This window comes from Oceanisphaera submarina (assembly GCF_046521305.1).
Classification (GTDB): domain Bacteria; phylum Pseudomonadota; class Gammaproteobacteria; order Enterobacterales; family Aeromonadaceae; genus Oceanimonas; species Oceanimonas submarina.
In genome coordinates, this window is sequence record NZ_JBKGFN010000003.1 from 56,232 (window position 1) to 262,980 (window position 206,749).

Annotated in this window: 181 protein-coding genes, 1 tRNA gene and 1 pseudogene (1 of these 183 running past the window's edge); 109 read left to right on the top strand and 74 right to left on the bottom strand. The window is 57.5% G+C overall.

Annotated features, from left to right (window positions below; all coding sequences use genetic code 11):
- From pdxR to ACLEIV_RS04400, 6 genes are all read left to right on the top strand, one after another.
- Positions 1–1,324, top strand: partial view of a MocR-like pyridoxine biosynthesis transcription factor PdxR gene (gene pdxR / locus ACLEIV_RS04375; protein ID WP_410455442.1) — the 3' portion only. 143 nt of this gene lie to the left of the window's left edge; 1,324 of the gene's 1,467 nt are visible here — the last part of the coding sequence; the start codon falls outside the window, past its left edge; it ends in the stop codon at positions 1,322–1,324.
- 400 nt (positions 1,325–1,724) lie between these two features.
- The gene (gene xsc, locus ACLEIV_RS04380; protein WP_410455443.1) at positions 1,725–3,485 is read left to right on the top strand and encodes a sulfoacetaldehyde acetyltransferase; all 1,761 of its coding nucleotides are present in this window, start codon (positions 1,725–1,727) and stop codon (positions 3,483–3,485) included.
- A 220-nt stretch (positions 3,486–3,705) separates the two neighbouring features.
- Entirely contained in the window at positions 3,706–4,653 is a 948-nt protein-coding gene (locus tag ACLEIV_RS04385) for a bifunctional enoyl-CoA hydratase/phosphate acetyltransferase (RefSeq protein ID WP_410455444.1), read from the top strand.
- Positions 4,654–4,680: 27 nt separating this feature from the next.
- Positions 4,681–4,974: a DUF6506 family protein gene (locus tag ACLEIV_RS04390; protein ID WP_410455445.1), complete on the top strand. Its 294-nt coding sequence runs from the start codon at positions 4,681–4,683 to the stop codon at positions 4,972–4,974.
- 163 nt (positions 4,975–5,137) lie between these two features.
- On the top strand, positions 5,138–6,574 hold the full coding sequence (locus ACLEIV_RS04395; protein WP_410455446.1) for an NCS1 family nucleobase:cation symporter-1: 1,437 nt from the start codon (positions 5,138–5,140) through the stop codon (positions 6,572–6,574).
- Between the two features lie 249 nt (positions 6,575–6,823).
- A complete protein-coding gene (locus tag ACLEIV_RS04400; protein ID WP_410455447.1) occupies positions 6,824–8,179 on the top strand; it encodes a cytosine permease in 1,356 nt (451 codons plus the stop codon).
- Between the two features lie 174 nt (positions 8,180–8,353).
- On the opposite strand, the gene ACLEIV_RS04405 is transcribed toward ACLEIV_RS04400, so the two are convergent.
- From ACLEIV_RS04405 to ACLEIV_RS04435, 7 genes are all read right to left on the bottom strand, one after another.
- On the bottom strand, positions 8,354–8,878 hold the full coding sequence (locus ACLEIV_RS04405; protein WP_410455448.1) for a universal stress protein: 525 nt from the start codon (positions 8,876–8,878) through the stop codon (positions 8,354–8,356).
- 74 nt (positions 8,879–8,952) lie between these two features.
- Positions 8,953–10,296 (bottom strand): TRAP transporter large permease, encoded by a 1,344-nt coding sequence (locus ACLEIV_RS04410; protein ID WP_410455449.1) that lies wholly within the window; start codon positions 10,294–10,296, stop codon positions 8,953–8,955.
- Entirely contained in the window at positions 10,289–10,867 is a 579-nt protein-coding gene (locus tag ACLEIV_RS04415) for a TRAP transporter small permease (protein ID WP_410455450.1), read from the bottom strand. Before ACLEIV_RS04415 ends, ACLEIV_RS04410 begins: the two co-directional genes overlap by 8 nt.
- A 60-nt stretch (positions 10,868–10,927) precedes the next feature.
- Positions 10,928–11,944 (bottom strand): TRAP transporter substrate-binding protein, encoded by a 1,017-nt coding sequence (locus ACLEIV_RS04420; protein WP_410455451.1) that lies wholly within the window; start codon positions 11,942–11,944, stop codon positions 10,928–10,930.
- Between the two features lie 293 nt (positions 11,945–12,237).
- Positions 12,238–13,998 (bottom strand): cobaltochelatase CobT-related protein, encoded by a 1,761-nt coding sequence (locus ACLEIV_RS04425; protein WP_410455452.1) that lies wholly within the window; start codon positions 13,996–13,998, stop codon positions 12,238–12,240.
- Between the two features lie 129 nt (positions 13,999–14,127).
- Complete coding sequence (locus ACLEIV_RS04430) at positions 14,128–15,108, bottom strand: AAA family ATPase (RefSeq protein WP_410455453.1); 981 nt, start codon at positions 15,106–15,108, stop codon at positions 14,128–14,130.
- Between the two features lie 139 nt (positions 15,109–15,247).
- A complete protein-coding gene (locus tag ACLEIV_RS04435; RefSeq protein WP_410455454.1) occupies positions 15,248–17,044 on the bottom strand; it encodes a SulP family inorganic anion transporter in 1,797 nt (598 codons plus the stop codon).
- A gap of 275 nt (positions 17,045–17,319) precedes the next feature.
- Here ACLEIV_RS04435 and ACLEIV_RS04440 point away from each other — a divergent pair, with 275 nt between their 5' ends.
- Positions 17,320–18,654: an aldehyde dehydrogenase family protein gene (locus tag ACLEIV_RS04440; protein WP_410455455.1), complete on the top strand. Its 1,335-nt coding sequence runs from the start codon at positions 17,320–17,322 to the stop codon at positions 18,652–18,654.
- Positions 18,655–18,856: 202 nt separating this feature from the next.
- Positions 18,857–19,270 carry a DUF3461 family protein gene (locus ACLEIV_RS04445; RefSeq protein WP_410455456.1) on the top strand — a complete coding sequence of 138 codons (414 nt, stop codon included), beginning with the start codon at positions 18,857–18,859 and terminating at the stop codon, positions 19,268–19,270.
- 48 nt (positions 19,271–19,318) lie between these two features.
- Here the strand turns inward: ACLEIV_RS04445 and ACLEIV_RS04450 are convergent, their stop codons facing one another.
- A complete protein-coding gene (locus ACLEIV_RS04450) occupies positions 19,319–19,570 on the bottom strand; it encodes a hypothetical protein (protein WP_410455457.1) in 252 nt (83 codons plus the stop codon).
- 227 nt (positions 19,571–19,797) lie between these two features.
- On the opposite strand from ACLEIV_RS04450, the gene ACLEIV_RS04455 reads away from it, so the two are divergent.
- Complete coding sequence (locus tag ACLEIV_RS04455) at positions 19,798–20,136, top strand: DUF3461 family protein (RefSeq protein WP_410455458.1); 339 nt, start codon at positions 19,798–19,800, stop codon at positions 20,134–20,136.
- Between the two features lie 192 nt (positions 20,137–20,328).
- Here ACLEIV_RS04455 and ACLEIV_RS04460 read toward each other — a convergent pair whose 3' ends face one another.
- From ACLEIV_RS04460 to ACLEIV_RS04485, 6 genes are read right to left on the bottom strand one after another with little or no spacing between them, the layout of a single operon-like run.
- Positions 20,329–21,321, bottom strand: coding sequence for an amidohydrolase family protein (locus ACLEIV_RS04460; RefSeq protein ID WP_410455459.1), 993 nt, complete (start codon positions 21,319–21,321; stop codon positions 20,329–20,331).
- A gap of 2 nt (positions 21,322–21,323) precedes the next feature.
- Positions 21,324–21,839, bottom strand: a complete 516-nt coding sequence (locus ACLEIV_RS04465) for a 3-hydroxyanthranilate 3,4-dioxygenase (RefSeq protein WP_410455460.1) — start codon at positions 21,837–21,839, stop codon at positions 21,324–21,326.
- Positions 21,840–21,849: 10 nt separating this feature from the next.
- Complete coding sequence (locus tag ACLEIV_RS04470) at positions 21,850–22,272, bottom strand: RidA family protein (RefSeq protein ID WP_410455461.1); 423 nt, start codon at positions 22,270–22,272, stop codon at positions 21,850–21,852.
- 9 nt (positions 22,273–22,281) lie between these two features.
- Complete coding sequence (locus ACLEIV_RS04475; protein WP_410455462.1) at positions 22,282–23,052, bottom strand: 2-keto-4-pentenoate hydratase; 771 nt, start codon at positions 23,050–23,052, stop codon at positions 22,282–22,284.
- 10 nt (positions 23,053–23,062) lie between these two features.
- A complete protein-coding gene (gene mhpD, locus ACLEIV_RS04480; protein WP_410455463.1) occupies positions 23,063–23,848 on the bottom strand; it encodes a 2-keto-4-pentenoate hydratase in 786 nt (261 codons plus the stop codon).
- Positions 23,849–23,856: 8 nt separating this feature from the next.
- Positions 23,857–25,323, bottom strand: coding sequence for a 2-hydroxymuconic semialdehyde dehydrogenase (locus ACLEIV_RS04485; RefSeq protein ID WP_410455464.1), 1,467 nt, complete (start codon positions 25,321–25,323; stop codon positions 23,857–23,859).
- Positions 25,324–25,544: 221 nt separating this feature from the next.
- Here ACLEIV_RS04485 and ACLEIV_RS04490 point away from each other — a divergent pair, with 221 nt between their 5' ends.
- Entirely contained in the window at positions 25,545–26,498 is a 954-nt protein-coding gene (locus ACLEIV_RS04490) for a LysR substrate-binding domain-containing protein (protein WP_410455465.1), read from the top strand.
- 58 nt (positions 26,499–26,556) lie between these two features.
- Here ACLEIV_RS04490 and ACLEIV_RS04495 read toward each other — a convergent pair whose 3' ends face one another.
- The 8 genes from ACLEIV_RS04495 to uraH all read right to left on the bottom strand — a co-directional run bounded on the left by ACLEIV_RS04495 (position 26,557) and on the right by uraH (position 37,225).
- The gene (locus ACLEIV_RS04495; RefSeq protein WP_410455466.1) at positions 26,557–27,582 is read right to left on the bottom strand and encodes a porin; all 1,026 of its coding nucleotides are present in this window, start codon (positions 27,580–27,582) and stop codon (positions 26,557–26,559) included.
- A 70-nt stretch (positions 27,583–27,652) separates the two neighbouring features.
- A complete protein-coding gene (locus ACLEIV_RS04500) occupies positions 27,653–29,431 on the bottom strand; it encodes an LVIVD repeat-containing protein (protein WP_410455467.1) in 1,779 nt (592 codons plus the stop codon).
- A 234-nt stretch (positions 29,432–29,665) separates the two neighbouring features.
- Positions 29,666–31,081, bottom strand: a complete 1,416-nt coding sequence (locus ACLEIV_RS04505) for a sodium-dependent transporter (RefSeq protein WP_410455468.1) — start codon at positions 31,079–31,081, stop codon at positions 29,666–29,668.
- A 53-nt stretch (positions 31,082–31,134) separates the two neighbouring features.
- Positions 31,135–32,376, bottom strand: coding sequence for a kynureninase (gene kynU, locus ACLEIV_RS04510; protein WP_410455469.1), 1,242 nt, complete (start codon positions 32,374–32,376; stop codon positions 31,135–31,137).
- A 394-nt stretch (positions 32,377–32,770) separates the two neighbouring features.
- Positions 32,771–33,793 carry a 4-hydroxy-2-oxovalerate aldolase gene (gene dmpG / locus ACLEIV_RS04515; RefSeq protein ID WP_410455470.1) on the bottom strand — a complete coding sequence of 341 codons (1,023 nt, stop codon included), beginning with the start codon at positions 33,791–33,793 and terminating at the stop codon, positions 32,771–32,773.
- Between the two features lie 12 nt (positions 33,794–33,805).
- The gene (locus ACLEIV_RS04520; protein ID WP_410455471.1) at positions 33,806–34,717 is read right to left on the bottom strand and encodes an acetaldehyde dehydrogenase (acetylating); all 912 of its coding nucleotides are present in this window, start codon (positions 34,715–34,717) and stop codon (positions 33,806–33,808) included.
- A gap of 719 nt (positions 34,718–35,436) precedes the next feature.
- Positions 35,437–36,780: an NCS2 family permease gene (locus tag ACLEIV_RS04525; protein ID WP_410455472.1), complete on the bottom strand. Its 1,344-nt coding sequence runs from the start codon at positions 36,778–36,780 to the stop codon at positions 35,437–35,439.
- Between the two features lie 91 nt (positions 36,781–36,871).
- Complete coding sequence (gene uraH, locus ACLEIV_RS04530; protein ID WP_410455473.1) at positions 36,872–37,225, bottom strand: hydroxyisourate hydrolase; 354 nt, start codon at positions 37,223–37,225, stop codon at positions 36,872–36,874.
- 388 nt (positions 37,226–37,613) lie between these two features.
- On the opposite strand from uraH, the gene puuE reads away from it, so the two are divergent.
- From puuE to ACLEIV_RS04545, 3 genes are read left to right on the top strand one after another with little or no spacing between them, the layout of a single operon-like run.
- Positions 37,614–38,534, top strand: a complete 921-nt coding sequence (gene puuE / locus ACLEIV_RS04535; protein WP_410455474.1) for an allantoinase PuuE — start codon at positions 37,614–37,616, stop codon at positions 38,532–38,534.
- Positions 38,534–39,049: a 2-oxo-4-hydroxy-4-carboxy-5-ureidoimidazoline decarboxylase gene (gene uraD / locus ACLEIV_RS04540; protein WP_410455475.1), complete on the top strand. Its 516-nt coding sequence runs from the start codon at positions 38,534–38,536 to the stop codon at positions 39,047–39,049. Before puuE ends, uraD begins: the two co-directional genes overlap by 1 nt.
- Positions 39,050–39,102: 53 nt before the next feature.
- On the top strand, positions 39,103–39,612 hold the full coding sequence (locus tag ACLEIV_RS04545; protein ID WP_477529382.1) for an ureidoglycolate lyase: 510 nt from the start codon (positions 39,103–39,105) through the stop codon (positions 39,610–39,612).
- Positions 39,613–39,696: 84 nt separating this feature from the next.
- Here ACLEIV_RS04545 and ACLEIV_RS04550 read toward each other — a convergent pair whose 3' ends face one another.
- Entirely contained in the window at positions 39,697–40,755 is a 1,059-nt protein-coding gene (locus tag ACLEIV_RS04550; RefSeq protein ID WP_410455476.1) for an AI-2E family transporter, read from the bottom strand.
- Positions 40,756–40,930: 175 nt separating this feature from the next.
- Complete coding sequence (locus ACLEIV_RS04555) at positions 40,931–42,601, bottom strand: methyl-accepting chemotaxis protein (RefSeq protein WP_410455477.1); 1,671 nt, start codon at positions 42,599–42,601, stop codon at positions 40,931–40,933.
- Positions 42,602–42,796: 195 nt separating this feature from the next.
- On the opposite strand from ACLEIV_RS04555, the gene ACLEIV_RS04560 reads away from it, so the two are divergent.
- The gene (locus ACLEIV_RS04560) at positions 42,797–44,737 is read left to right on the top strand and encodes an alkaline phosphatase D family protein (protein WP_410455478.1); all 1,941 of its coding nucleotides are present in this window, start codon (positions 42,797–42,799) and stop codon (positions 44,735–44,737) included.
- 185 nt (positions 44,738–44,922) lie between these two features.
- Here the strand turns inward: ACLEIV_RS04560 and ACLEIV_RS04565 are convergent, their stop codons facing one another.
- The gene (locus tag ACLEIV_RS04565; RefSeq protein ID WP_410455479.1) at positions 44,923–45,339 is read right to left on the bottom strand and encodes a VOC family protein; all 417 of its coding nucleotides are present in this window, start codon (positions 45,337–45,339) and stop codon (positions 44,923–44,925) included.
- Between the two features lie 271 nt (positions 45,340–45,610).
- On the opposite strand from ACLEIV_RS04565, the gene ACLEIV_RS04570 reads away from it, so the two are divergent.
- Positions 45,611–46,429, top strand: coding sequence for a DUF2797 domain-containing protein (locus tag ACLEIV_RS04570; RefSeq protein ID WP_410455480.1), 819 nt, complete (start codon positions 45,611–45,613; stop codon positions 46,427–46,429).
- Positions 46,430–47,653: 1,224 nt separating this feature from the next.
- Entirely contained in the window at positions 47,654–49,348 is a 1,695-nt protein-coding gene (locus tag ACLEIV_RS04575; protein WP_410455481.1) for a cytochrome c peroxidase, read from the top strand.
- 77 nt (positions 49,349–49,425) lie between these two features.
- Here ACLEIV_RS04575 and ACLEIV_RS04580 read toward each other — a convergent pair whose 3' ends face one another.
- On the bottom strand, positions 49,426–50,334 hold the full coding sequence (locus ACLEIV_RS04580; protein WP_410455482.1) for a LysR family transcriptional regulator: 909 nt from the start codon (positions 50,332–50,334) through the stop codon (positions 49,426–49,428).
- A 159-nt stretch (positions 50,335–50,493) separates the two neighbouring features.
- On the opposite strand from ACLEIV_RS04580, the gene cuyA reads away from it, so the two are divergent.
- The 8 genes from cuyA (at position 50,494) to ACLEIV_RS04620 (ending at position 59,384) form a co-directional block, all read left to right on the top strand.
- On the top strand, positions 50,494–51,504 hold the full coding sequence (cuyA, locus tag ACLEIV_RS04585; protein ID WP_410455483.1) for a D-cysteate sulfo-lyase: 1,011 nt from the start codon (positions 50,494–50,496) through the stop codon (positions 51,502–51,504).
- Positions 51,505–51,602: 98 nt separating this feature from the next.
- Positions 51,603–52,916, top strand: a complete 1,314-nt coding sequence (hisD, locus tag ACLEIV_RS04590) for a histidinol dehydrogenase (protein WP_410455484.1) — start codon at positions 51,603–51,605, stop codon at positions 52,914–52,916.
- A 41-nt stretch (positions 52,917–52,957) separates the two neighbouring features.
- Positions 52,958–54,166 (top strand): DegT/DnrJ/EryC1/StrS family aminotransferase, encoded by a 1,209-nt coding sequence (locus tag ACLEIV_RS04595; RefSeq protein ID WP_410455485.1) that lies wholly within the window; start codon positions 52,958–52,960, stop codon positions 54,164–54,166.
- 79 nt (positions 54,167–54,245) lie between these two features.
- On the top strand, positions 54,246–55,235 hold the full coding sequence (locus tag ACLEIV_RS04600; RefSeq protein ID WP_410455486.1) for a TRAP transporter substrate-binding protein: 990 nt from the start codon (positions 54,246–54,248) through the stop codon (positions 55,233–55,235).
- Positions 55,236–55,334: 99 nt separating this feature from the next.
- Entirely contained in the window at positions 55,335–55,904 is a 570-nt protein-coding gene (locus tag ACLEIV_RS04605) for a TRAP transporter small permease (protein WP_410455487.1), read from the top strand.
- A 33-nt stretch (positions 55,905–55,937) separates the two neighbouring features.
- A complete protein-coding gene (locus ACLEIV_RS04610; RefSeq protein WP_410455488.1) occupies positions 55,938–57,218 on the top strand; it encodes a TRAP transporter large permease in 1,281 nt (426 codons plus the stop codon).
- Positions 57,219–57,273: 55 nt separating this feature from the next.
- Positions 57,274–57,990, top strand: coding sequence for a cysteate racemase (gene cuyB / locus ACLEIV_RS04615; RefSeq protein WP_410455489.1), 717 nt, complete (start codon positions 57,274–57,276; stop codon positions 57,988–57,990).
- A 131-nt stretch (positions 57,991–58,121) separates the two neighbouring features.
- The gene (locus tag ACLEIV_RS04620) at positions 58,122–59,384 is read left to right on the top strand and encodes a dicarboxylate/amino acid:cation symporter (protein ID WP_410455490.1); all 1,263 of its coding nucleotides are present in this window, start codon (positions 58,122–58,124) and stop codon (positions 59,382–59,384) included.
- Between the two features lie 203 nt (positions 59,385–59,587).
- Here ACLEIV_RS04620 and ACLEIV_RS04625 read toward each other — a convergent pair whose 3' ends face one another.
- Positions 59,588–61,258: a 2-isopropylmalate synthase gene (locus ACLEIV_RS04625; protein WP_410455491.1), complete on the bottom strand. Its 1,671-nt coding sequence runs from the start codon at positions 61,256–61,258 to the stop codon at positions 59,588–59,590.
- Positions 61,259–61,577: 319 nt separating this feature from the next.
- On the opposite strand from ACLEIV_RS04625, the gene ACLEIV_RS04630 reads away from it, so the two are divergent.
- A complete protein-coding gene (locus ACLEIV_RS04630; RefSeq protein ID WP_410455492.1) occupies positions 61,578–62,360 on the top strand; it encodes an AraC family transcriptional regulator in 783 nt (260 codons plus the stop codon).
- A 408-nt stretch (positions 62,361–62,768) separates the two neighbouring features.
- Positions 62,769–62,894 carry an IS3 family transposase gene (locus ACLEIV_RS04635; protein WP_410455611.1) on the top strand — a complete coding sequence of 42 codons (126 nt, stop codon included), beginning with the start codon at positions 62,769–62,771 and terminating at the stop codon, positions 62,892–62,894.
- 298 nt (positions 62,895–63,192) lie between these two features.
- Here the strand turns inward: ACLEIV_RS04635 and ACLEIV_RS04640 are convergent.
- From ACLEIV_RS04640 to rpsU, 5 genes and pseudogenes are all read right to left on the bottom strand, one after another.
- Positions 63,193–63,269, bottom strand: a tRNA-Ile gene (locus ACLEIV_RS04640).
- 152 nt (positions 63,270–63,421) lie between these two features.
- Positions 63,422–65,272, bottom strand: a pseudogene (gene rpoD, locus ACLEIV_RS04645) (RNA polymerase sigma factor RpoD); the annotation flags it as partial.
- 228 nt (positions 65,273–65,500) lie between these two features.
- Entirely contained in the window at positions 65,501–67,279 is a 1,779-nt protein-coding gene (dnaG, locus tag ACLEIV_RS04650; RefSeq protein WP_410455493.1) for a DNA primase, read from the bottom strand.
- Positions 67,280–67,357: 78 nt separating this feature from the next.
- On the bottom strand, positions 67,358–67,801 hold the full coding sequence (locus ACLEIV_RS04655; RefSeq protein WP_410455494.1) for a GatB/YqeY domain-containing protein: 444 nt from the start codon (positions 67,799–67,801) through the stop codon (positions 67,358–67,360).
- 15 nt (positions 67,802–67,816) lie between these two features.
- Positions 67,817–68,032, bottom strand: a complete 216-nt coding sequence (gene rpsU / locus ACLEIV_RS04660; protein ID WP_014293599.1) for a 30S ribosomal protein S21 — start codon at positions 68,030–68,032, stop codon at positions 67,817–67,819.
- Between the two features lie 179 nt (positions 68,033–68,211).
- On the opposite strand from rpsU, the gene tsaD reads away from it, so the two are divergent.
- On the top strand, positions 68,212–69,228 hold the full coding sequence (tsaD, locus tag ACLEIV_RS04665) for a tRNA (adenosine(37)-N6)-threonylcarbamoyltransferase complex transferase subunit TsaD (protein WP_410455495.1): 1,017 nt from the start codon (positions 68,212–68,214) through the stop codon (positions 69,226–69,228).
- A gap of 30 nt (positions 69,229–69,258) precedes the next feature.
- Here tsaD and plsY read toward each other — a convergent pair whose 3' ends face one another.
- Entirely contained in the window at positions 69,259–69,867 is a 609-nt protein-coding gene (gene plsY / locus ACLEIV_RS04670; protein WP_410455496.1) for a glycerol-3-phosphate 1-O-acyltransferase PlsY, read from the bottom strand.
- A gap of 129 nt (positions 69,868–69,996) precedes the next feature.
- On the opposite strand from plsY, the gene folB reads away from it, so the two are divergent.
- Both folB and ACLEIV_RS04680 read left to right on the top strand, forming a co-directional pair.
- Positions 69,997–70,365, top strand: a complete 369-nt coding sequence (folB, locus tag ACLEIV_RS04675; protein WP_410455612.1) for a dihydroneopterin aldolase — start codon at positions 69,997–69,999, stop codon at positions 70,363–70,365.
- A gap of 65 nt (positions 70,366–70,430) precedes the next feature.
- A complete protein-coding gene (locus ACLEIV_RS04680; protein ID WP_410455497.1) occupies positions 70,431–71,234 on the top strand; it encodes an undecaprenyl-diphosphate phosphatase in 804 nt (267 codons plus the stop codon).
- Here ACLEIV_RS04680 and ACLEIV_RS04685 read toward each other — a convergent pair.
- Positions 71,231–72,457 carry a multifunctional CCA addition/repair protein gene (locus ACLEIV_RS04685; RefSeq protein ID WP_410455498.1) on the bottom strand — a complete coding sequence of 409 codons (1,227 nt, stop codon included), beginning with the start codon at positions 72,455–72,457 and terminating at the stop codon, positions 71,231–71,233. The genes ACLEIV_RS04680 and ACLEIV_RS04685 overlap by 4 nt on opposite strands.
- A 109-nt stretch (positions 72,458–72,566) precedes the next feature.
- Complete coding sequence (gene putA / locus ACLEIV_RS04690; RefSeq protein ID WP_410455499.1) at positions 72,567–75,734, bottom strand: bifunctional proline dehydrogenase/L-glutamate gamma-semialdehyde dehydrogenase PutA; 3,168 nt, start codon at positions 75,732–75,734, stop codon at positions 72,567–72,569.
- 392 nt (positions 75,735–76,126) lie between these two features.
- On the opposite strand from putA, the gene ACLEIV_RS04695 reads away from it, so the two are divergent.
- Complete coding sequence (locus tag ACLEIV_RS04695; protein WP_410455500.1) at positions 76,127–77,092, top strand: hypothetical protein; 966 nt, start codon at positions 76,127–76,129, stop codon at positions 77,090–77,092.
- Positions 77,093–77,561: 469 nt separating this feature from the next.
- Here ACLEIV_RS04695 and ACLEIV_RS04700 read toward each other — a convergent pair whose 3' ends face one another.
- The 3 genes from ACLEIV_RS04700 to ACLEIV_RS04710 all read right to left on the bottom strand — a co-directional run bounded on the left by ACLEIV_RS04700 (position 77,562) and on the right by ACLEIV_RS04710 (position 80,242).
- Positions 77,562–78,179, bottom strand: a complete 618-nt coding sequence (locus ACLEIV_RS04700) for a TIGR04211 family SH3 domain-containing protein (protein ID WP_410455501.1) — start codon at positions 78,177–78,179, stop codon at positions 77,562–77,564.
- A 95-nt stretch (positions 78,180–78,274) separates the two neighbouring features.
- Positions 78,275–79,540: an inorganic phosphate transporter gene (locus ACLEIV_RS04705; RefSeq protein WP_410455502.1), complete on the bottom strand. Its 1,266-nt coding sequence runs from the start codon at positions 79,538–79,540 to the stop codon at positions 78,275–78,277.
- A 21-nt stretch (positions 79,541–79,561) separates the two neighbouring features.
- Positions 79,562–80,242: a TIGR00153 family protein gene (locus tag ACLEIV_RS04710; RefSeq protein WP_410455503.1), complete on the bottom strand. Its 681-nt coding sequence runs from the start codon at positions 80,240–80,242 to the stop codon at positions 79,562–79,564.
- Between the two features lie 168 nt (positions 80,243–80,410).
- Here ACLEIV_RS04710 and ACLEIV_RS04715 point away from each other — a divergent pair, with 168 nt between their 5' ends.
- Positions 80,411–81,922, top strand: a complete 1,512-nt coding sequence (locus ACLEIV_RS04715; RefSeq protein WP_410455504.1) for a CYTH and CHAD domain-containing protein — start codon at positions 80,411–80,413, stop codon at positions 81,920–81,922.
- A gap of 90 nt (positions 81,923–82,012) precedes the next feature.
- Here ACLEIV_RS04715 and ACLEIV_RS04720 read toward each other — a convergent pair whose 3' ends face one another.
- The 3 genes from ACLEIV_RS04720 to ACLEIV_RS04730 are packed head-to-tail and all read right to left on the bottom strand — an operon-like array spanning position 82,013 to position 83,416.
- Positions 82,013–82,366 (bottom strand): hypothetical protein, encoded by a 354-nt coding sequence (locus ACLEIV_RS04720; RefSeq protein ID WP_410455505.1) that lies wholly within the window; start codon positions 82,364–82,366, stop codon positions 82,013–82,015.
- Entirely contained in the window at positions 82,363–82,992 is a 630-nt protein-coding gene (locus ACLEIV_RS04725; protein WP_410455506.1) for a hypothetical protein, read from the bottom strand. Before ACLEIV_RS04725 ends, ACLEIV_RS04720 begins: the two co-directional genes overlap by 4 nt.
- A gap of 10 nt (positions 82,993–83,002) precedes the next feature.
- On the bottom strand, positions 83,003–83,416 hold the full coding sequence (locus tag ACLEIV_RS04730; RefSeq protein ID WP_410455507.1) for a YjfI family protein: 414 nt from the start codon (positions 83,414–83,416) through the stop codon (positions 83,003–83,005).
- A gap of 125 nt (positions 83,417–83,541) precedes the next feature.
- Between ACLEIV_RS04730 and glnE the strand changes: the two genes are divergently transcribed.
- Positions 83,542–86,472, top strand: a complete 2,931-nt coding sequence (gene glnE / locus ACLEIV_RS04735) for a bifunctional [glutamate--ammonia ligase]-adenylyl-L-tyrosine phosphorylase/[glutamate--ammonia-ligase] adenylyltransferase (protein WP_410455508.1) — start codon at positions 83,542–83,544, stop codon at positions 86,470–86,472.
- 175 nt (positions 86,473–86,647) lie between these two features.
- Here glnE and lpxL read toward each other — a convergent pair whose 3' ends face one another.
- Complete coding sequence (gene lpxL / locus ACLEIV_RS04740; RefSeq protein WP_410455509.1) at positions 86,648–87,571, bottom strand: LpxL/LpxP family Kdo(2)-lipid IV(A) lauroyl/palmitoleoyl acyltransferase; 924 nt, start codon at positions 87,569–87,571, stop codon at positions 86,648–86,650.
- A 137-nt stretch (positions 87,572–87,708) separates the two neighbouring features.
- On the opposite strand from lpxL, the gene hldE reads away from it, so the two are divergent.
- Entirely contained in the window at positions 87,709–89,133 is a 1,425-nt protein-coding gene (gene hldE / locus ACLEIV_RS04745) for a bifunctional D-glycero-beta-D-manno-heptose-7-phosphate kinase/D-glycero-beta-D-manno-heptose 1-phosphate adenylyltransferase HldE (protein WP_410455510.1), read from the top strand.
- A 167-nt stretch (positions 89,134–89,300) separates the two neighbouring features.
- On the opposite strand, the gene tolC is transcribed toward hldE, so the two are convergent.
- Positions 89,301–90,614, bottom strand: a complete 1,314-nt coding sequence (gene tolC / locus ACLEIV_RS04750) for an outer membrane channel protein TolC (RefSeq protein ID WP_410455511.1) — start codon at positions 90,612–90,614, stop codon at positions 89,301–89,303.
- Between the two features lie 211 nt (positions 90,615–90,825).
- On the opposite strand from tolC, the gene nudF reads away from it, so the two are divergent.
- From nudF to parC, 6 genes are all read left to right on the top strand, one after another.
- Positions 90,826–91,455, top strand: a complete 630-nt coding sequence (gene nudF, locus ACLEIV_RS04755) for an ADP-ribose diphosphatase (RefSeq protein WP_410455512.1) — start codon at positions 90,826–90,828, stop codon at positions 91,453–91,455.
- Positions 91,456–91,616: 161 nt separating this feature from the next.
- Positions 91,617–92,021, top strand: coding sequence for a DUF1249 domain-containing protein (locus ACLEIV_RS04760; RefSeq protein ID WP_410455513.1), 405 nt, complete (start codon positions 91,617–91,619; stop codon positions 92,019–92,021).
- Positions 92,018–92,875: a 3',5'-cyclic-AMP phosphodiesterase gene (cpdA, locus tag ACLEIV_RS04765; protein WP_410455514.1), complete on the top strand. Its 858-nt coding sequence runs from the start codon at positions 92,018–92,020 to the stop codon at positions 92,873–92,875. The genes ACLEIV_RS04760 and cpdA overlap by 4 nt, the downstream gene beginning before the upstream one ends.
- Complete coding sequence (locus ACLEIV_RS04770) at positions 92,875–93,447, top strand: YqiA/YcfP family alpha/beta fold hydrolase (RefSeq protein WP_410455613.1); 573 nt, start codon at positions 92,875–92,877, stop codon at positions 93,445–93,447. The genes cpdA and ACLEIV_RS04770 overlap by 1 nt, the downstream gene beginning before the upstream one ends.
- 195 nt (positions 93,448–93,642) lie before the next feature.
- Positions 93,643–95,538, top strand: a complete 1,896-nt coding sequence (parE, locus tag ACLEIV_RS04775; protein WP_410455515.1) for a DNA topoisomerase IV subunit B — start codon at positions 93,643–93,645, stop codon at positions 95,536–95,538.
- A 13-nt stretch (positions 95,539–95,551) separates the two neighbouring features.
- The gene (parC, locus tag ACLEIV_RS04780) at positions 95,552–97,798 is read left to right on the top strand and encodes a DNA topoisomerase IV subunit A (protein WP_410455516.1); all 2,247 of its coding nucleotides are present in this window, start codon (positions 95,552–95,554) and stop codon (positions 97,796–97,798) included.
- 209 nt (positions 97,799–98,007) lie between these two features.
- On the opposite strand, the gene ACLEIV_RS04785 is transcribed toward parC, so the two are convergent.
- The 11 genes from ACLEIV_RS04785 to ACLEIV_RS04835 all read right to left on the bottom strand — a co-directional run bounded on the left by ACLEIV_RS04785 (position 98,008) and on the right by ACLEIV_RS04835 (position 106,202).
- Complete coding sequence (locus ACLEIV_RS04785) at positions 98,008–99,966, bottom strand: methyl-accepting chemotaxis protein (RefSeq protein WP_410455517.1); 1,959 nt, start codon at positions 99,964–99,966, stop codon at positions 98,008–98,010.
- Positions 99,967–100,132: 166 nt separating this feature from the next.
- A complete protein-coding gene (gene mutT, locus ACLEIV_RS04790) occupies positions 100,133–100,549 on the bottom strand; it encodes an 8-oxo-dGTP diphosphatase MutT (protein WP_410455518.1) in 417 nt (138 codons plus the stop codon).
- The gene (gene yacG, locus ACLEIV_RS04795; RefSeq protein ID WP_410455519.1) at positions 100,539–100,730 is read right to left on the bottom strand and encodes a DNA gyrase inhibitor YacG; all 192 of its coding nucleotides are present in this window, start codon (positions 100,728–100,730) and stop codon (positions 100,539–100,541) included. The genes mutT and yacG overlap by 11 nt, the downstream gene beginning before the upstream one ends.
- The gene (gene zapD / locus ACLEIV_RS04800) at positions 100,727–101,461 is read right to left on the bottom strand and encodes a cell division protein ZapD (RefSeq protein WP_410455520.1); all 735 of its coding nucleotides are present in this window, start codon (positions 101,459–101,461) and stop codon (positions 100,727–100,729) included. Before zapD ends, yacG begins: the two co-directional genes overlap by 4 nt.
- Positions 101,462–101,512: 51 nt before the next feature.
- Positions 101,513–102,658: a radical SAM family heme chaperone HemW gene (gene hemW / locus ACLEIV_RS04805; protein WP_410455521.1), complete on the bottom strand. Its 1,146-nt coding sequence runs from the start codon at positions 102,656–102,658 to the stop codon at positions 101,513–101,515.
- Positions 102,658–103,260, bottom strand: coding sequence for an RdgB/HAM1 family non-canonical purine NTP pyrophosphatase (rdgB, locus tag ACLEIV_RS04810; RefSeq protein ID WP_410455522.1), 603 nt, complete (start codon positions 103,258–103,260; stop codon positions 102,658–102,660). The genes hemW and rdgB overlap by 1 nt, the downstream gene beginning before the upstream one ends.
- A gap of 107 nt (positions 103,261–103,367) precedes the next feature.
- Positions 103,368–103,781 (bottom strand): DUF4426 domain-containing protein, encoded by a 414-nt coding sequence (locus tag ACLEIV_RS04815; protein WP_410455523.1) that lies wholly within the window; start codon positions 103,779–103,781, stop codon positions 103,368–103,370.
- A 36-nt stretch (positions 103,782–103,817) separates the two neighbouring features.
- Entirely contained in the window at positions 103,818–104,129 is a 312-nt protein-coding gene (locus ACLEIV_RS04820) for a DUF167 family protein (protein ID WP_410455524.1), read from the bottom strand.
- A complete protein-coding gene (locus ACLEIV_RS04825; RefSeq protein WP_410455525.1) occupies positions 104,117–104,668 on the bottom strand; it encodes a YggT family protein in 552 nt (183 codons plus the stop codon). The genes ACLEIV_RS04820 and ACLEIV_RS04825 overlap by 13 nt, the downstream gene beginning before the upstream one ends.
- Positions 104,669–104,677: 9 nt before the next feature.
- Entirely contained in the window at positions 104,678–105,499 is an 822-nt protein-coding gene (proC, locus tag ACLEIV_RS04830) for a pyrroline-5-carboxylate reductase (protein ID WP_410455526.1), read from the bottom strand.
- A 10-nt stretch (positions 105,500–105,509) separates the two neighbouring features.
- Positions 105,510–106,202, bottom strand: coding sequence for a YggS family pyridoxal phosphate-dependent enzyme (locus ACLEIV_RS04835; RefSeq protein WP_410455527.1), 693 nt, complete (start codon positions 106,200–106,202; stop codon positions 105,510–105,512).
- Between the two features lie 34 nt (positions 106,203–106,236).
- Between ACLEIV_RS04835 and ACLEIV_RS04840 the strand changes: the two genes are divergently transcribed.
- The 3 genes from ACLEIV_RS04840 (at position 106,237) to yaaA (ending at position 109,246) form a co-directional block, all read left to right on the top strand.
- Positions 106,237–107,271, top strand: a complete 1,035-nt coding sequence (locus tag ACLEIV_RS04840) for a type IV pilus twitching motility protein PilT (RefSeq protein WP_410455528.1) — start codon at positions 106,237–106,239, stop codon at positions 107,269–107,271.
- Between the two features lie 14 nt (positions 107,272–107,285).
- Positions 107,286–108,398 carry a PilT/PilU family type 4a pilus ATPase gene (locus ACLEIV_RS04845; RefSeq protein WP_410455529.1) on the top strand — a complete coding sequence of 371 codons (1,113 nt, stop codon included), beginning with the start codon at positions 107,286–107,288 and terminating at the stop codon, positions 108,396–108,398.
- Between the two features lie 74 nt (positions 108,399–108,472).
- The gene (gene yaaA, locus ACLEIV_RS04850; RefSeq protein WP_410455530.1) at positions 108,473–109,246 is read left to right on the top strand and encodes a peroxide stress protein YaaA; all 774 of its coding nucleotides are present in this window, start codon (positions 108,473–108,475) and stop codon (positions 109,244–109,246) included.
- A 528-nt stretch (positions 109,247–109,774) separates the two neighbouring features.
- Here the strand turns inward: yaaA and ACLEIV_RS04855 are convergent.
- Both ACLEIV_RS04855 and srmB read right to left on the bottom strand, forming a co-directional pair.
- Positions 109,775–109,933 carry a hypothetical protein gene (locus ACLEIV_RS04855; RefSeq protein WP_410455531.1) on the bottom strand — a complete coding sequence of 53 codons (159 nt, stop codon included), beginning with the start codon at positions 109,931–109,933 and terminating at the stop codon, positions 109,775–109,777.
- Positions 109,934–110,002: 69 nt separating this feature from the next.
- Positions 110,003–111,373: an ATP-dependent RNA helicase SrmB gene (gene srmB / locus ACLEIV_RS04860; protein WP_410455532.1), complete on the bottom strand. Its 1,371-nt coding sequence runs from the start codon at positions 111,371–111,373 to the stop codon at positions 110,003–110,005.
- A gap of 72 nt (positions 111,374–111,445) precedes the next feature.
- Here srmB and ACLEIV_RS04865 point away from each other — a divergent pair, with 72 nt between their 5' ends.
- From ACLEIV_RS04865 to ACLEIV_RS04875, 3 genes are all read left to right on the top strand, one after another.
- Positions 111,446–112,153 carry a tRNA1(Val) (adenine(37)-N6)-methyltransferase gene (locus ACLEIV_RS04865; protein ID WP_410455533.1) on the top strand — a complete coding sequence of 236 codons (708 nt, stop codon included), beginning with the start codon at positions 111,446–111,448 and terminating at the stop codon, positions 112,151–112,153.
- A 153-nt stretch (positions 112,154–112,306) separates the two neighbouring features.
- Positions 112,307–113,623, top strand: coding sequence for a branched-chain amino acid transport system II carrier protein (gene brnQ / locus ACLEIV_RS04870; protein WP_410455534.1), 1,317 nt, complete (start codon positions 112,307–112,309; stop codon positions 113,621–113,623).
- Positions 113,624–113,886: 263 nt separating this feature from the next.
- Positions 113,887–115,209: a sensor domain-containing protein gene (locus ACLEIV_RS04875; RefSeq protein WP_410455535.1), complete on the top strand. Its 1,323-nt coding sequence runs from the start codon at positions 113,887–113,889 to the stop codon at positions 115,207–115,209.
- A 45-nt stretch (positions 115,210–115,254) separates the two neighbouring features.
- Here ACLEIV_RS04875 and fldB read toward each other — a convergent pair whose 3' ends face one another.
- Complete coding sequence (gene fldB / locus ACLEIV_RS04880; protein ID WP_410455536.1) at positions 115,255–115,770, bottom strand: flavodoxin FldB; 516 nt, start codon at positions 115,768–115,770, stop codon at positions 115,255–115,257.
- Positions 115,771–115,845: 75 nt separating this feature from the next.
- Here fldB and xerD point away from each other — a divergent pair, with 75 nt between their 5' ends.
- Together xerD and recJ are read left to right on the top strand one after the other, a co-directional pair.
- Positions 115,846–116,733: a site-specific tyrosine recombinase XerD gene (gene xerD / locus ACLEIV_RS04885; RefSeq protein WP_410455537.1), complete on the top strand. Its 888-nt coding sequence runs from the start codon at positions 115,846–115,848 to the stop codon at positions 116,731–116,733.
- A 191-nt stretch (positions 116,734–116,924) separates the two neighbouring features.
- Positions 116,925–118,682 (top strand): single-stranded-DNA-specific exonuclease RecJ, encoded by a 1,758-nt coding sequence (gene recJ, locus ACLEIV_RS04890; RefSeq protein WP_410455538.1) that lies wholly within the window; start codon positions 116,925–116,927, stop codon positions 118,680–118,682.
- 61 nt (positions 118,683–118,743) lie between these two features.
- On the opposite strand, the gene ACLEIV_RS04895 is transcribed toward recJ, so the two are convergent.
- Positions 118,744–120,624, bottom strand: coding sequence for a methyl-accepting chemotaxis protein (locus ACLEIV_RS04895; RefSeq protein ID WP_410455539.1), 1,881 nt, complete (start codon positions 120,622–120,624; stop codon positions 118,744–118,746).
- A 198-nt stretch (positions 120,625–120,822) separates the two neighbouring features.
- Here ACLEIV_RS04895 and prfB point away from each other — a divergent pair.
- The 3 genes from prfB to ACLEIV_RS04910 all read left to right on the top strand — a co-directional run bounded on the left by prfB (position 120,823) and on the right by ACLEIV_RS04910 (position 125,657).
- A protein-coding gene (gene prfB, locus ACLEIV_RS04900; protein ID WP_410455540.1) for a peptide chain release factor 2 occupies positions 120,823–121,921 on the top strand; the annotation gives its coding sequence in 2 pieces (ribosomal slippage) (positions 120,823–120,897 and positions 120,899–121,921; 1,098 coding nt in all).
- Positions 121,922–122,085: 164 nt separating this feature from the next.
- Positions 122,086–123,570 (top strand): lysine--tRNA ligase, encoded by a 1,485-nt coding sequence (lysS, locus tag ACLEIV_RS04905; RefSeq protein WP_410455541.1) that lies wholly within the window; start codon positions 122,086–122,088, stop codon positions 123,568–123,570.
- A gap of 542 nt (positions 123,571–124,112) precedes the next feature.
- Complete coding sequence (locus tag ACLEIV_RS04910; protein ID WP_410455542.1) at positions 124,113–125,657, top strand: P-loop ATPase, Sll1717 family; 1,545 nt, start codon at positions 124,113–124,115, stop codon at positions 125,655–125,657.
- Positions 125,658–126,085: 428 nt separating this feature from the next.
- Here ACLEIV_RS04910 and ACLEIV_RS04915 read toward each other — a convergent pair whose 3' ends face one another.
- The 4 genes from ACLEIV_RS04915 to ACLEIV_RS04930 all read right to left on the bottom strand — a co-directional run bounded on the left by ACLEIV_RS04915 (position 126,086) and on the right by ACLEIV_RS04930 (position 131,336).
- Positions 126,086–127,489: an aspartate aminotransferase family protein gene (locus tag ACLEIV_RS04915; protein WP_410455543.1), complete on the bottom strand. Its 1,404-nt coding sequence runs from the start codon at positions 127,487–127,489 to the stop codon at positions 126,086–126,088.
- Positions 127,490–127,669: 180 nt separating this feature from the next.
- Entirely contained in the window at positions 127,670–129,136 is a 1,467-nt protein-coding gene (locus tag ACLEIV_RS04920; protein ID WP_410455544.1) for an NAD-dependent succinate-semialdehyde dehydrogenase, read from the bottom strand.
- Between the two features lie 496 nt (positions 129,137–129,632).
- A complete protein-coding gene (locus tag ACLEIV_RS04925; protein ID WP_410455545.1) occupies positions 129,633–130,112 on the bottom strand; it encodes an Lrp/AsnC family transcriptional regulator in 480 nt (159 codons plus the stop codon).
- 36 nt (positions 130,113–130,148) lie between these two features.
- Positions 130,149–131,336, bottom strand: a complete 1,188-nt coding sequence (locus ACLEIV_RS04930; RefSeq protein WP_410455546.1) for a M24 family metallopeptidase — start codon at positions 131,334–131,336, stop codon at positions 130,149–130,151.
- Between the two features lie 490 nt (positions 131,337–131,826).
- On the opposite strand from ACLEIV_RS04930, the gene ACLEIV_RS04935 reads away from it, so the two are divergent.
- Positions 131,827–133,104 carry a dicarboxylate/amino acid:cation symporter gene (locus ACLEIV_RS04935; protein WP_410455547.1) on the top strand — a complete coding sequence of 426 codons (1,278 nt, stop codon included), beginning with the start codon at positions 131,827–131,829 and terminating at the stop codon, positions 133,102–133,104.
- Positions 133,105–133,147: 43 nt separating this feature from the next.
- Here ACLEIV_RS04935 and ACLEIV_RS04940 read toward each other — a convergent pair whose 3' ends face one another.
- Positions 133,148–133,582 carry a PACE efflux transporter gene (locus ACLEIV_RS04940; protein WP_410455548.1) on the bottom strand — a complete coding sequence of 145 codons (435 nt, stop codon included), beginning with the start codon at positions 133,580–133,582 and terminating at the stop codon, positions 133,148–133,150.
- A 91-nt stretch (positions 133,583–133,673) separates the two neighbouring features.
- Here ACLEIV_RS04940 and ACLEIV_RS04945 point away from each other — a divergent pair, with 91 nt between their 5' ends.
- The gene (locus tag ACLEIV_RS04945) at positions 133,674–134,564 is read left to right on the top strand and encodes a LysR family transcriptional regulator (RefSeq protein ID WP_410455549.1); all 891 of its coding nucleotides are present in this window, start codon (positions 133,674–133,676) and stop codon (positions 134,562–134,564) included.
- Here the strand turns inward: ACLEIV_RS04945 and ygfZ are convergent.
- Positions 134,546–135,505 (bottom strand): CAF17-like 4Fe-4S cluster assembly/insertion protein YgfZ, encoded by a 960-nt coding sequence (gene ygfZ / locus ACLEIV_RS04950; protein ID WP_410455614.1) that lies wholly within the window; start codon positions 135,503–135,505, stop codon positions 134,546–134,548. The genes ACLEIV_RS04945 and ygfZ overlap by 19 nt on opposite strands.
- A gap of 78 nt (positions 135,506–135,583) precedes the next feature.
- Between ygfZ and ACLEIV_RS04955 the strand changes: the two genes are divergently transcribed.
- Both ACLEIV_RS04955 and ACLEIV_RS04960 read left to right on the top strand, forming a co-directional pair.
- Positions 135,584–135,847, top strand: a complete 264-nt coding sequence (locus ACLEIV_RS04955; RefSeq protein ID WP_410455550.1) for an FAD assembly factor SdhE — start codon at positions 135,584–135,586, stop codon at positions 135,845–135,847.
- Positions 135,816–136,199: a hypothetical protein gene (locus ACLEIV_RS04960; RefSeq protein WP_410455551.1), complete on the top strand. Its 384-nt coding sequence runs from the start codon at positions 135,816–135,818 to the stop codon at positions 136,197–136,199. Before ACLEIV_RS04955 ends, ACLEIV_RS04960 begins: the two co-directional genes overlap by 32 nt.
- A 4-nt stretch (positions 136,200–136,203) precedes the next feature.
- Here the strand turns inward: ACLEIV_RS04960 and nadB are convergent, their stop codons facing one another.
- The gene (gene nadB, locus ACLEIV_RS04965; protein WP_410455552.1) at positions 136,204–137,838 is read right to left on the bottom strand and encodes an L-aspartate oxidase; all 1,635 of its coding nucleotides are present in this window, start codon (positions 137,836–137,838) and stop codon (positions 136,204–136,206) included.
- A 183-nt stretch (positions 137,839–138,021) separates the two neighbouring features.
- Here nadB and rpoE point away from each other — a divergent pair, with 183 nt between their 5' ends.
- The 10 genes from rpoE (at position 138,022) to pdxJ (ending at position 146,416) form a co-directional block, all read left to right on the top strand.
- Positions 138,022–138,600 carry an RNA polymerase sigma factor RpoE gene (gene rpoE / locus ACLEIV_RS04970; protein ID WP_410455553.1) on the top strand — a complete coding sequence of 193 codons (579 nt, stop codon included), beginning with the start codon at positions 138,022–138,024 and terminating at the stop codon, positions 138,598–138,600.
- A gap of 28 nt (positions 138,601–138,628) precedes the next feature.
- Positions 138,629–139,180, top strand: a complete 552-nt coding sequence (locus ACLEIV_RS04975; RefSeq protein WP_410455615.1) for a sigma-E factor negative regulatory protein — start codon at positions 138,629–138,631, stop codon at positions 139,178–139,180.
- A gap of 75 nt (positions 139,181–139,255) precedes the next feature.
- Complete coding sequence (locus tag ACLEIV_RS04980) at positions 139,256–140,167, top strand: MucB/RseB C-terminal domain-containing protein (RefSeq protein ID WP_410455554.1); 912 nt, start codon at positions 139,256–139,258, stop codon at positions 140,165–140,167.
- Positions 140,164–140,613, top strand: a complete 450-nt coding sequence (locus tag ACLEIV_RS04985; RefSeq protein WP_410455555.1) for a SoxR reducing system RseC family protein — start codon at positions 140,164–140,166, stop codon at positions 140,611–140,613. Before ACLEIV_RS04980 ends, ACLEIV_RS04985 begins: the two co-directional genes overlap by 4 nt.
- Positions 140,614–140,692: 79 nt before the next feature.
- Positions 140,693–142,489, top strand: coding sequence for a translation elongation factor 4 (gene lepA / locus ACLEIV_RS04990; RefSeq protein WP_410455556.1), 1,797 nt, complete (start codon positions 140,693–140,695; stop codon positions 142,487–142,489).
- Positions 142,490–142,491: 2 nt separating this feature from the next.
- On the top strand, positions 142,492–143,406 hold the full coding sequence (gene lepB, locus ACLEIV_RS04995) for a signal peptidase I (RefSeq protein WP_410455557.1): 915 nt from the start codon (positions 142,492–142,494) through the stop codon (positions 143,404–143,406).
- Positions 143,406–144,074: a ribonuclease III gene (gene rnc, locus ACLEIV_RS05000; protein ID WP_410455558.1), complete on the top strand. Its 669-nt coding sequence runs from the start codon at positions 143,406–143,408 to the stop codon at positions 144,072–144,074. Before lepB ends, rnc begins: the two co-directional genes overlap by 1 nt.
- Positions 144,071–144,976: a GTPase Era gene (gene era, locus ACLEIV_RS05005; protein WP_410455559.1), complete on the top strand. Its 906-nt coding sequence runs from the start codon at positions 144,071–144,073 to the stop codon at positions 144,974–144,976. Before rnc ends, era begins: the two co-directional genes overlap by 4 nt.
- A 2-nt stretch (positions 144,977–144,978) precedes the next feature.
- Positions 144,979–145,686, top strand: a complete 708-nt coding sequence (gene recO, locus ACLEIV_RS05010; RefSeq protein ID WP_410455560.1) for a DNA repair protein RecO — start codon at positions 144,979–144,981, stop codon at positions 145,684–145,686.
- On the top strand, positions 145,679–146,416 hold the full coding sequence (pdxJ, locus tag ACLEIV_RS05015) for a pyridoxine 5'-phosphate synthase (protein ID WP_410455561.1): 738 nt from the start codon (positions 145,679–145,681) through the stop codon (positions 146,414–146,416). Before recO ends, pdxJ begins: the two co-directional genes overlap by 8 nt.
- Positions 146,417–146,662: 246 nt before the next feature.
- On the opposite strand, the gene barA is transcribed toward pdxJ, so the two are convergent.
- Positions 146,663–149,359, bottom strand: coding sequence for a two-component sensor histidine kinase BarA (gene barA, locus ACLEIV_RS05020; RefSeq protein WP_410455562.1), 2,697 nt, complete (start codon positions 149,357–149,359; stop codon positions 146,663–146,665).
- A gap of 81 nt (positions 149,360–149,440) precedes the next feature.
- On the opposite strand from barA, the gene rlmD reads away from it, so the two are divergent.
- From rlmD to ACLEIV_RS05045, 5 genes are all read left to right on the top strand, one after another.
- The gene (gene rlmD, locus ACLEIV_RS05025; protein WP_410455563.1) at positions 149,441–150,757 is read left to right on the top strand and encodes a 23S rRNA (uracil(1939)-C(5))-methyltransferase RlmD; all 1,317 of its coding nucleotides are present in this window, start codon (positions 149,441–149,443) and stop codon (positions 150,755–150,757) included.
- Positions 150,758–150,766: 9 nt separating this feature from the next.
- Positions 150,767–152,980: a GTP diphosphokinase gene (gene relA / locus ACLEIV_RS05030; RefSeq protein WP_410455564.1), complete on the top strand. Its 2,214-nt coding sequence runs from the start codon at positions 150,767–150,769 to the stop codon at positions 152,978–152,980.
- Positions 152,981–152,991: 11 nt separating this feature from the next.
- On the top strand, positions 152,992–153,792 hold the full coding sequence (mazG, locus tag ACLEIV_RS05035) for a nucleoside triphosphate pyrophosphohydrolase (protein ID WP_410455565.1): 801 nt from the start codon (positions 152,992–152,994) through the stop codon (positions 153,790–153,792).
- Positions 153,793–153,846: 54 nt separating this feature from the next.
- Entirely contained in the window at positions 153,847–154,518 is a 672-nt protein-coding gene (locus tag ACLEIV_RS05040; protein WP_410455566.1) for a tetratricopeptide repeat protein, read from the top strand.
- A gap of 140 nt (positions 154,519–154,658) precedes the next feature.
- Complete coding sequence (locus ACLEIV_RS05045) at positions 154,659–155,114, top strand: Rrf2 family transcriptional regulator (protein ID WP_410455567.1); 456 nt, start codon at positions 154,659–154,661, stop codon at positions 155,112–155,114.
- A gap of 29 nt (positions 155,115–155,143) precedes the next feature.
- On the opposite strand, the gene ACLEIV_RS05050 is transcribed toward ACLEIV_RS05045, so the two are convergent.
- Both ACLEIV_RS05050 and ACLEIV_RS05055 read right to left on the bottom strand, forming a co-directional pair.
- Entirely contained in the window at positions 155,144–156,412 is a 1,269-nt protein-coding gene (locus ACLEIV_RS05050) for an HlyC/CorC family transporter (RefSeq protein ID WP_410455568.1), read from the bottom strand.
- Positions 156,413–156,477: 65 nt separating this feature from the next.
- On the bottom strand, positions 156,478–157,242 hold the full coding sequence (locus ACLEIV_RS05055) for a cytochrome C assembly family protein (protein WP_410455569.1): 765 nt from the start codon (positions 157,240–157,242) through the stop codon (positions 156,478–156,480).
- A gap of 168 nt (positions 157,243–157,410) precedes the next feature.
- Here ACLEIV_RS05055 and ffh point away from each other — a divergent pair, with 168 nt between their 5' ends.
- From ffh to rplS, 5 genes are all read left to right on the top strand, one after another.
- On the top strand, positions 157,411–158,796 hold the full coding sequence (ffh, locus tag ACLEIV_RS05060; protein WP_410455570.1) for a signal recognition particle protein: 1,386 nt from the start codon (positions 157,411–157,413) through the stop codon (positions 158,794–158,796).
- A gap of 218 nt (positions 158,797–159,014) precedes the next feature.
- Complete coding sequence (gene rpsP, locus ACLEIV_RS05065) at positions 159,015–159,266, top strand: 30S ribosomal protein S16 (protein ID WP_410455571.1); 252 nt, start codon at positions 159,015–159,017, stop codon at positions 159,264–159,266.
- A gap of 23 nt (positions 159,267–159,289) precedes the next feature.
- Positions 159,290–159,811, top strand: coding sequence for a ribosome maturation factor RimM (gene rimM, locus ACLEIV_RS05070; protein ID WP_410455572.1), 522 nt, complete (start codon positions 159,290–159,292; stop codon positions 159,809–159,811).
- A 27-nt stretch (positions 159,812–159,838) separates the two neighbouring features.
- Positions 159,839–160,588: a tRNA (guanosine(37)-N1)-methyltransferase TrmD gene (trmD, locus tag ACLEIV_RS05075; protein ID WP_410455573.1), complete on the top strand. Its 750-nt coding sequence runs from the start codon at positions 159,839–159,841 to the stop codon at positions 160,586–160,588.
- A 32-nt stretch (positions 160,589–160,620) separates the two neighbouring features.
- Positions 160,621–160,983 carry a 50S ribosomal protein L19 gene (gene rplS / locus ACLEIV_RS05080; RefSeq protein ID WP_104485680.1) on the top strand — a complete coding sequence of 121 codons (363 nt, stop codon included), beginning with the start codon at positions 160,621–160,623 and terminating at the stop codon, positions 160,981–160,983.
- A gap of 434 nt (positions 160,984–161,417) precedes the next feature.
- Here rplS and mutH read toward each other — a convergent pair whose 3' ends face one another.
- A complete protein-coding gene (gene mutH, locus ACLEIV_RS05085; protein WP_410455616.1) occupies positions 161,418–162,083 on the bottom strand; it encodes a DNA mismatch repair endonuclease MutH in 666 nt (221 codons plus the stop codon).
- Between the two features lie 687 nt (positions 162,084–162,770).
- On the opposite strand from mutH, the gene rppH reads away from it, so the two are divergent.
- From rppH to ACLEIV_RS05120, 7 genes are all read left to right on the top strand, one after another.
- On the top strand, positions 162,771–163,283 hold the full coding sequence (gene rppH / locus ACLEIV_RS05090) for an RNA pyrophosphohydrolase (RefSeq protein WP_298720107.1): 513 nt from the start codon (positions 162,771–162,773) through the stop codon (positions 163,281–163,283).
- 25 nt (positions 163,284–163,308) lie between these two features.
- On the top strand, positions 163,309–165,567 hold the full coding sequence (ptsP, locus tag ACLEIV_RS05095; protein ID WP_410455574.1) for a phosphoenolpyruvate--protein phosphotransferase: 2,259 nt from the start codon (positions 163,309–163,311) through the stop codon (positions 165,565–165,567).
- Positions 165,568–165,816: 249 nt separating this feature from the next.
- Positions 165,817–166,635 (top strand): prolipoprotein diacylglyceryl transferase, encoded by an 819-nt coding sequence (lgt, locus tag ACLEIV_RS05100; RefSeq protein ID WP_410455575.1) that lies wholly within the window; start codon positions 165,817–165,819, stop codon positions 166,633–166,635.
- The gene (gene thyA / locus ACLEIV_RS05105) at positions 166,632–167,426 is read left to right on the top strand and encodes a thymidylate synthase (RefSeq protein WP_410455576.1); all 795 of its coding nucleotides are present in this window, start codon (positions 166,632–166,634) and stop codon (positions 167,424–167,426) included. Before lgt ends, thyA begins: the two co-directional genes overlap by 4 nt.
- A 193-nt stretch (positions 167,427–167,619) precedes the next feature.
- The gene (gene nhaA, locus ACLEIV_RS05110; protein ID WP_410455577.1) at positions 167,620–168,801 is read left to right on the top strand and encodes a Na+/H+ antiporter NhaA; all 1,182 of its coding nucleotides are present in this window, start codon (positions 167,620–167,622) and stop codon (positions 168,799–168,801) included.
- Between the two features lie 131 nt (positions 168,802–168,932).
- On the top strand, positions 168,933–169,877 hold the full coding sequence (gene nhaR, locus ACLEIV_RS05115; protein ID WP_410455578.1) for a transcriptional activator NhaR: 945 nt from the start codon (positions 168,933–168,935) through the stop codon (positions 169,875–169,877).
- Between the two features lie 29 nt (positions 169,878–169,906).
- Complete coding sequence (locus ACLEIV_RS05120) at positions 169,907–170,206, top strand: ArsR/SmtB family transcription factor (protein WP_410455617.1); 300 nt, start codon at positions 169,907–169,909, stop codon at positions 170,204–170,206.
- A 131-nt stretch (positions 170,207–170,337) separates the two neighbouring features.
- Here the strand turns inward: ACLEIV_RS05120 and rpsT are convergent, their stop codons facing one another.
- Positions 170,338–170,598, bottom strand: coding sequence for a 30S ribosomal protein S20 (rpsT, locus tag ACLEIV_RS05125; RefSeq protein WP_104485672.1), 261 nt, complete (start codon positions 170,596–170,598; stop codon positions 170,338–170,340).
- A gap of 197 nt (positions 170,599–170,795) precedes the next feature.
- Here rpsT and murJ point away from each other — a divergent pair, with 197 nt between their 5' ends.
- From murJ to ispH, 6 genes are all read left to right on the top strand, one after another.
- Positions 170,796–172,352, top strand: a complete 1,557-nt coding sequence (gene murJ / locus ACLEIV_RS05130) for a murein biosynthesis integral membrane protein MurJ (RefSeq protein WP_410455579.1) — start codon at positions 170,796–170,798, stop codon at positions 172,350–172,352.
- A gap of 67 nt (positions 172,353–172,419) precedes the next feature.
- On the top strand, positions 172,420–173,367 hold the full coding sequence (gene ribF / locus ACLEIV_RS05135; protein ID WP_410455580.1) for a bifunctional riboflavin kinase/FAD synthetase: 948 nt from the start codon (positions 172,420–172,422) through the stop codon (positions 173,365–173,367).
- A 5-nt stretch (positions 173,368–173,372) separates the two neighbouring features.
- Positions 173,373–176,198, top strand: coding sequence for an isoleucine--tRNA ligase (gene ileS, locus ACLEIV_RS05140; protein ID WP_410455581.1), 2,826 nt, complete (start codon positions 173,373–173,375; stop codon positions 176,196–176,198).
- Positions 176,195–176,686 carry a signal peptidase II gene (lspA, locus tag ACLEIV_RS05145; protein WP_410455618.1) on the top strand — a complete coding sequence of 164 codons (492 nt, stop codon included), beginning with the start codon at positions 176,195–176,197 and terminating at the stop codon, positions 176,684–176,686. Before ileS ends, lspA begins: the two co-directional genes overlap by 4 nt.
- A complete protein-coding gene (fkpB, locus tag ACLEIV_RS05150) occupies positions 176,683–177,135 on the top strand; it encodes an FKBP-type peptidyl-prolyl cis-trans isomerase (RefSeq protein WP_410455582.1) in 453 nt (150 codons plus the stop codon). Before lspA ends, fkpB begins: the two co-directional genes overlap by 4 nt.
- 10 nt (positions 177,136–177,145) lie before the next feature.
- Complete coding sequence (gene ispH / locus ACLEIV_RS05155) at positions 177,146–178,090, top strand: 4-hydroxy-3-methylbut-2-enyl diphosphate reductase (protein WP_410455583.1); 945 nt, start codon at positions 177,146–177,148, stop codon at positions 178,088–178,090.
- A 242-nt stretch (positions 178,091–178,332) separates the two neighbouring features.
- Here the strand turns inward: ispH and ACLEIV_RS05160 are convergent, their stop codons facing one another.
- Entirely contained in the window at positions 178,333–178,719 is a 387-nt protein-coding gene (locus ACLEIV_RS05160) for a type IV pilin protein (RefSeq protein WP_410455584.1), read from the bottom strand.
- Positions 178,720–178,811: 92 nt separating this feature from the next.
- Between ACLEIV_RS05160 and ACLEIV_RS05165 the strand changes: the two genes are divergently transcribed.
- The 15 genes from ACLEIV_RS05165 to ACLEIV_RS05235 all read left to right on the top strand — a co-directional run bounded on the left by ACLEIV_RS05165 (position 178,812) and on the right by ACLEIV_RS05235 (position 192,835).
- Complete coding sequence (locus ACLEIV_RS05165; protein WP_410455585.1) at positions 178,812–179,309, top strand: GspH/FimT family pseudopilin; 498 nt, start codon at positions 178,812–178,814, stop codon at positions 179,307–179,309.
- The gene (locus ACLEIV_RS05170; RefSeq protein ID WP_410455586.1) at positions 179,303–179,965 is read left to right on the top strand and encodes a PilW family protein; all 663 of its coding nucleotides are present in this window, start codon (positions 179,303–179,305) and stop codon (positions 179,963–179,965) included. Before ACLEIV_RS05165 ends, ACLEIV_RS05170 begins: the two co-directional genes overlap by 7 nt.
- Before the next feature lie 3 nt (positions 179,966–179,968).
- On the top strand, positions 179,969–181,099 hold the full coding sequence (locus ACLEIV_RS05175; RefSeq protein WP_410455587.1) for a pilus assembly PilX N-terminal domain-containing protein: 1,131 nt from the start codon (positions 179,969–179,971) through the stop codon (positions 181,097–181,099).
- An 11-nt stretch (positions 181,100–181,110) separates the two neighbouring features.
- On the top strand, positions 181,111–183,093 hold the full coding sequence (locus ACLEIV_RS05180; RefSeq protein WP_410455588.1) for a prepilin-type N-terminal cleavage/methylation domain-containing protein: 1,983 nt from the start codon (positions 181,111–181,113) through the stop codon (positions 183,091–183,093).
- 85 nt (positions 183,094–183,178) lie between these two features.
- Positions 183,179–184,798, top strand: a complete 1,620-nt coding sequence (locus tag ACLEIV_RS05185; RefSeq protein WP_410455589.1) for an NAD+ synthase — start codon at positions 183,179–183,181, stop codon at positions 184,796–184,798.
- A gap of 10 nt (positions 184,799–184,808) precedes the next feature.
- Entirely contained in the window at positions 184,809–185,147 is a 339-nt protein-coding gene (gene glnB / locus ACLEIV_RS05190; protein ID WP_104485659.1) for a nitrogen regulatory protein P-II, read from the top strand.
- Between the two features lie 133 nt (positions 185,148–185,280).
- Positions 185,281–185,790 carry an S-ribosylhomocysteine lyase gene (luxS, locus tag ACLEIV_RS05195; protein WP_410455590.1) on the top strand — a complete coding sequence of 170 codons (510 nt, stop codon included), beginning with the start codon at positions 185,281–185,283 and terminating at the stop codon, positions 185,788–185,790.
- A 131-nt stretch (positions 185,791–185,921) separates the two neighbouring features.
- Entirely contained in the window at positions 185,922–188,252 is a 2,331-nt protein-coding gene (gene rnr / locus ACLEIV_RS05200; protein ID WP_410455591.1) for a ribonuclease R, read from the top strand.
- 84 nt (positions 188,253–188,336) lie between these two features.
- Complete coding sequence (rlmB, locus tag ACLEIV_RS05205; protein WP_410455592.1) at positions 188,337–189,071, top strand: 23S rRNA (guanosine(2251)-2'-O)-methyltransferase RlmB; 735 nt, start codon at positions 188,337–188,339, stop codon at positions 189,069–189,071.
- 29 nt (positions 189,072–189,100) lie between these two features.
- Positions 189,101–189,559: a GNAT family N-acetyltransferase gene (locus ACLEIV_RS05210; RefSeq protein WP_410455593.1), complete on the top strand. Its 459-nt coding sequence runs from the start codon at positions 189,101–189,103 to the stop codon at positions 189,557–189,559.
- Complete coding sequence (locus ACLEIV_RS05215) at positions 189,547–190,410, top strand: DMT family transporter (RefSeq protein WP_410455594.1); 864 nt, start codon at positions 189,547–189,549, stop codon at positions 190,408–190,410. Before ACLEIV_RS05210 ends, ACLEIV_RS05215 begins: the two co-directional genes overlap by 13 nt.
- 284 nt (positions 190,411–190,694) lie before the next feature.
- Positions 190,695–191,063: a 30S ribosomal protein S6 gene (gene rpsF / locus ACLEIV_RS05220; RefSeq protein WP_410455595.1), complete on the top strand. Its 369-nt coding sequence runs from the start codon at positions 190,695–190,697 to the stop codon at positions 191,061–191,063.
- 27 nt (positions 191,064–191,090) lie between these two features.
- Positions 191,091–191,318, top strand: a complete 228-nt coding sequence (gene rpsR / locus ACLEIV_RS05225; protein WP_204796721.1) for a 30S ribosomal protein S18 — start codon at positions 191,091–191,093, stop codon at positions 191,316–191,318.
- A 39-nt stretch (positions 191,319–191,357) separates the two neighbouring features.
- Positions 191,358–191,807 (top strand): 50S ribosomal protein L9, encoded by a 450-nt coding sequence (rplI, locus tag ACLEIV_RS05230; protein WP_410455596.1) that lies wholly within the window; start codon positions 191,358–191,360, stop codon positions 191,805–191,807.
- 290 nt (positions 191,808–192,097) lie between these two features.
- Positions 192,098–192,835, top strand: coding sequence for a ferredoxin--NADP reductase (locus tag ACLEIV_RS05235; protein ID WP_410455597.1), 738 nt, complete (start codon positions 192,098–192,100; stop codon positions 192,833–192,835).
- 42 nt (positions 192,836–192,877) lie between these two features.
- Here ACLEIV_RS05235 and ACLEIV_RS05240 read toward each other — a convergent pair whose 3' ends face one another.
- Positions 192,878–193,045, bottom strand: a complete 168-nt coding sequence (locus ACLEIV_RS05240) for a hypothetical protein (protein WP_410455598.1) — start codon at positions 193,043–193,045, stop codon at positions 192,878–192,880.
- A gap of 164 nt (positions 193,046–193,209) precedes the next feature.
- Between ACLEIV_RS05240 and ACLEIV_RS05245 the strand changes: the two genes are divergently transcribed.
- The 4 genes from ACLEIV_RS05245 (at position 193,210) to ACLEIV_RS05260 (ending at position 199,830) form a co-directional block, all read left to right on the top strand.
- Entirely contained in the window at positions 193,210–194,142 is a 933-nt protein-coding gene (locus ACLEIV_RS05245) for an NADP-dependent oxidoreductase (RefSeq protein ID WP_410455599.1), read from the top strand.
- A gap of 31 nt (positions 194,143–194,173) precedes the next feature.
- Positions 194,174–196,981: a M16 family metallopeptidase gene (locus ACLEIV_RS05250; protein WP_410455600.1), complete on the top strand. Its 2,808-nt coding sequence runs from the start codon at positions 194,174–194,176 to the stop codon at positions 196,979–196,981.
- A 74-nt stretch (positions 196,982–197,055) separates the two neighbouring features.
- Entirely contained in the window at positions 197,056–198,639 is a 1,584-nt protein-coding gene (gene gshA, locus ACLEIV_RS05255) for a glutamate--cysteine ligase (protein WP_410455601.1), read from the top strand.
- 447 nt (positions 198,640–199,086) lie between these two features.
- The gene (locus ACLEIV_RS05260) at positions 199,087–199,830 is read left to right on the top strand and encodes a helical backbone metal receptor (protein ID WP_410455602.1); all 744 of its coding nucleotides are present in this window, start codon (positions 199,087–199,089) and stop codon (positions 199,828–199,830) included.
- 52 nt (positions 199,831–199,882) lie between these two features.
- Here the strand turns inward: ACLEIV_RS05260 and ACLEIV_RS05265 are convergent, their stop codons facing one another.
- Complete coding sequence (locus ACLEIV_RS05265) at positions 199,883–200,629, bottom strand: outer membrane protein assembly factor BamD (protein WP_410455603.1); 747 nt, start codon at positions 200,627–200,629, stop codon at positions 199,883–199,885.
- Between the two features lie 113 nt (positions 200,630–200,742).
- Between ACLEIV_RS05265 and rluD the strand changes: the two genes are divergently transcribed.
- From rluD to clpB, 3 genes are all read left to right on the top strand, one after another.
- Complete coding sequence (gene rluD, locus ACLEIV_RS05270) at positions 200,743–201,723, top strand: 23S rRNA pseudouridine(1911/1915/1917) synthase RluD (protein ID WP_410455604.1); 981 nt, start codon at positions 200,743–200,745, stop codon at positions 201,721–201,723.
- Entirely contained in the window at positions 201,714–202,463 is a 750-nt protein-coding gene (gene pgeF, locus ACLEIV_RS05275; protein ID WP_410455605.1) for a peptidoglycan editing factor PgeF, read from the top strand. Before rluD ends, pgeF begins: the two co-directional genes overlap by 10 nt.
- 111 nt (positions 202,464–202,574) lie before the next feature.
- A complete protein-coding gene (gene clpB / locus ACLEIV_RS05280) occupies positions 202,575–205,148 on the top strand; it encodes an ATP-dependent chaperone ClpB (protein WP_410455606.1) in 2,574 nt (857 codons plus the stop codon).
- Positions 205,149–205,184: 36 nt separating this feature from the next.
- Here the strand turns inward: clpB and ACLEIV_RS05285 are convergent, their stop codons facing one another.
- Positions 205,185–206,384: an NnrS family protein gene (locus ACLEIV_RS05285; RefSeq protein ID WP_410455607.1), complete on the bottom strand. Its 1,200-nt coding sequence runs from the start codon at positions 206,382–206,384 to the stop codon at positions 205,185–205,187.
- Positions 206,385–206,749 lie beyond the last annotated feature (365 nt).

Consider the following 206,749-nt stretch of genomic DNA (forward strand, 5'->3'; position numbering starts at 1 on the left):
GAGTATTGCCCGCAATACGGTGGTGCTGGCCTATGAACATCTGCTGGACGACGGCTATCTGCTGGCCAAGGAGCGCAGTGGTTATTTCGTTAATCCGGATATTCTTTCTCGCCAGTTGGAACTGCCGCAGCCGAGCAGCGGAAAAGAGGAGGGGTCTCCGCCGGACTGGGCACACAAACTCAAAATCATCCCCAGCCACCAGCACAACATCACCAAGCCCAAAGACTGGCAGAAATACCCCTATCCCTTTATCTACGGCCAGTTCGATACCAGCCTGTTTCCCAACAATAACTGGCGTGAGTGTTGTCGGGACGCAGTCAGCGTGCCGGCGATCCGCGACTGGGCCTCCGATCGTTTCGATGCGGATGATCCGCTGTTGATCGAGCAGATCCGCACGCGTTTGCTACCAAGGCGTGGAGTTTGGGCTTCGGCGGACCAGATACTGGTGACGGTCGGCGCCCAGCAGGCCCTGTACATGCTGGCCCGGTTGCTGCTGGATAAAGACAGCACCATCGGCATCGAAGAGCCGGGTTATGTGGATATTCGCAATATCGCTACCATGAATCCGGCCCGGGTACGCGGCCTGCCGGTGGATGAACAGGGGCTGATCGTCGACGACGGGCTGCACGGCTGCGATGCGGTGTTTACCACCCCCAGCCACCAGTGTCCGACCACGGTGACCATGCCACTGGATCGACGCTACGCCCTGCTGGAAAAGGCCTCCGAGCAGGACTTTCTGATCATCGAAGATGACTACGAGTGCGAGAGTAACTTCAAGTCCAATCCGATACCGGCGCTGAAAAGCCTGGATACCAATGATCGGGTACTGTACGTCGGCAGCCTGTCGAAGACGCTGGCGCCGGGGTTGAGGCTGGGTTATCTGGTGGGACCCGCCGAGCTTATCCGTGAAGCCCGGGCCTTGCGCCGGCTGATATTGCGCCATCCGGCGGCCAACAATCAGCGTTCTGTGGCGCTGTTTCTGGAACGGGGCTATCACGATGCGCTGATCATGAATATTGCCAAGGCCTACGAGGAGCGCTGGCAGGAGATGGGGGAGGCGTTGAACGAATACCTGCCTTCGTCCAGCCGTCAGCCCAGCTTCGGCGGTTCCTGTTACTGGGTGCAGGGCCCGGAAGGGCTGGACAGCCGTCTGTTGCGCAAGGAGGCGGCCGACAGAGGCATACTGATCGAGCCCGGCGACATTCATTTTCTGGAACAGCCGGCGCCGCTGAATTATTTTCGTCTCGGTTATTCTTCGATCCCGGCCCACAAGATACGACCGGGTATCAAGGCGCTGGTGGAGTTGATTGAAGACATGGTCTGATTGTCCTTTGCCGGGGGGCGATCGATTCGTTCCCGATGAAATGTTTTATAAATGTTAAAAGAAAGGCGTCGACAGGCGCCTTTTTTGCATTCAAGCATTTGATTTAAAGGTGTTTATTTTCTGGCGTAACGCTTGTTACGTAACTGGTCCTACTCAGTGATACCCCCAGTTCCTACTCTAGTCCTCAGTGAATCGCACCCAGGCCACCAGGCGTTATTTGCTTGAGTCGGTTCGACCGGGAGGGGAAGCCCGGGGGACGACCAAGATGGCACCACTCGTTGCGATTCGCCCCGAATTAACAATAACGAACGTAAACCTGCTTAAACCGAACATTGGATTGAACACTCCGGGGTGGCGGTACCTACCGTCACCGACAGGACACAGCAAAAGGAAGACAGCTATGCCACGTATGACTCCTAGTGAAGCCCTGGTTGAAACACTGGCGGCTAATGGTGTAACCGATGCTTTTGGCATCATGGGCTCTGCCTTTATGGATGCCATGGATATTTTCGCGCCGGCCGGTATCCGACTGATCCCAACGGTTCACGAGCAGGGTGCGGGCCACATGGCCGACGGCTATTCTCGTGTCAGTGGTCGTCACGGGGTCTGTATCGCCCAGAACGGCCCCGGTATCACCAACTTCGTGACCGCCATCGCCGCCGCCTACTGGGCGCACAGCCCCGTGGTGTGTATCACCCCGGAAACCGGCTCCATGAGCCAGGGCCTGGGTGGTTTTCAGGAAGCCCAGCAGCTGCCTTTCTTCGAAACCATTACCAAGTATCAGGGCCATGTGGCCAACCCGGCCCGTATGGCCGAAATCACGGCTCGCTGCTTCGACCGCGCCATGCTGGAAAACGGTCCGACCCAGCTGAACATTCCGCGTGATTTCTTTTACGGCGACATCAACGTCGAGATCCCTCAGCCCATTCGTATCGAGCGCGGCGCCGGTGGTGAGCAGAGCCTGCAGGAAGCGGCCGAGCTACTGGCCAACGCCAAGAATCCGGTGATCATCTCCGGTGGCGGTGTGGTCATGGCCGACGCGGTTGAACAATGCAAGGCGCTGGCCGAGTTTCTGGGTGCGCCGGTCGTGAACAGCTACCTGCACAACGACTCCTTCCCGGCCAGCCACCCGCTGTGGTGTGGCCCCCTGGGTTACCAGGGCTCCAAGGCCGGCATGAAACTGATTTCCCGTGCCGACGTGGTGCTGGCGCTGGGTACCCGCCTCGGTCCCTTCGGCACCTTGCCGCAGCACGGCATGGATTACTGGCCGAAAGACGCCAAGATCATCCAGGTTGACTGCGATGCCAAGATGCTGGGTCTGGTGAAGAAGATTTCCGTCGGTGTCTGTGGCGATGCCAAGGCCGCCGCCGTGTCCATGCTCAAGCGTCTGGAAGAGATGAACGTGTACTGCCTGGAAACCAAAGGCGCCCGTGCCAGCGAAATTGCCGCCGAAAAAGCGGCCTGGGAGCAGGAACTGGACGAGTGGATCCACGAAAAGGACGACTACTCGCTGGACATGATCGCCGAGCAGGCCGAAGAAGAAGGCAGCTTTCTGCACCCGCGTCAGGTACTGCGCGAGCTGGAAAAAGCCATGCCGGAAGACGCCATGGTGTCCACCGACATCGGCAACATCAACTCGGTGGCCAACAGCTACCTGCGCTTCGAGAAGCCGCGTTCTTTCTTCGCCGCCATGAGTTTCGGCAACTGTGGCTACGCCCTGCCTACCATTATCGGTGCCAAGGTGGCCGCGCCCGAACGTACCGCCATCTCCTACGCCGGTGACGGCGCCTGGGGCATGTCGATGATGGAAATCATGACCTGTGTGCGTGAGAACATTCCGGTCACTTCCATCGTGTTCCACAACCGTCAGTGGGGCGCCGAGAAGAAGAACCAGGTCGACTTCTACAACCGTCGCTTCGTGGCCGGGGATCTGGAAAACCCGAGCTTTGCCTCAATCGCGCGCTCCATGGGTGCCGAAGGTGTCACCGTTGACCGTCTGGAAGACGTAGGCCCGGCACTGAAGGCCGCCTGTGCCGCCCAGAAGGAAGGCAAGACCACCGTTATCGAAATCCTGTGTACCCGCGAACTGGGCGACCCCTTCCGCCGTGACGCCCTGTCCAAGCCGGTACGTCATCTGGAGAAGTACAAGGACTACTGCTGATAGCGACTGTTGATAGTGCCGGCTGAAATTCATTCATCGGCACCGTCATTGACCCGTACCGCAACGTGATCAGCAATACAAAGGGTTGGCCGAGCCAGCCCTTTTTCTCTCACCCTCTTACCGCATCGTCGCCACTAAGAGGTGAATCACGGGAGTTAACCCGATGCCATTGCCCCAGTGGCCTCCGGTTGTTTTCTGTCTGTCAGGAAGGAATGGAATCATGCTCAGTACCACGCCCAAGGAATGTCCGGCCCGGTTGCTGGATCAGGCCCGTCAGCACCCCAGGGTCACCACAGTGGTGATTAACCCGGTCAACGAGGTCTCGCTGGCCAGCGCCCGCATGGCCAGCGAGCAGGGGTTGATCGAGCCGATACTGGTGGGTGATATCGAGACCATGCGCCGTCAGGCCGAGGCCATGGGGTGGGCGCTTGATCAGGTTCGTCTGGTGCAGGCCGACGACGAAACCGACGCGGCCAGGCTGGGGGTGGCGCTGGTCAGCCAGGGCGATGCGCATTCCATCATGAAGGGGCACGTGCATACCGATATTCTGCTGCGGGCGGTACTCAACAAGTCGGCGGGTCTGCGCACCGACAGCCGCCTGAGTCATGTGTTCTACATGACGGTGCCCGGCAGCGACAAGGCGCTGTGCATCACGGATGCGGTGATCAACGTGCAGCCCTCGGTGCTCGACAAGCTGCATATCGCCCGCAATGCCATCGAATTCATGCATGCCCTGGGTAACGGGGAACCCAAGGTGGCCTTGCTGTCGGGTACCGAGGAAGTGAGCAAGAGCATGCCGTCCAGCCAGGATGCGGCCGAGTTGGTCAAACTGGCGGCCATGGGCGCGCTGCCCGGCGCCGTGGTGGAAGGTCCGCTGGCGTTCGATAATGCGGTATCACCCGAGGCCGCAGCCATCAAGGGCATCACGGGCAAGGTACCCGGGCAGGTGGATATTCTGCTGGTGCCCAACCTGGAGTCGGGCAACTTCCTGTTCAAGCAGATGGTGTATTTTATGGGCGCCACCGCCGCCGGTTTGGTGCTGGGTGCCCGGGTGCCGATCATACTGACGTCTCGTGCCGATCCGCCGGAGGCCCGCCTGGCGTCCTGCGCCCTGGCATCGCTGTATTGCGCTCATCGGTCGTTGTCGGCTCCGGCTCTGGTATCCTGAATTCCGCTTTCGTTAAAGGAGTTGCTCATGTCGCTCAGTCGTTATGGTTTTATTGTGAAAGGCGCGGATCTGGAGCTGTTCAAGCACCATAGCCGTATCAAGAGTGAGTTGTTCGATATCGCCGTGTCCGGTGTGCAGACCCTGGAAGAGGCGGTCATGGCCGCCCAGGAAATGCTGACCCGGCGCATCGAGGTGATCGAGTTGTGTGGTGGCTTCAGCGCCGAGGAAGAGGCGCAGATCCGCGAGGCGATCAACGATCATGTGCCTCTGGGCCGGGTGCAATACAGGTCCGAAGACCAGGATAGGGTCGACTGGTCCTGAGTATGACTGCCGGCGGATCCCACTGCGGATCCGCCATGTTGTCACTATCCGCCTTCCGGCCTTGCCCCGCTAACCGTCTCCCTTAACTATGCGATAACTTCCATGCCGTGCTTATACTGAATGATAGCCAATCGGCCATGTACCCATTCAGGGAGCCTACGTTATGGATGATTCCAAACTTGAGATAAAACACATAGATCCCTCGCTGTATAACGAGGATCTTGCCCCGATCAAGCATAAAGACAGATCCTGGGGCTGGTTCGAAATCTTCAATGTCTGGTCAAACGATATTCAGAGCCTGTTCGGCTATACCCTGGCAGCCTCGTTGTTCCTGTCTTACGGCCTGAATGGCTGGGCGGTCATGGCGGCCATCATCCTGGCCGGCTGTATCGTCATGGTGCTGGTCAACCTGACCGGCAGGCCCAGCGTAAAATACGGTATTCCTTTCCCGGTGATGATCCGCGCCAGCATGGGAGTACGCGGCGCCAACTTCCCGGCCCTGTTGCGGGCCATTATCGGTATCTTCTGGTACGGGGTGCAGACCTACTTCGCCTCGACCGCCGTTACTCTGATGCTGACTGCCCTGTGGGGGCCCGGCAGCGGTGAAACCTATCTTGGCATGTCCGGTACCGCCTGGCTGGCTTTCGTGGTTGTATGGGTGTTCCAGATTGCCCTGTTCTGGCAGGGCATCGACAAGATCAAGGTATTCCTCAACCTGGCCGGCCCGCTGGTGTATGTGGTGATGCTGGTGTTGATGGCCATCGTCTGGTTCGAGGCCGGTGATGAACTGCTCCCGGCGGTCGGCACCATCTTCAGCGGTGGTGCCAGCTACGAGGGAGGCGATATTGCCGCCTTTACCGCCATCGTAGGTACCATGGTGGCCTATTTTGCCGCCGTGGTGATCAACTTCGGCGACTTCACCCGCTTCGTACGCAGTGAACGGGAAATGAAAATCGGCAACCTGGTGGGCTTGCCCCTGAACGTGGCCTTCTTTTCCTTTATTGCGCTGATCATTACCGCCGGTACCCTGGTGTTGTTCGGTGATGCGCTGACCAATCCGGCCGATATCGTTGAGCGGGTCGACTCGCTGCCGCTGACCATTATTGCGGCGTTGACCTTCTTTGCGGCCACCGTGGGCATCAACCTGGTGGCGAACTTCATTCCGCCCGCCTACGATCTGGCCAACCTGTTCCCCAAGGTGATCAGCTTCCGTATCGGCGGTCTGCTGACCGCTATCGTGGCCTTTTTTGTCGGCGCCTTGTGGGTATCGGTGATCAGCCAGATCGGGATTCCCGGCTTTGTTAACGCCTTGGGCTCGGTGGTGGCGCCTTTTTACGGCATCATCGTGGTCGATTACTATCTGATCAAGCGCCAGGAGCTCAATATGGAGCAGCTGTTCTCGGCGGATCCCGGGGGCGCTTATTACTACGACAAGGGCTGGAATAGCCGGGCGCTGTTGGCTTTTGCCATGGCGGCGGTATTTTCCATCTCGACGGTACTGGTGCCGGCACTGAGTAACCTCAACGGTTATGGCTGGTTGCTTGGTGCCGGGCTGGGTGGGTGCTTCTATTATCTGTTGATGCCTCGGACCAGGCACTAGCAGTCACCGGAACAAGCATTCCTGCCATGAAAAAAGACGAGACTCCGGTCTCGTCTTTTTTTGTCTTCAGTTAGCACCCATTTATGCAAAAAATCATGATCAAGATCACACAACAGTGTGTAAACAAATTTACCAATGCATTGTTAACAATAATAATGTTAACTTGTTAATCTAAACTCGGCTTTATCATTTACATTAAGGTCGATTTTAGCAACATTCTTATCACAGCAGTAAACAGAGAGCGTTCTTATGGCTGTACATGAAATGAATAACCCCGAGCTTATGCCGTCCACGGACAAAGACAGGGACATCAATATCTGGGATTTCACCATGCTCTGGGCGGGCATGACCATTAACATGGGGGCCTTTACCATGGGTGCCCAGCTGTATCCGGGCTTGTCGCCCTGGACCATCATCGGTGCCATTCTGGCCGCCTACACCATTGTGACTACCATCCTGATCCTGGCCGGTGATATCGGTATCCGCTACGGTATTCCCTTCACCGTTTATATCCGTGGTTGCTTCGGCTACCAGGGGGCCAAGATACCGGCGGCCTTCCGCGCCATTCCTGCCTGTTTCTGGTTTGGTTTTCAGACCTGGGTGGCGGCCGTGGCCATCGGCAAGGTACTGGAAATGTGGATTGGTTATAGCAACACCACCATCCTCATCCTTATTTTCGGGGTGCTGCAGGTGATTAATGCGATCTACGGCATGAAAGCCATGGCCAAGTTTGACTGGGTCGCCATTCCGGCGCTGACGATACTGATCGGCCTGGTCACCTTCTGGCTGCTGCAGACCAACAACGCCACCATAGGTGACGTACTGGCAGCCCCTTCGCTGGATAACGGTTCTTTCTGGTTCGCGGTGATGGCCATCGCCGGTATCTGGATCACCATGGGCCTGAACAGCCCGGACATGACCCGCAAGCTCGAACGCTCTCGCGATCACAGCAGCAAGAATTTCTTTATCCGTAACCGCAAGCCCTTTTTCGCCCAGATCTCCGGCCTTATCGTGATTGGTTCCGGTATCTTGATGGTGGGTATGATCGGCGGCATCCTCACCGGCACCTGGGATCCTATCGAGATCGTCTTGAACTCCATGAGTTCGCCCATAGTGCTGATCCTGAGCATGATCACCATCGCCTTTGCCCAGTGGTCCACCAACACTGCAGCCAACCTGATGCCGTCCGCTCTTATCCTGATGAACGTCTTCCCCCGACTGAACTTTGGACAGGGTGTGGCCATCTCCGGTGCCATCGGCCTGCTGATGATGCCTTGGGTGTTTGCCGATAACCTGTTGTGGTTCAGCGTCATTACTTCCGGGTTGCTGGGGCCGGTCGCGGGTATCATGCTGGCCGACTTCTACCTGCTGCGCCGTGGTCAGCTGAATGTGGACGACTTTTATAATCCCAGGGGACCCTTCGTTTACCAGAATAACTACAATCTGCGCGCCTTCCTGGTCTATGGTCTGTCTTTCGCCTGTAGCCTTGTTTTCATCGATCTGGCGTTCTTCGTTGGCCTGGTGGTGAGTGTGGTGGGTTATTATCTGCTGATGAAACCGATTGCCCGACCCGCCGGTGAAAATGCCGTTTCCGCACAATCCTGAGTCTTAAGCGTTAGTTGTGCCCTGGCCCCCTTGTGGGGCCTTTTTTGTCGGGAGAAGCTGGCAAGTCCGATGGTGCACTTCATTCCGGTCGTCGGAATCACATCACTGAAATGAAAAAAGACGAGACTCCGGTCTCGTCTTTTTCGGTTGATTACCGGCGATAAAGGCCGGGGATCAGTGCTTTTGTGTCGCCTGTTTGGTCGCGGTCGTTTTTTCAGGACGGGGCACTATCAGGGTGGGAATACGAGACTCGCGCAGCACGTTCTTGGCCACGCTGCCGAGCAGGGTATGGAACCAGCCCTTCTCGTGGGCGCCCATGACGATCAGATCGCAGTCCAGCTCCTTCGAGCGTTTGAGGATGGTCTGGGTGGGATAGCCTTCCACCACTTCGCAGCCGATGATTTTGCTGCGCATGGCCTGTTCTTCCGGCGCTATCACCTCCCAAAAATGGTCCAGGCGCTGTTGCAGCTGGTCCCGGGCATGATTGAGGCGCTGATATAAAAACTCTTCACGGCTGCTCTGGTTGAGGATATAGGACTGCAGCGTCAGCCGTTCATCGCTGGACAGCTCCTCGACCACCTTCAGAATATGGATCTCGGCACCGGTTTGTCTGGCCAGATAAACGGCGTATTTGAAAGCGTAAGAGGCGTTCTTTGACAGGTCGGTACAGTAGAGGATCTTGTTTACTTCCGGCAACATGAGCATATTCCTCATCGTTAATACAAGGACGGGGCCGACGGTGGCCGACCCTGTCTATCATAGTGAACCCGTCGCTAATATCCCAGCAGTCCGGGCAAGAACAAGGTGATTTGCGGTATGTAGGCGATGATGAACACGGCCAGCACCGAGGTGATGGCGAAGGGCAGGGCGCGCACCGATATTTCCTCGATGGACGTTCCGGACACCCCGGAGGCGATAAACAGGTTTTCGCCCAGCGGCGGGGTCTGGAAGCCGATGGACAGGCAGCACACCACCACTATGCCGAAGTGAACCGGATCTATGCCCAGGTTATAGGCCACCGGCAACAATACCGGGGTCAGTATCATGATGGCGGCCAGGGTTTCCATGAACATGCCGACAAACAGCAGGAAGAAGATGATCAGCGCCCAGATCAGATACAGGTTGGTGGTCATCTCCAGCATGGAGGCGGCGACGATGGCCGGGATCTGGTTCTCGACCAGCAGGCGACCGAACACGGTGGCGGTAAACAGGATCAGCAGTACCCGCCCGGTCAGCCAGGTAGTGGTTTCCAGCGATCGCATCACGTCCTTGATTTTCAGCTCCCTGTGTACGAAGAAACCGATAACCAGGGTATAGAAAATGGCGACGATGGCCGACTCGGTGGGGGTGAACAGGCCGCTGTAGATGCCACCCAGAATCACCACCGGCGCCAGTACCGACCAGAAGCCCTTACGCAGCGCGGTGCGGGTCACTCCGGCCGACCAACCTTCGGTCGTGCCCTTGTAACCATGCTTGCGGCACAGAAAATAGTTCATGATCAGCAGGCCGCCGGCCAGCACCATGCCCGGCAGCACACCGGCAATAAACAGCTTGGGGATGGAAACCGACTGAAACTGGCCGTATTGGGCAATGGCCTCGGGAGGCGCCATCATGCCCATGGCGGAAATGCCGAAAATCACCATGGGAATGGAAGGGGGTATCACCACGCCGAGACCACCGGACGAGGCGGTCACGGCCGAGGCATATCCCTTGCCGTAACCGCGGTCTATCATGGCCGGTATCATCAGCATACCCACGGCGGCGGTGGTGGCCGGGCCGGAACCGGAAATGGCGCCGAAGAACATGCAGGCCATGACGGTGGCGGCCGACATGCCGCCGGTAAAGGGGCCGGCAAAACTTTCGGCCAAATCCACCAGCCGCTTCGATATGCCCGCCGCTTCCATCAGGGCACCGGCCAGAATAAAGGCGGGCAGGGCCATCAGGGGAAAAGAGCCGACCGAGGTAAAGGCGATCTGCACGAACTTGATGGGGTTCTCGTCCAGGTAAAGGAAAGACGCGAGCGCGGCTACCCCCAAAGACACACTGATAGGGGCGCCGAGCAACAGTAACAGCAGAAAGCTCCCGAACAGGATCATGACGACGGATGATTCAACCATGGGTATGCTCCTGCCTTAACGCGGTTGTTTTTGTGGAAGAGGAGGATTCGATCAGCTTCTCGACTTCCAGTGATTCGGGATCCCGGATATCGATACCCTTGATCAGCTTGTAATAGTTGACCTGCAGTATGCGAATGGTCATCAGTGCGAAGGCGATGGGCAGTATCATGTACACATATTTCATCGGAACACCCAGGGTCTGGGACTTCCAGAACAGATTCATCTTGTTGAACACGAAGTCATGGCTTAAAAAGACAAAATAGCCGTTGAAACAAACCCAGATCAGATCCGCGATGGCCTCGGAAACCACGGCGACGATGGGCGGAAAGAACTTGAACTGAAAGGTGACCCTGTTGTGGGCGGCAAGCTTGGTGGCGTAGCTGGCGCCGAAATAAACGAACCACACAAACATGTAGGTCGAAAGCTCTTCGCTCCAGGACAGGGAATGATCGAATACCTGGCGCGATATGATCTGGATGAAGAGCAGAATGACGAAGGAAGCGAGCAGCGTCCTGCAAATCACGTTTTCGATGTTGTCGATAATCTTGAATATCAGTTTGCCGATGGTCATGGCGGTTTCTCCCTGAAAAAGTGCACCCTTGCAGGGGTGCACTCCGGTTGCAGCAACGGTTTAGATGGTGTCGCGTCCCAGGGAAGTCAGGATTTCATTCAGCTTCTCTTTGCCGCCCAGCTGGTCATAGTACTTGGGCCAGACCTGGTTGATTGCTTTTTCCATCCACTCTTTTTCGCCATTGGCCGGTTCGGTGATTTCCATACCACCGGCGGCCAGCTCGGCCTTGATCTTGTCTTCCTGCTCCACCAGCCATTTGGCGCTGTGGACGGTGGCGGCATGGCCGGCTTCCTGAATGGCCTGTTGTACGTCGGCCGGCTGAGACTGAAACACGGCTTCGGAGACGACTAACGGCTCGATGGAGAACAGGTAGCGAATATCGGTGATGTACTTCTGTACCTCATCAAACTTCATGGAAGAAACGGTGAGATAAGGGTTGTCCTGACCATCGACCACGCCCAGCTGCAGGCCGGTAAAGGTTTCTGACCAGGCCATCGGCGTTGGGTTGATACCCCAGGCGCGATAGGTATCGATCATGATTTCGTTCTGAGGCACGCGAATCTTCAGATCCTGAAGATCCTCCAGCTTCTGCACCGGATGTTTGGAATTGGTCAGTACTCGGAAGCCGGTATAGGTCCAGCCGACAATGCGCACGCCCGCGTCACGAATGGTATTTTCGATCAGTTGTTTACCGACCTCACCCTGGGTCAGGGCCACGGCGTCATCCAGGCTCTGCATCATGTAAGGCAGTGTCAGTACGCCGACGGTAGGAGAAAAGGGAGTGACGTTGTTGATGGCCAGAATAGAGAAATCGAGCAGGCCCATGGAAGCGTCGTTGATCGTCGCCTGCTCATCGCCGAGCTGGCCGTTGAGAAACAGCTTGGTATCGTGCTTGCCGCCGGTCTTTTCGTGGAATGCTTCTGCGAACTTCAATCCCAGCGCATGTTGCGCACTGCCCGCGCCGTCACCGACGGCCACCCTGAAGGTGTCGGCATGAGCCAGTGAACTCGCGACTGCCGCTGCTGTGAGACACAATGCGACCGAGAGGGGTTTTACAAAGCGTTGCTTGAATATCATGGCTTCTTGCTCCAGTTGCTGATGCTCTGCCACCGATGGCTGAGCGTTGACCTTCCGTGATGCCAGGAGAGTGAAGCCTTTTGCTTCATTCGCCTACGACTGGCTCTGTTCTCTCCCGGCCGACAGGGTTGCTGATTTTCTGCCGTGCCAGGATGTTATACCCATCTTCAATACTCGAATTTGACCCCTTAAATAGTTAGGGCCACTTGTGTTTACAGACTGGGGCCAGTACTAAACTTGTTTATATTCAGCATGTTACGATATTGCATTGTAAAATAAATGTTACTTTTAGGTTATTTATTTTCCAGGGCCTTGGTCATTAATGCCAGCACTTCATCGAATACCTTGTTGTCCAGCGACCGGTTCAGATCCAGCAATTGGTTATGCCGGTAGTAATCGCTCAGATCCAGCCCCACGCCCAGGGCACAGAGGGCCAGCCGGCCCTCCCGTTCCAGCCGGCCACTGACCTGGCGCAGATGCAGATCGAGAATGTCCTGTTCGTTGCACTGGCGGGTGGCGGAGTCCATCGGGCAACCGTCGGAGATCACCAGTAGCAGCCGATCCCGAGCCGGCTGTGCCAGCAGCCGTTGCTCCGCCCACAGCAAGGCCTCGCCATCCAGCCCTTCGCGGAACAAGTCGGCCTTGAGCAGGGCCGCGATATTGCGGCGGGCCCGTCGCCAGGGCGTATCGGCGTCCTTGTAGATCAGATGGCAGCGTTCGTTCAGTCGGCCCGGATTGGCGGGACGGCCGTTTTGTTGCCAGCGTCGCAGCGGTTGACCACCGTTCCAGTGACCCGTAGTAAAGCCCAGAATTTCTACCCTGGCGCCGACTCGTTCCAGTGCCCGGGTTAGGGTGTCTACCAGCATGCTGATGCTTTCGATATGGGGATGCATGGAGCCGGAGTTGTCGATGAGAAAGGTCACCACCGCATCGCCTTTCGGTTCTTGCTGCTCTTGTTTGAACACCCGGCGGTCGGCCACCGAGGTGACCAGGGTTGGCAGCCGGCGGCCGTCGAGTTGCCCTTCCTCTTCGCCGAAGCGCCAGCCCTGGCGTTGTGGACGGGCCAGCAGGCGGCGCAGTTTCTTGGTCAGTACATTCAGGTTCAGCCCCTGCTCACGGATGCGGTTATCCAGTCCATCGCGCAGGCGGGCCAGCAGTTCGGGACGCACCCGTTGGTGGACGGACCATTCCCGGTCGAAACCGCCGTCGTACACCTGATAGTTCAACGCCTCGGCGGCCTGACGCAGGCGGTGATGATGGCTTTGTTCGGCCAGAGCCAGACCGGCTTCATCGCCGCCTTCCAGATCCAGCAGTAGGCCGAATGCCCGCTTGGTATCTTCGCTGAGCGCTTCTTCCTGCTTGCCATCGGCGCCTTGCTGCCGATCGAGGTCGCCGATCAGCTCGTGCATACACAGGGCGATGGACAGTGCCTGCTCGGCGAAGGCGGCCTGATCGTGGCGGTGGCGTCGGATCAGGCCGAAGGCGGTGCCTATTTCCCGCAGCAGAAACATGCGGGTCGACTCAATCATCATCTCGGTGGTTTCTTCCAGTGGCCCGCCGCCCAGCTGAACCCAGCTCATCTGGGCCAGGGTGAACAGCAAGAGCCCTATATGGGTTTCGGTCTGGCCCGAGGCCTGAAACTGGTTGCACCAGGCTTCAAATCGGTGATGCAGATTGTGTTTGCTGCCCGGGTGCCAGGATTCGACCAGAGACTCGACCCTGAGCTGCTCCAGCAATTCGAACACCAGGCGGGCGATGGGCGGCACCGGTAGCCATTGTTGGTGCAGCTCGGCATCGTTGTGACGCAGGCGCAGGGCGATGGCATCGGCGACGCCACGAAAGGAGCCCAGATCGTCCAGTCCCTGTTGCGGATGCAGATGGGGCGCGCGCAGCGGATAGGGGCGGCCCTGACATTCGAGCCGATGGCCGCGATAACGCAGATCCTGCCGGGCCGACAGGGCGCGGATCAGGGCGGCACTCAGCTCTTCGAGTCGTTGCTGCCGGCGTTCTTGCTGGGCCTGGTCCTGGCCCGGAGTGGTGGGGGGCGTGGTCATATTGGGGCTTCCTTTTATACCCGGCAGCTGGCGTATAAAGCCGGAAAGGGGCCCGAATGCAGCGGCTCTGCCTGTCGAAACCCCGTTTCTGGCCCATCAGCGTGATAGCAGCTTATCTGAAGGGAGGCGTTACATCAGTGCCAGCTTGAGTGACCGGGATTCTTCCAACTCTTGATCGAAACAGCGCTGGTAATACTCGGCCACCAGGGGGCGTTCAGCCTCGTCACACTTGTTGAGAAACGACAGCCTGAATGCCAGCGCCGGGTCGCCGAAGATCTCGGTATTTTCGGCCCAGGAAATCAGGGTGCGCGGCGACATTAGGGTAGAGAGGTCGCCGGCGGCAAAGCCGGAACGGGTCAGCTCGGCTACCGCCACCATGGTGCTGATCAGCTGGTAACCGCGCTCGTCCGCATAACGGGGCACCTTGCCCTGCACTATGCTGATTTCGTCTTCCCGCGGCAGATAGTCCAGGCTGGCCACTATGTTCCAGCGGTCCATCTGTGCCTGGTTGACCTGCTGGGTACCGTGATACAGGCCACTGACGTTGCCCAGACCCACGGTATTGGCGGTGGCAAACAGCCGGAAGTGGGAGTGCGGGGTGATCACCTGGTTCTGATCGAGCAGGGTAAACTTGCCGTCCTGCTCCAGGATCCGCTGGATCACGAACATCACGTCCGGACGGCCGGCATCGAACTCGTCGAAGATCAGCGCCACCGGCCGGCGCAGGGCCCAGGGCACTATGCCTTCCTGAAACTCGGTGATCTGCTTGCCATCCTTCAGCACTATGGTGTCCTTGCCCACCAGATCCAGCCGGCTGATATGGCCGTCCAGATTGACCCGCACACAGGGCCAGTTCAGCCGGGCGGCCACCTGTTCGATATGGGTGGACTTGCCGGTGCCATGCAGACCCTGAATAAGCACCCGCCGGTTGCGGGTAAAGCCGGCCAGAATGGCCATGGTGACATCGGGATTGAAACAATAGGCGGGATCGATATCGGGCACGTGTTCGTCTTTATGCTCGAACACCGGCACCTTGAAATCGGAGTCGATATTGAACAGCTCGCGTACCGAAACAAGCCGGCTCGGATGGTCGTGAATAAGACTGGTCATGGTTCTGCCCTCGGTTGCTACGGCGACACGGGTAAACAAAGTGTTAACAGTGTATCTGCAGGCTCGGGCCCGGGCAGGGGCCAGTTGACTCGGGAGGATGTGGCCAGTGAGTCGCCGGCAGCAGAGCCGACGACGGTATTCAGGCTTTCTGCTGCATGATGATGGTGTCGTCGAGCGGCTTTTCGCCGGGCGGGGCTATATGACATTCCTGGAAGATCCTGGCGGTACAGGTCTTGCAGACCGCCGGATCCAGTTGTGCGTAGATGCGGTGAATGGCCCGTCCCTTGTTGACGAAGATATGATCCTCACCCAGCCGTTCGATCAGATTATTGCGTTTGAGAATACGCAGCACCCCTTCCTTGAGATTACTCAGATAGAGATCACCGCCGGCGGCCCGCCGTCGCGCCGATTCCTGCAGCAGCATTTCGGCCCCGACGATATCCACGAAATTCATGCCGTTGCCGACGATCAGCAACCGGGGCTCGCGGATGTTCTGCAGGTACTCCTGCACATGGTTCACGGCGCCGAAGAACAGGGATCCCTCTATGCGGATGATGCGCAGTTGAGGGCAATAGGGCAGACGTTTGTTTTCGGCACTGATGAAGAAGGGATGTCGGGCATCCGGATCCGGCAAGATGGAGACGATGCGAGGGGTCGAAGTGCGTTTCAGGTAAAACACCAGCGACAATATCACCCCCGCGTAAATGGCAAATTCCAGCGCCACCAGCAAGGTGGCGGCAAAGGTGACAATCAGCACCGTGGTTTCGGACTTGGCCGCGCGGACGATCAGTTTGATGTGATGGAAGTCGATCAGGTTCCAGGCCACCACCAGCAGCAGGCCGGCCATGGCGGGAATGGGCAGCCAGGCGGTAATGTCGGAAAACAGCAGTAGTATCACCAGCAGAAAGCAGGAGGCAAACACCGCCGCCATCGGGGTGCGGGCCCCGGAGGTGTAGTTGACGCCGGTGCGGGTAAAGGAGCCGGAAGAGGCATAGCAGGAGAAGAAGGCGCCGACCATATTGGACAGGCCCTGACCGATAAACTCCTGATTGTCATCCAGTCGCTGGTGGGAGCGGCTGGCGATGGCGCGGGAGATGGAGGAGGCTTCTACCAGCCCGAGCAGGCTGATGGCCAGGGCGCCGGAAGACAGGGCGCTGATATTGCCGAAACTCAGATCGGGCATGCTCAGGGGGGGCAGGCTGGCGGGAATGGCACCCACCATGGCGATATGCTGCTGCCCGGGGTCGAGAATAAAGGCCAGGCCGCTGGCCAGTGCCAGCGCCATCAGCATATTGGGCCAGCGCGGCAGGAGTTTTTTGATCAGAATGCAGCTGACCAGGGTCAGCAAGCCCACCGACAGGCTGTAGGGATCGGCCGCAGACAAATGGCTGAGCACCTGCCAGCCATTGTCGGTAAAAGTGCCCTTGGTGTGCAACGACAGCCCCAGCAGGTTTTGTAGCTGACTGACGACGATGACCACGGCGGCACCGGCGGTAAAGCCGATCACCACCGAATGGGACACGAAGTTGACCAGTACCCCCAGCCGGGCCGCGGCCATCACCAGCTGAAAGACCCCCTTCATCAGCGTCAGGGTCAGTGCCAGGGCGATGAATTCGGCCGACCCCGGCTCCGCCAGCGGGCTGACCGAGGTGAACACCACTATGGACATGGCGGCGGTGGGGCCGGAGATCAGATGCCAGGAAGAGCCGAACAGGGCGGCGATAATGGCCGGTATGATGGCGGCATAGAGTCCGTATTCCGGCGGCAGGCCGGCAATCAGGGCATAGGCGACGCCCTGAGGAAGAACGATAACGGCGTTGGTCAGTCCGGCCTGTGCGTCGGCGCGCAAACTGACGCCATTTACCAGCGGCGCCCATTGCAGGAACGGCAGCAGCCGGGCCCAGATACCCGGTTTGCCCAGGGCTTGGTTTGCCATGCGAGATCTCCCTTCTGTTGTGGCGTGGCCCGGCCCCGTCGGTCAGACGACGAGGGTCCATGCTGGGACCCATGCGCAGATCCATGGTTGTTTGGCTCTATCGGTAGAGGATAACTGGCCATTGTAGCGCCGTTTGCACCCGGATAACGTCACGGCAATAGTGATTTTTACCATGGGCTCGCGGTGGTGGCGCCAGGGGCATCTTCCTAGTATATCACCGCTGGCGTCATCCCTCGCCGAGGCCGGGGTTCAGACGGCAGGAGGCCGAAACCCGTATGACGACATTTATTTCCTATCATCCCGCTTCCGGGGCCGAGGTGGAGCGCGTGGATACGCTGTCTGCCGCCGAGCTCGAACGGCGGGTGCAGCAGAACGCCCTGGCTGCCCGGGAGTGGCGGCACTGTGCCTTCGCCGAGCGCAGCGGCTTGCTGAACCGGCTGGCATCCTTGCTGTCGGCCAACCGGGAGCGGCTGGCGCTGACCATGACGCGAGAGATGGGCAAGCTGGTGACCGAAGCCCTGGCCGAGGTAGACCGTTGTGCCCGGGAATGCACCTATTTTGCCGCCCATGGTCAGGCCATGCTGCCGCTGGCACGCAGCATGACCACTTTTGAGCCCATGGGCACAGTGTTGTTGCTGACGTCCTGGCGTTTTCCCCTGTGGCAGGTCTTTCGCATGCTGGCGCCGACCCTGATGGCCGGTAACGCCGTGTTGCTGAAACTGGCCGAGAACCTGCCGTTGTGCGCCCGTGAAATAGCATCGCTGCTGGCCGAGGCCGGCGCGCCCGACGGCCTGGTGTTCAACCTGCCGATCGACAAGCCGCAGGTAGCTACCCTGATTGCCGACGTCCGGGTGAAGGCCCTGGCGTTCAGCGGCAATCGGGAAGATGCCCGCCGGGTGGCGGCGCTGGCCGGACGGCAGTTGAAGCCGATAGTGCTGGAGCTGGATGAAACCGAACTGCATGTCATCCTGGACGATGCGGATCTGGAACTGGCGGTGGAGGCGGCCCTGCGTTCCCGCTTTCGCAATGCCGGTCAGCTGGGTCATGCAGCGCGGGGATTCATGGTGACGCCGGGCATTGCCGATGACTTTGTAGCCCGGCTGTCGGCCCGGCTGAGTGAACTGCAACCCGGTGATCCGGAGCAAGGGGCGTCGACCCTGGGCCCGCTGGCCACCCGCTTGCAGCGGGATGAATTGCATCTGCAGGTGCAGGCGGCGCTGGCCGACGGCGCTCTGGCCGTCGCAGGCTGCGAGCTGCCCGCAGGCGAGGGATGGTATTATCCCGCCTCCCTGCTGGATCGGGTACAGCCGGAAATGGAAGTATTCCGCCGGCAGCTGAGCGGCCCTTTGGCTTGTGTTATCCGGGTACCGAGTCTGGAGGCGATCTCCGGTCTCTGTCAGGAACTGGGGCCCGACGGCACCGTCAGCATCTGGACCCGGGAGCTGGCGCAGGGAGAGCAGCTGGCGCGGCGGCTGCCGTTCGGTCACTGTCTGGTGAATATGGATCCTTATCAGGGCAAGGGCTATCCGTCCGGATGCCATCCGGCCTCGGAAGGACGATTCAACATCAAGGCCTTCTGTCATCTGAAGACGCTGCTCGTCTCGATCTGACGGCCTGGCTCCAGCTACACCCGGTATCTGGCCCTGCCGCTTCCGGCCGGGCTCGTTTATACTTGCGCCATTATCGCCTAGTGCGCTCGCCAGGAATGGCCCTGTCTTCATAGATTGTCACGGCTTGGATGCCCTCGATACGCTGTTACCGCTTTCCTGGTGACGGCATGTTTTAGTTGCATCACCTTTTGGGACAAACCGAATGACAGCACAATACCCGACCTTGGAACAGATGGGGATCACCTCCTTCGATAACATCAGCCGTTACAGCCTGCGCCGCGAGGCCCGGGCCGATGTGCTCAAGGTCTATTATCACAGGCCGAGCGGCTCTTTTTTATCGCGCAGCAAGAAGTTCACCTTCGCCCGACCCAAGACCAAGGTACCGGTCGAGTTTCAGAAAACCGCAGAGTGGCATCAGCTGGAAGACACCAGCCCGATATTGCGCCAGGCGCTGGTGGAATTGACAGCCTTGCTGCAACCCGCCGACGTACCGGCTGGCGACAAGGCATCGGTGCAGGATACCAAACAGCAGTTGCTGGCCGATCTGGAGCATATGGAACGGGTGATGAAAGACAAGCTGGACGAGCTGCGCCGGCAGATTAACGCACTGAAATAAAGCAGAAAGGGCGGCCATGAGCCGCCCTTTTCATTCCCTTTATCCGGTTCAGGATGCCAGCGTCTGTTGCTGTTTAAGCATGGATTCCGCCATCTTCTTGCCGAACAACTCCATCACTGCCTCTTCATCTCCATTGGCATCATGCAAGGCACCCACCATAGCTTCCAGGGTCGGCATTGTCTTTTCGATCAGCTGCTGCACATATACTTCCGGCGAGACGCGAGTAAAGGCTTCGTATTCGGCAAACAGACGGGCGGTATCGCTGCTCAATGAGATATTCAGCTCTGTCTTCTCTGACATGAGAACTCCTGTAGGGCTTCGGCTAAGCGTTGACCGGCAATGTAGAATGCCCGGTCAGCCGGGGTTAGGGCCAGCGACTCGGCCTTGTTGGAGCCAGTCGGCTGGTCTTATCGATGGCGGCCGGTTGGTCCTAGGCGTCCACAAATGTGAAGGTTAGCTTGCTCTCTTGTTACTGCGTTGTTAATTCAGTCGCGGTGTTCAGAATCAGCAGCAGACGGGGTAGTCATATGTCCGAGTTTCCAATCTTAACCGCCATGGGCATTCGGCACGGCCATGAGATTGAGCGTTTCACCGTGCGTAATGGGGCTGCCCATGACGAGCTCAAGGTTTACTTCAACCAGGATGCCGATTCCTGTCGGCCGGCCAGCCTGAAGTTTCGTTTCTCGCACCATGACGGCGGATTGGCGATTAACAAGGCGGTGAGCGAACTGAGCCGTCTGCTGGGTGAAAGCCCGTCTGCAGAGGGTCCCAAGGTGGCGATTATCCGCAATCTGGAGCAGTTCGAGTTGGTGATGAATGCCAAGATGGCAGAGATCCGTCAGCGGCTGGAACGGATTTCTGCCTGACAGCTTTCTCAACCCCTTCCTAATCAAGGGCGGTTGTTAGAACCTGTTTCCGATCTTTGCAAGGCTGTCTGTTACCACCCAGCAAGCACTCCTCCCGAAGGCCCCGTTTTCTGCATACAACCGGCGGCCATGCCTTGCACGGCATGGCCGCCGGATGGCAAACCTGTTTCTTGCTTGAAGAGTGAGTACCGGTCAGGCGATATTGAAAAAGTTCCGGGCGTTAGTCCCCAGTATCTTCTGCCGGGTTTCCCCGGTAAGGCTTTTCTGTTCCTTGACCAGTTTGCCGATTTGCTGCTCTCCCAGGGGGAAAGGGTAATCAGATCCCAGCATGATGCGATCTTCGCCCATCACATTGACCAGCAGGTCCAGTGCTCCGGGGTTGAACACCGCCGAGTCCACATAGAAACGGTTGACATACTCCGAAGGCAAGCGCGGGCAGTCTTCCCGTACTATGTCCCTGTGCAGCCAGGCATTGTCCACTCGTCCCAGCAGGTAGGGCAGGCTGCCGCCACCGTGAGCAAAACAGATTTTCAGGCTTTCGGGCAAGCGTTCAAAGGCGCCGGACAGGATCAACGAAAGAATGGAAAGCTGTGTTTCCGCCGGCATGGAGACCAGCCAGGGCAGCATGTACTTGGGCATGCGTTCCTGTGCCATCATGTCCCAGGGGTGTACCAGTACGGAAGCTCCGATGTCGGCGCAGTGGTGTAAAAAGGTGATGATGCCCTCGTCATCCAGGTTTTTATTGCCCACATGGTTACCTATCTGGACCCCGACATGTCCATTTTCCATGCAGCGGGAAACTTCGGCACAGGCCAGGTCAATGTCCTGCAGAGGCACCTGACACAGGGCCTTGAGGCGGTCGGGACGAGCGGCACAGATGTCCAGTGCGGCGTCATTAAAGATCCGGGCGACGGCCAGGGCCTGCTCTGCCGGTCTCTGATAGGCGAATAATACCGGTGTGGCGCACATGATCTGGATATCAACCCCGTCTCTGTCCATGTCTTCAAGGCGTACGGATGGTTCCCAGCAGGCCTCGGTGACGGGACGGAAAGGCTTGTCCCCCATCATGACCATCGCCTTGCCCTGGCCGGTGTGCTTCATCCAGGGCCAGTCACCGCCAAAACGGCTGGCCAGATCCGGCCAGTCTTTGGGGAAAAAATGGGAGTGAATATCAACGATTTGCATAGTTAGTTTCCTGGGTGAAGGTGGCTGCAGTCGCTGCAGGTACGCAGGTGTTCGCTCTCCCGGAAGGCCTGGAACAGGGGAGGGAGATCCTTGACAATGGATTTCAGGGTGACTTCTACCTTGTGCACCAGGGCATTGCATTCGGGACAATACCAGTGGAAGGCGTCTTTCTGCCCCGCTGCCCGTTTGGGTTCAATCACCAGACAAATGCTGCCGGCTTCCGGACGCTGGGGGGAGTGGGGAACCATGGGGGGCAGCAGGAAAATATCCCCTTCTTTCAGCTCCACCCGATAGGGGCCGTTGTCTCCCATGATGTTGAGGTAGGCGTTGCCTTTCATCTGGTAAAAGAATTCTTCCACCGGATCCACATGGTAATCGAGCCGGTGATTGGGGCCGCCCACCAGGGTGCACATCATATCGGCGTCTTCCCAGATTAGGCTGTTGTTCACCGGGGGCTGTAGCTTTTCCTTGTTTTGCTCAATCCATCGCTGGAAGTTGAAGGCTTTTAACTGTGCCATGACCATATCCTTATTGGTGTTGTGGCTTGTAGGCGATCGCTTTGATTTCAATCAGCAGGTGCGGATGGGGAAGCTGATGCACCGCGACCGTTGTGCGGGTCGGCCCATCGGTATTGAAATATTCCCCATAAACCTGGTTGTAGCCGCCGAAGTCATTCATGTTGACCAGGTAGGCGCAGATTTCGACCAGGTCCTCCAGGCCGGCTCCTTCTTCCGCCAGGATATCCGCGATGTTGTCGATCACCGCCCGGGTCTGGACGGCGATATCCAGGGAGGTGGTTCCCAGTTCGTCGACCTCGACGCCTGCAAAGCTGTTATCCGGCCGGCGTGAGCTGGTGCCGGATACAAACAGGAAGTCGCCGGCCCGTTTCAGGTGGGGAAAACTTCCCCTGGGAGCAGCCTTGCCGGCTACCAGGTGAGCCTTGGTATTCATCTTGCCTCCTTATGGGGATACGCTCAGTTCAACGGTGCCCAGCTGCTGGGTCTTGAGCCGGACGTGTACACCCGCCTGCAGCGGTTCGGCCGCGGTGGCGGCGCCGGCCAGGATAAGGGTGCCGGCTTCCAGTTGCAGTCCCGCTTCATCCGCCAGCCTGGCGGCCTCGACCAGGGAACGATAGGGATTGCCCAGAATGGCGGCGCTGGAACCGATCTGGACCGCCCTGCCGTTGAATTCCATCACCATGCCCAGGTTGTCGATGGCAAGGTCGGGCCTGTGCCAGCTGCCGAGTACGAAACCGGAGGAAGAGGCATTGTCGGCCACCACGTCTTCCAGGGAGAAACGGAAATCCGCATAGCGGGAGTCGATGATTTCCAGGGCCGGGCAAATGGCTTCCACCGCGGACATGGCCTCCACCAGGGTGACCTTGCCCTGCAGGGGCTTGCCGAGCAGAAACGCGATTTCGGGTTCGATCCTGGGATGAATGAAGGGGGCCAGGCTGATGGTATCGCCGTCCCCCACCATCATTTCACGGGTCAACTGCCCCCAGATCAGGTCGTCCACACCCATCTGGAGCATCTTGGCCCGGCTGGTGAAGCCCAGCTTGATGCCTGCCCAGGTTTCGCCCCGCTGCAGGCGGCGAGCGATGGACAATTGCTGAACCCGGTAGGCGTCGGTCAGGGACAGGGCATGGCCCTGGCCGGACAGCTGTGTCATGGCGGTGGCATTGCGGGCCGCGTCGTCAACCCGTGTAGCCAGAGTAGATAAATCGGTCATGTCCTGCTCCTTATTCTTCGGCACCAAAGACGGCGGTAACGGCGCCCAGGCCATTGATCCGGGCTTCGAACACGTCACCCGGGGTCACGGGCACCATGGGACCCAGGGCGCCGGACAACAGGGTGTCGCCGGCCCGTAGCGGCATTCCCACGGCGACCATCTTGCGGGCCAGCCACAGGGCGGCGGTCAGCGGATGCCCCAGGCAGGCCTGGCCCGCGCCGGTGGCAACCGGCTCGCCCCTGCGCTCGATTACCATGCCGCACAGTTGCAGGTCCAGCCCTGCCAGCTTCCTGGGCGTGCCGCCCAGCACGTAAAGTCCGCTGGAGGCATTGTCGGCGATGGTGTCGACGATACTGATGTCCCAGTTTTGAATTCGGCTGCCGACGATTTCGAAGGCCGGCAGCGCGTAGCCGATGCAGCCGAGCAGGTCGGTCATGGTCGGCTGTTCGCAGTCGAGGTCATGGTCGAGCACCAGGGCCACTTCCGCTTCTATCCTGGGCTGCAGCAACCGGGACGGGGCGATTTCCTCGCCATCGGCCACGGCCATGTCGGCGAAGAGCATGCCGAAGTCCGGCTGATCCACACCCAGCTGACGCTGTACCGCCAGGGACGTCAGGCCTATCTTGCGCCCGGTCAGACGGCGGCCCTGCTCCAGCCAGTGCCGGGTGTTGATATCCTGTACCTGATAGGCCGCCGTCAGATCCCCCGCCGGGAGCAGACTGCGAACCGGGGGGCAGGCCCGGCCCTGTTCGTGGGCCTGGCGCAGTTGTTGTGCGGCTGTTTCCAGATGGTTCATCGTGACTCCTACAGCTTGATGCAGATGTTGGTCGGCTCGGAATAGAAGGCCAGGGAGTGCCGGCCCCCTTCGCGGCCGATGCCCGACAGCTTGGTGCCCCCGAAGGGAGTGCGCAGGTCGCGCAGATACCAGCTGTTGACCCAGACGATGCCGGCGTCCATACGGTGGGCGAGGCGATGGGCCCGGCTCAGGTCCCGGGTCCAGAGTACGGCGGCCAGGCCATAACGGCTGTCATTGGCCATGGCCACGGCTTCCTCTTCCGTGTCGAAGGGGGCGATATGACAGATGGGGCCGAATACCTCTTCCCGTACGCAGCGGGCCGATTCCGGCAGGCCGGTGAGAATGGTCGGCTCTACCCAGGCACCCTTGTCCCGGGCGTCGCCAAAATGCGGTACGCCGCCGCCGGTGATGACATTGGCGCCTTCTTCCCGGGCCAGCCGGTAGTAGGACAACACCTTGTCCCTGTGCTCGAAGGAGATAAGCGGGCCCATGTCGGTATCCGGCTCGCTCGGCCAGCCGACCTTCAGGGACAGGGCCTGTTCCTTCAAGGCGGCGACGAAACGGTCGAACAGGGAGGCATGAACATAGACGCGCTCGGTACAGAGGCAGACCTGACCGCCGTTGGTGAAGACGGAGCGGGCGACGCCGGCCACGGCCGCCTCGAAATCGGCATCGTCGAACACGATGGCGGCATTTTTGCCGCCCAGTTCGAAGGACAGGGGTTTGACCCCCTCGGCGGCGGCACGCATGATGGCGGAGCCGGTACGGGATTCCCCGGTAAAGGTGATGGCGTCGATATCAGGGTGGGTGGTGAGGAATTCGCCGGCGGAGCCCGGCCCGAAGCCGTGAACCAGGTTGAATACCCCGGCGGGCACACCGGCATCGTGCATGACTTCGGCCAGCAGGGTGGCGGTGGAGGGGGTTTCTTCGGAGGGCTTGGCAATGACCGTATTGCCCGCCGCAAGCGCGGGAGCCAGCTTCCAGGTCAGCAACAGCAGCGGCAGGTTCCAGGGGGAGATCACCGCCACCACCCCCAGCGGTTTGTTGATACTGTAATTCAGGGCGCCGGAGCCGTCGGGTGTCGGGCTCTGGAAGCATTCACCGCCCTGGGACATGGCCATGTCCGCAAAGATCCGGAAGTTGGCCGCGCCGCGGGGAATGTCGATGGTGCTGGCCTGTATCAGCGACTTGCCGGTATCGGCCATTTCGGCGGCGACAAACTCGTCGAAGCGGGCCTCGATACCCTCGGCGACATTGTGTAGCAGGGCACAGCGCCCGGCCTGGCTCATCTTACCCCATTCCCCCTCCAGAGCCTGCCGGGCAGCGGCCACAGCCCTGTCTACCGTAGCCTGGTCGGCTTCCCATACCCGCCCAATTTCGGTACCGTCTACCGGATTGGTATTGGGGAAATGCGTCGACGAACTTGTGAACTCGCCGTTTACATAGTGCTTCAATTCCTGGGTATCCATATCCATGTCACCTTACTGTTATCGAAACGATTTACAGCCCTGTGGGCCTTCACGACATAGTTGGACTTTAGAGTAGACAGGCATATAGTAAAAATAATATTTTAGAGCTCTGGTATATGATTAATATTATGGCTTGGCCGTGTCATTTTTGTCGCCATTCCTCCTGTCTTGCCGGCGAGGCGGCATCAATGTCCGAAGCAGGCTTGTCCATGAGGCAGAGGTGAGTGATGACCCCGGAAGAATTTGAGCGGAACATGGTTTCCCGCCTGAAGATTAAATACCTGAAGTTGCTGGTGACGGTCAGTGAGCAGGGCAATATCGTGCGTGCGGCGCAGATCATGAACATGGCTCAGCCGGCGGTGACCAAGATCATCCGGGACATTGAAACGGCTTTAGATCTGGTGCTGTTTGAGCGTTCTTCCCGGGGGGTCAGCCTGACCCTGTACGGCGAGGTGCTCATCAAGCATGCCAAGTTGATGTTGTCTCAGGTGAAGCATGCCAGCGAGGAATTGTCCACGCTGCAGGGAGGCCTGGCCGGCCATGTCACCATTGGCACCCTGATCACGGCCAGCCTGACCCTGTTGCCCAAGACCCTGGTCAGGCTCAGGGAGCAAAGGCCCAGCCTGTCGGTGACCGTGGTGGAGGGAACCAACGACAGGCTATTGCCTGCCTTGATCCGGGGAGAACTGGATCTGGTCGTGGGTCGCATGCCCGAACGGCAGGAATACGACGGGCTGAGCTCGGAGGTGCTTTACCATGAGCCCGTGGTAATAGTGGCCAGGGGCGGGCACCCGCTGGGAAAACAGGCGGAAATGGAACTTAAGGACCTGGCGGGAGAAGCCTGGATTCTGCCTTCGCCCCAGACTTACCTGCGGAAGGAAGTCGAACAGGCTTTTCGGGATCAGGGCCTTGCCCGCCCGGCACAAGTACTGGAGTCGGTGTCCGTGTTGACCAATCTTACCCTGCTGGCAGAAACCGACATGATTGCAGCCATGCCCTACCAGGTGTTTCGTAACTACGAGAAAAATGGCGGCTTGTGCCGTCTGGCCGTAGGGGAGTTCACGCGTCCCGGGCCTGTGGGCATTACCACCCGGAACGGCAGCCATACCCCGGCGGCGGCTTATGTGATGAGCCTGTTGCGGGAAGTTGCGGAAGAACTCCATACCGGAACGGAGGAATAAATCTGATTGTTGTCGGCTCCGGCCCCTGGCGTCTGGGGCCGGTTGTCGTGGTGCCGGCTCAGAACCGGTAGCGCATGCCCAGCTGGATACCGCCGGGGTTTTCGTCGGAGAGGGGGTTTCCGGCGTTCCAGCTGATCGGGTAACGTACCTCCGAGTCTTGCCGGTGATGGACGTAGCCGATGATACCGTAGAGGTCGGCCTTGTCGGACAGGTTGTAGATATACCCCAGATTGATGCCGATGGCGTCGGAGAGAGCGTCTTGCTTGAAGTCATCCTTGTAAATCAGGCTGAGCCCCAGGTTATGTTTTTCCTTGAAGTTATGTCTCACGCCCAATTGCAGGTCATGGCCCCGGGAATTGAAATCCACGTAAGGTGGATAGGCGTAATACCCTTGATAGTGATGATATATCATCATTAGGTCGGTTTTTTCAAAGGAGTAGACTGTCGATAAATAGATATCGTTGGAATGTTCCATCTGTTCATCATCATGGATATTAACCTGATATTTCCGGTCGACAGCCGCACCGAAATACCAGGGGCTGTTATTCCAGTAGTCTATGCCTATGCTGTAGACCCGGCCATCCTGATTGTCATCTTCGTTACCGGATGTTGCCATGGCTCTTAGCTGAAAGCCGGATTTACGAGGGCTGATGTACAGCAACGACTTGTCTTCCCGCCAGGGCGCATAAAAAACACCAACGTTGTTAACCACGCTGTAATCATTGCCAAACAGGGGGTCTGCGTATCCATATATAGCGGCAGAAGGAGTGTCCTGGCGACCAAGACTCAGCGTGCCCCACTCCTGAGATATTAATTGAAGGTATCCCTCCCTGGTTCCGACCGGGTCATTGGTATGAGGACTGTACATTGCCTCATAAACGGCATTGATTTTTATGTTTTCATTAATGGTTTCTTTCCAGTTGAACTGGATCCTGTTCGTACTTAAACCACCACCTGATATACGTTGGATTGTCTTTCCTTCGGATGATATTGATTCAATGTTTAGATCTATGATTCCGGAAATACTTAATTCTGCATGGCTGTAAAAGCTGATCAGCCCAAGAGCGATGATTGATTTTCGCATATTGTTCTCTTCCTGAGTAAACAGAGGTGATGGCTCTCAATAGAACATGGAGCCATCGTATCCTTGATTTTTAATGTTTCGCTGTTTCTAATCGTCTTTTTGAGGGCCAGGAAATCTCAGGTGCATCAAAGCTGGGCTCGCCCAACAGGGGAGTAGATAACGCATAGAAACCATGATTGGTAAACAGCCATACCAGGTTCCTGTCATATTCCACATAGACGCCATGGGTCAGGTTGCCCATGGCATAGCTGGCGACCTCATCCGGTTTGAAAGGCGGAACGAAGTAGGTGCCTATTCGGGGCGAATCCGGATTGCTGATATCAAAAATCTGTACGCCGGCATTATAAAATGCGTAGGGGAGTATGCCTTCCCGGCTGGTGCCCGGCTGGGTATAGTAACCGGTGCGCTTGGGCCCAAAGCTGCCCTTGCGCTGGCAGTAATCGGTAAAGCCCGCTTCTGCCGGTGGTGTCGGTCTGGGCAGGACCCCCTTTATTTCAGGCCGCAGAGGATTATTCACATCGATGATGTGAACGTCTTTATAAGCCTCGTAGCAGTCTTCCGCCAGCGGGTAGCCGCTGTAATAGATCAGACCCGTCTTTTCTACCTGTGACACATCGATATTATCCCCCTCGGTGCCTGCCAGGCTGGGAGGGAATGCCAGATGACTGACCACGTTCATCTGGCTCGGATCACTGATGTCAACGACATAGAAACCGAGCCCGCCCATGGCGGCGTATCCGTACTTGCCTCCTTGTTCTCCCGGCGTAGGCACAAACAACGACATGCGGGCGCCCATCCAGGAAGTACGGTTGCCTGCTCTCGGATTGTTCTTGTAGGCCGCTTCATGCTCGGGGTCTCCTGCCATCTGCCCCGGCACCGTCAACTCATCCAGTAGACGGGGGTTATATGGGTCAGACATGTCCCAGGCCTGGTAGCCGGCGCTGTAAAGATCATTGGGGTATTCAGTCAGTGCCTGTTTGTCGCTGGATGCGGCAGCCACAAACATCACATCGCCGCCGAAATAGGTAGGAATATCCCTGACCCCTGACCCCTGTTGCTCGCTGACGGGGGCATCCGGGTTGTCAATATCAGTGGTGCGGGTTGCGATCAGTGTCCAGTCCTCGGGAAGAGGGCCGTCCATTTCATACACTTTGAAGCCTTTCAGGTGAGGAGAGTTGCGAATAGCCTCTACCTTTTCCGGCTCGTTGTATTTGTCCCTTAATACACCAAAGCGTCTGATTTCAAACGCCTGGACCATAATATACTTGCCCAGATTTTCGTTCCATTGAATAGAAGCCGCCCCGAACATGTCGTCGCTGTCATAGGGGTTTACTTCCTTCCCGCCACCATCAGGACCCCAGGTCTTGCCTTTGGTTAATAACAACTTAACATCTTTAGGGTTTGTGATATCAAATATTTTCAGGTCGCGACGAACATATTGGTACAGATATCGACGTCCATCAAAATCAACAATATTCTGCCAGGTGTGAAATGGTTCAACGGTAATAGGGTAGTAAGCTTCCACCGTCATGTTGTTGATGTAGCTTTGGGTGTCCCATTCTGTAAGCTGACCATCAAACGCCACATTTTCATGGCTATGTGGTGTGGCTGCCGGATGTGTAAATGTACCGGCTTCCTTATTCATGCCGTAACTGCCCGGGCTCGGGTGATGAGGGGTGTTATTACCAGATAATGAAACGAGCCTTTTGACGAATGGATCGCTGATATTATCTTTCGCTGTTTCTGCATGAACAGTAAATGAAGCGCTGAAAGTGAGAATGATAGCCGAGGCAAGGTGTTTTTTTGAAAATGCCTTTTTGTTTCTTTGTGGTTTGTTGATGGTGTTCATATTCACTCCTTGATATAAACTGTTGTGCTTATGGTGTTGATTTCTTAATGCCGTAATAATGGAATCGGTATATATGTTTTCATTTTTTGAATTCAAGGCGTCAACATACATGACTCATGTTATTGAGCCGGTTGTTTTGTTAAGTAAAGAGTTAACACTGTTGTTGGTGTTTTTTTATTCACCCCCCCGTTTGGTATTTCCGGGGAAGGGGTCCTGGCCAGACCCCTGCGAGTATTAAATATTGCTGATAAACACCATGGTCAGTGCCAGCGGAGCCAGGATACGCACCGAGAATAACCAGCCACGGTACAGCAGGCTTTGAGGAGCCAGGCTGAGTTCATCGGCGGTGAATTGTTTCTTGATGCCCCAGCCGGCAAACAAGGCCACGAAGATACCGCCGAGCGGCATGGCAATGTTGGCCGTGATGTAATCGAACAGATCGAAGAAGGTCTTGTTCTCGAACAGGGTGAACATGCCCAGGGGGTGAACATCCGACCAGATATTGAAGGAAAACACCGACAGCAGGCCCAGTCCCCAGGCCAGGGCGCCGGCGCTGATGGCGGCCCGGCGGCGACTCCAGCTAAAGCGTTCTGCCAGCCAGGAAGTGGGTACTTCCAGCATGCAGATGGCCGACGTCAGTGCGGCGAAAAACAACAGCAGGAAGAAGAAACCGCCGAGCAGGGCGCCACCGGTGATCTGGCTGAATGCGACCGGCAGGCTCACAAACACCAGGCCGGGACCACCGCTGGGATCCAGGCCATAGGCAAAGATGATGGGAAAAATGGCCAGGCCGGCCAGCAGGGCGATCAGGGTATCGGCGCCGACGATGAGCAGGGAGGAGCGGGGCAATGAGGTCTGCCGACTCATATAGGCGCCGTATGCCATCAGATTGGTCAAGCCGACGCTGATGGAGAAGAAGGCCTGCCCTATGGCTTCCAGCACGACTTTACTGGTGATCTGGGAGAAGTCAGGGGTAAACAGGAAGGTGAAAGCCTGCCTGAAATCACCCGCAATGGCACCGTAGCCGACCAGCAGTAACAACATGACAAACAGGGCGGGCATCAGGAGCTTGACCAGACGTTCTACCCCGTTACGAATGCCGATGGAAGAGATCAGTACCACCGTCAGCAGGAAAACAAGGTGCCAGCTCACCATGGCGCCGACATTACCGACCAGGCCATCGAAGCCGGCCGTAATGGTGGCTACATCGGCCCCGTCAAACGAGCCGTTTGCCATCTTCAGTACATAGGCCAGGGTCCAGCCGCCGACGATACAGTAGAATGACAGTACGATGACGGCCGCCACCACCCCCATGTTGCCCATATGACGCCAGCGCGTACTGAGTCCCGACTCCCGACTGACGACGGCAATGGCGCCGGGTGGACTGAGTCTGCCCCGTCGGCCGACCAGTAACTCGGCAATGAGAATCGGCATGGCAATGGCCAGTACCGCCAATATATAGACGAAGACGAAAGCCCCACCGCCGTTGGTGCCGGCGGTATAGGGAAAGCGCCATATATTGGCCAGCCCGACAGCTGTGCCGATCGAGGCCATCAAGAAGGCGAAGTTGGATGACCACTGGGTTTTCTGTACGTCAGCCGGGGATGAAGTATCCGTCGTCCAATCTGCTGATTTGGTGATATCGGACATAATCTGCTCCATGACAATGTAGAAAGTGACTTCCCTGATAAATGCGTATGCCTTCAGGTGACCGCATGGCGTTGGTTATAGACGGGGCTGCGCCAGGTTTCTCTGGCCATGACTTTCTTGATCCTGGAAACGGCGTTCCAGACGTCGACATAACGGGTATAAAGCGGGGTAAAGCCGAAACGCAGTATGTCTGGGGCGCGGAAATCGCCAATGACGCCGGCGTCTATCACCGCCTGCATAATGGGGTAGCCGTGCTCGTGGCTGAGCGCCACCTGGCTGCCGCGGCGCTCCTTGTCTTCGGGGCTGGCGAGGACGAAGCCATATTCTGCGCACTCACTGTTGATCAGTTCGATAAAGTACTGGGTCAGGGCCTGGGATTTTTCCCGGATCTGCTCCATAGAGGCTTCCAGCATCAGGTCTATACCCACTTCGGCTACGGCCATGCTGATGATGCCCTGGGTACCGGTCAGCATCTGATTGATGCCGGGAGCCGGCCGGTAGTCGCGCTCGAAAGTAAAGGGCGCGGCATGTCCCCACCAGCCTGTCAGCGGCTGCAATGCGGCACCCTGATGACGTTTGGCGACAAAGATAAACGCCGGGCTGCCGGGGCCACCGTTGAGGTATTTGTAGGTACAGCCGATGGCCATGTCGGCATGGCAGCCATTGAGATCCACCGGCAAGGCGCCGGCGCTGTGGCACAGATCCCAGATCACCACACAGCCCCGCTCCTGGGCGTAACGGGTGATGGCTGCCATATCGAGCACCCGTCCGGTTTTGTAGTGCACCTGGGTCAGGCAAACAACCGCCACTTCTTCGTTAATGGCCGCCAACAGTTCGTCTTCTTCGGCAAAGCGGATTTCATGCCGATGCCCCAGCTGGGCCACCAGTCCCTGGACCATGTAGTTGTCGGTGGGGAAATTGCTGCCCTCGAGCAGGATGACCCGGCGCTCGGGGCGCAGGCTCAGACCGGCGGAAATGGCCTTGTAGACGTTGAGGCCAGTACCGTCGGTGCAAATCACTTCATCTTGGTCGGCGCCGATCAGGCGGGCGATTTTGTCACCCAGGCGTTGGGGTAACTGGAACCAATGATGGCGGTTCCAGCTGCGAATGAGGTCGGTTCCCCATTGCTCGGCAACGACCTCCTGAGCCTTGGCCAGGGCTGCCTTGGGTTGGGCGCCGAGTGAGTTACCATCGAGATAGATTTCGTCTTCACTAAGTACGAACTCGTCACGAAATCGGCGTAACGGATCCTGACGATCCAGTTGTTCGAAAAAGGCTTTGTTATAACTGTGCATGAGTGACCATTCCTTGAGCTGATGAAGATAAGCAAGAAGCTTGCTGCCCCCTGATAACGAGTAAATGTTAATGCCTTGTTCGTTAATTGAATAATAATATTAACAATCTTGGGTATAACTTTTTTGATATATCCTGGCAAGTGCGGCGCGAGGCGAATGAAGTCGGAAGCATTCTGTGTAGCCGCGACTTTTGGCGTTTTCTGATTGGCACTTTTGGTGGAAGCGGATAAGCCGATCCCAGTCAGACACAAAAATGCCTCGACTGGAACCTTTAGATGCGAGAAAGGTGGTGACGCGTCCCGTCTTGGACGAAATGGCGGCGGCGATGGCAAACAGGTGTCGGCGTTGAGTTTAACTGAACACTTTAGGGGGCCATGGCCCCCAGCTCGTTACACTATCTGGGCTGTCGAGACAGGGTCAGCGCCAGATCTTCAATCATGTCTTCCTGGCCGCCGACAGTGCCGCGGCGCCCCAGCTCCACCAGGATGTCACGGGCGGACACGCCGTATTTGGCTTCGGCGCGCTGGGCGAACAGCAGGAAGGAGGAATACACTCCGGCATAGCCCAGGGTCAGGGCGTCCCGGTCGACCCGGATCGGCTGGTCCATGATCGGCACCACCCGGTCTTCGGCCACATCCATGATCCGGTACAGGTCGATGCCGGTGTGGGCGCCCATCCGCTCGAGTACGGCACAGAGCACTTCCAGCGGGGTATTGCCGGCACCGGCACCCAGCCCGGCGACCGAGCCATCTATGCGCACGGCGCCGGCCTCGATGGCAGCCAGCGAGTTGGCCACCGCCATGCCCATGTTGTGGTGACCATGGAAACCGAGCTCGATGTCGGTGGAGAGTTCGGCACGCAGCAGGCCGATTTTTTGGCTTACTTCATCGGGCAGCATATAGCCGGCGGAATCGGTGGCGTAGATGCAGTTGGCGCCGTAGCTCACCATCAGTCTGGCCTGCTCCAGGAGTTTTTCCGGGCTGGCCATATGCGCCATCATCAGGAAGCCGACCGTGTCCAGACCAAGCCGGGCGGACATGCCGATATGCTGCTCGGCCACATCGGCTTCGGTGCAGTGGGTGGCGACCCGGATGGTGCTGACACCGCAGTCCCGGGCCATCCTAAGGTGGTCGACGGTGCCGATGCCAGGCAGCAGCAGGGCCGAGATCCTGGCCTGCTTCATCTGCGGCACGACCGCCCGCAGGTAGTCCTCGTCGCTGTGGGCCGGGAAGCCGTAGTTGACCGAGGCACCGCCCAGGCCGTCGCCGTGGGTGACTTCAATCAGTGGCATGCCGGCGGCGTCCAGGCCGGTGGCGATGTCGACCATCTGCGTTAGGCTTATCTGGTGGCGCTTGGCATGCATGCCGTCGCGCAGGCTCATGTCGTGCAGCATGACCTTCTTGTCTTGTAAATTCATGATGATATCTCCTTAGCCCCGGGTCGGTAATAGAATGGCCCCATCGGCTGCTGCTTCCGCAAATAGCTCGGCGGTACGCAGGGCGGCGGCGGTCATGATGTCCAGGTTACCCGCATAGGTGGGCAGAAAATCCCCCAGACCGGCTACCTCCATAAACATCGACACCTTGTTGCCGTCGAATACCGGGCCGTTGACCAGACGGTAGCCGGGCACGTACCGCTGTACCTGCTCGACCATGTCCAGTACCGAGCGGGTGATGGCATCCCGATCGGGCTCGCCCTCGACCAGGCAGTGCACTGTGTCGCGCATCATCAGCGGTGGCTCGGCCGGGTTGATGATGATGATGGCCTTGCCCTGTTTGGCGCCGCCCACCGACTCCACCGCACCGGCGGTGGTGCGGGTGAATTCGTCTATGTTCTGGCGGGTGCCGGGGCCGACCGAGCGGGAGGACACGGTGGCGATGATTTCGCCGTAGGCCACCGGCTGCACCCGGGACACGGCGGCGACCATGGGGATGGTGGCCTGGCCGCCACAGGTGACCATGTTGACGTTCAGTTGCAGTTGTTCCGCATGCTGTTTGAGGTTGACCGGCGGCACACAGAAGGGACCTATGGCCGCCGGGGTCAGATCAATCATGATCACCCCCAGTTCGTTGAGTTTGCGGCTGTTTTCGGCATGCACATAGGCCGAAGTGGCATCGAAGGCGATGCGGATATCGTCATCGAGCACGTGCGGCAGCAGGCCGTCGACACCGGTGTCACAGGTCCTGATGCCCATCTCCCGGGCGCGCTTGAGGCCTTCCGAGGCGGGGTCGATGCCGACCATCCACACCGGCTCGATCCAGTCCGAGCGCAGCATCTTAATCAGCAAGTCGGTGCCGATGTTGCCCGGCCCGATAATGGCTGCCTTGAGTTTTCGTGTCACAGGCTCTCCTTGTTTCAACTGTGGGTGCCGGTGTAACTCAAGATGTTTCTTCAGCTCCGGCATAGGAACTAAGTACAGGTATCAGTTGGAGTCGAGCCCCTGGGCAACGGAAGGTGTCGGGTCGCCATCGGCACCATTACGTCCAAGCCGGGCATGGTGGCTCGATCTCGTTTGTAACAAGATGTTAATCAAGGTGAGGGGAACTTTAAAATAATATTAATGGACTTTGATATATTCATATTTATATATCTGAGGCCTGATGTGACCACTTCGACGCGGTTATTGAGTACATGCTTGAAAGTCGGTGCGTGACTCAAGCGGTCCTGCATCGATATTGATGGGTCCATACCGTTGTCCGGGAGCTGGCTCTATATTGGCGGATCCGTTGGCCGAGTCGGAGGTTCGTCAATCGGCCGCCGAGCCTGCTGTAGAGGGAGTGATAGCCTGCTGGTGCCATTTCGGCGACACCGGGATAAGCTTTGCCTGCAGTCGACATTCTGCAGGAGATTGCATAAGAAGCTTATATTTGGTCTGAGCTGTGTCGGTATTGGTATTCACCAGAAGTGTGCCAGTAGCGATATGCGTACCGAGGTGATCATGTTGTTGAATGGTATCGGTGGTGACGAGGACGTCGGCCTCATGTTACGGCATTTTATCGAGTTTGTGTGCCGACAGGAAAAGGGCGGCCATTGCCGCCCTCGGTACTTATATACAGATGCTTACATGTAAATGAACTTGGCGATGAATACGAGACTCAGCACATAGACGCCGACCGAGACCTTGTTCGCCTGACCGGTAGCGAGCTTGAGCACGGCGTAGCTGACAAAACCCATGGCGATGCCGTTGGCGATGGAGAAGGTCAGCGGCATCATCAGGGCGGTAATGGCGGCGGGGGCCATCTCGGTGTAGTCATCCCACTCTATCTTGGCCAGACTGCTCATCATGGCGAAGGCCACGTAGAGCAGGGCGCCGGCGGTGGCGTAGGGCGGAATCATTCCGGCCAGCGGCGCCAGAAACATGGACAGCAGGAACAGCACCGCAATGATGATGGCGGTCAGGCCGGTACGGCCACCGGCGGCGACGCCGGCGGCGCTTTCTACATAGCTGGTGACTGGCGGGCAGCCAACGAAGGTACCGATGACCGATGAGGCACTGTCGGCCTTCAGAGACTTTTTCAGACCTTCAATAGAGCCATCCGGATTACGTAGGTTGGCCCGTTCGGCAACGCCCATCAGGGTGCCGGCGGTATCAAACATGTTGACGAACAGAAATGACAGGATCACGGTGATCATACCTACATTCAGCGCGCCCATGATATCCAGCTTCATGAAGGTGGGGGCTATGCTGGGCGGCATGGCAAAGACGCCGTTATATTCCACTATGCCCATCAAGAGGCCGGCCAGGGTCACGCCGATCACACCGATTAATACGGCACCGAAGATCTTGCGATAGGCCAGAATGGAGATCACCAGGAAACAGACGGCAGCCAGCCAGGCGCCGGGCTGGGTAAGGTCACCCAGGGTGACCATGGTGGCTTGGCTGGGCACCACGATCCCGGCGGTCTTGAGTCCGACCAGCCCCAGGAAGAGGCCGACGCCGGCGGTCATGGCGAAACGTAACGACTCGGGAATGGCGTCGAGCACCCATTCACGAATCTTCCAGAAACTCATGGCGGTAAAAATCACGCCGGACCAGAACACGGCGCCGAGCGCTATCTCCCAGCTGTAACCCATTTCGCCGACCACGGTGAAGGCGAAGAAGGCATTCAGGCCCATACCCGGCGCCAGGCCGACCGGCCAGTTGGCGTACAGACCCATGAAAAGAGTGGCGATGGCGGCACCGATGCAGGTCGCAACGAAGACGGCGCCGGCATCCATACCCGAGGCGGCCATGATATTGGGGTTAACAAAAATGATGTATGCCATGGTGATAAAAGTTGTGAGGCCGGCAACCATTTCGGTTTTAACCGAGGTGCCGTGGGCACTTAACTTAAACCATCTGTCCAGCACGCCTCCGGAGGTAGGAATGGCGTGTGGGGTTGACTCATGTTTGGCATTTTCCATGACCGGAAATCCTCGAATAGATTGGGTGGCAGACTGTCAATGCCGGGCGGTGTATCATCCGCCGGCATTGACAGGAGCTGTCTTCTACCCGTTAGCTGCCTCGGTAGGTCGAGTAGCTGTAGGGTGAGATCAGCAGGGGTACGTGATAGTGCTCTTGACCGGCGGCAATGCCGAAACGGATAACTACGTCATCCAGAAATGCCGGCTCGAGCAGTTCAACGCCTGATTGTTTCATGTAGGTGCCGGTGTGGAATACCAGCTGGTATTTACCGGGCACATAGTCTTCGCCTTCCAGTACCGGGGAATCGGTACGGCCGTCGCTGTTGGTGTACACCGTATTGATCAGAGTAGTGTGCTCACCTTCAACCCGATACAGCTCGATTTTAATGTCGGAACCGGGCAGGCCTTTGGAGGCGTCGAGGATATGTGTCGTTAATCTTCCCATTGTGTCGTTACCTTGCGCGTATTACGCGTCTCCGTTAATTCAAGGTACTGCCTTCGCACTTACCCTTGCCTGCTGGCGCGGGAGAGTGCGGCGACAGAAGTAATTTTACATCAAGATAATATTTGAGGTCTACATTTAATTAACATAAATAAGTAGAATGTTTACAATTGCCAGTGTCACAGCATCATTCATTATCCTGACAAGAAAGGATTGTCTTTGCTTTGGTGGTTCAAAGCAAGATTTCCCGCCAGAGCTGATACAAAAATCAAACCTGTTATTTACATATATTGGTTCTATTGTATACAATAAAATCATTACCATGACTGGCCAGCCCCCTGCAAGCTTGTTTCGGCTGGTGTCTTAACCTGCGTTTCAAGGAGTTTTTCCGATGAGCCAAAACAACGACTATCCCCGCGATCTCGCCGGGTATGGTGCCAACCCGCCTCACCCCCAGTGGCCGAACAAGGCCCGTATCGCTATCAACTTCGTACTGAACTACGAAGAAGGCGGTGAGCGCAACGTACTGCATGGCGATGGCGAATCCGAAGCCTTCCTGTCCGAAATGCCGACCGCAGTCGCGTTCCCCGATGCGCGTCACATGAGCATGGAGTCCATCTACGAGTATGGCAGCCGTGCCGGTGTATGGCGTCTGCTGCGCCTGTTCAAGCGTTACGATATTCCCATGACCATCTTCGCCGTGGCCACCGCCATTGAGCGTTATCCCGAGATCGCCAAGGCGTTCATGGATGAAGGTCATGAAATATGCTCTCACGCCTACAAGTGGATCAGCTATCAGTTCATGAGCGAAGAAGAAGAGCGCGAGCACTACCATAAAGCGATGGAAATCTTCGAGCGCGTGTGTGGTCAGCGCCCACAAGGCTGGTATACCGGCCGCGACAGCCCCAACACCCGCAAGATTGTCATGGAAGACGAAGGCATCCTGTACGATTCTGATTCATACGCCGATGATCTGCCTTATTGGGTAAACAACGAAGGCAAAGGCCACCTGGTGGTCCCGTATGTCATGGACACCAACGACATGCGTTTTGGCCTGAATGGCTATAACAACGGCGAAGAGTTCTTCCAGTATCTGAAAGACTCGTTCGACGTATTGTATGAAGAGGGAGCCGAAGCGCCGAAAATGCTTTCTATTGGTATGCACTGTCGCATATTGGGTCGTCCCGGACGTATGGCGGGTCTGGAGCGTTTCATCAAGTACGCCCGCAGTCACGATCAGGTGTGGTTTACCCGCCGAATCGACATTGCCAAGCACTGGCACGAGCACCATCCCTACAAAGGAAACAAGTAATGAGCCGTTTTACTACCTGTACTCCTAGTACCATGAGCCGCGACGAGTTTGTGGCCGCATTTGCCGACATCTACGAGCACTCTCCCTGGGTGGCCGAGCAGACCTTCGATCAGGGCCTGACCAGCGATGATGACAACATCGAACAACTGCACGGCCGTATGGCGGCGGTGATGAGCAATGCCGACAAGCAGGCACAGCTCGACCTGATCAACGCTCACCCGGACTTGGCCGGCAAGGCAGCCCAGCGTGGCGAGCTGACCGAAGCCTCTACCAACGAGCAGGCCGGTGCCGGTATCAGCGAGTGCAACGCCGAAGAGTTTGCCCGCTTTACCGAGCTGAACAACGCCTATAAAGAAAAGTTCCGATTTCCGTTCATCATGGCGGTGAAGGGGTCTAACCGACACCAGATCCTGGCGGCATTCGAAGAGCGTATTCACAACGACTACGACACCGAATTTGCCCGCGCTGTTAAAGAAATCAACAAGATAGCCGAGTTTCGCTTAAACGCTATGTAAGAAAGGACACGGGGTGCCAGGCACCCCGTTTTTATGTTTTTTCGGAGGAAGAAATGATCAAGACCCTGAAGATAGAGCCGCTGACCAAAGAAGCGTTCGCCCCTTTTGGCGACGTCATCGAGTCCGAAGGCCGTGATTACTTCATGATTAACAACGGTTCTACCCGTCGTTATCACAAGCTGGGCGACGTACAGCTAGACGAACAGGGCCAGGGCATTATCAATATTTTCCGGGCCGATACCCTGGAATATCCGCTGCCGATCAAGATGCTGGAACGTCATCCGTTCGGCTCCCAGTCTTTCATCCCGTTGTTCGGTCACGAGTTTCTGCTGGTGGTTGCCCCTGTTGGTGACGGCAGCCTCAACATAGACCCGTCCACGGTGCGAGCCTTCCGCGCGTCCGCGCGTCAGGGCGTCAATTATCACAGTGGTGTCTGGCATCACCCGATCATGGCGCTGCGCGATGGCGACGAGTTCCTGGTGGTTGACCGCTCCGGTCCCGGCAACAACTGTGACGAATTCTATTTCGACGAGTCCGTTCAGCTCACCGTAGAACTCGACTAAAGCGCGTATTTTTTCCTCTTGCCACCTGGCAAGAGGAAGCTCTATTTTTTCACGCCTCACGCCTCACGCCTCACGCCTCACGCCTCACGACTGGTACGGATCTTCTCCGTTGAACTCGCGCGTGAAGATATCCCAGACCACCAGAAACAGCGCCGCCACCAGCGGGCCTATCACGAAGCCGTTGATACCCATCAGGCTCAGGCCGCCCAAGGTGGAGAACAGCACCAGATAATCGGGTAACTTGGTGTCGCGGCCGACCAGCAAAGGGCGCAAGACGTTGTCGGCCAGGCCGATCACCAGGGCACCGAAGCCGACCAGTACCGAGCCGGCGATCCAGTCGCCGGTGGCATAGAGGTAGAGTGCCACCGGCAGCCATACCAGGCCGGCACCCACCGCCGGGATCAGCGACAGAAAGGCCATCACCACGCCCCACAACAGCGGGCCGGGAATCCCAAGCGCCCAGAAGATAAAGCCCCCGAGGGCGCCCTGTACCATGGCGACCAGAATGTTGCCCTTGACCGTGGCCCGGGTGACTTCCGAGAACTTGCTGAACAGCTTGCGTTCACGTTCATCCCCCAGTGGCAGCGCCTTGACCAGCACTTCGATAAGCTGATGGCCGTCGCGCAGCAGAAAGAAGGTCAGATAGAGCATCAGTGCCACGTTCATCACGAAGGTGAAGGTGCTCTGGCCGGCGCCGAGGGCTTTTTCTGCCAGCAGCTTGCTGGCGGCCACGGCAGCTTCGGACAGCTTCTGGCGAACGCTGTCGATATTGATGCCCAGCCGTTCAAACAGCTCGGGCACCAGCGGAAAGGCATGACGCATCTGCTCCAGCCATTCGGCCGGGTTGATTTCCCCCTTGTCGATACGTTGATAGAGCGCCAGTCCTTCCTGAATGAAGGAGGTGGCGATCAGCAGCACCGGCAGCACCACTATGACCATGCAGATAAGCAGGGTGAGCAGGGCGGCGCGGTTGGGCTTGGGGCCTATCAGACGCAGAATGCGCTCCTGCAGAGGGTTGAAGATGACACCGATGGCACAGGCCCAGAAAATGGCGCCCCAGAAGGGTTTGAGCACCAGCCCGAACAGCAGGCTGACCAACAGCAGCATAAACAGAAAGGAACGTTGTTCGAGTTTTTCGCGCATGGTGAAAGTGATTCCTGATAAGACAGAGTCCCCATGGTAATGAAGGGATGAGACCTAAGCTACCGGTTCGTCTGCAAACGAGTTTCTTGTCCGCAAATGAGCTGCGCCAGCCAGAACATTTATCCTGGCTGGCGCAAGTGTACCCGGTAACCTTGTTTTCTGTCTGGCCGGGAGATCAGCTGGTACGGTAGCGGCCCACCAGTTGTTGCAGGCTGTTGGCCATCTCGCCGACTTGCCGACTGGTTTGGCTGGCCGCCTGAGAGCCCGCATTGGTCTGTTCGGCGATGGCCACTATCTGATGCACATTGGCGTTGATACTTTCCGACACCTGGGTTTGCTCTTCGGCGGCGCTGGCAATCTGCTCGTTCATGCAGTTGATGGTATTGACCGCGGTACCGATATCGAGCAGGGCATTATCGATGCGGCGCGCTTCGGTCACGGTGTGACTGCTGCGCTCGCGAATGCTTTCGATGGCCAGTACCGCTTCCTTGGCGCCCTGTTGCAGCTGGGTGATCATCTTGTGGATTTCTTCGGTGCTGCTCTGGGTGCGTCCCGCCAGGGTACGTACCTCATCGGCCACCACCGCAAAGCCACGGCCCTGCTCGCCGGCGCGGGCCGCTTCGATGGCGGCGTTGAGCGCCAGCAGGTTGGTCTGATCGGCAATGCCGCGGATCACGTCGAGCACCGATCCTATCTGCTCCGACTCCTTGCCCAGCCGTTGAATGATTTCCACGCCACCGACCACCTGGTTTTCCAGTCCGTCGATAACCTCTATGGTGCCTTGTAACAGCTGCTGAGCATCTGTTACCTGGTTTTCGGCCTGCTGGGCCGCCTCGGCCGCCCGGGCCGCGCTGGCGGCCACTTCCTGGGCGGTGGCCGACATCTGGTTCATGGCGGTAGCCAGCTGATCACTTTCGTGATGCTGCTGGCTGATGCCGGTTTCGGTTTCATCCATGAAGCGTTGTAACTCGGCACTGGCCTGTTGCAGGGTATCGGCAGACTGACGGGTACTTTGTACCAGTTCGCTGATCTGGCCGGCAAAGTGATTGAAGGAGCGAGCCAATACACCCAGCTCGTGGCCATGACCGGTATTGAGCCTGCGGGTCAGATCGCCTTCACCCTGGGCAATATCTTCCATGGTGGACACCGCCTGGCGGATGGGGGTGTGAATGCTGCGCACCATCACCAGGCCGGCGGCGGCAATCAGTGCCAGCAAGAGAGCGGCGGACAGGGCGGAGTTGATCAGCCCCCGGCGCACCGAGTCGGACAGTTCCTGCTCCAACCCGGCCACCGTGGCCTGCAGATCATCGACGTAAAAACCGGCACCCAGCAGCCAGTCGGTACCCGGAATCGGGGTAATGTTGGCCAGCTTTGGCGCACCCTGTTTGGTGTCCGGCTTGGGCCAGTCGTATTCGACATAGCCGCCGCCCTGACGACCCAGAGCCACATATTCCTGCACCAGATGACGTCCGTCCGGGCTGGTGGCGCTCAGGTAGTTATTGCCTTCCCGCGCCGGATTGTCTGCACTGACTACCTGCACGCCTTCGCCGTTATAAACGAAGAAGTAACCGGTTCCGTCATCGAAGCGCAAACGGCGCAGCTGAGCCTTGGCGGCGTCGAGCTTTCCTTGTTGCAGCAAGGGGCCTATGCCGGTGATGGCCAGCTCCATATAACTGGCCAATTGCTGTTTGCGGGCATCAAGCAAGGAGCGATACAGGCTGTCACCACTCAGATCCTTGAGCCGCATGGATTGATTCACATTAATCCAGGTGCTGACGGTAGCGAGCAGCAACAAGGGTAACAGCGCCAGTAACAGTATTTTTTGCTTGATGGAAAGTCGGTTCATCCTTGGTCTCACTGTGTTATAAGTTGTTCACAACCTTGTATCATTTTGTTTTACATTTGTCATTGATACCGAACACCTGAAGCCTGAATCGGGCGAAAATAATACCTCGCCGCTCGGTAAAGGTTAGCGGCAGAGTTCGGCGTAGCTTGAGCTCCTTGTCTTTAAAGGGTGAACCAGCCCCGTTATGATGCGGTTATGACCCTGTTTACCGAGTACGACATGAACTCCACTATTCTCGCCGGCCCCGTACTGCGCCGGGCCAGTTGCGAGCGACTGGTGTTCTGGCTGGCCAGCCGGGCGCCGGTGACATTTCGCCTGCTATTGCCCGATGGTGTGCCACAAGAATTCACCGGCGAGCGGCAACAGCAACAGCTACAGGTGGGAGATCACTGTTTTATTCAACTGCTGGACATCAGGCTTGAAACCCCGCTGCCTACCGATACCCTGGTGGCCTACGATCTGCAATGGCGTCAGTCGGAGCAGGATGTATGGCACGGCATCGCCGAATGGGCGCCGGAGTTGTGCTATGCGGGGGAGTCACTGCCACAGCTGGTGATCCGCAGCAGGCTGGACGAGGTATTGCACGGCTCCTGTCGCAAGCCCCACCATGCTGCACCCGATGGTCTGGTGGCGGCCGATAGCTGGTTGCAACAATGTCATGCTCAGGCGCTAAAACGGCCGGCGGTATTGATGTTGAGCGGCGATCAGATTTATGCGGACGATGTGGCCGGCCCCATGTTGACCGCCATCCACCAGTTGATTGAAGAGCTGGGACTGTATCCGGAAACGCTGGATGGCGCCCTGGTCGCCGACAGCGCCGAGCTTTTCGCCAGCCCGCTCAACTATTACCGCCGCAGCGAACTGTTGCCCAGTATCAAAGGCAATCAGACATTGCAGCGGCGTTTCTTCGAAGGCGCGCGCAAGCCGATCTTTACCACCAGCAGCGCCGACAATCATCTGATCACCCTGGCCGAGGTGCTGGCCATGTATCTGCTGGTCTGGTCACCCGAACCCTGGCGCGGCTTGTCCGATGCGCAGCCGGAACTGAGCCCGGAACGACAACAGCAATATCTGACCGAGAGGCACCGGCTGGCCGTCTTTGTGGAAGGGCTGCCGGCGGTGCGTCGCCTGCTGGCCCATCTGCCGACCCTGATGATCTTCGACGATCATGATGTCACCGACGACTGGAACCTGACCGCCGCCTGGGAGGCGAGCGCCTACGGCCATCCCTTCTCTCGCCGGATCATCGGCAATGCGCTGGTGGGGTATTTACTCTGTCAGGGCTGGGGTAACGATCCGGACGCCTTCAAGGGAGAGCCGATGGCATTGCTCCAAGCCTGGAGCGAGCAGCCGGCGCAGGAGCAACAGGATCGACTGATCGATCATCTGCTGACATTTGATCGCTGGCACTACCATTTGCCGACCAGTCCCAAGCTGCTGGTGCTGGATACCCGTACCCGGCGCTGGCGGGCCGAGTCCAACTTCAGTCATCCCTCCGGGTTGATGGACTGGGAGGCGCTGACCGAGCTGCAGGGCGAGCTGCTGAATCACGAGGCGGTGGTGATCGTGTCGCCGACGCCGGTATTCGGGGTCAAGCTTATCGAGGTGATCCAGAAGATTTTTACCTGGTTTGGCAAGCCGCTGCTGGTGGATGCGGAAAACTGGATGGCCCACAAGGGCACCGCCAACGTGATCCTCAATATCTTTCGCCACGCCCGTACTCCGGCCAACTACGTGATCCTGTCGGGGGACGTGCATTACTCCTTCATGTACGACATCAAGCTCAGACATAGGGGCGGGGAGCCCCATATCTGGCAGATCACCAGCAGCGGCATCAAGAACGAGTTTCCGGCCCGGTTGCTGAACATACTGGACCGGCTCAACCGCTGGCTTTATTCCCCCCGCTCGCCATTGAACTGGTTCACCCGCCGGCGGCGACTGGAAATTACGCCTCATCCGCCGACAGGGGCGTCCAGGGGGGAGCGGCTACTGAACCGTTCCGGCATCGGCTATGTGCGCTTCAACGATGCCGGCGAGCCGATACTGGTGCGGCAGATTACCAGTGAGGGGACGGTGGACTTTGTTGCCGACAGGGCGGCAGATCCCGAGGTGGCATTGAGTCGGGAAGAACGCTGACTTTTCGGTTCTAGAGGGGGCTCGGTAACAATTTAAACGCTTAGGTTTCATCGGGCAAAGGGCCCGCTCCGCCGACTCGCCGTGAACCCCTTCCTGGAGGCTCAGCCGTGCCATCCATGGCACGGCTGAGCAGATCCCTGTGTCCTCCTGAAGCACCGATATCGCCTGATTTTTCCGCTGGCAGTCTACTCTGTCAGACCCAGCGGCTGGCCGTAGCTGAATTCTACGTAGTTGCCGTTGGGATCCTTTACCCCGCAGTAATAGCCTACCGGCCAGGGCTCGTCTCTGGGCGGCCAGATCAGGCAACCGGCGGCGTCGGCCCGGCGGGCGATATCCTCCACCTCCGCCCGGCTGGGCAGGGCGAAACCGAAGTGGCGGTAGTCGTGAGCGGATAACTGCAGATCCTCGCCGCCGTTCATCAGCACGAAGATGAATTCCCGCTCTCGGCCGGGTTCGGCCAGCCAGACGATGGTCTGCGGTGGTTTGTCGCGCCGGTGGGTTTCGACCATGCCGCAGAAGTCGCGGTAGAAACCAATACAAGCTTCTATGTTCCGCACATGCAGGGCGATGTGAGTAAGGCGGGGATAATGTCGCTCAGGCATGATGACCGTCTCCTTGGGTTAACAGATGACACTGCCTGAGTATGGTCGCTATCAAGCAAAAAGGCGGAAGGTAATCCTTCCGCCTTTTTGCTTCTGTGCAGGCTCTCGAATGTGACCGAAAGGGCTGCTGGCGGGCAGCCCGGTGGGAGCAACCGGGTGTCATGGTGCCGAGTTATTCGGCCGAGAAGGGGAAGTGAAAGCCTGTCTAGAGGACACTCTGGCGGGTGGCTGATAGAATGAGCGGCCTACCCAACAGCAACGACAAAGAAGAATGAGCTATCTTACCGGAACCCTGATCAAGATGCCGGGGCACCTGGCTGCTCCCGTGGCCTACCAGCTGGCGCTGGGCGAGCATCGCGTCGATCTCAACCCCCTGCTGGGTCAGACGCTGACCCTGACCCACACCGGCAATATCTACTGCAATGCCTGCGACCGCAAAACCAGCAAGAGTTATTCCCAGGGGCACTGCTTTCCCTGTATGAAGAAGCTGGCCCGCTGCGACATGTGCGTGATGAAGCCGGAGACCTGCCACTATTTTGAAGGTACCTGCCGCGAGCCCGAATGGGGCGACAGTCACTGCATGGTGCCGCACATCGTCTACCTGGCGAACACCTCGGGTCTGAAGGTGGGCATTACCCGTCATACCCAGGTGCCGACTCGCTGGATTGATCAGGGTGCAACCCAGGCATTGCCCATTTTACGGGTCGCGACCCGTCAGCTCTCCGGTCTGGTGGAAGTGGCGCTGGCCGAAATGGTGGCAGACAAGACCAACTGGCGCGCCATGCTCAAGGGCGGCGAAGCCGATATCGACTTGAAAGCCGAAGCCGCACGCTTACTGCCGGAAATACAGGACAAGATCGGCGACTTGCTGCTGAAATATGGTGCAGAGGCGGTAACCGTGCTGGACGAATCTATCGTCGAGCTAAACTATCCGGTGCTGGAATACCCGACCAAAATCGCCAGTCACAACTTCGACAAGAACCCGGTGGTCTCGGGTACGCTGCTCGGCATCAAGGGCCAGTATCTGATGCTCGACACCGGTGTTATCAACCTGCGCAAATTCACCGGTTATGAAGTGAGTTTCGGGTAAACCCCGGCATGTCTGGCTGCCGGGGGCCCTATTGATAGCAGCTGCGCAAGCGGGCCAGTGCGATGGACTTGTCATGGGATTGCCGTGACAGCTCATCGAGCAATCCGGGGTTGCCGAATCGGTAGCGCTGCGGCTCAGTCCGGGGCGTGGGCCTCGGGCTTTCTTGTATTCAGATGTCGGCGTTCAGGCGGCCCAGGATTCGGGTGTTGTGGCCACCGGCCTGCTCGACAAAGGCTACACGGGTAATCGGTATCTGCCTCCTCCTCACGCAGGCCTAGGAAGATTTTTTCGTTGCTTCTGCTCGCAACATATTGAATGCCAGGTGCCGTGTACACGCCAGGATTTAAGCCATCTCGCCGTAATAGAGGGGAAAAGTACCTCCGTTTATCTAGATGTCCAGCACTGATTGCTCTCGATACGCCCTGGGTGCAGCTCATTTCATATGAGTGCATGGCTAAGAGAGGAGCTGTTTATTGTCAAGCGTTGAGGCCGATTTTAATGGGTTCGCGGACTGAGTTAATGGGTTTTATTAAGGTTTTTCATGAGCGATTTTAATGTATCAGTAATGAGTCATTAAGATATTTTTTTGTTATTAGCTTTTTGTTTTTAAAATTTTAGGAGGGGGGTGCTTTCCTCTCCGCAACTAATTTTCGGGCAAGTGTCTGGCGATAGTGTTGTCATGGGTAAAGGCTTGAAATAGTAAGATTTTATTGTTCGTTTTTTATGTTTACCTTAAGATGCTGGTTTTGGTAATTTATTGTTTTGTAACGGTTTTAATTTTTATTTCCTATCTTGTTTTTGGGTGGGGAGGCGTCTTGCTTGTGTGTTTGGTCATTTTTTTCACGACAGTCTACTTTGCAAATTAATTTTTTTCATTAAAGCTTAATAAACCAGTTCGGCGCTAAGCGCCAAAGGTAAGTAGTGGGTGGTTGGATAAGGGGGATGTTGCAATTTTATTTTTTATTGATGGTTTTTGAATGACATGCCGCCTGGTTGTTACAGGGTGTTTGACTTCAATGATGCAGGTGAATAATGCTTCAGCCTTATATGCCGGTGGTGGCAGTAGTGGTTTGATTTATTTTTAATGTTTTTATTTCCATTGTCGCACTCTCAGGCTGATTTTTTGTGATGGCAGCACTGTCATTCACATGCTGTGTCTGCAAAAAATTAACTCCAGCACGCCGGTCTCGTTACGGTGGTAAAGAAACTAAAGGAGCGACAGTGATGGCCACAACAATATTTCGGACATCTTCGATAGCAAAGGCAGTAACACTCGTGGTGCTTGCGACTGGCCTGAGCTTGACCTCTGGCCAAGCAGAAGCCAAGAAAAAAGATGTACCTGTCAAAAGCGACGAAGAACGGGTTGCCGCCCTGGTTGAATTAGGGAAGGAAGTGTTCTTCACACCGATATCTCGGCCCAAAGCGAAGCAGTCTTGTGCCAGTTGCCATGATCCCGCCACCGGCTGGACCGGAGCCAGCTCGAATATAAACCTGGTTGAAGTAGCACAGCCCGGGGCAAACATCCACCGGGATCCGGATGCAAGAGGGCAACTGAAACCGCCCACTAATGCCTATGCGACTTTTATTCCTCCTTTTGCTCTGGCTACAGGACCTGGAGCCGCCTTTGTTCCCGCCTTTGGGGGGGCCTTCTGGAACGGGCGATCCGAGGGGAGTGATCCTCTGTTTCCAGAAGGGGCTACAGTCCATATCTCCTTGGCGGATGTGGTTACCGTGGGTGATCCTAATGCATTAACCCTGTTTGAACAGGCGGTTGAAGGCTTTCTTGGTCCGGTGGCCGATCAGGCCCTGAATCCCTTTCCCAATCCGGTCGAGCAGAATATCCGCGAAAAATCCGTCTGTCAGCAGGTCAAGAAGGCTGATTATGCCAATTTGTTTACCGACGCCTGGGGGAGTCGTATCCAGTGTGACCAGAATAATTACAGCACCAGCTTCAAGCGTATAGCGGTGGCGCTTGCCGCTTATCAGGACTCTCCCGAGGTGAACTCATTCAGTTCCAAACGCGATAATGCCCTTCGGGCGGAACTGGCGTGTTTGACCGAAGGGGATATAAAATTGTTGCCTTGGGCGCAGAATCTGACCGATGCGGAATTTGACGACATAGTGTCACGCTTCGGATTGGTGCCGAACGATCCATCTTTGTGTCAAGCGGATAACAGCCCGGGTGCGTTTCCACTGGCAGGGCTGACCCCCGAAGAAAACTGGGGCCATGATTTGTTCTATGCCGCAGCCGTTCTGTTTAATCCTGCTCAGCCCAAACCTATTCTAGCGGGCGACATTGGAACCTGTGATGCGGATGGTAATTCTTTCCCCGGCGGGGTGGTGTTAACGGAAGACCGAATGGGGGCTGGTTGTGCCCTTTGCCACAGCAATAATCCGGGAGGTGATGACGGTACAGAGCCACTGCAGACCTATGCCGACCATGGTTACCACAATATTGGCAGCCCGGTAAACTTCGACATACCCGGCGTCGTCGCGTCGGATGACGGTCTGGCGGATCATACCGGTAACGATGGGCATAAAGGGTTTGTCAAGTCTCCATCTTTGCGCAATGTGGATTTACGGCCTAGCGCTGATTTTATCAAGGCCTATACCAGAAATGGCTGGTTCAAGAGTCTGGAGGGTCTGGTGCACTTCTATAATACGTCTCTTGTTGATCCGTCCGATTTTGTCGCCGGGCCACCGCCAGTGATTAAACATGATGTGCTCCGCTGTATGGATGGAGAAATCACGGAGCAAGAAGCACTGGATAGCAATTGCTGGCCGGAACCAGGCCATGCCGACGGTGTATCCTTTGCTGCCGGTATTACGGGTAACCTGGGGTTAAGTGCATGTGATGAAGCGGCCATCGTTTCCTACTTGAAAACTTTTAATGATGAAGCCGTCGTGGTCGTACCCTAAGACAGTGTGATGGTGCACAGGTGTTAATAGTCGAAGCCGCCGTAAGGCGGCTCTTGTGTGGAATGCCGGCATGATGTTCATGCATAACCATGATTGTAGAGCTCGATCAGGTACTTCCAGAAGATGTCTACCTCGGGCTTGACCGTATGCCGGAACCGATACAGAAGTATCCTCAGTTCGACCGCCCTGAGCGGGTCGTCAAGTATCACCAGCCGCCCGTTATGCAGTTCGTTCTGTATCAGGCTGGACGGCAGCCAGGCGACGCCGTAGCCCTGTACCACCATGGCTTTCAGACCTTCGGCCAGGGCATTCTCGCACACAATCGTATATTGAATGTCGGGCGGTATCCTGGCGAGACACTGCTCCTTTATGATGCCGCCCAGATAGGAATCATCAGGGTAGGCCAGTAGTTTGAAGGGGACATGGTTGTCGATCGAATAGAGCGCAGTACCATTGGCATTCACCGCCGACACCGGCACCAGCTTGTCGGTACCCACCTGAATACAGATTGTGTCGTTACGTGATAGCTGAGAGATATTTTCGTCGGAAGAGTAGCTGAGCAGGAAGTCACCCATGCCCGCCATGAAGGATTCCATCACATCGTGCAGGTTACCGGCATTCAGCTTGACCAGGGTAGTGCCTACCAGCGGTTCCAGGGTCCGGATCCAGTGCGGAAAAAACGATACCGCCGGGGAATGTTGGGAAAAAAACACCAGGCTCTGGCGAGACTCTTGCCCCTGCAGTCGCTCGCGCACCCGGTAGGTATCGTGAATCATGCGTTTGGCTTCTTCAACGAACGCCAGACCGGTTACGGAGAGGGTGGTTGGATGTTTGTCCCGGTCGACCAGGGTGATGCCTAGCCAGTTTTCCAGCGAACGGATACGTCGGCTAAAGGCCGGCTGGGTGACGAAGCGGGCTTCGGCGGCCTTGGAAAAACTGCCATGTTCGCTCAATGCCACAAAATCCTTTAACCATTTCAATTCCATTAAAATCAATACCTTGCGTAGAGTTTATTCTGCGTATACCGAAAAGTAATCGTTTGCGAAGCCAAGATAGCATTGGTCGGTCAGGGAATCCTATTTCAGTATGGTCTCGTTACCGGATTGTTCTGAAAATGTTCTTAAAATGAGATAGGAGTGTTACCCATGCTTTTGGCCCGTTACCCGCGTCTTCATTTCGCCCATCTTGATACCCCCCTTGAGCCCATGCCTCAGCTGACCAAATTGCTGGATGGTCCCACCCTGTGGATCAAGCGCGACGACTGTACCGGCCTGGCCGGTGGTGGCAACAAGACCCGTAAGCTGGAATTCCTGATGGCCGATGCCCTGGAGCAGGGCGCCGATACCATTATTACCCAAGGCGCCACCCAGTCCAACCACGCTCGTCAGACGGTGGCTATCGCCACCAAGCTGGGTCTGGACTGCCATATCCTGCTGGAAGATCGCACCGGCTCCGAGGATGTTGATTACGTCTACAACGGCAACGTCATGCTGGACCAACTGTTTGGTGGCCAGCTACGCAAGTATCCGGGCGGTACCGACATGAACGCGGCGATGGAAACGCTTGCCACCGAGCTGAAAGCCGAAGGCAAGAAGCCCTATATCATTCCCGGTGGCGGTTCCAATGAAATTGGTGCCTTGGGTTACGTCAATTGTGCGCTGGAACTGCTGGGCCAGGCCAATGATCGCGGTCTGCGCATCGATCACCTGGTCCACGCCACCGGTTCGGCTGGTACTCAGGCCGGTCTGGTGACGGGCCTGTACGGTAGCAACAGCCAAATCCCGGTGCTTGGTATCGGTGTGCGGGTACCCCGTGAGCAGCAAGAAGCCAATGTGTTCCGCCTGGCCGAGCGTACCGCCGAGAAACTGGGCATTCCCGGTGCGATAAAGCGCGAAGACGTGGTTGCCAACTGTGATTACGTAGGCGAAGGCTACGGTATTCCTGCCGTAAGCACCCTGGAGGCCATCGAGCTGTTTGCCCGTCACGAGGGCATACTGCTGGATCCGGTCTACTCCGGCAAGGGTGCGGCAGGTCTTATCGATTTGATCCGCAAGGGTCATTTCAAGAAAGGGGAAAACATCGTGTTTCTGCATACCGGTGGCAGCCAGGCGCTGTTCGGTTATCGCGAAGTTTTTAACCTCCCCAAATATAACTAACACGTGCGCCCGGCTCCTCTAGGAGGGGCCGGGCCGGCAAGGGCAGGGCTGCAGGCCCTGCTCATAACCAGAGCTTCCTTTTTAACAGGTGTCATACCATGGAATATCTTAAAAGAGCGGCTGCAGAAGGCGATGTAGCACAGGAAGATGAGCGCATCCAGGCGGTGGTCAAGGAAATGCTGACCCGGATCAAGCTTGAAGGGGAGTCGGTGGTGCGCGAATATGCCAAGCAGTTCGATAGCTGGCAGGGCGACTTTGTACTCACCGAACAAAAGAAGCTGGCGCTGATCGACCAGGTGCCCCAGCGGGTGAAAGAAGACATTGATTTTGCCCACCGCCAGATCAAACGCTTTGCCGAAGCACAGCGCGACAGCCTGCAGTCCTTTGAAATTGAAACCGAAGAAGGTGTACGGCTGGGTCAGCAGATCCTGCCGGTCGAGTGTGCCGGTTGCTATGTGCCCGGCGGACGCTATGCCCATGCGGCTTCCGCTCTGATGAGCGTGGCCACCGCCAAGGCCGCCGGCGTACCTTTTATCGTGGCCTGTTCACCGCCCCGGGGTGACAGCATCAATCCGGCCGTGGCCTACGCCATGCATGTGGCGGGTGCCGATGTGATACTGGAGATGGGTGGCGTGCATGCCATCGCCACCATGGCTTATGGTCTGTTTACCAACAAACCTGCCGATATTCTGGTGGGACCGGGCAATGCCTATGTAGCCGAAGCCAAGCGCATGCTGTTCGGCGAGGTGGGCATCGATGTGTTTGCCGGTCCGACCGAATCGGCCATTATCGCCGACAAGCATGCCGATCCCATGACCATTGCCGTCGATCTGGTCTCCCAGGCCGAACACGGCCCCAACTCTCCGGTCTGGCTGTTTACCGACAGCCGCGAGCTGGGTGAAAAGGTACTCGAGATCATGCCGAAGGTGATCGCCGATATGCCCAACGCGGATGTCTGTGAAGCGGCATGGCGCGATCATGGCGTGGTGATTCTGGGCAACAGCCGCGAAGAAGTGGCCAAAATCAGCGATGAATGGGCCTGTGAACACCTGCAGATTCTGGCGGACGATCTGGAGTGGTGGAAAGCCAACCTGAACAATTATGGCTCCCTGTTTCTGGGTGAAGGCAGCACCGTTTCCCATGGTGACAAGTGCTCCGGCACCAACCACATACTGCCGACCAAGAAGGCCGCCCGTTACAGCGGCGGGCTGAATGTGCAGAAGTTCATGAAGGTACTGACCTATCAGGAGTTGAGCGAAGAAGCCAACCTGGTGTTCAGTGCGGCTGGCTCCCGTATCTCCCGTACCGAAGGCATGGAAGGTCACGCCCGGGCCTGTGACTGGCGCCTGCGCAAGTACTTCCCCGAAACCGAGTGGGATTTCCACGTTTATAACCAAGAGCGTTACTGCTGAGTCAGACAGGCAGGTGCCCGGCACCTGCCCGGAGAGATGTTATGACCAAATTCAACAAGTCGTTTACCCAGCAGGAGTCCATCCCTGAAGATGGCATAGCGCAGGCCATCGACGTGATGCGCAGCGGTCGTCTGCACAGATATAATTCTCTGGCCGGAGAGCCGACGGAAACCGAGTTGCTGGAGCAGGAGTTTGCCGCCTATCTGGGCAGTCGCTACAGCCTGGCTTGTGCCTCGGGTGGTTATGCGCTGCATATCGCCATGCGCACCGTGGGCGTGCAGTCGGGGGACAAGGTGTTGTGCAATGCCTTTACCCTGGCGCCGGTTCCCGGTGCCATCAATAATGCCGGTGCCGTTCCGATGCTGGTGGAAACCACCGACGATTACACCATAGATCTCGACGATCTGGAGCTGAAAGCGGCAGCCGACGATGTGCATTATCTGCTGCTGTCCCATATGCGCGGCCACCTTGCCGATATGGATCGGCTGATGAGTATCTGCGAGCGGCATCAGGTTACCGTTATCGAAGATTGTGCCCACACCATGGGGGCCAGCTGGAATGGCCGCAAGAGCGGTACCTTCGGCCGGGTAGCCTGCTTCAGTACCCAGACCTACAAGCATATCAACTCCGGCGAAGGCGGTTTTCTCACTACCGACGACGACGATGTGATGGCCAAGGCCATCATTTATTCCGGCTCCTACATGCTGTTTGATCGTCACCTGGCGGCTCCGCCGAAGGAAGCCTTTGCCCGTATTCGTTTCGAGACCCCCAATTACAGCGGCCGGATGGATAACCTGCGGGCGGCGATATTACGGCCCCAGCTCAAGAACCTGGATGAACAGTGCCGGCGCTGGAACCAGCTTTACAACGTGACCGCCGAAGGGCTGAGTCCAATTGAGGGCATTCGTTTACCGGTTCGCCCCGCAGCGGAGTTGTTTGTCGGCAGTTCCATCCAGTTTTCTCTGCCGGAGCAGGATCCTGCCACCATCGCCCGCTTTATCACGCGTTGCGGGGAGCAGGGGGTGCCGCTCAAATGGTTCGGCGATGCGGATCCCAAGGGCTACACCAGCCGTTTTGACAGCTGGCAATACCTGGATTCCATGCCCGACTTGCCCGAGACCCGGCGCGTACTGGCGACCATGTGCGACATGAGATTGCCACTGACGTTTGTCGAGACGGATTGTCGGCAGATCACCCGGATTATCGCGGAAGTGTTTGAAGAGGTTTGCGGCTCACCAGGGAACGGGTGATTTCCTGCACGGCTGAACAGATTCCAGTTTCATGGATGTAAAACACACCAAATACATTGAGGTAATGAATATGTTCTCTATGAAGAAATTAGCAAAGTGTCTGACCCTTTCTCTTGCCTGCGCGTCCGCCGCCCTGCCGGCGCTGGTGGATGCCAAGACCATGCGACTGGGCATGGGTGATCCCCTGGATTCGGATCAGGGCGCCTACGCCAGCCGTTTCAAGGACCTGGTGGAATATTATTCCGCCGGCGATATCAAGGTGACCCTGTATCCCAATGGTGCCATCGGCTCGGAAACCGAGATGGTGCAGAATGCACGTCTGGGCTCGCTGGATATGGCCTTGGTCGGCATCGGTAACGTGACGCCTTTCTCCAAGGAACTGGGTGTGCTGACCATGCCCTACGTGATCAAGAGTTCATCCGATGCGGTCAAGATTACTACCGGCCAGCTGGGTGACCACTGGAATCAGCTGGCGCAGAAGCAGGTCGGTGTCAACATCCTGGGCTGGACCTACTCCAACTTCCGCCATCTGACCAATTCCAAGCGTCCGGTCAAGAACATGGAAGACTTGAAGGGGCTCAAGATTCGGGTACCGCAGAACCCGATTATGCTGGCCTCCTGGGAAGCCTGGGGCGCCAACCCTATCGCCATGGCCTGGACTGAAACCTTTACCGCCCTGCAACAGCAGGTGGTTGATGGTCAGGACAACCCCTACATCGTCAACAACACCATGAAGTTCTACGAAATTCAGGATTACGTAACCGAAATTCATCATCAGTACTCGCTGCAGCCTCTGCTGATCGGCAAGCGAACCTTCGACAAGATGAGCGACGAAGAGCGCAATATCCTGACCCGTGCCGGCCTGGAAGCCCAGCAGCATGCGTTGATGTTCCAGGTTTCCGAAGCCGACAAGGCCAAGCAGAACATGATCGACAACGGCATGGAAGTCTTCACCCTGGAAGATGAAGATAAATGGATTGAGATGGCGAAAGAAAAGGTCTGGCCTCAGTTCTATGACTCCATCGGTGGTAAAGAAAGTTTCGAGTCCGTGCTGGAGCAGTTGAAGTAACCCTGATTTCGAATGCTGTTAACCGGTTTTGACGAAGTGGGTTGAAAATTGAATAGGGGGACGGAGTCTTCACTCCGTTCTCTTTATCGGAGCGTTACCATGTTTAAACTGATCAGACAACTGGACAAGCTGGAAAACTATGTATGCCAGCTATTGCTGTGTTTGTTTGTCGTCTTGCTGTTTGTGCAAGTCATTTTGAGGGTGTTCTTTAACTACGGCATACCCTGGAGCGAGGAGCTGTCCAGATTTTCCTTTGTCTGGTTTGTTTTTCTTGGTGCATCCTACGCGGCGAGGCTGTCGGCCCACAACCGGGTGACCTTTCATCTGAGAATGATGCCGGAAAAAATGAGGAACGGGGTTGAGTTGCTGGGCGATATTTTCTGGATTGCCTTCAATACCCTGATGACACTCAAGAGTATCGAAGTCATTGACTCCATGATGGAGTTTACCTATTTCTCTCCTGCCCTCGACTGGTCGATGGCTTACCTGTACATGATTTTCCCGATCTCATTCACCCTGACCAGCTTGCGTATTATCCAGGTGAATTACCTGAAGTTGGTCTGCGGGGTCAAGTTTGGAGATGTGGATGAACCCAACCTGGAAGAGGAGGTGATGAAAATGCCTGCTTCTTCAGAGAGCAAGCCGCATGGTAATCATCCTCGGGCTTGATACATGGATTTTTAGGGGTAAGAGGATCAGATAATGACAGCTCCCTTTATTTTGTTTGGTATGTTTTTCTTTTTGCTGGTCATCGGTGCTCCCATCGTGGTGGCCTTGGGGGCGTCGGCGCTGACCGTCTATCTGGCGGCCGGTGATGACTTTGTGTCTCTGGTACAGACCGCATGGAATGCGGTGGACTCCTTTCCCATTATGGCACTGCCCGCTTTTATTCTGTCCGGCGCCCTGATGCAGAGCGCGGGCATTTCACGCCGGCTGGTGCATATTGCCGAAGTAATGGCCGGGCCCATGGCCGGTGGTCTGGGTTTTTCCGCCATTCTGGCCAGCATGTTTTTTGGCGCTATTTCCGGCTCGGGCCCGGCGACCACGGCGGCGGTGGGCATGCTGATGATCCCCGCCATGGTCGATCGTGGTTACGGGCGCAGCTATTCGGCAGCGCTGACTGCGTCATCCGGTGGTCTTGGTGTGGTGATACCGCCCAGTATTCCCATGGTGATTTATGGAGTCACCGCCAGTGAGTCCATTACCAAGCTGTTCATGGCCGGTATTCTGCCGGGGATCATGCTGGCCGGTGGCCTGATGATTGCCAACTATGTGATCAGCAAGAAAAAGGGTTATGTTTCCGGCAATGTTCATCCGCCGGGTGCCCTGCGCAAGGCCTGTAAGGACGGTATTTGGGCGATACTGGCACCGGTAGTCATTCTGGGCGGCATCTATTCGGGACTTTTCACTCCCACCGAAGCCGCCGTGGTGTCGGTATTCTATACCCTCTTCATCGGTGTTTTCGTTCATAAGGAACTGAGACTGGATGGCTTCAGGGAGTCTCTGAACTCCACCACCTGGTTGACCGGACGGGTGCTGATCATCATGTTCACCGCCACCGCCTTTGGCCGGATCCTGGTAGAGAACGATATTCCGGGGATGATTGCCCAGTCGATGCTGGAAATGACCGGCAGTCTGGCGCTGATCTGGATCATAGTGATCGTCTTTCTGATCTTCGTTGGCATGTTTCTGGAAACCCTGGCCACCATCATGATAGTGACGCCGGTGCTGCTGCCGGTGATGGTCAGCCTGGGCGTGGATCCGATCCACTTCGGTATCGTGCTGGTGTGTTGCTGTGAAATCGGCTTTTCCACCCCGCCGCTGGGAGAAAACATGTTTATCGGCTCGAGTATAGCCAAGGTGTCCATCGAGGAAATTTCGGCCAAGGCGATTCCCTTTGTGCTGGTGGAGATCTTCGTGGTGATGTTGCTGGCCTTCTTCCCCGAGTTGGTGCTCTGGCTACCCGAGCTCTTCGGATATTAATGCTGCCGCTACCGCAGGTGGCAGCGTCATCATTTTTTGAACTGGATGGATCTAAATGAGTGAACAGACTGTTGGTGTGATAGGCGGCATGGGGCCGGAGGCGACGGTGGATTTGATGCGCCGGGTGATTGCCGCCACCCCGGCCCGGGATGATATCGACCATATCCATATGCTGGTCGACAATAATCCCAAGGTGCCGTCCCGGATCAAGGCGTTGATAGAAGGGACGGGCGAAAGCCCGGCCCCCTTCATGGCCAACATGGCTCAGGGACTGGAGCGGGCCGGAGTGGATTTTCTGGTGATCCCGTGCAATACCGCCCACATGTATTACCCGGAGGTGGTCGCCGCGGTCTCCATTCCGGTGGTGAATATCCTCGATGTGACGGTACAGCATGTAAAACGTTGCCAGCCTGATATCCGGCGGGTCGGGATGCTGGCATCTACTGCGGTTGAAAATATCCGTTTGTATCATGACAAGTTTGATGCCGAAGATATTGAAACCCTGTTTCCGGCCGCTGCACATCAGGAAAAGGTGATGGCATTAATCAAAGGAGTCAAATCCAATGATTATGATGCGGATACGCTGGCCAGATATAATGAAGCCGCAGCCTGGCTCAAGTCACAGGGTGCCGAGTGTCTTGTTCTTGCCTGTACTGAGCTGTCGGTGATTGCCGATAAACTGACCATAGATCTGCCGGTTTATGATGCCTCTCAACTGCTGGCAGAGCATATCGTTTACAGGGTAAAAGGGACGATAAAAGAGTCAGATTGATTCAATCGACAATGACGTTGGCAATTTTTAATATTTTTAGGTGATATGAATGGCATTTCCTTTTTCAATGAAATTGGAAATGCCGTTTTTTGTGCGCTAATCAGGAAAGATAAAAGAAAAGGAGTTCGGCGATGAGTACCATGACGGCGGCGGTAAAAGTGAATGATGCCAACTGGTGGAAAAGGCTGCAGGTCTGGCAGAAAGTATTGATTGGTCTGGTTCTGGGAGCAGCAACCGGCTTCCTGTTGGGGGAAGATGCTGCCGTCTTGCATCCCATCGGAAAAGCCTTTATCGCCGCCATCAAGATGCTGGTGGTTCCCCTGATTTTTATCTCTCTGGTCTGTGGGGTGACCGCCATCAAGGACGTGACTCGTATGGGACGGATAGGAATAAAAACCTTCGTTACCTATATAGTCACCACAGCCATCGCCATTCCTATCGGTCTGGCTCTGGCGGTCTGGCTTGAGCCCGGTGTTGGTATGGATCTGGGGAATGCGACTGCTATTGATGTGAAATCGGCACCAAGTATTGTCGATACCTTGCTGGGTATTATCCCTACCAATCCCTTTGCCTCCTTTGCCAGCGGTGATGTGCTGCAGATCATCCTGTTTGCTATCTTTCTCGGCATTGCCATCAACCTGGTTGGCGAAAAAGCGGACCCGGTGAGAAAGGTGTTCGATGCCTTCGCCGACGTGATGTACAAGCTGACTGATCTGGTGATTGCCTTCGCCCCCTACGGTGTCTTTGCTCTGATCGCCACCACCACGGGTCAATATGGTCTGGAAGTGCTACTGCCTCTGGGGAAGGTCATCGCCGGTGTTTATCTCGGTTGTACCATTCATGCATTGGTCACCCTGGGTGGTGGCCTGGCCTTATTGACAGGTTTGAACCCGATCCGATTTTTCAGGGGGATCTTCGAGGCTCAGCTGGTCGCCTTCAGTACTACCACCGCTGCCGGTACTCTGCCTGTAACCATGTCCTGTGCGCGAGATAATCTGGGAGTCTCCAAGGATGTTGCCAGCTTCGTTTTGCCCGTAGGTACCACCATCAATCTGGATGGTACTGCACTCTATCAGGCGTTGACCGCGGTGTTCATCGCCCAGGCCTACGGTATTGATCTGGGGATGGCGGAATACGGCATGATACTGCTGACCGCTATTCTGGCTTCCATAGGAACCGCATCGGTACCCGGCGGTGGCCTGATCGTCCTTTCTCTGGTGTTGAGTTCGGTCGGACTGCCACTGGAAGGAATTGCTCTGGTTGCCGGTATCGACCGGATCCTGGACATGGCACGAACCACGATTAACGTGACGGGTGATGCGGCCGTATCTGTATTGATCGCCCATAGCGAAGGTGAGCTGGACAAGGACATCTACTACAAGAAAGCCGGGTGATCTTAGGGTTAACCTTTATCGGTTAAATATCGTTCGAGTTAAATGTGTTTAGCTGAACCCGCAGGACAGCGCTTGTGGTGTCTTTTTACTACGTTATCAACGTATTTAGTCGAGTGACTACGTAGCATGGCATAAGCGCTGCCTTGTATAAAATTATGTGAAAGGCCGGCAGACCCTAATACAAATAAAGCGGCCACTTTGTCTCATTGTTCTGTTTCCAACATAAAGCGGCTTGCTAGGCTGAGGATGGCCTGTATCGATGCGGTAACTATATTTGGATGTTGGCCCGCACCAAAATGTGAGCCAGGTACTTCTTGCCATCTGCCTTCTACTATCGCTAAGGCTTGAGCATCCGCACCGCTTCCCATGCTGCGCTCCTCGTAACTGTCGATACGCAACGGGAGATCTAATGCGTCAACGACGGCGGCTATGGGTCCGTTACCTATGCCTTGTACCGATCTACAAGAGCCGTCTGGTAGTGCCATGTTGAGCTCTATTTTCTGCCCATCATCAAGATCCCACAGCCGATGGCTGATATAGGTCAGAGTACCGCCAGTTTGTGCTGGAGCCAGATAGGTGTGTTCAAACAACTGCCAGATAACATCACTGCCAAGCTCCGTTTCTCTGGCGTCGGCATACTTCTGGACGACAGCGCTGAATTCGATTTGCATGCGCCTTGGCATCTTCACGCCATGGTCGCGCTGTAGTATGAAAGCAATTCCTCCTTTACCCGATTGGCTGTTCACTCGCACTATGCTGTCGTAAGTGCGTCCTAAATCCTGTGGATCTATCGGCAGATAGGGTACTTCCCAGCAGTCATCAGGCTGCCGGGCAGCCAGTCCTTTGGCGATAGCATCTTGATGTGAACCGGAGAAAGCAGTGAATACCAGATCCCCTGCATACGGATGACGTGGATGTATGGGCAAGGTTGTACATTGTTCTGCGATCCGTGCCACCTCAGCGATGTCAGAAAAATCCAAGCCGGGATTTATGCCCTGGGTATAAAGATTAAGTGCCAAGGTGACCAGGTCCAGGTTGCCGCTCCGTTCGCCATTACCAAATAAGCAGCCTTCGACTCGCTGCGCTCCGGCGAGAATTGCTTGTTCGGCACAGGCGACGCCGGTTCCGCGATCATTGTGTGGATGTACGGAGAGCACCACATGCTCGCGTCGTTCGAGATGTCGACTCATCCACTCGACTTGATCGGCGAAAACATTGGGTGTGGCCACTTCTACCGTGGTCGGTAAATTGATGATAATCGGCCGGTCAGTGCGAGCGTCCCAACTACGAATAGCCGTGTTGCAGATACGCAATGAAACATCGAGTTCAGCCATGTTAAATGTCTCTGGTGAATACTGTAACACCCACTCGGTTTCTGGATGTTGTGCCACCTTTTCGCGCAGCAATCCAACGTGATGAGCGACCAATAGCTCGATTTCTGTCACGGAAAGTCCGAACACTCCCCGCCGCCATACCGGCGCTATTGCATTGTACAGATGGATGATAACGCGCTTCGCACCCGCCACGCTGCGAACCGTTTCATCGATCAGATCTTCACGTAGTTGCGTCATCACCATAGGCGTCACATCAGCCGGAATGCGTTGTTCATCGATTAACTGGCGCACTACATCAAAATCGATGCGGGATGCAGCGGGAAAGCCGACCTCTATTTCTTTAAAGCCCAAGCGCACCAATTCATCGAATAAATGCAGTTTTCGCTCGCGATTCATGGGTTCAAACAATGCTTGGTTACCATCGCGCAGATCAGTAGAAAGCCAAACAGGCGACTGGGTAATGGTATTGGAGGGCCAGCAACGGTTTGGTAAATTAATAGACGGGAAAGGGCGGTATTTTTTTTCTGGATGTTTAAGCATGACTTGTACCTTTAACGATAAAGGGAGTGACATCATGATTTCCCCACCCTGCGAAACAGGGTATTCAAAGCCGAGGGTCTGAGGGAAATCAATACACGCGGATATGGATTCGCGATGGCAGCCCCCGGCGACGGTCGAGGACTGGTAGTAGTAAACTGCAGCAATAGATATGCATTAATTTTTCCGACATAAGGCTACACCTGCGAGTTTAAGGGATTATCTTTAGCGTTTCTTTCGCTAAATGGTCTGCCGTTATCGCGAAATGGTCATTCTGGTGATAGGCTTCAGCGCGTGAAATTTACCTTTAGTGGATGCATCTATGGTCGACTTTACTCGCCAGCACTATGACTCTTTTACAATGCCAGTTAGCGGTGTGGCAGTTGACTACCCGAGTGGTCATATAGTCGAGCCCCATAGCCACCCGTGCGTGCAACTTATTTATGCCATTGAAGGTGTACTGGTGATCGAAAGCCCGACTGGTCGCTGGGTTACCCCACCCAGTCGGGGCGTTTGGTTACAGGCCGGCGTTGAGCACTCGCTACGCATGCGCGGCGCGGCACGGGTACGTAGCTTGTTTGTGCACTCGGATATAATTGACGGTATGCCGCAAGGTAACTGCGTGATTGATGTTTCGCCGCTGTTGCGCGAACTTATCTTGGCCGCCACCGAAATAGAAGCCCCCTACGAAAGTGACAGCCGCGACGGGCGAGTGATGCGCTTGTTATTAGACGAACTCTGTGTCTTGCCGACCTTACCCTTATATCTGCCCTGGCCCGATGACGATCGCATTGCCCATGTCTGTCGCAGTTTGACCGAACAGCCCCAGCTCAGCAGCACTGCACAGCACTGGGCTCAGCAACTGGCCATGAGCCCCAAGACGTTTCACCGCCGATTTAAACACTGCACCGGTGTGACATTTGGGCGCTGGCGCCAACAAGCTAGACTGCTACTTTCTTTAGAGTTTTTAGCTCAGGGCATGCCAATAATGGAAGTTGCTCTACAACACGGTTACGACAGTCAAAGCGCATTTTCAGCCGCTTTCAAGCGCCAATTTGGGGTCGCGCCCTCTGCATTTTACCAAGCTTTGGCCCCTATTAGCTGAGCGTAAAACGTGGTGGAAGCTCAAGATCTCCATTAACTCGAAACACAACAAACCGACTGCACTGCATGTTCTGGAACGAAATTTTTCGGCGGAGAAACCGGATCAGGCTTATGTGGGGGACATCACCTATATCCCGATACGGGAGGGGTGGCTCTACCTGGCTGTCTTTATCGGGCACCGTGGTGGACTGGTCGATGGATAGCCGAACACGGGTCTCGCTGGTGAATGACGTCCTTAATATAGCGATCTGGAAAGGTCGGCCAGGAGCAGGGCCGTTGGTGTATGTGATCAAGGCAGCAGTATGCTCTTGATAGCGACCAGAAGTTGCTAAAGCAGCATGGCTTTAGGTGCAACTTGAGTCGTAAGGGAAATTGTTGTGATAAGGCTCCATTCGAAATCCTTTTCCATATGTTGAAGACCGAGCCGATCTATCACGAGGTCTTCAGGACGCAAGAAGAAGCGAAACGGACCATTTTCGAATATATGAAGTGTTTTATAACCGGGTGCGGCTGCATTCCAGCAACGACTATATGAGTCCGATGAACTATGAATCAGAGCAACGAGCAGCCGTTTGAAAATGTGTCCGAAAGCTGTTGCCAGAGCAGCAGCCCTTGCAGGCCAAACAGAACAGATGGTGAGGGAGGGGATACTATCTTGCGATAGCGGAGAGCATGCCACAGCTCTGGGCTTGGATACTAATGATGGTGACATGATAATCTATCATGCTGCTAACTGCAGGTAATGTCACCGTAACTACAGGTATTACTACAGGTCAAACCGCAGGCAACAAAAAAGGGTTAGCGGCTGTTAACCTGCTAACCCTTGCTGTATATGGTGGCCCCTCCCAGACTTGAACTGGGGACCTAACGATTATGAGTCGTGTGCTCTAACCAACTGAGCTAAGGGGCCGAAAGTGGAGCTGATTATAGGGAAAGCCGTCCTGGCTGTCTAGTCGGGGCGGCTCATATCAGTTTGATTTTTAAACGGTTGGTACTGAAACCAGAAAAGAGAAAGGGCGCCGAGGCGCCCTTTTATCGTTTTTGACTGCCGTAATCTGCCCGTTACTCGTCGAGGAAGCTGCGCAGTACTTCGGAGCGGCTGGGATGGCGCAGTTTGCGCAATGCCTTGGCTTCAATCTGGCGGATACGTTCGCGGGTAACGTCGAACTGTTTGCCCACTTCTTCCAGAGTGTGATCGGTGTTCATGTCGATACCGAAGCGCATACGCAGTACCTTGGCTTCCCGTGCGGTCAGGCCAGAGAGTACGTCCTTGGTGGCATTACGCAGGCTTTCGCTGGTAGCGGAGTCGGCTGGCAAGGACAGGGTGGTGTCTTCGATAAAGTCGCCCAGATGGGAGTCTTCGTCATCGCCGATGGGCGTTTCCATCGAGATCGGCTCTTTGGCGATTTTCAGTACCTTGCGGATCTTGTCTTCCGGCATGGCCATGCGGTGAGCCAGCTCTTCCGGCGTCGGTTCGCGACCCATTTCCTGCAGCATCTGGCGGGAAATACGGTTGAGTTTGTTGATGGTCTCGATCATGTGCACCGGGATACGGATGGTACGGGCCTGATCCGCGATGGAGCGGGTAATGGCCTGACGGATCCACCAGGTAGCGTAGGTCGAGAACTTGTAGCCGCGACGGTATTCAAACTTGTCCACTGCCTTCATCAGACCGATGTTGCCTTCCTGAATCAGATCCAGGAACTGCAGGCCACGGTTGGTGTACTTCTTGGCGATGGAGATAACCAGACGCAGGTTGGCTTCAACCATTTCTTTCTTGGCGCGACGAGCCTTGGCCTCGCCAATGCTCATGCGACGGTTGATGTCCTTGATCTGCGAGATGGTCAGGCCGGTTTCTTCTTCTACCAGCTTGAGCTTGCCGATGGAACGCAGCACGTCTTCGGCCACATCTTCCATCTTCACCGACCAGGTTTTACCGGCAGCCAGCTGCTTGTTAAACCATTCCTGTTCGCTTTCGTGCTGAGCAAAGGCCTGCACGAAGGTTTTCTTCGGCATTTTGCATTGCTCTACACACAGCTTCAGGATGAGGCGTTCCTGGATGCGAACGCGCTCCATGGTGTTACGCATGGCATTGACCAGGCGATCGAACTGCTTGGGCACCAGCCGGAACTCGCGGAAGATGTAGGCGAGTTCGGCAATCTGCTCGGCGGCCTCGGTAGAGGTTCGGCCTTTGGCTTCGATGGTGGCGCGCATGAGTTCGTATTGTTCGCGCAAGGCGCCGAATTTTTCGCGTGCCAGCTCCGGATCGGGGCCGGTGTCGACTTCCTCTTCTTCTTCGTCGTCTTTATCTTTTTCTTCGTCGTCGTCTTCGTCTTCCAGTTCCTTCTCACTCAGCTCGGAGCCGATGTGAGTGGCGGTGGGGGCGACGGTGTCGACTGCGTCCGGGTCGAGAAAGCCGGAGATGATGTCACTTAGTTTGATGTCACCGGCTTCGAAGCGGTCAAACTGATCGAGCAAAGAGGTGATGGTCTCGGGGTATTCGGACACCGAGCTCTGCACCTGGTTGATGCCTTCCTCAATCCGTTTGGCGATGTCTATTTCGCCTTCGCGAGTCAGAAGTTCAACGGTACCCATTTCGCGCATGTACATGCGCACCGGATCTGTGGTGCGGCCAATTTCCGATTCTACAGAAGCCAGCGCCTGGGCGGCGGCCTCGGCGGCGTCTTCGTCGGCGGTGGTTTCAGACATCATCAGATCATCGGCATCGGGGGCGCTTTCCACCACCTGAATGCCCATGTCATTGATCATCTGAATGATATCTTCGATTTGGTCGGAATCGACGATATCCTGAGGAAGATGATCGTTTACCTCGGCATAGGTCAGGTAACCCTGTTCTTTACCTTTGGCAACGAGAAGTTTAAGCTGAGACTGCGGGGTTTGCTCCATAGAACTCGTCCGGTTAGATGTTGCAAGAGGGTGTAGGCATTAGGCACTCTTTTATGGCGCGCAAGTAGCCGATTATAACAAAATTTGACCAGCCTCGCTATGCTGGTCTGAGCTTGCCAACACGCCTCGCCTTCATAAACGGTGAGAGTGCTGCAGCGTTCAATGGTTCATCATTATTACCCGTTTGCCGGGCCTGTTTTACGATATTGGGGCGCGACGCCCACTTTTCAATGTTCAGCCGCTGCTACCCTTGCTTTCGCTGAGCAGCAACAGTAATTCCTGTTTTTCTGCCGAAGTCAGCCCGTGCTGACTGCTTTTTCGTTGCAGAGATTCGATACGGCTGGCCAGGTACTCGTTGATCAACACCACGAAGATATCCTGCAGTTCCTGCTCGATATGATCGCCTGCGAACAGGCCTTCGGCCATTGCCAGTCGAGCCAGCGCCGGTTCGGACTCATGGTCGCGCCAGTGTTCGAGCAACTGGGCCGTCGTCATGTCCGGTCGGTGTTGTACCTGACTCAGCAGCGTTTGCAGCAGCCCCATGCCGGGTAACGGCAATTCGGCCAGTTCGGGCATGCCCGGTAGCCTGGCAGCGGCAGCCGGATATTGTAGCACAAGGGCAATGGCCCGGCGAATAGGGGTCAGCTTTATCTTTTTGCTGCCCTGTCTGGCCGGAGCCGGCGGCTCGGGGCTGTTCTGCTGCAAACGTCCGAACAACTCCCGTACCCGGCGCTCGTTTTCACCCCAGTTCAGCTGGCGTGAAAGCCGGGTGATCAGGCCTTCGCGAGTAAAGCCTTCCGGCACTCGAATAATGGCTTCCGCCGCCTTGTTGGCCAGCTCGTGCTGACCGGCGTCACCGCTCATGGTGTCTTGGGCCAGACGCTCGAACAGAAAGTCGCCAAAGTCCTGGGCCTGGCTCAGCTGCTGCTCAAAGGCCGGCGCGCCCAGTTTGCGCACCAGGGTGTCGGGGTCTTCACCGTCGGGCAAAAATACGAATTTCAGGCTACGGCCATCCTGCATCAGTGGCAGGGCATTTTCGAGCGCGCGCCAGGCGGCCTCGCGTCCGGCTCTGTCGCCATCGTAGCAGCAGATCACCTCGCGGGTGGTGCGGAACAGCAGTTGCAGATGGTCGGGCGTGGTGGAGGTGCCCAGGCTGGCAACCGCATAGTCGATGCCAAACTGGGCCAGCGCCACTACATCCATATAACCTTCCACCACCAGAATTCGCTCCGGGTGACGATGGCTCTGGCGAACTTCATAGAGGCCATAAAGCTCCCGCCCCTTGTGAAACACCGGTGTTTCCGGTGAGTTCAGGTATTTTGGGGTGCCGTCACCCAGTACCCGACCGCCGAAGCCGATGACCCGGCCGCGTCTGTCGTGAATGGGAAACATGATGCGATCGCGGAAACGGTCGTAGACGCGGCCATTATCGCTTTGCAGCAGCATGCCCCCTTCAATCAGCTGGCGTTCGGCCTCCGGATTGTGGGCAAACTGGCGTTTGACGCCGTCCCACTGATCCGGCACATAGCCGATACCGAAGTGCTTGACCACCTCACCACTCAGGCCGCGGCCCTTGAGATACTGGATGGCGTCTTGCGATTGGCGCAGTTGGACCTGATAGAAGCGGCTGATATCGCTGAGCTGACCGTAGAGATCCTGACGTACCGCCTTTGCCGCCGCCTGTTGGGCAGGAGACAGGGAAGAGCCGCCGTTTTCCCGTGGCACCGTGACGCCGTGCATGCCGGCGAGTTCGTCGATGGCATCGAGAAATTCCAGTCCGTCATATTCCATCAAAAAGCCCAGCACGGTGCCGTGGGCGCCACAGCCGAAGCAATGATAGAACTGTTTATCGGAACTGACGGTAAAGGAGGGGGATTTTTCGTTGTGAAAGGGGCAGCAGGCCTGATAGTTCTTGCCGGCTTTCTTCAGCTTTACCCGCTGATCGATAAGATCGACGATGTCGGTGCGGGCCAACAGATCGTCAATAAAAGATTGGGGGATTCTGCCTGTCATCATTCACCGGAAAGCGAAAAAAACAAAGCCGTGCTTCATAAAGAGGCACGGCCCGTCGGCAGGGAGCAGCTTGAGCGCTTAAGCCAGTTTGGCTTTGATGCTGGCGCTGACCTTACCCATATCTGCACGTCCCTGGATCTGCGGTTTGAGCTCCGCCATCACTTTGCCCATATCCTGCATGCCGGTGGCACCGGTATCGGCGATGGCTTGCGTCAGCAAGGCATCCAGTTCGTCTGCGGTCAGAGGTTGCGGCAGGAATTCCTGCAGCACCACGATTTCCTGGCGTTCACCATCGGCCAGCTCCTGACGTCCGGCCTGCTCAAACTGAGTGGCGGCATCTTTACGCTGTTTCACCATTTTGGTGACGATGGTGATGATGGCGTCATCATTCAGGCTCTCGCGGCTGTCTATCTCTTTTTGTTTGATCTCTGCCAGCAGCATACGCAAGGTGCCGAGGCGCGCCTTGTTTCTGGCACGCATGGCAATCTTTTGTTGCTCTGACAGCTGGTCTTTTAAAGACATGAGATCAATGACAACTTAGTACAGACGAGTACGACGTGCGTTTTCACGAGCCAGTTTCTTGGCATGACGCTTAACAGCAGCAGCCTTGGCGCGCTTGCGTTCGGTAGTCGGCTTCTCGTAGTGCTCGCGACGACGCACTTCAGACAGAATACCGGCCTTTTCGCAGGAACGCTTGAAACGACGCAGGGCTACGTCGAAGGGCTCGTTTTCACGTACTTTAATTACTGGCATGTGCCTCTCACCTCGGTTAACTGGTCTGTCACCGACCAGTTTGACTAATAAAAATGGTGCGAAATTCTACTCTGAACCGGAACCGAAAGTAAAGTCCGGCAGCCCTTCGCTGGTTAAAAAATCACGGGGAGGGTAACATAGGCCCCTCTTTTCCGACAGCCTTGAATGATTAGACCGACATGCGTGTATTAGGTATAGAAACCTCCTGTGATGAAACCGGCATCGCCATCTATGACGACCAACTCGGTATCATGGCTCACCAGTTATACAGCCAGGTGGCGCTGCATGCGGACTATGGTGGCGTGGTCCCTGAGCTGGCCAGCCGCGATCATATTCGTAAAACCATTCCTTTGATTGAAGCTGCCCTGGCCGATGCCGGCTGTACCAAAGATAATATTGACGGAGTAGCCTTTACGGCGGGGCCGGGCCTGATGGGCGCCCTGTTGGTGGGCGCCACCATAGGCCGCAGCCTGGCCTTTGCCTGGAACAAGCCGGCGGTGGCGGTGCATCATATGGAAGGTCATCTGCTGGCCCCCATGCTGGAAGAGCGGGTGCCGGCCTTTCCCTTTGTCGCCCTGCTGGTGTCCGGTGGGCACACCCTGCTGGTGCGGGTGGACGGTATCGGTCGCTATGAAATTCTGGGCGAGTCGGTGGACGATGCGGCCGGTGAAGCCTTCGATAAAACCGCCAAGCTGATGGGGCTGGATTATCCCGGCGGTCCGCGGCTGGCCAGGCTCGCCGAGCAGGGGCAGCCCAACCGCTTCAAGTTTCCGCGTCCCATGACCGACCGGCCCGGGCTGGATTTCAGCTTTTCCGGTCTCAAGACCGCCACCGCCACCACCATCGCCGCCGAAGGCAACGACGACCAGACCCGGGCCGACATCGCCCATGCCTTTCAGCAGGCGGTAGTGGATACCCTGGCCATCAAGTGCAAGCGCGCCTTGCAGCAGACCGGGCTCAATCGTCTGGTGGTGGCCGGCGGCGTCAGTGCTAATGTGTCGTTGCGCCAGCAGTTGGAAACGCTGATGATCGGGCTGAACGGCGAGGTGTTTTATCCGCGTAACGAATACTGTACCGACAACGGCGCCATGATTGCCTTCGCCGGCCTGCAACGACTGAAAGCCGGCGAGATGGAACCGCTGGCGGTACGAGCCCGGCCGCGCTGGCCGCTGGACGAGCTGGAAGCGGTGAACTGAACTGATGGTGAGGCGTGAGGAGGAGCCGTGTCACTCCTCACGATTGCGCTTGAACTTGTCCAGAATCGGTGTTTCCTGGTGATGATAGAGTCGGCTGATATTACGGTGATGGCGCAGGATTATCAGGCAGGAGAGCAGGGCGACCGCCAGGGTATATTCCGGTTTGATGAAATAGACATAGAGTGGCGCCACCAGGGCGGTAATGAGTGACGCCAGCGAGGAATAGCCAAACAGTCCCAGACTGACCAGCCAGGTAATCAGCATCAGGCCGGTCATGTCCATGCCCAGCGGCAGCAGGGTGCCGAGGGCGGTGGCCACCGCCTTGCCGCCGCGAAAGTGAAAAAACAGCGGGAACATGTGCCCCAGGCAGGCGGCCATGCCAATCAGCGCCAGATACAAGGGGCCTATATCCAGAAACCAGCCCATATACACCGGCAAGGTGCCTTTGAGAATATCGAGCAGCAGCACCCAGACAGCGGCGCTGCGGTTGCCGGTGCGCAACACATTGGTGGCTCCCGGATTACCCGAGCCATGCAGGCGTGGGTCCGGCAGGCGATAAAGACGAGAGATCAACACGGCGCTGGAGATGGAGCCCCCCAGGTAGGCGAGCATGATCATAAACAGGGTGAGTGCCGTCATTCTCGGTTTATACCTCGGGGTCAATCCGTTACTATTGCGCGCCTAAACCGAGCTACTGGTTAGCTGAGCTGGCAGGGCCAGCGGGCCCGGTCGCCGAAGATAGCCACAGCTTAACAGAAGATAGAGATGATGGATAAAGTGTTTGTGCAAGGCCTAGAGGTGCTAACCACCATAGGCGCCTATGACTGGGAAAAGGATATACGGCAGAAGCTCCGCTTCGATTTGGAGATGGGATATGACACTCGTCCTGCGGCGCTGGGCGATGATCTCGACAAGGCGTTGGACTACGCAGCCCTGTCCAAGAAAGTCACCCATCATGCCGAACAAAATCATGTAGAGCTGGTCGAAACCATGGCCGAGCAGATAGCGCTGTTGATCCTGAGGGAATTTCCGGTTCACTCGGTAAAAGTTCGGCTGACCAAGCCGGGCGCGGTGGCGAATGCCGCCGGGGTTGGAGTGGAAATAGAACGTTTTGCCCACGGCAGCGGCATTAGTTGATACGTCATTAAAGCGTTATTGAATATTGCTAGCCTGCGGACGTAATCGATTAAAGGAATAGTAATATGGAAGCGCACGTCATTCTGCTCGCCCTGATTCAGGGTTTTACCGAATTTCTTCCTATTTCAAGCTCGGCGCACCTTATCCTGCCCTCTGTGTTGCTGGGCTGGCGGGATCAGGGCATGGCCTTCGACGTGGCGGTGCATCTGGGCAGTCTGCTGGCAGTGCTGCACTACTTCCGCAAAGAAGTCGTCACCCTGACCCTGGCCTGGTCCCGCTCTTTACGCGGTAAAGGACATAATGCCGAATCGCGGTTGGCCTGGAGCATAGTGCTGGCGACGATTCCTGCCTGTGTGGTCGGGGCGCTGTTTGGCGGTATCATTGCCGACTATCTGCGTTCCGGCTGGGTGATAGCGACGGCCACAGTGGTGTTTGGTTTGTTGTTGTGGGGCGCGGACAAGCTGGCGCGGCTGCACAAAAACGAATATCAGACCGGCTGGCGTGGCGCCTTGCTGTTGGGATGCGCCCAGGCGCTGGCCCTGATCCCGGGCACCTCTCGCAGCGGCATCACTCTGACCGCGGGTCTGATGTTGGGCATGACCCGGGAGGCCGCCGCCCGTTTCTCTTTTCTGATGTCGATTCCCATCATCTTTCTGGCCGGCAGCCACCAGGCGACCGGCTTAATCGGCTCCAGCCTGGCTATGCCCTGGCCGGCCATCGGCCTGGGTGTGGTGGTGTCTTTTTCCAGCGCCCTGGCCTGCATTCATCTTTTTCTGGCTCTGCTGAATCGCATCGGTGTCATGCCCTTCGTGCTGTATCGGCTGGGGCTGGGCGCTGTGCTGTTCTGGGTCATGGCCAGGCAGCTTTAAGCCAACCACTGCTTGAGTTGCTGCAGGCGAGCGGCGGCAATGGCCTCGCCGATGGCCGGCCCCCTGAGACCTTGGGCAACAAAGGGGGCGGCGGCAATGGTTCTTAACTCGCACAGCCATTGCCACAGCCGTTCTCGCTGGGGATAAGGGCGTTGCTCGAAGCCGGCTCTGCCCTGCAAGTCCGCCTGGGCACACAAGAGTAACTGGGCGAAACGCTCGGGCTTTCGCCAGGCATCGGTATGTTGAAACAGCGCCAGTACCGCCTCGGCCTGCTCCGGCGACGGATCGACCAGTCGATGCAGGCAGATATGCCAGCGGCTCATGAGTATGGCCAGCTCCCTGTGTTCGGTGGGCACTTTGAAGCGTTCGCACAGCGCCGTGATCGGCACTATTCCCAGTTCACCGTGATCATGATGGCTGGGCCACCTGTCCGAGGGGGTCAACGCCTTGCCGAAGTCATGGCAGAGGGCGGCAAAGCGGCAGGAAACCCCGGCCCCCAGCTGGGCGGCGCGTTTGAGCACCATCATGGTATGCAGGCCGGTATCGATTTCCGGATGCCACTCTTTAGGGCCGGGCACACCGAACAGGGCATCTACTTCCGGAAACAGTACCCTGAGCGCCCCGCATCGACGCAATACCTCGAAAAATACCTGGGGATGCTCACAGGCCAGGGCTTTTTCCGTTTCTTTCCAGACCCGCTCCGGCGTCAGGGCACTCAGCTCGCCGCTGGCGGCCATCTGTTGCATCAGGACCCGGGTATCATCGGCCACGGTAAAACCCTGGGCGTGAAAACGGGCGGCAAAGCGGGCTACCCGCAGTACCCTCAGCGGATCTTCACCGAAGGCGTCGGACACATGGCGCAGTACTCTGGCCTCGATATCGGCCTGGCCGCCGTAAGGATCATGCAGCCTACCCTGCTGGTCCCGGGCGATGGCATTTATGGTCAGATCCCGGCGCATCAGGTCTTCTTCCAGCGTCACGTCAGGGCCGAATTCGCAGATAAAACCGGTATAGCCTTTGCCCGATTTACGCTCGGTGCGGGCTAGAGCATATTCTTCTTTGCTTTGCGGATGCAGAAAAACCGGAAAGTCTTTACCGACCTGCTGGTAGCCGAGTTTGATCAACTGCTCGGGAGTGGCGCCCACCACCATGTAGTCACACTCCTCGACCTTCAGGCCCAGTAGTTCGTCTCTTACCGCGCCTCCCACCAGATAGACTTTCACGAATTCAGGTCCTCGCTCGAAAAAAGCCATTATAACGGCTGAATATGAAAAAAGACGCCGCAGCGTCTTTTCTTATTGCAACTTCAATTTTGCGGTTGGCCGCTCTCGTTTAGCCTTCCCCCAATGACAGCAGGGTAGCGTTGCCGCCGATGGCAGTAGTGTTGTTGGTGATGGTCTTCTCGGTGATGAAGCGGGTCAGGTAGTGAGGCCCACCGGCCTTGGGGCCGGTGCCGGAAAGGCCCTGACCACCGAAGGGTTGTACACCCACCATGGCGCCGATTTGATCCCGGTTGATATAGGCGTTACCCGCATCAATGCTCTGGGCCACATACTCGGCAAAGGACTCGTTACGGCTGTGGATGCCGAGGGTCAGGCCGTAACCCGTGTTATTGATATCATTGATCACCTGGTCTATGTCTTTGGCCTTGAAGCGCACCACATGCAGTATGGGGCCGAACTGCTCTTTTTCCAGCTCCCCGATAGAGGCGATTTCCAGTGCCGTGGGCTGAATATAGAAGCCTTGGTCGCAGCCCTTGCCGAGCAGGGTCTGGGCGATGATTTTCTTGCCGGCGGCCTGCATTTTGCTCAGATGAGCGTCCAGACCGGCCTGGGCGTCCTGGTCTATCACAGGGCCGACATCGGTCGACCAGAGTGCCGGGTCGGCCACACTCAGCTCGTTCATGGCGCCTTTAAGGATCTCCAGCACTCGCTCGGCGATGTCGTCTTGCAGGTAGAGTACCCGCAGGGCGGAGCAACGCTGGCCGGCGCTCTGGAAGGCGGCACGTACCACGTCCCGGACCACCTGTTCGGGCAGGGCGGTGGAGTCGACGATCATGGCATTCTGGCCGCCGGTTTCGGCGATCAGCGGTATGATGGCGCCTTTCCGCTTGGCCAGGGTCTGATTGATCAGCATGGCGGTGTCGGTTGATCCGGTGAAACAGACGCCGGCAATACGCGGATCCGCAGTCAGCGTGGCCCCTACTGTGGCACCGTCGCCGGGCAGTAGTTGCAGCACATCGGTGGGAATACCGGCCTGGTGGGCCAGGGTGACCGCCAGATGGGCGATCAGGCTGGTCTGCTCGGCGGGCTTGGCCAGTACGGTGTTGCCGGTGGCCAGTGCGGCGGCTATTTGACCGAGGAAGATCGCCAGCGGGAAGTTCCAGGGACTGATGCAGACGAAGGGGCCACGGCCCTGGGCGAACAGCAGGTTCAGCTCGCCGGTGTAGCCGGGCAGCTTTTTTGGCTCCATCAGGGTACGGGCCTCAACGGCATAGTAGCGGCAGAAGTCCACCGCTTCACGTACCTCGTCGATGCCGTCCTGCAGCAGCTTGCCTGCCTCCCGGGTACAGAGGGAAATAAATTCGTCCTGGTGCTCTTCCAGCAGGTCGGCCAGTTTTTCCAGTGCCTGGGCACGGATCTCTACCGGCGTGTTGCGCCAGCCCTTGAAGGCGGCCTGCGCCTTGCCGACGGCCAGTTCTGTCGTGGCTTTGTCGGCAAAATAGACCTGGCCCACCTGCCGGCTGTGATCCTGCGGGCTCAGTACCGCATTGGCTGCACCCGAGGTCAGGGTTTTGCCGCCCACGATGGGGCCTGCCTGCCAGGCCTTGGTAGCCAGTTCATCCAGCGCGTTGAAGAAAGGAGCGCGAATGCCTTCGATATTCATGTTCAGTCCCTGGGAGTTCTTCCGGTCGGAAAAAATGGCCAGCGGCAGCGGTATCTTGTCGTTGGCCAGGCTGCCCTGTTCCTCCAGGCTGGTCAGTGGATGGGTGATCAGGGTCTCGATAGGGGTATTGGGATCTACCAGCTTGTGCACGAAGGAGGTATTGGCGCCATTTTCCAGCAGGCGGCGCACCAGATAGGGCAGCAGATCCTTGTGCGCGCCGACCGGTGCATAGATGCGGCAATTCAATCCCGGGTTTTCAGCCAGCACGGCGTTATACAATTCTTCGCCCATGCCGTGCAGGCGCTGAAACTCGAAGTTTCGTTCCCCGGCCATGGCCATCACCGACACCACCGTATGGGCGTTGTGAGTGGCAAACTGGGGATAGATGGCGCCCTCGGTGGCGTCGCTCAGCAGATAGCGGGCACAGGCGAGATAAGACACATCGGTGCCGGCCTTGCGGGTATAGACAGGATAGCCGTCGATGCCGGTCTGCTGGCAGAGTTTGATTTCGCTGTCCCAGTATGCGCCTTTCACCAGACGCACCGGGATTTCATCCCCCTGACTGCGAGACAGCGCGGTCAGCCAGCATAGTACCGGCAGGGCTCGCTTGGAATAAGCCTGGATAACCAGTCCGAGTCCCCCCCAGCCCTGGTTTATATCCGAACGATAAAGGGATTCGAAAAGATCCAGTGATAGCTCCAACCGATCCATTTCTTCCGCATCTATGGTGATAAACACATTCAGTTTACGGGCCTGTTCCAGCAACCCGAGTACTGTGCCATACAGCTCGGTCAGCACTCGCTCCCGGTTGGCTTCTTCATAGCGGGGGTGCAGGGCCGACAGCTTGATGGAAATGGAAGGGCGAGGCACCCTGGGGTTGTTGAGTTTTTCGGCACCGACGGTATTGATGGCGTTGGCGTAATCGGCTCGGTATTTCTCGGCGTCGGCGGCGGTCATTGCCGCCTCGCCGAGCATGTCGTAGGAGTGGGTATAGCCAAGATCACGGGACTTGCGGCTGGCCTTGAGCGCTTCCTTGATGTTCCGGCCCAGCACGAATTGTTTACCCATGATCTTCATGGCCGCATACATGGCCGAGCGCACCATGGGGTCGCCGAGGCGGTTGATCATGCGATTGAGCACATTGGCCGGATTACCGTCCAGCTTCTTGTCCATGCGTACTATCTTGCCGGTCAGCATCAGCCCCCAGGTAGAGGCGTTGACCAGGGTGGAGTCGCTCTGGCGGAAATGCCTGGCCCAGTCGGCACCGGACAGCTTGTCCTTGATCAACTCATCGGCGGTGTGGCTGTCGGGAATGCGCAGCAGGGCTTCGGCCAGGCACATCAGGATAATACCTTCCTGGGTGTCCAGGCTGTACTGCTGCAAAAAAGCGTCTATGCCGTCACCGCCGTCACTTTCTGATCGTACTCTGGCCACCAGTCGGCGGGCCTGTTCGTTGATCTGCGCCAGAGACTGGCGGGTGGCGGGCACCTGTTCCAGCAAGGCGGCAAGATAGGTGTTCTCGTCGACGATGTAGTTCCGGGTTATATCCTGGCGCAGGGACGGCAGATCCTTCGGGGCATAACCGGGAGCAAAGACGGTGGCGGCAGTAAACATAACGGCACTCCTGATATTGCGGGGGTGATGGCTGCCCGGGCTAGGCAGTTCTTAATGACGCCTATGTATACGATTAATCGGTGATCAACAGTTCGAATGTTTGTTTATCACCATTATTAGATGTTTTGGTCTTTTTATCGGATTGCATCCTGTTTTTTTCTGTTTTTCGTATACCAAAGGGGCGATTTGCCTTAACGTTCAGGCCTTATCAATATAGCCGAAGCCATCGCCCCCGGTTGTCGATGATGACGATGCTGCTCTGTTCTGAGCTGGAGCATACAGGCGAAAAATGCGGGATCCGCCGACAAGACTCGGCCGGTGGGCGGCATTGTCTTGTCGTGTGCACTCACCCTATAATGCGCGCTCATTTCTGTCTGTGGTAAGCAAGCCAAGTGCACTATCAACGTCTTCCCAAGGGGCATTTCGCCCTGACTGTGGTTTATCTGATCACCGGCGCCTCCATTGCCGCATCCATGGTGTTTTCTCTGTTGCTGTTTCTGTCGCTGGAACAGGGCTTGCTGATGAAGCTGATGTTTGGCGGCCTGGCACTGGTGTTCGAGGTCGGCAAGTTTTATATCTGGTATGAAATGGGCGAGCGAACCAATCGCGGTGATTCGGTGGGCTCCCTGAAGGCGCTCTGCTTCTATGGGGTATTGGCGGGTCTTTCCATCGCCGGCAGTGTCGGCGGCATCAACGCCGCTACCAATACCCTGATGAAGGGAGATGAGGCCAAGGCGGCCGAGGTGCAGAGCTACAACGACAAGATAGTGTCTCTGGATCGAGAAATAGAGATTAACGAGCAGGCGGCCCAAGCCTATATCGACATGAAACGGATTGCGAATGGCATGACCAACATGCTGGCACGCAATCAGGAATTACGGGCCCGGCAGGATGAATTACGTCGGGAGCGGGATCAGATCGCCATTACCAGCCAGAGCTCGTTGATGGGCCTGATGTCCAGCCTGGCAGATGGTCTGGGCTGGCCGCTGGAGCGGGTGCAGTTTGGTATTGTCGCCGCTCTGTCTGTTTTGCTGGATTTCTTCGCCGCCTTCTTTATCTCTCTGCTGGGGGAAGAAACCCGTTTCCGGCGCAGCCAGAGGAAACAAGAGCAGCAAGCGGTGCCCACGGCGGTTGTACCGGACGAGCCAGTGGTACCGGCCCGCCCGGATTATTACCATGAGCTGGTGGCCCGGTTACAGGCGGGTGAGCTGCGCTGTGCCAAGGGAGCCGTGTCGCGCATGCTGGAGAAGCCGCTGGAAGAAGTGGAAGATATCTTTCACTGGTTGTTGCAAGACGGCATCGTCTATCGCAAGCCCAACCGGCACTTCGCCCTGAGCCAGCAAACCACACAGCCGTAAGCGTTAAGCGGTAATGCCTCCATACAGGCACCGGCGCGCCATCCTTGGTGCCGAGGGTCGGCGGAGCAGATCCCTCTATCCTCCCTGATGCCAGGAAGTTGCCTGCTGGCGTCGTCTACAGACAACTCGGTGCTGGAGAAGAGGCAACAGAGACCGACTACCACGACCGTGAAATGCCATGTCCGGAAAATGCTCCTGCCGTTCCGGCATTCCCGACTTCCTGGCGGCCAGGCGGCATTTCCCGAGCCCTCAGAGGGGAGAGCTTGTCTTGCCGTGACGAACGGCTGCAGCCTGGCCGAACATCCAGATAATATTCGCGGTAGGCTGCAAGGGGGAGTGTCGTTTACCGGTGTCGTGGGAGGCGGCTGTGTTGCCTCTGAGCCCGAGTTTAAAAATACCCCGATCTGTACTCACACCGGTATAAAAATAAAGGCGCCTCAGGGCGCCTTTATCGTTGCTTTATTCGGCCTCAGTTCATCCAGCGGCCCTGATTGCGTCTGCGACGCAGAGGAACCATAGGCAGCAGTATCCCGAACAGAACACCGGCACCGGCCACCAGGCCACCGTTCAGCAGCCAGTCCAGGCGCATCTTGTGCTCTTTGTCATCCATCAGGCTGCTCAGACGCTGGTTTTCAGCTTCCAGCCTTGCATGCTGTCGACGCAGCTCGTTAAGCTGATCGTGCACCAGGCTCAGTTCCTGTTCCTGCTGCTGCAGCCGGGTGGTTTTATCCTGTATATCCAGTTCGTGGCGTTCGTCGACGGAGGCAAGCAACTTCTTGGTGTTTGTCAGGTCCTCTTCCAGCGATGGTAGCCGGGAGCGAAAGCTTTCTTCTGCCTGTACAAATTCGCCATTTACCCAGCCGGTACGGCCATCGGCGTCACGAATCTGCACGTAGTTGGTCTCGGCATTATGCTCCAGTTGCTCGACCAGCTCGCCAGCATTGACGGTGCCGAGAATACGGAATTGGTTGCTGGGACCTGTGTGCAGATAGGTATATACGTTATCGGAAATATAACGATTGGCAGCCTCGGCCACGCCGATCCACGGCAGGTAGCACAGCAGTACCACAAGAAGTTTTGATTTCACCGGGGGTTCCTTCACTCTCAACGATGGGGCCATGGTAATTAATGCGGAAGGGCAGGACAAGAACAAGGGGGCATTTGCCCCCTTGAAGTCACTGCTCAGCTGAAGAACCACTGAATAATATAGAAAAAGATGATGGCCAGAATAGCGCCGGCAGGCAGCGTGACTATCCAGGAAACCACTATATTGCGCAATACGTTAAGATTGAGCGCTGCGATGCCTCGAGCCAGACCAACCCCCATCACAGCCCCGACCAGGGTCTGGGTGGTGGAAATGGGCAGGCCGGTACCGGATGCGATCACCACTGTCGCAGCGGTGGCCAACTGGGCGGCGAAGCCACGACTGGGCGTCAGGTGGGTAATACCGGTGCCGACGGTGGCCATTACCTTGTGACCGAGTGAGGCCAGGCCGATGACGATACCGATACCGCCCAGCGGCAGTATCCACCAGGCGATGCTGGACTTGGCCGCAATTTCGCCGGAGCTCTGAACTATGCTGACCACGGCAGACAGCGGACCTATGGCGTTGGCCACATCGTTGGAGCCGTGGGCAAAGGCCATGGCGCAGGCGGTCACCACCATCAGAATGCCGAACACCTTCTCCACGTTGGAGTAATGCATGTCCTTGTCATCGTTAGGATTGTACTGCTGGCGCTTTATGTAGAGTCCACAGAGTACGGCGCTGATCAGAGAAACAAGGATGGAGAGCCCCCAGCTCTGGACGTCGGTCATGTCCATACCTACATGCTTGAGACCTTTCTTCAGGGTCACCAGGCAGATCACCATCACGGTCATGAATATGTAGATCGGCACGTACTTTTTGGCCGCTGCCAGCGGATTGTCGGCGTTGAAAATCAACCGTTGTACGCTGATGAAGGTGAAGTAGGCGAGCACACCGGACAGGGCCGGGGTGATAATCCAGGAACCGACCACGCCGGCGACCTTGTTCCAGTGCACAGCTTCCGATCCCAGAGCCACCAGTGCGAAGCCGATGATGGCGCCGATAATGGAATGGGTGGTGGATACCGGCCAGCCGAAGTAGGAGGCCAGCAACAGCCAGGTACCGGCCGCGAGCAGCGAGGCAATCATGCCGAATACCAGCAGGTCCGGGTGATCGACAAAGGCGTTGGAGTCGATGATGCCGTTACGGATGGTAGAGGTGACTTCGCCGCCGGCCAGGTAGGCGCCGGCAAACTCGAAGATCATGGCGATGATGATCGCCTGCTTGATGGTCAGCGAACGGGTACCTACAGAGGTGCCCATGGCGTTGGCCACATCATTGGCACCGATACCCCAGGCCATGAAAAAGCCGAAGAGCGCCGCCACCAGAATCAGCGTGGTGCCGTAGTTAGCGATGATATCCATTGTTATACCTTGTTATTTCGCTCAGGAACGGGACAGCATCAGCTCTAAACGGGCACCTACCCGTTCGGCCTGATCTGCCAGATCACCGACCCATTCGAGGATCTTGTACAGAAACATGACATCGATGGGGTTATAGCCGTCTTCGATGGCCTGCAGCTGTTTACGCAGCTTGGCTTGCATCACATCGGTATCATCTTCAATCAGGTCGAGCTGGTGGATCATCTCGGACACCAGATCCATTTCCCGGCCCTTGAAGCCGGTTTCCAGCAGCTCGTCGAGCTCGTCAATGGCCTTGGCGGCCTGAGCGGTAGCATCGATACACCGGCTGAGGTATTCCATAAAGGCGGGTTTGAGTTGCGGGGGAATACTCATTTGGCGACCGACCATGCGGCCGGCGATGTCTTTCGCCTTGTTGGCGATTTTGTCCTGCTGGGTAAGCAGTTCCAGCATATCGGTACGTTCAACCGGCATAAACAGGCCGCGAGGGAGTTTGAGGCGAATTTCTCGTTTCAGCGTGTCGGCTTCCCGTTCGAGCTGGGAAATGCGTCTTTGAATGATCTCGGCTTGTTCCCAGTTCTGCTCCCACATGGCGTCGAAGAAGGGAACCAATTGCTGTGCAGCTTCATGGACTTTAATCACATGCTTCTGCAAGGGCTTGATCGGAGACTTGGCAAAGAGTCCTAAAATAGTATTTACTGGCATGGCCAACCCTGTTTCGGTGAAAAAACACTCGATACATTAAAGTGGCGCGAATGGTAACTTAACTATAAAGGCAAGAAAACAGCATTTTTCATTATGCCGAGGTCTCGGTCCCTCGGTATTTTATTATTGTACTATTAAATCAAAAGGTTGGAACTCCCGGACCCCCTTATGGATACAGAAATCGAACTCAAGTTTCTTGTCTCGCCCGATGTGGGCAGTCGGCTGCCTACGCTGTTGCAATCTTACCAAGTCCTCCAGCAGGATCAGCAGCACCTGGCCAACACCTATTTTGATACCGCCGAACTGGCGTTGCGCCAGATGGATGCCGGCCTGCGCATTCGCAGCCAGAACGGGGAGATGGAGCAAACCATCAAGCTGGCGGGTAGTCAGGTCGGGGGGCTGCATCAACGGCCGGAATACAATGTGCCCCTGACGGTGCACACCCCTGACTTGTCTCTGTTTCCGGCGCAGATCTGGCCCGAATCGGTGGATCCGGCGCGGATACAACAGGTACTGCAACCCTTGTTCAGCACCGACTTTCAGCGTCGACGCTGGTTACTGGTTATCGAGGGTACCGAAATAGAACTGGCGCTGGATGAAGGTGAAGTTCAGGCGGGAGAAAGGCGAGAGCCGATTCACGAGCTGGAGCTGGAGCTGGTCAAGGGCGACGCCTCCCAGCTGTTTGAGTTGGCCGAGGTACTACTGAAAGAGGGAGGCCTGCGGCTGGGAGCTGTCTCCAAAGCCAAGCGGGGCTACCAACTGGCGGGGCTCAGCCCCAGCCCCCGGCTGCGAATGCTGGAGCCGTTGGCACTACACCCGCAGTATGCCTGCGAGCAGACAATGGTGGCTCTACTGCACAAGGGGCTTGGCCATTGGCAGCATCATGAAGAAGGCTGGCTGGCCGACTCGAGTCTCGAATGGCTGGTACAGCTTAGGGAGGGGGTTTCTCTGGTACACCAGACCCTGCTGCTGTTCGGCGAGCTGGTCTCGCACCGGGTCAACAGCGGCTGGATCGACGACCTGCTGTGGTTGCAGCAGCAGTTGTCCTGGCTGGATCGGGCCCAGATGCTGGCACACCTGACCGCCGACAAGGGACATTACCTGCGTCGGCTGGACTGTCAGAAAACCCTGCTCAGCCAATTGATGGCTCAGCAGGCGCTGTTGCCCGACGAGGCCCAGCTGCGGGCCCTGTTCTACAGTCCCCGTTATGGACGACTGATGCTGGGGCTGACCCACTGGCTGTACCGACAGGATTGGCGAGCAGGACTGGCACCGGCGCAGACGGCCCAGTTGGCGGCCCCGGTGGCAGAGTTGGCCCGGCAACGGCTGAATGACAGCTGGCATATTCTGCGGCACAGCGCCCTGGGCAAGCCGGAGTTGAATGGTGCGCAATACATACAGCAAAAGGGCAAGCTCAGGCGCAATCTCATGGTCGGGCTTTGTTTCAGTGAGCTGTACCCGGAAGTGGAGCGGATCGCGTTTCGTATGCCCTGGCTCGACATACTGCGCGGCATCGAAGATCTGGACATGCTGTCGCCGCTGCTGGATCTGAGTGAGGATCTGGACGAGCAGGACGGCGCCGAGCTGGATGAATGGCTGGCGCGTAAACAGCGCTTTCTGCTGGAAGCACTGGAGCAGTCTCGTGCCCAGGCGCTGTTGCTGCAACCCTACTGGTGTTGAAGCGGCTCTTGCAGGCGCCCGTTTAGGTGGCGAAAATCGTCAGGCGATGCAGTATCTACAGGGGCAGCCTGGATACTGCTATCGCGAGGGCTACTCTTTGGGTTTGTTACTCAAGGGGGTCAGCATCTGCTGGCTGTAGCTCAGCAACTCATCCATTACTCTATGTTTTATTTCCAGCTGCTGCTCGGGCTGCAGGCCGTAGCGCTCGGCCAGATGAACATAATCTTCCGGGCTGAGCGACACCGTCAGCCGGGGGCGTTTGGGCCTGTCGGCGGTGGGCAGGGTCAGAATATGGCGGATTTGATCCGAGGGACTCAGGCCGTTATCCAGCGCTTCTCTCCGGATCTGATACTGCAAGGCTTCATCCATGTCGAAGGCAACCTGCACCGCCTTGGCGGCGCGGACCGAGCTTTGCCATTTATCCGGCAGCTTGCGTTGGTTCATGAACGGCCCCTCAGTTGTTGCTCTAATCGCGCCAGTACCTGATCGGCACTGCGCACTTCTGTGGCTGCCGGCGTCGCCTCAGGCTCCGAATCTGCCGCTTGTTGCTGCTCTCGTGCCCGTATATCGGACAGTGCCTGCTTGGCGTTGACCAGCGTTACCGCCGGATGCCGGCGAATGGCGATCATGGCTTTGCGCACACAGGCGGTGGTCTTGGCCATGGCCAGCTGGCGACACAGGTCGTGATAATGACGCTCGGCACTCAGCCAGCGGCCCTGATAGTAATTTTGTCGTTTAAGCAGGCTGGTGAGCGCAAGCTGACTGGCATCTAGCCTGTCTTCTTCGCGGGCCAGGTCGGTGGCCAACTGACGGGCCAGCTCTTGTGCACCGGCGACCAGGGCGGCCAGGGCGGCCTGTTCCCGTTCGTCCCGCAGTTGCTGCAAAGCAGGCAGTTGCCGACGCAGCTGTTCGATATCCAAACCGATCTGCCGGCACTGGCGTGCCAGCCCTTGCATATGCTGTTCGGCATGGCGACCATCGCGCAGCAGCTGCACACAGACCCGATCCGACTCCAGACCGCCATTGTCCGGGTTGTGCAGGCTACGCAGTACCTGACCCAGGGTGCTCATCGGCCGGTCCTCATAATAGAAACTCCGCCATGTCTTCGATCACTTCCAGACAGTTGTCGCTCAGCACCGCCAGTTCGTGCTCGATATCTGCCAGGGCAGAATTGAGCGACAGGGCGCCAAACACCACATACCAGTCATCGAGCCGGGCAAAGGCCGACAGCGGCATGGGAATATTCATGTCGAGCATGGCCTCGAGCATGGCCTGGCGCCTAACTGGATTCACCTGGCACTCATCCCACAGATAGCTGATACAGATAATCTGATCGTCGGAGACCGAAATAAACAGCGGCAGTTCTTCCCGCCCTTCCACCGTGACCTTGAGCACCTCGACGTCGCCGGTGATGGGAAAGCATTGAAAGCGAAAGCCGGTAGTCGATTGCTCGTCGAGCCGTTCGAGGTGGTGGCCGATAACTGATAGATCCATCAAGAGGTCCTGACATAATAAGTCCATTACAGACTAAATCAGCTATTACCTTCAGTGCAAGCCTGCCTTTCGATGCACGGGGCGCGCGACAATCTGTACCGGCGCACTGTGTCACGACGATAACAATGATAATCTGCAGTCAGACGCCGCCGACGAAGGATACGTACATGGTTGATATGCCCTCCCTGCTGAAGGCCCAGGCCGACAAGCACTGGTCTCGTTTCGAAGAAGGTGCCGCCGAGCTGGTGGCTTCCCTGAGCGAGCAACGCCGCACTCAATTGCATGCCCTGTTTGCCTGCAGCGATTTCGCCGCCGACAGCCTGTGCCGGCAGCCCGAGTTGGCGCTGGAGCTGGACGACGAACAGGATCTGCACAACGCCAACCGCGCCGAGCGCTACCAGCCAGAGCTGGCGGACTTGCTGGCCGAAGTGAATGGTGAGCCAGGCCTGCAGCGAACCCTGCGCCGTTTTCGTCGCCGGGAGCTGTTGCTGATCGCCTGGCGAGAGATGCTGCTGGGCGCCGAGGTGGAAGAAAGCTTCAGCCATATTTCGGCGCTGGCCGATGCCCTGATTGTGGCTGCCTATCGCTGGTGGTATCGACACCAGTGTGCCGAACTGGGCACGCCGACCGATGCCGATGGCAATGCCGTGCCCCTGTTGATCCTGGGCATGGGCAAGCTGGGGGGGCGCGAACTGAATTTTTCCTCCGATATCGACCTTATTTTCACCTTTCCTCATAACGGCGTAACCCGGGGCGGACGGCGCGAGCTGGCCAATCAGCAGTTCTTTATCCGTCTGGGGCAGAAGCTGGTCAATGCCCTGCACCAGACCACGGTCGACGGTCAGGTGTACCGGGTTGATATGCGGCTGCGTCCCTTCGGCGAGTCGGGACCGCTGGCGGTCAGTTTTGCCGCCATGGAAGATTACTACCAGCATCACGGTCGTACCTGGGAACGCTACGCCATGGTCAAGGCACGCATCCTCAACGACGAGGGCGAATATACCGCCGAGCTGCGCGCCATGCTCAAGCCCTTCGTGTTTCGTCGTTATATCGACTTCGGTGTTATCGACTCTCTGCGTCAGATGAAGGCGATGATCGCCGCCGAGGTGCGGCGCAAGGGTCTGCAGGACAACATCAAGCTGGGGGCCGGCGGCATTCGCGAGGTGGAATTCATCGCCCAAGTATTTCAGCTGATCCGTGGTGGTCGCGAGCCGGCGCTGCAGGTACGCCACCTGCCGGATGCCCTGGCGGCGGCCCATCAGTCCGGGGCCTTGACCGGCACCGAGGCCGAGCAGTTGCATCAGAGCTACCGCCTGCTGCGCCGGGTCGAAAACTTCCTGCAGGCGTTTGACGATAAACAGACCCAGACCCTGCCTCAGGATGATCTCAATCGCAGCAGGCTGGCCTGGCTGATGGGGCACGACGGCTGGGACGGTTTCTACCAGGCATTGCGCCAGGCCATGGACGGGGTACACCGGCAATTTGGCGGCCTTATCGGTGACAGCACAGAGGCCGAAGAGGAAGGTGCGGCCCAGGTCTGGTTCGATCTGTGGCAGACCGAGTTGGACGAGTCGGAACTGCTCCCCGTGCTGCAGGAGCAGGGCATGGATGAAGACAAGGCGGTGCGCCTGGCCCGGGCGCTCAATACCTTCAAGGAGGAATGTCCGCGCCGGGCCATGGGCCCCCAGGGACGACAGGCGCTGGAAAAACTGATGCCGGTGCTGCTCGACAAGGTCAGTCAGTCGAACACGCCCGGCATTCTGTTTGCGCGTCTGCAGAAGTTGTTGCTGCAAATCGTGACCCGCACCGCCTATCTGCAATTGCTGGTGGAAAATGCCGGTGCTCTGACCCAGTTGATCCGCCTGTGCGAAGCCAGCTCGCTGGTGGCCGAACAGCTGGCCCGTTATCCGATACTGCTGGACGAGCTGCTGGTGCCCCAGGTGCTGTACAACCCGATGCCGCTCGATGCCTACAAGGATGAATTGCGCCAGTTCCTGCTGCGAGTGCCGGAAGAGGATGTGGAGCAGCAGATGGAAGCCCTGCGCCAGTTTAAGCAGATCCACCTGTTGCGCATCGCCGCCGCCGACATTGCCGGTGCCCTGCCGCTGATGAAGGTGAGCGATCACCTGACCTGGCTGGCGGAAGCCATCGTCGAAGAGGTGGTCAACCAGGCCTGGGTCCAGATCAGCGACCGCCACGGGGTACCCGAAATAGTGGCGGACAGCCCACGGCGGGGTTTTGGCGTGGTGGCCTACGGCAAGCTGGGCGGCATCGAGCTGGCCTACAGCTCGGATCTCGATCTGGTGTTTGTGCAGGAGGCCGGGCTCAAGGGTCAGACCAACGGCAACAAACCGCTGGACGTGCGTCAGTTCTACCTGCGGCTGGCTCAGCGCATCATTCACCTGTTCAGCACCCGCACCCCCAGCGGAGTACTCTACGAGCTGGATATGCGGCTGCGTCCCAGCGGTAACGCGGGCCTGCTGGTGAGCCCGCTTGATGCCTACCAGCATTATCTGCAGAACGAGGCCTGGATCTGGGAACATCAGGCGCTGGTGCGCAGCCGACTGATCGTGGGCGATACGGCCCTGCATCAGGAGTTCGAGCGGATCCGGCGGGAAACCCTGAGCACCAGGCGTGCCCCTGTCGCTTTGGCCGAAGAGGTGGTCAAGATGCGCGAGAAGATGCGCACTCATTTGAGCAAGGCCGGCCCCGGCGAGTTTCATCTCAAGCAGTCGGCGGGCGGCCTGGTCGATATCGAGTTTCTGACCCAGTACCTGGTGCTGGCCCATGGTCATGAGCATCCTAAGGCCCTGACCCGCTGGTCGGACAATATCCGCATTCTGGAGTCGGCGGTGGAAGTCGGGTTGCTGGAAGAAGACGAAGCCCGGAGGCTGAAAACCGCCTACTGCGCCATTCGCGACCGGGGTCACCGGCTGAGCCTGTCGGACCAGCCGGGTCTGGTTCCGGACACAGAACTCACTCAGGAGCGGGACTGGGTGGTCGCCAGCTGGAACAAGTGGCTCATAGCAAAGCGGCAAGCCGGAAGCGGTAAGTAGAATCTAAAGCCCTCACCCCCACGCGGAGCGCGGGGGTGAGGAAGAGTGCTGTGTTTTTGTCGGCGCCAATTTATTCGGCGCAAGCCATCAGGCGCCGTAAAACCACCAGAGGTAAGCCAGGTAGCCAGCCATACGGTGTTTTTTTATAGCCGACGGCTAAGGCTTACCGCTGTTTTTAATACCGGTACGGCACCCCGTCGGGCGTGGTCTTGAAGCGGCGGTGCAGCCACATGTATTGCTCCGGAGCCAGGCGGATGGCGGCTTCGATGACGCGGTTGCTGGCGATGGCGTCCGCAACATCGTCACCGACCGGAAAACCGGCCATGGGCGGCTGGATCAGCAGCCGGTAGCCGTCTTTCTCGCGCAGGGTGAAACAGGGCAGGGTGACGGTTTTCTTCACCCGGGCCAGGGTGGCGGTGCCGGTAATGGTGGCGGCGGTATCTACGGCAAAGAAAGGTACAAACACGCTGGCATGACTGCCGTAGTCGTGATCCGGTGCATACCAGAGGGCATCGCCCTGACGCAGGGCCTTGAGCATGCCCTTGATGTTGAGCCGGTCCACCAGATACTTGTTGGAGCGGCAGCGACCCTGCACCTGGGCGTATTCCAGCACCGGATTGGTGTTGGGACGGTAAACGCCCACCCCGGGCCGATAGAGACCGAACTGGCGGGCATTCAGCTCAAGAGTAAGAAAGTGGGCCGACAGCAGCAGCATGCCCTGCCCCCTGGCTACGGCGGTATCCACATGTTCGGTGCCTTCCATGCGGGTGATGGCCTTCATGCGCCAGTGCGGCCAGAACCAGGCCATGCCGGTCTCGAACACGGCACAGCCCACGCTCTCGAAGTTGGCCTTGAGCGTGCGTTCCCGCGCGCTTTCATCCAGCTCCGGCAGCGCCAGCTCCAGATTGCGGCGGGCCACCCGGACCCGGGACTTCAGTATCTTCATCGACAAGCGGCCCAGAGCGCGGCCCAGCACCATCTGCGCGCGCCAGGGCAGCAGGGTGACCAGCAGCCACAGCAGGCCCAGGCCCAGCCAGTTGAACAGGTAGCGCGGGTGCAGCAGCGCAGTGGTAAAGGGGGGGAGTCGAGAGTCGTGCATCGCGGTCGCCATTATCAACAAGTGACGGAATTCTAATTAACTCGGCCGCGAATGGCCACCAAAGGCCGGTCGACGGGTGCGATTATGGGTGGCTGTGATAATATTTCTCCTTTCCCATGTTCAAAAGAGTCGGAACCATGAAGATCAAGTTGCCGGAATTCGATAGTGCCAGGGTGCTGGTGGTAGGAGATGTGATGCTGGACCGTTACTGGTCTGGCCCCACCGGACGTATCTCGCCCGAAGCTCCGGTGCCTGTGGTCAAGGTTGAGCACAACGAAGAACGTCCCGGCGGCGCGGCCAACGTGGCGCTGAACGTGGCGGCACTGGGGGCCAAGGCCCGTTTGTTGGGCCTTACCGGCGAAGACGAGGCCGCTACCTCGCTGCAGGACAAGATGCAGGGGGTGGGCGTCGAGTGCGATTTCGTGCGTCTGACCAGCCACCCCACCATTACCAAGCTGCGGGTGATGAGCCGCAACCAGCAGCTGCTGCGGCTGGACTTCGAAGAAGGCTTCGCCCCGGAAGACGCGGCCCCGCTGACCGACAAGACCCGCGCCGCCCTGAGCCGGGCCGGCGTGGTGGTGCTGTCGGATTACGCCAAGGGCGCGCTGGCGCAGGTGCAGACGCTGATCCAGGCCGCGAATCAGGCGGGCGTGCCTGTGCTGGTGGATCCCAAGGGTTCCGATTTCGAGAAATACCGCGGGGCTACCCTGCTTACCCCCAACATGAGTGAGTTCGAAGCCGTGGTGGGCAAGGTGCAAGACGAGCAGGAGCTGGTGGCCCGCGGGCGGGAGCTGGTGAAGCAATTTGACTTCAAGGCGCTGCTGGTCACCCGCTCCGAGCACGGTATGACCCTGATCCGTGCCGACGAGGACGAACTGCACCTGCCGGCCCAGGCCCATGAGGTGTTCGATGTGACCGGTGCCGGCGATACCGTGATTGCCACCCTGGCCACCAGTCTGGCTGCCGGCCTGCCGCTGGACGAGGCCTGTGCCCTGGCCAACGTGGCCGCCAGCATAGTGGTTGGCAAGCTGGGTACCTCCACTGTGTCTGCCATCGAGCTGGCGAACGTGCTGTACGGTGCACCCGAGTCCGGCATGGGCGTGGTGAGCGAGCAGCAGCTGAAATATGTGGTGGACGCGGCCCGCCGTCGCGGCGAGAAAATCGTGATGACCAACGGCTGCTTCGACATACTGCACGCCGGTCATGTGTCTTATCTGAATCATGCCCGCCAGCTGGGTGATCGCCTGATAGTGGCGGTGAATACCGATGCTTCTGTGCGTGCGCTCAAGGGCGATGGTCGCCCGGTGAACACGGTAGACAGACGCATGGCGGTACTGGCCGGCCTGGGTGCGGTCGACTGGGTGGTGCCCTTCGGTGAAGAGACCCCGCAGCGCTTGATCGCCGAGACCCTGCCGGATGTACTGGTCAAGGGCGGCGACTACAAGCCGGAAGAGATTGCCGGCTTCGAGGAAGTGACCGCCAGCGGCGGCGAGGTCAAGGTGCTCAATTTCGAAGACGGCTGCTCTACTACCGCCATCATCCAGGCTATCCGCACCCGCTAAAAGGCGGCGTTCAGTCCGATTATCACCATTGCCAAAAAAAGCTTGCCGTTGTCGGCAAGCCTTTTTGATATCAGTTTTAATCAAGATATGATTATTTTTAAATCCGAGCCCGGAGGCATCAATCAACAGCGAAAAAGGGAAGGCGTGATGCCCTCCCTTTTGTTTTGTCAGCGCTTCAATCCGTTGTTGATATCCACCAGGTCCTGCTCGGTCAGGTTACCGGCGGCCTGTTTCAGCTGCAGCTGACTCAGGATGTAGTTGTAGCGTGCGGCAGACAGGTTCTGCTTGGCGTTGTACAGCTGTCGGGTGGCGTTGAGCACATCGACGATGGTGCGGGTGCCGACTTCATAGCCCGCTTCGGTGGCGTCGAGTGCGCTCTGGGCCGAGATCACGAACTGCTCGAAGGCGCGAATGGAGCCGGTGGCGGCGCTGACGTCGTTGAACGAGGAGTACACCTGACTTTGTACCGAGCGGAAGCTGCGCTCCAGCTGCTCGCTGGCGGCCACGTAGTTGTACTGGGCCTGCTTCACCCGAGATCCGGTGGCGCCGCCGCTGTATACCGGTAACTTGAATGACAACCCGACGGTACCTTCGCTCAGAGTGCCGTCGCTGGCACCGGAGCCGGTACCGCTATTCTTGTAGTCGGTGTAATTGCTGTTCAGGCCAGCGTTCAGATCCAGGGTCGGCAGATGACCGGATTGGGCCAGGCCGATTTGTTCGCTGGCGATGTCTTTGCCGATGCGTTGGCGATGCAGCTCCAGGTTCTGCTCCAGGGCGATGTCCAGCCAGGCGTCGGCGGCGACCACGGAAGCTTGTGGGCTGAAGGTCTCGGTATCGAGCTTGTTCAGCCGGGTGTAGTTCATGTTGGTCAGCTCGCGCAGCGCTTCTCTGGCGTTGTTGACCGCATTTTCGGCGGCAATTTCCTCGGCCAATGCCTGATCGTACTGGGCCTGGGCCTCGTGTACGTCTGTCATGGCGCTCAGCCCCACTTCAAAACGTTGCCTGGTTTGATCGAGCTGGCGACTGACCGCTTCCTTGTTGGCCTGAACGAAATTCAGGGCATCTTCGGCGCTCAAAACATCAAAATAAGCCTGAGTAGCGCGTAGAATCAGTGTCTGCTGTACCTGCTTGTAGCTGACTTCGCTCTGGGTAGCGGCTTTTTCGGTGATATCCAGGTTGATCCAGTTGGCTTTGCGATACAGCGACTGATCCAGCGTGGCGCCCACACTTGTGCTGCTGCGGGTGGTGCGATCGTTCTGGTTGCTTTGGGTGTAGTTGGCGGAGGCCGCCAGATTGACCTGGGGCAGCAGCGGGGCTCGGGACTCGTTTATTTTCTCGAAAGCGGCATCACGCTCGGCCTTGGCCTGACGTACCTGGGGATCGTTTTGTGTCGCCTGCTGGTAGATGTCCAGCAAGTCTTCGGCTTGGGTCGGGCCTGCCGCACAGAGCAATATCAGGGTCGACAACAGCGTTTTTTTCATGGTGTAGCCTTACTAACTGGGTGAGCAATTATCGCCGTGCTGGGGGCAGGCAATTGATTTTTATCTGTTTAGTATAACGATAACATCGTTATTATTCGTTCGATACCATGCGCATGGATGCCATCACTGTGCTGAGCAATGTATGAATGAACGTTCATTCACTTTTGGGTAGTCTAAAATCTGCCGGTAAAATGTCAAGAAAGGAGTCGCGATGAGCACAAAGAATCACCCCGGATTTGGTCGGGAAGACGTGCAACTGCTGGCCGAAGAGGTGGGCTACAAGGGCTTTTTCAGACTGTTTCGCCTGCGATTGCGGCACAAGCTGTTTGCCGGTGGCTGGAGTAGGGAGATGACCCGTGAGCTGTTCGACCGGGGCCATGCGGCGGCCGTACTGCCCTATGACCCGGTGCGAGACGAGGTGGTACTGGTGGAGCAATTCAGGGTTGGTGCCGTCTATGCCGAGGGCAGCCCCTGGTTGCTGGAAGTGGTGGCGGGCATAGTGGAAGCAGGCGAGTCGGCAGAAGACGTAGTGCGCCGAGAAGCCCAGGAAGAAGCGGGCCTGACCCTGAACAGCCTGACCCGGGTAATGAGTTATTTTTCCACGCCCGGTGGCTGCAGCGAGCGCATTACCGTGTTTATCGGTGAAGTGGACGCCAGTCAGGCGGCCGGCCATGCAGGGCTGGATAGTGAAAGTGAAGACATCCGGGTGCATCGGCTGCCCAGAGAGCAGGCGATGCAGTGGCTGGCCGATGGCAAAATAGACAATGCCACCAGCATCATAGCCCTGCAGTGGCTGGAGTTGCAGCGTCTCAAGGGAGAGGGGGGAAGGGAGAGGAATTAAGGGTCGCTCTTTGACCGGGCTGAGCAAAAACTGTTGTAATAGACGCAGAGGAAGGGCATTCATTACAATGATGATCACCGGATGAATACCAGCCTAAGCGCCGGCGGCGAGGAGAATTGAGTTTGATTTCCAGGGGTTCCACCCGCAAACATGTACCGGATTTGAAGACGTTACAGCGTACCTGTGACGTCAACTATCTGGCCTTGATGAAGCTGCTGCCCAACAGGGCGGCGGTGGGTGAGAGCGTGTCGGTCGGCATCAGCGAGCAGGTGCTGTTTGTGCTGCGGGTACTGGAAACGGCCCCCTACACCTGGCATGTTTCCATCGAACAATGCACGCCGGGCTTGCCCTGTTTTATGCGGATGAAGGTAAAGGTACGGCTGTATCACGATGTGCGTATGGCCGAAGTGTGTGCCAGTCAGCAGATTTTTACCCTGCAGCCGAGTTACCATTATCCCAATGAAAAAATGCATCATCCCAATGAAAAAGAGCAGGTTAACCTCTTTCTTGCCGAGTGGCTGAAATGTTGCCTATACCACGGATTCAGTACGGTCAAACAGCTTTGAACCAGGCCCGCACCCCAGATACCACTGAAGTCAGCCCCCACCGCGCCGACGGCATAGTGGAGTTGCTGCAAATCACCGATACCCACCTCTTTGCCGATAAAAACACGGATTTGCTGGGTATTGCCCCCTGGCACAGCTGCCGGGCGGTGGTGGATGCCATTCTCGAAGACGAGCAGGTCAATGGAGCCGGTCGGCGAGATCTTATCCTGGCGACCGGAGATCTGTCGCAGGATAACAGCGCCGCCTCTTATCGCCATTTCACCGCCTTGATGAGTGAGCTGGCCCCGCCGGTGTTCTGGCTGCCGGGCAATCACGACGATGCGCTTCTGATGCAGGCCGAGCTGGACCAGGCCGGTGTCAGTAATGCCAAGCATTTGCTGTGTGGGCAGTGGCAGATACTCCTGCTCGACACCCAGATCCCCGGTGAAACCCATGGCGCCTTGTCTGCCTCCCAGCTGACGCTGCTCGAGCAGGCCATTGGGTGTTATCCGGATCATCATCTGCTGGTGGCGGTGCATCATCAGGCGGTGCCGGTGGGCTGCGCCTGGCTGGATCAGCACAATCTGCGTAATGCGGATGACATGAGAACCATCCTGGCCCGTCACGGCGCCTCCCGGGTGGTGTTGTCCGGTCATGTGCATCAGGGCTTCGATCTGCATCATGATGGTGTGCGCTACCTGGCCAGCCCGTCCACCTGCATTCAGTTCAAGCCGTTGTCCGACGATTTTGCTCTCGACAGCACGGCACCGGGCTGGCGCGCCTTGTCGCTCTACCCCGATGGTCGCCTCAGCACCCAGGTGTGGCGTCTGCCACCCGATGCCTTCGTACCCGACTTCAGTGCCAAGGGATATTAATAATGCCAACGCTGTTGTATCTGCATGGTTTCAATTCTTCGCCCCAGTCCCTCAAGGCCCAACTGATGCAGGAATATCTGCAGCAGAAGCGTCCCGATATTCATTTTATCTGTCCGCAACTGGTGGCAACTCCGGCGGCGGCCTGGGCGCAGATAGCGGCCATTTGTGACGACATCAAGGGGCCTTTTGGTGTGGCGGGCAGCTCGCTGGGCGGTTTTCTGGCCACTCGTGTTGCCGAGCAGTTCGGGGTACGGGCCGTGGTGATCAACCCGGCGGTTCATCCTCATGTGTTGCTGCACGATTTTCTGGGCGAGCAGGTCAATCCCTACACCGACGAGCGTTACCTGCTGACGAGCACCCATATGCAAGAGCTGGCAGCCCTGCGTGTCGAGGCGCCCAGTTGCATGGATCGCATCTGGTTGCTGCAACAACAGGGCGACGAGGTGCTCGACTACCGGGAAGCACTGGACTATTACCGTTTCGCCCGGGTCTGCATCCAGAAGGGCGGCGATCATTCCTTCGTCGCTTTCAACCATTACTGCGCCCAGATCATTCGTTTTCTGCAGCTATAGGCCTACCACTTCTTTCCTGGTTACCCGTTTCTGTTGCCTCTGGTGCTCCGACCGAATACCTGATCAGATAGTTAGTGTGATTGGTATTATCCGATTTATGGACTCAACCATTGCCCATCTGATTTCGGCCTGCTTTGCGCTTGCGCCCTCAGGTAGTAAGATGCGGCCAACGAATCCCGATTACCGAAGGTCAATATGACATCGAGTCAATATACTGCCGACGCCATCGAAGTCCTCAATGGTCTGGAGCCGGTGCGGCGTCGCCCCGGCATGTATACGGACACCAGCCGGCCCAACCATCTGGGTCAGGAAGTCATCGATAACAGCGTAGACGAGGCCCTGGCCGGCCACGCCAGCAAGGTCGAGGTGATACTGCATGCCGACCAGTCGTTGGAAGTTATCGACGACGGCCGCGGCATGCCGGTGGATATTCATCCGGAGGAAGGTATCTCCGGGGTCGAGCTGATATTCTGCAAGCTGCACGCCGGCGGCAAGTTCTCCAACAAGAACTACCAGTTTTCCGGTGGTCTGCACGGCGTGGGTATCTCGGTGGTCAACGGCCTGAGTACCCGGGTGGACGTCACCGTGCGTCGCGGTGGTCAAGTGTTCGAGATGGCCTTCGAGAACGGCAACAAGGTGAGTGAACTCACCGTCACCGGCACCTGTGGCCAGCGCAACAGTGGCACCCGGGTGCGGTTCTGGCCCGATGCCAGCTACTTCGACTCGCCCAGATTCTCCGTGTCCCGGCTCAAGCATCTGCTCAAGGCCAAGGCGGTGCTTTGCCCGGGCCTGAGCATCCGCTTTCAGGACAAGGTTAACGACGAAATCCTGGAATGGTGTTATCAGGACGGCCTGAAAGACTATCTGGTGGAGTCGGTCAAGGAATTTACCTGCCTGCCCGAACAGCCGTTTACCGGCAACTTTGCCGCCGAACACTCGGCGGTGGAATGGGCGCTGACCTGGTTGCCCGACGGTGGCGAAGGGCTGGGCGAAAGCTACGTCAACCTGATCCCCACCGCCCAGGGCGGTACTCATGTCAACGGCCTGCGGCAGGGCCTGCTCGACGCCATGCGCGACTTTTGCGAATTTCGCAACCTGCTGCCGCGTGGCGTCAAGCTGACGCCGGACGACATCTGGGAGCGCTGTGCCTACATTCTGTCGGTCAAGATGCAGGATCCCCAGTTTGCCGGTCAGACCAAGGAGCGACTGTCGTCGCGCCAGAGTTCGGCCTTCGTTTCCGGCATAGTGAAGGATGCCTTCAGCCTGTGGCTGAACCAGCATACCGAGCTGGCGGAGCAGATTGCCGAACTGTGCATCAGCAGTGCCCAGCGCCGCTTGCGCCAGGCCAAGAAGGTGGTGCGTAAGAAGGTCACCCAGGGGCCGGCGTTGCCCGGCAAGCTCACCGACTGTGCCTGCTCCGACCCGATGCGGGGCGAGTTGTTTCTGGTTGAGGGTGACTCGGCCGGTGGCAGCGCCAAGCAGGCGCGGGATCGGGAATTTCAGGCCATAATGCCGCTGCGCGGCAAGATACTGAACACCTGGGAAGTCGAGTCCGGTCAGGTGCTGGCCTCGCAGGAAGTGCACGATATCTCGGTAGCCATCGGCCTGGATCCGGACTCGGCCGACTTGTCCGATCTGCGCTACGGCAAGGTGTGTATTCTCGCCGATGCCGACTCCGATGGTCTGCATATCGCCACCCTGCTGTGTGCCCTGTTCGTGCGCCATTTTCGCCATCTGGTGGAGCAGGGGCATGTCTATGTCGCCATGCCGCCCCTGTATCGAATCGATGTGGGCAAAGAGGTGTTTTATGCCCTCGACGAAGGCGAGCGCGACGGCGTGCTGGAGCGGATCAAGGCCGAGAAGAAAAAAGGCAAGGTACAGGTGACCCGCTTCAAGGGCCTGGGTGAGATGAACCCCAAGCAGCTGCGTGAAACCACCCTGGATCCCAATACCCGCCGGTTGGTGCAGTTGACGGTGGACGACACGGAAGCCACCGAGAAACTGATGGACATGCTGCTGGCCAAGAAGCGTTCGAGCGATCGCCGTGAATGGCTGGAAACCAAGGGCAACCTGGTCGACCCCCTGGCCTGAGGAAAGAGACAGAATGAACAACAACGATTTCACCATGGAAGGCGTCGAACGCCTGCCATTGCACACCTTTACCGAGCAGGCCTATCTCAACTATTCCATGTACGTGATCATGGACAGAGCCCTGCCGCATATCGGCGATGGCCTCAAGCCGGTGCAGCGACGCATCATCTATGCCATGAGCGAACTGGGGCTGTCGGCCCTGTCCAAGCACAAGAAGTCCGCCCGTACCGTGGGCGACGTGCTGGGTAAGTATCATCCCCACGGTGACTCCGCCTGCTACGAGGCCATGGTCTTGATGGCCCAGCCGTTCTCTTATCGTTATCCGCTGGTGGACGGTCAGGGCAACTGGGGCGCGCCGGACGATCCCAAGTCGTTCGCCGCCATGCGTTATACCGAAGCGCGATTGTCTCGCTTCTCCGAGCTGCTGTTGTCTGAGCTGGGCCAGGGGACGGTAGAGTGGATCCCCAACTTCGACGGCACCATGAAGGAGCCGCGTATGCTGCCGGCCCGGCTGCCCCACATACTGCTGAACGGTATTACCGGTATTGCCGTGGGCATGGCCACCGATATTCCACCGCACAACGTGCGCGAAATCGCCGCGGCCTGTGTGCATATGCTGGACAACCCCAAGGCCACGGTAGAAGAGTTGATGGCCTTCGTAGACGGTCCCGACTACCCGACCCGGGCCGAGATCATCACGCCCAGGGCCGATATTCGCAAAATCTACGAAACCGGTCGGGGCAGCATCAAGATGCGGGCCGTCTACCAGATGGAGCAGGGCGATATCGTGATTACCGCGCTGCCGCATCAGGCCAGTGGCGGCAAGATCCTGGAGCAGATCGCCGGGCAGATGCAGGCCAAGAAGCTGCCGATGGTGGCGGATCTGCGCGACGAGGCGGATCACGAGAACCCGACCCGGCTGGTGATTATCCCCCGATCCAACCGGGTGGACGTGGATCAGCTGATGCAACACCTGTTTGCCAGCACCGATCTGGAGAAGAGCTACCGGGTCAATCTGAATATGCTGGGGCTGGACAGCCGGCCCCAGGTAAAAACGCTGGATCTGATCCTCGGCGAATGGCTGCAGTTCCGCCGGCAGACGGTACGCAACCGGCTGCAATACCGGCTGGACAAGGTCGAGGCCCGGCTGCATATTCTGGCCGGTCTCTTGGTCGCCTTCCTGAGTATCGATGAAGTGATCGAGATCATTCGCAGTGAAGACGAGCCCAGGCCGGTACTGATGAGCCGCTTCGGGCTGACCGAGATCCAGGCCGAAGCCATCCTGGAATTGAAGCTGCGTCATCTGGCCAAGCTGGAAGAAGTGAAGATCCGTGGCGAGCAGGACGAGCTGGCCGCCGAACGCGACAAGCTGGCCCTGTTGCTGGGCTCGGAGCGTCGGCTCAATACCCTGATCAAAAAAGAGATATTGGCCGACGCCGAAAAATACGGTGACGAGCGGCGCTCGCCGCTGGTAGAGCGGGAAGAGGCCAGGGCTCTCAGCGAGAAAGAGCTGATCCCGAGCGAGCCGGTGACGGTGGTGCTGTCGGACAAGGGCTGGATTCGTTCGGCCAAGGGCATGGATGTGGACGGCGCCACCCTGAGTTACAAGGCGGGCGACAGTTTTCTGGATGCGGCCTCCGGGCGCAGCAACCAGATGGCGGTGTTTCTGTCCAGTATCGGTCGCGCCTACGGTCAGGATGCCCACGGCCTGCCCTCGGCCCGGGGACAGGGCGAGCCCTTGAGCGGCCGTTGCAGCCTGAGCCCGGGCGAGCTGGCCAGTTTCGTGCTGATGGGCGACGACGAGCGACTGTTTCTTTTGGCCTCCGATGCCGGTTACGGTTTCGTCTGTCGCTTCGGTGACATGGTCAGCCGCAACAAGAACGGCAAGGCGTTGCTGACGGTACCCGCCGGTGGTGTTGTGCTGAAACCCGTGGCGGTCGAACAGCTGGACAGCAGCCAGTGCCTGGCGGTGACCAATGAAGGCCGCATGTTACTGTTTCCGCTCAAGGATCTGCCGTTGCTGGGCAAGGGCAAGGGCAACAAGATAATCGGCATTCCCGGTGCCAAGGTGCAGGCCCGGGAGGATTTTATCAAGCAGCTGGTGGTGGTGCCTACTGGTGCCAATGTCACCCTGCATGCGGGCAAGCGCAAGCTGACCCTGAAGCCGACCGATCTGGCCCACTACCAGGGCGAGCGCGGCCGTCGCGGCGCCCTGTTGCCCCGCGGCCTGCAGCGGGTGGACAGCCTGGAAATCGAATAAAAAACGTGAGGGACGAGGAGAAAGGCGTGAGGGAATATTTGATGATCCTTCACGTCTCGTCTTTACCCCTCACATTTATTCTGGAGATTCCATCATCGGTGGTGGAGTCTCCCCGTCAAACGGGGTCTGCAGGAAACCGCAGCTGTGTTCTTCGTCATAAAAAAGCCGCAAGCTGTGCTGGCTTGCGGCTTGCGGCTTGCGGCTTGCGGTCAGATCCGGAACTGATTGACCAGCTGTCCCAGCTCTCCGGCCAGTTCGGCCTGTCGGCCGGCGTGATCGGCCACCCGGGTCGATACCAGATTGACCTCGCTGGCAGTGCTATGGATGGCGCCAACATGGGCGTTGATGCTCTCCGTCACCTGGTGCTGCTGTTCGGCGGCGCTGGCAATCTGGGTGGTCATGTCGGTGATCTCGTCTACCGATACCTTGATCGCCTCGAATGCTTCCCGTGCCTGGCCCGATCGTAGCACCACCTGTTCCGACTGCTGCTGGCTGGTCTTCATGTTTTCCACGGCCTGGCGGGTCTGCTGGTTGAGGCTGGCCAACAGGCTGTCGATCTCGGCGGTGGACACCTGGGTGCGTTGTGCCAGGGTTCTCACTTCGTCTGCCACCACCGCGAAGCCTCGGCCCTGCTCCCCGGCCCGGGCGGCCTCGATGGCGGCGTTGAGAGCCAGCAGGTTGGTTTGTTCGGCAATATCGCGGATCACTGCCAGAATGGAGTTGATTCTGCCGCTTTCCGCTTCCAGCTGGCGGATATGCAGTGCCGATTGGCTCAACTGGTCGCTCAGGACCCGTATGCTTGCCTCGGTGTCCAGCATCACTGCCTTCCCCTGTTCGCCGGCCCGCTGGCCCTGGGCCGCCGCCTGGGCCGATCTGTTGCAGCTGTGGGCCACCTCGTTGGCGGAGGCCGACATCTCGGTCAGTGCGGTGGCCATGCGCTCCACTTCCTTCAGCTGATGACCGCTGGCGGTGTCTACCGCCGTTGCGTTTTCACGGCCTAGGGTCGACACGGCGTCGACCTGATGGGCGGTGTCCTTGATGCGAACCACCAACTGCTGGATGGACCCCAGAAACTGATTGAACCAGCGAGCCAGCTCACCGGTTTCGTCCCGGCTGCCGATGGCCAGGCGTCGGGTCAGATCTCCTTCGCCCTGGGCGATGTCCTTGAGCCCACGGCTCACCGCCAGTATGGGCTTGACCAGCAGCCCGGACAGCCACCAAGCCAGCAGTAACACCAGGACTACCACCAGGGCGGTACTGCCCAGCGTGGTCCATAGCATCTGCCGGGCCGGAGCCAGGATCTCGCGTTCCGGCATCAGGGCAATGAACTTCCAGCCGAGGGTGGGTGAAGGGTATACCAGAGCCCGGAAGTCTTCACCGTCGAGTTCCAGCTCAAGCTGGCCTGCGTTTGTGTCGGACAGACGGCGGTAACCTTCGCCTTCCAGTTCGGGCAGGAGACGGAAGTTGTGTTCCGGCCTGGCGGCATCCACCAGCACGGTGCCACCGTCTTCGATCAGCATCAGGTAGCCCTGTTCTCCGAGCCGGGCCTGTTGAGTCATGTTGGTCAGCGCTTTCAGAGACACGTCCATCGACATGACCCCGTAGTCCTGGCCATCCTGGTTCTTGAAGCTGCGTGATACCCCTATCATGGTGTTGTCGTCGGCCGCCCAGTAGTAGGCGCCGGTGCGTATCACCTGGCCGGGGGCCGCCATGGCTTTCTGGTACCATGGACGCAGCCGGGGATCATAGCCGGCGGTGACCTCGCCCAGTGGCCATTGCACATAACCGCCGTCCCGGGTCCCCATGTAGACGTAGGCCAGGCCAGGGTGGCTGTCGGCGAAGCGTTCGAATTCCCGGTAGAGTTCGGCCTCGATGCCGCCGTTGCGATCCGGCGTCATCCGCAGGGCCGGGCCCCGATGATAAGTACTTAGGCTGGTATCGGACCGAGCGATCAAGGAAGAAGAGGCGAGAAAGTCCACGTTCTGACCTATTTGCTCGAAATAGGCACTGAACGCCTGGTCCAGCTTGTGAATTTCACTCTGTCCCTGTTCCAGGAAACGCTCCTCTGCCGACTGGCGGGCCTGGTGGATGGTGAAGGCGGACAGCAGACCTATCGGCAGCAGCGTGGTCAGCAGCAAGGCCAGGATCAGTTTATGTTGGATGCGCATGGGAGCGATGATTCACGAGACGAGTTGAGGGTACACTAGAGTTGCGCCGGACGACATCCGGCGCGGTGTTGCCTGCGTCGTTATCCATTCCGTTTGCGACATCCGCCGGAATAAAAGCGCCCGCCGGCCATATCTGGTGGCACTGGAGTGACGGACGGCTTCAGCGTCAGTTTCCGGTTTCGGTCTGCAGTTTGTCGACAATCGGGCTGTTGGCGGCGGGAAAGTCGTAGCTGTGCAGCTCGGATACCGGTACCCAGCGGCTGGGCTGGCCTTCGAGGCCGTGGGGTTCCCCACTGAAGGCGGTGACCTTGTGGATGTCCAGCGTGACCTGCTTGTCGCCGTAGTCGTGCTCGATACGCATGAAGGGCCGGCAGTCGGTTACCCGAATACCGACTTCTTCTTCCAGCTCCCGAGCCAGGGCCTGGGCTACGGTTTCGCCGGCCTCGACCTTGCCACCGGGAAACTCCCATTTGTGAGCCTGATGCTGGCTGGCACCGCGGCGGCAGATAAAAATTTCGCCATCGGTATTTTCAATCACCCCTACCGCCACCAGCACCGATTTTTTGGCGGTCTCAGTATTCATTTTCGTCATCCTGATCCGGCAGCCAGGCCGGAGCACCGGGAATGCGTTTTTCTTCGTCGGCCCATTCGCCCAGATCGATAAGCTGGCAGCGTTTGCAGCAGAAGGGGCGGAAGGGGCTTTGCTCGTTCCATTCCACCGGCTTTTTACAGGTGGGGCAGGGCACCATGGTGATTTTGTTCATTTGATATTGGCCAATTCAAAGTCGATATTGCCGATTTCGATGTTACCGACCGGCATAAAGCGAATGGTGTAGCGATATTTGTTGCCGCTGACCACCGGATAGACGGCCAGTTCTGTCGGCAGACGCAGGCGGATCATCTCGGTCTGTTCGGCATTGTCCTGAAAGAAGCCATTGCTGGCCTGCTGGGGCCTGAATTGGCCGACTTCCCGCCACAGGGTCAGCAGTAGTTCCAACCCCTGTTGCAGCAGTTGCAGCTGTGCCAGCCAGCCGTCGATATCCTGCTGCTGGTTGATGCCGGGTTGATGCAACCAGTAGTGCAACTGGGGAACGTCGAAGGCGCAGAGGCCGCCGGGAATGGCAAAGCGGCTGCGGACGGCCGACAACAGCTTGTCTTCGCGCAGCAATTGGCCCAGGCGGGCGGCCCGAGGCAGCTGCTGGTTCAAATCGGCCAGCTGCTGTTCCAACTGGGCCAGGGCGGCGGCATCGACGCCGGGCGCCAGGGCCCAGGCGGCCAGCTTGTTTTTCTGGATATCCAGATCCTTGGCCAGGTCGGTACGGATATCACAGCGTTCCAGCAGCTCCATGATATCCAGCAGCGCCTTGAACAGCGCTATGGTCTGGCCGCCGGCGCTTAGGCTGCGGCACTGGTGAATTTGCTGCAGCAGCTCGTTGAGGCGCAAGTAATTGCGACACTTTTCATTGAGAGGATATTCGTAAACCAGTGATGACATAAGGCTCCGGCCCGCAGGGTGAAGGCTGTAATAACGGCAAGTTTACCCGCATCAGTCGGTAATAAACAAATCGAGCAGTCGGTTAAGAAAGCGTCGACCCAGGGGCGTCACCTGCCAGTGTGTTCCATCGTCCGCCAGCAAATCCAGGCGCCGCGCCTCTGCCAGCGGGGCTTGCAGTTGTGAGACAGACAGCCCGGTCAGGGCCTGGAGTTCATGCTGAGGGATGGGCTCGAACAGTCGCAATCGATTCATGAAGTATTCCAGCGACAGTTCCTGCGCCGCAATGGGCCAGTACTGATCCAGATAGGGGCGGCCCGGCTCCAGATAGCCCTTGGGATGCTTGACCTTGACGGTGCGTACCAGCTTGCCTTCGAGCGGCAGTGTGATTTTGCCGTGGGCGCCACAGCCGATACCCAGATAGTCACCGAAGCGCCAATAGTTGAGATTGTGTTGCGCTTCATGGCCCGCTCTGGCGTAGGCAGACACCTCGTACTGGTGATAGCCGTGGGCCAGCAGAAGCTCATGGCCCCGCTCGTAAATATCGGCCAGCACTTCGTCTTCCGGCAGCGCCGGCGGGCGTGAGGCGAAGGGGGTGTTGGGCTCTATGGTGAGCTGATACCAGGACAGATGCGGCGGCGCCAGGGCGATGGCCTGCTCCAGATCCGACAGGGCATCGCTCAGGCTCTGCTCGGGCAGGCCGTGCATCAGGTCCAGGTTGAAGGTGTTCAGGCCCACGCTCGCGGCTTCGCGGGCGGCAAAGCGGGCCTGCTCCGGATCGTGGATACGGCCCAGGCGACGCAGTTGTTCGGACTGAAAACTCTGAATACCGATAGAGATTCGGTTGACGCCTGCAGCCTTGAAGCCGGCGAAGCGGCCGGCTTCGACCGTGCCCGGGTTAGCTTCCAGAGTGATTTCGATCCGGTCGCGAAAGGGGATCAGCTGTTGGACGCCGCTCAGCAGTCGGCCGATGGCCTCGGGTGTCAGCAGGCTGGGCGTGCCGCCACCGATAAAGATACTGTGAAGTGCACGCCCCTGGGCCAGATGCAGATCCTGGCGCAGGTCATCCAGCAGCGCCGTGATATAGGCCTGCTCGGGAATCGTTTCTTTCATGGCGTGGGAGTTGAAGTCGCAGTAGGGGCACTTCTGCACACACCAGGGAATATGAATGTAGAGGCTGAGCGGCGGTAAGTGCAGCATCAGACTTGTTGCTCCTGCAGCAGGATCAGCAGCTGGCGCAAGGCCTGGCCGCGGTGACTGAGGCGGTTTTTCTCGGCGGCGCCGAGTTCGGCGGCGGTTTTACCGGCTTCGGATACGAAGAAGACGGGGTCGTAGCCGAAGCCCTGCTCACCCTGGGGCTGCTCGGTGATGCTGCCCTGCCAGGAGCCGCAGCAGATCAGCGGAGTGGGATCGTGCGCATGGCGCATATAAACCAGCACACACCAGAAGGTGGCGTTGCGCTGTTCGGCCGGCACGCCGTTCAGTTCGGACAGCAGCAGCTCCAGGTTCTGCCGGTCGCTGGCTCCCACTCCGGCAAAGCGGGCGGAATAAACGCCGGGACGTCCGTCGAGTGCATCCACCGCCAGCCCGGAGTCATCGGCGATGGCCGGCAGTCCGGTCACGGCCGCCGCATGGCGAGCCTTGATAATGGCGTTTTCGACGAAGGTGGTGCCGGTTTCATCGGCGTCGTTCACGGCCAGTTCGGTCTGGGGGATCACCGTCATGCCCAGCTCACCGAGCAGACTTTGCAGTTCGGCAACTTTTTTGGCATTGCCGGAGGCCAGTACTATCTGCTTGCTCACCTTAAGCTCCTGTCAGGCGTCTGACCGTGCATGATAACACCACAGCAGAAAGATGTGAGGGGGCACTCTTCACCCCCTCACGACTTACATCTCACAAGGAAAATGGCTCAGTCGGTATAGAAGGTATGGCGGAAGGAAAATTCACCACCCTGGGTGGGGCTTTGAATGTCGATGGTGAACAGCACGTTGTCTTCGTTGCGATAAGGATACTCGGCGATGTAGTAGACGGCGTCGCCTTCCCGCACCGTCTGGAATTCCAGCTTGCGCACGGTACCGATCAGCGTCTTGCCCTGGCCGCTGAGATTGACCTGCTGGGGCTTGCCGTCTTTGTCGTGTATTGCAATATTCAGGATGCCGTTGTAGCGGCTGCGTTCTATCTGATAGCTGCGTGCCACCTCGGGAGTGAGAAAGGTGGATGGCAAGGCGCTGTAATGAACGGTCCAGTTGCCTACCCGGGTTTCGGTGGCCTGGCCGTGGGCAGCAAACAACAGCACCAGAGTGGCCCATATTATTTTGAACATAATCCTTCCTTAATTCTTGAAGTCTTGTTACTTAGTTTAGGCCGAGTTGGGCAGGAATTCCGCCAGAGCCGGGGGGATGACCCGGGGGAACTCGACCACCAGCTTCTTGTGGCGGCTGCTTTCACCGCCGAGCAAGATCACCCGTGACCTGGCTACCCGACATTGTTTGGCCAGCCATTTCAGCAGGTAGGCATTGGCCTTGCCATCCACCGGCGGGGCGGTAATGGCGATTTTGAGTTCGTTGCCGTGCAGGCCGAGAAACTGATCCCGGCTGGCCTTGGGTTGCAGATACAGACTGAGGAAGAGCCGGTCCTGCTCCAGCCGGACCGGCTGATTTACAGTTGCCACCACAGCTGACCAAACAAATCTCCCATCAGCCAGTTGAGGGCCTGCAGGCCGATAAAGGCCAGCAGCATGGACAGGTCCAGGCCCCCCATGGGAGGAATAATACGACGCAGCGGCGCCAGCAGGGGTTCGGTCAGCTGGAACATCACGTATTCAATCTGGCTGCGCCCCTGGCTGACCCAGCTCAGCAGCGCGCGGATGATCAGGATCCAGAACAGCATGACACCGGCTTTTTTCAGCACGGTAATCAGCCCCACCAGCAGTACTGTACTCCAGTCGGCGTAGAGTACGTTCATGGCCTTGAACAGCATCAGTTTCGCCGTAGCCACCAGCACCGCCAGCACCACGGCGGCAAAGTCGATACCGAAAAAACCGGGGATGAAACGGCGCAGCGGCTTCAGTACCGGGTTAGTGGCCTTGACCACGAACTGGCTGAAGGGGTTGTAGAAGTCGGCCCTGGCCAGTTGCAGCCAGATACGCAGCAGCACCACCATCAGGTAAAGATCGAAAAGGGTATTAATCAGGTAGTAAGCAGTATTCATTATTGTTCCTTAGAGCTGCGTTTCCAGTTCCCGCGCCCGCGCCACTGCGGCGTCCATGGCGTCGGTCACCAGTTGTTCCAGTCCCTGCTCCTGAAAGCAGCGAATGGCTTCGGCGGTGGTACCGCCTTTTGATGTGACCTGGGCACGAAGCGCCCCCAGACTGGTGTCGGGGTTGGCGGCGACCATGTTGGCGGCGCCCAGCGCGGTTTGCTGCACCAGCAGGCGGGCTTCCTGTTCATTGAAACCGGATTTCTGTGCCTGGGCGGCCATGGCTTCCATGAACAGGAAAAAATAGGCGGGTGCACTGCCGGCGGCGGCGATGACCTGGTTGATGCCGTCTTCCTGTGCCACCCACAGGGTCTTGCCTACCGCCTGCATCATCTGTTCGCAGTAATCCCGATCCGCCTGTTCGACATGGTCTCTGGCATAGAGACCCGTCATGCCGAGCCCCAGCAAGGAGGGGGTGTTGGGCATGGTGCGTATTATGCGGTTCTGGCCGGTCATCTGCCCGAGGCGGGTCACACTGATGCCGGCGGCAATGGAAATCAGCAACTTGCCGTCGAGCCCGCCGGTTGACTGCAGCAGCGCTTCCAGCATGCTGGCCATCATCTGCGGTTTGACCGCCAGTACCACCGCCTCGGCCCAGTTGGCGGCCTCGGCATTATCCTGGGTGGTGTGAATACCGAAATCGGTCGCCAGCGCATCCAGCTTGGGGCGAGACGGGTTGGCGGCCATGATGGCGTCGGCCGGGTAGCCGGACTGGATCAGGCCGGAAATCAGGCTGCGAGACATGTTGCCCGCGCCGATAAAGACGAGTTTTCTGTGTTCCATCAATGATCACTCAAGGGTTGCGAGAGCCAAATATAGCCGTGCCAACCCTTACCAGGGTGCTGCCACAGGCCACTGCGAGTTCGAGATCCTTACTCATCCCCATCGATAGTGTGTCCATCTGAGGATATTTTTCCGCCATTCTATCAAAGAGTTGCTTCAACTCTAGTAATTGCGTCCGCAGTCGGTCGGAATTGTCGGTGGCCTCCGGTATTGCCATCAGGCCGCGCAGACATAATCCGGGTAACGAACTGATTTGTCGGGCCAGTTCTTCCACCTGCCCGGGCAGCAGGCCGGATTTGCTGTCTTCTCCGCTGACATTGACCTGCAGGCAGATATTGAGCGGTCGCATATTGCCCGGCCGCTGGGCGCTGAGCCGCTGTGCTATTCTGAGCCGGTCCACACTTTGCACCCAGTCGAAGGACTCGGCCACCTGACGGCTTTTATTGGACTGTAGCGGGCCTATCAGGTGCCAGCGAATATCGGGGCACTCGGCCTTGAGGCTGGCGATTTTATCGACGGCTTCCTGTACGTAGTTTTCACCGAACTCGCGTTGCCCGGCGGCATAGGCGGACAGCACATCGGCGGCGGGTTTGGTCTTGCTTACAGCCAGCAGCTGAACATCATCGGGATGGCGATCACAGGCTTTGGCAGCGGCGCTGATTCTGTCGTGAACTGTGTGCAGGTGCTGTACGATAGTATTCATATGAGTAATAAACCGAGAGCGACGGGGAGAGGGTATGGATATTACGGAATTATTGGCGTTTAGTGTAAAGCATAATGCATCGGATCTGCACCTGTCAGCCGGGGTTTCGCCGCAGATACGGGTCGATGGCGAAGTGCGCAAGATCAATTTGCCGGAGATGGATCACAAGGAAGTGCAACGGCTGGTGTATGACATCATGAACGATCGTCAACGCAAGGAGCTGGAAGAAAACCTGGAAGCCGATTTTTCCTTCGAATTGCCGGGTCTGGCCCGCTTCCGGGTCAATGCCTATCATCAGGCCCGGGGCGCGGCGGCGGTCTTCCGGGTGATCCCCAGCGAGGTCTGGAGTCTGGATCAACTGGGCGGGCCGGATATTTTCCGTCGCATCGCCGAATATCCCCGTGGTTTGGTGCTGGTGACCGGGCCGACCGGTTCCGGTAAATCCACCACTCTGGCGGCGATGGTCGACCATATCAATGAGAACTACAACAAGCATATCCTCACCATCGAAGATCCTATCGAATTCGTGCACAGCAACAAGAAATGCCTGGTCAACCAGCGGGAAGTGCACAGAGACACCCATTCGTTCAGTAACGCCTTGCGTTCGGCCCTGCGGGAGGATCCGGATATTATCCTGGTGGGAGAGCTCAGGGATCTGGAAACCATTCGGCTGGCGCTGACCGCGGCCGAAACCGGCCACCTGGTATTTGGCACCCTGCATACCTCGTCGGCGGCGAAGACCATAGACCGTATCGTCGATGTTTTTCCGGGGGCCGAGAAAGACATGGTACGATCCATGCTTTCCGAATCGCTGCGGGCGGTGATCTCCCAGACCTTGCTGAAGAAGGAAAATGGCGGTCGAATCGCCGCCCACGAGATCATGCTGGGCACCACGGCGATCCGCAACCTGATCCGGGAAGATAAGGTGGCGCAGATGTATTCGGTGATCCAGACCGGCATGGCCCACGGCATGCAAACCATGGATCAGTGTCTGAAGCTGCTAGTCAGCAGCGGCATGGTGGCCCCGGTAGAAGCCCGTACCAAGGCGGTGGATCCGCAAAGCATTTGATAGCTGGAGGTTATATGACGCTAACGCCCTTACTGCAGGCCATGCAGGACAAGCAGGCCTCGGATATGTATATCTCCGTCGGCGTACCGCCGACGATAAAAAGCCAGGGGCGTCTGGAGCGGGTGACCGACACGGCACTGACCCCGGAAACGGCGCTGGCGCTGGTGGAATCCTGCATGAACGATGACTGGCGCGAGCGCTTTCATCGCCAGAAAGAGGCCAACTTTGCCATCAGCGACGAACAGCTGGGCCGTTTTCGGGTCAGCGCCTTCTGGCAGCAGGAGCATGCGGGCATGGTGATTCGGCGTATCGAAAGCCGGATCCCTACCTTCGATGAGCTGTACCTGCCCGAGATCTTGCAGGAAGTGGCCATGGCCAAGCGGGGGCTGGTATTGTTCGTGGGCGGCACCGGTTCCGGCAAATCGACCTCGCTGGCGGCGATGATAGGCCACCGTAACCGTCATTCGGACGGCCACATCCTCACCATAGAGGATCCGGTGGAGTATGTTCATCAGCATGACAGATCCATCATCACCCAGCGAGAGGTGGGCACCGATACCGAGTCTTTCGATGCGGCCCTGAAAAGCTCCCTGCGTCAGGCTCCGAACGTGATTTTGATTGGTGAAATTCGCTCGGAAGAAACCATGGGCTATGCGCTGTCTTTCGCCGAAACCGGCCACCTGTGCATGGCTACCCTGCATGCCAACAACGCCAACCAGGCGCTGGACAGGATCATGCATCTGGTGCCGGAAAGCAAACATCGCCAGTTGCAGTTTGATCTGTCGTTCAACCTCAAGGCGATAGTGGCCCAGCAGTTGATCCCGACCCAGGATGGCCGGCAGCGTCGCGGCGCCTTCGAGATCCTGCTCAATACCCCCTTGATATCGGATCTTATCCGCAAGGGGGACATGCATAAGTTGAAAGAGGTGATGAGCAAGTCTCGCGAACAGGGCATGCAGACCTTCGATCAGGCACTGTTTGATCTTTATAGCCAGAACCATATAGGCTACAGCGAAGCGCTGGCCTATGCCGACTCGCCCAACGATCTGCGCCTGATGATCAAGCTGCAGGGCGGCGGTGGCATGGATGCCGGCCTGCTCGACAACGTGACCATAGAGTCCGATTAACCCATATTTTTACGGCCCCATCACGACCCCATGCCGTGATGGGGCCGTTTGTGACAGCTATTTAGAGGCCCTTCATGCTAATAGTGGTTTCCCCCGCCAAGACCCTCGATTTTGACACGCCACCTGTGATTGCCGATTTTACCCGGCCCGAGCTGCTGGATCACTCGGCCGAGCTTATCGAGCGCGCGCGCCAGCTAACGCCGGCCGAGATTGGCAGGCTGATGGGGATCAGCGACAAGCTGTCCGGGCTCAATGCCGCCCGTTTTGCCGACTGGCAGCCGGATTTTACCCCGGCCAATGCCAAGCAGGCGTTGCTGGCATTCAAGGGCGATGTCTATACCGGGCTGGACGCCGAGAGCCTGGCCCCGGAGGATTTCGCCTTCGCCCAGTTGCACCTGCGTATGCTCTCCGGCCTTTACGGGCTGTTGCGTCCCCTGGATCTGATGCAGGCCTATCGACTGGAAATGGGGACCAAACTGGACAACGATCGGGGCAAGGATCTGTACCAGTTCTGGGGCGACATCATCACCGACAAGCTCAATGAGGCGCTGGCGGCGCAGGGTGACAACGTGCTGATCAACCTGGCCTCCAACGAATACTTCAAGTCGGTGAAGCCGAGAAAGCTGGACGGCCAAATCATCACGCCGGTATTCAAGGACTGCAAGAAGGGCCAGTACAAGATAATCAGCTTCTATGCCAAGAAGGCGAGGGGCATGATGGCGCGCTACATCATAGAGCAGCGCCTGACCGAGGTGAGTCAGCTGACTGCCTTCGATACCGCCGGTTACTACTTTGTGGAAGCGGAGTCGACGGCCACCGAGCTGGTGTTCAAGCGGGAAGAACAATAAAAGAGCCTTCAGCAGGAAAAAAGGGCCCTCAGCAAGAAAAATAGCAGAAAGTCGGAACCTTTCGGTCCGGCCGCCCTCTGAATAGGTGTGCTTACTGAATTTGAATCCTCTCTCTTCTTCATTTTTTGACCGGTCCCGATGGGCCGGTTTTTTTATGGGCCGGTTTTGATACCTACCTCACTAAGCACTCGCTCTGCTTTACGGCTCGGTATGCATAGGGCAAAGGGCCGGCTCGCGGTGTGGCATGACACTCGCTGTTTCAGCCATCGCCAAACGCAGATGGCCTTAGCCCATGGCGTGCCGTGGGGCGGCTGTGCTGCTCTGAGCCCGGGTTTGATAATGAGCAGATGTTGATTCAAATTGGCATAACAAAGAGCCTTCAGCAATAAAAACAAAAAAAGCCGGAACCTTTCGGTCCGGCCGCTCTCTGAATAGGTGTGCTTACTGAATTTGAATTCTCTCTCTTCTTCATTTTTTGACCGGTTCCGATGGGCCGGTTTTTTTATGGCCGGCTTTACTGACGGCGCTTTACTGGTCCCACAGGGTTTTGGCGTTGTCGGCGGTGCGGCGCCCGCGCAGTTGGCGGCGCTCATGTTGATCCGGCTCCCATCGGATCAGATCCCGTCGGTCCAGGATCTGCCGTCGGTGTGCCTGTCGCCGTTCCGTGCCCGAATAATGCTTCAACATGAGCATGCCTCCGTTTTTCTCTAAGCATAGTCGAGCATTATCAGGCCGATGCGCCGCCAGCCGTCAGCCTTATTCTGCGTCCTTGTTGCCCTCAACCTTCTTGCCGGCGGCTTTCTTGGTCCCCTCGGGTTTTCTGGTGGCGTCCGGCTTGGCACCGGCCCATTTCGGCTTGCCCTTGGCCTTGGTATCACGCAGGCGCACCTTTTCTTTCTTCTTGGGCTGCAGGGCTTTGGCCTTCTTGCCTTTGCTGTCGCCGTCTTTCTTCTTGCGTGAAGCCACCCTGGCTTCTTTATGTCTGGGGCGCAGTTCGTCGATGACCCGGCGCTTGAGCACTTCTTCGGTATATTTTTCTACCCGAACCAGCAGGGGCATGTCGTGGGCTTCTACCAGGCTGATGGCGGTACCCTTCTGACCGGCGCGGCCGGTACGACCGATGCGATGGACATAGACGTCTGCGGTACGCGGCATGTCGTAGTTGATCACATGGCTCACCTCGGGTAAATCGATACCGCGGGATGCCACGTCGGTGGCCACCAGAATATTGACCCTACCGATACGAAAGCGACCGAGTGCCTCGATGCGTTTTTCCTGCTCCATTTCACCGCGCAGCCAGGCATTGTGCAGCCCTTCCTGCTGCAGGCGGCTGGCCAGCTCCATCAGGCGATCCCGGGTCTTGACGAAGATGATGCTGCGAGTGACGTCGGGCTGACGCAGCAGGTGGGTCAGCAGGGCAAACTTGTGCTCGGGATTATCCGCCAGGTGCACCCACTGGTTGATTTTCTTGCGTTCGCTGCGAGGAGGCGCGGCGGTAATTTCAACCGGATCCTTCAGCAGATCGGCGGCAAACTTCACCAGGCCTCGGCCTTCCAGGGTAGCGGAAAACAGCATGGTCTGCCGGCGCCAGCGGGCTTCGGCGGCGATGCGATCCACATCCTTGATAAAGCCCATGTCCAGCATGCGGTCTGCTTCATCCAGCACCAGCATTTCGATATCGCGGCTGTCGAAAGACTCTTCATCCATGTATTGCAGCAACCGACCCGGGGTAGCGACCACTATGTCGGTGGTCTTGGTCAGGGCGGGCAGGTGCTGGCTTTCATGGACTCCGCCGGTGATCACTTCCACACGGAGGGCGGTGTCTTTCAATATTTTTTTGGCATCGTTGGCGATCTGTATGGCCAGCTCGCGCGTTGGCGTCAGGATCAGGATACGGGCAGGGCCGGCCTGGCGACGAGGAAAGTCCAGCAGGTGCTGACAAACCGGCAGCAGAAACGCCGCCGTCTTGCCGGTGCCGGTGGGGGCGGATGCCATTATGTCCCGTCCGCTCATGGCTTCGGGGATGACCTGGCTCTGAATGGTGGTCGGTTTGGCATAGCCCATGCCAGCCAGGGCGCGGACCAGGATGGGATCCAGTTCCAGTTGCTCGAAGGTCATACTGCTCATGATCGGTCTCGTCAGCCTGTAAAAGGCGGGTATTATAGGGGAACTCGGACAAAAAAACCTGACAGGATCAGCATGGGTAGCCGCGGTTTTACTTTCAAGCAGTTTCACATCAATCACGACCGTTGTGCCATGAAGGTGGGCACAGACGGCATTCTGCTCGGCGCCTGGGCACCGATAGGCTCTGCCCGCCGCATTCTGGACGTCGGCACCGGCTCGGGCCTGGTGGCGCTGATGCTGGCTCAGCGCAGCGATCCCGACGTAAAAGTTGTCGGGTTGGAGCTGGACGAAACCGCCGCCGGGCAGGCCGCAGAAAACGTGGCGGCATCGCCCTGGCCGCAAAAAGTCGGTATCGAGCAGGGGGCTTTGCAGCAGTACTCGGCGCCGGTGTTCGATCTGATGGTGTCCAATCCGCCGTATTTCGGGCACGGCCAGCGGCTCAGTAGCGCCGCCCGGGCCGATGCGCGTCACACCGGCAGCCTGACGCTGGCCGAGTTGTTCCGCCACGGCAAACGCCTGTTAACCGATGAAGGGAGTGTGGCGCTGGTGTTACCGGTGCAGGCGTTGGCGGAAGCCATGGAGCAGGCCGCCTCAAATGGCTTCTATTTGGCGGAAAAGCAAGACGTTATCACTAAAGAAGGCAAGCCGGCGGCTCGTTTTTTATTGTGCTTTGTTAGAGTTAAATGCTGCACATCTGCCGGTGTTATCATCATTAATACTGGATATGGTGGTTATGGCGATACATATGTAGGATTGGTGGCTCCCTTCTATTTGAAGATGTAAATTTCGCCTTGAATCTGTTTTTCACATCATTATGCTACCGGCATGCTCGGCGGCCGTCAGATTTCAGTATTTTTACCGTATATTTCTGATGGCAGGCCGTATCGTTAATGTCGTTAGTTTCCAAACGAAACTTTCATTATGCGGGCAGCCGCAATGAGGTTTGCAGTGAACAGATCCTTATCCACTTTTGATGTGATGGGCCTGGGGTTTATGACCTTCGCCTTCTTCCTGGGCGCCGGGAATATCATATTCCCGCCCCTGGCCGGTTTTCTGGCCGGTGAAAACCTGAACAGTGCCATGTTCGGCTTCTTGATCACCGCCGTCGGCCTGCCGCTGGTGACCCTGATTGCCGCCGCCCTGGCCGGTGGTGGTCTGCCGACCATGGGCCGTTATCTGCCGGCCACGGTCATCACCGTGATGGCGACCGCCATCTTCATCATCATAGGCCCGGCCTTCGCGGCACCCCGTACCGGCCTGGTGGCCTACGAGATGGGCCTGAAGCCGTTTCTGAATGATCCCGGTCAGACCACACTGACCTTCTATACCATAGCTTTCTTCGGCCTGGTGCTGCTGCTGTCGCTCAATCAGGGACGACTGCTGGATGCGGTAGGCAAGGTGCTGACCCCCATTCTGCTGCTGCTGCTGGTGGCACTGGCGGTGGCGGTGTTCGTCAGCCCCCAGGGCACCCAGCCAGAAGTGGCCGACGCCTATCTGACCCAGCCCTTCGTGAAAGGCTTTATCGAAGGCTATAACACCATGGATACCTTCGCCGCCTTGATGTTCGGCATGCTGATCCTGGACGTGTTGCGCCAGAAGGGCGTGACCGAGACCCGTGCCCAGTCCCGCTATCTGATGATAGCGGCGCTGATTGCCGCCGCCGGTCTGGGCTTCGTTTATGTATCCCTGTTTATTCTGGGTGGTACCAGTCTGGGTGTGGTGGAGTCGGCCAGCAACGGCGGCGAGATCATCAGCGCCTATGTGTTGTCGCTGTTCGGTGCTCCGGGCCTGTGGATTCTGGCGGCCATCGTCTCACTGGCCTGTATCACCACGGCCGTGGGGCTGGTGTCGTCCTGTGCCGATTACTTCCATCGCCTGACCGGCAAGGGCAGTTATCGCGGCTGGGTTGTCATCAACGCTCTGGCCTGTATGCTGGTGGCCAACGTGGGCCTGAATACCCTGATTTCGGTGTCCATTCCGGTACTGGTGGCCTGTTATCCGGTGGCGGTGGCACTGGTGATGGCAACCTATCTGACCCCGTTGATGCGTGCTCCCGTGTTCGCCTTCCGCTTGATCATGGTCGTGGCCTTTGCCTTCGGCCTTATTGACGGCATGCAGGCGGCGGGTCTGAACATGAGCGCCTTCACCTTACTGCCGATGTTCGATATCGGTATGGCCTGGGTGTTGCCGACTCTTGCCGCCGCCGTGATTGGACTGGCGGTTGGCAAGAGCAGGCAGGCAGCGGTAGCGTAAACTGGACTTTACTCCGGTATCATCCCCAGGGCGGCGCAGGCCGCCCTTTTTAATGCCTGTCATTTATTGTTTTCTGGCATAGGGCCAAGAGGCTGACTCATAAAATCGGTTACTCAATGTTTGAAATAGGGGCGGTAGGTTAGAATTAGGTTCATCGGGACGGCGCCAAGCGGCCGCGGCATCGGCTCAGAGGGGCTGACTTATTGCACCATCATCAGGGATGTAACATGAAAGCAAACACCTTCGCCTCGACGAGCAAGTATATGGATCTCCTGCTTGATGTCATTTGTGTGGTGGATAAAGAAGGGCGCTTTGTCTACGTGAGTGCTGCTTGCGAGCGTATATTTGGTTATACCCCGGAAGAAATGGTTGGCAGGTCCATGATCGAGTTGGTCTTTCCCGAAGACAGAGAATGTACCCTGCAGGCCGCCGCCGAGATCATTTCCGGCGAACCCCGGCCCCACTTTGAGAACCGCTATGTGCGCAAAGATGGCCAGGTAGTCAACATCATGTGGTCGGCCCGCTGGTCGGAAGCTGACCAGGTACGAATTGCGGTGGCCAGGGACATCACCCTCAGCAAACGGGCGGAGCAGATGCAAGCGGCACTGTACGCCATCTCCGAAGCAGTTCATGAGGTGGATGATCTGGGCACCCTGTTCCAGCGGATTCACAGGATCATAGGGACCTTGCTGCCGACGACGCATTTTTACATTGCGCTTTATGATGAAGTGAGCGGCGAGGTGAGCTTTCCCTATCATGTTGATGAGTCCGCTCCCTTGCCAGCTCCACAACAGATCGACTCGGACACACTCTGCAACCGGGTCATTCGTGATGGCCAGACGTTGCTGCTGACCTCGGAAGATGAACCGGGGAGCGCCGAAGCCTCGGTAGCCTGTTCTCTCTGTGGACACTATTTGAAAAGTTCGTTGGGTGTTCCGCTTCGGTCTCGCAATGGCACCATCGGCGCCTTGATTGTGCAGAGCTGCGCCGAGCATGCCCGTTATACGGAAAGGGATCGGGAACTGCTGCAGTTTGTATCCAGGCAAGTTGCCGATGCCATCGAACGAAAACAAATGATGGATCGTCTGCAGCATATTGCCCTGCATGATCAGCTTACCGGCTTGCCCAATCGGGCGTTGTTCCATGACCGCATGCAACTGGCATTGGCCAAGGCACGACGTCATCAGGGACAGCTGGCCCTGCTCTACCTGGATCTGGACAAGTTCAAGGCGGTCAACGACACCTTCGGCCATATGATTGGCGATCTTCTGTTGGAAAAAGTGGCCCGGCGGCTTGAGTTGTGTATGCGCAAGTGCGATACGCTGGCGAGGCTGGGTGGCGATGAATTTGTGGTATTACTGGAGACCATTGAACAGCCAGAGCAAGCCGCGCTGGTGGCAGAAAAGATCCGTCATGCGTTCGCCAGCCCCTTTGACCTGGCGGGGCGCCAGGTGCATATTCTGCCGAGTATCGGCATTGCGCTTTTTCCCCTTCATGGAAGTGATGAGGAACAACTGTTGCGCCATGCGGATGACGCCATGTACTCGGCAAAAAAATTAAGGGCCCCGAGGCGAAAGGCGTTCTGAACATATTTATGCCCCGGGGAGTCCCCGGCCGGTAAACCGTGGGGGTTACAGGCTGGCCATTTCTTCCAGTATCTGCTCCACCCAGGTCTGGATACGGTTGTCGGTGTCGTCGTACTGGTTGGCTTCATCGAGCGAAAGGCCAACGAAATAGTCACCATCTTCGGTCAGCGCCTTCGAGGCTTCGAACTCGTAGCCCTTGTTGGGCCAGTAGCCCACTATGGTGGCGCCACGGGCGGTGACCTTGTCGTGCAGCATGCCCAGGGCATCCTGAAACCATTCGCCATAACCGAGTTGATCGCCCATGCCGAACAGGGCCACGACATGACCTTCCAGACTCAGGTCGTCTATTTGGTCCCAGTGGGATTCCCAGTCTTCCTGCAGTTCGCCAAAGTCCCAGGTGGAAATGCCGAAGATCAGTATGGGATAGTCTTCGGCGCGCTTGAGCGACACATCCTTGATATTATGCAGGTCGACCAGATCGGCTCCGAGCTGGGCGCCAATCTTTTCGGCCGCCATTTCGGTATAGCAGGTGGTTGAGCCGTAAAATAAACCGATATTCATGGGGTTCCGTTATCTCTTCAGACAATGGTGCCATCATAACAGAAGCCCGCGCACAGGGCAGAGTCCGGAGTACCGATGAGTTACCCCCTGGTAGAACAATTTGTGGATGCCCTCTGGCTGGAAAAAGGCCTGGCGGATAACACCCTGGCCTCTTACCGCAGCGATCTGTCGCACTTTGCCGGCTGGCTGGACGGAGAAGGCTGCAGTCTGCTGGCGGTAGATGGCCTGAGGTTGCAGCAGTATCTGGCCCATCGGCTGGATCTGGGCTTCAAGGCCAGCAGTACCGCCCGCATGCTGAGCGTGCTGCGCCGCTTTTTTCAGTACCTGCATCGGGAGCAATTGCGAGCAGATGACCCCAGCATCCTGATTGCCGGACCCAAGTTGCCGAAGCGACTACCCAAGGATCTGAGTGAACAGCAGGTGTCCAGCCTGTTGCAGGCGCCTCAGGTGGAAGACCCGCTGGAGTTGCGCGACAAGGCGATGCTGGAGCTGTTGTATGCCACCGGATTGCGGGTGACCGAACTGGTCAGCCTGTCGATGGAAAGTGTCAGTCTACGCCAGGGCCTGGTGCGGGTTACGGGCAAGGGCAACAAGGAGCGGCTGGTGCCGATGGGGGAAGAAGCGCTGTATTGGCTGACCCGATATCTGAAAGAGGGGCGGGCGATCTTGCTGGGCGAGCAATCGTCCGACGTGGTGTTTCCTTCCCGTCGGAGCCGGCAGATGACTCGCCAGACCTTCTGGCACCGCATCAAGCTTTATGCTCAGCGTGCCTGCATCGGCATAGAGCTGTCGCCCCACACTCTGCGCCACGCCTTCGCGACCCATCTGCTCAACCACGGCGCCGATCTGCGGGTGGTACAACTGCTGCTGGGCCACTCGGACCTGTCTACCACCCAAATTTACACCCACGTCGCTACCCACCGACTCAACGCCCTGCACGAAGAGCATCACCCACGGGGCTAGTTCGGCTGTGCTGCTGGGGGAAAGAGACAACAGGTTTGCCTCTTCTTGAGCACCGAGTTGCCTGAAGGCGGAGACAACTGGCGAGTCGGCGGAGTAGATTCCTTTGGCCGTCGAACACCATCCCGCCGGCGATTGCAAATCCACCCCGGCGCGGTTAGTGTTGGCGACCTGTTTAAAAAACCAGTGCATCTATGTCTGCCATCAACACCGCCACCGATTCTGCCCGCTCGCGACTGCCCATTCGACGACGTGAAACCGTTCCTCATCAATTGCCGGCCGACCTGGCACCCATACTGCAGCGGCTCTATGCCAGCCGTGGTCTGGTGCGGCCCGAACAGCTCAATCTGCAAGCCGGTGCCCTGCTCAAGCCCGGCTTCAAGGGCATGGCCGAGGCGGTGGTGTTGCTGGAACAGGCCCTGGCCGGGCAGCGCAACATCTTGATAGTGGGCGACTTCGATTGCGATGGTGCCACCAGCTCGGCGCTGATGGTGCACGGCCTGCGCGCCATGGGGGCACAGAAGGTCGCTTATCTGGTGCCCAACCGCTTCGACTATGGCTATGGCCTCAGCCCGCAAGTGGTGGAAGAAGCCATTTCACTGGGAGCCGAGCTGCTGATCACCGTCGATAACGGCATTTCCAGCATCGCCGGGGTGGCGGCGGCCAGGGCGGCGGGCATGCAGGTGATCGTCACCGATCACCACCTGCCGGGCGAAGAGATCCCGGAGGCGGATGCCATCGTCAACCCCAATCAGCACGGTTGTGACTTCCCCTCCAAGAACCTGGCCGGGGTGGGCGTGGCCTTTTATCTGCTGCTGGCGTTGCGGGCCGCGCTGACCGAGCATGGCTGGTTCGGCAAGCTGGGCATCACGGCACCCAACATGGGCGAGTACCTGGATCTGGTGGCGCTGGGCACGGTGGCGGATGTGGTGGCGCTGGACGAAAACAACCGGGTGCTGGTGTATCAGGGCTTGCAGCGGATGCGGGCGGGTCGGCTGCGGCCCGGCATTCAGGCGTTAATCGATATTTCTGGGCGCAATCAGCAGCGGCTGGTGGCCACGGATCTCGGCTTCGCCCTGGGGCCCCGGCTCAATGCGGTGGGGCGACTCGACGACATGTCGATGGGCGTGGCCTGTCTGCTCAGCGAAAACCTGGACGAGGCGCGCAAGCTGGCGGCCATGATGGACGAGCTCAATCGGGAGCGTAAGGCCATAGAGGCCGGCATGCAGCACGAAGCGCTGGCCAGCCTGACCAAGGTGCGCATCAGCGACGGCGAATTGCCTTCGGGTCTGGTGCTGCATCAGGATGACTGGCATCAGGGCGTGGTGGGGCTGGTGGCTTCGCGTATCAAGGAACGCTATTTTCGGCCGGTGATTGCCTTCGCCGAGGCGGGCGACGACGAGCTGAAGGGCTCGGGCCGCTCCATTCCCGGCGTGCACCTGCGGGATTTGCTGGAAGCCATCAACAGCCGGCATCCGGGACTTATCACCAAATTCGGCGGCCACGCCATGGCGGCGGGACTGTCGCTGACTAAGGCGGCACTGGTGCCGTTCAAGGCGGCGTTCGAGCAGGTAGTGGACGAGTGGGTCAGCCCCGAGCTGCTGGCCGGCGAGATATTGAGTGACGGCGAACTGGCGGTGAGCGAACTGACCCTGGATCTGGCCGAGCAGCTGCGTTTTGCCGGGCCCTGGGGCCAGGCCTTTCCCGAGCCCTTGTTCGACGGTGAATTCCGCATCGTGCAGCAGCGGCTGGTGGGCGAAAAGCATCTCAAGCTGGTGCTGAGCCCGGATGAGGGCCGCACCGTCATCGATGCCATCGCCTTCAATGTGGACTTGAGTGTCTGGCCCAACGCCGCCATCAAACAGGTGCAACTGGCCTACAAGCTGGATGTGAATGAGTGGCGGGGCAAGCGACAACTGCAACTGATGGTGGAGCAGCTGGCGCCGCTGTAGATCGTAGGTTCAGCCGACAAAAAAGGGTCCGCCAGGGACCCTTTTTACGTTCTTGTCGGCGTTACAAAATAAAGGCACTCACCAGGCCGTTGAGCTCTCCGGCCTGCCTGTGCAGATCCTTCGACTGGTTCAGCGACTGCTCGGCATCGTTGGCCAGCTCGTCGGCCACGTCCTTGATGGCGGTGGTGTTCTGGGTGATTTCACCGGTCACCTGGCTCTGCTCTTCGGCGGCGGTGGCAATCTGGCTGGCCATGTCCGAAATCAGGCTCACGGCGGTGGTGATCTCGGTCAGGGCGGAGGCGGCGGCTTCGGCATCTTCCACGCTCAGCTCGGCCAGGTTGCGGCTGGTATCCATCAGCTTGACTGCTTCGGCCGTGGCCTCTTGCAGGGTGTTGATGGTGACCTGAATTTCCTCGGTGGAGGCATGAGTACGCTGAGACAGTATCCGGACCTCGTCGGCCACCACCGCAAAACCCCGACCCTGTTCACCGGCCCGGGCCGCCTCTATGGCGGCGTTCAGTGCCAGCAGATTGGTCTGCTCGGCAACCCCCTGAATGGTGGACAGTACGCTGGAAATCTCCTTGGCGTGCAGGTCCAGCCGTTGAATTACCTCCGAGGCCTGAATCATCTCCCGCGACAGCAACTGAATGGAATCCCGGGTCTTGTTGACCTGCTGCTTGCCCAGTTCCGTGCTGGAGCTGGACTGTTGGGCGGCGGTGGCGGTCTGCTCGGCGTTGTTGGCGATTTCATGGGTGGCGGAAGCCATTTCGGTCACCGCCGTGGCGACCATGGTTACTTCCTGTTGCTGACGCCCCAGCTCGGCCACGGTCTGGTTGGCGCGCACCGAGGCTTGCTCTGCATTGCTGCCCAGACATTCGGCCTGGCTGCGGATCCGGCTGATAAGTTCGGCCTGACTGGCGACGAAACGGTTGAAGTTACCGGCAAGCTGGCCCACCTCATCCTGGCTCTGGATCTCGATGCGACGGGTCAGATCCCCCCGGCCGCCGGCAATTTGTTCCAGCGCCTGAGAGACGCGTAGCAAGGGGGCCAGCAGCAGTTGTGCCAGCAGGTTTATCAGTACACCGGCCACGACGATAGTCAGCGCCGCCATGCCCAGCTGTTGCAGCAACAGAGGGCCGAGTGGTGCTTCCAGTGCCTTCTGGTCGAGTACCAGCAGCAACTGCCAGTTGCTGTTGGGCACGTCCCGGGCGTAAACCAGCTTGTTTTCGCCGTTCAGTTGCACCGGGTGCAGCCGTTGCTCCCGGCTCCATTTTTGCAAGTTACCGGCCGACAGGTTGGCATCCAGATTGGTGGCAGCGCGCAGCGCCATGGCTGCATCCTTGTAGGCAATCATGGTGCCGTCCTTGCCCAGCATCATGGCGTAGCCCCTGGCCGGCAGGCGGATGGCGTTGATATCCTCGATCAGGCTGGTGATGGCGATATCGCCACCGATAACACCGGCCACCCGGCCGCCGGTCAGCACCGGGGCCGCCAGGGTCACGACAGTACCGAACCCGGAGGCATCTTCATAGGGGGCGGTGACGATGGCCCTGTTTTCTTGTATTACCTGCCGGTACCAGGGGCGGCTGCGGGGGTCGTAGCCGGTACGATCTATGCCGGGATCGGCATCGAACATGACGCCATCGTGGGTACCGAAATAGCTGAGTGCGAAATTGCCGGCATCCTGCGCCTGCTGCAGTGTCGGTAACAGCGTCTGGTCGAGCTGACGGGCGGCGGCCGCCAGTATGTTCTGGCGGTTGTCGAACCAGGTGGCGATCTTGTCTGCTTCTTGCTGACCCAGGCCGGAAACCAGCTCTGTGCTGCTCTGATAGAGCTGGGTTTTCATGTTGTGAAAGCTGATGGTGCTGAGGGCGGTGACGGTAAGCGTGATGGCTGCGATGAAACTTAATAGAATCTTATGCTTTAATTTTAATTTATTCATTTTTTATATGTTGTTTTATGTGGATATACCAATATCGACCACTTAGATTAAAAGTTTAACTGAAATTTAGTAGGGTGAATGCATTGAAATGTGCTCACTCTTTGCTGCGTTTAGGCCCGGCTTTCGGTAGAATCTAAGCCCTGATTTTGGCGTCTTGCCAAACACACTCACTTAGTACAACAGAGAGTCTGTCGACCCATGTTTGAAGTAAACCCTGTGTACAACAAACTCAAGGAGCTGGCTGAACGGGCCGAGCTTCTTAGGGGGTACCTTTGACTATGATGCCAAGAAAGAGCGTCTGGAAGAGGTAAATGCCGAGCTGGAACAGCCGGATGTGTGGAACCAGCCCGAGCGTGCCCAGGCACTGGGTAAGGAAAGATCCAGCCTGGATACGGTGATCGGCACCCTGGATGCCCTGGCGTCGGGTCTCGAAGACATCGGCGGCCTGGTGGAGCTGGCGGTCGAGGAAGAAGACGAAGAGACCTTCATCGAAGCCCAGACCGAGCTGGATACCCTGGACAAGCGGCTGGCGGATCTGGAGTTCCGTCGCATGTTCTCCGGCGAGAATGATGCCTCCGACTGCTATCTGGATCTGCAGTCCGGCTCCGGCGGCACCGAAGCACAGGACTGGTGCAACATTGTTCTGCGCATGTACCTGCGCTGGGGCGAGTCGCGCGGCTTCAAGACCGAGATCATCGAACTGTCCGAAGGCGAAGTGGCGGGCATCAAGTCTGCCACCGTCAAGTTCAGCGGCGAATACGCCTTCGGCTGGCTGCGTACCGAATCCGGCGTACACCGCCTGGTACGAAAGTCTCCGTTCGATTCCGGCGGCCGCCGTCACACCTCCTTCTGCTCCGCCTTCGTTTATCCTGAAGTCGACGACGATATCGAAATCGAAATCAATCCCTCGGATCTGCGGGTCGATACCTACCGCGCCTCCGGTGCCGGTGGTCAGCACGTTAACCGGACCGACTCGGCGGTGCGTCTTACCCACGAGCCGACCGGCATAGTGGTGCAGTGTCAGAACGACCGCTCCCAGCACAAGAACCGCGATCAGGCGATGAAACAGCTGAAAGCCAAGCTGTACGAATTCGAGCTGCAGAAGCAGAACGCCGAGAAGCAGGCGATGGAAGACAGCAAGTCCGATATCGGCTGGGGCAGCCAGATCCGTTCCTACGTGCTGGACGATGCCCGCATCAAGGATTTGCGTACCGGGGTCGAGACCCGCAACACCCAGTCGGTGTTGGACGGCGACCTGGACAAGTTTATCGAGGCCAGCCTCAAGTCCGGGCTGTAATTTTTCCGCCCCACTCAGCCAGAGGCGGAGAGCCGGCGGAGCCAACCGTCGATGGCAGGGATGCCATCGTCGAGCATACAGGGATGCACTTGCTGCGAGTTGGTGTGGCGGTCTTCGTCTCTGGCGGGTAAAGGGCGAAAACAAGATTCAAACAAGGCTTAATCATGACAGAGCAGCTACAAGACGAGAACAAATTGATCGCCGAGCGCCGTGCCAAGCTCGACCAGATCCGCAAGAATTGCCCGGCCAACGGCCACCCCAACGATTTTCAGCGTGAACACCTGGCCGCCGATCTGCAGGCCGAATTCGGCGAGCACGACAAGGACGCCCTGGTCGCCCTGGGCAAAACCGTGTCGGTTGCCGGTCGCATCATGGCCAAGCGTGGCCCCTTCCTGGCACTGCAGGACATGAGTGGTCGCATTCAGGCCTATGCCACCAAGGAAGCCCAGCAGATCATCAAGGATCAGTATGCGGGTCTGGATATCGGCGATATCGTCGGTGTCACCGGTGTGCTGCACAAGTCCGGCAAGGGCGATCTCTACGTCAACATGGATCAGTTCAAGCTGCTGACCAAGGCGCTGCGCCCGCTGCCGGAGAAGTTCCATGGTCTGTCGGATCAGGAAACCCGCTATCGCCAGCGGTATCTGGACCTGATCACCAACGACGACTCGCGCCGTACCTTCCAGGTGCGTTCTCAGGTGATGGCGGCCATTCGCCAGTTCATGAACGGCCACGGCTTCATGGAAGTCGAAACGCCCATGATGCAGGTGATTCCGGGCGGCGCTTCCGCCCGTCCCTTCATCACCCATCACAACGCCCTCGACATGGACATGTACCTGCGTATCGCGCCCGAGCTGTACCTGAAGCGGCTGGTCGTGGGTGGTTTCGAGAAGGTGTTCGAAATCAACCGCAACTTCCGTAACGAAGGTCTGTCGCCGCGTCATAATCCCGAATTCACCATGATGGAATTCTACTGGGCTTATGCGGACTACCGTGATCTGATGGACTTCACCGAAGAAATGCTGCGCACCGTCACCACTCAGGTGCTGGGCAGCGCCGAGGTGAAGTACGGTGAAGAGACCTTCGACTTCGGCAAGCCGTTCGAGCGTCTGAGCATGAAGAACGCCATCCTCAAGTACAACCCGGAAGTGACCCTGGATCAGCTGGCCACCTTCGAAAGTGCCTGTGAAGTGGCCAAGGATCTGAAGATCAAGATCGAGAAAAGCTGGGGCCTGGGCCGCGTGATCACCGAGATCTTCGAAGAGACCGCCGAGCACCGTTTGATCCAGCCGACCTTCATCACCGAGTATCCGGAAGAAGTGTCGCCGCTGGCGCGTCGCAACGATACAGATCCGACCATTACCGACCGGTTCGAGTTCTTCATCGGTGGCCGGGAAATTGCCAACGGTTTCTCGGAGCTGAACGATGCGGAAGATCAGGCCCAGCGTTTCCGTGATCAGGTTGATCAGAAGGACGCGGGTGACGACGAAGCCATGTTCTACGACGAAGACTATGTGACCTCGCTGGAACACGGCCTGCCGCCCACCGCCGGTCAGGGTATCGGCATCGACCGTCTGGTGATGCTGCTGACCGACTCGCACACCATCCGCGACGTTATCCTGTTCCCGACCCTGCGCCCACAGCGCTAAGTTGGTTTCCCCGCAAGGGGAGAGCAGTGCCATAAACAAAGCCGACCCAAGGGTCGGCTTTGTTGTTTCCGGGATCTGGCGTGCTGTTTTGCCGTCTGCAAAAGTCGGACAAAGGGCCCGCTCCGCCGACTCGCCGTAAATACATCCGTGTAGGCTCCGCCGCGCCATCCCTGGCGCGGAGGGTCGGCAGAGCGAATCCCTTTGTCCTCCTTGAAGTAGCGGCGAGGTCTGTTGGTCATGCTCGCTGCCAGCGGCAGGTTTTTCTGATGGCTGAGCGCTTACGGCTTGTTTTTGTGACTTTTCAATTGAACTTCACTATAGCTCCGTTCAAAATGGTGCGTTTGAGTCTTTTATTTTAGGTGTTAGTCATAAATACCATTCGCGGTTAAGAATCAACATGACCGAGTACGTTTTTTCAGGGTGGAATTGATTGGTAATTTTAAAAATTAAATGTCAAATAGTAAAATTATTTATATTTTTTATGTGGTTTGTTAATAAATAGAAGTGTGAACTAAAATAAAAATTAATTAAGGAACTCTATTTTGCTAAAACTTAAAGACATTCATCTAGGTACGACTGACGCTAAGAATGAACTGTTAAATGGTTCCCCGGAAGAAATGAGGCGATTTGAAAATTCGTTTGTGGTACCGCCAGCATTAAATGTAGATAACTATTTTAATAAGAATAAATATTATGTTGTTGGGTTGAAAGGGACGGGGAAAACAGCTCTTCTTCGCTACATATCAATAAAGTTAGACCAAGAGGAAAATACATTATCGGCGTTTGTTCTCTTTAAATCAGAAGTTGATGAAGATTTACGTAAGGATTTCTCAAAAGCAGCTCGTATACAGGTGGCTGAAGATAATGCTTCTGTTTTTGATGGGAATGATTTTGAACCAGTATGGCGGTGGTTTATTTACAGGAAAATAGTTGAGTTTACTCAATCTCTTGATGCGCAAGCCTTTCAACGTAACGATTTCCTGTCAGAGTTTGAAGCAATCGTTTCATCTGAATGCATCAGTAAAAAAGAAAATAGAGGTATAAGTCGGCTTATTCCTAATATACGGAAGGGTAATATTGAAATAAGTAAATCTCCAAAGTTAGGGTTAGAGTTTGATTGGGATGAAAATGGACGCGCGAAAGTTAATTTTAATGAACTAGTAAGGCGTGCCGATCAAGCTTTTGAACGGCTTGAGATAGGTTTGGGAAGGTTAAATATATTCTTTGATGAGCTTGAATTAAATTATCAAACAAAAAAGCAATATCAGCGTGATTCCTACCTAGTTCGTGATTTAATTGTCTCGATTGAAAAATTAAACTCGGTTTCCAAAAGAAAAGGGTATAACGTCTGCCTTTATGCTGCAATCCGTTCTGAGGTTCTCAATTCAGTTGATTCTCTAGGGAAGGAGATTAATAAGCCGATAGCAGACTTCGGCTCAGCCATACTATGGAATCGACCCGGATTAGATGCCACACAACAGCCAATGCTACACGTTATAAGTAAGCGAATAAATAATGCACGTGAAGAGCATGGAATTAACTTTCTTTCTGAGAATGAATTGTGGCAGCAGTATTTTCCAGCATCGATTCATGGTAAAAAACCACAAGTATATGTTCTGCATAATTCCTGGTATAGACCACGCGATGTAGTCCGTTTGTTGATTTCAGTACAAGACCAGTATCCAGATGAAGAGAGTTTCAATCTTCAGGTTCTTGAGGCTATTAGAAAGGCTTATTCAACTGCATCATGGGTTGAAATTACGGAGGAGCTAAAAGCTAAATATCGTGCAGCTGATATAGATGGAATTAAGTATTTGTTTTATGGTTATAGACAAATATTTACTGTCGGTGATCTTGTCGATAGAATTGAAAAAGTTGAGAAAGATCATGTGGAGACTGAAAGCTTATTTAAAAATCATGATATAAAGGATGTTGTTAAAGATCTTTATCGTATTGGAGTTTTAGGTAATATAAATCAGAAGGGGGATAGAATAAGATTTTCATTTAGAGGAGATGATGAAATATTATTCGAACATAATTTGTTTATTCACAATGCATTAAAGGCGCACTTATCAATATTTGAGTAGTCATACACGAAGTGTATGTTGTTATATGTTTTTTATGCAACGCACCAAACTGACTGGATATTTTCGGAATTTTATTAGGTTGGAAGTTTGGTTAACTGAACTTGAATAATGGTGTCTTTTTTGAAAAAAACGTTTTTCTTCATATGGTTGTGTAGGAAGACAGCTCGGTATCATCAGGAAGGATGAAGGGATCTGCTCCGCCGACCGTCACATGACATGGATGTCATGTGCTGAGCGTTACAGGGATGTACTTGAAGCGTGTCGGCGGAGCGGGCCCTTTATCCGACCTTTGCATGGCATACAGCAGCAAATCCAACAGTAACAAAAGAGCACAGCGCCCGATTTCATTAAATCGGTTTACGCTGTGCCCCTGTGTTGGTCGAATAAATTCGACCCTACAACACCATTCCTGTCGTTACTTCAGACTATCACCCTTTCCAATCGCCGCTGCTCAGCAGTTTGTCGGTGACCTTGTTCACCGCGCGGGTGGTGCGTTCAACGATGTCGTCGATATCGTTGCGGGTGACCACCAGTGGTGGGGCAAAGCCGAGAATGTCGCCGTGCGGCATGGCGCGGGCGATCAGGCCCTGCTCCAGACAGGCGGCGGCAATTTGTGGCCCCACCTTGAGGTTGGGATCGAAATGCGTGCGTTTGCCCTTGTTGCTGGAAAACTCCAGCGCATGCAGCAGCCCCACGCCACGGCTTTCGCCTACCAGCGGGTGATCGGCAAAGGTTTCCTGCATGCGTTGCTGCAGATAGGCGCCGGTATCGCGCGCGTTGGCGGTCAGGTTTTCGCGGGCAATAATGTCCAGGTTGCACAGGGCGGCGGCGGCGCCCATCGGGTGGCCGGAATAGGTGTAACCGTGGCCGATGGCACCCCATTCATCGGTGCCCTGTTCTAGTACCTTCCAGACTCGGTCGCCGACGATCACGCCCGATAATGGCTGATAGGCAGAAGTAAGGCCCTTGGCGATGGTCATCAGATCCGGCTTCATGTCGTAGTGAATGGAGCCGAAGTCTGACCCTAAGCGCCCGAAGCCACAGACCACCTCGTCGGCAATCAGCAGTATGTCGTACTTGTCGAGCACCTTGCGGATTTCGGCCCAGTAGCCTTGGGGCGGCGGCACTATGCCACCGGTGCCCAGTACCGGCTCGCCGATCATGGCGGCCACCGTGTCCGGCCCTTCGGCCAGAATCATGTCTTCCAGCTTGGCGGCGCAGTAGCGGGAGAATTCCGCCTCGCTCATCTTGTCGTCGGGGCGGCGGTAATACACGGGGGCCAGGGTGTGCTTGATGCGATCCAGCGGCAGATCGAAATGGGCATGAAACAGCGGCAGACCGGTCATGGAGCCGGAGGCGATGCTGGAGCCGTGATAGCCGCGATCCCGCGAGATGATCTTCTTCTTCTCCGGGCGGCCCAGGGCGTTGTTGTAGTACCACACCAGTTTGAGCTGGGTTTCGTTGGCATCGCTGCCGGACATGCCGTAGTACACCTTGCTCATGCCGGCGGGCGCCATCTTGATGATGCGGTCGGACAGCTCGATCAGCGCCTCGTTGGTGTGGCCTACGTAGGTGTGATAGTAGGCCAGCTTTTTCGCCTGTTCGTAGATGGCCTCGGCCATTTCGGTGCGGCCGTAGCCGATGTTGACGCAATAGAGGCCGGCAAAGGCGTCGAGCAGCTCCACACCTTCCGAGTCCTGGATACGAATGCCCCGGGCGCCGGTGATGATGCGGCCGCCCATTTCGCCATGCGCATATTGCTTGAGGTGGGTGGAGGCGTGAAATACGGTGTTGCGGTCTATGTCGAGCAGTGTTCTGGTATCTCTGGTCATGGTCGTCACTCCTTGATGGAATAAATTGCTCTCTTAATGCTGGTAAGATTCAATCGGGATAGGGACTGCCACGCCAACACGCAGCAAGTACATCCATGTATGCTCGACGATGGCATCCATGCCATCGACGGTTGGCTAAGCCAGTCCCTGTTCCTCTTTAGGACTTTGCAGGTCTATGTTTTAGGACAGGTTGCCCAGGCAGTAATATTTAAGCTGGCTGTATTCGTCGAAGCCGTGGCGGCTGCCTTCCCGGCCCAGGCCCGATTGCTTGATGCCGCCGAAGGGGATGCCATGGCCGGTCATCTTCACCGAGTTGACCGATATCATGCCGAATTCCAGGCCGCGCAGCAGTTGCCAGATATGGCGAATATCGTGGCCATACACATAGGCGGCCAGCCCGTATTCGGTATCGTTGGCCAAGGGAATAAGCTCATCGACATGGTCGTAGGCCTGCACCCCGGCCACCGGGCAGAAGTTCTCTTCGCGAAACACCTTCATCTGCGGGGTGACGTCGGCCAGCAGGGTAGGCATGAAGAAGTTGGCGCCCGGTGCCGTTTGCTGGTTGCCCGCTATCAGGCGGGCGCCCAAGGCCTGGGCGTCATCCACAATTTCCCGGGCCTTGGCCACCGCCCGGTTCGAGATCAACGGCCCCATGGTTACCCCTTCCTCGAAGCCGTTACCCACCTTGATGTGCGCCATTTCACCGGCGAAGGCGTCGAGAAAGGCCTCGTAGCCGCCGCGGGGCACTAAGATGCGGTTGGCGGCCAGGCAGTCCTGACCGGCGGTCTGAAACTTGGCCGCCACCGCGGCCCTGGCGGCGGCGTGGATGTCCATGTCCGGCAGCACGATAAAGGGGGCGTTGCCGCCGAGTTCCATGGAACACTTTTTGACGGTACCGGCGGCCTGCTCCAACAGCTGCTTGCCGACCCGGGTCGAGCCGGTGAACGACAGGGCCTGAACCTGGTCGGACTGACACAAGAGGGTACAGATATCGGCGCCCTTGCCGGTGAGCACGTTGACGACGCCGGGCGGGAAACCGGCACGTTCGGCCAGCTCGGCCAGCGCCAGCGCCGAAAACGGGGTTTCGCTGGCCGGCTTGATAAGCAGGGTGCAACCGATGGCCAGCGCCGCGGCGGCCTTGCGGGTGATCATCGCATGAGGGAAGTTCCAGGGCGTGATCAGCGCCGCCACGCCGATGGGCTCGCGAATGGTGGCCAGTTGGGCGTTGGGGATATGGCTGGGAATGGTGTCGCCGTAGGCGCGGCGGCCTTCTTCCGCGAACCAGCGCACGAAGGAGGCGCCGTAGTCGACTTCACCCCGGGCATCGGCCAGATCTTCCTTGTGTTCCAGAATAAGGTCGTGCCAGCGCATCAGCAGGGCGGCACGCTCGTCGGCCAGCAGGTCACGCCAGGCGGGGAAGGCGTTGGCGGCGGCAGCTATCGCCTCATTGACCTGCTGCGGTTGCAGCCGGGTGCAGTGGCCGATGACATCACCGGTGGCCGGGTTGAACACGGCCATATCTCTGCTGCCATGGACCCATTTACCCTTGATATAGGCCAGCTCGCGCACCAGCCGGGGATCCCTGAGATAGGGCATGATGGCGTCGGTGACCTTGCTGTGCGATGTAGGATTTAAGGAAAGGCTCATCGGCGGCACCTCTTTATCTGGTTATTGAAAGCGGCTTGCTGTCACGGGCTGGTTGTTATGGACTCATCGTCATGAGGTCATTCTAGAAGTGAAGGCGGAGAGATACTTTTTGTTGTGACCGCCGTAACGGCATGATTTTTCTGATTGGCGGCTTGAAACTGCGGTTTTTCCGGTGAAGGCTGGCAGGAAGGAAATTATCCTGCCCAAGCATACGAGGCAACACAGCCGCCTCCCATGACACGCTACGAGTACATCCGTGTAAGCTCGGAAATACCATCCCTGGCATTTCACGGTTGAGGGAAGCCATCTCTGTTTCCTCTTTTTGAACACCGAGTTACCCGAAGATGGCTCCAGCGGGCGACTCTGCTGCAGCAAGAAGGACAAAGGGATCTGCTCGTCACATGACAGGGACGCACTTGAAACGGGTCGGCGGAGCGGACCCCTTGTCCGAGATTGGCGTGACCGTCAAAAAATCGAATGTCTAATGCGATGGAGATCAGGCCTGGACGTCGGGAGAAAACTCCAGCCCGGGTGGTTGCTGTTTGATGGTTTTGGTGACGATATAGGTGAAGTAGCGCTCTATGCCGATATTCGCGTCGAGCCAGTGGTCGATCAGCCGCTGATACTGATCGATGCCATCGCACATCACCCGCAGTATGTAATCCACGCCGCCGCCGGTGGCGTAGCAGTCCACCACCTGCCCACACTCCAGCATGGCTTGTTCGAAACGCTGAAAGGCCTCGGCGCTGTGTTGTTTCAGGCTGACTTCCACCAGCACCGGCGTGCGCTTGAACAGCGCATCGGTATTGATGCGGGCGCCGTAGCCTTCGATGACGCCGGCTTGCTCCAGTCGTTTTACCCGCTCCCAGCAGGGGCTGACCGACAGGTTGATGGCTTCGGCCAGGCCCGATTTGGTGATCCGCCCCTGTTGGTGCAGTATCTGCAGAATCTTGATGTCGTAGCGATCCAGCTGCATCTTGCGTTACCTCCTGGCTCTGTTACCGCTTAACTGTTACCGCTTAACAAAGAGCTGGCGCGAGTAGTTGCACAGGGTTTCTACCCCGGCGTCGGTGATGACGATGCTCTCTGTGGTTTCCATGCCCCAGTCGTCCAGCCACAGGCCAGGCATGAAATGGAAGGTCATGCCTGGCTCCAGTATGGTCTGGTCGGTGTTACGCAGGCTCATGGTGCGCTCGCCCCAGTCCGGCGGGTAGCTGAGCCCTATGGGATAACCACAGCGAGCTCCTTCCCGGTCGAAACCGTATTCCGCCAGGGTGGCGTTGAGGGCGTCGGCAATATCGGCGCAGCGGTTGCCGGGTCGGGCGGCGGCCAGACCCGCCTCCAGCCCCGCATTGAGAGCTTCTTCGGCACGCAGAAAATCATCGGTAGGCCGCCCCAGGTAGATGGTACGCGACAGTATGCAGTGATAGCGCCGATGACAGCCGGAGAGCTCGAAGAAGGTACCTTCGTCGTGGTTGAAGGGGCGCTCGTCCCAGGTCAGGTGCGGTGCCGAGGCGTCCTTGCCCGAAGGCAGCATGGGCACTATGGCCGGGTAATCGCCGTAATGACCGTCATGGCCCTCCATCGCCACCCGGTAGATTTCGGCCACCAGCCGGTTCTTGGGCAGGCCCGGCTCTATCATGTCCAGGGCGGCCTGGTGCATGTTCTCGACGATGCGGGCGGCGATGCGCATATAGCGCAGTTCGGTTTCCGATTTGATGGCCCGGCACCAGTTCACCAAGGCGGTGGCGTCCACCAGTTCGGCGTCGGGCAGGTTGTCCCGTAATGCCAGATAGGCAGCAGGGCTGAAGTAGTAGTTGTCCATCTCGATGCCGATGTTGCCGTAGGCCCAGTCGCGGGGCTTGAGCAACTGGTTGGCCAGGTACTCCATGGCGTTCATCGGTGGATTCATCACATAGTAGTCCGGATACCAGGTAATGTTGTCTTCCTGCAGGTAGACGGTTCGCTTGGCACCGTTAGAGTCCATTTGTCGGCCGTACCAGATGGGCTCTCCGGCCGGGCCCACCACCACCACCTGAGGGGTATAAAAAGACCAGCCGTCGTAGCCGGTCAGCCAAGCGATATTGGACGGATCGTGCACTATCAGCGTCTGAATACCCTGTCTTGCCATGGCGTATCTTACCCTGGCCAGGCGTTGCTGGTATTCCTCGATGGAAAAGCTGGGGATCTGGTTATGCATGTCACGCCTCGCGATAGCCGATGATCGGACCTTGCCCCTGCCTGCAGGCAAGCGCTGCTTGTTGAACCTGGGGTCTGTGAGCGGTTGTGCCCTGCCGGACTGTGTTTATTCATGCGAATGGCCTCAAGGGGCCTTTAGTGCTCAGGTGGTACTCATCCTTTTTGTCAGCATAGCAACGAACCTGCCGGCTGCACCGATGTGGTGGAATACTCGGATAAACATCCGGCTGCTCTCGGTGACAGGGGAGGAGTCGTTTTCGTTGTCGACTCGGTCAGGGAAGACCACGCCAGCTTCATTCGAAGATTAAATTTATTTTATAAATGATAAAACTTTGTGATTTTGTTCACGATGTGACCAGTCGTGACCGTTGCGGGGTTGCTGAGCTGTTTTTTAAATGTAAAATCCTGCCCCTTATGATCTGGCTAGTTCACTTATCTATAAAAATAACTAATGACAGATAAATCGTTCAGGTTTTGCTGAGGAATACAAAATGAAAGGTTCTCTCTCTACCCGTATCTTCGTCGGCCTTTTTGCCGGTCTGATCATCGGGAGTGCGATCCAGTATCTGTTCTCTGGAGTCTCGTTTTTAAACGATAATGTCGTGGGTCTGGCCGAAGGCCTGGGCGGCATGTTTGTGTCCTTGATCAAGCTGATGGTAGTGCCGCTGGTCTATATCTCCATCGTGACCGGTATCTGCGAGTTGCGTGATATCGCCAGTTTCGGCCGTCTCGGCAGCAAGACCTTCGGGCTTTATGTCATCAACACCATGCTGTCGATTGCCGCCGCCATTCTGGTCGGGGTTATTTTTCAGCCGGGCATGGGTGCCACCCTGCCACACGGTGCCTCAACTACCGTTGAGCTGGCCACCACCGAAACCCCGGACATCGGTGCCATGCTGATAGGCATAGTGCCCAGCAATCCGGTACAGGCTTTTGCCTCCGGTGATATGCTGCAGATTATCTTCATGGCTATCATTACCGGTCTGGCCATTCAGGCCATGGGCAGCGCAGCCGCACCGGCGATGCGTACCTTTCGCGTCGCCAACCAGGTGATGATGAAGCTGGTTGGCCTGGTGATGACCCTGGCCCCTTACGGCGTGTTCGCGCTGATGATAAGCCTGGGCGCGAGTCTGGAAGCGAACACCCTGATGTCGGTAGCCGGCTACGTGGGCATGGTGGTACTGGTACTGGCGTTCTGGATTCTGGTGGTGTATCCGCTGGCGGTATGGTTGACGACCGGTATCAAGCCGGGCGTGTTCCGCAAGGCTACCCGTGAGCAGCTGTTGTTCTCGCTGTCTACCGCCAGCTCCAACGCCACCATTCCGGTGACCATGCGTACCCTGACCGAGAAGCTGGGTGTGTCCCGGGCTATCGCCGGTTTCGGTGTGCCGCTGGGCGCGACCATCAATATGTCCGGCTCTGCCATCTATATCACCCTGGCCGCCATGTTTGCCGCCAACATTTCCGGCACACCGATTCCGGCCGGTGATCTGCTGACCGTAGGGGTGACCGTGTTGCTGATGTCTGTCGGTGTGGGCGGTGTACCCGGTGGTGCCGTGGTGATGGCCGGTGTGCTGCTGCACCAGATGGGCCTGCCGATTGAAGCCATGGCCATCATCATGGCGGTGGACCGTATCAACGACATGTTCTGTACCGCTTCCAACGTGGTGGGTGATACCGCCGTCAACACCATAGTGGCGAAGATGGAAGGCAATCCCGAGGCGCTGGACGACAGTGCCGAGCTGGCGTCAACCACACAGAAATCATAAGAAAGTGAAGTGAAAAAAACCGCCGAAAGGCGGTTTTTTGGGTTTAGCCGGGTACCTGTCGGGTCGGGTGCGGGATGGGAAACACCTTGTCGTAGGCCAGGTTATAGAGGAAGGCATACACCAGATAAAAAGTGGCCATGGCAATGTCCATCATGAAGGCTTCCCATAGGCTGATGCCCAGGTACCAGGCAATCATCGGCATGAACAGCAACAATAAGCCCCCTTCGAACAACAGAGCGTGAAACACCCGCATCGGGACTGTCTTGCGCACATCACCGCGTGCTTTCAGCATGGCGTGATCAAACAACAGGTTGTAAATATAGTTCCAGAAGGTGGCGATGATGGAGCCGACTACCGCTATGGCGCCCATCAAATGGAGTTCGAAGCCGAAGATCCAGCTTGCCAGCGGGGCAAAGATAATCAGGCCTATTATCTCGAACCCCAGGGTATGGCGAATACGATCTTTGGTGGTACGCATGAAAACTCCTCGCTGATTTTATCGTCTTGAGGGCTGATTCTATCTGTTAATATCCTATATCAAAGTTGGAATATATCGGATTTATAGATAGATGAGTTTTTCATTGGAGCAGTTGCAGGCTTTTGTGGCGACCGTGGATACCGGCTCTTTCTCTGCCGCCGCCCGTCGGTTGGGCAAGGCTCAGTCTGTGGTCAGTACCGCGGTGTCCAATCTGGAAATCGATTTGGGCAACAGCCTGTTTTTTCGCAGCGGCCGTTATCCCCGCCTGACGCCGGCCGGGGAACGGCTGTTGGCGGAGGCGAGGGTGATACTCGAGCGTTGCGAGCACTTTCGCGGGGTCGCCAAAAGCCTGGGCGAAGGAGTGGAAAGCCGGCTGGTGCTGGCGGTTGATGAACTTTATCCCTCCGAGCAGCTGGGTGCCCTGATGGACGAGTTTGCCCGCCGTTTTCCCAGTGTGGAACTGGAACTGCTGTTTCCGCTGATGGAGGATGTCAGCCGCATGGTGCTGGAAGAGCGAGTCGATATGGGCATTATGTGGCGCCAGGAGATCCTGCCTTCGGCACTGAATTTTCATGCGCTGGGCTGGGTGCCGCTGAAGATTGTCTGTGCGCCAGAGCATGAACTGGCCCGTCAGCAGGTGGGGTGGGAAGAACTCAAGCGCTACCGGCAACTAATGGTGGCGACCCGTAATGACAGTGAAGAAAAGGTCCGGTTACGGGTAGCGGCCGATGTCTGGTGGGTCGAAAGCCATTGGGTCATCGTCGAGCTGGTGCAACGCAATCTGGGCTGGGCCTTTGTGCCCGGGCATGTGGTGGCCGGCGCCCTGGATAATGGTTATCTGGTCTCGCCGGCGCTGGCATTTGACGATCATGACTGGCCGGTGGCGCTGGAGCTTATCTGGCACAAGCAGCGGCCTCTGGGCAAGGCCGCCGCCTGGTTGAAAGAGGCGGCGATTGCCGCGGCTCAGTCGATCAGATCGTAGGGCAGGGGCTGCAGGCTCAGCCGGCTGTCTTCCTGTCCCTTGAGGCGGAATACCGCATCGGTTTCCAGATCCTTGTTCAGCACGGCGGTCAGCAGGCACTCATCACCTTGCTGCCAGACACTCAGCACGGTACCGGCCCGGCGCCAGTTGTCACCCAGTTGCAGCTCCAGATCCTGATTGGCGATAATGTCGCCGGTAGCGGTACCGGCCAGCACGAACATCGCCTTCTTGTTGGCGCCCCGGTATTTGGCGCGAGCCACGGTTTCCTGACCCATGTAGCAGCCCTTGGTGAAGCTGATGCCACCGATGGCCTGCAGGTTGAGCATCTGTGGTATATATTCGCCCTGATGCTCGGCACTCATGTCCGGCAAGCCGACATGGATCATCAATCCCTGCCATTCCTGCTCGCTGCCGCGGGGCAGCTCGGACGGTTCGGGCAGTTCGGCGCCTTGCGGCAGCAGCAGCAGCGCATGCTCGGCCGCCACCGGTATCACTATGCCACCCTGCCACAGGTTGCCGTCGCCGACCTGGTGATTGAGCCAGTGGGACAGACCTTCGCCGGCCAGGCCAAACACCTGCCAGTGAGGACTGACGTCCTCCACTTCGGTATTGGCGAACACGGCGAATTTTTTCAGCTCCGGCAGCTGACGTTCGACCAGTGACCGGTTGAGCACCAGCAGCAGCTGTTCACCCAGGTTGGCCAGCCAGAACGATGCCCATAGCTTGCCCTTGCTGTCGCAATGGCCGCCGGCGGTGGCATCACCGGGGGTCAGCTTGCTGACGTCGCAGGTGACCTGGCCCTGCAGGTATTTGGTTCTGTCTGCCCCGGTCAGGCCGATCACGGCTCTGTCGGTCAGAGGGTAAAGCACGGGAGAAGAAGCAAGAGTCAACACGGGGACGCTCCCTTGATTGGTTATCAATAAATTAAGTGTGACCTTCATGGTAAAGATGGCCAACACATTTGTCAGTACTCATTCGACCTTATACCATGGGCTTTGTTTTATTTTTTGGAAGCCACCATGCTTAAACCCTCTGATAAACCCCGTCTTATCTGGGCCTGCCGCCGTGGCATGCTGGAACTGGACGTGATTTTGGCACCCTTTGTCGAACATGAATACGACGGGCTGAGCGAAGAACATAGTGCCGTGTTTCGGCGCCTGCTGGAATGTGACGATCCGGACCTGTTCGCCTGGTTGATGGGCCATCAGCGTTCCGATGACGCGGCACTGCAGGCCATGGTGGAGTATATTCTTGAGCGTAACCAGGTTCGTAATCAGCGCTGAGCCTTCTCGGCTGCACCGCTGTTATCTGCTGGCGGCGGCTACCGTCTTGTGGTTACCCGCCAGCCTGTTGCTGAGCGCCGACCGTCTGCCCTGGTTTGCCCCCGGCTGGCTGCTGGTGTCGGTACTGCTGTGGGTTCGCGGTTCCGGGTATCGGCTGCTGGGAGAATACAACAACGGCGTGCTGAGCCTGAACGGGCGCAGCGGTGCCTTGTCGCGATATAGCCGGGCCGGGCCCGGCTTTTTATTGCTGGTATTGAAAGACGACCCCTGGCCACCGCTGTGGCTGTTTCAGGACGCGGTGCCGGAGTCGGTGTTCCGGCGCCTGTCGCAGAAGGTGCTGCTGGCTAGCTAGTACCTTAGTCACCCATGCAGTTGGAATCCCCCATATAGTTGGTCGGTACCATGATGGTCGGCTTGGGATCTGCCAACTGCTCCGGGTAATCCAGGGTGTAGTGCAGGCCGCGGGATTCCTTGCGCTCCATCGCCGAGCGCACGATCAATTCGGCCACCTGTACCAGGTTACGCAGCTCCAGCAGGTTGTTGCTGACCCGGAAATTGGCGTAATACTCCTGAATTTCCTGTTGCAACAAGTCGATACGCCGCCTGGCTCTTTTCAGTCGCTTGTCGGACCGGACTATGCCGACGTAATCCCACATAAACAGTCGCAGTTCGTGCCAGTTGTGGTGGATTACCACTTCTTCGTCCGAGTCGGCCACCTTGCTTTCGTCCCACAGCGGTAATGTCGGTGGCTCCGGCGTTGTCGCCAGCCTGGTCAGCATGTCTTCGCCGGCGGCGCGAGCAAAGACGATGCATTCCAGCAGGGAATTGGAGGCCATGCGATTGGCACCATGCAGTCCGGTGTAGGACACCTCGCCGATGGCATAGAGCCCCTCGATATCTGTGTGGCCCCGGTGATCGACCATGACGCCACCACAGGTGTAATGAGCCGCAGGCACCACCGGCATCGGCTGCCTGGTGATGTCGATGCCGACCTTGAGGCAGCGCTCGTAGATGGTGGGGAAGTGCTTGAGGATGAAGTCGGCCGGCTGGTGGCTGATGTCCAGATACATGCATTCGGCACCGAGGCGCTTCATTTCATGATCGATGGCGCGGGCCACTATGTCGCGCGGGGCCAGCTCGGCCCGCTCGTCATAATCTGGCATGAAACGACTGCCGTCGGGCCGCTTGAGCAGGGCACCTTCGCCGCGCAGCGCTTCACTGAGCAAGAAATTGTTGTCCGCCGGGTGGAACAGGCTGGTGGGGTGGAACTGATTGAATTCCATGTTGGCCACCCGGCAGCCGGCGCGCCAGGCCATGGCGATGCCGTCGCCGGAACTGACGTCCGGGTTGGAAGTGTACTGATACACCTTGGAGGCACCGCCGGTGGCCATGGCGATAAAGCGGGCCCGTACCGTTTCTACCCGTTCTTTATTGCGATTCCAGACGTAGGCACCCAGCACCCGGTTACCGGGCAGACCCAGTTTGGCGCTGGTGATTAAGTCCAGCGCGTTAACCCGTTCCAGAATATGAATGTTAGGATGCTGCTGCACCTGTTCGTTCAGGGTCAGTTGTACCGCACGGCCGGTGGCATCGGCGGCGTGGAAAATGCGTCTGTGGCTGTGGCCGCCTTCCCGGGTGAGGTGGTAGGAAGGTTCTCCCTGGGGTGACTTTTCGGTGTCGAAGGGCACGCCCTGGCCAATCAGCCATTGAATGGCGTCGGGGGCCTGACGTGCGGTAAATTCCACCACGGTTTCATCACAGAGTCCGGCACCGGCAATCAGGGTATCGGCAACATGGGATTCAATGCTGTCAGTTTCATCGAACACAGCGGCAATGCCACCCTGGGCGTAGAGGGTCGAGCCTTCGGCAAGCGACCCCTTGCTGAGCACATGAACTCTGGCATGATCGGCCAGTTTCAGTGCCAGTGACAGCCCGGCGGCACCGCTGCCAATGATGAGTACGTCGCAGAGGTATTCAACGGGATCCTTCATAAAGTATCATTGGCCCAGTATGGATAATCTTTCTATGTTATCCCAAGCCGCCGGCAGGTGCAGCCGGAATCAGCTTTCTCAAATGAGTTCAGAACTTTTGCCCGCATCCGCAGTCTATTAAGGTGCGCTTATTACGGGCCGGTGTGGCAACGCACCGGATTATTCGGAGGTTACGCGGCTCGCATGAGCGATAATTTAACGGACCAGCAACTGGTTGAACGGGTCCAGCGTGGCGATAAAAACGCGTACAACCTGTTGGTAAAAAAATATCAGTATAAAGTGGCGAACCTGGTGTCCCGATATGTGTCTAACCCAGGAGACGTACCGGATGTGACGCAAGAGGCCTTTATCAAGGCGTACCGGGCCTTGCCCGGGTTTCGCGGAGAGAGCGCCTTTTTTACCTGGTTGTACCGGATAGCGGTGAACACCGCCAAGAATTATCTGGTCGCCCAGCGGCGTCGCCCGCCGGGCAGCGATGTTGACATTGAGGATGCAGAATATTACGGCGGCGGCGAAGGGTTGAAAGATCAGGCGTCACCGGAACATCTCATTTTGTCGGAAGAGATCAGGCGGTCGGTATTCGAGACCATAGAGGCCCTTCCGGAAGATCTTAAAACGGCGATCACCTTACGCGAGCTGGAAGGGATGAGCTATGAAGATATTGCCAAGGTGATGGACTGTCCGGTCGGGACGGTTCGTTCCCGGATTTTCCGGGCACGCGAGGCTATCGACAAGCGGGTCCAGCCGTTACTTCAGGGTTGAACGGGGAATAACTGTTATGGCTAACGTTATGGCAAATAAAGAGCAGATTTCGGCACTGGTAGACGGAGAAATCCAGGACAAGGTATTACTGGAGCAGCTGGAGAATGATCGCGAGCTGGCGGATGCCTTCGGTCGTTATCACCTGTACGGCGATGCCTTGCGCAGCGAGTTGCCCAGACATATTCGGCTGGACATGAGCGACAGCATAGCGGCGGCCCTGGCCGACGAGCCGGCCATGATAGCGGCACCGGCTGCGACGAAGCCGAAGGCAGAAGGCGCCAAGGTGGTACGACCGTTGTTTGGCCGTATATCCCCCATGTTGCGTCACCTTGGTCAGTTTGCGGTGGCAGCCTCGGTGTCGGCGGCGGTGATCGTCGGTGTGCAGCAATACAGCCAGGGTGATCTGCAGTCTCCGGTGCTGAATACGGTGCCTCTGAGCGGTAGCGCGGCCCCGGTCAGTCTGAATTATCAGATAGCGCCGCGTGAGCGTTCGCAGGAACAGGCGGTGCTGGAACAACAGCGTCGTATTCATGAATTGTTGATGGATCACGAGTTGCAGCAACGACTGCGCCAGAACTGAAGGTAATCGGCTTTGAGAATAAAGGGCCTTAGTGCCGTTATCCTGATATTTGCGTGGGCATGGTCCGGTATGGTCATGGCCGAGAACGAATCGGCAGAAGCCTTGTTGCAGCGCATGCAACAGGCCTATCAGCAACTGAACTTCGAGCTGACGCTAGTTGAATCCAGCCAGGAGCAGCTCGAGCCCAAACGCCTGACCCGCGGCCATTTCGACGGTCAGGTATTTACCCATCTGACCCACCTCAATGGCCGGCCACGTGAATTTGTGCAGCGTGACGATGAGACCAGCTTTTTCGATGCCAGCCACGATGGCTATACTCTCAAGGACGCCACCCTGCCCGGGCTCTTTCATCGTCTGCAGCTGATGCCACTGGCACCGGTGTTGGCCCATTATGATGCAGTGCTTGCCGGGCGTAGTCGCGTGCTGGGTCGGGTGGCTCAGGTGGTACGGTTGGTGCCCGACGCAGAGGATTGTTACGGCTATGTGCTGTGGCTGGATCAGGAAAGTGGTTTATTGCTCAAGCTGGATACTCTGGACCGGGACGCGGGTGTAGTAGAGCAAAGCATGGGAGTCGCGCTGCGGATCAGCGAGGAGCCCGGCGCCCTGCTCCGCGAGCTGAAAACCGCCGTCTTGCCGCCGGCCCTGACGGTGGCGGAAGTCTATCCGGCGCCGCAGCAAGCCCTGTCCTGGCAAGCCGGCTGGTTGCCGGAAGGTTTTGAATTGCGTTCTCAGGATAAACACAAGCTGCCGGTTACCGAGAGGCTGGTGGATTATCTGATGCTGTCCAATGGTCTGGTAGACATATCCGTGTATGTCAACCAGGCTGGCGCCAACGCCGAGCCGCACCAGCAGCTGGTACGTCAGGGGGCCACCCATCTGGTCAGCCTTATCAATCCGGCCCGGGTCGAAATTACCGTGGTGGGGGCCATCCCCGCCGATACTGCCCGCCGTATAGCCGAGTCTGTCGAGCCCAGGGTCACACCATGATTGAAGAAATTGCCACCGTACTGGCGGTACATGCCGATGGGGTTGAAGTGGTCTGTTTCAGCAAGTCGGCCTGCGGCCAGTGCAAGCAAAACAGCCGCTGCGGTACCGGTCTGGTATCGAAGGCCCTGCCCGGACGGGATCACCGGTTTGTGATTGCCACCGATTTGCCGTTGGTGGTGGATCAGCAGGTACGCATCGGTATTCCCGAACAGAGCCTGATCTCCAGCGCCCTGCTGGTCTACCTGCTGCCGCTGCTGCTGCTGCTGGGGGGCGCCGGGCTTGCCAGCGTCGGGCTTGGACTGGGCGATGGGGGCACCCTGGCGGGGGCGGCTATTGGCGGTGTCTGCGGTTTTGTGCTGGCGTCCCGCTGGGCTAAAAGCCCCGCCAAGATACAGGCCGAGCCTGTGATTATCGGGCTGGTGATCCCGGTGGCCAATATCGACTAAGGATTGGCCACGGTAGTGCTAATCCAGTAGAATCCCGCTTTTGACTCTCGCTTTCAGACAACGGACTCCTTATCGCATCATGAAGCATATTCGTAACTTTTCCGTCATCGCTCATATAGACCATGGCAAGTCTACCCTGTCCGATCGTTTGATCCAGGTGTGTGGCGGCTTGTCCGATCGGGAAATGCAGCAGCAGGTTCTCGATTCCATGGATCTGGAGCGGGAGCGCGGCATTACCATCAAAGCCCAGAGTGTGACCCTGAACTACCAGGCCAACGACGGCGAACAGTACCAGCTGAACTTTATCGATACCCCGGGGCATGTCGACTTCTCCTATGAAGTTTCCCGCTCTCTTGCTGCCTGTGAGGGCGCTTTGCTGGTAGTGGATGCGGGTCAGGGCGTTGAGGCACAGACTCTGGCCAACTGTTACACCGCTCTCGACATGGAGCTGGAAGTGGTGCCGGTACTGAACAAAATAGATCTGCCCCAGGCCGAGCCGGAGCGGGTGGCCGAAGAAATTGAAAATATCGTCGGTATCGATGCCCTCGACGCGGTGCGCTGTTCGGCCAAGACCGGTCTGGGTGTGGATGAAGTGCTGGAAACCATAGTACGCCAGATCCCGCCGCCCGTGGGCAATCCGGAAGGGCCGCTGCAGGCGCTGATCATCGACTCCTGGTTCGACCCCTATCTGGGCGTGGTGTCGCTGGTGCGGGTCAAGCACGGCAGCCTGAAGAAAAACGACAAGATCAAGGTCATGAGCACCGGACAGGTGTGGGGTGTGGATCGTATCGGTATCTTTACGCCCAAGCAGAAAGACACCGCAGGCCTGAACTGCGGTGAAGTAGGCTGGGTGGTATGTGGCATCAAGGAAATTCACGGTGCGCCGGTGGGAGATACCTTGACCCACGCCAAGCATGGTGCCGAACTGGCGTTGCCCGGCTTTAAGAAGGTCAAGCCGCAGGTGTATGCGGGCCTGTTCCCCATCTCCAGCGATGACTACGAAGCCTTCCGTGATGCGCTGGACAAATTGTCGCTGAACGACGCATCGCTGTTCTACGAGCCGGAAACGTCCAACGCGCTGGGCTTTGGCTTCCGTTGTGGCTTCCTCGGCATGCTGCACATGGAAATAGTGCAGGAGCGACTGGAGCGGGAATACGATCTGGATCTGATCACCACGGCCCCGACCGTGGTCTACGAGATCGTGCTGACCAATGGTGAAACCATCCATATCGACAGCCCTTCCAACCTGCCGGCCGTCAACAACATTGAAGAGCTGCGCGAGCCTATTGCCGAATGTAATATTCTGGTGCCGCAGGAATATCTGGGTAACGTGATCACCCTCTGTATCGAGAAACGGGGCGTACAGACCAACATGGTCTATCACGGCAATCAGGTGGCGCTGAGCTACGACATTCCAATGGCGGAAGTGGTGCTCGATTTCTTCGATCGCCTCAAGTCCTGCAGCCGGGGCTATGCTTCTCTGGATTACGGTTTCAAACGTTTCGAAGCGGCCGACATGGTGCGGCTGGATATCCTGATCAACGGTGATCGGGTCGATGCATTGGCCATTATCACCCACAAGGAAAACGCCTTGTACCGAGGCCGCCAGCTGGTGGAGAAGATGCGTGAGCTTATCCCGCGTCAGATGTTCGATATTGCCATTCAGGCGTCTATCGGCAACCAGATTATCTCGCGCAGCACGGTCAAGGCCCTGCGCAAGGATGTTACCGCCAAGTGTTACGGTGGCGATGTCAGCCGCAAGAAAAAGCTGCTGGCTAAACAGAAAGAAGGCAAGAAGCGCATGAAGTCCCTGGGGCGGGTCGATATTCCCCAGGATGCCTTCCTGGCCATTCTCCACGTCGGTAAGGACAAATAACCATGGCGAGTAACTTTGCCCTGATCCTGGTGCTGGTGACTCTGGTCACCGGCATTGTCTGGGCCTGTGACAAATGGATATGGGCGCCGAAACGCGCCCGTAAGATTGCCGAGGCTCAGCTGGCCCATGGCAATAAAGTGGATGCGGCGGTACTGAGCCGGGCCGCCAGGGTACCCGGCTGGATCGAGCAGGCCCGGTCTATCTTCCCGGTGATTGCCGTCGTACTGGTGTTGCGCTCTTTTATCTATGAGCCGTTCCAGATCCCGTCCGGATCCATGATGCCGACCCTGCTGGTGGGAGACTTCATTCTGGTGGAGAAGTTTGCCTACGGCCTGAAAGAGCCGGTCGGCAATACTACCCTGATCCCGACCGGCAAGCCCGAGCGGGGCGATGTGGTGGTATTCAAGTATCCGGAAGATACCCGCATCGATTACATCAAGCGGGTCATCGGCCTGCCGGGAGATCGCATCGTCTATCAGGACAAGCAACTGTTTATCAAGCCGGCCTGTGACGGTGACAATTGCCCCGACTTTACGCCGGTGGAACTTGAATATGAACAAAGTGGAGAGTTTACCCAGATGGGCATTCCGCTCGAGCATTACCGCGAGCGTCTGACCGACGAGCCCCACGACATACTGCGTAATCCCTTGTTACCCGACCGGGTGTCCATGTATTACCGTCAGCCGGGCACGGCGCGGAATGAATGGATCGTACCCGAAGGTCAATACTTTGCCATGGGTGACAACAGAGACAACAGTACCGACAGCCGGTTCTGGGGTTTTGTACCCGAAGAAAACCTGGTGGGCAAGGCGGTGGCTATCTGGATTAGCTTTGAGTTTGAACGTAACGCCGACAGCTGGTTGCCCTCCTGGGTGCCGAGCGATGTGCGTTTCAGCCGTATAGGCGCAATTCGTTAATGAAAAAACTGAATATTCTGCAAAAAAAACTGGGCCATACCTTCAACGATGAAAATATGTTGATACGGGCCCTGACCCACAGAAGCGCCGGCGCTCGCCATAACGAGCGGCTGGAGTTTCTCGGTGATTCCCTGCTGAGCATGGTGATTGCCGATGCCCTGTTTCATCGTTTTCCCAAGGTGAACGAAGGTGACATGTCGCGCATGCGTGCCACCCTGGTGCGAGAAAAAACCCTGGCCGAGCTGGCGCGGGAATTCGAGCTGGGCGAATATCTGATCCTGGGCCCGGGTGAGCTGAAAAGCGGCGGCTACCGGCGCGAGTCCATCCTGGCCGATGCGGTGGAAGCCTTGATCGGCGCCGTTTACCTGGATACGGATATCGAGCAGATGCGCACCATGCTGCTGTCCTGGTATGAAGACAGGCTCAATGATATACAGCCGGGTATCGATCAGAAAGATCCCAAGACCCGGCTGCAGGAATTGCTGCAGGGCAAACGCAAATCTTTGCCTACCTACACGGTAGTGGATGTGGTCGGCGAAGCCCACAATCAGAAATTTACCGTGCATTGTCAGATTGACGACGTACCTGAGCCGGTGGTGGGTATTGGTACCAGCCGTCGCAAGGCTGAGCAATCTGCCGCCGAACATGCCCTGGAAGTGCTGCTATGACAGATCAAGAACAAACCTATTGCGGCTTTATCGCCATCGTCGGCCGCCCCAATGTGGGTAAGTCGACACTGCTGAACCAACTGCTGGGGCAGAAGGTCAGCATCACCTCGCGCAAGCCGCAGACCACGCGCCACCGCATCATGGGCATAGATACGGCCGGTGCCTATCAGGCTATCTATGTGGATACCCCGGGCCTGCATATCGAAGAAAAGCGCGCCATCAACCGCCTGATGAACCGGGCAGCCAGCAGCTCGCTGGGCGACGTGGAGATGGTGGTGTTCATGGTGGAAGGCACCAAGTGGACCGACGACGACGAGATGGTGGTGAACAAGCTGCGCCGTATGGACTGCCCCGTGGTGCTGGCGATCAACAAAATCGATAACGTCGAGAGTAAGGAAGCATTGCTGCCCCATATGCAATGGCTGGCGCAAAAGATGGATTTCGCCGACATAGTGCCGATTTCTGCGGAAAAGGGCACTAATATCGACACCATCGCCAAGCTGGCCCGTGCACGGTTGAAGCCGTCGTTGCATTACTTTCCGGAAGATTACATCACCGACCGCTCTTCACGCTTCATGGCGGCCGAGATTATCCGTGAGAAGCTGATGCGCTTCATGGGTGATGAGCTGCCCTATTCGGTGACGGTAGAAATTGAAGACTACAAAGTCAACGAACAGGGCATAGTGCACATCAATGGCCTGATCCTGGTAGAGCGCAGCGGCCAGAAGCGCATGGTGATCGGCAACAAGGGCGAAAAGCTTAAGGTGATAGGTACCGAGTCGCGGCTGGATCTGGAACGACTGCTGGAGCAGAAGGTCTTTCTGGAGCTGTGGGTCAAGGTCAAATCCGGCTGGGCCGATGATGAACGTGCCCTGCGCAGTCTGGGGTACGGTGACGACTGATCATGGCGCACGCCGCCTTCGTCATTCATAGCCGGCCTTACCGGGAAACCAGTCAACTGGTTGAAGTGTTCACCCGGGAACTTGGCCGCCAGAGTCTGGTGGCCAAGGGCAGCCGCCAGCCGCGTTCACCTCTCAAAGGGCTGTTACAGCCCTTTGTGCCTTTAAGGCTCACCTTTGCCGGCAAGGGCGAGCTGAAAAACCTGCATCATGCGGAGGCCACGGCCCCGGCCATTCAGTTAACGGGGACGGCACTGTACAGCGGCCTCTACCTCAATGAACTGATCTACTACCTGCTGGAAGCGCATACCCCCTTCGACGAGGTGTTTGATGCCTATCACAATACCCTGAAAAAACTGGCCAATGGTGAAGGGATTGAACCCTGCCTGCGTCATTTCGAGTTTTATATGTTAAACATACTGGGTTATGGCGTCGATTTTACCCTGGATGCCCTGAGCGGCGAGGCCATTCGCCCCGAAGCCTGGTATCGATATCAGCCGGAGTCCGGTTTTATTGCCCTGGAACGGGAAGAGCCGGGGGCCTATCCGGGCCGCCATCTTTATGCCCTGGCCGATCTCGATTTAACTCGTCCCGAGGTGTTGGTCTCTGCCAAGCGTTTCAGCCGGCAGGCGCTGGGGCCTTATCTTGGCGGCCGGGCCTTGCGCAGTCGCGCCCTGTTTATCAAAGGAAAGAGAGGAAGTCGCAGTGAGTGAATTGTATTTAGGCGTTAATATCGATCACATTGCTACCTTGCGTAATGCCAGGGGCACCAGTTACCCGGATCCGGTACAGGCGGCAGCCCTGGCCGAACAGGCCGGGGCAGACGGTATTACCGTGCACCTGCGTGAAGATCGTCGTCATATCGTCGATCGGGACGTGGACATCCTGAGTCAGACCATTCAAACCCGGATGAACCTGGAAATGGCGGTCACCGACGAGATGCTGGATATTGCCTGCCGCATCAAGCCGGCCTTCGTCTGCCTGGTGCCGGAAAAACGGGAAGAAGTCACCACGGAGGGCGGCCTGGATGTCGCCGGTCAGCTCGACAAGGTCGGCTCCGCGGTGGCTCGACTGACCGAAGCCGGCATCAAGGTGTCGTTGTTTATCGATGCTGACCGGGCGCAGATCGATGCGGTGGTCGCCACCGGGGCCCCCTATATCGAGATTCACACCGGTCATTATGCCGATGCGCCCAATGAAGCCGAGCAATTGGCCGAGCTGAAACGCATCTCCGCTTCCGCCTCTTATGCCCACGATAAAGGGTTGAAGGTGAACGGGGGCCATGGCCTGCATTACCACAACGTCAAGCCGATAGCCGCCATTCCCGAGATGCTGGAGCTCAACATAGGCCACGCCATCATAGCCCGCGCCGCCTTCGACGGCCTGGAAAAGGCCATTTGCGACATGAAACGGCTGATGCGCGAAGCCCGTCAGGGCGTTTGAGCCGTAAGCTTTCAGACAAAAAACCGAGCCATGACGCGCTCGGTTTTTTGTAGGGGCGAATGAATTAGACCCTGCAGTTGATGGTGATTCAGCCGTCATCCTGACGAACATCAGGGGCCGGATTGGGTGTTCTCCAAGATACCGGATCCGCCATAGCGAGCTTGATTCAGTACCGGTATGACGGTCAAAACAGGCCTTGCCCTGGTCGTTTGCCGACGGCGTCCAGTTTTTAGCGTACCGCTGCTTTTACAAATAGAATTTCGCCTCTTCCCGTACCTGTCCCATCCGTTCTTCCAGCTCCAGTAGTTCGGGCTCCAGCTCGTCCACACTCTGTTTGGCCAGCAGCGCCTTTTCCAGCTGGGCCACCAGGGCTTGTAACTGAGGCACGCCGCAATAGGCGGTGCCGCCATGCAGCTTGTGCAGCGGCGGATAGAGCCGCTGTTCATCCAGCTCGCCGGACAGGGCGGCGCCCAGCAGGGGCGCAAATTCATCGAAGCTCTGCAATAGCAGTTCCAGCATTTCCCGGGCCAGTGGCTCCTTGCCTCCGGTCTGCTTCACCGCCAGCGACCAGTCTATCTGGCCCGACGGCTTGGGGCGGTGGGCAAAGCGTTCGATAATGCGGGCCAGTATGGTCTCGTCTATCGGTTTGGCCAGGTAATCGTCCATGCCCTGATGCATCAGTCGATCCCGCTCGCCCGCGATGGCATGGGCGGTGACCGCTACTATAGGGGTGCTGGCGTTGGGACCATCCTGAGAACGAATTTCCCGGGTAGCCTGAATGCCGTCCATCAGCGGCATCTGAATATCCATGAAGATGATGTCGTAGCGGTTGACCGTGGCCAGGTTGAGCGCTTCCTGGCCGTTGGAGCAGCTTTCCACCTGGCTGACCTGCTCGCTCAGCATGGCACTGATCAGTTTCAGATTGGCCGGATTGTCGTCCACCGCCAGTACCCGCAGATCCTGTTTTTGAGAAGGCGAAGCCAGGGTGATCTGCAACATGGCTTCGGGCTCGGCCATTTCCTGTCCCATCAGTGCCTGGGCCAGCTTCTGGTAGTGTACCGGCTTGCTCAGACAGAGTTCGGCACCGGCGCCGAGCAGGGCGTCGGCCAGGGTCGGGTCGGTGGAACTGAGCAGTACCACCACCTTGTTGTCATGCGCCAGCTGCTGGTGAATAGCCTGTTCCATCTGGCTGGGCAGGGAGTTGGGGCCAAAGCCCAGCAGGGCGCAATCGATGACCACGCCCGGATAGGGTTCGTGCAGTACCTGCACCCCCCATTCCCGCAACAGGGCGGTGGTGGCGCGGCGGCTGAAGTTGTCTTCTTCCAGGTAGAGCACCGTCTTGTCACACAACTCGGCCAGCGGCAGAGGCTCGGCCAGTGGCAGCGAGGCCCGGCTCAGCTCCAGGGTGAAGCTGAATACAGAACCCGAGCCCAGCTCGGAATAGAGCTCGATCTCGCCGGACATCTGGCGCACCAGTTTCTGGGTGATCACCAGGCCCAGCCCGGTGCCGCCATAGCGGCGGGAAATGCTGGAGTCGGCCTGATTGAAGGCCTGGAACAGCTGACGACGCTGGCTGTCGGAAATACCGATGCCGGTGTCCTGCACATGAATGCGCAGGGCAGCCCGGTCCGGTTGGGCGGCGGGACGGGCGTCGACCCGAACATCTACGTTGCCCTGTTCGGTAAACTTGACCGCGTTGCCGACCAGGTTGGTCAGCACCTGTTGCAGCCGCAGTGGATCGCCGATGACGGCGTCATGCACGGCCGCATCCACTCGCAGTGACAGTTCCAGTCCCTTGTCGTGGGCGCTGGGGGCCAGCAGCGTCATGACTTCCTGCAGGGTGTCGCGCAGCGAGAACGGAAGCTGTTCCATCTTCAGCTTGCCGGCTTCCAGCTTGGAGAAGTCGAGAATGTCGTTGATGATGCCGAGCAGGTTTTGCGCCGAGCGTTCTATGGTCTTGAGATAGTCGAGCTGATTGGAGGTCAGTCGGGTTTTCTGTAGCTGGCGGGCAAAGCCGATGACTCCGTTGAGCGGGGTGCGCAGCTCGTGAGACATGTTGGCGAGAAACTCGGTTTTGACCCGGGCGGCTTCCTGAGCCCGCTTCTTGGCCATGTCCAGCTCGATATTCTGGATTTCGATCTGCTCCAGGGTCTCGCGCAGATCCGAGGTGGCCTGATCGATGTTCTGCTGCATTTCGTCGTGGTATTCGGACAGCGACTTGGCCATGGCGTTGATGCCGTTCTTGAGCATCTCCATCTCGCCGGTGAATTCTCCGTTGACCCGGGTGTCGAGCCGGCCTTCACGGATCTTGTACACGGCGCTGACCATGTCGGTGATCGGCTGGGACACCCCCTTGATCAGCCGGATCCCGAACAGGCCGCTGAGGCTGACGCCGAGCAGTACCATCAGGCCGGCGAAGAAGCTGTCTTTATAATGCACCAGCATGGCCGAGTCGTTGGTCAGTTGCATGGCGATGTAGCCGATGGGGATGGCGGACGCATCTTCCCATGCGGTGTCCGCGCGAATATGGTCGGTGAGTACCGGCGTGCGCAGAATAATGCCGTCTTCGTTGTTTTCCACCAGGGTCACCCGGGGCAGGGGCACCTGATCGGACAGGCGCATGGCATTGAAATCACGATGATAGTTTGAGGTGACCAGCAGCCGACCTTCTGCATCGAACAGGGCGATGGATTTGACCAGCGGGCTGTTGTTGCGGTGAATGGTGCTGAGCAGGCGATTGAGCGCCTCCCGGTTGCGGCTGGTCAGCGCCAGCTCGCTGGCCAGAGCCAGCGGCTCTATCACGTTGACCCCCTGACGGATCAGTACTTCTTCCAGTTGCTGATAGCGGCTCACGGAAAAATAACCGGCCAGCAGGATACCGATGAGCAGGGTGGGTATTATGGTATAAGCCAGTATCCGGGCTCGCAGGCCGTATTTGGTCATAGTGGGCTAATGTGGGACAATGCGCGCATCAAATCAACAGATGCTTATGATGACATAGCCGGTTCGAGGGCTCCACGTTTTATGGTTCAGTTCTTCAAGGAAAACAAGCCCAAAGCTCAGGCACAGCCGCCGCTGGAGGTGACCATTGTCGAGCTGAATGCTCATGGTGTGGGGTTGGCCAGGTATCGGGACAAGCCGCTGTTTGTGCCCGGCGCGCTCAAGGGAGAGCGGGTCCGGGTACGATTACAGGTGCAGAATAACAAGTACCAGACCGCCAGCCTGCTCAAGGTGCTGACGCCCTCGGCCGAGCGGCAGAAACCTTTCTGTCCCTACAGCGTCGATTGTGGCGGCTGCTCGCTGCAGCACATGCCGGTCACCGCACAGCACGCACTCAAGGCTCGCACCCTGGCCGAGTTGTTTGCCCGTCATGGTATCGACGAGCTGCCCGAGCCGGAATGGCTGAATGATGCGGAACATCAGGGCTACCGGCGGGTGGCGCGACTGGCGATTCGTCGCCAGGGCAAGGGCGTGTCGCTCGGGTTTCGGCGCGGCCAGTCGCACGAACTGGTGGAAATAGAGCATTGTGGCGTGTTGCGCCCGGCTCTTTCCGGGCTGATAGCCCCCTTGCGGCAGCTGCTGAATCGACTGAAGGCGGTGAAACAGCTCGGGCATATCGATCTCTATGATGCGGCCGAAGGCGTGGCCTTGTTACTGCGCCACACCGGGACATTATCGGCCCGGGATCTGGATCTGTTGCTGGCCTTTGCCCAGACGCGACATCTTGCCCTTTTTTTGCAGGACGACAGCGCACGCCGACCTTTACATGTTCCTTTTTCACTTTATTATCAGATAGATAATATCAGGCTGGCGTTTACACCCGGTGATTTCATCCAGATTAACGCCGGGCTTAACGAGCAGATGGTACGGCTGGCGCAGCGCTGGCTGGCGGCCGAGGCGGGTCAGCCGATACTGGATCTGTTCTGTGGCGTCGGCAACTTCTCGTTACCGCTGGCGGCGGCCGGGCATCCGGTGGTCGGGGTAGAAGGGGTGATGGAGATGGTCGAGCAGGCCCGGGGCAATGCGGAAGACAACACCTTGCCGCTGGCACAGTTTTATCGTGCCGATCTGGCCGCCGACTTTACACGTGAACCCTGGGCTCGCCAGGGCTTTGAACGGGTGCTGCTGGATCCGGGCCGGGCCGGTGCCGAGCAGGTGATGCCCTATCTGCAGCAGCTGTCGCCCGAGCGCTTGCTTTATGTGTCCTGTAATCCGGTGACCCTGGCCAGGGACAGCCAGGCTCTGTTGGCGGCGGGTTACCGACTCAGCCGTCTCTGCCTGATTGATATGTTCCCCCATACGGTGCATTGCGAAGCGATGGCCTTGTTCGAATTCAATTAAGGGATACTTATGGTTGCCGTGCGCGATACTCACCTTCAAACAAGCTTCAGCCTGACCGAGTGGGCGTCGGGCCTGCCGCTCGATGCCCATGAGCGGGAGCAATTGAAAGCGGTGTATGAGTATTGCATGGGGCTGAATATCCCGCCCGAGGCACAGCATCGGCTGCAGGCCGAAGGGGTGGAGATGGTCGGGATCCTGCTTACCCTGAGCATGGATCTGGATACCCTGAAGGCAGCCTTGCTGTATCCCTTCCTCGAAAGCGGCCATCTGGACCTGGAGCGGGTGCGGGACGATTTTGGTGACACCATTGCCCGTCTGTTGCGAGGGGTGGCCGACATGGAAGCCATTCGCTCGCTGCAGCATGTACACAGCGACAAAAGCTCGGAAGTGCAGGTTGACCGGGTGCGTCGCATGCTGATGGCCATGGTCGAAGACGTGCGGGCCGTGGTTGTCAAGCTGGCCGAGCGCATCACCTGTCTGCGCGAGGTCAAGAACGCCGACGAGGAAACCCGGGTGCTGGTGGCCAAGGAAATCGCCAATATCTATGCGCCGCTCGCCAACCGGTTGGGCATAGGCCAGCTCAAGTGGGAGCTGGAGGATTTGTCGTTTCGCTATCTGCACCCGGATACCTACAAGCGCATCGCCCGGCTGCTGCACGAAAAGCGGCTGGCACGGGAAGATTATATCGGCGACTTCGTGGACGGACTCAGGACGGCATTGAAGGAGTCCGGTATCGACGCCGAGGTCTATGGCCGGCCCAAACATATCTACAGCATCTGGCGCAAAATGCAGAAGAAGAACCTGGACTTCGACGAGCTGTTCGACGTGCGGGCGGTGCGGGTGGTGACCCGACACCTGCAAGACTGCTACGGAGCCCTAGGCGTGGTGCATACCCAATGGCGGCATATTCCCCGCGAGTTTGACGATTACGTCGCCAACCCCAAGCCCAACGGCTATCAGTCCATCCATACCGTGGTGATCGGCCCTGAGGGCAAGACGGTCGAAATACAGATCCGTACCGATCAGATGCACCAGGATGCTGAGCTGGGCGTGGCCGCCCACTGGAAATACAAGGAAGGTGCCGGCGCCACCAAGCCGAGCGGCTTCGAAGACAAGATTGCCTGGCTCAGAAAATTGCTGGCCTGGCAGGAAGACATGGCCGAAAGCGGTTCCCTGGTCGACGAGCTGCGCAGTCAGGTGTTTGAAGACAGAGTCTATGTGTTTACTCCCAAGGGCGAAGTGGTCGATATGCCACTGGGTGCCACACCGCTCGACTTTGCCTATTACATTCACAGCCAGATCGGGCATCGCTGCATCGGCGCCAAGATCGACGGCCGTATCGTCCCTTTCACCTATCAGCTGCAAACCGGCGATCAGGTGGAGATCATCACCCAGAAACAGCCTAACCCAAGCCGGGACTGGATGAATCCCAGTCAGGGCTTTTTGCGCACCAGTCGGGCTCGCTCCAAGGTGGCTACCTGGTTCAAGAAGCAGGACAGGGACAAGAATATCCTCGCCGGTCGAGAGGTACTGGACAAGGAGCTGGAACGGTTGGGACTGACCTTCTCCCAGATCGACAAGGCGGCGCTGGAACGTTTCAACGTTACCCATCTCGACGACTTGCTTGCGGGTATCGGTGGTGGCGACTTGCGCATCAATCAGCTGCTCAATTACCTGCAGGGGCTGCACAAGAAGCCGACCGGTGAAGAGCTGGACGAGGCGGTGCTGCGCCAGCTGGAATTGAAGGCGGCGAGAAAAAATCCTGACGCCAAGGGGCAGGGCCACATAGTGGTGCAGGGCGTGGGTAATCTGATGACCAGTATAGCCCGCTGCTGTCAGCCGATACCCGGCGACGAGATTGTCGGTTTTATCACTCAGGGGCGGGGCATATCCATTCACCGGGCCGACTGCGAGCAGTTGAAGGAGCTGACGAACCAGCACCCCGAGCGAATGGTGGAGGCGGTGTGGGGGGAGAACAGCTCCGGCGGTTATCATCTCACTCTGCGGGTAGTGGCAAACGATAGATCCGGCTTGCTTCGGGACATCACCACCATACTGGCCAACGAAAAAATCAATGTGATGGGCGTCAACAGCCGCTCCAATTACAAGCAGCAGACGGCGACCATCGACATGGAGCTGGAAATTTACAATATCGACACCCTGAGCCGGACCCTGGCCAAGATAGGTCAGTTGCCGGACATACTGGAAGCCAAACGGCTGTAACGGGAGCACGGATGGAGCACTATAACTACTCACTCGGCGACTTGCTGTCCATCATGGCGGCACTCAGGGATCCGGAAAACGGGTGTCCCTGGGATCAAAAGCAGGACTTTGCCAGCATAGTGCCGCATACCCTGGAAGAAGCCTATGAGGTAGCCGATACCATAGAGCGGGGCGAACTGAGCGAGCTGCCGGGCGAGCTGGGTGATCTCCTGTTTCAGGTGGTGTTTTATTCCCGGCTGGGAGAAGAGCAGTCGCTGTTCAACTTCGGTGATGTGGTGCAGGCCATCAGCCACAAGCTGGTGCGTCGGCATCCCCATGTGTTCGGCAACGCCGAACTGGACAGCGAAGAGCAGGTCAAGGCCAACTGGGAAAAGACCAAGGCGGTCGAGCGGCGCAGCAAGAATGTGACCGCCACCAGCGCGCTGGACGATATTCCCCGCAATCTGCCGGCCCTGAGCCGTGCCAACAAGATTCAGAAACGCTGCTCGGCGGTGGGCTTCGACTGGCGTGAGCTGCCACCGGTGGTGGACAAGATCCACGAAGAGCTGGATGAGGTGATGGCCGAGCTTGACCAGCCCGAGCAGGACCCGGACCGGATAGCCGATGAACTGGGCGATTTGCTGTTCGCCTGCGTTAACCTGGTGCGCCATCTCAAGCAGGACCCGGAGGCGGTGCTGCGCCGGGCCAACGATAAGTTCGAGCGTCGCTTCCGTGGCGTAGAGCTGGCACTACAGGCCGACGGCAAAGACAGCCGGGATTGCAGTCTGGACGAATTGGATGCTTACTGGCGGCAGATAAAGGCCGGCGAGTAATCAGCGCTTAATCTTTGCTCGCCAATGCCGATATCCTGTTCAGGAGGATCACCGATGAAGCGTCTGCGCGGATTGTTACTGTTGTGCCTCTGCCTGCCGGTATTGGCAGAAGAAAAAACCGCTACCCCGGAGCCACCGGCAGCACCGACGTTGTCGGATATCAACGAGCTGCGGGCGGTGCCCTTGTATGAAGAATATGAGCTGATTGAGTGGATTAATGCCAATCGTCATCTGCAACAGGTGCGCGATCGGGATCACTGCCAGCTGGTACAGGATATCGAGGCGAGGGCCGAGGTGCTGCGCCTGCCTGCCTACCAGTTTCTGTGGGGCGATATGCTGGCCTGGGGCGTCTGTGTACCCCAGCAGTCGCGCCGGGGGCTGGGCATGATATGGCAGGCGGCGGAGCAGGGGCTGCCGGCCGCGTTGGAGCAGCTGGGTCGCTATTATTATCAGGGTACTCTGGTACAGCAGAATCGGGAGCGGGCCGCTCCCCTGATGCAGGAAGCCGCCAGTCTCGGGCTGGAGAAGGCGCAGTTTACCTGGGCCCGCTGGCTGCTGGAGGGGGCGGGGAGTCCGCTCGACTATCCCCAGGCCTACCTGTGGCTGAAGCAGATGGTGCAGGCCGACAAGCTACAGCACCGGGAAGCACAGCGGCTGAGTGCGGCGCTGGCGGCCAGAATGCCGGCGCACAAGGTCAGGGAACTGAATCACCGGCTGTTGTTTTGAGACCGAGCCCTGAATCTGCGCTCTGAACCGGTTCTTGCGGCTCACGGCAGATGCCGTCGGCCGGATTGACATTTAATGTCACCTTCCGCCGCTAATGTGTATCATGTATATATATTCTTCCGCGTTCAGGATACCCCAGCATGAAGCTGACCACCTATACCGATTTCGGCTTGAGAACCCTGATGTATCTGGCCACCCTGCCCGAAGGGAAGCTGACCAGCGTGGCTCAGGTATCCAGTTTGTACGATATATCGCGTAACCATCTGGTCAAGGTGGTGAATCAGCTGGCGCGGGAAGGTTATATTCATGCGGTACGTGGCAAGAATGGTGGTATTCGACTGGCCAGAACGCCGCGTGATATCAACATAGGACAGGTCGTTCGGGCGCTGGAAAACAACCTGAATGGCATCGATTGCGGCAGTCCGGCCTGCCATCTGGTGCCGGCCTGCCGGTTACGGGATGCGCTCAGGCTGGCGATGGAAGCCTTTCTGCAGGTCATGGAAGGGTATACGCTGGCGGATCTGACCGGCAACCGGGAAGAGCTGATGGTCATTTTCAACCAGCTGGAGCTGCAGGCCGGCAAGCCATCCTCCTGAAAGTTTACTGCAGATACTTAACCCGGTACTCAACTCCGATAATAGTGCGGCAGCACCCGTACCAGTTTCACCATGTTGTTTTCTACTTCCAGAATTTCAATCGGATACCCGGCCAGGCGCAGGCCGATATTGGCCTCGGGGATGTCTTCCAGATACTCGAGGATCAGACCATTGAGCGAGCGAGGGCCGTCGTTCGGTAGTTCCCAGCCCAGCTCCTTGTTGATGTCCCTAATACTGGCCGAGCCTTCAATCAGGTAGGAACCGTCATCCTGAGGCTTGATCTCGTCGCTCAGGGTCGGGCTGATGGTGGTGGTGAAGTCACCCACTATTTCTTCCAGAATATCATCCAGCGTTACCAGCCCCTGAATATCGCCGTACTCATCGACGATCAACCCGATACGTTCCTTGTTGCGCTGAAACTTGACCAGCTGTACGTTCAGTGGCGTCGCCTCGGGAATATAGTACAGCTCGCGTACCGCTCGCATCAGGCTGGACTTGCTGAACTCATCCTTGGCCAGCAGCCGCAAGGCATCGCGGGCGTGGATAAAGCCCAGCGCATCGTCAATATTGTCCCGGTACAGCAAGACCTTGGTATGCGGACTCTGCATCAGGCGACGGCTGATGGTTTTCCAGTCCTGGGTCACGTCGATGCCATAGATCTCGTTACGCGGCACCATGATGTCGTCGACCGTCACTTTTTCCAGATCCAGGATGGACACCAGCATGTCCTGGTGCCGACGCGGGATCAGGGCTCCGGCCTCGTTGACGATGGTACGCAGTTCTTCCGAACTGATGGCGGTGTCTTCTCCGCCATGGGGGTTGATGCGAAACAGTGCCAGCAGGCCGTTGGAAATGGCGTTGATGGCCCATACCGCCGGATACAGAAGCACCATCAGGGGCCTGAGAACAAAGGAGGCCGGAAAGGCGACCCGCTCCGGATACAGGGCCGCGAGTGTCTTGGGGGTGACCTCGGCAAAAATCAGCACCACTATGGTCAGTGCCACGGTGGCGATGGCCACGCCATAGTCACCGTACAGGCGGATGGCGATCAGGGTGGCGATGGCCGAGGCAAGGATATTGACCAGGTTGTTGCCGATCAGGATCAGGCCGATCAGCCTATCGGGACGGGACAGCAGCTTTTCAACCCGAGTGGCGGACGTATGGCCACCTTGAGCAAGATGGCGTAACCGATAGCGGTTCAGCGACATCATGCCGGTTTCGGAACTCGAAAAAAACGCGGAAATAAAGAGTAAAGCTATCAGGATGCCCGTTAGGGTACCCGTGGATATGTCGTCCAAGCAGACCGTCCTGTGTCATGAAACTGATCAATTACTAAGGGTTTGACCGGGTGCTGTCAAGTCGGTTAGCCCAGCAGCACCTCGCGCACGAAGCGGCTGCCGAAATAGGCGAGGGTCAGCAGTATGCTGCCGGCCACGCTGGTCCAGATAACCTTGCGGCCGCGCCAGCCAAGGCGATGATGCCCCCAGAGAAGACCGACATAGACACACCAGGCCAGAATGGTGAGGATGGCTTTATGGGCTTTGCCGGGGCTGAACATTTCCTGCAGAAAGAAGAGTCCGGTAGAGATAGACAGGGTCAGTACCACCACACCGACAAAAATCAGCCGGAACAGATAGCGTTCTATGGTCATCAGCGGCGGCATTGCGGGCAGGTTGGTGAGCTTGTGTGTTTTTAATCTGTGATTGAGAAAACCAAGCAGAATAGCCAGCAGGCTGGCCATCACCAGCAGAGAATAAGACATGAGTCCCAGGCCGATGTGCAGTAACACCTCGGGGCGGCTTTCCAGATGCATGCTGTAATAACCGGGCAACAGCACGTCTGCAGCCAGTAGCAGGCCGGCAAAGCCGTAGACCAGCGGCATCAACAGCCACACCTTGAAACGTGTGACCAGTACCGTCATCAAGGCTGAAATTATCAGGCTGACGACAGAGGCCACATTGAGCATACTCAGGTTTTGCCCGGGTACCTGTACCACTGTGTTGAACAACCAGAGGCCATGTAGCAACAGCGCGCACAGCGCCGCAAGCAGGCCGTAGCTGCGCCCTTTGTTCTGGGGGTTGAGCAGATTATGCACACAGGCGAAGGCCGCCAACAGATAAAATGCCATCGCCAAAACAGCAAGCAATTCCATAATGAATTTAAGCCATTAACCGGTGAATATAGAAGAGTGGCCAGTATACCCTTAACACAAAGCACATCGCTACCCGGCCTCGCTTAAGTTCGACCGATAACTTGGGTATACTGGTGGTAATTTTCGCCAACTGCGGACCACATCATGTTTGAAAATCTCACCGAAAGACTGTCGCGTACGCTGAAAAACATCAGTGGCCGCGGTCGGCTGACCGAAGAAAATATCAAGGAAACATTGCGTGAAGTGCGCATGGCGCTGTTGGAGGCCGACGTGGCCCTGCCGGTGGTGCGTGAATTCGTCAACCGGGTCAAGGAGCGTGCGGTTGGCCAGGAAGTCTCCAAGTCCCTGAGTCCGGGCCAGGCCTTCATCAAGATAGTCAATGCCGAACTGGTGTCGGTAATGGGCGAGGCCAACGAAGAGCTCAACCTGACGGTGACACCGCCGGCGGTGATCCTGATGGCGGGTCTGCAGGGGGCAGGTAAAACCACCTCGGTCGGCAAGCTGGCCAAGTACCTGAAGGAACGACACAAGAAAAAAGTATTGGTGGTCAGTGCCGACGTTTATCGTCCGGCGGCGATCAAGCAGCTCGAGACCCTGGCGGCGGATCTGGATGTTGAGTGCTTCCCCAGCAATATCGAACAGAAGCCGGTGGACATAGGCCGTAATGCGGTGGACTACGGCCGCAAGCAATTCTTCGATGTTGTGCTGGTGGATACCGCCGGTCGTCTGCACATCGATGAGGCCATGATGACCGAAATTCAGCAGTTGCACGAGGCCATCAACCCCATCGAAACCCTGTTCGTGGTCGATGCCATGACCGGTCAGGATGCGGCCAACACCGCCAAGGCGTTCAGCGAAGCGCTGCCGTTAACCGGGGTGATCCTCACCAAGGCCGACGGTGATGCCCGGGGTGGTGCCGCCTTGTCGGTGCGTCATATTACCGGCAAGCCTATCAAGTTTATCGGTATGGGCGAAAAAGTGGAGGCCTTGGAGCCGTTCCACCCGGACCGTATCGCCTCGCGCATCCTGGGCATGGGTGATGTGCTGTCGCTGATCGATCAGATGGAGCGGTCGGTCGACAAGGACAAAGCCGCCGAAATGGCGAAAAAGCTGAAGAAAGGCAAGGGCTTCGATCTGGAAGACTTCCGCGATCAGCTGGCGCAGATGCGCAACATGGGGGGCATGATGAGCCTGATGGACAAGCTGCCGGGCATGAACCAGCTGCCGGACAACGTCAAGGACCAGGTCAACGACAAGCTGACGGTTCGAATGGAAGCCATTATCGGCTCCATGACCCCGAAAGAGCGTCGTCATCCGGATCTGATCAAGGGCTCGCGCAAGCGGCGTATCGCCCTGGGTTCCGGCACCGAGGTGCAGGAAGTGAACAAGCTGCTCAAGCAGTTCACCCAGATGCAGAAAATGATGAAAAAGATGTCCGGTAAGGGCGGCATGCGCAAGATGATGAGTCAGATGCAGGGCATGATGGGGCCGGGTGGTATGGGCGGCGGTGGTCGTCGCGGCCCCTTCTGAATTAAAGACCACTCGTCCGGTTGTCACGGCGGCCGGATCATCGGTGACCTGGAATATCTGGCGGCGGCGGAAGCTGCATGTGGCTAGGCGGTATCCGCCGCCGCTGGCTTCCAATTTGGTTGCATTCTCACCGCATCAGAGTACAATTGCGCAGCTTATTTTAAGCCAGGGTTCGCATTGTCTGCGGGCCTTGTTTGTTTCAGTATATAGAGGACGATATGGTAACCATTCGTTTACAACGTGGTGGCGCTAAGAAGCGTCCGTTTTACCAGGTAGTAGTTGCTGACAGCCGCTACGCTCGCGATGGCCGTTTCATCGAGAAAGTAGGTTTCTTCAACCCGATCGCTTCCGGTCAGGCAGAAAAACTGCGTCTGGATCTCGAGCGTGTTAATCACTGGGTTGGCCAGGGTGCAACCGTATCCGAGCGCGTAGCCAAATTGATCAAAGACGCAGCCAAAGCAGCGGCCTAAGTCTTTACAGGTAGGGAATTAAAGTGAGCGAACCTGTAGTAGTAGGCCAACTGGGCGCCGTTTACGGCATTAAAGGTTGGTTGAAGGTCAACTCCTTTACCGACCAACCAGAAGGTATTTTCGATTATCGGCCCTGGCTGATAAAAGATGGCAGCAGTTGGCGTGAAATCCAGGTTACTGGATGGAAACGTCATGGCAAGGGTCTGATTTGCAAACTGATTGATATCGATCAGCGCGAGCAGGCACAAATGCTGACCGGTGCCGACATCGCGGTAAGTGCAGAATCGTTTGCTGCCCTGCCGGATGACGAATTCTATTGGCGTGATCTGATCGGTTGTCGGGTGAAGAACACCAAAGGCTATGATTTTGGCCTGGTGACTCAGCTGATGGAAACCGGCTCTAACGACGTGCTGGTAGTTAAAGCCAATGCCAACGATGCATTTGGTCAACGAGAACGGTTGGTCCCGTTTTTGGAAGATCAGGTTATAAAGTCCGTGAATATTCAGGACAGCATCATCGAAATTGATTGGGATCCGGATTTTTAACCCGAGTCGAATCGCGCGGAGAGAATCATGTGGATAGGGGTCGTTAGCCTCTTCCCGGAGATGTTCCGGGCAGTATCCGACTTTGGTGTAACCGGGCGGGCCGTTAAAGATGGCCTGCTGACATTTGAATGCTGGAATCCGCGGGATTTCACCCGGGACAAACACCGCACTGTCGACGACAGACCCTACGGGGGCGGACCCGGGATGCTGATGATGGTTCAGCCACTGCGCGATGCCATAGCGGCGGCGCGACAGGCGGCAGGTGAGGGGGTACGGGTAATTTATCTGTCACCTCAGGGCCGCAAGCTGGATCAGCAAGGCGTGACCGAACTGGCAAGACACGAGAAGTTGATTCTGGTGGCCGGTCGGTATGAAGGAGTGGATGAGCGCGTTATTCAGGCCGATGTCGACGAAGAGTGGTCGGTCGGAGATTACGTGCTCAGTGGCGGCGAATTGCCGGCCATGGTACTGGTGGATGCGGTGGCCCGTCTGGTGCCCGGTGTTCTCGGTGACATGGCGAGTGCGGAGCAGGATTCCTTCAGCGAAGGGCTTCTGGATCATCCTCACTACACGCGTCCTGAGCAACTGGCGGGGATGGCCGTTCCCAAAGTGTTGTTGAGTGGCAACCACGCCGATGTGGCCAGCTGGAGAATGCAGCAGTCATTGGGCCGGACCTGGTTAAGAAGGCCGGAACTCTTGAACAACCTAGCTCTGACTGACGAGCAAGAGCAGCTTCTTGCCCAATTTGTTCGCGATTATCGTGAGCCAGAACAGTAGAGTTTTCAGTTTACCCTAGGTAAGGAAATATCATGAGCAACATCATTAAGCAGCTTGAAGACGAACAATTGCGCACCGATATCCCCGAGTTTGGCCCGGGCGATACCGTGCGTGTAATGGTACGCGTTGCCGAAGGCGGCAAAGAGCGTCTGCAGGCTTATGAAGGCGTCGTTATCGCCAAGCGTAACCGTGGCCTGCACTCTGCATTCACCGTGCGCAAGATCTCTAACGGTGAAGGCGTTGAGCGTGCCTTCCAGACTCACAGCCCGCTGATCGGCAGCGTGGAAGTGAAGCGTCGTGGCGCCGTGCGTCGTGCCAAGCTTTACTATCTGCGTGACCGTGCTGGTAAGTCTGCTCGTATCAAAGAGCGTCTTACTCCCCGCGGCAGCAAGTAAGCCGACCGGTTGTGTCAAAAGGCCCGCTCACGCGGGCCTTTTTGTTTTTGTGCCTCTGGCGCTAGCCGTTTATACCCGTCCCATTAAGTACCTGCTCAGATTTTGGGGTGGAGTTCCAGAGGCAACAGAGCCTCTTCCCTCGACACGCTACGAGTACATCCATGTAAGCTCGGAAATGCCGTCCCTGGCATTTCACGGTCGTGGGAGGCGTTCACTGTTGCCTCTGCTGGAATACCGAGTTGCCCGCAGACAGTGCCAACAGGCGACTCTGTAGCATCAGGGAGGACAAAGGGTCTGCTCCACCGCCCATCAGATGACAGGGATGTCATCTGATGGGCGTCACATGAATGTGCTTGAAGCGGGTCGCTGGAGCAGACTCTTTGTCCGACATTGAGGCAGAAATTAAATAGATCATTTGTTTAATGTAATAGGTATTACAGCATGAAATGCCGGGCCAGCAGCGCCGCGGTAAAGTTGGTTTTAAGGTAGAAGCCGCGCGGCAGTGTCATGATGGGTTGTCCCTGACAGCCTACCGCCTCGGTCAGCGCCCGGCTGTTGGCTGCCTTGGGCCTGAGTTGCAGTACCTGGCCATGACGGGCGCTGATGTTCTGCACCTCCCCCAAACTTATCAGCTCCATGATTTCTTCCCAGTCCTGGCGTAACAACCCTTCTTCCTGCTCGTTCGGGCTCCACAGCAACGGTTGACCGATGATCCTGTCGCCGGGTGCCAGGCAACGTTCTCCGAGCACCGGTATCCACAAGACCCGGGATAACTTGTTGCGCACGTTGGAGTCTTCCCAGCGCAGGCCGCCGATGTCCGTCAGCGGCGCCACGCTGACAAAGGTGGTTTCCAGTGGCTTGCCTCGACCGTCGATGGGGATGGTTTTCAGCTCGACGCCCAGTTCGGGAAAGTCCTGCTCCGGCTTGGATCCTGCACTGGCTCCCAGTGCCAGCTCGAGTAGTTGCCCCACCCAGCCCTTGTCTCGCCGCAGATTGGGAGGAATCGGGATATCAAGCGATTGGGCCAGCTCTCCCAGCGACAGGCCGGCCAGTTGTTCGGCGCTCAGTTGCAGGGCCGGGATCGATGCAGGGCGGGAAATTGGCTTGTTCAAAGTATGACCGCCCTCCAGGGATGAGAAAAATACTGACCAACGAGCCAGTAATTATTATAACCACATGATTTAAAATGACTTATAAACTGCTTGTTATTGCACTTTTTGGCGGCTGCATGATATACCGGTTTTACTCGAGTATAAACATGCTGTTGCACAGCCTTATCCACAGAAATTCTGGATAACTGGGCATTGCGGTCGGGTGGTGATTTTACGGTGGCCAGAATGGCAAAAATCGGATTTTTTTTCTTACCGTTAACACTCTGTTTACCTGGGTTTTGTGGATAAGTTGCCGGTGGTTGATCTTTGAGCAGTAAAACTTACTAACACAGCAGTCATTTTGATATGGGCTGTGAAAAGATCCAGCTCGATCCTTTTTTTTGATGTTAATATTCTGATTTATTAGTGTTTTTTGTCTTATCTTGTGTTTTGATCAGCCGGTAATTCAAGTTCCGCAGAAAAGGGGATCTCAAGCTATACAGCCTTTATCACAAGCTTATCCACATAAATTGGGGGAAAGCGATCCCCCGATGATCCTTTTTCTGTTTATAACTATTGACAAAAAGACAAGTTATTCAACATTGACTATCAAGCTGGCGCTGACAGCATCATTTGCCGGGAATAGGGGAATATGGAACAATCGTCCTTATGTTATTTTTTTAGTCTGGTGATTGCGTGATAGATGGCGACGGTTTTCGTCCCAATGTAGGCATAGTGATCTGCAATCGCAAAGGCCAGGTGTTATGGGCCAGACGCTACGGGCAACATTCCTGGCAGTTCCCCCAGGGCGGGGTGGACGACGGCGAAACGCCGGAGCAGTCCATGTATCGGGAGCTGTACGAAGAAATCGGGCTCAGGCCCGAAAATGTCACCTTGCTGGCGGTCACCCGCCACTGGCTGAAGTACAAGTTACCCAAGCGTCTGGTGCGATGGGACAGCAACCCCGTCTGCATCGGTCAAAAACAGAAGTGGTTTCTGTTGCGGTTGGAGTCGGATCATGAATCGCACATCGAGTTTGGTTGTCATGGGCATCCCGAATTCGATGACTGGCGCTGGGTCAGTTACTGGTACCCGGTGCGTCAGGTAGTATCTTTCAAGCGGGAAGTATATCGACGGGTACTACGGGAATTTGCCCCCATAGTGATGGCAGAGCAAGGCCGCCGAGACGGTCGTAAACGACATCGGTAACCCATCGACACAGGAGTAGGCGGCAGTGTTAAAGGAATTGCGGGAAATCGTTCAGCAGGTAACGGCCAGCTCTGACCTTAATGAGGCCATGGGTGAACTGGTCCGGCAGACCCGTAATGCCATGCAGGTGGACTGCTGCTCCATTTATCTGCGTCAGGAGCATGAGCAGAACTACCTGTTGGCGGCCACCGATGGCCTGGCCGCCAAGGCAGTGGGTCGGGCGAGGATCCCGCTGGGTGAGGGTATCGTCGGTCTTATCGGTGAAAAGGAAGAGTTGATCAACCTGGCCGATGCCCAGTTGCACCCCAAATTTAAATACCTGCCGGAAGCCCGTGAAGATGCCTTCAAGTCCTTCCTCGGCGCGCCCATTATTCACCAGCGCAAGACCCTGGGCGTGCTGGTGGTGCAGCAAAAACAGGTACGGCTGTTCGAAGAGGGGGAAGAGTCGTTTCTGGTTACCCTGGCTTCCCAGTTGGCCACCGTTATCGCCCATGCCGAAGCCAAGGGCAATCTGCGTTCTCCCAACTGGCACGGTATGCTGCGTGGACTGGCTGGTTCTCCCGGCGTGGCCATTGGCCGCGCCTGGGTGTGGCGGCCCCGGGTCGAGCTGAGCCAGGTGAAGGAGCGCAAGGCGGATGATGCTACCGTGCAGCACGAGCGACTCGACAAGGTGCTGGTGCAGGTGGAAGACGAGCTGAACAGCATGGCGCTGCGTTTCAAGGAGTCTCAGGCCAGCGAGTCGGTGGCGGTGTTCGAGGTGTATCAGTATATCCTCAAGGATCCGGTCTTCATCGGCCTGATCCGGGAGCAGATAGAGCGGGGCTGGATCGCCGGCAGTGCGGTTAAACGAGTCTGTGAAAAACAAATAGCCCAGTTTTCCGTGATGTCTGACCCTTATTTGCGTGAGCGGGCGGCGGACATTCGCGATCTGGGTCAGCGATTGCTGACTCGCCTGATCCACGAAGATGATGGGCTGCTGACCCTGGATGAGCCGATCATTCTGGTGGCAGACGAAATCAGCGCCACCCTGATTGCGGAAATCCCCCGCAGTAAGCTCAAGGGCATTGTCTCCGCCAAGGGCTCCATCAACTCCCACGCCGCCATTCTGGCTCGTGCCATGGGCATTCCTGCGGTTATGGGAATCGATCATTCTTTCGAGCTGCTGGAAGACCGTACCCTGATCGTCGATGGTTACAATGGTGACCTGCTGGTGGAGCCGGTGCCTTCGGTGTTGCGCGAATATCGCCGACTGATCGCCGAAGAAGAACAGATGGACGAGCTCTTCGCCACGGTGCGCAACGAAAGCGCCGTAACCCTGGACGGCGTTACTGTGTCCTTGCTGCTGAACGCGGGTCTGAGTGCCGATACCGATATTGCCATGAACGACACCGCCGATGGGGTGGGGCTGTTCCGTACCGAAATTCCCTTCATGATGCGTGATCGCTTTCCCTCCGAGCAGGAGCAGGTCACCAGCTACCGTCGGGTTATGGCCAGCTATGTGGGTAAACCGGTGTGCATGCGTACCCTGGATGTGGGCGGCGACAAGCAGCTGCCTTACTTCCCGATAGTGGAAGAAAACCCCTTTCTCGGCTGGCGTGGCATTCGCCTTACCCTGGATCATCCCGAAATCTTTCTGGTGCAGTTGAAAGCCATGCTGCGTGCCAGTCAGGGGCTGGACAATCTGTCTATCATGCTGCCGATGGTGACCAGCCTGGATGAGGTGCGGGTGGCTCGCAAAATGCTGGATCGCGCCTGGCGTGAGGTGTCGGCCGAAACCGCCGATCAGAAAGGTATCATCCGCTACCCCAGTTTGGGGGTAATGATAGAGGTGCCCTCGCTGCTCTACCTGTTGCCGGATCTGGCGCCGCTGGTGGACTTCTGGTCGGTGGGCACCAACGATTTGACTCAGTATCTGCTGGCGGTGGATCGCAATAACGGCCGTGTGGCCGGTATTTACGATGCCCTGCATCCGGCGGTCTTGCGAGCCTTGCAGCAAATCATCGATGGGGCCCGCCGCTACGCCAAACCGGTCTCCATCTGTGGCGAGCTGGCCGGTGATCCCATCGGCGTGTTGGTGTTACTGGCCATGGGCTATCGCAGGTTCAGCATGAACAACAGCAATCTCATGCGCATCAAATATATAGTGCGTCAGTCTCGTTCCGATGAACTACAAAAACTGCTGCAGGAAGCCCTGAGTTACCAGAATACCAGTGTGTTCAAGGGCCTGTTCGGCCGTTATTTGGAAGAGCGGGGTCTGGGCGGGCTGTTGCGCGGCGGACGGTGATTCACAGATGAGAGAGCAGTGGCTGATAATGCACACCTTTTCGGGATGATTTTTTCGCTGGGTCGAGTGCATTCGACCGCTTCAGGTGCAATGCCACGCCGAGGTCGATTGAAATCGGCCCTACCAACAAAAGGCTCGGCTTTTCACCCTTCCTGACCCCCTGTCTTTGCAAATCTTTACCGCTCTTAAATTGCAGTACCGTCGTTTCGATAGCACAATACCCGCTTTTGTTGCTGACGGGGTAAGTGCATGTCTCAAGGTCACTGGGTGTTTCCCGGATTTGATCCCATCGCCATACAAATCGGTCCCCTGGCGGTGCACTGGTATGGTCTTATGTATCTGCTGGGCTTTCTGTTCGCCTGGCTGATGGCCAATCGCCGTGCGGCACGACCGGGCTCTGACTGGACCCGGGATCAGGTTTCCGACGTGCTCTTTTATGGCTTTCTCGGGGTGATCCTCGGTGGCCGCCTCGGCTATGTGTTTTTCTACCAGTTCGATACCTTTCTCGCCGACCCGCTCTACCTCGTCAAGATCTGGACCGGCGGCATGTCGTTTCACGGCGGCCTGGTCGGGGTGATCACCGCCCTCTGGCTGTTTGCCCGCAAGCAGCACAAAACCTTCTTTGCGGTATCCGATTTTATCGCACCGCTGATCCCTTTCGGCCTGGGCGCCGGTCGCATCGGTAATTTCGTTAATGGCGAACTGTGGGGACGAGTGACGGATGTGCCCTGGGGCATTATTTTTCCCGCGGCGGGGATGATGCCGCGACACCCTTCTCAGCTGTACCAGTTTGCCCTTGAAGGGGTGATTTTGCTGATCATCCTGAATCTGGCCTGGCGTGCGCGTCCGCCTCGTGGCGTGGTTTCCGGCCTTTTCCTGTTGTGTTACGGCCTGTTCCGCTTCATGGTGGAATTTGTACGGGAGCCGGATGCTCAGCTTGGCCTTTATCTCGATCTGTTCAGCATGGGGCAGTTGTTGTCGATGCCGATGATGCTGGCCGGTGCACTGATGTTATGGGCGGCCTGTCGTCGCCCCCAATGGTTTGGTAATGGAGAAAAAACAGCATGAAAGCCTATCTGGATCTGATGCAACATATCCTGGACAAGGGCGCCGTCAAGGAAGACAGAACCGGCACCGGCACCCTGTCAGTATTCGGTCATCAGATGCGCTTCGATCTGGCCGATGGCTTTCCGTTGATCACCACTAAGAAGTGTCATCTGAAATCGATTATTCATGAGTTGCTGTGGTTTCTGAACGGTGACACCAACATCGGCTACCTGAAGCAGCATGGGGTGCGGATCTGGGACGAGTGGGCCGACGACAACGGCGATCTGGGCCCGGTATACGGACATCAGTGGCGCAGCTGGCAGGGGGCGGATGGTCGCAGCATCGATCAGATAAGCCAGGCGCTGGAGACCATTAAGACCAATCCGGACAGCCGCCGTATCATCGTCTCGGCCTGGAATGTGGGCGAGCTGGATCAAATGGCGCTGGCGCCCTGTCACGCCCTGTTCCAGTTTTATGTGGTCGACGGCAAGCTGTCTTGCCAGCTCTATCAGCGCAGCTGCGATGTTTTCCTGGGACTGCCTTTCAATATTGCCAGCTATGCGTTGCTGACCCATATGCTGGCACAGCAGGCGGGACTCGACGTGGGCGATTTTGTCTGGACCGGAGGCGATGTACATCTCTATCGCAACCATCTGGAGCAGGCTCGGCTACAATTGGGTAGAGAGCCGTTGTCCCTGCCGACCCTTAAGTTGGCGCGCAAACCCGACTCCCTGTTTGATTATGCGTTCGAGGATTTTGTGCTGGAAAACTATCAGGCGCATCCGCATATCAAGGCTCCGGTCGCGGTTTAAAAAGAGTTTAAACTGTAAATTTTATTTTTCCTTGGTGTTAAATCCAATTTCAAAGTCGGCTATATAAGCTTATTTGCCGCTGAATACTCGATTTTACCGAGGTGTTAAGCAGAAACAATCGATTACTCGTCGGTGGAGGGCCTGATTACACTCGAAGATATTGTTAATAAGAGTGAGAGGGAGCCTCAATCATATGACGGATGTATTGAAACGTTTTCTGGCGATGGAATCTGCCGGCGGTATTTTACTGATAGTGGCTGCGATCGTCGCCATGGTCATGGCCAATACCGGTTTGTCCGATATTTATCAGGAGCTGCTCAACACCCAGATTCAGTTGCGGATCAGCAGCCTGGATCTGGACAAGACGCTGTCTCACTGGGTTAATGACGGCATGATGGCGGTGTTCTTTCTGGTCATAGGCCTGGAAGTGAAACGCGAGCTGGTGTCCGGTGCCCTGTCCACCCGCGAAAAAGCCATGTTTCCGGCACTGGCCGCCATTGGCGGCATGTTGTTTCCCGCCTTGTGGTTTTTGCTCTTTAACGTCGGCGAAGGCGCTAACCTGAATGGCTGGGCCATTCCTACCGCTACCGATATTGCCTTCGCCCTGGGGGTGATGGCCTTACTCGGCAAGCGGGTGCCGCTCAGCCTCAAGGTATTCCTGCTGGCACTGGCGATCATCGATGATCTGGGTGCCATCATCATTATCGCCCTGTTCTACAACCATGGATTATCTCTGCCCGCGATGTCGGTGGCGGTGATCGGTATCGGCGGCCTGTTCTGGCTGAATCGAGCCCAGGTCCACAGCCTGGTGCCGTATCTTATTCTCGGCTGGATAGTCTGGGCGGCGGTGCTCAAGTCGGGGGTGCACGCAACCCTGGCCGGGGTGATACTGGGCTTCCTGATCCCGCTGTATGGCCGCAAGTTTTCACCGGCTCGCCAACTGGAAAAATTCCTGCATCCCTGGTGTGCCTTTCTGATCCTTCCTGTGTTCTCTTTTGTGAACGCGGGGGTCTCGCTGCAGGGGCTCTCGCTGGCGGATTTGTCGTCGGCATTGCCGCTGGGCATCATGGCCGGTTTGCTGCTCGGTAAACCCATAGGCATCTTCCTGGTCAGCTGGGGGGCGATACGACTGGGTATTGCACAGCTGCCTGCGGGGGTATGTTTGAGGCAGATATTTGCGGTGTCCGTGCTCTGTGGCATCGGTTTCACCATGTCCATCTTCATCTCGTCGCTGGCCTTTACCGGGCACCCCGAGCTGGCCAATCTGTCGCGGCTCGGCATCCTGATGGGATCGACGCTGGCGGCGGTTATCGGCTATGGCATGCTGAATTATATCCTGCCTCGTCATCAATCCAGGGCAGCGCTGCAGATGTAGTTGTAGTCAGCGATGTGATCACCACCACTGCGATTGTGTGAAGTAGATTCAGTGGGCTTCAACACGGCGGCCGGGTATTCAAACCCGGCCGCTTTCATTATGATGGAGCCAATACGCATTGGAGATGGCCTTTGTCACACCTTAACTACAATCACCTGTATTATTTTTGGATGACGCAGAAGAAAGGCTCGGTCACGAAGGCGGCCGAAGCGCTGTTTCTGACCCCCCAGACCGTTACCGGGCAGATCCGCCAGCTGGAACAGCGCCTCGGTGGCAAGCTGTTCAAGCGCAAGGGACGCCAGCTGGAGGCCAGCGAGCTGGGGCAACTGGTGTTCAAGTATGCGGATCGCATGTTCAGCTTGTCTTACGAGATGCTGGATATAGTGCATTATCGCAAGGAAGATCACCTGATTTTCGACGTCGGTATTGCCGATGCCTTGTCCAAGCGGCTGGCGAGTCGGGTCTTGTTGTCGGTGATCCCCAATGACGGTTCCATTCATCTGCGCTGCTATGAATCGACCCACGAAATGTTGCTCGAGCAGCTTAGCGAGCACAAGCTGGACATGATCCTGTCGGACTGCCCGGTAGACTCGGCCCAGCATGCGGGGCTGCTGTCCAAAAAACTGGGGGAGTGCGACATCGGCTTCTACTGCCGAGAGCCGTTACCGACCAAGCCTTTTCCCGAATGCCTGGAAGAACGCCGGTTGTTGATCCCGGGGCGGCGTACCGCCATGGGCCGGCAACTGCAGCACTGGCTGGAGGTGCAGGGCCTCAAACCGCAGATCCTGGGTGAATTCGATGATGCGGCGCTGATGAAGGCTTTCGGCTTTTTCAATCAGGGTATCTTCGTGGCGCCGGCTATCTACCGGGACGCCATTTTACAATATCAGCCGGTGATTGAGCTCGGTCGGGTCGAAGAGCTGAAAGAAGAATACTACGTCATTTTTGCCGAGCGGATGATCCAGCATCCGGCGGTAAAGCGACTGTGTGAAAGTGATTTCACCTCGCTGTTTTCCGGTCTGGACGATTTTTCCGCGGTGATACCGCCCGTTACCTTCGACGGTGAATTTAGTTAAAACATCTGAGAGTGGACATCATGATGGCATTGAATATGGAAGCAATGGAAGCGAGCGCGACCCAGGCGGTCAAACTGCTGAAGGCGTTGGCCAACGAACGAAGATTGTTTATTTTGTGTCATTTACTCGACAAGGAGCTGTCGGTCGGAGAAATGAACCAGCATCTGGGGCTGAGTCAGTCGGCGCTGTCGCAACATCTGGCGTTGTTGCGTAATGACGATCTGGTACGCACCCGCAAAGAGGCACAGACGGTGTATTATTCGCTGAAAAGTGAGGAAGTACGGGAAGTGATTGCCCTGCTGCACAAGCTTTATTGTCGTGAGGCGTGAGGTCATCCCGGCCAGGGTTTATCGGGGAAAGGCCGTCTTCCTGCAGTGCTGCCCGGCTGAAGCCAGTATTGCAGATAATAAAAAACCGGCATTAAGCCGGTTTTTTTGACGCTGCAGATTAAGTCTCTGAATTACAGAGCCTTGATCTTGGCGTTCAGGCGACTCTTGTGACGAGCAGCTTTGTTCTTGTGGATCAGACCTTTGGTGGCCATACGATCCAGCAGGGGCTGAGCTACGTCGAAAGCTTTCTGTGCGTTCGCTTTGTCACCGCTGGCGATGGCTGCAACTACTTTTTTCACGTAGGTGCGAACCATGGAACGGCGGCTGGCGTTGTGCTTACGGCGTTTCTCTGCTTGAATCGCGCGTTTCTTAGCAGACTTGATATTAGCCAAGGTAAAACTCCTGAAACTGTCTTAGCGAGTGTTAATAAAAGGCCGAGGAATATGCCTTTTTCACCGCAGATTGTCAATTGATTTGAGCAAATAAACACCGCCCTGTGGTCAGATACAGGGCAGGGGGTTAAACTGTCGGCCGGATTCTAGCAGCATTCCCCTGCATTCAGCAATTTTCTTACCGCGAGGTTTTCATTTTGAGCAAGGCGCTTTTGCGATCAGGCCTGATTGTGTCTGCTATGACACTGGTATCCCGGGTGCTGGGGCTGGTACGCGACGTGGTGATCGCCAATTTATTAGGAGCCGGAGCCTCGGCCGACGTGTTCTTCTTTGCCAACCGGATTCCCAATTTTCTGCGCCGGCTCTTTGCCGAAGGGGCCTTCAATCAGGCTTTTGTGCCTGTGATGACCGAGTACAAGCAGACCCGCAGCTTCAAGGACACCCAGGATCTGCTGGCGGCGGTATCCGGTACCCTGGGGATGATAGTGACTCTGGTCACCCTGGTCGGCATGATTGGCTCCGGGGTGGTCACGGCGTTGTTTGGTGCCGGCTGGTTCATGGAATGGATGAATGACGGACCCGAGGCCTACAAGTTCGAGCTGGCCTCCCTGCTGCTGAAGGTGACCTTTCCCTACCTGTGGTTTATCAGCTTCACCGCCATGGCCGGGGCCATACTCAATACCTTCGGCAAGTTTGCGGTGTCTTCCTTCACGCCGGTATTTCTCAACCTGGCCTTGATTGCCGCGGCACTCTTTCTGTCACCACACATGGCGCAGCCCGAGCTTGGGCTGGCCATCGGCGTTTTTGCCGGCGGTTTGATCCAGTTTCTGTTTCAGTTCCCCTTTCTGGCCCGGCTGCACATGCTGGTACGGCCGCGCTGGGCCTGGCACCACCCCGGGGTGGTGAAGATCCGCACCCTGATGATACCGGCGCTGTTCGGGGTCTCGGTCAGCCAGGTCAACCTGCTGTTCGATACCATGCTGGCGTCCTTTCTGGCCACCGGCTCCATCAGCTACCTGTATTACTCCGATCGGCTGCTGGAGTTCCCACTCGGCCTGTTTGGTATCGCCATCGCCACCGTGATACTGCCGGCGCTGTCGAGTCGCCATGTGGATGAGTCAAAAGACGGCTTTGCCGCCACCATGGATTGGGGCGTGCGCATGGTGCTCCTGATGGGTTTCCCCGCCATGCTGGGATTGATAGTGCTCAGCGAGCCCATGCTACGGGTGCTGTTCATGCGCGGCGAATTCGGCGTGACGGAGGTCACGGCGGCCGGCAAGAGTCTGGTGGCCTACGGCGTGGGGTTGCAGGCCTTCATGCTGATCAAGGTGCTGGCGCCGGGCTACTATGCTCGGCAGGACACCAAAACCCCGGTGCGCTTCGGCATTATCGCCATGGTGGCCAACATGGTGTTCAATGCGCTGCTGATTTTTCCGCTCGGCTATGTGGGGCTGGCGCTGGCCACCGCCATGTCGGGCATCCTCAATGCCGGCTTGCTGGCCTGGGGGTTGAGTCAGCGCGATATCTATCATCCCAGCCGTCAGACTCTGGGCTTCGCTCTCAAGGTGGCATTGGCCAGCGGCGGCATGGCGGCGTTGTTGTGGTGGCTGTCACCGCCGCTGGCCCAGTGGGCCGAGTGGGGCATGATGAGCAGCAGTTTGCACCTGCTGAGCTATATCGGTGCCGGTGCCGTGTGTTACGGTGCCTTGCTGCTGTTGAGCGGCGTACGGATAAAGCACCTGAAAACCGTATAGCAAAGGCTGATCCTGAAGGCCGGCTGAGGTATAATCCGCCGATTTACGGAGGCCGGTATCGGAGTCTATGGAGCTTATTCGCGGCATACACAACATCAAACCATGGCATCACGGCTGTGTGCTGACCATCGGTAACTTTGATGGGGTGCATCTGGGGCACCAGGCCGTATTGCGTCGTCTTGTCGAGCAGGCCCGTCGTCTCAAGGTACCGGCCTGTGTCATGGTATTCGAACCACAGCCACAGGAGCTGTTTACCGGTGGCGAGGCACCACCCCGGCTGACCCGGCTGCGGGAAAAATACCAGCAGTTGGCGCGTCTCGGCATCGATCGCCTCTTGTGCGTGCGCTTCAATGCCGACTTTGCCGCCCAGTCTCCGGATGAGTTTATCCGTGGTCTGCTGGTGGAAAAACTGGGGGTGCGCTTTCTGGTGGTGGGCGACGATTTTCGTTTCGGCCGGAATCGGGGCGGAGACTTCGAACTGCTGACCCGGGCCGGCCGGGCCTTCGACTTCGAACTGGTCAGTACCCAGAGCTGGCGCATGAACAGTCGGCGGGTCAGCAGCACCCTGATCCGCGAGGCACTGGCGGCAGACCGGCTGGATGATGCCGCCACCATGCTGGGGCGCCCCTTCAGCCTGTGCGGGCGGGTAGAGCACGGCGCCAAGCTGGGACGGACCATCGGTTTTCCCACCGCCAACGTGCCCCTCAAGCGACAGGTAATACCGGTGTCCGGTGTTTATGTGGTGGAGCTGTGGCTGAACGGTCAACGTTACCCCGGGGTTGCCAATATCGGTGACAAGCCCACCGTCAACGGCACCCGCGCCTTGTTAGAAGCACATCTGTTTGATTTTTCCGGCGATCTGTACGGCAAACAGGTGGAAGTCGAGCTCCGCCATAAATTGCGGAATGAGCAAAAATTCGCTTCCTTTGCGCTGCTGAAGGAGCAAATTCAACGCGATGCCGCCCAGGCCCGACAATGGTTCGGGCTGGCGGCATCAGAACCGAACGGAATGTAGGATTCATGACCGACTATAAAAACACCCTGAATTTGCCCGAAACGGAGTTTCCCATGCGTGGCAACCTGGCTCAACGCGAGCCGGAGATGCTGAAACGCTGGATTGAGCAGGACTTGTACGGCGCCGTGCGTCAGGCCAAGGCCGGCAAGAAGCCGTTTATTCTGCACGACGGCCCTCCCTACGCCAACGGCAGTATTCATATCGGTCACTCGGTCAACAAGATTTTGAAAGACGTTATCGTCAAGTCCAAGGGACTGCTGGGTTACGACTCTCCCTACATTCCGGGCTGGGACTGCCACGGTCTGCCCATCGAGCTGAAAGTGGAAGGCAAGGTCGGCAAGCCCGGCGTCAAGGTATCTGCCGCCGAATTCCGCGCAGCCTGCCGGGCCTATGCCAAGGAGCAGATTGAAGCGCAAAAAACCGACTTCATTCGTTTGGGGGTACTGGGCGACTGGGAAAATCCCTACCTCACCATGAATTTCGATACCGAAGCCAACATCATTCGTTCGCTGGCCAAGATCATCGATAACGGCCATCTGCACAAGGGCTCCAAGCCGGTGCACTGGTGTACCGATTGTGGCTCTGCACTGGCCGAAGCCGAAGTGGAATACGAAGACAAGCGCTCACCGGCCATCGACGTGCGCTTCAGGGCGGTAGACGAAGCAGCCGTGGCGGCCAGTTTCGATTGTGCCGACGGCCATACCGGCCGGGGCCCGCTGTCGGTCGCCATCTGGACCACTACTCCCTGGACCATGCCCGCCAATCGCGCGGTCGCGCTGCATGCGGAGCTGAGCTACGCCTTGGTTCAGGTGGAAGGGGACAACCCCGAGCGTCTGATCCTGGCCGCCGATCTGGTCAAGGACGTGATGGACAGAGCCGGTATCAGCCATTATCACAACCTGGGCTACTGCCAGGGTGCAGGTCTTGAGCTGAAGCGTTTCCAGCATCCCTTCTACGACTTCGATGTGCCCGCCATTCTGGGTGAGCATGTCACCACCGAATCCGGTACCGGCGCCGTGCATACCGCCCCCGGCCACGGCCAGGAAGATTTCGTGGTGGGCCAGCAATACGGTCTGGAAGTGGCCAATCCTGTGGGGGGCAACGGTGTTTACCTGCCCGATACCGAGCTGTTTGCCGGCCAGCATGTGTTCAAGGCCAACGATGCCGTGATCGAGGTATTGAAAGAGCGTGGCGCCCTGCTGCATCACGAGGCCTACAACCACTCCTATCCGCACTGCTGGCGCCACAAGACGCCGATTATCTTCCGTGCCACGCCTCAGTGGTTCATCAGCATGGATCAGGCCGGGCTGCGTGCTCAGGCTTTGGCCGAAATCAAGAAGGTACAATGGGTGCCCGAGTGGGGCCAGAATCGTATCGAGGCCATGGTCGAGAACCGTCCCGACTGGTGTATCTCCCGCCAGCGTACCTGGGGCGTTCCCATTGCCCTGTTCGTGCACAAGGAAACTCAGGCTCTGCATCCCCGTGCGACCGAACTGATGGAAGAAGTAGCCAGACGGGTAGAAAAAGCCGGCATTCAGGCCTGGTGGGATCTGGATCCGGCCGAGCTGCTGGGTAACGAAGCCAATCAGTACGAAAAGGTTCTGGATACCCTGGATGTCTGGTTCGACTCCGGCTCGACTCATTCCTCCGTGGTGGATGTGCGTTCCGAGTTTCAAGGCTATCCGGCCGACATGTATCTGGAAGGCTCGGATCAGCATCGTGGCTGGTTCATGTCATCCCTGATGATATCTACCGCCATGAAGGGCCACGCTCCTTACCGGCAGGTGCTGACCCACGGCTTTACCGTGGACGGCAATGGCCGCAAGATGTCCAAATCCATCGGCAACGTGGTCAGCCCGCAACAGGTGATGAACAAGCTGGGTGCCGACATTCTACGCCTCTGGGTCACCAGCACCGACTATTCCGGTGAGATGACGGTGTCCGACGAGATCCTCAAGCGCAGCGCCGATGCCTACCGCCGAATCCGCAATACCGCCCGCTTCCTGCTGGCCAATCTGAACGGCTTCAATCCGGCTACCGACATGGTGGCGGCAGACGACATGGTGTTGATCGACCGTTGGGCCGTGGGCCGTGCTCAGGCCATTCAGCAGGAAATTACCACCGCCTACGACGAATACAACTTCCATCTGGTTACCCAGAAGCTGATGCAGTTCTGCTCGGTAGAAATGGGCTCTTTCTATCTGGATGTGATCAAGGACCGTCAATACACCGCCAAGGCCGACAGCCTGGCCCGTCGCTCCTGCCAGACCGCGCTCTACCATATAGTGGAAGCGCTGGTACGCTGGATGGCGCCGATCATGAGCTTTACCGCCGACGAGATCTGGAATCTGCTGCCCGGCGAGCGAGCGCAATTCGTGTTTACCGACGAGTTCTACGAGGGGCTGTTCGGACTGTCCGGCAACGAGCAGTTGAACGATGCCTACTGGGCCGAGCTGCTCAAGATGCGTCAGGCGGTGAACAAGGCGCTGGAAGCCGCCCGTAAAGACAAGGTGATTGGCGCCGCGCTGGAAGCGGAAATCACGCTTTATGTCGAAGACGCGCTGGCGACCAAACTCGAGCGACTGGGTGACGAGCTGCGTTTCGTTATGTTGACCTCCAAGGTGAGCGTGCAGCCGCTGACCGAGGCCGGTGACGCCGCCGATACCGAAGTGGCAGGACTCAAGGTGAAAGTTGCCAAGAGCGCCGCCGACAAATGTGGCCGCTGCTGGCACCATGTGGATGACGTCAACAGCCATACGGGCCACGACGGCATCTGTGGCCGCTGTGTATCCAACGTGGCCGGAGACGGCGAAGTTCGCCGGTTTGCCTGATGACGACGTTGCGGGAAACCGGGTTACGCTGGTGGTGGCTGGCGATAGTAGCCATAGTGGTGGATCAGCTGAGCAAATGGCTCACCGTGTCTAACCTGGCCTATGGTTATCCGGGGGTGGAGATCACCCCCTTCTTCAACCTGGTGCACGTTTATAACCCGGGGGCAGCCTTCAGTTTTCTGGCCGACCAGGGCGGCTGGCAGCGCTGGTTTTTCGCCGGACTGGCCTTTGCGGTGACCGTGCTGCTCAGCGTCTGGATGTACAAGCTGCCCAAGGGGGCGCGCTGGTTACCGGTGGCCTATGCGTTGATCATCGGCGGTGCCATCGGCAACGTGATCGACCGCTTGATGCTGGGTCATGTGGTGGACTTTCTCGACTTTTACGTCGGCAACTGGCACTGGCCGGCGTTCAACCTGGCCGACAGCTTTATCTTCGTCGGTGCCGCCATGATCATTATCGACAGTTTCAAGAAGGACAGCCCCCAATGAGCAAACAGATAGGTCCGCAGAGTGAGGTACTGTTTCACTTCACCATCAAGCTGGAAGACGGCTCGGTGGCGGACAGCACCCAGTTGCACGGTAAACCCGCCAAGCTGAAAATGGGCGACGGCAGCCTGACACCGAGTTTCGAGGCCTGTCTTCTGGGCCTGAGTGAAGGTTCCAGTCACCGTTTTGAACTGGGGCCGAATGATGCCTTCGGGCCGGTCAATCCGGACAATATTCACCATATGGAACGCAGCCGCTTTGCCGCCGACATGAGTCTGGAAGAAGGGGCTATCCTCTCCTTTACCCAGCCCAACGGTGCCGAGATCCCCGGCATAGTGCGCGGCGTGTCCGGCGACTCGGTCACCGTCGATTTCAACCATCCCCTGGCCGGTTGTCCGGTTACCTTCGAAGTGGACATTCTGGCCGTCGAGCAACAGGCTGTTGATAAATAAGGAGCCCGATATGGATATTTTACTCGCCAACCCGCGTGGCTTTTGTGCCGGGGTCGATCGGGCCATCAGCATAGTGCAGAGCGCGCTGGAAAAATTCGAGGCACCTATCTACGTGCGCCACGAAGTGGTGCACAATCGTTATGTGGTCAACAAGCTCAAGCAGGCGGGCGCCGTGTTTGTGGAAGAACTGGATCAGGTGCCGGACGACAACATCGTCATCTTCTCCGCCCACGGCGTGTCCAAGGCGGTGCGGAAAGAAGCCAAACGCCGCGGCCTCAAGGTGTTTGACGCTACCTGTCCGCTGGTGACCAAGGTGCACATGGAAGTTCACCGGGCCAGCAAGAAGGGCATCGAGACCATTCTTATCGGCCATGCGGGTCATCCGGAAGTGGAAGGCACCATGGGCCAGTACGAAAGTGCCGAGGGCGGCATGTATCTGGTGGAAAATCCGGAGGACGTGGCCAGCCTGCAGGTGAACAACCCCGACAATCTGACCTTCGTAACCCAGACCACCCTCAGCGTGGATGAAACCTCGGACGTGATCGATGCCTTGCGGTCTCGTTTCCCTACCATAGAGGGGCCGCGTAAGGACGATATCTGTTACGCCACTCAAAACCGGCAGGATGCGGTGCGCGAGCTGGCGGCCAAGGTGGACGTGATGCTGGTGGTGGGCTCCAGGAACTCCTCCAACTCCAACCGGCTGCGGGAGCTGGCCGAGAAGATTGGCACCAAGGCTTATCTTATAGACTGCGTCGAGATGATAGTACCGGCCTGGCTGGAAGAAGCGGATCGCATCGGCGTGACCGCCGGCGCCTCGGCACCCGAAGTACTGGTGCAGGAAGTGATTGGCCATCTGCAGTCGTTGGGTGGCCATACCGTGTCCGAGCACCCGGGGCGGGAAGAAAACATAGTGTTTGAAGTGCCGGCCGAGCTGAAGGTAAAGCAGGTGTCCTGAAATAGCTCTGGCATGGCGCTTGACTGAAAAGGCCTTCGATATCGAAGGCCTTTTTGTTTTCCGAATTGTATTCCGAAAGGGTTGTTTGATGAGGTCGTGATTCCCGAGTCGAACTAAGGGCCCACTCCGCCGACCATCCGCGCCACGGATGGCACGGCTGAGCCTCCAGGGAGGATTCACGGCGAGTCGGGGCGGGCCGTTTACACAGAAATGAAATAGATCATTTTTTACTGGGTTTGCTATTACTGCCAGCAGGCCGTTGGTGTCTTGCTGTTGTTTCGGCTGAGGGTCAGGGGGCTGCAGGACACGCTGCCTTCCTTGTCGTTCAACTGGCTGCCTTGGGCGGTGGCGGTCACCGTATAACTGCTACCGGACACGGTTGCGCTGTAGTTGTAATGGGCGTTGCTGGTCGGGCTTATCAGATTGGCAGCCGAGCTGGTGTAGCCGGGATGAGAGATACGCCAGTCTTCCTGTTTCAACTGCATGTTGTACAGGCTCTGTATCGCTTCTATCCGCTTGCTTTTCAACAGGTAGCTGTGAAAAGAGGGGTAGGCGACTGTGGCCAGAATCGCGACTATGGCGACCACTATCATCAGTTCTACCAGGGTAAAGCCGGTACTCTTTTGCATCCAACCATTCCTTGTTTAAACGCCAGATATCGACCAAGCTTAACCACTGCTGGCAGCGGTGTCGCGGGATTTTGCCTTCAGGGAGGAAGCCAATGGAGAAGCGTCAGGCGGGGCTGACCCTGATCGAATTGCTGATCGGCATGGTGGTGATGGCACTCTTGCTGGCCATTGCCGTACCCAGCTTTCAGACTCTGCGTCAGCAGTACACGGTGCGTAGCGCCGGCATGGCAATGTATGCGGACTTGCAGTTGGCCCGCAGCGAGGCGATCAAGCGCAACAAGGACATCACCGTTTGTTTCAGCGGCTCGGGGACAAGCAGCTGGAGCTATCAGATCCAGGATCTTGTCAATTCCAGCGATTGTACAGCGGGTGCCAATGAAACGATTGAAACCTCGAACAGTCAGGACTATCCGGCAATTACCCTGACTGCTTCTTATAATCACCTGATCTTCAAGCCCAGAAGAAATACCCTGACCTCCGGCAATGTGACGCTTTCCAGCGGCGGTCAGGAAATGAAGATTATTAGCTGGAACAACAGCCGCATCAGAACCTGTTCCGATGATCGGCTGATAGGAGTGCCCGCATGCTGAAGCTGAATCACAATAGCGGCTTTTCGGTGGTGGAAATGCTGGTATCACTGGTGGCGGGGCTGCTGGTGGTGGTGGGTGCGACTTCTCTGTTTACCAGTGTCATGGTGTCCGGCAACACCACCCTGATGTTGTCTCGCCTCAATCAAGATGTGCAAAGTATCACCGATATCATGGTGCGGGATATTCAGCGGGCAGGCTATCATCCCAGTGCTGCTCAGGGGATGGATGGGGATGCGTCGGCAGCCTCCGCCGCACGCGCCGTTTTGTTCTCCACTACCAATGATTTATACGCTTCCAGCGGAGCCTCTGCCCCAGACTGTATCCGTATTAAATATTGGGATCCGGATTCTGCTTCCGGTGCGGGGTCAGTGGTGCGGGTATACGGCTATGATGCAGCCAACAAGGCTCTGAAGGTCAGTACCAGTTATACGGTGCCGGGTAGCAGTGCGTTGGGCAGTGGTGACTGTAGTGGCGGCAGCAAACTGATATCGGAAAAGGAAGTGCTGATCGACAGCCTGAACTTTGCGCTGGCCTCCGGCGCCAGCGGAACCGGCATGCGCGCCATCGATTTGGCCATTTCCGCCTCTCATGCCAACAGGCAGGCTCTATCCATGAGCCTGCAGAGACAGGTGAAACTACGCAACGACGGGTATTAGGTCATGTACAGGAAAAACGGGTTTACCACCCTGACCGTGACGCTGATGCTGGTGTCTATTCTGGTATCGGTATCGGTGTTTATCGGCAAGGCGCTGGTGTCGGAAAAGCGTATCGCTCTCAACGAAATCGAATACCGGGTGGCGTATGCCGCCGCCGAGAAGGGGGTGGCCGAGGCCATGGCCGAGCTAAAGGTCAACCCGAGTGCAGTGGCCCTGTCGGGGGCCGTGACGACGTCTTCGGCCCAGGCAAACTATAGCGTGACCATGGCAGCGAATTCGGCCATTTCGGGGATCACGGATATCGTTGCTGTATCTACCCTGGATAGTGGTGGCCAGGGCCGCGTCAGCGTACAGGTGGCCGAGCGCAGCATTCTCAACCCCAATAACTCGGGACCGGCGGCGGCGCTGTTGGTGGGCGGGGCCAGTACGGGGATCAGCGGTAATATGACGGTGGTGGGCAACCCTAATGGTGGCGGGCCCGGAATACCGGTGGCGATCTGGTCCGGGGAGGATATATCTGGCGGTGGCAGCATGCAGACTTGTCACTTGGAGGATTATGACAGCGGCTCCGGCTGCAGTGCCAGCATCAGTACCAAGAGTGGCGGCACTGTGGTATTAGGCACCGATGTGGTCGACAAAGATCCCGATTTCCCGATCGATATGCTGGAGCACATGTTCGGTTACGGCGCCGGAGAATGGGACAAAATAGAGGCCATGGCCACGGGAATAGTGTCCAGTTGTAATGATGTCACCCCACCGGGCTTTTTTATTGTTGATGGGGGGAGTGGGTGTGATCTCAGCGCTATCACCAGCTCGGCCTCAAGCCCCGCCATCGTTATTGTCAAGAACGCCGATGTTACGGCGAATGGCGGGGATAAATTTTATGGCCTGTTGTTTTCTTATGACTCTGATCCGACCGATGCCACCGAATTTGAGGTGAAACTGAATGGCGGTGCCCAGATATTTGGCGTTATTTCAACCAATCACGGCGGTGATAATTTAAATGGTACCTTTGATGCGGTTTATGATGCAGGCGTGCTTTGTATCCTGACCAATTGCGACGGCAGTGGCGGAGGAATTGGGAATCCCTTTGTCAGCATCAGTACCATTCCCGGCAGCTGGAAGGACTGGTAACAGGAGACAGAATGAAACGGCAACAAGGGTTTGGCCTGATCGAGGTATTGATCGCCTTTATCATGGTGTCGGTCACGGCGGGCTCATTGCTGCAACTGAACAAGAGCTACCTGGAATACAGCCGCGACGGTCGCAGCCGGGAGGTGGCCCTGCGGCTGGCCGAGTCCAAGTTGGACGAGATCAGATACTTTAAGGACAAGCAGGGGTACCAGAACATCGCCAGTGGCAGCGAATCGACGGCGCTGGACGGAGTGACTTACGAACTTGACTGGACGGTGGATGATTATGGCTGGGATGCCGCCAATACCAAGTGGGCCACGCCGCCACCGAGCGGGGTTGCCTCGGGCAAGAAAGAGATAGCACTTACCATCGGCTGGGAGGATGCCGGTGGTTCGGACAGCTTTACCCTGGCGTCGGTGGTGTCCCCCAACCTGTCCATCGACGGCGGTCCCTTCGGCAGCAGCGGGGCCAATACCGGCTTGGGACAGGGCGGCCCCAAGGTGGGCCATACGCCGGGCGCGATTCCGGACATCATCTCCATGGTGATCGATCCCGACACCGGTATCAAACAGGAAACCACCAAGCCGGCGCCTGAAATCAGCAAGCAAGGCAACGATGTGGTGGTGAGCTTTGATGCCGTTACCTATGATGCGGGTAGCGACAGCCTGATCAAGAGTGATAGCAGGACCCTATATTGTTCCTGTGATACGCAGAGTGGCACCAAATCCACCAGGAAACCGGCTGCCCCCATCGCCTTGTCCCAAGGTATTTATTGGGAAAATGGTGGGCTGACAGATAAAGGCTGGGGAACGAGTAGCAATGCAAATTGCACAAGCTGCTGTAATAACCATTACGATGTGCCCGCCAGCAGCCTGTTTGCCGATAATTATAACCAATTCAACAAGGGGCATAGCCACACCGGAAGCACCTATTTTGAGTCCTGTCGTATGTTGCGGATTGATGGCTACTATCAGGTGATGCCGGACTGGAACCTGGTCTCGTTGAATGTCTTTCCTCCCGGCTATCTGACGAATGTGGGCAATGTCACGCTCTATCAGGGTTATATAAAACAGGTGGTACAGGCGTATGTATCGGAGCTAAAGGCGGGAACGCAAACCGTTGATTATAAAGCGACACCTTATCGTGATTGGTTGTCCGCCAATGGTACAACCGAGCAACTGACATCTTTTGATGATTTGACCGACTTATTTGTTTCATCATCTTATCAGTTTGCCGCCAGGGCCATCTATGTCGACATACTGCCTCCGGATTTGCTGGATAAGGTTGATTTTACTCAAGATAATTGGCTGAGCGGGGTGTCCTTTAACGAAGTGAATGTCACCCTGTTGGCGGATTGGGAGGTAAGTGCGGTCGATGATCTTTATTTGGATGTCACCAACGAGGATATCAACACCATTGTCGACCCGGATAGCAATTATTTTGGCACCTATTCGCGGGGGTATGTGACCGGCGAGCTGATAACGCCCTTGGACAAGCCCAGTGTGACAGCCAAGATGACGCGCTATAACAGTGGCTTAACGGGCCAGAGCGCTATATCCACCTTTGATGGCAGCAATGAGTTCAGCTCCAGCCTGGATGTGGAGGTCAACACCGGATCCCTTGCAGACGTGACCTTCGACGGGGTAATACAGTGTTTAACCTCGAAGAGCAGTAACCCGACGGTGGCAATATCATGCTCGAAAAATGACTTCGGCAAGACGACGGTGACCGCCACCAATGGAACCTGCACGCTCAATAAAGAAGCGGATGTGGCGACCGCCAGCTATCAGTGCACGGTTCCGGCGCTGCAGTTGACAACAACGGTGACCTTCAGTGAAAACGCAAATAACAGTGACTTTGTGTTTAATGCCGGCGGTACCAATCCCAAAGTCATCAGCCTGACTGCCGGCGAGATTGCGGGCGGAACCATTCCCTGTGTCTTGCAGATAAGTAAAAACATCACAAATTACAGTGCCATGACCTGCACCCCTTAAGCCGGTTGTGTCGAAGTCGGCGCTGGTAACCCCGGCGCCTTTTTTTTATCATGCTTGCAATTTCTCGATGGATCACAGGCAAACCATGTCCCAACACCTGACCCTGGCGCTGGCCCAGTTAAATCTGACCGTCGGCGCCATCGAAGCCAATACCCGGGCGATGCTGGCCGCCGCCCTCGACGCCGAGCAACAGGGCGCCGAACTGGTGCTGTTTCCCGAGCTGGCCATCACCGGCTATCCGCCGGAAGACTTGTTGTTTCGCGAGGATCTGCACCTGCGGGTCGATGCGGCACTCGACCAACTGGCCCAGGCCAGCGGCAACACCGCCCTGGTGGTCGGTCATCCCTGGCGCCAGGACGGCAAACTCTATAATGCCGCTTCCTTCTTTTATCGGGGCAAGCTACAGGGGCGCTACTTCAAGCAGCTGCTGCCCAACTATGGCGTGTTCGACGAGAAGCGTTATTTCAGTGCCGGTGAGCAATCCTGCGTGGTCGAGTTCAAGGGCCACAAGCTGGGTCTGTTGATCTGCGAAGACGTATGGGAAGCGGGCCCTGCGGCGGCGGCGAAGGTGGCGGGAGCCGAGCTGCTGCTCAGTCTCAATGCCTCGCCCTACCATAGAGGCAAGGCCTGGATACGCAAGGATTTACTGGCCCAGCGCAGCCGCGACAATGCTTTGCCGCTGGTTTACCTCAATCAGGTGGGCGGTCAGGACGAGCTGGTGTTCGACGGTCGCTCCAAGGTATTCAATGCAGCCGGCGAACTGACCCAGAGCCTGACCGCCTTCGACAGCGAGCTGGCCTTGGTGCGCATGGAGTGCAAGGCGCCGGTGAAGGCGTACGTTCATGCGGCGCTCGAGCCGCTGGCCGAGGTGTATCAGGCGTTGGTATTGGCCACCCGGGATTACGTCAACAAGAACGGCTTCAACGGCGCCGTGCTGGGGCTGTCTGGTGGTATCGACTCGGCGCTGACCCTGGCCATCGCCGTCGATGCGCTGGGCAAAGATCGGGTGCAGGCGGTGATGATGCCGTTTCGCTATACCGCCTCCATCAGCGTGGAAGACGCGCAGGAAGAGGCCGAGCATCTGGGCGTGGAGTTCGATATTGTCTCCATCGAGCCGATGTTCGACGCCTTCATGGGCCAGCTGGCACCGATGTTCGAAGGCACACAAAAAGACACCACCGAAGAAAACCTGCAGGCGCGCTCCCGGGGCGTGCTGTTGATGGCGCTGTCCAACAAGCGTCGCCGGCTGGTGCTGACCACCGGTAACAAGAGCGAAGTGGCGGTGGGCTATTGCACCCTGTACGGCGACATGGTCGGCGGCTTTGCACCGATCAAGGATGTGCCCAAGACCTTGGTGTTCGAGCTGTCCCGCTATCGCAACACCCTGGGCTATGTGATACCGCAGCGGGTCATAGACAGACCGCCCTCGGCCGAATTGGCACCGGATCAGCTCGACCAGGACAGCCTGCCCCCGTATGATGTGCTGGATGCCATGCTCGAAGCCTATGTGGAGCAGGACCAGTCGCTGGATGATCTGCTGGCGGCCGGTTTCGATGAAGCCGATGTACGCCGGGTGATCAAGCTTGTGGATATCAACGAATACAAACGCCGTCAGAGTGCGGTGGGGCCGCGGATCACCCCGCGTAACTTCGGTAAAGACCGGCGTTACCCCATTACCTCGGGTTTTGGCAAAATAAATTGGTAAGGAGCCACCGATGAAAAAAATTGAAGCCATCATCAAACCCTTCAAGCTGGATGACGTGCGTGAAGCCCTGGCCGAGCGTGGTATTACCGGCATGACGGTATCGGAAGTAAAAGGATTTGGCCGCCAGAAAGGCCACACCGAACTGTATCGCGGTGCCGAGTATATGGTGGACTTTTTGCCCAAGGTAAAGCTGGAGCTGGTGGTGCAGGATGACTTGGTTGAGTCATGCATCGAAGCCATCGAAAACACGGCGCGCACCGGCAAGATTGGCGATGGCAAGATCTTCGTGCTTGATGTAGGTCAGGTGATCCGAATTCGTACCGGTGAACAGAACGAAGAAGCGGTGTGATAATAACGGGGGGAGGGATGGGTGATTTGGCAGCGAATTTCACCGAACTCCCGCCTCTAATCCCGGTCTCATGTTTCAACCGGCCGGCTTTTTTGTCACAATTGCCCATTAACATCGAATCAAGGAATAACATATGCCACTGCTGGACAGTTTTACCGTCGACCATACCCGAATGGAAGCACCGGCGGTGCGGGTAGCCAAAACCATGGCCACGCCTCATAACGACACCATTACCGTATTTGATCTGCGTTTCTGCCTTCCCAACCAGGAAATCCTGTCCGAAAAGGGCATCCATACTCTGGAGCACCTGTTCGCCGGCTTTATGCGTAATCATCTCAATGGTGACGGTGTCGAGATCATCGATCTGTCTCCCATGGGGTGTCGTACCGGCTTTTATATGAGCCTGGTGGGCGCACCGGACGAGCAGCGCGTGGCGTCGGCCTGGCTGGCGGCGATGGAAGATGTGTTGAAGGTGGAAAACCAGTCGCAGATCCCCGAGCTGAACGAATATCAGTGCGGCACCTTCGTGATGCACTCGCTGGATGAGGCCAAGGCCATAGCGCGCAATATCATAGAGCGTGGTATCGGTGTGAACAGCAACCAGACGCTGGCATTGCCGGAAGAGATGCTGAAATCTCTGTAATGACAGGCGGCTTCCCCTCGTGACAACGGCGCCCGGTTCAAGCAGCACTGGCTTAACCGGGCGCTTTGTCACTTGTTATTCTTACCCTTTAGATATACTTCCCTTATTACAGTGCTCAAATGGACCACTTTATGTCAGAACAACAAGATCCCTTCCTCAAACGGGAAGCCGAAAAATACGAAAACCCCATTCCCAGCCGGGAATTTATTCTCGAGCTCATTAAAACCAAGCAAGGCCCGGTTTCCCGGGATGATGTCTTTGCCGAACTGGCACTGGACGGCGAAGAGCAGGCCGAAGCCCTGCGCCGCCGCCTGCGCGCCATGGAGCGGGACGGCCAGCTGGTGTTCACCCGTAACAAGTGTTACGCCCTGCCCGACAAGCTGAATCTGATCAAGGGCCGTGTCATCGGCCACCGGGAAGGTTTCGGCTTCTTGCGTCCGGAAGATGGCGGCGACGACCTGTTCCTCTCTCAGCGTGAGATGGACGCGCTGATGCATGGCGATCAGGCACTGGTACAGCCCTTGCGTTTCGACTCGCGTGGCCGGCGCGAGGCGCGGGTGGTGCGGTTACTGGAGTCCCGTGACCTGGAAGTGGTTGGCCGCTATTTCGTGGAAAACGGCGTCAGCTACGTGGTGCCGGATGACAGCCGTATCGCCCAGGATATTCTGATCCCGCAGGGGGAGACCAAGGGCGCGCGCATGGGGCAGGTCGTGGTGATTGCCATCAGCCAGCGCCCCACCAAGCGCATGACCGGTGTGGGTAAAGTGGTCGAGGTGTTGGGCGAAACCATGGATCCGGGCATGGAAATCGACATTGCCCTGCGTACTCACGGTATTCCCCATGTGTGGCCGGAAGAGGTGAAACACGAGATTGCCAGGCTGACCGAACAGGTGCCGGAAGAGGCCAAACTGGGCCGCAAGGATCTGCGCGATCTGCCGCTGGTGACCATAGACGGCGAAGATGCCCGCGACTTCGATGATGCGGTTTATTGTCAACCCAGGAGCTCCGGTGGCTGGCGGTTATGGGTTGCCATTGCCGATGTGTCCTACTATGTGCGCCCCGGCACGGCACTGGACAACGAAGGCTATCTGCGAGGCAACTCGGTGTATTTTCCCGAGCAGGTGATCCCCATGCTGCCCGAGGTGTTGTCCAACGGCCTCTGCTCGCTCAACCCGCAGGTTGATCGACTGTGTATGGTGGCGGAGATGACCATTTCTGCTTCCGGCAAGCTGTCCGGATTCAAGTTCTATGAAGCTGTGATGAACTCCCATGCACGTCTGACCTACACCAAGGTGGCGGCCATGCTTAAGGGAGACGAGACCCTGCGCGAGCGTTATGCCCCGCTGGTACCGCATCTGGAAAACCTGGGTCAGCTGTATCTGGCGATGAAAGAAGCGCGACATCAGCGTGGTGCGGTGGAATTCGAAAGTGAAGAAACCCGCTTCGTGTTCAACCCTCAGCGCAAGATCGAGCGCATCGTGCCCGTGGTGCGCAACGACGCCCACAAGATCATCGAAGAATGTATGATCATGGCCAACGTGGCCGCCGCCCGCTTTATCGAAAAGCAGGAAGCCCACGCCCTGTTCCGGGTGCACGACAAGCCCGGCGAAGAGAAACTGACCGGTTTCCGCAGTTTCCTTGGCGAGCTGGGCCTGGAGCTGAAAGGTGGCCTGGAGCCGGAGCCGGCGGATTACGCCTTGCTGGCCGAACAGATCAAGGACAGACCCGATGCGGAGCTGATCCAGACCATGCTGCTGCGTTCCATGAAGCAGGCGGTTTATCAGGCCGACAACATGGGCCACTTCGGGCTGGCGCTGAAATCTTATGCCCACTTTACTTCGCCCATCCGTCGTTATCCGGATCTGGTGCTGCACAGAGCCATCAAGGCCCAGCTGAGCAAGCTGCAAGGCGACGGCGGCAACAAGACCGGTGGCGTGCCTTACCAGTATGATGAAGTCGCCCCCATGGGCGATCATTGCTCGACCACAGAGCGCCGTGCCGATGACGCCACTCGTGATGTGGCCGACTGGCTCAAGTGCGAATATATGCTCGATCATGTGGGTAGCGAATTTGGCGGCACCATCGCCAACGTTACCGGCTTCGGCTTCTTCGTGCGTCTGGACGAGATCCATATCGACGGCCTGGTACACATTTCCAGTCTGCAGAATGATTATTACCAGTTTGATCCGGCGCGTCAGACCCTGATCGGCGAGAACTTCCGTCGCCGTTATCGTCTGGGTGACAAGATCAAGGTCAAGGTCATGGCGGTGAATCTGGACGATCGCAAGATCGACTTCGAAACCGTGGAGGAGCCACTGCCGGCCGGTGCCAAAACCGGCAAGGGCGCCAAGAACCTGAAGTCGCGCCAGCGTGCCAAGCCGAAGAGCGGCGCCAAGCCTGACGCCAAACCGGCGGAAGGCAAGGGCGGTAACAAGCCCAAAGGTGGCAGAAAGCGCCGTTAACGTCTGATGTCGGTTCGTTAACGAGAAGGGTTGGCTTTGATGCCGACCCTTCCTATTTTACCAACACCATTTTGAGAATAACTCATGAGCAATGAACTGATTTTTGGCATTCACGCTCTCGATGCCCTGCTGGACGCTCACCCGGAACAGGTGCTGGAAGTGTGGCTGCTCAAGGGCCGTGAAGACGAGCGCCTGAACGCCTTGCAGGCCCGTCTGCTGGCCGTGGGGGTCAAGGCCCAGCCCGCCAGTCGTGCAGCCCTGGACAACAAGGCCAAGGGGGGGCAGCACCAGGGGGTGGTGGCCAAGGTCAAGGCCCAGCCGGTACTGAACGAGACGGATCTGGACCAGTTGCTTGCGGCGCAGGCCTTTCCCCTGCTGCTGGTACTGGATGGCGTGACCGACCCGCACAACCTCGGGGCCTGCCTGCGTACCGCCGATGCCGCCGGTGTGCATGGCGTGATAGTACCCAAGGACAAGTCTGCCAGCCTCGGCCCCGTGGTGCGCAAGGTGGCCTGTGGCGCAGCCGAAGTGGTGCCGCTGTTTCAGGTGACCAACCTGTCGCGCACCCTGCGTCAGTTGCAGGACAAGGGCGTCTGGGTCGTCGGTACCGCCGGTGAGGCGGATCACAGCCTGTATCAGGCCAAGCTCAGTGGCGCCCTGGCGCTGGTGATGGGCGCCGAAGACAAGGGCATGCGCCGCCTGACACGTGAACATTGTGACGAGCTGGTGAGCATCCCCATGGGCGGATCCGTGTCCAGCCTGAACGTCTCGGTTGCTACCGGTGTCTGCCTGTTCGAGATGGTGCGTCAGCGCGGGTAATCACGTTTTTCAGCTTTTCGAGGTCTATCATGCGCTGGCAATGTGCTTCTTTTACCGAGCTGAGCCCGGTCGAGCTCTATCGAATGCTGGCGCTGCGCTGCGCCATTTTCGTGGTGGAACAGGATTGTGCCTATCAGGATCTTGATGGTCTGGACTCGGACTCGCGGGTGCAACACCTCAACCTCTGGCGGCAGGGGCACTTGCTGGCAACCGCTCGCTTGCTCGGGCCGGGAGTGCAGGCATCCGATCAGGTCTGGATTGGCCGGGTGGCGGTGGCTGTCGAGGCGCGAGGGCAGGGGCTGGCACGTGAGTTGATGCAGTATGCGCTGGCCGAGGTGCAAGCGCGCTGGCCCGGCTATCCGGTAAGACTGAGTGCCCAGACCTATGTGCGCGACTTCTATCGGAGTCTGGGCTTTGTGCCACTCGGGAATGAGTACCTGGAAGATGGCATACCCCACCAGGAGATGGAGTTGAGATGCAGCGCATGATGGGCCGTCTTGTGGCCGATCGGCAGATGCTTGCGATACTGCTGCTGGTGCTGGGCAACCTGATGATTTCCTTCGGCGATGTACTGGTCAAATTGCTGGGCCAAACCGAGGTAACGCCTTATCAGTATGTGGCGCTGCGTTTTCTGATGACCTCGGCGCTGTTGCTGCCGTTCTGGTGGCGGCTGCCACGCGAGAAAAAGGGCTGGGGTCAGTGGAAAATCCACCTGCTGCGTGGCCATCTGCTGCTAATGGGATCGGTCTGTGTTTTTATCAGTTTGATCTATCTGCCGCTGGCCACCGCCAATGCGGTGTTTTATGCCGCCCCGCTGATGACGCTGCCACTGGCGGCACTGATCAGCAAGGAGCAGGTGCGACTGGCCACCTATGGGGTCAGTTTGTTCGGCTTCGGTGGCATCTTGATCGTGCTTAACCCGGCCGAATGGCACTGGGCCGGCTGGGTGGCGCTGCTGACCGCCTTTTCGATGGCAGCCAGCAACGTGCTGGTGCGTCGGCTGCCCCAGGGACGATCCGTGCTGGCCACTCTGTTTCTGACCCAGGCGCTGGCCATACCGGTGAGCTTTGCCCTGGCCTTGCCCGACTGGCAGCCGGTGGCGGGAGAGGTGTGGCTGTTGCTGATTGGCGCCAGCCTTGTCGGTATTATCTATCAGGGCATCTGTATTCTGGCCTATGCCATGGCCGATGCCAGCAAGATTGCCGCCAGCGAATATTCGGGGCTTATTTTCGTCACCCTGATGGGCATGGTGCTGTTTGCGGAGTTTCCGGACCTCAACGTCTACCTCGGTGCCGCCGTGGTGATCATCGCCATCGGCCTGCAGCGCCGGCTGCGTTAACACTAAGCCGGCAGCGGTAATAAGCGTCGCCGTGGGTATGGAGTTTATGGTGTTTTGTAGCCGCCAGCTTCAGCTGGCGGAGCAGACCAGGCGAGACCTTCAGGCCAGGTTGGGTACCTGCAGACAAATCTTCGTCTGTCGGCTTACCGCTTAAAGCTTTCTTTTGGGTTGGTTATCCCTTATACTACGCGACCTTAAAATCAGTCATTAAAACCTATTTAGTTCCTTGCCTCCGTTGGTGTGACTGAGCCCGCGCAGAGGCTATAACCCGTAAGGAGCAATCCATGCGTCATTACGAAATCGTATTTATGGTTCACCCTGACCAGAGTGAACAGGTTCCCGGTATGATCGAGCGCTACACCGGCGCCATCACCACTTCTGGCGGTCAAATTCACCGCATGGAAGACTGGGGCCGTCGCCAGCTGGCTTACCCGATCAACAAGCTGCACAAAGCCCACTATGTTCTGATGAACGTAGAAGCTGACCAGGCTGTTATCGATGAGCTGGAAACTAACTTCCGCTTCAACGATGCCGTGCTGCGTAACATGATTATGCGCACCAAGCATGCGGTCACTGAGCCTTCTGAAATGGCCAAGGTCAGAGAAGAGCGTCAACCCCGTCGTGACGACGCTCGCGCAGAAGCTGCAGAGTAATCCACGTTTTAGCTGAGGAATAGAATCATGGCACGTTTTTTCCGTCGTCGTAAGTTCTGCCGTTTCACCGCTGATGGTGTAACCGAGATCGATTACAAAGACATCGTAACCCTGAAAAACTATGTTACCGAGTCCGGTAAAATTGTACCGAGCCGCATCACCGGCACCAGCGCTAAATTTCAGCGCCAGCTGGCTCGTGCGATCAAACGCGCTCGTTACCTGGCCCTGCTGCCTTACACCGATCTGCACAAGTAAGCAGCGGCCTAACTCGCCAATATAGATAGAGGAAAGGTAATGCAAGTTATTCTGCTTGATAAAATCGCCAAACTGGGCGGCCTGGGCGACCAGGTAACCGTTAAGTCCGGTTATGCTCGTAACTTCCTGCTGCCCCAGGGCAAAGCCGTTCTGGCCTCCAAAGACAACGTAGCGACTTTCGAAGCTCGCCGCGCTGAACTGGAAGCCAAACTGGCCGAGCAACTGGCTGCTGCGCAAGCCCGTGCCGACCAGCTGTCTGGTCTGGAAAACGTGGTTATCGCATCCAAGTCCGGTGACGAAGGTAAGCTGTTCGGCTCCATCGGTGCCCGTGACGTGGCCGACGCCATCACCGCTGCCGGTGTTGCTGTTGCCAAGAGCGAAGTTCGTCTGTACGACGGTGTTCTGCGTAACACTGGCGAGTTTGAAGTGGGTGTGCAGCTGCACGCCGACGTTAAAGCGACCGTTAAAATCCAGGTCGTTGCTGCCTAAATCAGGCCGCTCGTTAAAAAAGCCCGCGCTTGTCGCGGGTTTTTTATTGTCCGCAATAAAGTTACAGTGGGAGAAAGCCTAGGGTCTGTTGACCTTTCGCGATGATTTTTTCGGCAGTTTGTGGGGGCTTGATACCAGGCTGCGTTGATGCCATGTAGTTACTCTACATAAATAAGTGATAACGCAGTAGCAAGCCCCCACAAGCGCAGCCCTGCGGGTTCGACTAAACGCGTTTAACTCGAACGAAATTTAACCGCGAAAGGTCAGCAGACCCTAATGGAGAGCACTAGATGGCAGACTGGATCACGGGCCGGGTCAAGGCTCGCAAGCAATGGTCGGATACTTTGTTTTCTCTGGTGGTGAATGCCGATGTCGAGCCGTTCAAGGCCGGACAGTTCACCAAGTTGGCCTGGCATGGCGAAGATAAAAAAGTGGCCCGAGCCTATTCCTACGTCAATCCGCCGGGGCAGGACTGCGAGTTTTATCTGGTGACCATTCCCGAAGGCCAGCTCACGCCTTATCTGGCCGGGCTCAATGTGGGGGATGAGCTGTTGGTGCAGCGCACGGCGGCCGGCTTTCTGACCCTGGATGAGGTACCACCGGGTCGTGATCTGTGGCTGATGGCCACGGGCACCGGTGTGGGTCCGTTTGTGTCCATGCTGGCGGAAGGCAGCTGCTGGCGGCAGTTTGATAATATCGTGCTGGTGCACGGGGTGCGCCTGGACGCAGAGCTGGGCTACCGAGAGCAAATAGCCGAATTGACGCAAGACCAGCCCCGTTTTCACTATGTGCCCTTTGTCTCCCGAGAAACGGTGGCCGGTGCCGAGCCGGGCCGTATCACTCACGCCATTGCCACTGGCCGCCTGGAACAAAGAGTCGGCCTTATGCTAACCCCGGAACACAGCCGCGTACTTTTGTGCGGTAACCCGCAAATGGTGCGCGACACCGTCACCGAACTCAAACACAAGGGGCTGGAGAAACACCTGCGGCGCAAACCCGGTCAGGTCCTGATGGAGAACTACTGGTAAAGAAGAGACGTGGGGCTAATCCCGAGTCGCTCATCCCGGGGGTTAACGGGTTAATACCATCATCAGGCTCAGAAAGGCCGCAAGTCCCCAGCCGAGGCCGATAATCCAGTAAAACACCCGGGCGCCCTGTTTGATGGGAATGCGGTTATAGAGTAAAAACAGATACCAGAACAGGGCCGGTATCAGCGGTAGCAAAAACAGTCGAGTCATGGTGATGCCTTATGGAGAATGAAACCTGAATGATATGGTATTCAACCATCATTGAACTGTATCAATGAGAACTTCATTGAGCCAATTATCATTCAGGGTCAGCTGAAGCCGTGTTATGTTGCAAGCTGAGTCATCGCTTATCAATAGTGGACAAGGAGTGAGACATGAAGCAATTGGTCATCAAGGCTTTCGGTGATGCGAGTCAACTGGTGCTGGTCGAGGAAAGCAGCCCGGCGCTGGCCGCCGATCAGATCCGGGTGCAGATGCACTATGCCGGAGTGAATCCTATCGATGCCAAGACTCGGGCCGGTCTCGGCTGGGGCGCTCAGGCCATCAAGGATAAGCTGCCCTGGTCGCCGGGCTTTGAAGTCATGGGTACCGTGCTGGAAGTGGGTGCCGAGGTCAGCATTCATCAAGCCGGCGATCGGGTGTTTGGCCTGTTGACCGGAGGTGGCTACAGCGAGAAGTTGGTGGTGCCGGCAAGCTGCCTGCTGCCGGTGCCCGATGAGGTCAGCGATGAAATGGCCGCCGGCCTGGCGCTGGCCGGTGCTACCGCCTGGCAGGGATTGACCGAGCACGGCGGCCTCAAGGCCGGCGAACGGGTGCTGATTTCCGCCGCTGCCGGAGGCGTTGGCCATCTGGCGGTGCAGTTGGCCAGGGGGCTGGGGGCCACCGTAGTGGCACTGGGCTCGTCTGCTAATCACGATTTCCTGCATAATCTGGGTGCCGATGAAGTGTTCGATTATCGCGATTCCGCCGCTCTTGAATCCATGGCGCCGGTGGATTTGTTCTTCGATCTGGTAGGTGGAACTTCCGGCTGTTCACTTCTGTCTCATGTTAAATCCGGTGGTCGTGTGGTGACGGTGCCGACCATTACCGCCGATGAGGTGAAGGCCGCCGCCGAGCCACTGGGGTTGACCGTGACCGGCATGCTCAAGCGTAACGACACCCAGCATCTGGAATTGTTGATGCAGGCGCTGGCCGAACAACGGCTGCGGGTGGAAGTGAGCCAGGTGTATCCGCTGGCCGAGGGCGCGGCGGCCCATCGTCAGATTGAAACCGGTCATACCCGCGGCAAGATATTGCTGCAGGGATGACCGGCCTAGCGACTTGATATAAGGAAACCCCATGAAGTATTGGTCCCTGTTGTTGCTCTTGTTCCCTTTGCTGGCACCGGCCGCTCCGCTGTTGGTTCAGGAAGTGGAGCAGGCCGAAGACGGGCTGGTGATCCCCTACCGGATGTACCGGCTGGATAACGGCCTGACGGTGCTGCTTAATGCCGACAAGTCCGATCCGCTGGTGCATGTGGAGATGACCTACCACGTCGGCTCTGCCCGGGAAGAGCCGGGTCAGACCGGCTTTGCCCACTTCTTCGAGCACATGATGTTTCAGGGCTCCAAGCACGTGGGCGATCAGGAGCATTTTCGCCTGGTCAACGAGGCCGGTGGCACCATGAACGGCACCACCAACCAGGACAGAACCAATTACTTCGAGACGGTGCCGGCCAATCACCTTGAAAAGATGTTGTGGCTGGAAGCGGATCGCATGGGGTTTCTGCTGGAGGCGGTGAGCCAGCGCAAGTTCGAAATTCAACGTGACACCGTCAAGAACGAACGTGGCCAGCGTATCGACAACCAGCCCTATGGACTGGTGGGCGAACGCATGGGGGAGCTGCTCTATCCGCGGGATCATCCCTACAGCTGGCAACCCATCGGTTATGTGGAAGATCTGGATCGGGTCAACGTGGATCATCTGAAGGCATTTTTCAAACGCTGGTATGGCCCCAACAATGCCACCCTGGTGATCTCCGGTGACTTCGAGACCGAGCAGACCCTGGACTGGGTGGAAAAGTATTTCGGACCCATTCCCGCCGGCCCCAGTGTGACCTCGGCCGAGCCGCAACCGGCCAAACTGGAACAGAGTCGCTACCAGACCCTGGTGGATTCTCGCATTCGCATGCCGATGCTGTATCTGTCTTATCCCACCGTTTACCTGGGTCACCAGGACGAGGCGGCGCTGGATGTGTTGTCCAATGTGCTGGGCGGGGGCAAAAGCTCGCTCTTGTATCAGCAGCTGGTGGAAACCGGAAAGGCGGTCAGCGCCGGGACCAGCCATTACTGTGCCGAGCTGGCCTGTACACTGAGCGTCTGGGCCTACAGCAATCCGTCCAAAGACGGCTCTCTGGCACCGCTCAAGCAGGAAATAGACCGCATCGTGGCCGAGGTAGCCGAACGGGGTATCAAGGCCGATGACGTTGAAAAGGCGGTGACCGAACTGCGTGCCGACTTGATCCTCGGCCTCGACAGCACCAAGGGTAAGGCTCGCCAGCTGTCGCTGGGGCAGGTGCTGAAAGACGATCCCCTCTATGCGATCAATGCCTGGCGTCAGCTGGCCGGGACCACGCCGGAACAGGTGACGGCTGTGTATCGCCGTTATCTGCAGGATAAACCGGTGGCAGCCCTGAGCGTGGTACCGACCGGTAAAAACGACTGGCAGGCCGCCGTGCCCAATAATGAGGTGGCCGAACGACAGTTGCCCGCCCCCGATGAGGCGCTCGCGTCATTGCCGGATCGCAAGGTAGAAGACAGCTTCGATCGTAGTGTGATGCCCCCGGCGGCGGAGCCGGTGAAAATCAAGGTGCCGCCGCTGTGGCAGGACTCCCTGGGCAACAACATTCAGTTGCTGGGCACGGTCAACGACGAGATACCGGCGGTATCGGTGATCCTGGCGCTCCCCGGCGGCCAGCGGGCCGAAAGCCCGGATGACATCGGGCTGGCCACCCTGACGGCGGCGATGATGAATCAGGGATCGGAGCGGCTGAAGGCCGGTGCCTTCAGCGAAGCGCTGGAGCGACTCGGTGCCAGCATCAGCGTGCGCAGCGGTTTTTATACCAACCTGATTGAAATCACCAGCATGACCGAGACCCTGCCGCAAACCCTGGCCTTGGTGGAAGAGCTGCTGTTTCACCCGGGTCTGCGTGAGCAGGACTTTGAACAGGTCAAATCCAGGTTGCTGGAGTCCATGGCCCAGAACCGGCATCAGCCCGCCTGGCTGGCCCAGCATGCGTTTCGTCAGCTGATGTACGGTAATACCCGCATGGGCTTGCCGGACGAGGGCCGCGCCGAGCAAATCAGAGCCATCACGCTGCAGCAGGTGCGTGATTACTATCACCGTTATTACAACCCGGCCAATGGTCATGTGCTGGTGGCCGGCAGTCTGACCCCCGGGCAGGCCCGGACGGCGTTTGGTTTTTTGACTCGCTGGCAGGGTGAGACACCGGCCGTACCCGAGGTCAGTGTGCTACCGCAACCCGCGGCGGCAGGTATTTATGTGGTGGATGTACCCGGGGCCGTGCAGTCGGTGCTGCGTATCGGCCGTCGTGCTTTGCCGCTGGATGCTACCGGGCCTTTTTTCCATGCCAACCTGATGAACTTCAACCTGGGTGGCAACTTCAACAGCCGCATCAACCAAAACCTGCGTGAGGACAAGGGCTTCACCTATGGTGCCAACTCCTATTTCACCGGCAACCGCGATGCGGGCGTGTTCGTGGTGGCCACCGATGTGCGTGGTGACGCGACAGTTCCGGCCATCGAGAACATTCTGTCGGAGTTCAGCCGCTTCCGGGAGCAGGGCCCGAGCCAGGAGGAACTGAGTTATCTGCGCAGCAGCTACTCCCAGCAGGATGCCCTGTCCTACGAAACCCTGGGTAACAAGGCGGGTTTTCTGCTGCAGTTGGCGATGATGCAGCTGTCACCGGATTACCTCGATGAACAGCAGCAGATAGTAGCCGGTATCGACAGCAAGGCGCTGACCGAGCTCGCCGAGCAGTGGCTGGATCCCGACGATATGGTGGTGGTGGTGGTCGGCGACAAGGAAAAGCTTGAAAAATCGCTGGCGCAACTCCATCTTCCGGTACACGACTTTACCATTGAGTAACGAGGCCAGACCTCTCGCGGGATAACACTGTCGCCATTGACTAGCGGTTATCCCGTGCCAAAGAGTAACCAATAATGACCAAAACAACATTAACACTGGCCGAACGACTCCAGGCCTGGCACTCGCCGGCGCGCCTGCCCGCCATCAAGGGAATTCGTCGTGGCATAGAGCGAGAAAGCCTGCGCATCACGCCAGACGGTCACCTGGCCCAGACCAGCCACCCCGAGGTACTGGGCTCGGCCCTGACCCACGCTAACATCACCACCGATTTTTCAGAATCCCTGATGGAGTTCATTACACCGGTGTCGGATTCGGTGGAGATATTGCTGGCGCAGCTGGGTGATATTCACGGCTATACCATGCGCCATCTGGGCGAAGAGCAGCTATGGCCGCTGAGCATGCCCTGTCTGCTCAAGGGGGATGATCATATTCCGCTGGCCCGGTATGGCAGCTCCAATGTCGGGCGAATGAAAACCCTCTATCGGCAGGGTCTTCACCATCGCTACGGCAGCCGGATGCAGGTGATCTCGGGGGTGCACTTCAACTTCTCCATGCCAGACAGCTTCTGGAGTGAATGGCATCAGTTGGAGGGCAACGGTGGTTGTCTGCAGGATTTTGTGTCCGACAAGTACCTGGGGCTGATCCGCAACGTCTATCGTTTCGGCTGGCTGATCCCCTATTTGTTTGGTGCCTCACCGGCGTTGTGCGGATCTTTCCTCGACGGGCGAGATCATCAGCTGCCGTTCGAGCGGCTCGGCAAGGGTACTCTCTATCTGCCCTATGCCACCTCGCTGCGACTGTCGGATCTGGGCTATACCAACAACGCCCAGGCCGAGCTCAATATCTCGTTGAGCAGCCTGGATGAATACGTTGCCTCGCTGCGTCGTGCCATCGGCACCCATGCGGCGGAGTTTGCCAAAATCGGCGTCAAGGTGGACGGGGAATACCGCCAGCTCAACGACAATGTGCTGCAGATAGAAAACGAACTCTATGCACCGATCCGACCCAAGCGCACCGCCGAAAGTGGTGAAAAGCCGTCGGAGGCCCTGGCCACCCGCGGCATCGAATATATCGAAGTGCGCTCAGTCGATGTGAACCCCTTCTCGGCGGTGGGCATAGATGCGAGTCAAATTCGTTTCCTGGATACCTTCCTGCTCTGGTGTCTGCTGACGCCGTCGGCGTCGCTGACGGAGGGCGAGATTGCCCTCAACCGGCGCAACTTCAACAAGGTGGTGCTGGAAGGGCGCAAGCCCGGCCTGGAGCTGGAAGTGTTCGGCGGCGAGCCCCTTACCCTCAAGGCGTTGGGCGAGCGTTATTTCGGCGAGCTGAAAGAGGTTGCGGCGCTGCTGGATGCCTGCTGTGGCCGAGGCTGTTACGGCAAGGCTCATGCCCAGCAGCTGGCGGCGATTCGGGATCCGGGGCTGACCCTGTCGGCCCGGGTACTCGACGAACTGCAACAGAGCGGTCAGGATATACTGCCCTTTGGTCTGGCCCTGTCGAAGCACTATCATCAGCAGCTGCAGCAAAGTCGCCCCCGGTACTGGGAAGACAGCTACTTCGACGAAGAAGGCGCTCGCTCCGAAATGCGTCAGCGCAAGATAGAAAGCTCCGACACCATCGGCTTCGATGAATTCCTGCAGAATTACTTCGGGCAGTAATCTTCCAGTAAGAGGATGCCTCTTGGTCACATGTTTTTGTTGATTTCTGGTGACAGGTGAGCCTAGAAAATCGGACAAAGGGCACTACTCCGCCGACACGCCGTATGACATGACACTCGCTGTTTCAGCCTGCTGCGAATATTCACTGGATATTCGGTCAGGCTGAAACGGCTCGTCACGGCGAGCAAGCTCGCCCCTGGGGCTCGGCCGCGCCCTCCCTGGCGCGGCCGGGAAATGCTCCTGCCGTTCAGGCATTCCCACCATCCATGGTGGTCAGATGGTCGGCTGAGCGTCACAGGGATATGCTCGCAGCGTGTCGGAGGAGGCAACCCTGTTGCCTCTTTATCCCGCTAGCTGATGGGTGGTTAAGATATAGGGTAAGAGGTGAGGGGCCAAGCGTGAATTTCATGTCTGGTCCCTCTCGGTTTTTAACAACAAGGAAGCGTGATGAGAGTGGTGTGTCTGGTGCCGTCATGGACCGAAACCCTGATCGAGTGCGGTGTTAATGTAGTGGCGCGGACCCGATATTGCGTACACCCGGCCGACAAGGTGGTCTCGTTACCTGTCGTCGGTGGCACCAAGGATGTGCAGTGGAGCAAGGTCGAGGCGCTGGCGCCGGATATGGTGATTTTCGATAAAGAAGAAAACACCCTGGAAATGGCAGAGACCTGCCCGTATCCCTATTTCGCTACCGAGGTGAAATCGGTACACGACATGCCGGAGGCGCTCGAGCTGCTGGCGCAGCAGTTGGGTTCAGATGCCTTGCTGGATTTGAGCGCGCGCTATCAGGCGGTTCTGGCCGAAACAAAAGCCTGCTCGCCCGAGGTGTTGCCGCTGTTGTCCGGTGACTCCGCTTCCTCGCTCTCGGTGCTGAACGACAATAGAAAGTGGCTGTACCTGATTTGGCGCAAGCCGTTCATGACTGTGGGCCGAGACACCTTTATCTATTCCGTATTCGCGCATCTGGGCTTTGCCGACAAGCTGCTCACCTTCGACGATCGCTACCCTTCATTAGAGGAAGAGTGGATTCGCGAGCACAACCCTGTGCTGCTTTGCTCCAGCGAGCCCTATCCCTTTGCGGGCAAGCTGGAGCAGACCAGAGCAGAGCTGCAACTTGACGCGGTATTGATCGATGGCGAGCCTATGTGCTGGTACGGAGTGCGTTCGCTGCGCTACCTGGAGTCGCTATAAAAACCGTACAAAAAAGCCCGCATGCGCGGGCTTTTTTGTTGCTGGCAGATGGTTAACCGGCGGGGAAGTTGGCTTTCAATACGGCCTTGGCGTTGTTGGCCATGTTGGTCAGCCCCAGGGTGCTGTAGGCCTCGGCCATGATCTGCAGCGCCGGTTGCAGGGTGTCGGTATCCGGATAGGATTGCACCACGAATTTGGCACGGTTGGCGGCGGCCAGCCAGGCACCCCGTTTCATGTAGAACCGGGCTACGGCCAGATCGTATTTGGCCAGCCGATTTTTCAGAGCCACCATGCGGGCCCGGGCATCGGCGGCGTAAACGCTGTCCGGGTACTGGCGCAGTAGTTGACGGAAATCGGCAAAGGCCTGGCGGGCATAGGCCGGATCCCGGTCGGCTCTGTCTACGTTGAGCAGCTCCTGAAAGAAATTATGATCGGTGGCCATGTTGGTCAGGCCCCGCATGTACTGGGCATAATCGACGCTGGGGTGGTTGGGGTTCAGGCGAATGAAGCGATCTATGTTGGCCAGGGCCCGGGCGGTGTCATCCTGCTTGTAGTAGGCATAGATAAGATCGAGCTGTACCTGATTAGAGTAGGCCCCAAACGGATAGCGAGAGTCCATGGCTTCCAGCAGCTCTGCGGCACGGATAAAATTACCGGCCTGCAGGCGAGCCTGTGCATCCTGATAAAGCACTTCGGGCGGCTCGTCCGGTACTTCGTCTTTTTTGGTGCTGGAGCAGCCGGTGGCGGTCAGCGCCAGGGCAAGAGTCAAAGTGAGCCATACGCTTCGTTGTTTAGCCATGTAAAGAGTCCATTTTTGCGATTCGGGAACCAAGTAAGCGGAAACTGATTAAGCTCAGCGTCAAGAACCGCTAGAATACCCAATTAAACATCATTTGGTAACCAGTGGTCTCTATGAGCCAGCAAATCGAACTGAACGGCGTCGTTGCCGATCATCAATACGGTCAGCGTTTGGATCAAACGTTGGCAGACATGTTCCCCGATTATTCCCGTACCCGGATAAAAACCTGGATTCAACAGGATCAGGTGCGGCTGGATGGTCAGGTAGCCAACAAGCCCCGGGAAAAGGTGCTGTCGGGGCAACAGGTGGTGATTCACGCCGAGCTGGAAGACGATGTACGCTTCGAGCCCGAAGACATCCCTCTGAACATCGTCTACGAAGACGACGACATCATGGTGATCAACAAGCCGGCAGGCCTGGTGGTGCACCCGGGTGCGGGCACGCCGGGCGGCACCCTGCTTAATGCCCTGCTGCACTATTGCCCGAGCATTGCCGAAGTTCCCCGTGCCGGCATAGTGCACCGGCTCGACAAAGACACCACGGGTCTGATGGTGGTGGCCAAGACGATACCGGCGCAAACGCACCTGGTGACGGCGCTGCAGGGGCGGGAAATCACCCGGGAATATGAAGCGGTAGCTATCGGCCACATGACGGCCGGTGGCACTGTGGAGGCCAACATAGGTCGTCACCCCACCCAGCGCATTCAGATGGCGGTGGTCCCTTCCGGTAAACCGGCGGTAACTCACTATCGCGTGATGGAAAAGTTTCGTGCCCACACCCGGCTGCGCCTGCGGCTGGAGAGCGGCCGGACCCACCAGATCCGGGTGCACATGGCGCACCTCAAGCACCCGCTGGTGGGTGACCCCGTCTACGGCGGTCGCCTCAAGCCACCGCGCAGCGCCAATCCCGAATTGCTGGCGTTTTTGCGTAACTTCAAGCGTCAGGCCCTGCATGCGGTGATGCTGCGACTGGAACATCCGATCAGCGGTGAAATGATGGAATGGCATGCACCCATTCCCGATGATTTTGTGGCCCTGGTCGAGGTGCTGCGCGCCGACACCAAAGATCATCCGGACGATTTGGTATGGATCTGATCCTGCCCGACTGGCCGGCGCCAACCAATGTATGTGCCGCCCAAAGCAGTAGAACCGGAGGGGTGAGCCCTGCGCCGTTCAACAGCCTGAACCTGGGCACCCATGTGGGTGACAAGCTCTTGTGGGTGCAGGCCAACCGGGAGCGGCTGGCTGCCTGTCTCAACCTGCCGAACGAGCCCGTATGGCTGGAGCAGGTGCACGGCATCCGGGTGCTGAGTTTGCCGGATGACTTGTCGGATAACATGAATAATCCCACCGCCGATGCGGTAGTGAGCCGTACCCCGGGCCAGGTGTGTACCGTGATGACCGCCGACTGTCTGCCGGTGCTGTTCTGCGATCAGGCCGGTACAGTGGTCGCCGCGGCTCATGCGGGCTGGCGCGGGCTGGCGTCGGGCGTGCTGGAAGCCACTCTGCAGGCCATGGCGGTGGATTCGTCCGAGGTGCTGGCCTGGATGGGGCCGGCTATCGGCCCGGCGGCCTTCGAGGTGGGCGGTGAGGTAAGAGATGCCTTCATCGATCATTCTTCTCTGGCGGTAGATGCCTTCGTGGCTCATGGCGATGTGAAAGGCGACAAGTGGCTGGCCAACATCTATCACCTGGCCCGGCTACGGCTGGCAGCGGCGGGGGTCACGCATATCTACGGTGGTGAACACTGCACCTATACCGATGCACAACGGTTTTTCTCTTATCGGCGTGACAGAGAAACCGGTCGCATGGCGAGCCTGATCTGGCTGGATTAGCCAAAACTTATCTGCCGGCTGGTTGATATTCAGCCATAAAACCCCATCTTTAGTATCAGTAATCAATCTTGTGTTCCCGCCAGGTGGCGGGGGTATTTGAGGAGAGTTCTGATGCGTCTTGATCGTCTTACCAGTAAATTTCAGCTCGCCCTGCAAGATGCCCAGTCGATGGCATTGGGGCGTGATCATGCCTATATGGAAGCGGCTCATCTGCTGGTGGCCATGCTCAATCAGGAAGGCGGTACCCTGCGTCCCTTGCTGACCACCGCCGGGGTCGACAGCAATGCACTGCGATTGGAGCTGGATAAATCTCTGGATCGGTTGCCCAAGGTTAGCGGAGGCGATATGGATGTGCAGGTGTCGCCGGTGCTGGCGCGCTTGCTCAACCAGTGCGACAAGCTGGCGCTGCAACGTAAGGATGCCTACATCTCTTCGGAGCTGTTTTTGCTGGCGGCGCTGGAGGACAAAGGAGAGCTGGGCGAGGCACTCAAACGGCTGGGCCTGACCAAAGACAAGATCAGCAAGGCCATAGAGCAGGTACGCGGCGGCCAGAAGGTGGACGATCCCAACGCGGAAGAAAATCGCCAGGCACTGGAAAAATACACCATAGATCTGACCGAACGGGCCGAACAGGGCAAGCTGGATCCGGTGATCGGCCGGGACGATGAAATTCGCCGTACCATTCAGGTGCTACAACGGCGCACCAAGAATAATCCGGTGCTGATTGGTGAGCCCGGTGTCGGTAAAACTGCCATCGCCGAAGGCCTGGCGCAGCGAATCATCAACGGCGAGGTACCGGAAGGGCTCAAGAACAAGCGGGTGTTGTCACTCGATATGGGCGCGCTCATTGCCGGCGCCAAGTATCGTGGCGAATTTGAAGAACGACTCAAGGCGTTGCTCAACGAGCTGGCCAAGGAAGAAGGGCAGGTGATCCTTTTCATCGATGAGTTGCACACCATGGTCGGCGCCGGCAAGGGCGAGGGCGCCATGGACGCCGGTAACATGCTCAAGCCCGCGCTGGCGCGGGGCGAGCTGCACTGTGTTGGAGCGACCACCCTCGATGAGTACCGCCAGTACGTAGAAAAAGACTCGGCCCTCGAACGCCGCTTCCAGAAAGTATTGATCAACGAGCCGACAGTGGAGGATACCATCGCCATTCTGCGTGGCCTCAAAGAACGCTACGAGCTGCATCATCATGTTCAAATCACCGATCCGGCCATAGTGGCGGCGGCGGTGTTGTCGCATCGTTATATTGCCGACCGTCAGTTGCCGGACAAGGCTATCGATTTGATCGATGAAGCCGCATCCAGTATTCGATTACAGATCGACTCCAAGCCGGAGCCGCTGGATAAACTGGATCGCCGCATCATCCAGCTTAAGCTGGAAGAGCAGGCGCTGTTGAAAGAAGACGACGAAGGCAGCCGCAAGCGCTTGCAGCTGATCCGTGATGAACTGGCCGAGAAAGAAGGTGAGTACGCCGATCTGGAAGAGATATGGGTCTCGGAAAAAGCGGCCATGGCCGGCACTCAACATATCAAGGCCGAGCTGGAGCAGGTGCGTCGGGATTTGGACGTGGCACGCCGGGCCGGAGATTTGGGCCGTATGTCCGAGCTGCAATACGGCCGTATCCCCGAACTGGAAAAACAGCTGGATCTGGCGGCCCAGGCCGAAATGCAGGAACAGCATCTGCTGAAAAACCGGGTCACCGACGAAGAAATTGCCGATGTGCTGTCGCGCTGGACCGGTATTCCCGTCGCCAAGATGCTGGAAGGAGAAAAAGACAAGCTGTTACGTATGGAAGACTGCCTGCACGAGCAGGTGATCGGCCAGAACGAGGCGGTCGAGGCGGTGTCCAATGCCATTCGCCGCAGCCGGGCAGGATTATCCGATCCCAACCGGCCGGTGGGCTCTTTCCTGTTCATGGGGCCGACCGGTGTGGGTAAAACCGAGCTGTGCAAGGCGCTGGCCGATTTTCTGTTCGACAGTCGCGATGCCATGGTACGCATCGATATGTCGGAGTTTATGGAAAAACACTCGGTGTCTCGTCTGGTGGGGGCGCCTCCCGGCTATGTGGGTTATGAAGAGGGCGGTTACCTGACCGAGGCGGTGCGGCGCAAACCCTATTCGGTGATCCTGCTGGATGAAGTGGAAAAGGCGCATCCGGACGTGTTCAACATACTGCTGCAGGTGCTGGATGACGGCCGCCTGACCGACGGTCAGGGGCGTACCGTGGATTTTCGCAATACCGTGGTGATCATGACCTCGAATATCGGCTCGGATCTGATCCAGGAGCACAGCACCGCCAAGGATTATGATGAAATGAAGGAAATGCTGATGGATGTACTGAGCCATCAGTTCCGGCCCGAGTTCATCAACCGTATCGACGATATAGTGGTATTCCACCCGCTGGGCGAGGATCAGATAAAGTCTATTGCCCGTATTCAGCTGCAGGGGCTGGTAGAGCGGCTCGAAGACAAGGGTTTCGAGGTCACCATTACCGAACGGCTGCTGGAAAAACTGGCCCATGCGGGTTTCGATCCGCTGTTTGGCGCCCGTCCGCTGAAGCGGGCGGTACAGCAGAAAGTGGAAAACCCACTGGCGCAGGCCATGCTCTCTGGACGGGTGGTTCCCGGCAAACCGCTGGAACTGGATGCCGACAATGACGGCCTGATACTCAATCAGTAAATAAAAATCCCGCTGCGGCGGGATTTTTATTGCGTGTTAACCCGGCCGGCCGTCGATTCTTGGTCGGGTCAGTATCGGCCAGTACACCCAACTGAAAAGCCCAAAGGCCAACATCCAGGCCATGGCACTGGCGTGATAGGCGATATTGGTCATGCCGGGTACCAGCAAAGGTAGCAGGCTGCGCAACAGTGCCGCCAGAATCAACAAGGCAAAGGCAATAACGACGGGGCGGCCTATCTCCAGCGACCGACCGGAGTGGCCCAGCGATACCCGGGTAACCATCCCCAATATCACGGTGCCCAAGGCCCCGGCGGTCAGCCAGTGACTGGCCAGGGAGATGCTGATCCCCCAATTCAACAGCGCCGCGGCCAGGGCCAGCAAGCCCAGGGGTATAAAGAGATAGCCCAGGTGCAGTACCCACAGCAGGGGGATATTCAGTGTCAGTTTGCTGTTCCAGCGGGCCAGGCGAATCAGGTTGGCAAGAGCCGCTATCAGCAGGATCGCAGCCAATACGCCATTAAAGCCGTCGGTGCGCGGCAACAACAGCCAGCCAAGTCCCCCCAGCCAGAGCGATCCCAGAGCGAGCTTTTCCAGCCAAATCAGTGGCTCGGTTTTTTCGGTACCGGTGGCGCGGGCGGTAAAGAAGGGAATTACCCGGCCACCCATCACGGCAATCAAACCGCTCAGGGCCAGCACGGTCGCAATAAAGGCGCGCTCGCTCAGCAGCCAGTTACCACTGACGGCGGCGTAATAGCTGAGCGCATTGAGCAGGGTGAATACGATGAATAAAGGTACGAAGAACAGGTTGCGCCATTGTTTTACTTGCAGCACGGGCCAAGCCACCATGCCGGCCACCAGTGGCAGCCACAACAGGTCGAGCATGATCACCAGTGGAGCAAGCTCACCTCGTAGTGGCATCAAGAGGCGGGGAAGTAGCCAGATCCCGGCGACCAATGCCAGCGGCCAGCCGCGCACCCCGGCAATACCGGTCCAGTTCTGCATGGCGGTAAGCACGAAGCCGGCGACGATGGCCAGTGCAAAGCCGAAGATCATTTCATGGGCATGCCACCAGATGGGATTGCGGACTCCCGGCAATACCGTCATGCCCGACAGGCTGAGCAGCCACAGCATCATGGCCAGACAGGAAAAAAGCGCACCTCCCAGAAAGAACACTCGAAACCCGAGCCGGAACAGTGGCCATATCCTGCTTTCTTTGTCTGCGTCCAGTATCTGCATTTATCGTTATCCTTTATTGGTATTTCACATGCAGATTATATAGTAGCGTCATCAGAAAACATGGATCAGGATCAAAACGGGGTGATTAAAACCATCTTCGTTTAAATAAAAAACGAATTGTTTGAATTGTCAGCGTTTGGATGCCAAAGGCCTGTTTTTATCAAAAAAGCCCTTGCGCAAAATCGGCCGCTCCCTATAATGCGCATCCACTGACACGGGGCAACACGCCCACGGTCACCAGGGTTGAAAGACAACGAAACAAAGTTTGATTCAACGCTTGACGAACAACACGGAATGCGTAGAATACGCATCCCTGACCTGAACAAGGTCACGCTCTTTAACAATTTATCAAGCAAACTGTGTGG

Bases quoted from the DNA above. Each gene is read 5' to 3' on its own strand.
- lysS (WP_410455541.1), top strand. From the start codon at position 122,086: ATGACAGAGCAGCTACAAGACGAGAACAAATTGATCGCCGAGCGCCGT.
- ACLEIV_RS04725 (WP_410455506.1), bottom strand. From the start codon at position 82,992: ATGAGCACCCTGGGTCAGGTACTGCGTAGCCTGCACAACCCGGACAAT.
- ACLEIV_RS05215 (WP_410455594.1), top strand. From the start codon at position 189,547: ATGCAGCGCATGATGGGCCGTCTTGTGGCCGATCGGCAGATGCTTGCG.
- rnc (WP_410455558.1), top strand. From the start codon at position 143,406: ATGAAAAAACTGAATATTCTGCAAAAAAAACTGGGCCATACCTTCAAC.
- ACLEIV_RS05185 (WP_410455589.1), top strand. From the start codon at position 183,179: ATGTCCCAACACCTGACCCTGGCGCTGGCCCAGTTAAATCTGACCGTC.
- ACLEIV_RS04825 (WP_410455525.1), bottom strand. From the start codon at position 104,668: ATGAATACTGCTTACTACCTGATTAATACCCTTTTCGATCTTTACCTG.
- tsaD (WP_410455495.1), top strand. From the start codon at position 68,212: ATGCGTGTATTAGGTATAGAAACCTCCTGTGATGAAACCGGCATCGCC.
- ACLEIV_RS04920 (WP_410455544.1), bottom strand. From the start codon at position 129,136: ATGAGCCTTTCCTTAAATCCTACATCGCACAGCAAGGTCACCGACGCC.
- recO (WP_410455560.1), top strand. From the start codon at position 144,979: ATGGCGCACGCCGCCTTCGTCATTCATAGCCGGCCTTACCGGGAAACC.
- pgeF (WP_410455605.1), top strand. From the start codon at position 201,714: ATGGATCTGATCCTGCCCGACTGGCCGGCGCCAACCAATGTATGTGCC.
- ygfZ (WP_410455614.1), bottom strand. From the start codon at position 135,505: ATGAAGGTCACACTTAATTTATTGATAACCAATCAAGGGAGCGTCCCC.
- era (WP_410455559.1), top strand. From the start codon at position 144,071: ATGACAGATCAAGAACAAACCTATTGCGGCTTTATCGCCATCGTCGGC.
- ACLEIV_RS04460 (WP_410455459.1), bottom strand. From the start codon at position 21,321: ATGCAAATCGTTGATATTCACTCCCATTTTTTCCCCAAAGACTGGCCG.
- ACLEIV_RS04845 (WP_410455529.1), top strand. From the start codon at position 107,286: ATGACGCTAACGCCCTTACTGCAGGCCATGCAGGACAAGCAGGCCTCG.
- ACLEIV_RS04730 (WP_410455507.1), bottom strand. From the start codon at position 83,416: ATGGATCTATCAGTTATCGGCCACCACCTCGAACGGCTCGACGAGCAA.
- ACLEIV_RS05175 (WP_410455587.1), top strand. From the start codon at position 179,969: ATGTACAGGAAAAACGGGTTTACCACCCTGACCGTGACGCTGATGCTG.
- folB (WP_410455612.1), top strand. From the start codon at position 69,997: ATGGATAAAGTGTTTGTGCAAGGCCTAGAGGTGCTAACCACCATAGGC.
- uraD (WP_410455475.1), top strand. From the start codon at position 38,534: ATGAGCCGTTTTACTACCTGTACTCCTAGTACCATGAGCCGCGACGAG.
- ACLEIV_RS04635 (WP_410455611.1), top strand. From the start codon at position 62,769: ATGTTGAAGACCGAGCCGATCTATCACGAGGTCTTCAGGACGCAAGAA.
- ACLEIV_RS04420 (WP_410455451.1), bottom strand. From the start codon at position 11,944: ATGATATTCAAGCAACGCTTTGTAAAACCCCTCTCGGTCGCATTGTGT.
- mhpD (WP_410455463.1), bottom strand. From the start codon at position 23,848: ATGAACCATCTGGAAACAGCCGCACAACAACTGCGCCAGGCCCACGAA.
- hisD (WP_410455484.1), top strand. From the start codon at position 51,603: ATGGAATATCTTAAAAGAGCGGCTGCAGAAGGCGATGTAGCACAGGAA.
- glnE (WP_410455508.1), top strand. From the start codon at position 83,542: ATGATAATCTGCAGTCAGACGCCGCCGACGAAGGATACGTACATGGTT.
- lepB (WP_410455557.1), top strand. From the start codon at position 142,492: ATGGCGAGTAACTTTGCCCTGATCCTGGTGCTGGTGACTCTGGTCACC.
- ACLEIV_RS04630 (WP_410455492.1), top strand. From the start codon at position 61,578: ATGGTCGACTTTACTCGCCAGCACTATGACTCTTTTACAATGCCAGTT.
- ACLEIV_RS04895 (WP_410455539.1), bottom strand. From the start codon at position 120,624: ATGAATAAATTAAAATTAAAGCATAAGATTCTATTAAGTTTCATCGCA.
- ACLEIV_RS05240 (WP_410455598.1), bottom strand. From the start codon at position 193,045: ATGACTCGACTGTTTTTGCTACCGCTGATACCGGCCCTGTTCTGGTAT.
- barA (WP_410455562.1), bottom strand. From the start codon at position 149,359: ATGACCAAATACGGCCTGCGAGCCCGGATACTGGCTTATACCATAATA.
- cuyA (WP_410455483.1), top strand. From the start codon at position 50,494: ATGCTTTTGGCCCGTTACCCGCGTCTTCATTTCGCCCATCTTGATACC.
- lgt (WP_410455575.1), top strand. From the start codon at position 165,817: ATGTCTCAAGGTCACTGGGTGTTTCCCGGATTTGATCCCATCGCCATA.
- ACLEIV_RS04555 (WP_410455477.1), bottom strand. From the start codon at position 42,601: ATGAACCGACTTTCCATCAAGCAAAAAATACTGTTACTGGCGCTGTTA.
- ACLEIV_RS04435 (WP_410455454.1), bottom strand. From the start codon at position 17,044: ATGGCAAACCAAGCCCTGGGCAAACCGGGTATCTGGGCCCGGCTGCTG.
- ACLEIV_RS04720 (WP_410455505.1), bottom strand. From the start codon at position 82,366: ATGAACCAACGCAAGCTGCCGGATAAATGGCAAAGCTCGGTCCGCGCC.
- ACLEIV_RS05045 (WP_410455567.1), top strand. From the start codon at position 154,659: ATGAAGCTGACCACCTATACCGATTTCGGCTTGAGAACCCTGATGTAT.
- ACLEIV_RS04865 (WP_410455533.1), top strand. From the start codon at position 111,446: ATGGGTAGCCGCGGTTTTACTTTCAAGCAGTTTCACATCAATCACGAC.
- ACLEIV_RS04550 (WP_410455476.1), bottom strand. From the start codon at position 40,755: ATGCGCGAAAAACTCGAACAACGTTCCTTTCTGTTTATGCTGCTGTTG.
- ACLEIV_RS04985 (WP_410455555.1), top strand. From the start codon at position 140,164: ATGATTGAAGAAATTGCCACCGTACTGGCGGTACATGCCGATGGGGTT.
- ACLEIV_RS04525 (WP_410455472.1), bottom strand. From the start codon at position 36,780: ATGGAAAATGCCAAACATGAGTCAACCCCACACGCCATTCCTACCTCC.
- nadB (WP_410455552.1), bottom strand. From the start codon at position 137,838: ATGAAGGATCCCGTTGAATACCTCTGCGACGTACTCATCATTGGCAGC.
- ACLEIV_RS04710 (WP_410455503.1), bottom strand. From the start codon at position 80,242: ATGCCAGTAAATACTATTTTAGGACTCTTTGCCAAGTCTCCGATCAAG.
- ACLEIV_RS04680 (WP_410455497.1), top strand. From the start codon at position 70,431: ATGGAAGCGCACGTCATTCTGCTCGCCCTGATTCAGGGTTTTACCGAA.
- ACLEIV_RS05170 (WP_410455586.1), top strand. From the start codon at position 179,303: ATGCTGAAGCTGAATCACAATAGCGGCTTTTCGGTGGTGGAAATGCTG.
- ACLEIV_RS04840 (WP_410455528.1), top strand. From the start codon at position 106,237: ATGGATATTACGGAATTATTGGCGTTTAGTGTAAAGCATAATGCATCG.
- ACLEIV_RS04595 (WP_410455485.1), top strand. From the start codon at position 52,958: ATGACCAAATTCAACAAGTCGTTTACCCAGCAGGAGTCCATCCCTGAA.
- proC (WP_410455526.1), bottom strand. From the start codon at position 105,499: ATGGAACACAGAAAACTCGTCTTTATCGGCGCGGGCAACATGTCTCGC.
- mazG (WP_410455565.1), top strand. From the start codon at position 152,992: ATGGAGCACTATAACTACTCACTCGGCGACTTGCTGTCCATCATGGCG.
- ACLEIV_RS04835 (WP_410455527.1), bottom strand. From the start codon at position 106,202: ATGAATACTATCGTACAGCACCTGCACACAGTTCACGACAGAATCAGC.
- ACLEIV_RS04915 (WP_410455543.1), bottom strand. From the start codon at position 127,489: ATGACCAGAGATACCAGAACACTGCTCGACATAGACCGCAACACCGTA.
- ACLEIV_RS04425 (WP_410455452.1), bottom strand. From the start codon at position 13,998: ATGACCACGCCCCCCACCACTCCGGGCCAGGACCAGGCCCAGCAAGAA.
- ACLEIV_RS04610 (WP_410455488.1), top strand. From the start codon at position 55,938: ATGACAGCTCCCTTTATTTTGTTTGGTATGTTTTTCTTTTTGCTGGTC.
- ACLEIV_RS04815 (WP_410455523.1), bottom strand. From the start codon at position 103,781: ATGTTCAAAATAATATGGGCCACTCTGGTGCTGTTGTTTGCTGCCCAC.
- ACLEIV_RS04455 (WP_410455458.1), top strand. From the start codon at position 19,798: ATGTCCGAGTTTCCAATCTTAACCGCCATGGGCATTCGGCACGGCCAT.
- ACLEIV_RS04605 (WP_410455487.1), top strand. From the start codon at position 55,335: ATGTTTAAACTGATCAGACAACTGGACAAGCTGGAAAACTATGTATGC.
- luxS (WP_410455590.1), top strand. From the start codon at position 185,281: ATGCCACTGCTGGACAGTTTTACCGTCGACCATACCCGAATGGAAGCA.
- ACLEIV_RS05250 (WP_410455600.1), top strand. From the start codon at position 194,174: ATGAAGTATTGGTCCCTGTTGTTGCTCTTGTTCCCTTTGCTGGCACCG.
- ACLEIV_RS04405 (WP_410455448.1), bottom strand. From the start codon at position 8,878: ATGTTGCCGGAAGTAAACAAGATCCTCTACTGTACCGACCTGTCAAAG.
- ACLEIV_RS04655 (WP_410455494.1), bottom strand. From the start codon at position 67,801: ATGTCTTTAAAAGACCAGCTGTCAGAGCAACAAAAGATTGCCATGCGT.
- ACLEIV_RS04400 (WP_410455447.1), top strand. From the start codon at position 6,824: ATGGCTGTACATGAAATGAATAACCCCGAGCTTATGCCGTCCACGGAC.
- ACLEIV_RS05160 (WP_410455584.1), bottom strand. From the start codon at position 178,719: ATGCAAAAGAGTACCGGCTTTACCCTGGTAGAACTGATGATAGTGGTC.
- parE (WP_410455515.1), top strand. From the start codon at position 93,643: ATGACATCGAGTCAATATACTGCCGACGCCATCGAAGTCCTCAATGGT.
- kynU (WP_410455469.1), bottom strand. From the start codon at position 32,376: ATGCACAGTTATAACAAAGCCTTTTTCGAACAACTGGATCGTCAGGAT.
- ACLEIV_RS04385 (WP_410455444.1), top strand. From the start codon at position 3,706: ATGCTCAGTACCACGCCCAAGGAATGTCCGGCCCGGTTGCTGGATCAG.
- yaaA (WP_410455530.1), top strand. From the start codon at position 108,473: ATGCTAATAGTGGTTTCCCCCGCCAAGACCCTCGATTTTGACACGCCA.
- ACLEIV_RS04410 (WP_410455449.1), bottom strand. From the start codon at position 10,296: ATGGTTGAATCATCCGTCGTCATGATCCTGTTCGGGAGCTTTCTGCTG.
- ACLEIV_RS04545 (WP_477529382.1), top strand. From the start codon at position 39,103: ATGATCAAGACCCTGAAGATAGAGCCGCTGACCAAAGAAGCGTTCGCC.
- clpB (WP_410455606.1), top strand. From the start codon at position 202,575: ATGCGTCTTGATCGTCTTACCAGTAAATTTCAGCTCGCCCTGCAAGAT.
- rpoE (WP_410455553.1), top strand. From the start codon at position 138,022: ATGAGCGATAATTTAACGGACCAGCAACTGGTTGAACGGGTCCAGCGT.
- rlmD (WP_410455563.1), top strand. From the start codon at position 149,441: ATGGTTCAGTTCTTCAAGGAAAACAAGCCCAAAGCTCAGGCACAGCCG.
- ACLEIV_RS04500 (WP_410455467.1), bottom strand. From the start codon at position 29,431: ATGAACACCATCAACAAACCACAAAGAAACAAAAAGGCATTTTCAAAA.
- rlmB (WP_410455592.1), top strand. From the start codon at position 188,337: ATGAGCAATGAACTGATTTTTGGCATTCACGCTCTCGATGCCCTGCTG.
- rpsP (WP_410455571.1), top strand. From the start codon at position 159,015: ATGGTAACCATTCGTTTACAACGTGGTGGCGCTAAGAAGCGTCCGTTT.
- ACLEIV_RS04715 (WP_410455504.1), top strand. From the start codon at position 80,411: ATGGATACAGAAATCGAACTCAAGTTTCTTGTCTCGCCCGATGTGGGC.
- dnaG (WP_410455493.1), bottom strand. From the start codon at position 67,279: ATGACAGGCAGAATCCCCCAATCTTTTATTGACGATCTGTTGGCCCGC.
- rplI (WP_410455596.1), top strand. From the start codon at position 191,358: ATGCAAGTTATTCTGCTTGATAAAATCGCCAAACTGGGCGGCCTGGGC.
- tolC (WP_410455511.1), bottom strand. From the start codon at position 90,614: ATGAAAAAAACGCTGTTGTCGACCCTGATATTGCTCTGTGCGGCAGGC.
- ACLEIV_RS04575 (WP_410455481.1), top strand. From the start codon at position 47,654: ATGGCCACAACAATATTTCGGACATCTTCGATAGCAAAGGCAGTAACA.
- brnQ (WP_410455534.1), top strand. From the start codon at position 112,307: ATGAGGTTTGCAGTGAACAGATCCTTATCCACTTTTGATGTGATGGGC.
- ACLEIV_RS05265 (WP_410455603.1), bottom strand. From the start codon at position 200,629: ATGGCTAAACAACGAAGCGTATGGCTCACTTTGACTCTTGCCCTGGCG.
- ACLEIV_RS04945 (WP_410455549.1), top strand. From the start codon at position 133,674: ATGAGTTTTTCATTGGAGCAGTTGCAGGCTTTTGTGGCGACCGTGGAT.
- relA (WP_410455564.1), top strand. From the start codon at position 150,767: ATGGTTGCCGTGCGCGATACTCACCTTCAAACAAGCTTCAGCCTGACC.
- ACLEIV_RS04875 (WP_410455535.1), top strand. From the start codon at position 113,887: ATGGATCTCCTGCTTGATGTCATTTGTGTGGTGGATAAAGAAGGGCGC.
- ispH (WP_410455583.1), top strand. From the start codon at position 177,146: ATGGATATTTTACTCGCCAACCCGCGTGGCTTTTGTGCCGGGGTCGAT.
- ribF (WP_410455580.1), top strand. From the start codon at position 172,420: ATGGAGCTTATTCGCGGCATACACAACATCAAACCATGGCATCACGGC.
- ACLEIV_RS04445 (WP_410455456.1), top strand. From the start codon at position 18,857: ATGACAGCACAATACCCGACCTTGGAACAGATGGGGATCACCTCCTTC.
- ACLEIV_RS04935 (WP_410455547.1), top strand. From the start codon at position 131,827: ATGAAAGGTTCTCTCTCTACCCGTATCTTCGTCGGCCTTTTTGCCGGT.
- ACLEIV_RS04620 (WP_410455490.1), top strand. From the start codon at position 58,122: ATGAGTACCATGACGGCGGCGGTAAAAGTGAATGATGCCAACTGGTGG.
- ACLEIV_RS05260 (WP_410455602.1), top strand. From the start codon at position 199,087: ATGAGAGTGGTGTGTCTGGTGCCGTCATGGACCGAAACCCTGATCGAG.
- xsc (WP_410455443.1), top strand. From the start codon at position 1,725: ATGCCACGTATGACTCCTAGTGAAGCCCTGGTTGAAACACTGGCGGCT.
- rpsF (WP_410455595.1), top strand. From the start codon at position 190,695: ATGCGTCATTACGAAATCGTATTTATGGTTCACCCTGACCAGAGTGAA.
- ACLEIV_RS04940 (WP_410455548.1), bottom strand. From the start codon at position 133,582: ATGCGTACCACCAAAGATCGTATTCGCCATACCCTGGGGTTCGAGATA.
- rnr (WP_410455591.1), top strand. From the start codon at position 185,922: ATGTCAGAACAACAAGATCCCTTCCTCAAACGGGAAGCCGAAAAATAC.
- ACLEIV_RS05235 (WP_410455597.1), top strand. From the start codon at position 192,098: ATGGCAGACTGGATCACGGGCCGGGTCAAGGCTCGCAAGCAATGGTCG.
- ACLEIV_RS05055 (WP_410455569.1), bottom strand. From the start codon at position 157,242: ATGGCATTTTATCTGTTGGCGGCCTTCGCCTGTGTGCATAATCTGCTC.
- srmB (WP_410455532.1), bottom strand. From the start codon at position 111,373: ATGAGCAGTATGACCTTCGAGCAACTGGAACTGGATCCCATCCTGGTC.
- ileS (WP_410455581.1), top strand. From the start codon at position 173,373: ATGACCGACTATAAAAACACCCTGAATTTGCCCGAAACGGAGTTTCCC.
- ACLEIV_RS04785 (WP_410455517.1), bottom strand. From the start codon at position 99,966: ATGCGCATCCAACATAAACTGATCCTGGCCTTGCTGCTGACCACGCTG.
- thyA (WP_410455576.1), top strand. From the start codon at position 166,632: ATGAAAGCCTATCTGGATCTGATGCAACATATCCTGGACAAGGGCGCC.
- ACLEIV_RS04625 (WP_410455491.1), bottom strand. From the start codon at position 61,258: ATGCTTAAACATCCAGAAAAAAAATACCGCCCTTTCCCGTCTATTAAT.
- ACLEIV_RS04465 (WP_410455460.1), bottom strand. From the start codon at position 21,839: ATGGCACAGTTAAAAGCCTTCAACTTCCAGCGATGGATTGAGCAAAAC.
- mutT (WP_410455518.1), bottom strand. From the start codon at position 100,549: ATGAATACTGAGACCGCCAAAAAATCGGTGCTGGTGGCGGTAGGGGTG.
- cuyB (WP_410455489.1), top strand. From the start codon at position 57,274: ATGAGTGAACAGACTGTTGGTGTGATAGGCGGCATGGGGCCGGAGGCG.
- lepA (WP_410455556.1), top strand. From the start codon at position 140,693: ATGAAGCATATTCGTAACTTTTCCGTCATCGCTCATATAGACCATGGC.
- ACLEIV_RS05040 (WP_410455566.1), top strand. From the start codon at position 153,847: ATGAAGCGTCTGCGCGGATTGTTACTGTTGTGCCTCTGCCTGCCGGTA.
- rluD (WP_410455604.1), top strand. From the start codon at position 200,743: ATGAGCCAGCAAATCGAACTGAACGGCGTCGTTGCCGATCATCAATAC.
- ACLEIV_RS04475 (WP_410455462.1), bottom strand. From the start codon at position 23,052: ATGACCGATTTATCTACTCTGGCTACACGGGTTGACGACGCGGCCCGC.
- ACLEIV_RS04415 (WP_410455450.1), bottom strand. From the start codon at position 10,867: ATGACCATCGGCAAACTGATATTCAAGATTATCGACAACATCGAAAAC.
- zapD (WP_410455520.1), bottom strand. From the start codon at position 101,461: ATGTCATCACTGGTTTACGAATATCCTCTCAATGAAAAGTGTCGCAAT.
- nhaA (WP_410455577.1), top strand. From the start codon at position 167,620: ATGACGGATGTATTGAAACGTTTTCTGGCGATGGAATCTGCCGGCGGT.
- rpsR (WP_204796721.1), top strand. From the start codon at position 191,091: ATGGCACGTTTTTTCCGTCGTCGTAAGTTCTGCCGTTTCACCGCTGAT.
- dmpG (WP_410455470.1), bottom strand. From the start codon at position 33,793: ATGAATTTACAAGACAAGAAGGTCATGCTGCACGACATGAGCCTGCGC.
- lpxL (WP_410455509.1), bottom strand. From the start codon at position 87,571: ATGCACGACTCTCGACTCCCCCCCTTTACCACTGCGCTGCTGCACCCG.
- ACLEIV_RS05285 (WP_410455607.1), bottom strand. From the start codon at position 206,384: ATGCAGATACTGGACGCAGACAAAGAAAGCAGGATATGGCCACTGTTC.
- putA (WP_410455499.1), bottom strand. From the start codon at position 75,734: ATGTTTACTGCCGCCACCGTCTTTGCTCCCGGTTATGCCCCGAAGGAT.
- ACLEIV_RS05165 (WP_410455585.1), top strand. From the start codon at position 178,812: ATGGAGAAGCGTCAGGCGGGGCTGACCCTGATCGAATTGCTGATCGGC.
- ACLEIV_RS04925 (WP_410455545.1), bottom strand. From the start codon at position 130,112: ATGCAGCTGGATCGCTACGACATCAAGATTCTGCAGATACTGCACCAA.
- ACLEIV_RS05210 (WP_410455593.1), top strand. From the start codon at position 189,101: ATGCGCTGGCAATGTGCTTCTTTTACCGAGCTGAGCCCGGTCGAGCTC.
- ACLEIV_RS04980 (WP_410455554.1), top strand. From the start codon at position 139,256: ATGGCCGAGAACGAATCGGCAGAAGCCTTGTTGCAGCGCATGCAACAG.
- glnB (WP_104485659.1), top strand. From the start codon at position 184,809: ATGAAAAAAATTGAAGCCATCATCAAACCCTTCAAGCTGGATGACGTG.
- ACLEIV_RS04505 (WP_410455468.1), bottom strand. From the start codon at position 31,081: ATGTCCGATATCACCAAATCAGCAGATTGGACGACGGATACTTCATCC.
- ACLEIV_RS04930 (WP_410455546.1), bottom strand. From the start codon at position 131,336: ATGCATAACCAGATCCCCAGCTTTTCCATCGAGGAATACCAGCAACGC.
- ACLEIV_RS04955 (WP_410455550.1), top strand. From the start codon at position 135,584: ATGCTTAAACCCTCTGATAAACCCCGTCTTATCTGGGCCTGCCGCCGT.
- ACLEIV_RS04470 (WP_410455461.1), bottom strand. From the start codon at position 22,272: ATGAATACCAAGGCTCACCTGGTAGCCGGCAAGGCTGCTCCCAGGGGA.
- gshA (WP_410455601.1), top strand. From the start codon at position 197,056: ATGACCAAAACAACATTAACACTGGCCGAACGACTCCAGGCCTGGCAC.
- ffh (WP_410455570.1), top strand. From the start codon at position 157,411: ATGTTTGAAAATCTCACCGAAAGACTGTCGCGTACGCTGAAAAACATC.
- ACLEIV_RS04705 (WP_410455502.1), bottom strand. From the start codon at position 79,540: ATGGATATCATCGCTAACTACGGCACCACGCTGATTCTGGTGGCGGCG.
- ACLEIV_RS04430 (WP_410455453.1), bottom strand. From the start codon at position 15,108: ATGACCAGTCTTATTCACGACCATCCGAGCCGGCTTGTTTCGGTACGC.
- trmD (WP_410455573.1), top strand. From the start codon at position 159,839: ATGTGGATAGGGGTCGTTAGCCTCTTCCCGGAGATGTTCCGGGCAGTA.
- ACLEIV_RS04600 (WP_410455486.1), top strand. From the start codon at position 54,246: ATGAAGAAATTAGCAAAGTGTCTGACCCTTTCTCTTGCCTGCGCGTCC.
- fldB (WP_410455536.1), bottom strand. From the start codon at position 115,770: ATGAATATCGGTTTATTTTACGGCTCAACCACCTGCTATACCGAAATG.
- plsY (WP_410455496.1), bottom strand. From the start codon at position 69,867: ATGACGGCACTCACCCTGTTTATGATCATGCTCGCCTACCTGGGGGGC.
- recJ (WP_410455538.1), top strand. From the start codon at position 116,925: ATGTCTGCCATCAACACCGCCACCGATTCTGCCCGCTCGCGACTGCCC.
- fkpB (WP_410455582.1), top strand. From the start codon at position 176,683: ATGAGCAAACAGATAGGTCCGCAGAGTGAGGTACTGTTTCACTTCACC.
- xerD (WP_410455537.1), top strand. From the start codon at position 115,846: ATGAGTTACCCCCTGGTAGAACAATTTGTGGATGCCCTCTGGCTGGAA.
- ACLEIV_RS04975 (WP_410455615.1), top strand. From the start codon at position 138,629: ATGGCAAATAAAGAGCAGATTTCGGCACTGGTAGACGGAGAAATCCAG.
- rplS (WP_104485680.1), top strand. From the start codon at position 160,621: ATGAGCAACATCATTAAGCAGCTTGAAGACGAACAATTGCGCACCGAT.
- ACLEIV_RS04490 (WP_410455465.1), top strand. From the start codon at position 25,545: ATGACCCCGGAAGAATTTGAGCGGAACATGGTTTCCCGCCTGAAGATT.
- ACLEIV_RS04570 (WP_410455480.1), top strand. From the start codon at position 45,611: ATGAGCTATCTTACCGGAACCCTGATCAAGATGCCGGGGCACCTGGCT.
- puuE (WP_410455474.1), top strand. From the start codon at position 37,614: ATGAGCCAAAACAACGACTATCCCCGCGATCTCGCCGGGTATGGTGCC.
- yacG (WP_410455519.1), bottom strand. From the start codon at position 100,730: ATGAACAAAATCACCATGGTGCCCTGCCCCACCTGTAAAAAGCCGGTG.
- ACLEIV_RS04485 (WP_410455464.1), bottom strand. From the start codon at position 25,323: ATGGATATGGATACCCAGGAATTGAAGCACTATGTAAACGGCGAGTTC.
- uraH (WP_410455473.1), bottom strand. From the start codon at position 37,225: ATGGGAAGATTAACGACACATATCCTCGACGCCTCCAAAGGCCTGCCC.
- ACLEIV_RS04395 (WP_410455446.1), top strand. From the start codon at position 5,138: ATGGATGATTCCAAACTTGAGATAAAACACATAGATCCCTCGCTGTAT.
- ACLEIV_RS04390 (WP_410455445.1), top strand. From the start codon at position 4,681: ATGTCGCTCAGTCGTTATGGTTTTATTGTGAAAGGCGCGGATCTGGAG.
- ACLEIV_RS05180 (WP_410455588.1), top strand. From the start codon at position 181,111: ATGAAACGGCAACAAGGGTTTGGCCTGATCGAGGTATTGATCGCCTTT.
- hemW (WP_410455521.1), bottom strand. From the start codon at position 102,658: ATGCTGCACTTACCGCCGCTCAGCCTCTACATTCATATTCCCTGGTGT.
- ACLEIV_RS04855 (WP_410455531.1), bottom strand. From the start codon at position 109,933: ATGTTGAAGCATTATTCGGGCACGGAACGGCGACAGGCACACCGACGG.
- parC (WP_410455516.1), top strand. From the start codon at position 95,552: ATGAACAACAACGATTTCACCATGGAAGGCGTCGAACGCCTGCCATTG.
- ACLEIV_RS04495 (WP_410455466.1), bottom strand. From the start codon at position 27,582: ATGCGAAAATCAATCATCGCTCTTGGGCTGATCAGCTTTTACAGCCAT.
- ACLEIV_RS04450 (WP_410455457.1), bottom strand. From the start codon at position 19,570: ATGTCAGAGAAGACAGAGCTGAATATCTCATTGAGCAGCGATACCGCC.
- hldE (WP_410455510.1), top strand. From the start codon at position 87,709: ATGAAGATCAAGTTGCCGGAATTCGATAGTGCCAGGGTGCTGGTGGTA.
- rpsU (WP_014293599.1), bottom strand. From the start codon at position 68,032: ATGCCAGTAATTAAAGTACGTGAAAACGAGCCCTTCGACGTAGCCCTG.
- ACLEIV_RS04580 (WP_410455482.1), bottom strand. From the start codon at position 50,334: ATGGAATTGAAATGGTTAAAGGATTTTGTGGCATTGAGCGAACATGGC.
- ACLEIV_RS04440 (WP_410455455.1), top strand. From the start codon at position 17,320: ATGACGACATTTATTTCCTATCATCCCGCTTCCGGGGCCGAGGTGGAG.
- nudF (WP_410455512.1), top strand. From the start codon at position 90,826: ATGAGCACAAAGAATCACCCCGGATTTGGTCGGGAAGACGTGCAACTG.
- ACLEIV_RS04565 (WP_410455479.1), bottom strand. From the start codon at position 45,339: ATGCCTGAGCGACATTATCCCCGCCTTACTCACATCGCCCTGCATGTG.
- ACLEIV_RS05245 (WP_410455599.1), top strand. From the start codon at position 193,210: ATGAAGCAATTGGTCATCAAGGCTTTCGGTGATGCGAGTCAACTGGTG.
- ACLEIV_RS04560 (WP_410455478.1), top strand. From the start codon at position 42,797: ATGACCCTGTTTACCGAGTACGACATGAACTCCACTATTCTCGCCGGC.